Annotated in this window: 206 protein-coding genes (2 of these 206 only partly in view); 94 read left to right on the forward strand and 112 right to left on the reverse strand. The window is 37.0% G+C overall.

Annotated elements, in window-relative coordinates:
• The 9 genes from hflX to B8967_RS12975 form a co-directional block, all read left to right on the forward strand.
• Positions 1 to 401 carry the 3' end of a GTPase HflX gene (gene hflX / locus B8967_RS12935; protein WP_047484572.1) on the forward strand. Its footprint begins 823 nt before the window's first position, so only the last 401 of its 1,224 coding nucleotides appear in the window; its start codon lies off the left edge, out of view; the stop codon is at positions 399 to 401.
• A 71-nt stretch (positions 402 to 472) separates the two neighbouring features.
• Positions 473 to 1,030 carry a DUF4919 domain-containing protein gene (locus B8967_RS12940; protein ID WP_228406171.1) on the forward strand — a complete coding sequence of 186 codons (558 nt, stop codon included), beginning with the start codon at positions 473 to 475 and terminating at the stop codon, positions 1,028 to 1,030.
• 24 nt (positions 1,031 to 1,054) lie between these two features.
• Entirely contained in the window at positions 1,055 to 2,341 is a 1,287-nt protein-coding gene (locus tag B8967_RS12945; RefSeq protein WP_084086385.1) for a cation:proton antiporter, read from the forward strand.
• Positions 2,342 to 2,366: 25 nt separating this feature from the next.
• Positions 2,367 to 3,086, forward strand: a complete 720-nt coding sequence (locus B8967_RS12950; RefSeq protein ID WP_084086386.1) for a DNA alkylation repair protein — start codon at positions 2,367 to 2,369, stop codon at positions 3,084 to 3,086.
• A 134-nt stretch (positions 3,087 to 3,220) separates the two neighbouring features.
• Positions 3,221 to 3,889 carry a hypothetical protein gene (locus B8967_RS12955; RefSeq protein WP_084086387.1) on the forward strand — a complete coding sequence of 223 codons (669 nt, stop codon included), beginning with the start codon at positions 3,221 to 3,223 and terminating at the stop codon, positions 3,887 to 3,889.
• Positions 3,890 to 3,906: 17 nt separating this feature from the next.
• A complete protein-coding gene (locus B8967_RS12960) occupies positions 3,907 to 5,925 on the forward strand; it encodes a hypothetical protein (RefSeq protein ID WP_084086388.1) in 2,019 nt (672 codons plus the stop codon).
• Positions 5,926 to 7,161: a hypothetical protein gene (locus B8967_RS12965; RefSeq protein ID WP_084086389.1), complete on the forward strand. Its 1,236-nt coding sequence runs from the start codon at positions 5,926 to 5,928 to the stop codon at positions 7,159 to 7,161. It begins immediately after the preceding gene.
• 31 nt (positions 7,162 to 7,192) lie between these two features.
• A complete protein-coding gene (locus tag B8967_RS12970) occupies positions 7,193 to 7,531 on the forward strand; it encodes a DUF6122 family protein (RefSeq protein WP_084086390.1) in 339 nt (112 codons plus the stop codon).
• Between the two features lie 66 nt (positions 7,532 to 7,597).
• Positions 7,598 to 8,668, forward strand: coding sequence for a calcium:cation antiporter (locus B8967_RS12975; RefSeq protein ID WP_047484586.1), 1,071 nt, complete (start codon positions 7,598 to 7,600; stop codon positions 8,666 to 8,668).
• Positions 8,669 to 8,732: 64 nt separating this feature from the next.
• On the opposite strand, the gene B8967_RS12980 is transcribed toward B8967_RS12975, so the two are convergent.
• Positions 8,733 to 9,113, reverse strand: a complete 381-nt coding sequence (locus B8967_RS12980; protein WP_084086391.1) for a group III truncated hemoglobin — start codon at positions 9,111 to 9,113, stop codon at positions 8,733 to 8,735.
• A 157-nt stretch (positions 9,114 to 9,270) separates the two neighbouring features.
• Here B8967_RS12980 and B8967_RS12985 point away from each other — a divergent pair, with 157 nt between their 5' ends.
• The 3 genes from B8967_RS12985 to B8967_RS22510 all read left to right on the forward strand — a co-directional run bounded on the left by B8967_RS12985 (position 9,271) and on the right by B8967_RS22510 (position 11,159).
• A complete protein-coding gene (locus B8967_RS12985) occupies positions 9,271 to 10,242 on the forward strand; it encodes an ion channel (RefSeq protein WP_047484590.1) in 972 nt (323 codons plus the stop codon).
• Positions 10,243 to 10,731, forward strand: coding sequence for a YkgJ family cysteine cluster protein (locus B8967_RS12990; RefSeq protein ID WP_084086392.1), 489 nt, complete (start codon positions 10,243 to 10,245; stop codon positions 10,729 to 10,731).
• Between the two features lie 113 nt (positions 10,732 to 10,844).
• Entirely contained in the window at positions 10,845 to 11,159 is a 315-nt protein-coding gene (locus tag B8967_RS22510) for a hypothetical protein (protein ID WP_047484594.1), read from the forward strand.
• 49 nt (positions 11,160 to 11,208) lie between these two features.
• Here B8967_RS22510 and B8967_RS13000 read toward each other — a convergent pair whose 3' ends face one another.
• The 4 genes from B8967_RS13000 to B8967_RS13015 form a co-directional block, all read right to left on the reverse strand.
• Positions 11,209 to 11,577, reverse strand: a complete 369-nt coding sequence (locus B8967_RS13000; RefSeq protein WP_047484596.1) for an iron chaperone — start codon at positions 11,575 to 11,577, stop codon at positions 11,209 to 11,211.
• Positions 11,578 to 11,706: 129 nt separating this feature from the next.
• Positions 11,707 to 13,065 carry an NADP-specific glutamate dehydrogenase gene (gdhA, locus tag B8967_RS13005; RefSeq protein WP_047484598.1) on the reverse strand — a complete coding sequence of 453 codons (1,359 nt, stop codon included), beginning with the start codon at positions 13,063 to 13,065 and terminating at the stop codon, positions 11,707 to 11,709.
• 190 nt (positions 13,066 to 13,255) lie between these two features.
• The gene (dprA, locus tag B8967_RS13010; RefSeq protein ID WP_084086393.1) at positions 13,256 to 14,365 is read right to left on the reverse strand and encodes a DNA-processing protein DprA; all 1,110 of its coding nucleotides are present in this window, start codon (positions 14,363 to 14,365) and stop codon (positions 13,256 to 13,258) included.
• A gap of 35 nt (positions 14,366 to 14,400) precedes the next feature.
• Positions 14,401 to 15,168, reverse strand: a complete 768-nt coding sequence (locus B8967_RS13015) for a rhomboid family intramembrane serine protease (protein ID WP_047484602.1) — start codon at positions 15,166 to 15,168, stop codon at positions 14,401 to 14,403.
• Between the two features lie 248 nt (positions 15,169 to 15,416).
• Here B8967_RS13015 and B8967_RS13020 point away from each other — a divergent pair, with 248 nt between their 5' ends.
• The gene (locus tag B8967_RS13020) at positions 15,417 to 16,343 is read left to right on the forward strand and encodes a DUF3078 domain-containing protein (RefSeq protein ID WP_084086394.1); all 927 of its coding nucleotides are present in this window, start codon (positions 15,417 to 15,419) and stop codon (positions 16,341 to 16,343) included.
• 240 nt (positions 16,344 to 16,583) lie between these two features.
• Positions 16,584 to 17,507 carry a DUF3078 domain-containing protein gene (locus tag B8967_RS13025; protein ID WP_047484606.1) on the forward strand — a complete coding sequence of 308 codons (924 nt, stop codon included), beginning with the start codon at positions 16,584 to 16,586 and terminating at the stop codon, positions 17,505 to 17,507.
• Between the two features lie 71 nt (positions 17,508 to 17,578).
• On the opposite strand, the gene sufD is transcribed toward B8967_RS13025, so the two are convergent.
• The 6 genes from sufD to B8967_RS13055 form a co-directional block, all read right to left on the reverse strand.
• A complete protein-coding gene (gene sufD / locus B8967_RS13030; protein ID WP_047484608.1) occupies positions 17,579 to 18,886 on the reverse strand; it encodes a Fe-S cluster assembly protein SufD in 1,308 nt (435 codons plus the stop codon).
• A gap of 34 nt (positions 18,887 to 18,920) precedes the next feature.
• Complete coding sequence (locus B8967_RS13035) at positions 18,921 to 19,313, reverse strand: four helix bundle protein (RefSeq protein WP_084086395.1); 393 nt, start codon at positions 19,311 to 19,313, stop codon at positions 18,921 to 18,923.
• A gap of 30 nt (positions 19,314 to 19,343) precedes the next feature.
• On the reverse strand, positions 19,344 to 20,087 hold the full coding sequence (gene sufC, locus B8967_RS13040) for a Fe-S cluster assembly ATPase SufC (protein ID WP_047484612.1): 744 nt from the start codon (positions 20,085 to 20,087) through the stop codon (positions 19,344 to 19,346).
• A gap of 30 nt (positions 20,088 to 20,117) precedes the next feature.
• Positions 20,118 to 20,528: a hydroxyisourate hydrolase gene (gene uraH, locus B8967_RS13045; protein ID WP_084086621.1), complete on the reverse strand. Its 411-nt coding sequence runs from the start codon at positions 20,526 to 20,528 to the stop codon at positions 20,118 to 20,120.
• A 21-nt stretch (positions 20,529 to 20,549) separates the two neighbouring features.
• Positions 20,550 to 21,998 (reverse strand): Fe-S cluster assembly protein SufB, encoded by a 1,449-nt coding sequence (gene sufB / locus B8967_RS13050; RefSeq protein ID WP_047484614.1) that lies wholly within the window; start codon positions 21,996 to 21,998, stop codon positions 20,550 to 20,552.
• Between the two features lie 68 nt (positions 21,999 to 22,066).
• Positions 22,067 to 22,396, reverse strand: a complete 330-nt coding sequence (locus tag B8967_RS13055; RefSeq protein ID WP_047484616.1) for a HesB/IscA family protein — start codon at positions 22,394 to 22,396, stop codon at positions 22,067 to 22,069.
• 204 nt (positions 22,397 to 22,600) lie between these two features.
• Between B8967_RS13055 and B8967_RS13060 the strand changes: the two genes are divergently transcribed.
• Together B8967_RS13060 and B8967_RS13065 are read left to right on the forward strand one after the other, a co-directional pair.
• Entirely contained in the window at positions 22,601 to 23,530 is a 930-nt protein-coding gene (locus tag B8967_RS13060) for a GLPGLI family protein (protein WP_084086396.1), read from the forward strand.
• A 10-nt stretch (positions 23,531 to 23,540) separates the two neighbouring features.
• Complete coding sequence (locus B8967_RS13065) at positions 23,541 to 24,398, forward strand: GLPGLI family protein (protein WP_084086397.1); 858 nt, start codon at positions 23,541 to 23,543, stop codon at positions 24,396 to 24,398.
• 56 nt (positions 24,399 to 24,454) lie between these two features.
• Here the strand turns inward: B8967_RS13065 and B8967_RS13070 are convergent, their stop codons facing one another.
• The 13 genes from B8967_RS13070 to B8967_RS13130 all read right to left on the reverse strand — a co-directional run bounded on the left by B8967_RS13070 (position 24,455) and on the right by B8967_RS13130 (position 40,478).
• Entirely contained in the window at positions 24,455 to 25,318 is an 864-nt protein-coding gene (locus B8967_RS13070; protein WP_047484620.1) for a KPN_02809 family neutral zinc metallopeptidase, read from the reverse strand.
• A gap of 78 nt (positions 25,319 to 25,396) precedes the next feature.
• Positions 25,397 to 27,475, reverse strand: coding sequence for an LTA synthase family protein (locus B8967_RS13075; RefSeq protein WP_084086398.1), 2,079 nt, complete (start codon positions 27,473 to 27,475; stop codon positions 25,397 to 25,399).
• A 215-nt stretch (positions 27,476 to 27,690) separates the two neighbouring features.
• Entirely contained in the window at positions 27,691 to 28,209 is a 519-nt protein-coding gene (ribH, locus tag B8967_RS13080; RefSeq protein ID WP_034734563.1) for a 6,7-dimethyl-8-ribityllumazine synthase, read from the reverse strand.
• Between the two features lie 3 nt (positions 28,210 to 28,212).
• A complete protein-coding gene (locus B8967_RS13085) occupies positions 28,213 to 28,920 on the reverse strand; it encodes a YfgM family protein (protein WP_047484625.1) in 708 nt (235 codons plus the stop codon).
• A 203-nt stretch (positions 28,921 to 29,123) separates the two neighbouring features.
• The gene (locus tag B8967_RS13090) at positions 29,124 to 29,660 is read right to left on the reverse strand and encodes an adenine phosphoribosyltransferase (protein WP_047484628.1); all 537 of its coding nucleotides are present in this window, start codon (positions 29,658 to 29,660) and stop codon (positions 29,124 to 29,126) included.
• Positions 29,661 to 30,860, reverse strand: coding sequence for a hypothetical protein (locus tag B8967_RS13095; protein ID WP_084086399.1), 1,200 nt, complete (start codon positions 30,858 to 30,860; stop codon positions 29,661 to 29,663).
• Between the two features lie 50 nt (positions 30,861 to 30,910).
• Positions 30,911 to 31,927, reverse strand: coding sequence for a hypothetical protein (locus B8967_RS13100; RefSeq protein ID WP_084086622.1), 1,017 nt, complete (start codon positions 31,925 to 31,927; stop codon positions 30,911 to 30,913).
• Between the two features lie 141 nt (positions 31,928 to 32,068).
• A complete protein-coding gene (locus tag B8967_RS13105; RefSeq protein WP_047484633.1) occupies positions 32,069 to 33,400 on the reverse strand; it encodes a hypothetical protein in 1,332 nt (443 codons plus the stop codon).
• Positions 33,401 to 33,408: 8 nt separating this feature from the next.
• Positions 33,409 to 34,104, reverse strand: coding sequence for a c-type cytochrome (locus tag B8967_RS13110; RefSeq protein WP_047484635.1), 696 nt, complete (start codon positions 34,102 to 34,104; stop codon positions 33,409 to 33,411).
• The gene (locus B8967_RS13115) at positions 34,097 to 34,618 is read right to left on the reverse strand and encodes a DUF3341 domain-containing protein (RefSeq protein ID WP_047484637.1); all 522 of its coding nucleotides are present in this window, start codon (positions 34,616 to 34,618) and stop codon (positions 34,097 to 34,099) included. The genes B8967_RS13110 and B8967_RS13115 overlap by 8 nt, the downstream gene beginning before the upstream one ends.
• Positions 34,605 to 36,002 (reverse strand): NrfD/PsrC family molybdoenzyme membrane anchor subunit, encoded by a 1,398-nt coding sequence (nrfD, locus tag B8967_RS13120; protein WP_047484639.1) that lies wholly within the window; start codon positions 36,000 to 36,002, stop codon positions 34,605 to 34,607. The genes B8967_RS13115 and nrfD overlap by 14 nt, the downstream gene beginning before the upstream one ends.
• Before the next feature lie 25 nt (positions 36,003 to 36,027).
• Positions 36,028 to 39,096, reverse strand: a complete 3,069-nt coding sequence (locus tag B8967_RS13125; RefSeq protein WP_084086400.1) for a TAT-variant-translocated molybdopterin oxidoreductase — start codon at positions 39,094 to 39,096, stop codon at positions 36,028 to 36,030.
• 23 nt (positions 39,097 to 39,119) lie between these two features.
• Entirely contained in the window at positions 39,120 to 40,478 is a 1,359-nt protein-coding gene (locus B8967_RS13130; RefSeq protein ID WP_047484643.1) for a c-type cytochrome, read from the reverse strand.
• Positions 40,479 to 40,660: 182 nt separating this feature from the next.
• On the opposite strand from B8967_RS13130, the gene B8967_RS13135 reads away from it, so the two are divergent.
• Positions 40,661 to 41,218, forward strand: coding sequence for an SPOR domain-containing protein (locus tag B8967_RS13135; RefSeq protein ID WP_084086401.1), 558 nt, complete (start codon positions 40,661 to 40,663; stop codon positions 41,216 to 41,218).
• A gap of 53 nt (positions 41,219 to 41,271) precedes the next feature.
• Here B8967_RS13135 and B8967_RS13140 read toward each other — a convergent pair whose 3' ends face one another.
• The 6 genes from B8967_RS13140 to B8967_RS13165 all read right to left on the reverse strand — a co-directional run bounded on the left by B8967_RS13140 (position 41,272) and on the right by B8967_RS13165 (position 49,426).
• Positions 41,272 to 42,543 (reverse strand): DUF6080 domain-containing protein, encoded by a 1,272-nt coding sequence (locus B8967_RS13140; protein ID WP_228406173.1) that lies wholly within the window; start codon positions 42,541 to 42,543, stop codon positions 41,272 to 41,274.
• An 86-nt stretch (positions 42,544 to 42,629) separates the two neighbouring features.
• Positions 42,630 to 43,484, reverse strand: coding sequence for a T9SS type A sorting domain-containing protein (locus tag B8967_RS13145; protein WP_047484647.1), 855 nt, complete (start codon positions 43,482 to 43,484; stop codon positions 42,630 to 42,632).
• An 85-nt stretch (positions 43,485 to 43,569) separates the two neighbouring features.
• Entirely contained in the window at positions 43,570 to 45,111 is a 1,542-nt protein-coding gene (locus B8967_RS13150) for a protein adenylyltransferase SelO (protein WP_084086402.1), read from the reverse strand.
• Between the two features lie 75 nt (positions 45,112 to 45,186).
• Positions 45,187 to 47,565: a transglycosylase domain-containing protein gene (locus B8967_RS13155; RefSeq protein WP_047484651.1), complete on the reverse strand. Its 2,379-nt coding sequence runs from the start codon at positions 47,563 to 47,565 to the stop codon at positions 45,187 to 45,189.
• Positions 47,566 to 47,571: 6 nt separating this feature from the next.
• Positions 47,572 to 48,036, reverse strand: a complete 465-nt coding sequence (locus B8967_RS13160) for a gliding motility lipoprotein GldH (protein ID WP_084086403.1) — start codon at positions 48,034 to 48,036, stop codon at positions 47,572 to 47,574.
• Positions 48,029 to 49,426 carry a PSP1 domain-containing protein gene (locus tag B8967_RS13165; protein ID WP_047484655.1) on the reverse strand — a complete coding sequence of 466 codons (1,398 nt, stop codon included), beginning with the start codon at positions 49,424 to 49,426 and terminating at the stop codon, positions 48,029 to 48,031. The genes B8967_RS13160 and B8967_RS13165 overlap by 8 nt, the downstream gene beginning before the upstream one ends.
• A gap of 278 nt (positions 49,427 to 49,704) precedes the next feature.
• Between B8967_RS13165 and B8967_RS13170 the strand changes: the two genes are divergently transcribed.
• The 5 genes from B8967_RS13170 (at position 49,705) to B8967_RS13190 (ending at position 55,718) form a co-directional block, all read left to right on the forward strand.
• Positions 49,705 to 50,946, forward strand: coding sequence for an OmpP1/FadL family transporter (locus B8967_RS13170; RefSeq protein WP_084086404.1), 1,242 nt, complete (start codon positions 49,705 to 49,707; stop codon positions 50,944 to 50,946).
• A 10-nt stretch (positions 50,947 to 50,956) separates the two neighbouring features.
• Positions 50,957 to 52,519 (forward strand): SGNH/GDSL hydrolase family protein, encoded by a 1,563-nt coding sequence (locus B8967_RS13175; RefSeq protein WP_084086405.1) that lies wholly within the window; start codon positions 50,957 to 50,959, stop codon positions 52,517 to 52,519.
• Positions 52,520 to 52,604: 85 nt separating this feature from the next.
• Entirely contained in the window at positions 52,605 to 53,543 is a 939-nt protein-coding gene (locus B8967_RS13180) for a ribose-phosphate pyrophosphokinase (RefSeq protein ID WP_047484660.1), read from the forward strand.
• A 56-nt stretch (positions 53,544 to 53,599) separates the two neighbouring features.
• Positions 53,600 to 54,253 (forward strand): 50S ribosomal protein L25/general stress protein Ctc, encoded by a 654-nt coding sequence (locus tag B8967_RS13185; protein WP_047484662.1) that lies wholly within the window; start codon positions 53,600 to 53,602, stop codon positions 54,251 to 54,253.
• A gap of 244 nt (positions 54,254 to 54,497) precedes the next feature.
• On the forward strand, positions 54,498 to 55,718 hold the full coding sequence (locus B8967_RS13190; RefSeq protein ID WP_084086406.1) for a cysteine desulfurase: 1,221 nt from the start codon (positions 54,498 to 54,500) through the stop codon (positions 55,716 to 55,718).
• 82 nt (positions 55,719 to 55,800) lie between these two features.
• On the opposite strand, the gene hemE is transcribed toward B8967_RS13190, so the two are convergent.
• The 5 genes from hemE to hemA all read right to left on the reverse strand — a co-directional run bounded on the left by hemE (position 55,801) and on the right by hemA (position 60,199).
• Complete coding sequence (gene hemE / locus B8967_RS13195) at positions 55,801 to 56,832, reverse strand: uroporphyrinogen decarboxylase (RefSeq protein WP_047484666.1); 1,032 nt, start codon at positions 56,830 to 56,832, stop codon at positions 55,801 to 55,803.
• Positions 56,829 to 57,275, reverse strand: a complete 447-nt coding sequence (locus B8967_RS13200) for a hypothetical protein (RefSeq protein ID WP_084086407.1) — start codon at positions 57,273 to 57,275, stop codon at positions 56,829 to 56,831. Before B8967_RS13200 ends, hemE begins: the two co-directional genes overlap by 4 nt.
• On the reverse strand, positions 57,272 to 57,958 hold the full coding sequence (locus tag B8967_RS13205) for a uroporphyrinogen-III synthase (protein WP_084086408.1): 687 nt from the start codon (positions 57,956 to 57,958) through the stop codon (positions 57,272 to 57,274). The genes B8967_RS13200 and B8967_RS13205 overlap by 4 nt, the downstream gene beginning before the upstream one ends.
• Positions 57,959 to 58,029: 71 nt before the next feature.
• Positions 58,030 to 58,938, reverse strand: a complete 909-nt coding sequence (gene hemC, locus B8967_RS13210; RefSeq protein ID WP_084086409.1) for a hydroxymethylbilane synthase — start codon at positions 58,936 to 58,938, stop codon at positions 58,030 to 58,032.
• Positions 58,925 to 60,199: a glutamyl-tRNA reductase gene (gene hemA / locus B8967_RS13215; RefSeq protein ID WP_047484674.1), complete on the reverse strand. Its 1,275-nt coding sequence runs from the start codon at positions 60,197 to 60,199 to the stop codon at positions 58,925 to 58,927. The genes hemC and hemA overlap by 14 nt, the downstream gene beginning before the upstream one ends.
• Positions 60,200 to 60,518: 319 nt before the next feature.
• On the opposite strand from hemA, the gene B8967_RS13220 reads away from it, so the two are divergent.
• The 6 genes from B8967_RS13220 (at position 60,519) to B8967_RS13245 (ending at position 66,857) form a co-directional block, all read left to right on the forward strand.
• Positions 60,519 to 61,544: a rod shape-determining protein gene (locus tag B8967_RS13220; RefSeq protein ID WP_045491741.1), complete on the forward strand. Its 1,026-nt coding sequence runs from the start codon at positions 60,519 to 60,521 to the stop codon at positions 61,542 to 61,544.
• Positions 61,545 to 61,572: 28 nt separating this feature from the next.
• The gene (gene mreC / locus B8967_RS13225; RefSeq protein WP_047484676.1) at positions 61,573 to 62,427 is read left to right on the forward strand and encodes a rod shape-determining protein MreC; all 855 of its coding nucleotides are present in this window, start codon (positions 61,573 to 61,575) and stop codon (positions 62,425 to 62,427) included.
• Positions 62,420 to 62,926, forward strand: a complete 507-nt coding sequence (locus B8967_RS13230) for a hypothetical protein (RefSeq protein WP_047484678.1) — start codon at positions 62,420 to 62,422, stop codon at positions 62,924 to 62,926. The genes mreC and B8967_RS13230 overlap by 8 nt, the downstream gene beginning before the upstream one ends.
• Positions 62,923 to 64,956, forward strand: a complete 2,034-nt coding sequence (locus B8967_RS13235) for a peptidoglycan D,D-transpeptidase FtsI family protein (protein WP_084086410.1) — start codon at positions 62,923 to 62,925, stop codon at positions 64,954 to 64,956. Before B8967_RS13230 ends, B8967_RS13235 begins: the two co-directional genes overlap by 4 nt.
• Positions 64,953 to 66,182: a rod shape-determining protein RodA gene (gene rodA, locus B8967_RS13240; RefSeq protein WP_047484682.1), complete on the forward strand. Its 1,230-nt coding sequence runs from the start codon at positions 64,953 to 64,955 to the stop codon at positions 66,180 to 66,182. Before B8967_RS13235 ends, rodA begins: the two co-directional genes overlap by 4 nt.
• A 93-nt stretch (positions 66,183 to 66,275) precedes the next feature.
• Positions 66,276 to 66,857, forward strand: coding sequence for a pentapeptide repeat-containing protein (locus B8967_RS13245; protein WP_084086411.1), 582 nt, complete (start codon positions 66,276 to 66,278; stop codon positions 66,855 to 66,857).
• A gap of 211 nt (positions 66,858 to 67,068) precedes the next feature.
• Here the strand turns inward: B8967_RS13245 and B8967_RS13250 are convergent, their stop codons facing one another.
• Together B8967_RS13250 and B8967_RS13255 are read right to left on the reverse strand one after the other, a co-directional pair.
• Positions 67,069 to 67,779 carry a C40 family peptidase gene (locus B8967_RS13250; protein WP_084086412.1) on the reverse strand — a complete coding sequence of 237 codons (711 nt, stop codon included), beginning with the start codon at positions 67,777 to 67,779 and terminating at the stop codon, positions 67,069 to 67,071.
• Positions 67,780 to 68,116: 337 nt separating this feature from the next.
• On the reverse strand, positions 68,117 to 70,312 hold the full coding sequence (locus B8967_RS13255; protein WP_084086413.1) for a glutamine synthetase III family protein: 2,196 nt from the start codon (positions 70,310 to 70,312) through the stop codon (positions 68,117 to 68,119).
• A gap of 310 nt (positions 70,313 to 70,622) precedes the next feature.
• Between B8967_RS13255 and B8967_RS13260 the strand changes: the two genes are divergently transcribed.
• The 5 genes from B8967_RS13260 (at position 70,623) to B8967_RS13280 (ending at position 76,401) form a co-directional block, all read left to right on the forward strand.
• Positions 70,623 to 72,314 (forward strand): DUF6909 family protein, encoded by a 1,692-nt coding sequence (locus tag B8967_RS13260; RefSeq protein WP_084086414.1) that lies wholly within the window; start codon positions 70,623 to 70,625, stop codon positions 72,312 to 72,314.
• A 178-nt stretch (positions 72,315 to 72,492) separates the two neighbouring features.
• Entirely contained in the window at positions 72,493 to 72,963 is a 471-nt protein-coding gene (locus B8967_RS13265) for a DinB family protein (protein WP_084086415.1), read from the forward strand.
• Between the two features lie 141 nt (positions 72,964 to 73,104).
• Positions 73,105 to 74,943 carry a M1 family metallopeptidase gene (locus B8967_RS13270; RefSeq protein WP_084086416.1) on the forward strand — a complete coding sequence of 613 codons (1,839 nt, stop codon included), beginning with the start codon at positions 73,105 to 73,107 and terminating at the stop codon, positions 74,941 to 74,943.
• Positions 74,944 to 75,049: 106 nt separating this feature from the next.
• The gene (locus tag B8967_RS13275; RefSeq protein WP_047484697.1) at positions 75,050 to 75,808 is read left to right on the forward strand and encodes a type III pantothenate kinase; all 759 of its coding nucleotides are present in this window, start codon (positions 75,050 to 75,052) and stop codon (positions 75,806 to 75,808) included.
• A 59-nt stretch (positions 75,809 to 75,867) separates the two neighbouring features.
• Entirely contained in the window at positions 75,868 to 76,401 is a 534-nt protein-coding gene (locus B8967_RS13280) for a GNAT family N-acetyltransferase (protein WP_084086417.1), read from the forward strand.
• Between the two features lie 74 nt (positions 76,402 to 76,475).
• On the opposite strand, the gene B8967_RS13285 is transcribed toward B8967_RS13280, so the two are convergent.
• The 9 genes from B8967_RS13285 to B8967_RS13325 all read right to left on the reverse strand — a co-directional run bounded on the left by B8967_RS13285 (position 76,476) and on the right by B8967_RS13325 (position 83,318).
• The gene (locus B8967_RS13285) at positions 76,476 to 76,907 is read right to left on the reverse strand and encodes a nucleoside deaminase (RefSeq protein ID WP_047484702.1); all 432 of its coding nucleotides are present in this window, start codon (positions 76,905 to 76,907) and stop codon (positions 76,476 to 76,478) included.
• Between the two features lie 3 nt (positions 76,908 to 76,910).
• The gene (locus B8967_RS13290) at positions 76,911 to 77,534 is read right to left on the reverse strand and encodes a hypothetical protein (RefSeq protein ID WP_228406175.1); all 624 of its coding nucleotides are present in this window, start codon (positions 77,532 to 77,534) and stop codon (positions 76,911 to 76,913) included.
• 55 nt (positions 77,535 to 77,589) lie between these two features.
• A complete protein-coding gene (locus B8967_RS13295; RefSeq protein ID WP_047484704.1) occupies positions 77,590 to 78,510 on the reverse strand; it encodes a helix-turn-helix transcriptional regulator in 921 nt (306 codons plus the stop codon).
• Positions 78,511 to 78,956: 446 nt separating this feature from the next.
• Entirely contained in the window at positions 78,957 to 79,127 is a 171-nt protein-coding gene (locus B8967_RS22515; protein WP_156125996.1) for a hypothetical protein, read from the reverse strand.
• Positions 79,128 to 79,328: 201 nt separating this feature from the next.
• The gene (locus tag B8967_RS13305) at positions 79,329 to 79,883 is read right to left on the reverse strand and encodes a hypothetical protein (protein ID WP_047485076.1); all 555 of its coding nucleotides are present in this window, start codon (positions 79,881 to 79,883) and stop codon (positions 79,329 to 79,331) included.
• Between the two features lie 4 nt (positions 79,884 to 79,887).
• On the reverse strand, positions 79,888 to 80,571 hold the full coding sequence (locus B8967_RS13310) for a hypothetical protein (protein WP_084086419.1): 684 nt from the start codon (positions 80,569 to 80,571) through the stop codon (positions 79,888 to 79,890).
• 69 nt (positions 80,572 to 80,640) lie between these two features.
• Positions 80,641 to 81,231 carry a DUF2589 domain-containing protein gene (locus B8967_RS13315; protein WP_084086420.1) on the reverse strand — a complete coding sequence of 197 codons (591 nt, stop codon included), beginning with the start codon at positions 81,229 to 81,231 and terminating at the stop codon, positions 80,641 to 80,643.
• A 358-nt stretch (positions 81,232 to 81,589) separates the two neighbouring features.
• Positions 81,590 to 82,627, reverse strand: coding sequence for a patatin-like phospholipase family protein (locus B8967_RS13320; protein WP_084086421.1), 1,038 nt, complete (start codon positions 82,625 to 82,627; stop codon positions 81,590 to 81,592).
• Between the two features lie 190 nt (positions 82,628 to 82,817).
• Entirely contained in the window at positions 82,818 to 83,318 is a 501-nt protein-coding gene (locus B8967_RS13325) for a M15 family metallopeptidase (RefSeq protein ID WP_084086422.1), read from the reverse strand.
• 606 nt (positions 83,319 to 83,924) lie between these two features.
• Here B8967_RS13325 and B8967_RS13330 point away from each other — a divergent pair.
• Positions 83,925 to 84,227, forward strand: coding sequence for a hypothetical protein (locus B8967_RS13330; RefSeq protein ID WP_084086423.1), 303 nt, complete (start codon positions 83,925 to 83,927; stop codon positions 84,225 to 84,227).
• Between the two features lie 42 nt (positions 84,228 to 84,269).
• Positions 84,270 to 84,500 carry a hypothetical protein gene (locus B8967_RS13335; protein ID WP_084086424.1) on the forward strand — a complete coding sequence of 77 codons (231 nt, stop codon included), beginning with the start codon at positions 84,270 to 84,272 and terminating at the stop codon, positions 84,498 to 84,500.
• On the opposite strand, the gene B8967_RS13340 is transcribed toward B8967_RS13335, so the two are convergent.
• Positions 84,501 to 84,923, reverse strand: a complete 423-nt coding sequence (locus B8967_RS13340) for a hypothetical protein (RefSeq protein WP_084086425.1) — start codon at positions 84,921 to 84,923, stop codon at positions 84,501 to 84,503. It abuts the gene before it with no gap.
• Between the two features lie 286 nt (positions 84,924 to 85,209).
• Between B8967_RS13340 and B8967_RS13345 the strand changes: the two genes are divergently transcribed.
• The 18 genes from B8967_RS13345 (at position 85,210) to B8967_RS13425 (ending at position 101,511) form a co-directional block, all read left to right on the forward strand.
• Positions 85,210 to 86,388: a DUF2586 family protein gene (locus B8967_RS13345; protein WP_084086426.1), complete on the forward strand. Its 1,179-nt coding sequence runs from the start codon at positions 85,210 to 85,212 to the stop codon at positions 86,386 to 86,388.
• Positions 86,389 to 86,390: 2 nt separating this feature from the next.
• Complete coding sequence (locus B8967_RS13350) at positions 86,391 to 86,825, forward strand: hypothetical protein (protein ID WP_084086427.1); 435 nt, start codon at positions 86,391 to 86,393, stop codon at positions 86,823 to 86,825.
• A gap of 2 nt (positions 86,826 to 86,827) precedes the next feature.
• Positions 86,828 to 87,151: a hypothetical protein gene (locus B8967_RS13355; RefSeq protein WP_084086428.1), complete on the forward strand. Its 324-nt coding sequence runs from the start codon at positions 86,828 to 86,830 to the stop codon at positions 87,149 to 87,151.
• 71 nt (positions 87,152 to 87,222) lie between these two features.
• Complete coding sequence (locus B8967_RS22710) at positions 87,223 to 87,345, forward strand: hypothetical protein (protein WP_262484307.1); 123 nt, start codon at positions 87,223 to 87,225, stop codon at positions 87,343 to 87,345.
• 23 nt (positions 87,346 to 87,368) lie between these two features.
• The gene (locus B8967_RS13360; protein ID WP_084086429.1) at positions 87,369 to 89,573 is read left to right on the forward strand and encodes a phage tail protein; all 2,205 of its coding nucleotides are present in this window, start codon (positions 87,369 to 87,371) and stop codon (positions 89,571 to 89,573) included.
• Position 89,574: 1 nt separating this feature from the next.
• Positions 89,575 to 90,222: a DUF6046 domain-containing protein gene (locus B8967_RS13365; protein WP_084086430.1), complete on the forward strand. Its 648-nt coding sequence runs from the start codon at positions 89,575 to 89,577 to the stop codon at positions 90,220 to 90,222.
• A complete protein-coding gene (locus B8967_RS13370; protein ID WP_084086431.1) occupies positions 90,203 to 91,180 on the forward strand; it encodes a hypothetical protein in 978 nt (325 codons plus the stop codon). Before B8967_RS13365 ends, B8967_RS13370 begins: the two co-directional genes overlap by 20 nt.
• On the forward strand, positions 91,177 to 91,653 hold the full coding sequence (locus B8967_RS13375; RefSeq protein ID WP_084086432.1) for a hypothetical protein: 477 nt from the start codon (positions 91,177 to 91,179) through the stop codon (positions 91,651 to 91,653). Before B8967_RS13370 ends, B8967_RS13375 begins: the two co-directional genes overlap by 4 nt.
• 3 nt (positions 91,654 to 91,656) lie before the next feature.
• Complete coding sequence (locus B8967_RS13380; protein ID WP_084086433.1) at positions 91,657 to 91,860, forward strand: hypothetical protein; 204 nt, start codon at positions 91,657 to 91,659, stop codon at positions 91,858 to 91,860.
• 1 nt (position 91,861) lies between these two features.
• Positions 91,862 to 92,143, forward strand: a complete 282-nt coding sequence (locus B8967_RS13385; RefSeq protein WP_084086434.1) for a hypothetical protein — start codon at positions 91,862 to 91,864, stop codon at positions 92,141 to 92,143.
• Positions 92,127 to 92,432: a hypothetical protein gene (locus B8967_RS13390; RefSeq protein ID WP_084086435.1), complete on the forward strand. Its 306-nt coding sequence runs from the start codon at positions 92,127 to 92,129 to the stop codon at positions 92,430 to 92,432. Before B8967_RS13385 ends, B8967_RS13390 begins: the two co-directional genes overlap by 17 nt.
• Positions 92,432 to 93,358 carry a nucleotidyltransferase gene (locus B8967_RS13395; protein WP_228406178.1) on the forward strand — a complete coding sequence of 309 codons (927 nt, stop codon included), beginning with the start codon at positions 92,432 to 92,434 and terminating at the stop codon, positions 93,356 to 93,358. The genes B8967_RS13390 and B8967_RS13395 overlap by 1 nt, the downstream gene beginning before the upstream one ends.
• The gene (locus B8967_RS13400; RefSeq protein WP_084086436.1) at positions 93,348 to 93,812 is read left to right on the forward strand and encodes a hypothetical protein; all 465 of its coding nucleotides are present in this window, start codon (positions 93,348 to 93,350) and stop codon (positions 93,810 to 93,812) included. Before B8967_RS13395 ends, B8967_RS13400 begins: the two co-directional genes overlap by 11 nt.
• The gene (locus tag B8967_RS13405; protein WP_084086437.1) at positions 93,805 to 94,644 is read left to right on the forward strand and encodes a phage baseplate protein; all 840 of its coding nucleotides are present in this window, start codon (positions 93,805 to 93,807) and stop codon (positions 94,642 to 94,644) included. Before B8967_RS13400 ends, B8967_RS13405 begins: the two co-directional genes overlap by 8 nt.
• A 4-nt stretch (positions 94,645 to 94,648) precedes the next feature.
• The gene (locus tag B8967_RS13410; RefSeq protein WP_084086438.1) at positions 94,649 to 96,361 is read left to right on the forward strand and encodes a hypothetical protein; all 1,713 of its coding nucleotides are present in this window, start codon (positions 94,649 to 94,651) and stop codon (positions 96,359 to 96,361) included.
• 133 nt (positions 96,362 to 96,494) lie between these two features.
• Positions 96,495 to 98,210, forward strand: coding sequence for an autotransporter outer membrane beta-barrel domain-containing protein (locus B8967_RS13415; RefSeq protein WP_084086439.1), 1,716 nt, complete (start codon positions 96,495 to 96,497; stop codon positions 98,208 to 98,210).
• Between the two features lie 261 nt (positions 98,211 to 98,471).
• On the forward strand, positions 98,472 to 100,055 hold the full coding sequence (locus B8967_RS13420) for a Na+/H+ antiporter (protein WP_084086623.1): 1,584 nt from the start codon (positions 98,472 to 98,474) through the stop codon (positions 100,053 to 100,055).
• A 160-nt stretch (positions 100,056 to 100,215) separates the two neighbouring features.
• Complete coding sequence (locus B8967_RS13425; protein WP_228406180.1) at positions 100,216 to 101,511, forward strand: Y-family DNA polymerase; 1,296 nt, start codon at positions 100,216 to 100,218, stop codon at positions 101,509 to 101,511.
• A gap of 65 nt (positions 101,512 to 101,576) precedes the next feature.
• Here the strand turns inward: B8967_RS13425 and B8967_RS13430 are convergent, their stop codons facing one another.
• From B8967_RS13430 to B8967_RS13445, 4 genes are all read right to left on the reverse strand, one after another.
• Complete coding sequence (locus B8967_RS13430) at positions 101,577 to 102,188, reverse strand: YdeI/OmpD-associated family protein (RefSeq protein ID WP_047484718.1); 612 nt, start codon at positions 102,186 to 102,188, stop codon at positions 101,577 to 101,579.
• A gap of 6 nt (positions 102,189 to 102,194) precedes the next feature.
• Positions 102,195 to 103,328, reverse strand: a complete 1,134-nt coding sequence (locus B8967_RS13435) for a serine hydrolase domain-containing protein (RefSeq protein WP_084086441.1) — start codon at positions 103,326 to 103,328, stop codon at positions 102,195 to 102,197.
• 128 nt (positions 103,329 to 103,456) lie between these two features.
• Entirely contained in the window at positions 103,457 to 104,293 is an 837-nt protein-coding gene (locus B8967_RS13440) for a hypothetical protein (RefSeq protein ID WP_084086442.1), read from the reverse strand.
• Positions 104,294 to 104,403: 110 nt separating this feature from the next.
• Positions 104,404 to 105,945 (reverse strand): glycine--tRNA ligase, encoded by a 1,542-nt coding sequence (locus B8967_RS13445; RefSeq protein WP_047484722.1) that lies wholly within the window; start codon positions 105,943 to 105,945, stop codon positions 104,404 to 104,406.
• A gap of 205 nt (positions 105,946 to 106,150) precedes the next feature.
• On the opposite strand from B8967_RS13445, the gene B8967_RS13450 reads away from it, so the two are divergent.
• Entirely contained in the window at positions 106,151 to 106,846 is a 696-nt protein-coding gene (locus B8967_RS13450; RefSeq protein WP_047484724.1) for a pseudouridine synthase, read from the forward strand.
• A gap of 289 nt (positions 106,847 to 107,135) precedes the next feature.
• On the forward strand, positions 107,136 to 108,173 hold the full coding sequence (locus tag B8967_RS13455; RefSeq protein ID WP_084086443.1) for a quinone-dependent dihydroorotate dehydrogenase: 1,038 nt from the start codon (positions 107,136 to 107,138) through the stop codon (positions 108,171 to 108,173).
• Positions 108,174 to 108,220: 47 nt separating this feature from the next.
• Here B8967_RS13455 and B8967_RS13460 read toward each other — a convergent pair whose 3' ends face one another.
• The gene (locus B8967_RS13460; protein WP_143330521.1) at positions 108,221 to 109,045 is read right to left on the reverse strand and encodes a hypothetical protein; all 825 of its coding nucleotides are present in this window, start codon (positions 109,043 to 109,045) and stop codon (positions 108,221 to 108,223) included.
• Between the two features lie 91 nt (positions 109,046 to 109,136).
• Entirely contained in the window at positions 109,137 to 110,381 is a 1,245-nt protein-coding gene (locus B8967_RS13465; RefSeq protein WP_047484729.1) for a DUF445 domain-containing protein, read from the reverse strand.
• A gap of 251 nt (positions 110,382 to 110,632) precedes the next feature.
• Here B8967_RS13465 and msrB point away from each other — a divergent pair, with 251 nt between their 5' ends.
• The 4 genes from msrB (at position 110,633) to B8967_RS13485 (ending at position 112,912) form a co-directional block, all read left to right on the forward strand.
• Complete coding sequence (gene msrB / locus B8967_RS13470; protein WP_410493787.1) at positions 110,633 to 111,079, forward strand: peptide-methionine (R)-S-oxide reductase MsrB; 447 nt, start codon at positions 110,633 to 110,635, stop codon at positions 111,077 to 111,079.
• Positions 111,080 to 111,100: 21 nt separating this feature from the next.
• Entirely contained in the window at positions 111,101 to 111,487 is a 387-nt protein-coding gene (locus B8967_RS13475; RefSeq protein ID WP_084086446.1) for a DUF7079 family protein, read from the forward strand.
• A gap of 98 nt (positions 111,488 to 111,585) precedes the next feature.
• Positions 111,586 to 112,341, forward strand: a complete 756-nt coding sequence (locus tag B8967_RS13480; protein WP_084086447.1) for a murein L,D-transpeptidase catalytic domain family protein — start codon at positions 111,586 to 111,588, stop codon at positions 112,339 to 112,341.
• A gap of 148 nt (positions 112,342 to 112,489) precedes the next feature.
• A complete protein-coding gene (locus B8967_RS13485) occupies positions 112,490 to 112,912 on the forward strand; it encodes a cupin domain-containing protein (RefSeq protein WP_084086448.1) in 423 nt (140 codons plus the stop codon).
• Between the two features lie 100 nt (positions 112,913 to 113,012).
• Here the strand turns inward: B8967_RS13485 and fabF are convergent, their stop codons facing one another.
• The 5 genes from fabF to B8967_RS13510 form a co-directional block, all read right to left on the reverse strand.
• The gene (fabF, locus tag B8967_RS13490) at positions 113,013 to 114,254 is read right to left on the reverse strand and encodes a beta-ketoacyl-ACP synthase II (RefSeq protein ID WP_084086449.1); all 1,242 of its coding nucleotides are present in this window, start codon (positions 114,252 to 114,254) and stop codon (positions 113,013 to 113,015) included.
• A 202-nt stretch (positions 114,255 to 114,456) separates the two neighbouring features.
• Positions 114,457 to 115,725, reverse strand: coding sequence for an acetyl-CoA C-acetyltransferase (locus tag B8967_RS13495; protein WP_084086450.1), 1,269 nt, complete (start codon positions 115,723 to 115,725; stop codon positions 114,457 to 114,459).
• A 10-nt stretch (positions 115,726 to 115,735) separates the two neighbouring features.
• Positions 115,736 to 116,341 carry a TetR/AcrR family transcriptional regulator gene (locus B8967_RS13500; RefSeq protein WP_084086451.1) on the reverse strand — a complete coding sequence of 202 codons (606 nt, stop codon included), beginning with the start codon at positions 116,339 to 116,341 and terminating at the stop codon, positions 115,736 to 115,738.
• 113 nt (positions 116,342 to 116,454) lie between these two features.
• Entirely contained in the window at positions 116,455 to 116,874 is a 420-nt protein-coding gene (locus B8967_RS13505; RefSeq protein WP_084086452.1) for an OsmC family protein, read from the reverse strand.
• An 88-nt stretch (positions 116,875 to 116,962) separates the two neighbouring features.
• Positions 116,963 to 117,829 (reverse strand): helix-turn-helix domain-containing protein, encoded by an 867-nt coding sequence (locus tag B8967_RS13510; RefSeq protein ID WP_084086453.1) that lies wholly within the window; start codon positions 117,827 to 117,829, stop codon positions 116,963 to 116,965.
• Between the two features lie 310 nt (positions 117,830 to 118,139).
• Between B8967_RS13510 and B8967_RS13515 the strand changes: the two genes are divergently transcribed.
• The 12 genes from B8967_RS13515 to B8967_RS13570 all read left to right on the forward strand — a co-directional run bounded on the left by B8967_RS13515 (position 118,140) and on the right by B8967_RS13570 (position 137,816).
• Positions 118,140 to 119,132, forward strand: a complete 993-nt coding sequence (locus B8967_RS13515) for an EndoS/ChiA family endoglycosidase (RefSeq protein ID WP_084086454.1) — start codon at positions 118,140 to 118,142, stop codon at positions 119,130 to 119,132.
• 251 nt (positions 119,133 to 119,383) lie between these two features.
• Complete coding sequence (locus B8967_RS13520; protein WP_084086455.1) at positions 119,384 to 120,262, forward strand: AraC family transcriptional regulator; 879 nt, start codon at positions 119,384 to 119,386, stop codon at positions 120,260 to 120,262.
• 373 nt (positions 120,263 to 120,635) lie between these two features.
• The gene (locus B8967_RS13525; protein WP_084086456.1) at positions 120,636 to 123,557 is read left to right on the forward strand and encodes a SusC/RagA family TonB-linked outer membrane protein; all 2,922 of its coding nucleotides are present in this window, start codon (positions 120,636 to 120,638) and stop codon (positions 123,555 to 123,557) included.
• Between the two features lie 9 nt (positions 123,558 to 123,566).
• Positions 123,567 to 125,216, forward strand: coding sequence for a SusD/RagB family nutrient-binding outer membrane lipoprotein (locus tag B8967_RS13530; RefSeq protein ID WP_084086457.1), 1,650 nt, complete (start codon positions 123,567 to 123,569; stop codon positions 125,214 to 125,216).
• A gap of 166 nt (positions 125,217 to 125,382) precedes the next feature.
• A complete protein-coding gene (locus tag B8967_RS13535; protein ID WP_084086458.1) occupies positions 125,383 to 126,675 on the forward strand; it encodes an MFS transporter in 1,293 nt (430 codons plus the stop codon).
• Between the two features lie 42 nt (positions 126,676 to 126,717).
• Positions 126,718 to 127,689: a glycoside hydrolase family 130 protein gene (locus B8967_RS13540; protein ID WP_047484755.1), complete on the forward strand. Its 972-nt coding sequence runs from the start codon at positions 126,718 to 126,720 to the stop codon at positions 127,687 to 127,689.
• Positions 127,690 to 127,804: 115 nt separating this feature from the next.
• Positions 127,805 to 130,036 carry a GH92 family glycosyl hydrolase gene (locus B8967_RS13545; RefSeq protein ID WP_084086459.1) on the forward strand — a complete coding sequence of 744 codons (2,232 nt, stop codon included), beginning with the start codon at positions 127,805 to 127,807 and terminating at the stop codon, positions 130,034 to 130,036.
• A 32-nt stretch (positions 130,037 to 130,068) separates the two neighbouring features.
• Positions 130,069 to 131,496, forward strand: a complete 1,428-nt coding sequence (locus B8967_RS13550; protein WP_047484760.1) for a glycoside hydrolase family 125 protein — start codon at positions 130,069 to 130,071, stop codon at positions 131,494 to 131,496.
• A 109-nt stretch (positions 131,497 to 131,605) separates the two neighbouring features.
• On the forward strand, positions 131,606 to 134,011 hold the full coding sequence (locus B8967_RS13555) for an endo-beta-N-acetylglucosaminidase H (protein ID WP_179140064.1): 2,406 nt from the start codon (positions 131,606 to 131,608) through the stop codon (positions 134,009 to 134,011).
• Between the two features lie 124 nt (positions 134,012 to 134,135).
• The gene (locus tag B8967_RS13560) at positions 134,136 to 134,996 is read left to right on the forward strand and encodes an ROK family protein (protein ID WP_084086461.1); all 861 of its coding nucleotides are present in this window, start codon (positions 134,136 to 134,138) and stop codon (positions 134,994 to 134,996) included.
• 16 nt (positions 134,997 to 135,012) lie between these two features.
• Positions 135,013 to 137,295: a GH92 family glycosyl hydrolase gene (locus B8967_RS13565; RefSeq protein WP_084086462.1), complete on the forward strand. Its 2,283-nt coding sequence runs from the start codon at positions 135,013 to 135,015 to the stop codon at positions 137,293 to 137,295.
• A 23-nt stretch (positions 137,296 to 137,318) separates the two neighbouring features.
• A complete protein-coding gene (locus B8967_RS13570; RefSeq protein WP_047484764.1) occupies positions 137,319 to 137,816 on the forward strand; it encodes a cupin domain-containing protein in 498 nt (165 codons plus the stop codon).
• A 94-nt stretch (positions 137,817 to 137,910) separates the two neighbouring features.
• Here B8967_RS13570 and B8967_RS13575 read toward each other — a convergent pair whose 3' ends face one another.
• From B8967_RS13575 to B8967_RS13620, 10 genes are all read right to left on the reverse strand, one after another.
• The gene (locus B8967_RS13575; protein WP_228406182.1) at positions 137,911 to 139,272 is read right to left on the reverse strand and encodes a sugar porter family MFS transporter; all 1,362 of its coding nucleotides are present in this window, start codon (positions 139,270 to 139,272) and stop codon (positions 137,911 to 137,913) included.
• A gap of 5 nt (positions 139,273 to 139,277) precedes the next feature.
• A complete protein-coding gene (locus B8967_RS13580) occupies positions 139,278 to 141,032 on the reverse strand; it encodes a class I mannose-6-phosphate isomerase (RefSeq protein ID WP_084086464.1) in 1,755 nt (584 codons plus the stop codon).
• A 13-nt stretch (positions 141,033 to 141,045) separates the two neighbouring features.
• A complete protein-coding gene (locus B8967_RS13585) occupies positions 141,046 to 141,984 on the reverse strand; it encodes an ROK family protein (protein WP_084086465.1) in 939 nt (312 codons plus the stop codon).
• Between the two features lie 63 nt (positions 141,985 to 142,047).
• Positions 142,048 to 145,377 carry a glycoside hydrolase family 38 N-terminal domain-containing protein gene (locus tag B8967_RS13590; RefSeq protein ID WP_228406184.1) on the reverse strand — a complete coding sequence of 1,110 codons (3,330 nt, stop codon included), beginning with the start codon at positions 145,375 to 145,377 and terminating at the stop codon, positions 142,048 to 142,050.
• Positions 145,378 to 145,441: 64 nt separating this feature from the next.
• Entirely contained in the window at positions 145,442 to 146,203 is a 762-nt protein-coding gene (locus tag B8967_RS13595) for a GntR family transcriptional regulator (protein WP_084086467.1), read from the reverse strand.
• Positions 146,204 to 146,443: 240 nt separating this feature from the next.
• The gene (locus tag B8967_RS13600; RefSeq protein WP_084086468.1) at positions 146,444 to 149,131 is read right to left on the reverse strand and encodes a TonB-dependent receptor domain-containing protein; all 2,688 of its coding nucleotides are present in this window, start codon (positions 149,129 to 149,131) and stop codon (positions 146,444 to 146,446) included.
• A gap of 68 nt (positions 149,132 to 149,199) precedes the next feature.
• A complete protein-coding gene (locus B8967_RS13605) occupies positions 149,200 to 149,556 on the reverse strand; it encodes a hypothetical protein (protein ID WP_047484779.1) in 357 nt (118 codons plus the stop codon).
• Between the two features lie 19 nt (positions 149,557 to 149,575).
• Positions 149,576 to 150,205: a hypothetical protein gene (locus tag B8967_RS13610; protein WP_084086469.1), complete on the reverse strand. Its 630-nt coding sequence runs from the start codon at positions 150,203 to 150,205 to the stop codon at positions 149,576 to 149,578.
• A gap of 72 nt (positions 150,206 to 150,277) precedes the next feature.
• Positions 150,278 to 150,964 carry a response regulator transcription factor gene (locus B8967_RS13615; RefSeq protein ID WP_002982671.1) on the reverse strand — a complete coding sequence of 229 codons (687 nt, stop codon included), beginning with the start codon at positions 150,962 to 150,964 and terminating at the stop codon, positions 150,278 to 150,280.
• Between the two features lie 89 nt (positions 150,965 to 151,053).
• The gene (locus B8967_RS13620; RefSeq protein ID WP_047484781.1) at positions 151,054 to 152,589 is read right to left on the reverse strand and encodes a sensor histidine kinase; all 1,536 of its coding nucleotides are present in this window, start codon (positions 152,587 to 152,589) and stop codon (positions 151,054 to 151,056) included.
• A gap of 200 nt (positions 152,590 to 152,789) precedes the next feature.
• Here B8967_RS13620 and B8967_RS13625 point away from each other — a divergent pair, with 200 nt between their 5' ends.
• Positions 152,790 to 153,275, forward strand: coding sequence for an SRPBCC family protein (locus B8967_RS13625; RefSeq protein ID WP_084086470.1), 486 nt, complete (start codon positions 152,790 to 152,792; stop codon positions 153,273 to 153,275).
• Between the two features lie 115 nt (positions 153,276 to 153,390).
• On the opposite strand, the gene B8967_RS13630 is transcribed toward B8967_RS13625, so the two are convergent.
• The 6 genes from B8967_RS13630 to B8967_RS13655 form a co-directional block, all read right to left on the reverse strand.
• A complete protein-coding gene (locus tag B8967_RS13630; protein ID WP_047484784.1) occupies positions 153,391 to 153,729 on the reverse strand; it encodes a hypothetical protein in 339 nt (112 codons plus the stop codon).
• A 40-nt stretch (positions 153,730 to 153,769) separates the two neighbouring features.
• Positions 153,770 to 154,075: a four helix bundle protein gene (locus B8967_RS13635; protein ID WP_317043869.1), complete on the reverse strand. Its 306-nt coding sequence runs from the start codon at positions 154,073 to 154,075 to the stop codon at positions 153,770 to 153,772.
• A gap of 64 nt (positions 154,076 to 154,139) precedes the next feature.
• Entirely contained in the window at positions 154,140 to 156,185 is a 2,046-nt protein-coding gene (locus B8967_RS13640; RefSeq protein ID WP_084086471.1) for a S9 family peptidase, read from the reverse strand.
• Positions 156,186 to 156,343: 158 nt separating this feature from the next.
• Positions 156,344 to 157,483 carry a T9SS type A sorting domain-containing protein gene (locus tag B8967_RS13645; protein WP_084086472.1) on the reverse strand — a complete coding sequence of 380 codons (1,140 nt, stop codon included), beginning with the start codon at positions 157,481 to 157,483 and terminating at the stop codon, positions 156,344 to 156,346.
• Between the two features lie 170 nt (positions 157,484 to 157,653).
• Positions 157,654 to 158,394, reverse strand: coding sequence for a uroporphyrinogen-III synthase (locus B8967_RS13650; protein ID WP_047485086.1), 741 nt, complete (start codon positions 158,392 to 158,394; stop codon positions 157,654 to 157,656).
• 12 nt (positions 158,395 to 158,406) lie between these two features.
• Positions 158,407 to 159,075, reverse strand: coding sequence for a DUF4271 domain-containing protein (locus tag B8967_RS13655; RefSeq protein WP_052188459.1), 669 nt, complete (start codon positions 159,073 to 159,075; stop codon positions 158,407 to 158,409).
• A 225-nt stretch (positions 159,076 to 159,300) separates the two neighbouring features.
• Here B8967_RS13655 and B8967_RS13660 point away from each other — a divergent pair, with 225 nt between their 5' ends.
• The 4 genes from B8967_RS13660 to B8967_RS13675 all read left to right on the forward strand — a co-directional run bounded on the left by B8967_RS13660 (position 159,301) and on the right by B8967_RS13675 (position 162,787).
• Entirely contained in the window at positions 159,301 to 160,017 is a 717-nt protein-coding gene (locus tag B8967_RS13660) for a polyprenol monophosphomannose synthase (protein ID WP_047484788.1), read from the forward strand.
• Positions 160,014 to 160,469, forward strand: a complete 456-nt coding sequence (locus B8967_RS13665) for a DUF4296 domain-containing protein (RefSeq protein ID WP_228406188.1) — start codon at positions 160,014 to 160,016, stop codon at positions 160,467 to 160,469. Before B8967_RS13660 ends, B8967_RS13665 begins: the two co-directional genes overlap by 4 nt.
• Positions 160,470 to 160,537: 68 nt before the next feature.
• Positions 160,538 to 161,668 (forward strand): tRNA guanosine(34) transglycosylase Tgt, encoded by a 1,131-nt coding sequence (gene tgt / locus B8967_RS13670; RefSeq protein WP_047484790.1) that lies wholly within the window; start codon positions 160,538 to 160,540, stop codon positions 161,666 to 161,668.
• Between the two features lie 6 nt (positions 161,669 to 161,674).
• Positions 161,675 to 162,787: an LptF/LptG family permease gene (locus B8967_RS13675; protein WP_047484792.1), complete on the forward strand. Its 1,113-nt coding sequence runs from the start codon at positions 161,675 to 161,677 to the stop codon at positions 162,785 to 162,787.
• Here B8967_RS13675 and B8967_RS13680 read toward each other — a convergent pair.
• Positions 162,781 to 163,494: a biotin--[acetyl-CoA-carboxylase] ligase gene (locus tag B8967_RS13680; protein ID WP_084086473.1), complete on the reverse strand. Its 714-nt coding sequence runs from the start codon at positions 163,492 to 163,494 to the stop codon at positions 162,781 to 162,783. The two genes, B8967_RS13675 and B8967_RS13680, sit on opposite strands and share 7 nt — an antisense overlap.
• A gap of 87 nt (positions 163,495 to 163,581) precedes the next feature.
• Between B8967_RS13680 and rsfS the strand changes: the two genes are divergently transcribed.
• The 5 genes from rsfS to B8967_RS13705 all read left to right on the forward strand — a co-directional run bounded on the left by rsfS (position 163,582) and on the right by B8967_RS13705 (position 168,260).
• Positions 163,582 to 163,950 (forward strand): ribosome silencing factor, encoded by a 369-nt coding sequence (gene rsfS, locus B8967_RS13685; protein WP_047484796.1) that lies wholly within the window; start codon positions 163,582 to 163,584, stop codon positions 163,948 to 163,950.
• Between the two features lie 17 nt (positions 163,951 to 163,967).
• Positions 163,968 to 165,989 carry an ATP-dependent zinc metalloprotease FtsH gene (gene ftsH, locus B8967_RS13690; RefSeq protein ID WP_047484798.1) on the forward strand — a complete coding sequence of 674 codons (2,022 nt, stop codon included), beginning with the start codon at positions 163,968 to 163,970 and terminating at the stop codon, positions 165,987 to 165,989.
• 134 nt (positions 165,990 to 166,123) lie between these two features.
• Complete coding sequence (locus B8967_RS13695) at positions 166,124 to 166,705, forward strand: LUD domain-containing protein (RefSeq protein WP_047484801.1); 582 nt, start codon at positions 166,124 to 166,126, stop codon at positions 166,703 to 166,705.
• Positions 166,706 to 166,729: 24 nt separating this feature from the next.
• Positions 166,730 to 167,602: a phosphatidate cytidylyltransferase gene (locus B8967_RS13700; protein WP_047484803.1), complete on the forward strand. Its 873-nt coding sequence runs from the start codon at positions 166,730 to 166,732 to the stop codon at positions 167,600 to 167,602.
• A gap of 4 nt (positions 167,603 to 167,606) precedes the next feature.
• Positions 167,607 to 168,260: a phosphatidylserine decarboxylase family protein gene (locus tag B8967_RS13705; protein ID WP_047484805.1), complete on the forward strand. Its 654-nt coding sequence runs from the start codon at positions 167,607 to 167,609 to the stop codon at positions 168,258 to 168,260.
• Positions 168,261 to 168,402: 142 nt separating this feature from the next.
• On the opposite strand, the gene B8967_RS13710 is transcribed toward B8967_RS13705, so the two are convergent.
• The 4 genes from B8967_RS13710 to B8967_RS13725 form a co-directional block, all read right to left on the reverse strand.
• The gene (locus B8967_RS13710; RefSeq protein WP_084086474.1) at positions 168,403 to 168,750 is read right to left on the reverse strand and encodes a hypothetical protein; all 348 of its coding nucleotides are present in this window, start codon (positions 168,748 to 168,750) and stop codon (positions 168,403 to 168,405) included.
• 19 nt (positions 168,751 to 168,769) lie between these two features.
• Positions 168,770 to 170,608 carry an ABC transporter ATP-binding protein gene (locus B8967_RS13715; protein ID WP_084086475.1) on the reverse strand — a complete coding sequence of 613 codons (1,839 nt, stop codon included), beginning with the start codon at positions 170,606 to 170,608 and terminating at the stop codon, positions 168,770 to 168,772.
• Positions 170,609 to 170,841: 233 nt separating this feature from the next.
• The gene (locus tag B8967_RS13720) at positions 170,842 to 171,765 is read right to left on the reverse strand and encodes a M28 family peptidase (RefSeq protein WP_084086476.1); all 924 of its coding nucleotides are present in this window, start codon (positions 171,763 to 171,765) and stop codon (positions 170,842 to 170,844) included.
• Positions 171,766 to 171,897: 132 nt separating this feature from the next.
• Entirely contained in the window at positions 171,898 to 172,287 is a 390-nt protein-coding gene (locus B8967_RS13725; RefSeq protein WP_047484814.1) for a DUF4293 family protein, read from the reverse strand.
• Positions 172,288 to 172,431: 144 nt separating this feature from the next.
• Between B8967_RS13725 and rho the strand changes: the two genes are divergently transcribed.
• Positions 172,432 to 174,258: a transcription termination factor Rho gene (rho, locus tag B8967_RS13730; protein ID WP_047484816.1), complete on the forward strand. Its 1,827-nt coding sequence runs from the start codon at positions 172,432 to 172,434 to the stop codon at positions 174,256 to 174,258.
• 217 nt (positions 174,259 to 174,475) lie between these two features.
• On the forward strand, positions 174,476 to 175,072 hold the full coding sequence (locus B8967_RS13735; RefSeq protein ID WP_047484818.1) for a superoxide dismutase: 597 nt from the start codon (positions 174,476 to 174,478) through the stop codon (positions 175,070 to 175,072).
• Positions 175,073 to 175,130: 58 nt separating this feature from the next.
• On the opposite strand, the gene B8967_RS13740 is transcribed toward B8967_RS13735, so the two are convergent.
• From B8967_RS13740 to B8967_RS13755, 4 genes are all read right to left on the reverse strand, one after another.
• Positions 175,131 to 176,972 (reverse strand): T9SS type A sorting domain-containing protein, encoded by a 1,842-nt coding sequence (locus tag B8967_RS13740; RefSeq protein ID WP_084086477.1) that lies wholly within the window; start codon positions 176,970 to 176,972, stop codon positions 175,131 to 175,133.
• 18 nt (positions 176,973 to 176,990) lie between these two features.
• Positions 176,991 to 177,728 (reverse strand): hypothetical protein, encoded by a 738-nt coding sequence (locus B8967_RS13745; RefSeq protein WP_084086478.1) that lies wholly within the window; start codon positions 177,726 to 177,728, stop codon positions 176,991 to 176,993.
• A 194-nt stretch (positions 177,729 to 177,922) separates the two neighbouring features.
• The gene (locus B8967_RS13750; RefSeq protein WP_047484824.1) at positions 177,923 to 178,342 is read right to left on the reverse strand and encodes a DUF6146 family protein; all 420 of its coding nucleotides are present in this window, start codon (positions 178,340 to 178,342) and stop codon (positions 177,923 to 177,925) included.
• 51 nt (positions 178,343 to 178,393) lie between these two features.
• Positions 178,394 to 179,593, reverse strand: coding sequence for an endonuclease/exonuclease/phosphatase family protein (locus B8967_RS13755; RefSeq protein WP_047484826.1), 1,200 nt, complete (start codon positions 179,591 to 179,593; stop codon positions 178,394 to 178,396).
• 404 nt (positions 179,594 to 179,997) lie between these two features.
• On the opposite strand from B8967_RS13755, the gene B8967_RS13760 reads away from it, so the two are divergent.
• On the forward strand, positions 179,998 to 182,742 hold the full coding sequence (locus B8967_RS13760; RefSeq protein ID WP_047484828.1) for a TonB-dependent receptor: 2,745 nt from the start codon (positions 179,998 to 180,000) through the stop codon (positions 182,740 to 182,742).
• A 10-nt stretch (positions 182,743 to 182,752) separates the two neighbouring features.
• Positions 182,753 to 184,912, forward strand: a complete 2,160-nt coding sequence (locus tag B8967_RS13765) for a DUF5689 domain-containing protein (protein ID WP_084086479.1) — start codon at positions 182,753 to 182,755, stop codon at positions 184,910 to 184,912.
• 69 nt (positions 184,913 to 184,981) lie between these two features.
• Here the strand turns inward: B8967_RS13765 and B8967_RS13770 are convergent, their stop codons facing one another.
• The 6 genes from B8967_RS13770 to B8967_RS13795 form a co-directional block, all read right to left on the reverse strand.
• Positions 184,982 to 185,551, reverse strand: a complete 570-nt coding sequence (locus tag B8967_RS13770) for an AidA/PixA family protein (RefSeq protein WP_047484831.1) — start codon at positions 185,549 to 185,551, stop codon at positions 184,982 to 184,984.
• 260 nt (positions 185,552 to 185,811) lie between these two features.
• Positions 185,812 to 186,282: a DUF6702 family protein gene (locus B8967_RS13775; protein ID WP_228377469.1), complete on the reverse strand. Its 471-nt coding sequence runs from the start codon at positions 186,280 to 186,282 to the stop codon at positions 185,812 to 185,814.
• A gap of 58 nt (positions 186,283 to 186,340) precedes the next feature.
• Positions 186,341 to 187,093 (reverse strand): LOG family protein, encoded by a 753-nt coding sequence (locus B8967_RS13780; protein ID WP_052188461.1) that lies wholly within the window; start codon positions 187,091 to 187,093, stop codon positions 186,341 to 186,343.
• Positions 187,094 to 187,103: 10 nt separating this feature from the next.
• On the reverse strand, positions 187,104 to 187,817 hold the full coding sequence (locus B8967_RS13785) for a nucleotidyltransferase family protein (RefSeq protein WP_047484835.1): 714 nt from the start codon (positions 187,815 to 187,817) through the stop codon (positions 187,104 to 187,106).
• Between the two features lie 78 nt (positions 187,818 to 187,895).
• Entirely contained in the window at positions 187,896 to 188,312 is a 417-nt protein-coding gene (locus B8967_RS13790; protein WP_084086480.1) for a RapZ C-terminal domain-containing protein, read from the reverse strand.
• An 86-nt stretch (positions 188,313 to 188,398) separates the two neighbouring features.
• Positions 188,399 to 189,424, reverse strand: a complete 1,026-nt coding sequence (locus B8967_RS13795; protein ID WP_084086481.1) for an aminoglycoside phosphotransferase family protein — start codon at positions 189,422 to 189,424, stop codon at positions 188,399 to 188,401.
• 121 nt (positions 189,425 to 189,545) lie between these two features.
• Here B8967_RS13795 and xrtF point away from each other — a divergent pair, with 121 nt between their 5' ends.
• Positions 189,546 to 190,076, forward strand: coding sequence for an exosortase family protein XrtF (gene xrtF / locus B8967_RS13800; protein ID WP_084086482.1), 531 nt, complete (start codon positions 189,546 to 189,548; stop codon positions 190,074 to 190,076).
• The gene (locus B8967_RS13805; RefSeq protein WP_047484843.1) at positions 190,063 to 190,497 is read left to right on the forward strand and encodes an exosortase F system-associated membrane protein; all 435 of its coding nucleotides are present in this window, start codon (positions 190,063 to 190,065) and stop codon (positions 190,495 to 190,497) included. The genes xrtF and B8967_RS13805 overlap by 14 nt, the downstream gene beginning before the upstream one ends.
• Before the next feature lie 20 nt (positions 190,498 to 190,517).
• Here the strand turns inward: B8967_RS13805 and B8967_RS13810 are convergent, their stop codons facing one another.
• The 19 genes from B8967_RS13810 to B8967_RS13900 all read right to left on the reverse strand — a co-directional run bounded on the left by B8967_RS13810 (position 190,518) and on the right by B8967_RS13900 (position 218,433).
• The gene (locus tag B8967_RS13810; protein ID WP_084086483.1) at positions 190,518 to 191,516 is read right to left on the reverse strand and encodes a cation diffusion facilitator family transporter; all 999 of its coding nucleotides are present in this window, start codon (positions 191,514 to 191,516) and stop codon (positions 190,518 to 190,520) included.
• A gap of 56 nt (positions 191,517 to 191,572) precedes the next feature.
• Positions 191,573 to 192,565, reverse strand: coding sequence for an aspartate-semialdehyde dehydrogenase (locus B8967_RS13815; RefSeq protein ID WP_084086484.1), 993 nt, complete (start codon positions 192,563 to 192,565; stop codon positions 191,573 to 191,575).
• Between the two features lie 74 nt (positions 192,566 to 192,639).
• A complete protein-coding gene (locus B8967_RS13820) occupies positions 192,640 to 193,080 on the reverse strand; it encodes a hypothetical protein (protein WP_047484849.1) in 441 nt (146 codons plus the stop codon).
• Positions 193,081 to 193,165: 85 nt separating this feature from the next.
• Positions 193,166 to 195,769 (reverse strand): TonB-dependent receptor, encoded by a 2,604-nt coding sequence (locus tag B8967_RS13825; protein ID WP_084086485.1) that lies wholly within the window; start codon positions 195,767 to 195,769, stop codon positions 193,166 to 193,168.
• A gap of 208 nt (positions 195,770 to 195,977) precedes the next feature.
• Positions 195,978 to 196,838: a carboxylating nicotinate-nucleotide diphosphorylase gene (nadC, locus tag B8967_RS13830; RefSeq protein ID WP_047484853.1), complete on the reverse strand. Its 861-nt coding sequence runs from the start codon at positions 196,836 to 196,838 to the stop codon at positions 195,978 to 195,980.
• Positions 196,839 to 196,851: 13 nt separating this feature from the next.
• Positions 196,852 to 198,423, reverse strand: a complete 1,572-nt coding sequence (nadB, locus tag B8967_RS13835; protein WP_047484854.1) for an L-aspartate oxidase — start codon at positions 198,421 to 198,423, stop codon at positions 196,852 to 196,854.
• A 30-nt stretch (positions 198,424 to 198,453) separates the two neighbouring features.
• The gene (locus tag B8967_RS13840) at positions 198,454 to 199,080 is read right to left on the reverse strand and encodes an NAD(P)H-dependent oxidoreductase (protein WP_047484856.1); all 627 of its coding nucleotides are present in this window, start codon (positions 199,078 to 199,080) and stop codon (positions 198,454 to 198,456) included.
• Positions 199,081 to 199,199: 119 nt separating this feature from the next.
• Complete coding sequence (locus tag B8967_RS13845) at positions 199,200 to 201,461, reverse strand: T9SS type B sorting domain-containing protein (RefSeq protein ID WP_084086486.1); 2,262 nt, start codon at positions 201,459 to 201,461, stop codon at positions 199,200 to 199,202.
• Positions 201,462 to 201,592: 131 nt separating this feature from the next.
• The gene (locus B8967_RS13850) at positions 201,593 to 203,848 is read right to left on the reverse strand and encodes a T9SS type B sorting domain-containing protein (protein WP_084086487.1); all 2,256 of its coding nucleotides are present in this window, start codon (positions 203,846 to 203,848) and stop codon (positions 201,593 to 201,595) included.
• 165 nt (positions 203,849 to 204,013) lie between these two features.
• Positions 204,014 to 204,490, reverse strand: coding sequence for a ribonuclease HI (gene rnhA, locus B8967_RS13855; protein WP_084086488.1), 477 nt, complete (start codon positions 204,488 to 204,490; stop codon positions 204,014 to 204,016).
• A gap of 46 nt (positions 204,491 to 204,536) precedes the next feature.
• Positions 204,537 to 206,126: a replicative DNA helicase gene (gene dnaB, locus B8967_RS13860; RefSeq protein ID WP_084086489.1), complete on the reverse strand. Its 1,590-nt coding sequence runs from the start codon at positions 206,124 to 206,126 to the stop codon at positions 204,537 to 204,539.
• A gap of 154 nt (positions 206,127 to 206,280) precedes the next feature.
• Positions 206,281 to 208,431, reverse strand: a complete 2,151-nt coding sequence (locus B8967_RS13865; protein WP_084086490.1) for a T9SS type B sorting domain-containing protein — start codon at positions 208,429 to 208,431, stop codon at positions 206,281 to 206,283.
• Between the two features lie 331 nt (positions 208,432 to 208,762).
• On the reverse strand, positions 208,763 to 210,853 hold the full coding sequence (locus tag B8967_RS13870) for a T9SS type B sorting domain-containing protein (protein WP_047484863.1): 2,091 nt from the start codon (positions 210,851 to 210,853) through the stop codon (positions 208,763 to 208,765).
• 632 nt (positions 210,854 to 211,485) lie between these two features.
• Entirely contained in the window at positions 211,486 to 213,633 is a 2,148-nt protein-coding gene (locus B8967_RS13875; RefSeq protein WP_084086491.1) for a T9SS type B sorting domain-containing protein, read from the reverse strand.
• 523 nt (positions 213,634 to 214,156) lie between these two features.
• Positions 214,157 to 215,392 carry an MFS transporter gene (locus B8967_RS13880; protein WP_084086492.1) on the reverse strand — a complete coding sequence of 412 codons (1,236 nt, stop codon included), beginning with the start codon at positions 215,390 to 215,392 and terminating at the stop codon, positions 214,157 to 214,159.
• A gap of 92 nt (positions 215,393 to 215,484) precedes the next feature.
• Positions 215,485 to 215,847: a hypothetical protein gene (locus B8967_RS13885; protein ID WP_084086493.1), complete on the reverse strand. Its 363-nt coding sequence runs from the start codon at positions 215,845 to 215,847 to the stop codon at positions 215,485 to 215,487.
• Positions 215,848 to 215,916: 69 nt separating this feature from the next.
• The gene (locus B8967_RS13890) at positions 215,917 to 217,416 is read right to left on the reverse strand and encodes a GH3 auxin-responsive promoter family protein (protein WP_084086494.1); all 1,500 of its coding nucleotides are present in this window, start codon (positions 217,414 to 217,416) and stop codon (positions 215,917 to 215,919) included.
• A gap of 136 nt (positions 217,417 to 217,552) precedes the next feature.
• Positions 217,553 to 217,855: a hypothetical protein gene (locus tag B8967_RS13895; protein WP_047484873.1), complete on the reverse strand. Its 303-nt coding sequence runs from the start codon at positions 217,853 to 217,855 to the stop codon at positions 217,553 to 217,555.
• A 182-nt stretch (positions 217,856 to 218,037) separates the two neighbouring features.
• Positions 218,038 to 218,433 (reverse strand): hypothetical protein, encoded by a 396-nt coding sequence (locus B8967_RS13900; RefSeq protein ID WP_047484875.1) that lies wholly within the window; start codon positions 218,431 to 218,433, stop codon positions 218,038 to 218,040.
• A 254-nt stretch (positions 218,434 to 218,687) separates the two neighbouring features.
• Between B8967_RS13900 and mfd the strand changes: the two genes are divergently transcribed.
• From mfd to pth, 7 genes are all read left to right on the forward strand, one after another.
• Complete coding sequence (gene mfd, locus B8967_RS13905) at positions 218,688 to 222,056, forward strand: transcription-repair coupling factor (protein ID WP_047484877.1); 3,369 nt, start codon at positions 218,688 to 218,690, stop codon at positions 222,054 to 222,056.
• 370 nt (positions 222,057 to 222,426) lie between these two features.
• Positions 222,427 to 223,242, forward strand: coding sequence for a hypothetical protein (locus tag B8967_RS13910; protein WP_084086495.1), 816 nt, complete (start codon positions 222,427 to 222,429; stop codon positions 223,240 to 223,242).
• 6 nt (positions 223,243 to 223,248) lie between these two features.
• Entirely contained in the window at positions 223,249 to 224,067 is an 819-nt protein-coding gene (locus tag B8967_RS13915) for a hypothetical protein (protein ID WP_084086496.1), read from the forward strand.
• Between the two features lie 8 nt (positions 224,068 to 224,075).
• A complete protein-coding gene (locus B8967_RS13920; RefSeq protein ID WP_084086497.1) occupies positions 224,076 to 224,822 on the forward strand; it encodes a hypothetical protein in 747 nt (248 codons plus the stop codon).
• Positions 224,823 to 224,975: 153 nt separating this feature from the next.
• Positions 224,976 to 225,833 (forward strand): hypothetical protein, encoded by an 858-nt coding sequence (locus B8967_RS13925; RefSeq protein WP_047484886.1) that lies wholly within the window; start codon positions 224,976 to 224,978, stop codon positions 225,831 to 225,833.
• Between the two features lie 97 nt (positions 225,834 to 225,930).
• The gene (locus B8967_RS13930; protein ID WP_084086498.1) at positions 225,931 to 226,863 is read left to right on the forward strand and encodes a hypothetical protein; all 933 of its coding nucleotides are present in this window, start codon (positions 225,931 to 225,933) and stop codon (positions 226,861 to 226,863) included.
• 84 nt (positions 226,864 to 226,947) lie between these two features.
• The gene (gene pth, locus B8967_RS13935) at positions 226,948 to 227,511 is read left to right on the forward strand and encodes an aminoacyl-tRNA hydrolase (protein ID WP_047484889.1); all 564 of its coding nucleotides are present in this window, start codon (positions 226,948 to 226,950) and stop codon (positions 227,509 to 227,511) included.
• Between the two features lie 113 nt (positions 227,512 to 227,624).
• On the opposite strand, the gene B8967_RS13940 is transcribed toward pth, so the two are convergent.
• The 4 genes from B8967_RS13940 to B8967_RS13955 all read right to left on the reverse strand — a co-directional run.
• Positions 227,625 to 228,260, reverse strand: coding sequence for a carbonic anhydrase family protein (locus tag B8967_RS13940; RefSeq protein WP_047484891.1), 636 nt, complete (start codon positions 228,258 to 228,260; stop codon positions 227,625 to 227,627).
• 55 nt (positions 228,261 to 228,315) lie between these two features.
• Complete coding sequence (locus B8967_RS13945; protein WP_084086499.1) at positions 228,316 to 229,908, reverse strand: SulP family inorganic anion transporter; 1,593 nt, start codon at positions 229,906 to 229,908, stop codon at positions 228,316 to 228,318.
• A gap of 147 nt (positions 229,909 to 230,055) precedes the next feature.
• Positions 230,056 to 230,355: a hypothetical protein gene (locus B8967_RS13950; protein WP_047484894.1), complete on the reverse strand. Its 300-nt coding sequence runs from the start codon at positions 230,353 to 230,355 to the stop codon at positions 230,056 to 230,058.
• A 21-nt stretch (positions 230,356 to 230,376) separates the two neighbouring features.
• Positions 230,377 to 230,686 carry the 3' portion of a carbonic anhydrase gene (locus B8967_RS13955; protein ID WP_084086500.1) on the reverse strand. 359 nt of this gene lie beyond the right edge of the window, so the window shows 310 of its 669 coding nt (coding positions 360-669); its start codon lies off the right edge, out of view — the gene reads right to left on this strand; the stop codon is at positions 230,377 to 230,379.

Here is a 230,686-nt window from a genome sequence, read left to right on the forward strand (position 1 = left end):
TACGTGAAGCGGATCTTTTGATTCATGTTGTAGATATTTCTCACGAAAGTTTCGAAGACCATATAGAATCTGTGAATCATATCCTAATGGAAATCAACGCTCATCAAAAACCAATGATCATGGTTTTCAATAAAATTGATGATTTCAGCTACGAGAAAAAAGATGAAGATGATCTGACTCCGGGTACAAAGAGAAATATTTCTCTTGAAGAATGGGAAAAAACATGGATGGCAAAATCCAAATACCCTACTGTTTTTATCTCTGCACTGACGAAAGAAAACTTCCCGGAAATGAAGAAGATGATTTACGATGAGGTTATGAAAATTCATATTTCCAGATTCCCATACAATGATTTCCTTTTCGAGTATTTCGATAACGACGACGAAGAAAACAAGAATTGATGAAATATCCCTTTTTTCTTCTATTCATATTTTTTTCGGTTTTTGGCTTCAGTCAGAAATCAAAAATTGATATGAAAGCTATTGAGAAAAGTCTAAACAAGAGTGATTCCCCGTACAATTATGAAAAACTTATTTTTAAGTACAAGGGACTTCCAAGATCTTTAGACAGTATAGAATCTCAGTATCTTTACTATGGAAGGAATTTTAGAACGGATAAAATTATCACCTCGGATGACCGCTTTAAGGGCCTGGCAGAAGCTTTTAAACAAAATAATTTTGAAGACTGTATAAAGCAGGGAAAAGCCTTGTATGGTACAGATCCTACCAATCTCGATATTCTGCTGATTCTTCTCAGAGCTTATGATTCTATCAAAGATGGAAACAATTTTATGCACCACTTGAATCAGTTCCGTTCATTAGCGGATGGAATAAAAAGCTCCGGAGATGGTAAATCTGAAAAAACGGCTTATCTGGTTAATTCCGTGGGAGACGAATATATTTTGCTGAATATTTTGAAAATTGGGCAGGATTATACCAGAGGTTCAAAACCTTCCAAAGACGGAATGTTTGACATCTGGGAAAAAGAAGGGGTTAAAACCTATATCAAAGTACTTTATTTAGATTCATAAATTAATTAATTTAAAAAACACTTAGTGGAGTTATATTATTCATTCTCAGCATTAATCGTATTAGCATCAATATTCGCCTATCTTAACTATAGGTTCCTTAAACTTCCAAGTACCATCGGAATAATGGTTATTGCCATTGTGGTTTCTATTTTCCTGGTGTTGTTCGGAGAATCGGTTCTTCCAAGAACCTTCGGACATCTTCACAACCTGATGAACAGTATTGATTTTACAGAGGTTCTGATGGGAGCAATGCTTAATTTTCTTCTGTTTGCAGGAGGAATTCATATTAACATCAATGATCTTAAGGAGCAGTTTAGGCCGGTATTGATATTTTCTACGGCGGGTGTTGTCATTTCCACTTTTGTTGTAGGTTTTGGAATGTTTTACTTACTGCCTTATGTAGGAATTAAACTTCCTTTTATTTTCTGTCTGGTATTTGGAGCATTAATTTCTCCTACGGATCCTGTAGCAGTTCTGAGTGTTCTGAAACAGGCTAAGGTTTCCAAATCACTCGAAACAAAAGTAGCCGGTGAATCTCTTTTCAATGACGGTATGGCGGTTGTAGTCTTTACAGTGGTTTTACAGCTGGCAGTCGGAAAAGAAGTAGATTTAAGTGTTGAAAATATCGGATTGCTTTTGCTTCATGAAGCGGGAGGAGGTATTTTACTTGGGGTTTTACTGGGATGGGTTACTTCCAGGCTGATGCGTGAAGTAGATGATTATATTATTTCCGTACTGGTAACGCTTTCTGTGGTAATGGGTGGTTATCTTATTGCAAGACAAATGCATATTTCCGGTCCGTTGACGATGGTTGCGGCAGGATTATTTATGGGGAATTTTAACAGGAGTTTCAAAATGAAATCTGTTACGCAGGATTATTTAATTAAATTCTGGGAACTGATTGATGAGATCCTGAATGCTGTATTATTCCTGTTTATCGGGTTCGAACTTTTGATGATTAAAGATCTGAAACACTTTATGATTCCAGGAGTATTAGCCATTGTTGTGGTTTTGTTTGCCCGGTTTATTTCCATCTGGGGACCTACGAAATTCACCTCTTTGAGGCGAAGCTTTAGTCCGCAGACCGTAAAAGTGCTGGTTTGGGGAGGAATCCGTGGTGGGGTGTCTATCGCACTGGCGATGTCTATTCCTAAAAGCGAATACAGTGAGATCATTCTAAGTATCACATATTGCGTGGTAGTATTCTCTATTATTGTTCAGGGGCTTACTATTGCCAAAGTTGCCAATCCTAATAAGATCGCAAAGGAAGAAGAAGAACAGGAGGCGGTGGTGCAGGAAGACAAAGCTTAATATGTCACACTAACAGCAGTTCAATATGAGTAGTATTGTCAAAGAAATACAGGAGGCATTAGCCGTTTTATCAATTCCTGAGAAAGCTGAATTTTTTCCAAGATTCTTCAAAACCGGAAAGGGAGAATATGGAGAAGGAGATTTGTTTTTAGGAGTGACGGTTCCGGATCAAAGGTCTGTAGCTAAAGAATACTATTCAAAAATCAACTTAAAGGAATTAAGCGAGCTGTTGGCCTCGGAATATCACGAACACAGGCTCACGGCTCTCTTTATGCTGATTTCAAAGTTTGAAAAAACAAAAGATCAGGCAATGAAAGATGAAATAGTGGTTTTCTATCTTCATCATCTTCCCTATGTTAACAATTGGGATCTGGTGGACTCAAGCTGCTATAAAATTCTGGGCAGATATGCCTTCGAAAATCAGAAAGAATACCTTCTGAGAGACCTTTCAGAATCTGAAGAAATGTGGCATAAGAGAATTGCTGTAGTGGGAACTATGCATTACGTAAAAAAAGGATCATTTGATCTTACCAAAGAATTGGTGACCAGAAACCTGAAACATACCCATGATCTGATGCATAAAGCAAACGGATGGCTGTTAAGAGAAATGGGGAATAAAAATGAAAGAGAATTAATCAGTTATCTGAATCTGTATTATAAAGAAATGCCGAGAACTTGCCTTCGGTATGCTATTGAAAAGCTGGACGAGGATCTTCGCCAGAATTATTTGAAAGGACAAATCTGAAAAAAACGGAAACAATAATAGCATCATTGTATGTCTTAAAAAACTACCTGAAAACAGCTATTTATGTCCAAAAAATCAAAGACTGTAAGGATTTAAGGCCGAAATTGAGTAGTTTTGTTGTCTTAAACCCAAACATGAAAAATATTCTTAAGCTATATATTCTGTTTTTGCCTTTACTATTGCTGACAAGTTGTTTTGATATTTTAGACAAGATTAATCTAAAAGCTGACGGAACAGGGGAGTATACTATTATTCTTAATGCGAGCAAAAGCAAGACACGACTCGCTTCAATTTCTAAAATGGAAACGATTAATGGAAAAAAAGTTCCCAAGAAGTCAGAAATTGAAAATAAAATCAATGAAGCCGCTAAAATTTTCAAAGGAACACCGGGAATCACTAATGTGAAGACTTCGGTGGACTTTGATAATTATATCATCAAGCTGAGCTGTAATTTCAAGAAAATTGAAAACATCAATGCCGGGCTAGAGAAGCTGAAAGCTCAGAATATACTGGGTAAAATGATCCCTACACAGATCTACAGTCAGAATCTTGAGAAAAAGGTATTGACGAGAAACAAAGTGAATACATTCAAAACGGATTACGACAAGATGAGTAAAGCCGACAGAGAAGTCTTTAATGGTGCTAAATATACTTCCGTAATGCAGTTTGAAAGTGCTGTGAAATCTCAGACCAATACCGCTTATCAGCTTTCTCCAAATAAAAAGGCCATAAAAATGGACGCTGATATCTTAGATGTAATTCTTCAGAAAAAACAATTACAAAATACAATTCTTTTCCAATAAATTTCTAACATTCAACCATGAAATCTATAGTTTTAAAAACACAGAAAATTATTTTCTTAGTCTTTGGTTTTACCATGGCTTTAGCCCAAAATAGTATGAAAGTTCCGAATGATGTCGTATTTTATATGGAAGTCAATGGGAAACAACTTAATAACAAAATCAATTGGAATAAACTTAATCCTTTGCTGCATGAGCTAAGCAAAAAGAGCAAGGAAAAACCTTCATGGACGGATTATTCTAAAACCGGAATTAAATATGATGCTGTTCAGTATCACTATGCCAGTTTTAATGATTCTATCAAGACCTATCATACTCATTTTATCATCGATAATAAAGAAAAGTTTCAGGAATTCATTAATTCCGTGAAGAAAAAAGGACAGGAAACGTCCCAAAAAAATAATTACTCTTACGTTGATATAGATGATGATATTTTTGTTGCATGGAATGGAAGCCGTGCAGTTCTTAGCATGATCAGCTACACTAAACCCTATAAAGACCTTTGGAAAGATGAAGCGGCAACGGTTGCGGACAGTGTTGCCATCGCAGTTGATAGTGCTGTTGTTGACACAGTCTATGCTGAAGAATTGGAAAAGCCGTTTGATTATAAAGACGAAATAAAAATTCTCAAAGAAGATATTAAATACCTGAGAGAAAGCATCAAAGATAATAACACGGAGATTGCAAGAATTCAGAAGGATATCAAATACCTGCAAAAACACCATCAGTATCCTAAAGAAAAAGAGAATGTTTTGAGTCCGGAACCAGAAGTAGAGGAAAATTATGGTCCGGAGTATGATGACTCTGAGTCTGATAAAGCTTACCAGAAAGAACAGGATTCTATCCGCAGAGAGAATTTCAAGATTGTAAAAAAATATGCTGAATCTCATTTTGACAGATATTTCAGTTCCAACCTGGAAGTGGAAGCTTCTAAAGAAATGTTGACTTTCAAAGATGTGAATTCTGATGTTTTCGTCTATACGGACTACGGAAAAATCGTTAATGACGGAATCTACGGTAAAGCGATGAAACGCTACGATTTTGGACAGGTTTTCCAGAATATGTACAACTCAAACTCTGCTTATAACTTATACTTTGACAAGGATAAAGTAAAGCTGGTGAATAATTACCAACATAAAAATGCTGAGATGCAAAAAAATATCTCGTCAATTTATAAAGGAAAAAAGAACAGAAAGCTGCTGGACCTTATCAATGAAAAGAGTATCGGGTACTATGCCGTTAATGTAAACGGAGGGAAAGTTTTTGATGCCATATACAGTCTTATTCAGGATTCGGGAGATGCGAAATATAAAAATGAAGTAGAGCTGATCATGGAAACGATGAAAATTGTTTTGGATGAAGAAGCCATTACTAAAATAGCCCCAGGAAACGGAATTTTTGTTTTGAATGAGCTGAAATCGAAAAAAGTAGACTATACTGATTATGAATATGATGAGGACTATAACGAAAAGGAGGTTAAGAAAACCAAAGATGTAGCAGTTCCTAATTTCACGTTTGCATTTGCTACAGAGAATGAAGGCTACTGGAACCGTATTTTCAATGTATTGACAACGAATAAAAAGCTGGCTAAAAACTTCTCGAAAGTAGGAAACTTTTACGCTTTTAAAGACGATAAAAAAGAAGGATATCTTGATCAGTTGTTCTTTATCGTAAAAGATGGTGTGGTCTATCTTACGAGTTCTCAGGATAATATCACTACTAACAGTCAGTCTGAAGTTTCCAGAAAATGGGCAAAAGATTCATCCAGATATCCTTTGTCGGGAAGGTTGGATCTTCAGAAACTTCTAATCGGTTTAGATAAAGAGTTTAAAAGTCCTTCAGAAAGAAAAACAGTGGATCTGTTTAGAAAAAATGTAGGAGAACTGTATTATAAAACCGAAGTGAAAGGTGAGAGTATACAAACAGAAATGGACTATAATATTAAAAATTCTTCTGAAAACAGTCTGATGTATTTCTTTGATCTGTTTAATGAGATTTTTAAAATAAAAGATTCAGAGAAAAAAACACCGGTATTGTAGATGAATAAAAAGAAAGTTATTGCCCCGTTAATTCTGTTGCTGGCTGTTACCGTTTATTTTGTACTTTTCTATAAGGACAAGAAGCTCAGGTTCATTCCTGAAAACGCTGATGCAGTGGTTTTAATAGACGTAAAGAATCTGACGAGGCAATATATTTTCAGCCTGATTACGCACCCTTCCCAATGGGGTAGTAAAACAAAAGGGAAAACTTCAGCTTCCCTAAAAGATTCGGGAATTAAAATCCCTGATTTTTTACAGATTTTCCACCTTAAAGGCGGGCGGGCTTCAGAATGGTATAGTATCATAGAACTTAAAGATCCGCAGAAATTTACTGCATTTTTAAAGCAGCAAAAGTTTATCAGTAAAGGAAAGAATATTTTCCAAAAGGATCATATTTTTCTAAGTATAGAAGGCGAAAACTGTATTGTAGGAACCTCCGGTTCAGGTCTTGGACTCATAGACAAACAGGTTTTTCAGGCTTCCTTCAAAAGCATTTTAAATGCAGATCAGTTTATTCAAAATACAGCAGGGAGTATTTCTTTTCTTACAGGGCAGAAAATCCAAAGTTTTTCCATTGAGCTGAAAGATGATGAAATTGAAATAAAAAACAACTCCAATCCGGAAATAGTCAATGCGGTTGTCTCAAAATTACAGCAGGGAAATCATTTTTTAGAAGCAGAATTAAATGCTGACAACATAAAAAACTATACTCATTTTTTTGGTGTAAATAAAGGAGATTCACTACAGATCAACCATGTTAAGGTAACTGCAGATCTGGAGCAGGTAAATGATACCATTATCACGTATGGTTATGATGATAACTTTAACGAGATTGAAACAAAAGCATATCAGAAGATTATACAGCCGAACTATATTATTGATTTTCAAAGCCGGGTTCCTGAAAAAACCTGGGTGTATTTTCAAACTAAAAAATGGATCAATGCCCAGAATCAATTCACAGCTATTCCTTTTCAGCCCAATAATGCCAGTAGAGATACTGCCGGAATTGTTGTAAGGTCTACCAGAAAACCAATACAGCAGTCTCCAAAACTTGAAAAAAACTATGTCTTCATCAGAAACAGTGAAATGCTGTTCTCTTCTTTAAGTACGCTAAGTAAAACTGAAAAAAGAATCATTTCCGATATAGATTATGTCTTTTATGGTAATGAAGCTCAAAATTATTGGGTCAAAGTAAAGGCGAAGAATGGAAAATTACCCTTAATTTTGCGATGGTAAAATCTTTCATCCTAAAAATGACCCTATATTAATGGCTCCATCAGAAGTTCTCTTACTAAAACAGATCACACATTATTTTTTACATCTGGTTTTCCCGGTGTTTATTGCGCTGATTTTTTTTCGTAAAAACTGGAAAAAGGCATATCTTATTATGCTGGCTACGATGCTTGTAGATCTGGATCACCTTTTTGCCAATCCCATATTTGATCCATCAAGAAACAGTATAGGTTTTCATATTTTACATTCCTATTATGCAATTGCAGTATATGTTTTGATGCTGTTTTTTAAAGGGAATGTCAGAATTGCGGCCGTTGGGCTTTTGTTTCATATGCTGACGGATTTTCAGGACTTTACCCTATGGGCTCATTAAAATATCATTAATATTTCCTTTTAACCTTCCGAATTTTATAGATTTTTCGTATTTTGTAATCACTTTATGAGATTCAAAGAACTTTTACATTATACTTATATTTTTCCTGTCCTTACGGTCGGTTACTATTTTTCCGGACTCATGGGAGGTGGTGTTATATATGACATCATTGCGGGGATTTTTCTTATTGGAAGCGTTTTATCGGCAGTACATCATGCCGAGGTTGTCGCTCATAAAGTAGGAGAGCCTTTTGGAAGTATCATTCTGGCTTTATGTATCACCATTATTGAAGTGGCACTCATCATCTCACTGATGGTAGCCGGCGGAGATCAGGCGATCACGCTGGCCAGAGATACCGTTTTTGCAGCAGTAATGCTTATCCTGAATGGAATTTTAGGTATATGTATTCTGGTAGGCGGCGTAAAATACCATGAACAGTTCTTTGCAAGAACTTCTGCCACCACTTACCTGGTGAGTATCGTTTCCATTCTGGTGCTTACCCTTGTGCTTCCTAATTTTACTTCCAGTGTCAATGGTCCTTTTTATAATGAAGCACAGCTTATTTTTATTTCCATTGCCTGTCTCGCTATTTACGGAGTATTCCTGATGGTACAGACAGTACGCCATAGAAGCTATTTCATCGTTCCTGATGAGCATCCTGAAGAACATTATATTCCCACATTAACGAAGACATTCATAAGCTTTGCCTTTTTGGTGATTTGTCTTATCATTGTCGTTTTAATGGCAAAAGGGCTTTCTAATACTATTGAAGAGATGGTACAGAGTCTGGGAGCTCCAAAGTCTTTGGTAGGGGTAATTATTGCTGCTGTAGTGCTTCTTCCTGAAGGAGTTGCCGCCATACGTGCTGCGAGAGCCAATCAGATACAGTCAAGTTTAAATCTGGCGTTAGGTTCGGCGCTGGCAAGTATAGGGTTGACGATTCCGGCGGTATCAGCGGTATGCATCATGTATGACATCCCATTGGTACTGGGATTGGACAAAAAAGATATTATCCTGCTTTCTTTATCCGTATTTATTGTCATGCTTTCGTTGAGCAGAGGAAAAACAAATATCCTGTACGGAACCGTTCTTTTAGTCAATCTGGCAGCCTATATCTTTACGGTAATTGTTCCTTAAGAAAAGGGGAATTCTTTATGGGTAAAGCTCTTCGCTGAAATTTTATTCCAAGCCGGGAACTGTACTAGAGTTTTCTGGCTAATTCCATTTTAAATGCCATTAATTTGGCAATGTTTTCAGATTTGTAGATGGCCATGTCGGCATTTTCACCCACAAAGTTTTCTTCAATAGTGGTTCGCCAGAGTTTCAGCCATTGATCAAAGTGTTTTTGTTCCATAGCCTGCAGCTCATTGATGGGGAAATGTACACCCATGGGATTTCCTTTATACGTCATCTGTCCAAAAAGAATAGATTCCCAAAAAGAATACATTTTCGGAAGATGCTGATCCCAATTTACTCTGGCAATATCATTAAAAAAGAATCCAATAGTTTCATCTTTAACAACTTTGGTGTAAAATGAATTGACAAGGTGCTCAATATCTTCTCTTGACTCCAGCTTTTTCATATTTCAAATGTACTGCAAAATCAATTTAAAAATCAAATCATAAGATTGATAAATTTCATGAAAACAATATTTTATCTTTGTACCGAAGTAAAGACGAACAGAAGATTTGCTGATTCAAAAATTCCTGAAGTTCTTTAACTGAGAAAAAATACAGAAAATGACAAGAGGATTCAGAAAAAAAATCCGTCAGAAAAATACGGAAAACAGTGGCTTCGGAAGTAATGCATCAGGAAGATTTATCAATAAAGATGGGCTCCCGAATGTTCAGAGAACGGGGGTGAACGTTTTCAATAGGTTAAGTTGGTATCATACGATGCTGAACCTGTCATCCTTCCGCTTTATTTCCTATCTGGTTGTAGCCTATATCCTGATTAATCTGGTATTTGCAATGATCTATTATATCATTGGAGTAGAACACCTCACAGGAATAGATAAGAGTGATCCTCTTAACGAATTTATTGACGTGTTCTTCTTCAGTTCGCAGACATTTACAACAGTAGGGTATGGGAGAATTGCCCCTGTGGGTTTTATGGCCAGTTTAGTGGCTACTTTCGAGGCTTTTTTAGGATTGCTTACCTTTGCTATTGCTACCGGACTTTTTTACGGGAGATTCTCAAGACCCAGGGCTTATTTAAGATTTTCTGATATTGCTGTCATTGCCCCTTTTCAGGATGCCGCAGCATTGATGTTCAGACTTGCGCCATATAAAAACAATGCCCTTACGGATGCTGATGTTATAGTGTCCGCTGCAATTGAAGTGATTGAGAATGGTGTTCCCAAAAGCAATTTTTATAGATTAGAGACCCATTTAAGCAAAATCAATACCCTGGCATTAAACTGGACGGTAGTTCATAAAATAGATGAAAATTCACCGTTTTATGGATTTTCAGAAGAAGATTTTAATGCTACAGATATCGAGCTTATTGTTCAGGTTCGTGCGTTTGATGAAGTTTTCTCCAATACAGTCGTTCAGAGGTCTTCCTATGTGACGGGAGAAATTATTTACGGAGCCAGATTTGTTCCCATGTATTATCCGAATAAAGATAATCAGACAACAATTTTAGATCTGGATAAAATTAATGAATATCAAAAGGAAGAACTTACCGCTTCGGTAAGAAATAAAGAATAAATGGACTTAGATTTTTATAAAAAACAGGCTTTACAAAAGCAGAAAGAACATAAAAAGTTTTTGGATGGATTAAAGAAGAAACCTCCCAAAAATCTGGATTATGTGGTTCAGGAAACCCATGAAGAAGTTTTTGAAGAGATAGACTGTTTGCAATGTGCCAATTGCTGTAAAACAACCGGACCTTTATATACTGAAAAGGATATTGAACGTATAGCAAAACACCTGCGAATGAAGCAGGCGGATTTTGAAGCGAAATTTCTGAGGGTGGATGAAGATAACGACAAAGTACTGCAGAATCTTCCATGTTTTTTTCTGAATAATGACAATACCTGCTCTATCTATGAAGTAAGGCCGAAAGCCTGCAGAGAATACCCTCATACCGATCGTAAAAAGATTTACCAGATCAATCATCTGATGCTGAAAAATGCAGTGATCTGCCCGGCTGCTTTTGAATTTGTAGAAAAAATGATGAAAAACATTACGAAATAGGATATTTTACTAAAACCTCTTAAATAATTATAAAGTACGTTAAATAAGATCTTTATGGATAATTTTATAAATGATGTGTCGTTTAGTTTAAACAATCATTTAAATATTACATTATGAAAAAGTTATTTTTAACGGCAGCGTTTACATTAGTCGGAGTAATCGCAGTATCGGCTCAAACACAAACACAGAAGCCAGCCGAAACTACTACTAGTAACCAAACGACAACTCAAACACAACAACAGAGTCCACAGACTACCACAGACTGGAGCACCTCATCAACAACCAGCGGACAAAAACAAACAACTACAGCGGATGCTTCTACGGCAACTCCTGCAGCGGATGCTACAGTAAGTACGGGAAGCACTGCGGAAGCGACTAAGCCTGCAGAAGCAACTAAAGAAGAGAAGAAAAGTAAAAAGAAAAAGTAAAAGTAAAACATTTTAGTAAACACCAGAAAGAATCCTGAAATCTAGTATTTCAGGATTTTTTTTGATCAATTTCTATGATTCTGAATGCTACTATCCTTCGGATTAAATCAAGAGGTAAATCCTTTGTAATGGGAAACTGTACCGCTCCTTTCGAAAACTTGTAATTTCCTTCTTTAAAATCCTTCTCAAAGGTTTTTATTCCTTCAGCACCAGGGTAAAAGCCAATATGATTCTTATATGCTGCAAAATAGACCAATGGCTTTCCTTTATATTTGAAAGCCGGCATTTGGTAGCCTATATACTCTTCCAGGTCAGGAGACTGAGCAAGGATGTTTTTTCTCAGTTCCTCTAATTTCTCCTGAGTTTCTTCCGGAAACAACAGGAAATATTCGTTGGTATTTTTGAAGGTGTTTGTCATAAAATAAAAATAAAAAAAGTGCTGCATATAGCAGCACTTTCTCCTTTCACTTTTTACTTTTTTCCCATTATCCCGGGAACAGGCTGTATCAAAAAAGGTCGGGATTTTTTCCCAACCTTATATTTTATGTTATACAACTCCCTGAGCCAACATTGCTTCTGCTACTTTTACGAAGCCGGCAATATTTGCACCTTTTACGTAGTTTACATAACCGTCTTCGTCTTTTCCGTAGTCTCTACAAGCTTTGTGGATACCGATCATGATCTCCTTTAATCTTGCGTCTACTTCTTCAGAAGTCCAGTTTAAACGGATAGAGTTCTGAGTCATCTCTAGTCCTGAGGTAGCAACACCTCCAGCGTTGGAAGCCTTACCAGGAGAGAATAATACTTTATTATCAAGGAAATAGTTGATGGCATCCAGTGTAGAAGGCATGTTAGCTGCTTCAGTTACACACAGACATCCGCTTTCAACCAATTTCTTAGCGTCTTCTAAATCTAATTCATTCTGAGTTGCAGAAGGGAAGGCAACATCACACTTGATGTCCCAAGGACGTTTCCCAGCGTGGAATTCAGCAGAAGGATATTTTTTAGCATAATCTTCAGCTCTGTTGTTTCCTGAAGATCTTAATTCTAATAAATAATCAATTTTCTCTCCGCTAATACCGTCTTTATCATAGATGTATCCGTCCGGTCCTGAGATAGTTACCACTTTAGCACCTAGTTCAGTTGCTTTTTTGATAACTCCCCAAGCTACGTTTCCGAAACCTGATACCGTTACTGTTTTACCTTTGAAATCTTGTCCGATCGTCTTAAGCATCTGCTCAGCGAAGTATACTACACCATATCCGGTAGCTTCAGGACGGATCAATGAACCTCCGTAAGCAAGACCTTTTCCGGTAAGAACTCCTGTAAATTCGTTTCTAACTTTCTTATATTGTCCGAATAGGTATCCGATTTCTCTTGCTCCTACACCGATATCTCCAGCAGGTACATCCGTTTCAGGACCAATGTGCTTACATAACTCTGTCATGAAAGCCTGGCAGAAACGCATTACTTCCATATCAGATTTACCTTGTGGATCAAAATCTGAACCTCCTTTACCACCACCCATTGGAAGGGTTGTCAATGAGTTTTTGAATACCTGCTCGAAAGCTAAGAATTTAAGAACAGATAAGTTAACTGTAGGATGGAAACGAATTCCCCCTTTGTATGGTCCAATAGCAGAGTTCATCTGAATTCTGAAACCTCTGTTAACCTGGATCTCTCCTTTGTCATCAACCCATGGAACTCTGAAAATAATGATTCTTTCAGCTTCAGCCATTCTTTCAAGCAGCTTCATTCCGGTATATTCTTTTTTGGTAGCAATGAACGGAATTACTGTTACGGCAACTTCTTTTACAGCCTGTAAAAATTCCGGTTCGTTAGGATTTTTTGCTTCAATTTTTGCAATAAACTCTTGGATTTTCTGGTCAATATTATATTGTTCCATATATTAAGGTTGAATATTATTGTCAACAAATTTAATTTTTTTTTCAAGATTCACAACACTCTATTTTAACATTGTTGAAAATTAAATAATAATGTTTCAGAATATTATTAAATTAATAATTTGCTATTAAATTTTATTAAAAATGAAATGTTATGTATGAAATAATGCAATATTAAGAAATCGTTAATTCTTAAATTGCGATAAATTGCCTCCCGGAAAATGATTTTACTTTCCCTAAAAGCTCCAATTCTAAAATGATTGGTAAAATTTTGTGTGAGGAAATTTCAATTTCCAGCGAAAGATCGTCTAAAGATATCTGTGGATTCTCTTTTATGTATTGATATATTGTCTGTTGAATATCAGTTAATTGTATGACAGATTCACTGTATGGGAAAAGCTCTTCGATTTTCTCCGGAGGATCATTCAATCCCAGCAGATTGATAAGGTCTTTCAGGGTTGAAATAGCAGTTGCTTTATGATGGAAAATCAATTGATTACAACCTTGGCTGTAAGCGTCAGTAATTTTTCCCGGAAGCGCAAAAACATCCCTGTTGTAGTCATTGGCAAAAGTTGCCGTACTCACAGATCCTCCTCCGAATCCCGTTTCTACAACAATGGTGGAAGGGGAAATTCCTGCCACAATTCTGTTCCTTTGAATGAAATTTTCCCGGTCCGGTTTTCTGGTTGAGCTGAATTCGGTAAGCAATACTCCTCCCTCCTGAAGAATTTTTTCTGACAGTTTTCTGTTGTTGGCCGGATATAAAAACTGAAAACCATGAGCAAGTACCGCTACGGTGGGTTTTCGGTAGTGAATAGATTGTTCATGCACCTCTTTATCTACTCCCAATGCAAGACCACTTACGGATAAAAATGGAGCAGAACGGGTAGCTTCAAAGAAATCATGAATAAATTGCCGGCCATAAGTGGTCATATTCCGGGTTCCTACTATGCTTACCTTACGAAGTGAATCATCAAGCTTCCCCTTTTGATAGACTATGGCAGGAGCATCCTGACATTCATGAAGGTGTTGGGGAATTTCTTTAAGATGTCTGAGCTTGATCTGGATATTATTTTTTTCGCAAAATTTTAATTCTTTTTCTGCAAAATCCAGATGTTCTTTATTTCCTATGTCAGAAACGGTTTTTGATCCCATTCCTTCCAGTTTTTTATATTCTTTTTTGCTCCTTTTCCATGCTTCTTCTGCACTTCCAAAAGCCCGGACAAGTTTATAAAAATTAATGTCACCAATCTGGCTGCATTCGCGGAGAGCGACGGCATATAAATATTCTTCGGAAATCATGTGTGTTTTTTTTCAAATGTAGTAAAAATAAGCTTTTACTTCTTTCTTAATTCCTCCAAATGATTCCAGATATCATCTCTCTTTTTATAAGGTAATTCCAGAAAATCTTCAGGATGGTTTTCTTTATATTCCTGCCACAATTTGTCATCCTTTTCACTATAATAATTAGGAAATTCCCAGATATATTTTTTCTTTTTTTCGCCTACATTTTTAAAAGCAAAAGCAATAATACTTCCTACGACTGCACCGGAAAGGTGAGCCTGCCAGGAGATTTTACTCGGCTCCTGCATCGTATAGAACAGCTCCTCAGGAAGCATTCCCCAAATTAAACTTCCATAATACAATACGACAAGCAATGATATGGTAAGCAGCTTTGTATTCCATTTAAATACTCCGCTGAAGAAAAGGAAAAAAGCAAGAACGTATACCACCCCACTGGCTCCTATGGTACAGGTGTACATATAATCACCGGTAAGAATGTCGATAGGGGGAAGCAGCCAGACCAAAAGCCCTGTTGCCAGCCAGCCGATAATAAAGACCTTATTGGCTACTAAAGGATAAAACTGGTACAGCAGAAACATCAGGGCAGCAATAGGAATGGAGTTTCCTATGATATGATCTATATTTCCATGTAAAAGGGGAGATGTAATCACCCCCAACAATCCTTCGGGTACTAAAGGGATAATAGCCCCAAAGCAACTTCCAAAAAAGCCGCGCATCTGTAAAAAGTATCCGAACCACATTGCTGAAAGCATCAGCAAGGGGTATATAATCGCTCTTTTGGAAAGTACATTTTTAAACATGTAGATTTTATGTCAAATCAAAAGCCAACGATAAATTTCGGAAAATTTGTCGATGAATCATATTCTACTTACCTGATTTTAAGACAAAAGGTATCAATTTTATTTTATGAAACGAGTATTTTGGCATTGAATTTATTTATACACTACATTATTGAGGCTAAAATCTGATGAAAAATGAATTTTTTGAAGATCAATTAACCTTTAAAAAAAATTATATTTAATATTTTTGCATTGAAAATTTTTAGAAAATGAAGCGGTTTTTATTAATTCTTTCCTTTTTCATAGGGATTTATGTAAGTGCACAAGAAGAATTGAAAAAAGATTCTGTAGTGGTAGACACAGTAAAATACTGGTCAGTGTTAGGAAAAAATACAGTAATGCTTAATCAGGCTGCCTTTTCCAACTGGGTAGGTGGTGGAGCGAATAATGTAGGTTGGCTTGCGGGCATCAATTACAATATGACCTATGAAAAAGAAAATGACCTTTGGGAGAATATCGTTATCATGGGATATGGACAAAATGATACCAAAGGTTTAGGAATAAGAAAAACTCAGGACGTTTTAAATGTCTCTACCAACTACGGGAGAAAATTTTCCAAGAGTTGGTATTTCTCTTTGGGAGCAGGCATACAGTCACAGTTTGCTCCGGGATATGAAGATGGCAATAATCCTGAGGCAAAGAAAATTTCAAATTTCATGGCCCCGGGATATGTAAACGTCGGTATGGGTATTACCTACAGGCCCAACGATGATTTGACGGTAACTTTACGTCCTACCAACGCCAGATGGACGTTTGTACTAGATAAAAGTCTTCAGCTGGCAGGAAATTACGGTCTGAAAAATGATGGTGATTCTTCACTATTGCAGTTCGGTTTTTTGGGAACGGCAATATATAAAGTGAAAATTATGGAAGATATTCATTTAACGAATACGGCTTCTGTCTTTTCCAATTATCTTGACCGTCCTGATAGGTTGGTGCTTGCGTACGGAGCTCTTTTAAACCTGAAAGTTAATAAGTATATTTCCTCCAATATAAGTTTAGATTTGCTGTATGATCATAACCAAATAGAGAAAACCCAGCTAAAACAAACCCTGGGAATTGGCTTTGCCTATACGCTGGATAATGGGGTGAAGCGCTCTGACCGTAAAGACAGCCAGTGGTGGATTAAGAAATAGGTAATAAAAATATAGAGCAGTAAAAAGTACTCCAAACCGGAGTGCTTTTTTTGTGGATGATGGTGAGGTCAACTTAAGTAGTTTTAAGTTTAGACTCTGTTTTTTCTGAGAGTTAAGTTTTTAAATATCTTATTTTTAACTAGTTACACGTGATATTTAAACCTTGTTAAATTCAAATTAAAGTGAATATTACCGGGGCGTAAATTATTATTTATACATTTGTAAGGAAAATAATTAATTATGAAAAAACTTTTATTGATGGCTTCCATTTCTTTTGGGGCTATTGTGGCAGCACAGGAAACTAAAACTGCAGCTCCTGCAGCTGATACTGTTAAAGCCTGGTCTATTCAGGGGCAAAACACATTAATGCTTAATCAGGCTGCCTTTTCCAATTGGGTAGGAGGTGGAGCCAACAACGTGGGATGGCTTGCCGGTGTCAATTACAACCTGACTTACGAGAAAGGTAAAGATCTTTGGGAAAACATTATTATCCTTGGATATGGCCAAAATAATACCCAGGGTACGGGGGTAAGAAAAACCCAGGATGTTATCAATCTTTCTACTAACTATGGTAGAGAATTTGCCAAAAACTGGTACTATTCTATGGGAGCTAGTCTTCAGACTCAATTTGCTCCGGGATATGAGGATGGGAACAATCCTGATGCCAAGAAAATATCAAACTTTTTTGCACCGGGGTATTTAAATTTAGGAGCAGGTGTTACCTACCGTCCTAACGATAATTTTACGATGACCCTTCGCCCTGCCAACGCAAGATGGACTTTTGTTCTGGATAAAGATCTTCAAAAAGCAGGAACTTATGGCCTTAAAAACGATGGAGATTCTTCGCTTTTTCAATTCGGTTTCCTGGGAACAGCTATTTACAAGCTGAAAATCATGGAGAATATCAGCCTGATCAATACGGGGTCTGTTTTTTCAAACTATTTAGATCATCCGGACAGATTGGTTCTTGGATATAGTGGAGTCCTTAATATGAAGATCAATAAATATATTTCTACCAATGTAACACTTGATTTATTATATGACCACAACCAGATCAAGAAAACCCAGCTAAAACAAACGTTAGGGGTAGGGTTGGCCTATAATATCGATAACGGAAAGAAACGTTCAGAGAACAAGGATAACCAGGGTTGGCTTAAGAAATAATCTTAATCACTATACATAATAAGAAAGCACTTCAATTTGAAGTGCTTTCTTATGTATCAATTATATAAGTCTTAAAATTCTAAATCAACTTCTAATTTCTCCGCCAATAGCTTTGAAATTTTTTCTTTTAAAGGCTCAATGTCGATATTCTGCATCGCATCATTCGCAAATGCATATAAAAGAAGTGCCTGTGCTTCTTTTTTAGAGATACCTCTTGCTCTCAGATAAAACAGGGCGTCTTCATTAAGCTGACCTACTGTACATCCGTGAGAACATTTTACGTCATCTGCAAAGATCTCCAACTGAGGTTTTGTATCAATACTTGCCCCTTCACTTAATAAAACATTGTTGTTTTGCTGATAGGCATTCGTTTTCTGGGCAATTTTGTCAACAAAAACTTTCCCGTTGAAAACTCCGTGGGCATTGCCATCAAAGATACCCTTGTAGTTCTGATAACTTTCACAGTTTGGAAAATTGTGGTGAACTGCGGTATGGTGGTCTACCAGCTGGTCTTTTCCGATGATGGTAATTCCGTTCATGAATGAATTGATATTTGATCCATTATGAATGAAATCCAGGTTATTTCTTACCAATTTACCTCCAAAAGAGAATGTATTTACAGTGGTTAAGCTGTCTTTCTCCTGTTTTGCAAAGGTATTATCAATAAGATATGAGGTATTGTTATCGTTCTGAAGTTTATGCCAATCTGCTTTTGCATTTGGATAAGTAAAGATCTCCGTTACGGAATTGGTCAATACATAAGTACTGTCAAAATTATGGTGACTTTCAATCACTTCCACTTTTGCTCCCTCTTCTACAATCAATAGGTTTCTTGTATTGTAGAATGTGTTTTCTTCCTGATTCTGAGAAATATAGAAAATATGAATAGGTTTTTCAATCACCACATTTTTAGGAACTTTTAAAAAGAATCCATATTTGCAGTAAGCAAGATTTAAATTGGTGAAAGCCAAATCCTTAGCTGCAATACTGTTAAAGTACTGATCGAAAACTTCTTTATGCTGCTCGTCATTCAATGCATAATTGAATGAAAGAAACTCTGCATTTTCAATAGAAACCTTAGAAAGTTCCTTATGAAGCTGCCCGTTTACAAAAACGATCCAGTCAAAATTTTCTTCTCCTAAGTGTAGTTGGTCAAACTGCTCTTTGGTGATGTTATGGTTCTCTTTTGGAAAGAAATTGTAGTCTTTCTCAGTGATCTCCCTTAGGTTGGTATATTTAAACTCTTCGTCTTTTTTGGTAGGAAAACCTGTTTCTGCAAACTTTCCTAAAGCCTGAACTCTCGTTTCATCCAAAAAACGGTGACGAAGTGTACTGAGAAATTCGTTATGATTATTTAAAATTTGTTCGTTTAAACTCATTGTTTATTTGAAATTTGAGATTTGAGATTTGAAATTACGGACGGTTAAATTTATTGCTATTATGTTCGATAGTTTTTAAATATCTTATAAAGCCGGAAATCATCTTTGATAAATCCGTATAATCCTTTTTCAAATCATTAAATTCATTTTCGGTAATAAAATTTCTATCAAATGCTCTGATTAATTGAGATCTTACTTCACCACATGAACCTTTTGACATAGATAGAAAATTGATAAATTCTTTATTTCCCTCCCTTTCAAAACCTTCTGCAATGTTATCCATTACAGAAGCCGATGAACGGTCTATTTGATTTTTAATGTTTAGACTGCAATTTGAATTTTGTACGAGTGAGATGAAAACTTTCTGGCATAATTCTCTGGATCTTTTCCATATTTCTAAATCCTCAAAATTATTTATAGTTGCCATAATTTCAAATCTCAAATCGCAAACTTCAAATTAGTTAAGCAGCCAGTCGTAACCCTTTTCTTCAAGTTCTAACGCTAAAGATTTATCACCTGTTTTGATGATTTTTCCATTGGCTAAAACGTGAACAAAGTCAGGTTGAATATAGTTAAGCAATCTTTGATAGTGTGTAATCAAAAGAACTGCATTTCCTTCATTTTTAAAGTGATTCACCCCATCTGCTACAATTCTTAATGCATCAATGTCTAATCCTGAATCTGTTTCATCAAGAATGGCCAGTTTAGGATTAAGCATCATCATCTGGAAGATCTCATTTCTTTTCTTTTCACCTCCGGAGAATCCCTCGTTTAATGATCTTGAAAGGAAATCTTTTTTGATCCCTAATTTTTCGGACTTTTCACGAATGAGAGCAAGCATTTCTTTTGCCGGCATTTCTCCCAGTCCGTTTGCTTTTCTGGTTTCGTTTAAAGCAGCCTTGATAAAGTTCGTTACAGAAACTCCCGGAATTTCCACTGGATACTGGAAAGAAAGGAAGATTCCTTTGTGCGCTCTGTCTTCAGGAGCATCTTCACTGATATCTTCACCCTGGAAAAGGATTTCTCCACCAGTTACTTCATAATCCTCTTTTCCTGCGATTACAGAAGAAAGTGTGGATTTACCAGCTCCGTTTGGCCCCATGATAGCGTGAACTTCGCCCGGCTTTATTTCAAGATTAATACCTTTTAATATTTCTGCGCCATCTTCAATTTTGGCGTGAAGGTCTTTTATTTGTAACATTCTTGCTAACTTTTTCTTTTTATAATTGTATTAGCTTCCTCTGTATGTGGAATATCCAAATGGTGATAAAGTAATAGGAACATGATAATGTTCATTATTTTTTATCTGGAATATTACCTCAATAGACGGATAGAAGCTTTCTATTTTTTTGTTTTTATAATAATCTTCTACAAAGAATACGAGTTTGTATTTTCCGTAATTATTGCTCTTTTGGTATGGTAAAAAATCTGAAACCCTGCCATTATTATCAGTTTGCTTTTTACCTATAGAAACCCATTGCTGGGTTGTTTCATTATATTTCTCCAGTTCAATTTTTACATTTCCTGCAGGTTGTCCCTGCGAAATGTCAAGAATATGACTTGAAAGTTGAAATCCCGTCTTTTCCTGAGCAGAAAAGGCCAAGAAAATGAATCCAAAAAATAACAATAAAAACTTTTTCATAGAGACCATTTTCTCAGTGGACTATCCAACTGAACCTTCTAATGAAATTTCTAATAATTTCTGTGCTTCGATAGCAAATTCCATTGGAAGTTTATTTAAAACTTCTTTGCTGAAACCATTCACGATCAGGGCAATTGCTCTTTCCGTATCAATACCTCTTTGGTTACAGTAGAAAATCTGATCTTCTCCGATTTTCGAAGTCGTTGCTTCGTGCTCCAGTTGTGCCGTAGGATCTTTGATTTCAATATAAGGGAAGGTATGTGCCCCACATTCATTACCCATCAATAAAGAGTCACATTGAGAGAAGTTTCTTGCCCCTTTAGCAGTAGGCATTACCTTTACCAATCCTCTGTATGAGTTTTGAGATTTTCCTGCAGAAATACCTTTTGAAATGATCGTTGACTTGGTGTTTTTTCCAATGTGGATCATTTTTGTACCTGTATCTGCATATTGGTGATTGTTTGTCACAGCGATAGAGTAGAACTCTCCGATTGATCCGTCACCTTTCAGAATACAAGATGGATATTTCCATGTTACTGCAGAACCTGTTTCCACCTGTGTCCAAGAGATTTTTGCATTTCTTTCGCAAAGTCCTCTTTTTGTCACAAAGTTGAAAACACCTCCTTTTCCTTCTTCATTACCCGGATACCAGTTCTGAACAGTTGAGTATTTGATCTCTGCATCATCCATTGCAATAAGCTCTACAACCGCAGCGTGAAGCTGGTTTTCATCTCTTGACGGAGCAGTACATCCCTCAAGATAAGAAACATAACTTCCTTCATCAGCAATGACAAGAGTTCTTTCAAACTGGCCTGTTCCTGCCTGGTTGATACGGAAATATGTGGAAAGTTCCATTGGGCATCTTACTCCCTTAGGAATATAGCAGAAACTTCCGTCAGAAAATACTGCGGAATTCAATGCTGCATAAAAGTTATCTCCTCTTGGAACTACTTTTCCAAGATATTTTCTTACTAAATCAGGATGGTTTTTAATGGCCTCAGAAATAGAACAGAAAATAATTCCTTTTTCAGCCAATGTATCCTGGAAAGTGGTTTTCACAGAAACTGAGTCTATTACAATATCTACAGCTACTCCTGAAAGTCTTTTCTGCTCTTCGATATTAATCCCTAGCTTTGCGAAAGTTTTCAATAATTCCGGGTCCACTTCGTCAAGGCTTTCCAATTCAGGTTTTGCCTTTGGAGCAGCATAGTAACGGATTGCTTGAAAATCCGGCTTTTCATATTTGATGTTTGCCCACTCAGGCTCCACCATCTTTAGCCAGATTTTGAAAGATTCCAAACGCCATTCAGTCATCCATTCAGGCTCTTCTTTTTTTGCAGAGATAGCACGGACGATATCCTCATTCAAACCAATTGGGAAGTCTTCATAATCAATCTTCGTTTCCCAACCGAATTCATATTTTTTATTTTCTAGATCGACTCTTAAATCGTCTTCAGTATATTTACTCATTATTTTTTTTTATTTCAGATTTTAGATTTCAGGTTGATTTCTGATTTCTAGTATCTAATGTCTTTTCTCTAAAGACTAAATGATTCTCCACATCCACATGTTCTGGATGCATTCGGGTTGTTAAATACAAACCCTTTTCCGTTCAATCCTCCTGAGTACTCAAGAGTTGTTCCTGCTAAGTATAAGATAGATTTTTTATCAATAACAATTTTAATGTCATTATCTTCAAAAATCTGATCTGTGTCTGTTTTTTGGTTGTCAAACTTTAAAACATACTCTAAACCAGAGCATCCGCCGCTTTTAACACCAACTCTTATATAATCTTCAGCAGGGTTAAAACCATCTTCTGTCATCAGCTGAATGGCTTTTTCCTTTGCGTAATCTGATACTTTTATCATTGTATTTATTTAGAATGATTTAATTAGGCAAAAATACGAACTAATTTCCGCAATCTCAAATCGAAGATATCTATTTTAATGATTCTGATCTTAATACGACATTTTAATTTCTGGGATTAGTGTTAAAGATGTATAAATTTTCTCTCAAAGACCTGAATACTTTTAACCTTGAATTCTATTTTTCATCTATAAATAAAATGAACAATGAAACAAAAAGTATTAATTTTTTTTGTATTGTTTTTAATGGTAGCGTCTTATGGACAGACTACAAGGTATATCTATGAAACTTCAGTGAACCCGGATTCAATTAATCTGGTAAGCATGAAAATTGAAAAAACTTTTTTAGATATTAAAGGAAACCGTTCTTTATTTGTCAGTGAAAATAAATTGAAAAAAGATTCTCTTTTAAATTCTTTTAGATCGGAAATAAAAGAAAATAATAGAAAAGGAGATAAATATTTTCCAAAACAGGAAGGGAAGAGACATATTGAACCTACTTTTTTTGAATATTTTGTTTCAAAGAATATTCCGGAGCAAAAAGTATATTATTATGAGAAAGCTGCCGGTAAACAAATTTATTATCAGGAAGACAGACCTTTGAAATGGGAAATAACCCAAACTGTAGAAAAACAGAATGGATATCCTGCTCAAAAAGCTGTTGTCAATTTTGGAGGCAGGAGTTGGACTGCCTGGTTTACGAAAGATATTGCTATTTCTGATGGTCCGTACAAATTCTCGGGATTACCGGGGTTGATTGTGAAACTGGAAGATGATAAAGGAGATTTTAAGTTCGATCTTGTTAAGAAAATCCAGATTAAGGATGCTTTTGAGGAGCCTATAAATGCTGATGCAAAACAAAGTACAAGAATTAATTTCCACGGAGATAAAGCAGCTTTGGAACTAGAGTCTAATAAAAACAGAAAATCTATGGCAGGAAATAATGGAGGAGAGAATATGGGTTTTAATGGAGAAGGAAGACACGGAGGCGGAATGAGAGGCGGTGGTCACCCGGGCGGAGGAATGCGGGGAGGTATGGGTGGAAATCATCAGGATTCTCCTGTACAGCAAAATCAAGGAGCAGAACATTTTTCTTTTGGAAGTGGCTCAATCCAAAATCCTATTGAATTAAAATAAAAAAATATAAATGAAAAAATTAGGTATTATTGCTTTGGCATTCTTTATACAGCATGTCTCTGCACAAACCAACAGATTTGTGTATCAGGTAACTATGAAACCTGATGCAGAAAATAAAGCGGATATTAAAACTGAAAATGCCTATTTGGATATTTCTCCTGAAAAATCAGTCTTTTACTCTGAAAACAGAATCAAAAGGGACTCTATTATGCAAAAAGCATTTCAGGGAGGTGGCGGAAGAGGAAGTGTGAGTAGGGATCAGATGGAAAATTTGAGAACGAATATCAGCTATTCTGTAGAAAAAGATAAAACGAATCAGAAGACTTATTTGAAAGATAGAATAGGAAGGGATAGCTATTCTTATGAAGAAGACAGACCTCTGAACTGGAAAATTTCCTCAGAAACTACAAAAATTGGGGAGTATAAAGTTCAAAAAGCAGAAACTGATTTTGCTGGAAGAAAATGGACTGCCTGGTTTACTACGGATCTTCCATATCAGGATGGACCCTATAAGTTCGGCGGGCTTCCGGGACTGATTGTAAAAGTAGAAGATGACAAAGGAGATTATTCTTTCGATTTGATGAAAAACTTTAAAATTGCTGAATTTCCTGTCCTGAACCAGTTTGGAACTCCAATAAAAGTGAAAAGAACTGATTTTATAAAGCAGCAGCAGAAGTTCAAATCTGATCCTGCGGCCTTTATGAGTCAAAGCGGAGGACAAGGTGGATTCGCCACTACGATGAGAGTTGGAGGAGGAAGAGGCCCGGGCGGAGGTGGAAACCAAAATCCTGCTGATATGAAAAAAAGAATGGAAGAGAGGGTAAAAGAAGAAGCTAAGAAAAACAGTAATCCCATTGAATTACAATAAATAAAAATCCCTGAAGAAATTTTCTTCAGGGATTTTTTTATTTTTATTCTGTCAGTTTATTTCAAAAGCTGGTTGAAAGTGTCTCCTTGTCTGATATCACCACTATTATACCCCTTCATGAACCATTCTTTACGTTGTGCTGATGATCCGTGGGTAAAACTTTCCTGATTAACATACCCCTGAGCTCTTTTTTGGATATTATCATCTCCCACAGCCTGTGCTGCATCTATAGCAGACTGTATATCTCCAGGTTCCAGAATATGTTTGGAGTCATCCGTTTTCTTGGCCCAGACTCCGGCATAAAAATCGGCTTGTAACTCTGTGGCCACAGAGACTCTGTTCATCTCTGCTTCTGAATATCTTCCGCTTCTTCTGAGGGCATCTACTTTTTGTGTTGTACCCAAAAGAGTTTGTACATGATGTCCTACTTCATGAGCAAGAACATAAGCCACTGTAAATTCGGTAACCTTTGCTCCAAATCTCTGTTGAAGTTCATTGAAGAAACTCATGTCCATATATACTTTCTGATCAGCCGGGCAATAGAAAGGTCCCATTGCAGATTCTGCCACACCACATGCAGACCTTGTCGTATTTTCAAAAAGGACTACTTCTGGTGCAGAATAGGTCATCCCATTTTCTTTAAAGATCTGATCCCAGGTTAAAATATTCCATTTGGCCATCATATCGACCATTTCACCGATCTGCTTTTCATTGGCCGTAAGTTCTCTTTTTTCACCGGAATTTCCTGAAGACTGTACGCTGCCGGAATTCAATATACCGGAAGGATCTCCTCCTAAAAAGAACACAATTGCTGCTATAATTAAAGTTCCGAGTCCGCCGCCTACGATCATACCACCTCCTCCGCCTCCGGAACCACGGCGGTCATCAACGTTTCCGCCTCTGTCGTCTGTCCATTTCATACTAATAATTTTATGGGTAAATTTAATTAATTTAAGTTAAAACTATATCAATCAATATTTTAAAAATATCTCAAGTTTTTATCTGTTCAGCTGTTTTGTTTTTAGCCAATAGGAGGTAGACTGATAGGCTGAAATCGTTTCATCTATCAGTTTCTGATTGGTATTCTTCAATAGTTTTTCGTTATAATACAGCTTAAATTCCGGTGCAAGATCACTTTTTTCCAGTTCTAAAGAATATTGTTTTGCCTTTTTCACCGGAGAAATGACCGTTAGATGTCCGTCTTTTATAAAGCCCAGATCCTGATAGGTGGCAACATACGCTTTAGGCTGGAATTCTTTTTTGAAAACATCCTGACCCAGAAACTTAGACTGATAACTGAAATTCAGAAGTCCTAAAACAGTAGGCATTATATCGATCTGAGACATCAGTGAATTAAACTTTTGAGGCTCGATAAATCCTTCCGAGAAGACCATTGCAGGAATTCTGTATTTATCCATTGGAAGTTCTGTTTTCCCTGCACTGGAAGCACAATGGTCAGCAATGATAACAAAGACTGTATTTTTGTACCAATCCTGCTTTTTAGCCATGTCAAAGAACAGTTTAAGGGAATAATCTGTATATTTTACACCACCTTCACGGGATTTTGAGGTTCCCGGAATATCAATTCTTCCATCAGGGTAAGTGAAGGGTCTGTGATTGGAAACGGTCATCCAATGATTAAAAAACGGTTTTCCTGATTTTGCTTCGGCATTCATCACCTGGATTGCTTTTTTAGCCATATCTTCATCAGCAACACCCCAAACATTGGCAAAACTGATTTCTTCAGGTTTAAAATTATTTCGGTCTACAATACCATACCCGTTTCCTCCGAAGAAGTCCTGCATATTATCAAAATAGCTGTATCCTCCATAGAGAAACTTAACATCATAGCCCTTAGACTTGAAAACATTTCCTGTTGTAAATTTGTTTTTGTTATCATCTCTTTTAATAATACTTTCTCCTGCTGTAGGAGGAATACAAAGAGTTAAAGCTTCCAGACCGCGTACGGTTCTGTTTCCTGTAGCATAGAGATTCGTGAACATCAATGACTTCTCTGCCAGACTGTCTAAGAACGGGGTGATTTTTTGAGTATTTCCATAATGCTCCATAAAATCTGCAGAAAGACTTTCTATGGAAATCAGGACTACATTTTTCTTTAGCTCGGGCTGTTCAGCCACAATATTCCTTGCCAGTACAGGCGGCGAATACTGGCTTAAGAAATTCTTTTCTGCCTGCTGTTGATTGATCTGTGAATAAAACTGGAAATAATCGAGCTCATTATGGGTAAAGGCCCAATAGAACTTAGGAATTCCATTCGCTTCAATTTCATCCGCAAAAACATTGTCAGACTTTATCTGCATTAATGATGGGATCACTAATAAGCTAATTCCACAAAGAACAGCATAGGAGCCCAGCAAAATCATTTTTTCTTTGAAATTGGGAAGTTCCAGAAGCTCATTTTTTGTTTTTTTATAAATGAACCAGGTAATAGATAAGGTTACTATAAGTATTGCTGAAAATAATGGAACTACAGGGTAGCTTTCCATAATATTCCCAATCACTTCATTGGTGTAAATCAGATAATCTACTGCTATGAAGTTATAACGTACTCCGAATTCATTATAGAAGAAGTATTCACTTACTCCATTAAAGATGATGGAAAGTACATATAATAAAAGGGTAATAAAGTATAATGTGTTACGAATCTTAATCCTTTGAGTGGGAAGGAAGAGCATGAGCCCAAAGAAAAAAGTCTTTATTCCTACAAACGCTAGCGCAACTTCTGTTACAGAACCTCCGTACTGCTTGAAAATATTGTTCGGAATGAGCCATATATAAAGGAAAAACAAGACTAATATCCCAAAAATAATATAGCCGTAGGGCTTTTTATATTTTGAATTGGAGAGAAATAAAAAGTAGAGTGCCAGTAATGCACTGGCCAGTATGAAGACAAAGAAATCATTCAAAAGACCAACTAACAAGACTTTTATTATTTCAAAAAACCCAAAACTAGCTGTGGTAATAGGGTGAAAAAAGAAGACTGTCCTTATTATTAACGAAATAATAAGATAGAAAACTCCTAAATATAGGAACGGTTTTATTTTTTTTAAAAACATAGAGATACTGTCTATAGTAGTTTACACAAAGATAGTTTTTGTGTCTAACTTTTAACAAAAAAAAATAAAAATATAGCGTTTATGAGTAAGATTTATGAATTGAAAAAATAAATTTTCAGTCTATTTATTTTTCAACTGTTCTATATGTTTTTGCATCGATTCAATAAAAAAGGACTATTAAAAATAGTCCTGTGTATCGTGAAGGGGGAATCAAATTAGGAATGTCCGAATCCGATATTTCCTTTTTTATCTGATAATTTCTTTTTGAAATCAATCATTCTTAAAGCGGTTACTGCTGCTTCAACGCCTTTGTTTCCTAAGTCACCACCACTTCTGGCAATAGACTGTTCTTTGGTGTCGTCAGTCAATACGCAGAATATTGTAGGAGTATCCGTCATGATGTTACAGTCTTTGATTCCCTGTGCTACTGCAGAGCACACATAGTCGAAGTGAGGGGTTTCCCCACGGATCACACATCCGATGGATATCACTGCATCATATTTTCTTTCTTTGCAAAGCTGCATGCTTGCATAGTTCAATTCAAAAGCTCCGGGAACAGGAAAAAGTTTGATATTTTCAGGTTTTACCCCTTCTTTTTCAAGTATTTCTAAAGCTGCATCACGAAGATTGTACGTTACAAAGTCATTCCACTCAGAAAAAACAATGCCGATAGAAAAATCTTCGGCATTAGTTATATGAAGTGGCTTGTAATCGGAAAGATTAACTGTTGCCATTTTTTAATAATATTTAGTCATTTCAATATAAGAATCAGACATTCCGTTGTCATAGTCCTGATATTTCTCGTCAATTGCTGAGAAGTATTTTTTAGCTTCCGGATTTTTCTTTAATCCTAAAGCTACGATCCCTGCTTTTCTTGTGAAGAAATAAGTAGTGTAAGGATCATTAGACGCTGTTGCTGCCTTATCCAATAAAGCTAAAGCCTCATCGTTTTTGTTAAGACCTGATTTAGCATCCGCCATAGCTCCGTATTTCATTGCCATTAACGTTTTGTTATCAGATGAAAACTTATCTAAAAGGTCGTAAGATTCCTGGAATTTTCCTTCTTTAAATTTCAATAATCCGGCATTGTAAGCAGAAAGTTGTCCTACACTAGTCCCGGAATAATCATTGTATGTACCTACAAAACCAGGATTTGCAGCAGATTTTCCACCTAAAGCTTCTTTATCTTTACCTTCTACAAGGTTTTTTTGAGCAGCAAGGAAACTTTTTACAGCTTCAACATTCTTAGGAGCAACTACAAATTGCTTGTATCCGAAGAATCCTAAAACTCCTAAGATTAAAACTCCAAATACAATCCCTAAAGGTTTTGAATATTTTTCAAGAAATCTCTCAGTGTTTAAAGCCTCTCTGTCAAGGTCTTTAAAGAACTCAACCGTTTCTTTACCTTCTTGCTCATTCTGAGCATTCTTTCCCAATTTTGCCATAAGTTTTTAAAAATTGAACTGCAAATTTAATTGTTTCTGAATGATTTACAAAATACTTTATCAGTATTATTATGCAAATGTTATGAAATAGTATCTGTTTATCATAAAAATGCTTCGACTCCGCTCTGCAAGACTTTTTTAAACCAACCTTTTGTTGATGTTGTCCTGCAGAGCGGAGTCGGATAATTTATGCTATAAAGTCCTTAGTATTCTAAGATATGATAGATTTCGGCACCGAACTTTTCAAGTTTTTCATTTCCTCCCAGGCCTTTTAAACCAATAAGGAAACTGAACTGAGAAGCGATTGCTCCTTGTTTTTCCACCAATTTGGCTGCTGCTTCGGTAGTCCCTCCGGTAGCCAAAAGGTCGTCATGTATCAGTATTCTCTGTCCTTTCTTGATTTGCCCTTCACGGGTTTCTATTTCAGCAGTACCATATTCCAGGTCATATTTCTCTGAAATAATTGGGGGCGGAAGTTTTCCTTTTTTTCTGATGAGAATAAAAGGTACTTCCAATGCTACTGCAATGGCGATTCCAAAAAGGTAACCTCGGCTTTCTATTCCGCATACAGCGTCTATTTTTCCTTTGCTGAAGGTAACCAAATCGGCTATTACATCTTCATATAGTTTTGGGTCTAAAAAAATGGGTGAAATATCCTTAAACTGTATTCCTGGTATTGGAAAGTCAGGGAAATTTTCAATTGTTTCTTCTAGTCTTTTGATCAGTTCTGCTGAAGCCATTTATGGGTTTATTTTATAGCTGGAAATTTTCCAGTCTCCGTTTACATTTTTAAGTCCGAAAGTTACTTTTAATGAAGTCGTTTTACCGTTTTTATCGGTTACATCATACGTTGCATTGACACTGGCTCCGTTAGGATTGGTAGCGCTTGTCGTGATGTTCTTTACGCTTACATTTTTTACAGATCCAAAACCTGAAGTAGGGTTTGAGAAAGACTCATAGCTTCCCCAGCTTGGGTTATTGGAGGCATCATATGCTGCTTTTAAGTTTTGAGAGCTTACACTATTCAAAAACTTGCTTACTGTATTTTTAGGGTCTGCGGTAGGTTGCTTTGGAGCTGCCGGTGCTGTTGGAGTTGCAGTACCTGGTTCTGTAGTGGTGGGTGTAGTTGAAGGATTATTTGGATCTACCACAGCGCTTGGCTGCTGAGTTACTGCTGTAGTATCCGTTTTAGGAACAGCAGGCACTTTCAGGGCAGCAGCATTTACATCAAGCCCTATTTTTGACATCTTGAATGTTTTTGCCGTTGTTTTTACTGAAACAGTGATGTCTATTTTATTATCAACTACTTTTGCCGCCGGAATAGAGGAGAATTTAAGGTTAAATCCTTTAAAGTTATTATCCTGCATCAGGTTTTTGGCTGTAGAAAGTCTCACTCCGTTGCTGAAAACCTCCAGTGTTACCTCTAGCCCTGCTCCTGTAAATGATACCGGATTTCCTGCAGCATCTACAAGTCTTGGAACGATCTGGATAGAGGTAGGAGCTCCTGCTCCGTCATCACCCATGGGCCTTGTAACAAGGCTTAGTGCTCCTGCTTTTACATCATTAGGATCACTTTCTTTAGCTTTATCATCTCCGAAGATATTCATTTCTCCCAATGAAGGCGGGCTGGTACTTGCCCATTCGATTCCGTTTTTCTGTGCAATTTCGTCTGCCAGTGTCAGGATTTCAGGCACTTTTTTTCCGTCAATCAGTTTTCCAAGTGCTTTTAGCTCGTTCACATCCCCATCTGCTTCTACACCGAATGTCTTAAGGATATAAAGAGCTTCATTAAACTTAATCTGTTTAATGGTTGATAAGCTGGAGGTCATATCATTGATACTTGACTGCAGCGTTTTAGTATTCGTAGCATCTACATGATCTTTCTTACATGCTGTAAAAAGCAACAGACTGAAAACAAGTAGAAAAGAAAACTTTTTCATTTTTATTTGGTTTGTTGCAAATTTAATAAAACCTTTATTAATAGTGGATTTTATTTTTTATTTTGTTTTTCCTTCAAATCGTCCTTAAAAAATGAACTAAAGATAGTCTGCATATTAGGGAATGACGGATCCTGCCAATACTGGGTTTTATAGTTGCTATAGTCTTTATTAAACTTTACTTGATCCATATCATTACTATCACTGAAGTTCATTTCTGAAGGATAAAAGTTTTGGTAGGAAATAACCTGATTGTAGTTTTCCTCACTTTTATGTTTTAATTTAATAAAAAGGATTTCATTAAATTCCAGTAGATCTTTGAGTGTTTTTTGAGAATTCTTTTCAAAAGCGATATTCTGAATTCCTCTCAGATCAAAAAAACGGAATCCGAATAGGGCAAATTCTTTTTGCTGCAGGTATTCACCGGTAACCTCAATTTCATCTTTGCTGCTGCCTTTAAGTTCCTTGATTTTTATGTTTTTCTTTTTATATTCATCAAGGGTTCCCACTTTTTTCATATTGGGAATTCCTAATGAGCTTCCATAATCCCAAAAAGCGGTCTGGTTCTTTTCTTTCTTAGGATCTATAAGTCTGTACACTCGATATTGTTCCACATGACTGCTTTTTAGCTTTTTCGTTTTATTATCGAAAGTATAGGTTACAATTCCATCGGCATAGGCATTCAGTTTATTGTTGACCGTAACATAAGAATTAAAATTCCCTTTGATAAGGATATATTTTGCAGGTTTATTATTTTTAATGACTACCGTTTCTATTTCTTTTACCTGATCATTGATCTTAATAACAGGCTGGTCAAAATCTGAATAGGAGAGTGTGGCCACCAGAAAATTATTATAGACCAGCTGGAATTTTTCCTGAGCCGGGGATAAGGATTGTTTATCAATTTTCCCATCAATATCAGAGTAGGCGAGTATACTACCGTCTCTGCCGAAAACCGAAACCTTTGGAAGAGGAATGTTGCTTTTTTCGGAAACGAAAGTAATGGTCTGGGCATGGGTAAAAATGGAGACCATACAGAATAGCAGGTAAACCAGATACACTTTTTTCATAATACTGTTATTGGGGTTAGTCATCAGGCTTATGAATATGCAGGAAATGAATCTTAAAAGGGCAGCAATTGGGCTGACGGCATAAAAAAAGACTGATCGTTTAACAATCAGTCTTTTATAATTTTATTTTGTTACAAGTCCTTAGAAAGGATACTCATAAATTTCAGATTCGTGTAAGTAAGGGTTTCCTGTAGGGATCAGCTTCAATTTAGATAAAGCAGAAAGTACAGTAAACATAAACAATCCAACTACGAATAGGAGAGCTCCCAAGATTAATAAGAATACTTCAGGAGTGTTCCAGTATGGTCCTACCGTTCCAGGCATTACCATGTTGAAGTAATCTAGGATGTGTCCTAAAATAACTACTACAGCCATTACCGTTACTACTTTGTAGTTTCTCTTGATGCTGCTGCTCACTAATACCAATAGTGGTAATAAGAAGTTTACAATAAGCATTGGCAAGAATGTAGTTCCATAGTGTTGGAATCTTCCAAAGAAGTAGTTAACCTCTTCCGGAACGTTGGCATACCAGTAAAGCATGAACTGAGCGAACCATGTATATGTCCAAAGCATACTTGTAGCGAAAAGGAATACTCCTAAATCGTGTAAGTGGTTGTCATTGAACTGTGGTAAGAAACCATTTTTCTTAAGATAAACACTTAATAGAATGATTACAGCAATACCACTTGAAAGGCAGCTAACCATTGAATACCAGATATACATTGTAGAATACCAGTGAGGGTCAATAGACATCAACCAGTCCCAAGCCCAAGCAGCAGAAGCAAATCCGAAGAATGCAATATATCCTACTGCCCATCTGTAAAGCATTTGATACTCAACTTTAGATTTAGTTTCATCTACTTTTTTAGACTGAGCTTTCAGTTTCCATGCAAAGAATGAAGCACCTACTACATAAATGATCGTTCTGATAGCATAGAAAGGTATATTTAAGAATCTTTTCTTTTCGAATAAAATTACGTCAAAGTGTGCCGATTCAGGATTCGTTAATTCCGGATCCATCCAGTGGAATAGGTGGCCATTGTGAGTGATATTCAATATCATCATAATAACCAGAATTGCACCTCCGTAAGGAATATAAGAAGCAATAGCTTCCATTACTCTTGTAATAATAATTGGCCAACCAGCGTGGGCAGCATGCTGAATACAGTAGAAAAACAATACAGCACAACTTACTCCAAAGAAAAAGACAGCTACAAAGTGCAGCGATGCTAATGGCTGGTTGTGAACCTGAAGCTCAGCATGCTCTAAATGAGCTGCGTGATCCTGTGGTCCAACCATTTCACTTGAGTGGGTAGGAGCATTATGACCTGAAGCATGAACAGCTTCCATCATTTGTTCTATTTTCTCAGTAGAAAGTCCTTTATTCATAAAGAAACCAATACCAAACAGAACTAAACCTACAACAAGAAGTATTATAGAAGTTGATTTTAATTTTGGTGAAAAACTATACATTTCTTTTCTTATTTTTTAGTTTCGGTAGTCGTTTCAGTTGCTGGCGCCGCTGCTGTAGCTGCTGCCGGTGCTGCTGCTCCTTTTTTGAAAGCACTCATCACATACATTGCCACTCTCCATCTGTCTCCTGCGTTCAATTGTCCCGCATAAGATCCCATTGCATTTCTACCGTTTGTTAATACATAATGAACAGATCCTACAGTAATTTCTCTATCAGCATAGTTCGGTACACCAGAGAAAGCACCTGTTTGTACGATTGGACCTTGTCCATCACCTCCTGTTCCGTGACATGCAGCACAAGTACGGTCAAACAACATTTTTCCTCTTTCAATATCTTTATCAGCGTTTGCCGGATTAAGAGGAGAAGTTGTCATCTTCTTGGAAGCGTCATATCCTGCATTGTATTGATCTACATTTTTAGGAAGTAAACCTTCTTCAAAGATTCCGTCTTTATTTTGAGCCACTGAACCTTCTACGGGAGCAAGACCAGTTGCAAAGCTGTTTTTTACAAACGCAGGGATTTCATTCTCATGATCTGAGTATGCATCCTGAGCTTTCATCAATGGGTCATAAGCTACCGGGAAATACATGTCCGGGAAATATACCAATGGCGCATTGTCTTTTGGTCCGCAAGAGTTAAGTAAAACTGTAGTTAAACCTAAAACTGCTGTAATTTTTAATACATTCTTTTTCATTTTAAGCATCTTTAACAGTTATTTCTTCAACTCCAGTTTCAATAAGTAACTGTTTTACAGATTCTACATCTTCAGTTACAAATTCCATCATGAATTTATCATCAGTAGTTCTTGGATCCGGGTTCTGAGCAGGAGCTCCGGGATACATTTTGTTTCTAACTAAGAAAGTTAAAGACATCATGTGAGCTGCACAGAATACCATTAATTCGAACATTGGAACTACGAATGCCGGCATATTGTGTGCCCAGTCAAAAGCTGGTTTACCACCAATATTCTGAGGCCAGTCATGGTTCATTACATACCAGGTAACCGTAGCACCGATAGTAACACCATAAAGAGCATATAGAAAGGCCGCATCAGAAATTCTTGTTTTCTTTAATCCTAAAGCTTTGTCTAGTCCGTGAACCGGAAACGGAGTATATACTTCGTTTATTTTGATTCCTTTATCGTTGAATGCTTTAACGCCGTTCATTAAATCGTCGTCGTCAGCATAAAGTCCGTATACAATTTTAGTGGTGCTCATCTCCTTCTTTTGCTTTATAAGTTTCACCTGAAATTTTCAGAATCGATTTTAATTCAGCCTGTGCAATTACAGGGAATGTTCTTGCGTATAATAAGAATAATACAGAGAAGAATCCGATTGTTCCTAAGTATACACCCACATCAATGATCGTTGGTTTAAACATAGTCCAAGATCCTGGTAAGTAATCTCTTGAAAGGTTGATAACGATGATATCGAAACGCTCAAACCACATACCGATGTTAATGATCAATGCAACAATGAATGTCCAGATAATATTGGTTCTTGCTTTCTTGAACCAGAAAGATGCAGGAACAACAAGGTTACAGATAATCAATGACCAGAAAGCCCACCAGTAAGGTCCTACTGCAGCACCTGGTGAAAGGTACGTAAAGTCTTCAAATCTTGATCCAGAATACCATCCGATGAAATATTCAGTAGCATAGGCTACCGTTACCATACCCCCTGTTAAAACGATTACGATGTTCATAATTTCGATATGATACATGGTAATATAATCTTCAAGGTGACAAACTTTTCTAGCGATCAACAATAGGGTCTGTACCATTGCGAATCCTGAGAAGATCGCACCAGCTACGAAGTAAGGAGGGTAAATTGTAGAGTGCCATCCTTTAATAACTGAAGTTGCGAAGTCAAAAGATACCGTTGTGTGTACCGAGAATACAAGTGGAGTTGCTAAACCTGCAAGAACCAAAGAAAGTTCTTCGAATCTCTGCCAGTGTTTTGCTTTACCACCCCAACCGAAAGCTAAGAAAGTATAAATCTTCTTAGTCCAAGGAGTTTTTGCTCTATCTCTGATCATTGCAAAGTCAGGGATTAATCCCATAAACCAGAATACAGTTGATACTGAGAAATAAGTTGAGATCGCAAATACGTCCCATAATAGAGGAGAGTTAAAGTTCCCCCAAAGAGAACCGAACTGGTTTGGTAAAGGGAATACCCAGTATCCAACCCAAACTCTACCCATGTGAATTACAGGGAAGATTGCTGCCTGTACAACCGCAAAGATCGTCATCGCCTCTGCAGATCTGTTTACAGACATTCTCCATCTCTGTCTAAATAATAATAATACTGCTGAGATTAGGGTCCCGGCGTGACCGATACCTACCCACCATACGAAGTTGGTAATATCCCAACCCCAGTTAATAGTTCTGTTAAGCCCCCATGCTCCAATACCTGTCCCGATAGTATAAGCGATACAGCCGAATCCATAGATGAATAGAACTAGCGCAGCATATAATGAAATCCACCATAATTTACCTGCTCTTTCTTCGATAGGTCGTGCAATATCTTCTGTGATATCGTGATAAGTTTTGTGACCAATAATCAGAGGTTCCCTTATCGGAGCTTCGTAATGTCCTGACATTTTTTACCTATTTATTATTTAAACTTTATTTTTCTACTCTGTTTCTTACTTTAGTATGATAGAACACGTTTGGTTTGGTTCCGATCTCCTCTAGTAAATAATATCTTCTGTTGCTAGAATATAAATCTCTAACTTCAGATTCTTTGTCATTCATGTCTCCGAACGTCATTGCTCCAGTAGAACAAGCAGCAGCACAAGCACAAGAGTTTTTAAACTCAGCATCTGTTACTTTTCTGTTGTCTCTCTTAGCTGCTAAAATAGTAGCCTGAGTTTCCTGAATACATAGTGAACATTTCTCCATTACCCCTCTAGTTCTTACAACTACGTCTGGGTTAAGTACCATTCTTCCTAAATCGTTGTTCATGTTGAAGTCGAACTTGTCATTTAGGTTATACGTAAACCAGTTAAAACGTCTTACTTTGTACGGACAGTTGTTTGCACAATATCTGGTACCGATACATCTGTTGTAAGCCATATGGTTTTGACCTTGCTTACCGTGTGAAGTAGCCGCTACCGGACATACAGTTTCACATGGAGCGTGGTTACAGTGCTGACACATTACAGGCTGGAAGATTACATCCGGATTGTCTGCAGGGTGATTTAGTGCACCTCCTTCTTTATTGAAAGCAGTACCGTATAATTCTGGTACAGCCATTCCTTCTTTTAATCCTTCATATACCTCTACTTTCTGTCTTGAAGAATAGTAACGGTCAATTCTTAACCAATACATATCTCTGGACATTCTTACCTCTTCTTTACCTACTACAGGAACGTTGTTTTCAGCCTGACATGCAATAACGCAAGCTCCACAACCTGTACAAGAGTTTAAGTCGATAGATAAGTTGAAGTGAGGACCATCTGTATCATCAAAAGCATCCCAAAGGTCAATTTTTCTTGCTGGAAGTGCTCCACTGATTGTGTGGTATTCCAAAGGCTTGTTCCATCCTTTGTGCTCGTCATCAAAAGGTACGTTGATGAATTCAGCTAAAGGAACTTCCTTAGCAATTTCGTAACGTCCCATTAAGGTGTTTTGAAGCTGGATACCTGCAAATTCGTGATCTTCTCCTGTCTTTTCAATCTTAACTCCTGAAAGAGCCAGGTTAGAACCATCAAATAATGGATAAGCATTTACCCCTGTATCTGCAGTAGCTCCTGAGTTCTTTTTACCATAACCAAGCGCTAGACCTACAGATCCTTCTGCCTGACCAGGTTGAATGAATACAGGAACATCTTTTATTGTTACTCCGTTTACAGTAAGGTTTACGATAGAACCATCCAACTGCATTCTTGCATTAAGATCGTTATCAATCGCAAATTTCTCTGCATCTTTAGGAGAAATTGTCAAGTAGTTATCCCAAGACATTCTGGTAAGAGGATCCGGTAATTCCTGCAACCAAGGGTTGTTTGCCTGAGTACCATCTCCCATTGAAGTCTTAGTATATAATACCAATTCTAATTCAGAAGCTTTAAAGTTTCCTAATTCAGCAACCGCCTGTGCAGCGTTTCCACCTGCATAAGATAATGTTGTTGCGTTGTTAGAAGTAACGATACCGTTATATAAAGCCTTATTGAAAGAAGTAGCACCTAAGATAGAAGCTGAGCTAGCTTTTAAATAATCGTAGTAGTTATTAGCAGCATTGTTTTTTCCATTCTTCCAAACCAATAAAGATTCTTCAATCTGTCTTGATTTATAGATTTTCTGGATCGTAGGCTGCATTAATGAATATACGCCTGTCTGAGGTTCAATATCACCCCAAGATTCTAGCCAGTTAGCTACAGGAATTACAGCTTTTGCTGCTTTGTACATTTCATTTTTCTTATCAGCAACAGCTACTACACAAGCAACTTTTGATAAAGATTTTTTGAAATCTTCTCCTTTTGGATGAGAGTAGATAGGGTCTACATTGTTTGCGATCAATACGCCAACCTGACCAGCATTTACCCATCCTAAGAATTCCTGATATCTTGCTTTATCAAATTCTTTCAGGAAGTTCGCTTTACCAGTGAAAGCTACTGAACCTAATTTTTGGTTGATTAAGTGTGCTAAAACCTGTGCTCCTTTAGAACTGTCAGCTAAAACAACAGCTTTGCTGCCTTTTGCTTTAAGTTCGTTAGCAATTTCAGTAGCCGTCTTATCAGAAGTACCACCACCTACGATTGCATTGTAAACTTCAACTAAAGTTTTGTTTACAGCACTTGGCTTTAATCTGTATCTTGAGTCAGCATTAGCACCTGTCAATGACATATTGGATTCCACCTGAATGTGTCTCAACATGTTTGGACCTGGTTTTCTTGCTGCTGCGTAAGAAGTTTCTAAGCTTGAAGCATTATAGTCTCCTAAGAAATCAGCCTGGAAAGAAACTACCAATTCAGAACCTTTAAGGTCATATACTGGTAATGCTCTCTGTCCGAATACTTCCTGAGCTGCATCCAGAGACGCAGAGTAAGGGAAAGCATCATAGGTTACTAATTCTGCTGTAGGATATTTTGCTTTGAATTCAGCAAATAGCTTTTTGAAAGTTGGTGAAGCAAAAGAGTGTGACAAAAGCACAATCTTTTTACCTGCAGCTTTCGCATCTTCCAATCCTTTAAGAACAAAGCTGTCTACTTTATCGAAAGTTTCGTCCTTACCATCCAGTTTAGGCTGCTTTACTTTATCATTATCATAAAGAGAAAGTACACTTGCCTGAGCTCTTGCGTTAGTTTTACCTAAATCACCAGCTGCTGGGTTTGGATCAATTTTGATAGGTCTACCTTCACGAGTCTTTACTAAAACACTGGCAAAGTCGAAACCATCAAAATAAGTGGAAGCGTAATAATTGGGTACTCCCGGAATAATATCATGTGGCTTTACCACATAAGGAATTGTTTTGATTACCGGAGCTTCGCAGGCAGCTAATGTAACTGCTGCTGTAGAGAATCCTAAAAGCTTTAGGAAATCTCTTCTTGAAGTACTTGATCCGTTGTTCTCAGCATCTCCAAGGAAATCTTCTACCGGAATTTCTTCCTGAAACTCTTTCTGAGCCAGCTTATTATTTAAAGCTGGATCTTTAAGTTCATGAATACTTCTGAATTGTATTTTGTTTGAAGCCATTTATACTTCTAATTTTTTAGTTATTAATAATGACATTTACCACACTCAAGACCTCCAATAGCATCTACAGTGATTTTACCTCCATCCTTAGGATATTGTTTTTTCAACTTGTCATGTAGATTCTTGAAGTACTCTTTATTATAACCGTTGTTCATATCAACTTCAGTAGTTCTGTGGCACTCAATACACCATCCCATAGTAAAGTCGTTAGCCATTTGAACAACATTCATTGTATCAATTTTTCCGTGACAAGCTTTACATACAACATCAATTTTGTTGTCTGGATTCTTTTTGTTGAAAGAATTGATGATTGCTTGCTCACCAGCTACTACGTGTTGAGAGTGGTTGAAGTACACGAAGTCTGGCATGTTGTGGATTCTTGTCCATTCAACCGGCTGTGTTTTTCCTGTGTACTGTTGTTTTGCAGGATCCCAACCTGTTGCAGCATAGATCTTCTGGATTTCTCCGTCATAGAATGCCTTGTCTTTTCCTGGCTCCATGTAGTGATCTGCGTTGTATTCAGAAATTGTTCTGTGACAGTTCATACAAACGTTCATAGAAGGAATTTCAGATACTTTCCCGTATTTAGCACTAGAGTGACATAACTGACAGTCAATTTTCTGTTCTCCAGCGTGAATTTTGTGAGAGAAGTAGATAGGTTGTTCTGGTTTGTACCCTTTGTACACCCCGATCCACATTAACCAGTTCCATACTCCGTAAGCTGCAAGAATAGCCAGAATAGTTAAAGCTATCTTACCTACGTAGTGGAACTTCTCATACATTTCCTTGAACGAACGAACTCTTGTTTCATTAAGACCCGCTAATTCTTCAGACTGACCCAGTGTTACCAGTTGTCTTAGTTTTACCAAGATCCAAACTAATAAACCTGCAATCGCTAAAAGAGAAATGATGACAATGTTTGTAGTAGTTTTGTCTGCAGGTGCTGCCGCGGCTGCGCCAGTTGCAGGAGTTGCTTCCGGTTTTTTCTCTTCCGGAGCCGGAGGATTAGTAGTGAAAGCTAAAATGTCATCAATATCCTTCTCTGTAAGATTAGGAAACTGTAACATCTCAGTCTTATTATACTTTTCAAAAATCTCATTGGCGTATTTATCCCCAGAAGCTCTAAGAGCTTTGTTGTCTTTGATCCACTTGTGAAGCCAATCTTTGTCTACACCGCCCTCTGTCTTTACACGTTCTACAACCCCTTTTAATGGTGGTCCAATAACCTGTTTGTCCAGCGCGTGGCATGCAGTACAATTCGCTTTGAAAAGTTTCTCTCCGTTTTTAGGATCGCCGTCTTGCCCGTAAAATGAAGCACTGGTTGATAGCAATAAGCCTATTGCGATCAACGTTTTTTTATAATGCTTTCTCCAACTAATCATTTAAATTATCTTATGTTAGTAAAATTATTGAACATATCAATCCCGCAAAAATAATATTTTTAACACTAATTTAACGGCATATAAAAAGGGGAAAATGTCATTTAAGGTTAATTTGTATTGATTCTAAATAACCTGTTTGGTATAGTTTTTTAATTTGTATAAATTTGCGGAAACAAGTTTAAATGAGAAATCTGATCAAAATATTTTCAATATTATCATTATTAGGATTTTATAATATTGAAGCACAGCAAGTTGTTAAAAAGGATACGCTTTCGGGAACGGAGCTTGTCATGACAATGGATTCAAAAATTAATGCTGCCTTGGAAGGAATTGAAGGTAAATGTTCCAAAGTTGCGAACAATGTTCCAACTAAAGATTCTAATAATACCGATAATGGCATTTCTACTGGAGGCATGACGAAGCCACCTAAAATTTATGTTCCAAATAGAGAGCTTACCAATGCTGAGATTTGTAAAAAAAATCCTAGAATTTTAGGATTTAAAATTCAGATTACAACAGTGAAAAGCAATGAGGAAGCTAATGAGGTGAAGGCTTATTTCAGAAAAAGATTTCCCAATCTTAAGGTGGAAACGGATGCTTCTTTAAGACCAAATTATAAAATTTTAGCTGGAAGTTACTTTACAAAACAAAGTGCTGCAGGTGATCTTTCAAAAATCAGAGAATATTTCAAATCTGCAGTTGCTGTACAGTACAGAATTTTCTGTGCGGAAGCAAAATAAAGGAGATTTGATTTCAAATACTAAAAAGGCTGAGAAACTATTCTCAGCCTTTTTTATTGGTAATAAGTTTCCAGGAACCAGAAAAACTCGGACATTCTATACCAGTTGTTGGTCAGCAGGTAAACAAACAGCAGAGCAACGGTCAATGTTAAAAATGCTGATATTCTGGGTGATGATCTGTAAGCATAGAAAAGCCATCCTATGAGCAGTGGGTAGACAAAAACAAAGTGTCCTCCATAGATGTAAGAGGTGTGAAGACCGAATCTCATAACACAGTGGATGATCATATCAACAAAAAATGAGATCATAATAATCTGGACCCATTTGTTTTTAAAATTCTTACAATAACTCCAACTTATCAGTGCCAGTAATATTCCTACGAAAATATATGAAAACACTGATGAATACGACTCCATATAAAGTGCTTTAAAGGAAAAGCCTTTCATATTGTGTTTGTCAGAGATGATAAAACTTGGGAATAAAATATTACCGCCAAAAAAGAAAGAAAGGATCATATCCCAGGTGGGTATGGATTCTACATTAGAGAATTTTTCATACTGTTGGTTGGTTTTTGAAAAGATATTCTGATACTTAAAATCAATTCGGTTCAGATAGAGTAGTGCATAGCAAATAATGGCGATAGCTCCCCTTAGTACTGCATTACCTACTTTCCTCCAATCCCTGAAAAGACCTTTTTCAAAAAATACCGGAATAAAAACCTTGACAAGATTGGTTATAGTAAGGCCTCCAATGCTAATGACTGCCAGTGATAACGCTGCTGTAGGTGTTTTTTCCTGTTTTCTTAGTTTGATGGCCGCATAGTGGTTGTATAGGCTAAGTAAGAATAGAGTGTAAGTGAAGTTTTCAGGAGTGAACGACAGGATGATATTCGTTGAAAAAACACCAAAAAACAGGATGATGAGTACATTAAGCGGTAAAGGAAGTCTGATAATATTTTTTAAGTATTTAAAAACCTGAACAATATTCAATGTGATGATGATGTTGCTGAACCATGCCAGTGTAAGCCTGAAATTAGCATCCATTTTACCTCCTGAAATAAAAAGTGAAAATTCTCTGATCCAATTGAAAAAATAATAGGACAGGGGGTGTCTCTCGAAGCTTCCTCCGGTCATAAGGATGGATTTGTTATCAAAACTAAAGTACGCATCCCATGGAATTCTGCTGTCAAATATTATTCTGTAGTTGAGTGCTATGTAAGATCCGAGGATTCCATAGCAGGTGATAAAAAATATAAAAACAGCCACTTCTGTATAAGTGGAAGGAAATACCAGCTTTAAAAAATGAATAAGTTTTGTTTTGATCAAAGACACGGGTCAGATTTTTTGCAAAAGTAAAAATAAAAAGCTCACCATATCAGGTGAGCTTCTAAGATTATATAAATTTAAATCGCTTAGTTTTTTACTACTTTTCTTGTAGAAGAACTTCCGTCCGTAAATACCACCTTTACTAAGTATGTCCCTTTTGGGAATGAAGATATATTTGGATTTTCGGAATTTGTCTGTAGTAATGATTTTCCTGTCATATCAAAAACGGAAGTAGCTTTTATTTTTTTATCAGTTTTGATATTGATTTCTCCTTTAGTAGGATTAGGATAGATGTCTAAAGATGCTTTTTTTGAAACGGCTTCATGAGTGGCTAATGTACCGCTGGTAAGAACCTGAACGTCATCTAAAGAAACTGCATCAGCATCTGTTGCTGTGTACTGAAACCTGATTTGAACATTTGCCTGTCCGGCATAAGCAGATAAATCTTTTTGAACTTGTACAGTGTTGTATAAATCTGTAGCTTCGTTTCCATCTCCATCATCAGTGAAACCTGCTTCTGTATCTTCATCCCAAAGAGTTGTCCATGTGGTTCCACCATTTGTTGATATCTGTGCAATGAGGTTTCCGTTGTCTAAATCGATCATATAAGACCATCCTACTACCACTTTAAATTTTAATGCAGGATTTGTTGTTCCTACCAGGCTGAAAGATGGGCTTATCAGGTTGGCAACATTGTTTGATGCTGAATAGTCTATTGCAGCAGAAGTCGTTCCATTAATGGAATAGGTTGTTACTGCTGCTGCTCCACTTGATGGAAAAGTACTAGCTACATTAGATGGTCCCCATGGTCTTGAGGCTAAAGTTGCTGATCTTGTCCATCCTGTAGGGGGGAAGGTTCCTTCAAAACTTTCAGACAGTACTGTCTGCGCGCTGCTATAAAAGCTTGCTAATAATGCAAAAGATAATAGAGTTCTTTTCATGAGAATATTTTTTTTCTAAAATTAGTAAAAATATTTTAATGACATAATGATTATTCAATATATGAAGAAAAATATTAACTTTTTGCTAAGAACTACAGGAAAGTGTAGAACATCCGGTAATGTCATCGTAGTTGTTTGGCCGTTTGGCTGAAAACTCCGGATACCTCTCCTCATAAGGGTTTTCTAGTGCATCTGTTAGTTTTTCAAGCATGCTTGTTTCCCCAATACTGATCTCTTCAATACATTCATAGAGAAGATAGTTTCTTAATGTGAATTTAGGGTTTGTTTTTTTCATTATAGCTAAAGACTGTTCCCTTGAAACAGTGTTTAGGCTTAGCCGGGAGTTGTATGTACTAAGAAAATCCTCGAGTTTTTTCAGTTTTTCATCATTCACAAGACTGTAGGAAACACGGTTAAAGAAGTCTTTTACATCAGTAGTTGAAGTTGATTTTTCTAGATAATTGAAAAATAAAGTGTAATCCAGCTGTAATTCCTGCATCAAACCCTGCCAGTTGGTAAAAAAATCTTCATCATCTTTAAGCAACTCATCAAAACCGAATTTTGCACAAAGCATTGTATCGTGGCTTTCCCAGAAATGGGTACCAAAATGATTTAAGGTATCTTCTAAAAATTTCTCATCTTTAATTAAAGGATGAAGAGCATTGGCAAGCTGCCAGAGATTCCATTGGGCAATCTGACCTTGTTTTCCGAAAGCATATCTTCTTCCCGGAAGATCCGTTGTATTGGGCGTAAAATTCAAATCGTATTCATCCATCATTGAATAAGGTCCGTAATCTATGGTTAGTCCTAAGATAGACATATTGTCTGTATTCATTACTCCGTGCACAAAGCCTACTCTGAACCATTCAACAGCTAAATTGGCAGTTCTTGTACAGACGTTTTCAAAAAAATCTTTATATCTCTGTATGCCTGACGAAGTCACTTCAGGAAAATAATTCTCAATGGTAAAATCTACCAGTTCCTGTAAGGTTTTATATTCCCCTTGGGCAGACATGAGCTCAAAATGTCCAAAACGGAGAAAGCTTTCGGCGGTTCTTATGACCACAGCTCCTTTTTCCAGTTGAGGATTTCCGTTATACATCATATCACGAACCACGTCTTCTCCTGTAAAAGCAAGACTTAAGGCTCTTGTAGTAGGAACTCCCAGGTGATACATTGCTTCACTCATCAGATATTCCCGTACAGAAGATCTTAATACGGCTCTTCCGTCTGCATGTCGCGAGTAAGGGGTTGCACCAGCTCCTTTCCATTGCAGTTCTGTTTTTTTGCCTAAGTCATTTTCAATTTCTCCGGCCAGAATCGCTCTTCCGTCTCCAAGCTGTCCTGCCCAGTTTCCAAACTGATGGCCGGCATAAGCTGTGGCATAGGTTTGAATGTTTTCGGGAAGTCTGTTTCCAACCAGAAAATCCAGATCTTTTTCTTCAAAAACTCCTATTCCTATTTCTTCCGAAAGCGTTTTGTTGAAGGCTATTAATTTCGGATGATCAAATCCTGCTGGGCTAATGGTAGCAAATAAAACCTTGGGAGTATTTCTCTGTATAAGGTTACCGGAAAAATCCCCTGGAAATTTCTTGATGAAAGGCTGTCTGATACGTTCGATATTCATACCTCAAAGGTATTAATTATAAAAGAAAAGACCTTTCAATAATTTGAAAGGTCTTGTGTATTTCTAAAAGAGAATTTATTTATTAAAATCTACCTCATCGTTAGAGTGAAGATTCTCATTGATGTTTTCCTCTTTCTTTTCTGTAGTTTTCTTAGGAGTAGGGTCTGCTGCTCTAGGGTTTTTAATTTCGTCGATTGTTTGAAGACTTCCATCATCTCCATAGCCTCCGCTTAAGCCCTTAAGGTTTGAGCAACCGTCTTTCCAGTCTGAAGGTTTAATGAACTTATCATCCGGTGATACTCCCAGGGTTTTATCTGCCCATACCTTTTTCATATAGATAGCCCAAATTGGTAATGCCATTCTAGCTCCCTGTCCTTCACCGGTTCCAAAGAAGTGAGTTGCTCTGTCTTCCCATCCAACCCATGCTCCGGTTGCTAGCTTAGGAGTAATCCCCATAAACCATCCATCAGAGTTGTTCTGTGTGGTACCTGTTTTGGCTGCAATCTCTACACCTTTTGAAATCCCTCTTCTTCCAAGTTCTCCTGAAGCTGTTCCGTACTGTGCAACACCTTTCATTAATTCAATCATGGTGTAGGCGTATAATGGGTTCATGACTTCTTTCGGCTCAACATTTACTTCTTTGATTACTCTTCCGTTGGCATCTTCAATTCTCCAGATCATTTCCGGTTTGTTGTGATTTCCATAATTGGCAAAAGTACTGTAAGCACCTAGCATTTCATAGATGGTAATATCTGATGAACCAAGGGCAATTGTATTGTTTCTTGGGATGTCTTCCGTTACTCCAAGATCTCTAGCAGTCTGGATTACTGCGTCTACGCCCGTCATTTCAATCAGTCTTGCTGCAATCGGGTTTTGAGAGTGTGCTAAACCGTCTTTTAAAGTAAGCATTCCTCCCCTTCCCGGAACATGCCATCCATTGTGGTCATAAGTTCCGTTGGAAACTGTTGAACAAGGGGTCATTCCAAGTTTCATGATTGCTGTAGCGTATACGAAAGGCTTGAAGGTAGATCCTACCTGTCTCTTACCTTGTTTGATATGATCATATTGGAAGTGCTGCCAATCGATACCTCCTACCCAGGCTTTGATTTCTCCGGTTCCCGGAACCATAGACATTAGTCCAGCCTGTGCAATCTGCTTGTGGTATCTGATAGAATCCCAAGGTGACATTTCCACTTCTTCCTCTCCACTCCATGTAAATCGGGATGTTTTGATAGGTTTTTTAAACTCCATCATAATAGAATCCTCAGGCATACCATCAGCTTTTAACAGCTTATATCGGCCGGTTCTTTTCATGGCCTGAAGCATTACCTGGCTGATCTGTTTATCTGTAAGATAGTAGAATGGTCTGTTTTTTCTTCCTCTTTGTTCAGCGTCAAATCTCTTTTGAAGATCTGTTAAGTGTTCTTTGATTGATTCTTCGGCATACTTCTGCATTTTAGAATCAAGAGTAACATATATTTTTAAACCGTCTTTATAAAGGTTTAGCTTTTTGCCGGTTTCTTTTTCATATCCTGCCAGGTATTTGTCAATTTCCTTTCTCAGGTAAAACTTATAATACGCGGAATATCCGTCAGTGATGCTTTTAATAGGGTGGAAGTCTACTTCCACAGGAGTATTGATTGCTTTTTCATACGTAGCAGCATCAATATATCCGGTTTTCTGCATTTGATCCAATACAACATTCCTTCTTTCCTTTGCCTTTTCAGGGTATCGGTAAGGATTGTTTTTTCTTGGGTTTTCAAGCATGGCTACAAAAGTTGCCGCTTCAGGCAGGGTAAGCTCCGAGGTTTTTTTATTAAAATAAACCCTGGAAGCCATTTCAACACCGTTTGCATTGAAAAGGAAATCGAATTTGTTGAAATAAAGGGTGATGATTTCTTCCTTTGTATATCTCTTTTCAAGACTTACTGCTACTACCCATTCTTTAAGCTTTTGGAAAGCTCTTTCTACTTTGTTTTGAGAAGCCGTTCCCGTGAAAAGAAGCTTTGCCAGCTGCTGGGTAATGGTAGAACCTCCTCCACGTCCCCCTCCGTATGCAACGGCTCTGGCAATAGAGTATAGGTCAATTCCTGAATGTTCTTTAAAACGTTCATCTTCTTTAGCTTGTAATGCATAAATAAGATAGGGAGGAAGATCTTTGTAAACAATAGGCTGTGTTTTTTCTTTTTCAAACTTACCCAGAGTAACGCCATCTGAAGAGATGATTTCAGAAGCGACAAAGATATCCGGATTTTCAAGTTCTTTTACATCCGGCATTTCTCCAAGGAAACCTTGAGAAACAGCGAAGAAAAGGCCTGAAATTCCTAATACTACTGCAATGAGCCCAATCCAAATAAATGAAACCCATTTTTTCCAAGAGGTATTTTTCTTTTGCTTGGGAGGCAGAGGGAAAGTTTTCCCTTTATTTCCTGTATTTTTTCTGTTTTCTTCCATTTATGATTACGGTTTAGCCGTTTCTAATTTTACCCCAATATCTTCAATTCCCGGAAGGTTGTCATTCCTCATAGCCTGAGTCAGCCCGATTTCATATTTTCCTTTTCCTGGAAATTTATAATTCAATTTATACTGAAACAACGTTTCCTTTGTATCACCAAAGCCTGTACCAAGCCATTCTCCATTGGGTTTTGCCAAAACATAATTCAAGGTGTCGGTTTCCTTTTTTTTGTTCTGGAGATTGGTGAAATTGACAATGAACCTTATATTGCTGTAAGGATAATCGTTATTATTCCTTACAACAAATATAATATTTTTAGGATTCTGCGGATCTGAAATTTCAAGATTAAATTTTTGCTCACTTTTCTTATTCCATTTGTTATCAACGGAATTCATCATGACATCTTCTCCTGAAGAAGAAGTACAGCTAAAGAAAAGGATAAGGGAAAATAATCCTAAAATGTTACGCATCTTTATCTTTTTTTGGAGGATATTTCTTTTTAAATTTCTTCTTATTAGGGTTGGTTTGTGGCTTATTCTCAGAGTCAGCACTATTTTCTGTCTTTTCCACAGGACGTTTTTGTTGTGGATTAGGCTTTTGTTGTTTAGGCTGCTGATTTCCAGATTGAGCATTTGGATTTTCAGGCTTTTCAGATCTTTCCGGTCTGTCCTGTCTTTCCGGTCTGTTTCTCTTCTGTCCTTGCCCTTGCCCTTGTCCCTGCTGAGGGTTGTTTGGCTTATTCTGGTTATTTCTGTTTCTGTTTCCTCTGTTTTTCTTTTCGAAACGGTCTACATTGTTTTCCTGAATAAGGTCAATGCTTTGAAGAGGAGAGTCAGGTTGTTTTAAATCTTCCAGAGGAAGCGTTCTTTCGCCTCTTTTGTTCTTTGAAATTAATTTTTTTACAAGATCAATATCAAAATCATACCAGGCAATAGAACTGTCTACATAGGCAAACCACATTTTCTTTTTGAAGACATCTATTTTAATACAGAATGCTCTTCCTTTTTCTGTTTCCAAAACGGTTGAAGAAGATGGGAAATTGCTTAATGCATCCAGATAACTGTCCAGTTCGTAGTTCAGGCAGCATTTAAGCTTTCCGCATTGTCCAGCCAGCTTTTGAGGGTTGATACTCAGCTGCTGATATCTTGCTACATTGGTGTTTACAGATCTGAAGTCGGTTAGCCAGGTTGAACAGCAAAGCTCACGTCCACAAGAACCTATACCTCCTACTTTTGCCGCTTCCTGTCTGAAACCGATCTGTTTCATGTCGATCTTTGTTCTGAAAGAGCCGGCGTATTCTTTTATCAACTGTCTGAAATCCACTCGGGTATCAGCGGTATAATAAAATGTAATTTTTGAAGAATCACCTTGATATTCCACGTCTGTGACTTTCATTTCAAGTCCTAATCTGTGGGCAATTTTTCTTGCTTCAAGTTTTACTGCATCTTCTTTTTTTCTTGCTTCCTGCCATACCTCAAGATCTTTTTGGTTGGCTTGTCTGTATATTTTTAGTGCTGATTCTTCAGATGATTTTTTCTTTTTCATCTGAATTTTCACTAATTCTCCGGTAAGGCTTACAACACCTACATCGTGTCCCGGGCTTGATTCTACTGTAACTACGCTACCAATATGTAAAGGGATATTATTTACATTTTTATAAAAAGATTTCCTGTCATTTTTAAACCTAACTTCTACAAAATCACACCTGTTAGGTGCTGGATTGTTGATGTTAGAAAGCCAGTCAAAAACACTTAATTTATAACTATTCCCGCAGGTATTTACATTTTCACAACCACTCGCAGTCTTCTTGGGACCGCAAGAATGTGCAGAATCGCCGGATGTTTTGCATCCACAACTCATATTACTATTATTTATAATCTTGCAAATTTATGTATTTTTATCTTTATGCAATTCTAAAATATTTAAATATTCAATAACCTTGTTGTTTAATGTTAAACAAAATAAATGAATGTGTTTTTATATGCTCTTAAGTGTTTAAAAACAATGATTTTATAGTTTATTTTATTCAAAGTGTTATTTTAAACATAATTTTCTTTAGGTATATTGTTTAAAATATTGGGAAATATTAACAGACGTATTCAAAATAACTTTATATTTGGGTTATATAATAATAGTCTATGAAAAAAATATTAGTATCAACTGCTTTATTGGCGGGGGTTTTATCTTACGCAGGGGGCTTCAGAGTTTCTTTGCAGGGGGTGAAACAGTTGGCAATGGCGCATACTAGTGCTCATGCCGAAGACGCGAGTGTGACATTCTTTAACCCGGCGGGTATGTCATTTATCCCTTCCAAACTGAGTGTAGTGGCTGGAGGGTTTGGTGCAAGTAATAAAGTTACTTTTCAAAACTTAAATACTTTACAAAGCACAGAAACAGATAATCCTCTGGGAACACCTATCTACGCAGCGATTACTTATAGACCCATAGAAAAGCTTTCCGTAGGTTTCAGTTTTTCCACACCTTTTGGAAGTACTGTTCAATGGCCGGAAAATTGGGAAGGAAAAGAATTGGTACAGAAAATGGAACTGAAGAGTTTTTATTTTCAGCCTATGGTTTCTGTGAAGCTGGCTCCTTGGTTGTCTTTTGGTGCTAGTTATATTTATGCAAGAGGAAAGGTAGACTGGGATAAAGCTGTAACACAATTTAATGGACAGGTTAACATCAATGATGAAAAAGCCAGTGGACATGGATATGGATTCGGTTTCTATTTCAGACCTGACCCTAAGTTGGATGTAAGTATTGCATACCGTTCAGCAATAGACATGAAGGCTAAAAACGGAACAGCTACATTCAAGTTCCCTACACAGTCTCCTTACTCGCTGTTAAAATTAAATGCAGCAGGACAAGACGGATTTTCAGCAACTCTTCCATTGGTTGAAGAATATACCATTGGTTTAACTTATAAGGTTACTCCGAAATGGCAGGTTTCTGCAGACTTTAACTATCATGGATGGGAAAGATATAGTAAACTGGTATTGGATTTTGACAATGCACCTCTTGCAACAAACAATCCATCAGATCCGACAGTTCTTGTAAATCCTAAGAATTTCAGAAACTCCAAGACATTCAGATTAGGTACTCAATATGCATTCACGAATATGATTTACGGACGTTTGGGGGCTTATTATGATGAATCTCCTTATTCCAATGAAAACTTTATTCCTGAAACGCCTTCATTTAATACTTATGTAGTGACTGGTGGGGTTGGATTCAAATTGAAAGAATTTGGGATTGATATTGCTGGAGGATATGCAATGCCTCAGGCTAGGGATGTAAATAACTCTGCTCTTGGGCTTTACGGACAGGCGAAAGCTAAAGCGTTCTACTTCGGTCTAGGCTTATCTTATAATCCTTTTTAATTAAATGACTATGAAAAAAATTATAATATCAACAATTGCTGTCTCTGCACTTCTTTTCACTGTAACGAGCTGTAATACAGATTTCGATGCAGATGTGAAAGATATTCCTGTAACGAAAGGAGACGCAGATTTTTCAAAATATATTTCTTTAGGAAACTCTCTTACTTCCGGATATCGTGACGGTGCCTTATACAGTAGTGGGCAGAATGAGTCCTATCCGAGTATGATTGCCGGACAGATGAGACTTGCGGGTGGAGGAGATTTCAAACAGCCTCTAATGCCTAATGATGTAGGAGGATTTAACAACCTTCCTGGTTTTCCTGGGAAATTAAACCTTCAGATTGTTAATGGATCCCCGGCTCCGGTACCAAGTGCTCCGGCGGCGGCATTGGATCTTTTGCCTGCTGGCAGTTCTTATAATAATATGGGGGTGCCGGGCGCGAAGTCATTCCATCTGGTTGCACCTGGATATGGTAGCCAGGCGGGTCTTCCACTTGGAACTGCTAACCCTTATTTTGTAAGATTTGCTTCTTCTGCCACAACAAGTGTTTTGGCTGATGCTATGGCTCAGAAAGCGACATTCTTCTCTCTTTGGATAGGAAATAATGATGTGTTATCCTATGCTACCAATGGAGGAACAAACTCTCAGACTGCAGGTGGAGTTACAACATATACTACTGCTACAGTTCAGACAGGAAATACTAACCCGGCTACATACAGATCAAATGATATTTCTGATCCGGCAGTAGTGGCGGGTTCTATTAAAGGAGTTTTGGACGGTCTTAAAAGTGTAGGGACCACTAAAGGGGTTATTGCAAACATCCCTTATGTTACTACTGTGCCTTTCTTTACAACAGTTCCTTACAATCCTTTGACACCAGCTGCTTTAGGGGCTAACCTGGCAACTCTTAATGCGAGTTTATATGGTCCTTTAAAGCAAGCGCTTACGGCTTTTGGTGCGGGAGATAGAATTAATCTTCTTTCTACTACTGCTTCCAATCCTGTTTTAATTAAAGATGTAGCTCTTGCGGATTTATCAGCTCAGCTTACAGCAGCTTTAACTCCTTCTTTAGGACCGGTGATGGCTGGTGCTTTCGGACAAATCTTTGGACAGGCAAGACAAGCTACTCCAAATGATTATATCCTGCTTACTACAAGTTCTGTGATTAATACTACCGCACCTGGTGTGCCTGCTCCGGTAAATGTGTATGGAATTTCTTATCCTTTACAAAACCAACATGTATTGACAAAAACAGAGGCTGGTTATGTAAAAACGGCAACAGATGCTTATAATGCTTCGATTAAATCACTGGCTGACTCTTATGGATTGGCTTTTGTAGATGCAAATGCTAAAATGACTGAATTGAACGGTCAATCGGGAATTTCATTTGACGGAGTGAAATATACAGCGAAGTTTGTGACAGGAGGGGCTTTCTCTCTTGATGGTGTTCACCTTACAGGACGAGGATATGGTGTCATTGCCAATGAGTTTATTAAATCTATAAATGCAAAATACAGATCTACATTACCACAGGTAGATCCAAACAAATATTCTGGTGTTAAATTCCCATAATAATTGATAAAATAAAAACTTAGAGACCACAGGAGTAATTCTTGTGGTTTTTTTTTAAATTTGCAAAATCTTTTAAAAAGTAAAAATGGCCGATCAGTTAAGTTATCTATTTTGTACAAGAACCAGCAGGGACTTGGCAGAGAAAATTGCCCAGCATTATGGGAAAGAATTAGGGAAAATCAACTTTCAGGAGTTTAGCGACGGGGAATTTGAGCCTGTTTTAGACGAATCTGTAAGAGGAGGAAGAGTTTTCTTAATAGGATCTACGTTTCCACCTGCAGACAATCTTTTGGAACTTCTCCTGATGATTGATGCAGCAAAAAGAGCTTCTGCAAAGAGCATTACTGTTGTAATTCCTTATTTCGGACTTGCGAGACAGGACAGAAAAGACAAACCAAGAGCGCCGATCGGTGCTAAGTTAGTTGCTAACCTTCTTACTGCAGCAGGAGCAACAAGAGTGATGACAATGGATCTTCACGCAGATCAGATTCAGGGATTCTTCGAGATTCCGGTGGATCACCTTTATGCTTCTACTATTTTCGTAGATTATATCAGATCTTTAAATCTTGATAATCTTACCATTGCTTCTCCGGATATGGGAGGTGCAAAAAGAGCTAAAAACTACGCGGGTCACCTGGGGGCAGAAGTAGTAATTGCTTATAAGGAAAGAAAGAAAGCAAACGTTATTGAAGAAATGTTCCTTATCGGAGATGTGACAGGTAAAAACGTAATCCTTATTGATGATATGATTGATACTGCAGGAACACTTTGTAAAGCTGCAGACATCTTGATTGAAAAAGGAGCAAAAACAGTAAGAGCGATGGCCACTCACGGAGTGCTTTCAGGTAAGGCTTACGAGAATATTGAGAATTCTAAAATAATGGAAGTTATTGTAACTGACTCAATTCCTGTTAAAAATAATTTGTCAACTAAAATAAAAGTGCTATCTTGCGCCCCGTTATTTGCAGACGTTATGACGATGGTTCATGAGCATAGATCAATTAGCAGCAAATTTGTTATTTAATTGATTTTTAGCAAATTACAAATTAAAACTAAAATAATTTTTTAAATTTTTTATAAATGAAATCTATTACAATTCAAGGTACAAAAAGAGAAAGCGTGGGCAAAAAGTCTACAAAAGCTTTACGTGATGCTGAATTAGTTCCTTGTGTTGTTTATGGAGGTGGTGCACCTTTGAACTTCTCTGCTGAAGAGAGAGCTTTCAAAGGATTAGTATACACTCCTGAAGCACACACGGTATCTATTGAAGTTGATGGTCAAACAATTCCAGCAGTTCTTCAAGATATTCAGTTTCACCCAATTACAGACAAAATTCTTCACGCAGACTTCTATCAATTAGCTGACGATAAGCCAGTTGTTATGGAGGTTCCTGTAAGAATTACTGGACGTTCAAAAGGTGTTGTTGCTGGTGGTGTTTTACGTCAGTCTTTCAGAAAATTGAAAGTAAAAGCTATTCCTGCTAACTTGCCAGACGAAGTAGTTGTAGATGTTACTCCATTAAGAATTGGTAACAAACTTTACATCGGAGGTATCAAAGCTGAAGGATATACTTTCATGCACCCGGACAATGCAGTTGTAGTAGCTGTTAAGATGTCTAGAAATGCAATGAAAGGAGGTGCAGCAGCAGAAGATGATGAAGATGAAGAAGAAGCTGCAGAAGTGGCTACTCAATCTCCTGATGTTCCAACAACAGAAGAGAAATCTGCAGAATAAGAATTGCTTATTTAAACAATATAAGAACCTGTCAATGTATTTGGCAGGTTTTTTATTTGGGGTAAGGATTCAGGAAAGACAATAGGTCAATGAATCTGGCTGCTAGTTCCGGTTTCAATCTTATCCATCGAATATTTCTATTAACTGACAAGAATCAGGCTTCAATCCAATGTATCCTTTCGGAAAAAAAGCCGTAAATTTGAAGTGTTCTAAATAAGGACGTTTTAATTTAAAATGTAAATAAATGTTTGACATTCAGGAAATAAGAGACCAGTTTTCTATATTGGGCAGGGAAGTGAACGGTAAACCATTGGTTTATTTGGATAATGCAGCTACATCTCAAAAACCAAATTCGGTGTTGGAAGTCTGTCATGCATATTATACAGAACTTAATGCTAATGTTCACAGAGGAATTCACACATTAAGTCAGCTAGCTACAGAAGAAATGGAGCTTTCAAGAAGAAAGATTCAAAAATTCATTAATGCTGAACATGATTTTGAAGTTATTTTCACAAAAGGAACTACAGAAGGGTTAAACCTCATCGCTTATATTTTAACTCAAAAATTAAAAAAAGATGATGAGATTATTATTTCCTATCTGGAGCACCATTCCAATATCGTTCCTTGGCAAATGCTTTGTGAAAGAACCGGAGCAAAACTTCGTGTTATTCCGATCGATGAAAACGGGATTCTTCAGATGGATCAATTTGATCAATTCCTAAGTGAAAAAACTAAAGTGGTTTCTGTAAACCAGGTTTCCAATGCGTTGGGAATTGTCAATCCTATTGAAGAAATCATATCAAAAACGAGAAAAAATACGGACGCCTATGTTGTTATTGACGGGGCTCAGTCTGCTCCTCACTTCAATATAGATGTTCAGAAAATGGATTGCGATTTCTTTGTGTTTTCCGGCCACAAAATGTATGCTCCGATGGGAACAGGTGTTTTATACGGAAAACGTGAAATATTGGAAGCGTTGCCGCCATTTCATGGAGGAGGAGAGATGATTGCTACTTGTTCTTTTGAAGGAACTACCTATGCAGGTCTTCCGTTTAAATATGAGGCAGGAACGCCAAATGTAGGAGGAAATATTGCTTTAGGAGCTGCGGTGGATTTTATGAACAAAGTAGGACATGAAAACATTCAGAATCATGAAAATGCATTGTTGGAATATGCTCAGAGACAGCTTCTAGAAATTGGAGGCATTAAAATTTATGGTGAAAAAGCTAAGAGAACAGGTGTTGTTTCTTTTAACCTGGAAGGAGTAGGGATTTCTTCCGATGTGGGAATGATCCTGGATAAAATGGGAATTGCTGTAAGAACAGGACACCACTGTACACAGCCTATTATGAACTTCTTTAATATTGCAGGAACGGTAAGAGCCAGTTTCGCTGTGTATAATACTTTTGGAGAAATTGATATTTTGGTAGAAGGAGTAAAGAAAGCACAACGAATGTTGAGTTAAATGAATCAATACGATATACATAAAAAGCCCTGTCAGTCAATGATAGGGCTTTTATTATTTCTATACGGATATTAATCCGGATTTAAAGCGTAGGTTTCCAGTCTACTACCGCTCTGATGAATGCTTCTGCATTTTCTACAGGAACGTTAGGTAAAATTCCGTGTCCCAGATTAGCAATATACCTGTCTTTTCCAAAACGGTTGATCATCTCGGTTACCATTTTTTTGATGGTTTCAGGAGTTGAGTGAAGCCTTGCAGGATCAAAGTTTCCCTGTAGTGTCATCGTATGATTGGTAAGTGTTCTTGCAAATTCCGGCTTAATAGTCCAGTCAACACCAAGAGCAGAAGCTTTAGACATGGTCATGTCTTCCAGTGCAAACCAACATCCCTTTCCAAATACAACCACATGGGTAAGTGGACTTAATGCCTCAACGATCTGATTGATGTATTGCCATGAGAATTCCTGATAATCAGTAGGAGAAAGCATTCCTCCCCATGAATCAAATATCTGTACCGCAGAAACTCCTTTTTCTACTTTTCTTTTCAGATAAGCAATAGTAGTATCTGTAATTTTCTGAAGTAATAGATGAGCTGCTTCAGGCTGCTGGAAGCAGAATGATTTTGCAATATCAAATGCCTTACTGCCTTTTCCTTCTACACAATAACAAAGAATGGTCCATGGAGAACCCGCAAAACCAATCAATGGAATTGCATTGTCTAATTTCTGAAGGGTAAGTTCAATAGCATCAAAAACATAACCTAATGTATCATTCACATCCGGAGTCTCAATATTCTGAACCTGTTCCATTGTTCTGATCGGAGTATCCAACCATGGTCCAACAGATTCTTTCATCTTGAAATCAATTCCCATTGCCTGAGGAACTACCAGAATATCCGAAAACAGGATCGCGGCATCCAAAGGAAATCGACGGATAGGCTGTAATGTAATTTCAGCAGCAAGTTCAGGGGTCTGACATCTTGTAAAGAAATCATATTGGTCTCTCAGAGCAATGAATTCCGGCAGATATCTTCCAGCCTGCCTCATCATCCAGACAGGAGGTCTTTCAACGGTTTCTCCGCGAAGTGCTTTTAAATATAGGTCGTTTTTAATCATAGTTTATTTGAAATGATATTGCCATCATATTGCTTGCTGACAATAAGTATTTTAGTAGGTAATATTGTATAAGAGTTTTCTGTACCCTCTTCTTTTATAGCGTAAGAAAGAATAATATCGTCCTTCTCTCTAACCAGATTTTTAATTAAAAAGTCAGTCGGTTTATTGGTTTCAACTCCGATTAGTGCAATGACATAATTCTTAGAAAAATCAATGCTGGTTGGCTTACCATCCTTTCCCATAGTTGTTGCCATTCCGAAAATGTCATCAAATTCCTGTTGAGAGGTGATTTTTTTGGAGGTGACAGCATTCGTTTTGTAAGTGTTTTTTACAAAATAATTTTTTGCTTCAGTGTAGGGAACTTTAGCGGTTTGATTTGCTTTTTGCTGTGTACAGGAAAAAGTAATAAATAACGCGGTCAATAAAATTACTAAATTTTTCATATTTGTTTGTTTTTATAAAATTTCACTATCATATCCAAAACTGATACCAGATCATTACTTTCAGAGGTGAAGATCTTTCCCTGGGTATAGTTTCTCAGTTCTCCGGAAGTGGTTTCTCCAATCGAAAAAAGATTCATATTCTCCAGAGAATTTTGCTTTGCAAAACTACGAACTCCGCTCGGACTAAAAAATACTGCAGCATGATATTTTTCAGTTATTAAAGGATTGATTTCCTCTGTGTTATATACGGTGACCTTTTTATACTTAATGTTTTGAAGCGGTAGATCCTTATCCAAAACATTAATAGCAAGATTGCCACAGAAGTGAAGGAATTGTTCGTGCTGGCATTTTCCGATAATAAATCCGGAAAGGACTTCTGCATTTCTCAGTACTTTAAAAGTTCCAAAGCCATGTTTTCTAAGTTCTTTCTTTGTTTTTTCACCCACACAGTAGATCTTATTGTAATTTTTCGCAGTAAAATCTTCATTTGGTTTAAAGCCGTTTTCGAAAAATGAAGACACTCCATTGACGCTGGTGAAGATCAATGAATAATTTTTCAGATCAAAAGGTGAGACTTTTAGAGGCTGTGTCTTAATGACCTCAATACAATCAACCGAGATATCCTCTCCTAATTTCTTGGATATAATCGCTTGGTCTATATTTTTGGTAAATAAGATTTTCATGTCTTTACGTTTGAAACTGAAAAAGGAGGGGAGGTAAAATATAAATCTACAATTTATACTTTGAAATAATCTTAGATCTGGCTTTTGATTTCTGCCATCAATTCTTTTCCACCGTTTTCAAGAACTACTTTCGCATACTTTTCTCCGAAATTGTCTGTAGTGTTGTATTCGAAATTTTCATCAACAGCAATACAGTTTTTACCATCCAGAGAACAAAGTGCAGCTTTGAAACGGATCTGATCACCGATGATTTCTGCAAAAGCACCAATTGGTGCAGTACAGCCTCCTTCCAAAGTGCTTAAGAAATTTCTTTCAATTTCTACACAGATTTGAGTGGGTGCATGATTGATCTGTTTTAATATTTCGTTGATCTCAGGTTTGTCAGAATGTCCGGCTACAGCAATAACACCTTGTGATGGTGCCGGAATCATTAATGGAAGCATTTCATAATCAATTTCCATTTTCATTCTTTTGATCCCTGCCAGAGATAGTAGGGTAGCATCAAAATTTCCATCTTCAAGTTTTTGAAGACGCGTCTGGATGTTTCCACGGATGTCCGAAAACTCAGTCTCAGGATAATGCTTTAGCCAGAATGCTCTTCTTCTTAAGCTGCTTGTAGCCAGTTTAAGCTCATGGAATTCTTTGTTTCTGGAAGATTCCTTTCTGATCAGGATGTCCTGAGGATAATCCCTTTCCAGATAGCTAATCATCTCAATATTTTGAGGTAACTGGGTAGGAACATCTTTTAAAGAATGTACGGCAATATCAATTTCGTCATTCAGTAAGGCAATATCGAGATCTCTTGTGAAAACTCCTGTAATTCCTAAAGAATATAGTGGTTGATTAAGATTCTTATCGCCTGAAGAGACGATAGGAACAATTTCTGTTAAATAATTGAGGTTCTGAAGGTGCCTCGCAACCTCTCTAGCCTGCCAAAGTGCAAGTGCGGAATTTCTGGTTCCAATTCTAATGCTTTTCATTGAATTCGTTGTTTGGTTGTTCAACTAATATTTCGTGCATTAATTTACTAATTTCTTCGGCTTTTAAAGGGTTATCGATGATATATTTTGCAAAACGGTTGGTAATTTTCTGGATCATTTTATCAGAAAGTTCCATGTCCGTGATGTTTATGTATTTATTCTTTTTATAAAAATTATGCATCTCATTGCGTTCCATATTCTTTAAAACGGCTTTGAAATGATGAATATTGGGAGCCAGCTTTCTCTTTTTCTCCCATTCAATGAAGTCTTTCATCAGCTCCTTGATAATCTTTTCTGCTTTTGGAATCTCTTTTTCCCGTTGCTGAATAGTTTCCTGGATTTGTTTTGAAAGCTCATCAACGTCTATTAATGTTACATTTTTATTTTCAGTCACATTTTTTTCAACGTTATGCGGAATAGAAAGATCGATTACCAATGTTTCCTTTCCGTTCGGAAAATGAGACTGGTTGATAATAGGGTGCTTTGCTCCGGTCGCCACAATGAGAATATCCGTTTCCTTTAATTCCTTGTCCACATCAGAATAATCAACATGGGGAATATTATATTTCTCAGAAATCTTTTCAGCTTTTTCCTGAGTTCGGTTGGCTATTTTTATTTTAGGCTGGTAAACGTGTTTTACTAAATTCTCAACAGTATTCTGCCCAATTTCACCCACCCCTAAAAGAAGAATGTTTTTTTCATTGATCCTCTTTTGGTTGTTTAAAATATAGTGAACGGCAGCATAAGATACAGAAGCCGCTCCGTTGGAGATTCCTGTTTCATTTTTTATTCTTTTCGAAATCTGAATAGCAGCATTGATCGCTCTTTCCAGATAAGGATTGGAATTCTGTCTTTCTTTTTTAAAACGGGTATACGCTTTTTTGATCTGACCGATAATTTCAAAATCTCCGATAATCTGACTCTCAAGTCCGGCGGCAACTCTGAAAAGGTGTATTAAAGCCTCTTCTTTTGTAAGAATATTGGCAAACTGAAGGAAATCCGTAAGATGTACTCCAATTGTTTTGCAGTATTCTTCAGCCACTAAAAGATAATTGGATGAAGTGGTATAAATCTCAGTCCTGTTACATGTAGAAACCACAAAAGCATCACCAAGATCTTCCTGATGGACCCGGGAAACGAAGTTTTTGATGTTCTCATCAAAGAATGCAAACTTTCCTCTCGTTTCTACATCGGCCTTTTCGTAGCTTATGGAAAGCACGGCAAAATTCGATGTTTGATGGATGTTGGAATACTGTAACATAAGCAGTCGCAAATTTACGCTTTTTTTAATTAACCAGCCTCTGATAGTGTATATGATAATTATCGTAAAAAACTATAGAGACCATCCGGAATTTATTGTAATGGGTAAATTTAGCGATTTTCAAACCGGCTTTTTACCCATTTTTAACCCATAATTTCCCCTGTTAATTTTAGTTTAACTCAAAGTCTGTAAACATCTAAAGTAAAAGTTAATAAAGAATTATAAATTTTAATAAAATTTTAACCAAATTATGTTGGTGTGAAATTTCTTTAGTAGTGTTAAATTTATATCTTTGTAAACTTAAAATCAGAAGAAATATATGAGTTTATTTGATATGTTTACGCAAGAAATTGCGATAGACCTGGGAACAGCTAATACCCTTATCATCCATAATAATAAGATTGTTATAGATCAGCCGTCAATTGTAGCAATTGAACGTTCTACGGGTAAACCCATTGCTGTTGGTGAACAGGCTAAACATATGCAGGGTAAAACTCATGAGGATATCAAAACAATTCGTCCTTTGAAGGATGGGGTTATTGCTGATTTCCACGCTTCTGAGCATATGATCAAGGAGTTTATCAAAAAAATTCCTGGAATAAAGGGTAAATTCATACAGCCTGCATTAAGAATTGTAATCTGTATTCCTTCTGGTATTACTGAAGTTGAAAAGAGAGCGGTAAGAGATTCTGCTCAAAAAGTAAACGCAAAAGAAGTAAGGTTGATCTATGAGCCAATGGCAGCAGCAATTGGGGTGGGGATCGACGTACAAAAACCTGAGGGTAACATGATCATTGATATAGGTGGAGGTACTACAGAAATTGCAGTAGTAGCTTTAGGAGGTATCGTATGTGATAAATCTGTGAAGATTGCAGGTGACGTATTTACCAATGATATTGCATATTACTTAAGAACTCACCATAACCTTTACATTGGGGAAAGAACTGCTGAGAGAATTAAAATTGAAGTAGGATCTGCAGTAGAGGATCTTGATGTAGACATTGAAGATATCCCGGTACAGGGTAGAGACCTTATTACAGGAAAACCTAAAGAAATTATGGTTGGATATAAGGAAATTGCACGTGCATTAGACAAGTCTATTATCAGAATTGAAGATGCTGTAATGGAAACCCTTTCTCTTACTCCACCGGAATTGGCTGCTGATATTTACAAAACAGGTATTTATCTTGCTGGAGGAGGAGCGTTACTAAGAGGTCTTGCGGATAGAATTCACAAAAAAACAGGTCTTCCTGTATTTGTTGCTGAAGATCCGTTAAGAGCTGTTGTTCGCGGAACTGGTATTGCCCTTAAGAATATGGATAAGTTCAATTTCTTAATTAAATAATTTTAACTTTTTACGACTATATATCTGAATGGGATTTTTGCTGAGATTATTTTCGAAGAACACTCTTTTCGTCTTCTTTATATTCCTGCAAATTATTGCTCTGGTTTTGATATTCTCTAGAAATGCCATGCAGAGATCCTGGATAGCGGGCCAGACGGCTGCGCTGAATTCGTGGGTTTCCGGATATATTGATGAAGGAGTTACTTATCTGAAACTTAAACAGATCAACGAAGATCTTGTGATTCAGAATAAAGCCCTTATGACTGAACTTTACGGAAAAGAAGGAGGTAAAAATCCTGTTTTCAAAAAAGTTCATGATACCATAGGAGGGGGTCAAATCTATACTTTTGTTGATGGTGAGATTGTTTTCAACAGCATCAACCGAAGAAATAATTACTTTACAATCAACCGCGGCCGCAGAGATGGTGTTTTCCCACAAATGGGGGTAATGGCACCAAGAGGTATTGCGGGAATCGTTATCAATTCTACTGATAGCTATGCATTGGTTCAGTCTGTACTAAGTGTAAACAGGATCAGAATCAATGCGGCACTTAAAAATTCCGGATATTTTGGAACATTAACATGGAATGGGGATAATTCACGAGTGATGCATCTTGCCGATATTCCAAAATACGTTGCTTTAAAAGTAGGTGATACCGTAGTAACAGACGGAAAATCTGCCATCTTCCCTAAAGGGGTTATGATCGGTACTATTGCCGGTTATTCGGTAGATAATAAAACAGGCTTCTGGGATATCTCAGTTGAGCTGAGTGAAAAAATGGGAGCGTTAAATAAAGTGTTTGTAGTAAAGAATCTTAAAAAGGCCGAAGTGCAGAAGATTCAGGATACTATGCAGGCTGTAATAAAAAAAGAAAATGATTAGCAGAACTTTATTTACAGACATATTGATCATGATCTTCCTGGTTGCATTACAGATATTTGTATTGAACAGGATTACGTTGTTCGGAAAATATACTCCGGTACTGTATCCCGTATTTGTCATGTTCTATCCTTTTTTCAGAAATAAATTTCAGTTCCTGGCACTAAGCTTTTTAATTGGGTTGGCTATAGATGGATTCCACTATTCCTGGGGAATCAATGCATTTGCTACCACCCTGATAGCTTATTATAGAACATTGATATTCAGGACTTCCACGGATACTTCCACAGACTTTTTCTCTTTTCAGTCCTTACAATGGGCGCAGTTTTTGCTGTTTTTATTTTCAAGTATTTTCCTGCATCAGCTTTTCGTACAGTATATAGAGTTCTTTAAGTTTAGCAGGTTTTTTGAAATATTGTTTAATGTGTTGGTGACTAGTGTAATTTCATTTATATTTATAGTTATTTACGCATTAATATTTAAAATCAAACAAAAAGTTTGAACACACGTTATTTAAAAATCTTTTCCATCCTTGTTGTTATCGCTCTTATTTTTATAGCGAGGCTGGCTTATTTGCAGTTGTTTACAGACCGCTACGCACTGAATGCGGCCAATACATCCATTAAAATTGAATACGTTATTCCGCAGCGTGGGGTGATTTTTGACAGAAATGGGAAAATCATGGTAGGAAATCAGCCTGCTTATGAGATTTCTTTTACCCAGGGATTAATGAAACCTGATTTTGATACATTAGGCTTCTGCAGCTTGATGAAGATCAGCAAAAAAGATTTCATCAACAAAGTCAATATCATTAAAAAAGAAAAATATTATTCCAAGCTGACTCCAATGACGTTCATAAAGGACCTCAGCAGAGAAGATATTGCAAGAGTGCAGGAGATTATTTTTAAGTATCCCGCATTTACTATTGTACAGCGACCTCAGCGTCAGTATGAAGTTTCTACATCCGGAAATCTTTTGGGATATACCAGTGAGGTAAATGAAAGAGACATTAAAAAAGATTCTATTTATTATTTACCGGGAGACTTTATCGGAAAAACAGGGGTTGAAAAATCTTACGAAAAAGAACTCAGAGGAGTAAAAGGGATGAAATATATCCAAAAAGACATCAGACTCCGAAATATTGGTTCTTATAAAAACGGATCTCTGGATAAAGATGTTATTACCGGGAAAGACATTACCTTAACTATTGATTATGATCTTCAGAGAACTGCTGAAGAAATGCTCGTTAACAAACATGGAGCCATTGTAGCTATTGACCCTAATAATGGGGAAGTATTGGTGGCTGCAACAGGACCGGATATCGATCCTAATCTTTTCACCGGACCTAATAAATCAAAAAATTTATACGCTTTATCAAAAGATACACTTTACGAAAATAAACCTACATTCGATCGTTCCTTACAGGCAGGCTATCCTCCGGGATCTACTTTCAAATTATTAACTGCTTTGGCTGCAATGCAGATGGGAGTAATGGATGAAAAGACCGTTTTCCCTTGTGGCGGCGGGTTTTTCTATAAAGGTAAAAGAATTAAGGGGCATGGTGGGGCCGATCCGTTGATCCCTTCTATTCAGGTTTCCAGTAACTGTTTTTTCACCTATGCATTTATTGCCATCATCAAAAAATATCCGGGAAACCCTTCCAAAGGTGTTGACGAATGGAAGAAAATCATGAGCAGCTTTGGAGTAGGAGAGTTTTTAAATAATGATTTTGCCGTGGGGGCAAAAGGGAGAATTCCTTCCGGAGATTTTTATGAGAAGCGATTTAAAGCCATCATGAAAGCGAGCGGTTCTAAGAGAACTGATTTTATAAACTGGGATGAGATGTCTACTGGAGCCATTTATAACGGAATGGGGCAGGGAGATGTATTGGTAACCCCTATTCAGTTGGCCAATTATGTAGCTGCTATTGCTAACAAAGGATGGTATTATACTCCGCATATTGTAAAAGCAATTGATGGGAAAGCCAATCCTGATAAAAGATTCAAGGTTAAACATAAAACCCTTGTTGATCCTAAGCATTTTGAACCTGTTTTAAAAGGTATGGAAGCGGTGGTTCTAAGAGGAACGGCAAGAAGCTTAAAATCAAATGATTTTACCCAGCTAGCCAAAACAGGTACCGCACAGGTGCCACAGGGAAAAGATAACTCAATCTTTGTACTTATTGCTCCTGCTGATAAACCTAAAATTGTAGTGGTAGCCGTAATGGAACATGCTGGGTTCGGGGCAACCTGGGCAGGGCCGGCGTGTACTGTAATTGCTGAGAAATATATTACCGGTGATCTGAAGAGAGATAATCTCTATAAAAAAATGATCGGGGCAAGCTTTATGCCTGAGTATAAAAGGCAATGGGTAGCAGACCTTAAACGTAAAGGCTGGTATGTAGATCCTAAGCCAGACTCTATTAAGCGCAAAAGAATGCAGGACAGCCTGGAGCTTGTAAAGCAACAGAAAGCGAAACTACAAAAAAAGATAGACGAAGAAACTAAAAAAACCAAATCTGCGAAGCCATGAAGTGGACAGAAGGAATAGATAAACTTGGACTTGGACTGTATTTCCTGCTATGCATTTTTGCCATTGCCAATATTTACAGTGTAGACCAAAAATTGGGCGAAAAACAGTTGGTTTTTTTCTGTATTTCTGTATTTGTGGGGCTTATGATATTCTTTAGCAGAAGCAAATTCTTTGAGAATATGGCCGGTATTATTTATATTGGTGGGGTTCTCCTGCTGATAGGGCTTTTTCCTTTTGGTAAAGAAATTCTAGGGCAGAAGAACTGGTATAAATTCGGAAGTTTTACCATGCAGCCTGTAGAGTTTGCTAAGATAGGAACGGCATTGATGCTTGCCAACTATGTTTCCGGACCCGATTTTAATCTGAAAAACAGAAAATCTCTATGGACTACTCTGGCTATCATAGGGATTCCTGCGGCCGTAGTACTCGCTATTCCGGATGTAGGATCTATGCTGGTGTTCATTGCGTTTTTCATTGCTTTATACCGGGAAGGTTTAAGCGGACTTTTATTTGGGATAGGATTTATGTTTGCGGGGGTGTTCTTAGTTTCATTAGCTATCCCGCCGGTGTATGTGGCGGCTACCATTGTGTTGATTGCCGGGGTATTGATTGCGATGAATTATCATAGGATGTCCTGGGATGTGATCTCCATTTCCGGAATATCAGGATCTATCCTTTTGTTGTGTGGATTAGCTTTCGGGTCTCCTTACATCTTAGAGAAACTTCCAAAGCACCAGAGAGAAAGAATTGAGGTTCTTTATAAAGGGGAAAAAGCTTTTAGAGATACTTCAGGGTATAACTTATTATACTCCAAGACAGCTATCGGATCCGGAGGACTTTTAGGAAAAGGATACCGCGAAGGATCTGTTACGCAAGGTAAGTTTGTACCTGAACAGGAAACCGATTATATTTTCTGTACCGTAGGTGAAGAATGGGGTTTTGTAGGAAGTGCAGTGCTGATTTTGTGTTATATGGTTTATATAGGGCGGATCTATTATCTTGCAGAACAGCAGAAGTCCACTTTTAACCGCGTGTTTGGGTATTGCTTTGCTTCCATCCTTTTGATGCACTTTTCAATCAATTTAGGAATGGTTATGGGGCTTTTCCCAACGGTAGGGATTCCTCTTCCGTACTTTAGTTATGGAGGAAGTTCTTTGCTTGCTTTCTCAATGATGACTTTTATTTTCTTTAAACTTAATTATTCAGATAAGAACAGTTTGGTGTAAACGGAAGATTAAAAATGTTCTGTTTCCTTTTCTTTTTAATATCCATGAAAAAAACGTGGATGGAAAGTTCATTCCCAAAAATTATTAGAGCGTATGAAAGAGGTTTATATTTTAGATCAGAATTTTGAGAATACAGACTTTACACAGTTTCCTTTAGATAAAGGGGAATATGAGAACTGTATATTCAGGAACTGCAATTTTGAATATGCAGGGCTGTCGGAATTTAATTTTACTGACTGTGAATTTATAGGATGCAACCTGAGTATGGCAAAACTTATTAAAACGGCTTTCCGTGAAGTTATTTTTAAAGAATGTAAGATGTTTGGTCTCCAGTTTAATGACTGTAATGAATTTGGGCTATCTTTTACCTTTGACGGCTGCTCCCTGAACAATTCCGTATTTTATCAGACATCGGTTAAGAAAACCGTTTTTAAAAATTCGAAACTGATTGAAGTAGATTTTGCAGAATGTGATCTGTCTAATGCTGTTTTCAGTCATTGCGATTTGGCTGGTGCTGTTTTCGATAATACTAACCTTGAAAAAGCGAATTTCAGAACATCGGTTAACTATTCTATAGATCCCGCCTTAAACAAGCTTAAAAAGGCCAAATTTTCACTGTCTGAAGTCTATGGGCTGTTGTATAAGCTGGATATAGAAATTGATAAAAACAGCTAGGCTTTAGAAGTAATAGATTTGAGGTTGGAGGCTATAATAAACATTCGATCTTTTTTAATCATAATAAAATTCAATAGAGGTGGGCTTTAGCCTGCCTTTTCTTATTCATATGTCTTCCGTTCGCTTTACCAAAACTTAATAGGGAAATAGAATAAATAAAAAAGCCATCAGATTCTGATGGCTTCATTATTTAAATCAATTATTTATAAAATTAAAAATTTGCTGGTGTAGCTGGAGTAACCGCGGCTAAATTATTATAAGCTTCTCCTTCTTCGTTGATCACTCTTTTTGCGAATCTAAATTTAGGACCCCAATAAGAATCATTCAGTGAAGAAATCATTACTCCTTTTGATGTTGCTGCATGGATAAATTTAATTTCACCCTCTTCAGAAACACTTTCTACAATACCTACGTGAGAGATTCTTCTTCCATGAGAAAAGAAAATAAGATCTCCTTTCTGTAAGTTTCCTTTTTCAATTCTTTCTCCTTCCTGAGCCTGAGAAGCTGCTACTCTAGGTAAACTAAGACCTGCTGCTGCTCCGAAAACGGAAAGTACGAAAGCTGAACAATCAATACCGTTTCTTGTTGTTCCTCCATATCTGTAAGGAGTTCCCAAGTATGTTTCTGCCTCTTCAAGGATACCGTCAATTGTTTTGTTGTACTTCACAACTTTGGCAATCTCAGAATTCTTAATAGCTTTTTTAGCGTTAGCTAAAGTAGCAGCCTTTTCAGAAAGAAAAGAATCGATAAGTTTTTGCTTATCCTGCTCCATTTTTTTGCTATCTATAGAGGCTAGTTTGGCATCTGTTTTGTATTCTTTAGTGTAAGTAGCTGGTTTTGAAACTACATAATTAGTAGCACACGATTGCATTGATACAGTAGTAACTAAAGCAACTAAATAAAACAAAACTCTTTTCTTCATATATATTTGATTATCCGTGTTAAAAAGGAATATTTATTTTCAAAAGCATTACAAAAGTAGAGATTCCGAATAAAAGACCCCTGATATGATAATTGTCAGGATCTTATTTTAACACTATTTAACATATTGTTTACATATGTTAAAGAAAAATAAACCGCAACTGCCTATTTTTGGTAAGTGTGCGGTTTTTTTTATTATGATTCTTTAACAAATCATATCGATTTTCTTCTATAGATCGGGTTTTGTAATTTAAAACTCTAATTTTCCTGTTGTTAATAAAACCAAAAAATTCCCCGGAAAACCGAGGAATTTAAACTAATATGGAACTTTACAGATGTTATTTTGTAAACAACATTTCTCTGTATTTTGTCATTGGCCAAAGCTCATCGTCTACCATCATTTCAAGATCATCAGAAGCTTCTCTGATAACATCAAATAAAGGAATTACTTTAGTACAGTAAGATTCTGCCTGCTTTTGGCTATTTGATACAGCTTTTGCTGTTTCTCTTGCTTTAATAAGATCTTCAACACCAAGTTTAATCTTGGAAACGTTTTCAGAGATATCCGTGATTAAGCTCATTTGCTCTTTCGCTAATGTTTTGAATTCTTTATCTCCAAAGATGTCTTTCAGTCCTTTTACGTTTTCAATTAATCTGTTCTGATATTTTAAAGCAGAAGGGATGATGTGATTTCTTGCGATATCACTTAATACTCTTGCTTCAATATCAATGACCGTAGAATATTTTTCTAATTTGATTTCGTTTCTTGCCTCAACCTCTCTGTGAGTAAATACTCCGATTTCTTCGTAAAGGGCAACGAATTTTTTATCCATCTCCTGTTTAAGAGCTTCAGGAGTAGTCTTTAAGTTGTTTAAGCCTCTCTTTTTAGCTTCTTTCGCCCAGTCATCAGAATATCCGTCACCTTCAAACATAATGCTCTTACACTGCTTGATGTATTCTCTCAATACATTGAAGATCGCTTCGTCTTTTTTAAGACCTGTTTCAATAAGGGCATCCACTTCTTTTTTGAAATCGATTAATTGTTTTGCAGCGATGGTATTCATTACCGTCATAGACTCTGCACAGTTAGCAGAAGATCCTACTGCTCTGATCTCAAATTTATTTCCTGTAAATGCAAACGGAGAAGTTCTGTTTCTGTCCGTATTATCTAATAGGATTTCAGGAATTTTTCCAACTACATTTAATTTAAGGTCTGTTTTTTCGTCCGGAGAAAGCTTTCCTTCCGTTACTTTTTCAAGTTCTTCCAGTACTCTGAACAACTGACTTCCGATGAATACGGAAATAATTGCTGGGGGAGCTTCGTTGGCACCTAGTCTGTGGTCGTTACTTGCAGAAGCAATACTTGCTCTTAAAAGGTCAGCGTATTCATAAACTGCTTTGATAGTATTAACGAAGAATGTTAGGAACTGTAAGTTTTTCTTAGGATTTTTTCCCGGGCTTAGAAGGTTTTCTCCTGTATCAGTGGCTAAAGACCAGTTGTTGTGCTTACCGCTTCCGTTTACTCCGGCAAATGGTTTTTCGTGGAATAAAATATGGAAATGGTGCTTGTGAGCAATTCTCGCCATGATGTCCATCAATAAAGAGTTGTGGTCTACGGCAACGTTTACTTCTTCAAACATTGGAGCCAGCTCAAATTGGTTAGGAGCTACCTCGTTGTGTCTTGTCGTTACAGGAATACCCAATTTCATACATTCAATTTCCAACTCTTTCATGAAATTCATTACTCTTGTTGGGATAGAACCGAAATAGTGGTCATCCAATTGTTGTCCTTTGGCCGGAGAATGTCCCAGTAATGTTTTACCTGTCAATACAAGGTCCGGACGTGACTGATATAAAGCTGAATCTACAAGGAAGTACTCCTGTTCCCAACCCAGGGTAGGAGTTACCTTTGTAACATTCTTGTCAAAATACTGCATTACATTGGTTGCTGCTTCATCCACAGCATTCAAAGCTCTCAAAAGAGGAGCTTTATAATCTAAGGTTTCTCCTGTATAAGAAATGAAGATGGATGGAATACATAAAGTAGTTCCCATGATGAAAGCAGGAGAGGTAGGATCCCAGGCTGTGTAGCCTCTTGCTTCAAAAGTATTTCTGATGCCTCCGTTAGGGAATGAAGATGCATCTGGCTCCTGTTGGATCAATAAGTTTCCGCTGAATCTTTCGATTGCTCTCCCTCCTTCGATAGGTGTGAAGAAAGAGTCGTGTTTTTCAGCAGTGGTTCCTGTTAGAGGTTGAAACCAGTGTGTGTAATGGGTTACCCCTTTGCTCATAGCCCAGTCTTTCATTGCTACAGCTACCTGGTCAGCAATATGTCTCTGGATTTTAGTTCCTTTTTTTACAGCATCCATAATAGAATTGAATGCTTCTTTTGTTAAATATTCTCTCATTGTCTCTTCCGAGAAAACATTGGTACAGAATAATTCTGACAGTTTTGCAGGAACCTCAACAGAATTATCTTTTCTGAAGTCCTTAAATGGTAGGGTTTCTAGTGCTTTGAATCTTAAGGTTGACATATTGGGTGATTTTTACAGGGCAAATTTACAAAAAAAATGAAATGAAATCATTTTAACCCTAAAAAAATTAGGGGTGTTTTGAAAAATTATATAATTTAAACAATAGTTTAACGTTTTTGTAAGGGGTTAAAAGATATTCAATGTTTAAAATTTAATGTGTAAAACTCTTTTTTGAGGCTCAGATACTCTAAAAACACATGATTTGAGGAATGTCTTATAAGATACGAGATTATATGGATTAAAAGACTTGTTAAAAGATAGTTAAAATAAAATGGACAAAGATTTTGTATATTTGTGTGAAATTTATTTTATGACAAATTCTAGAGCAAGAGAGACAACAGAGGCTATCGAAAGATTATATATTTCTATGAGACACTTATTTTATAGAGGATTTTTCAAGCCAGGAGGAGTTTCAGGAGAGAGCATTAGAAGCTTGTTGAAAACAATCAATCCAGAGATTTATGGTACCATGAATATTCCAAATAAATTGGAGCTTGATGGTTTGATGTATGTTTTAGACAGGCTTCCTGAAGGGATTGAGGAATGTGCTTTTATTCATCTTACATCTGATGAAGGGTTTGATAAAGGAAGTTTCGAACCTATTGTTCCTAAGAAAAGAAGAAGAAACTGTTATAGAATAGACGAACACCAGATGAATATTGAGGTTCTTTTGGGCCGTTCCGAAATTTATGACATTCTTACCCACCTTACCTTCTTATTTATAGAAGCTGATAAAATCCGTAATCTGGCTTTCATCCAGGATGAAAACTGGAAGCCGACACGTGCCTTTAAAATTATTGAAGAGGTAGTGAAAGGAGAAAAGAAATTCAGCAGAAGAGAGAAAGAGGTGGCTCTTATTCATCTATCCTCTTTAATAGGAAGAACATTTGATGAGACATTGAGAGCTTATAATACTTTTGGAGATGATCATAATCCTGACCGTTTATTCAAAATCATTTACAACTTAGGGAAAGTAAGTCTTGAAGATGCAAAGCAGACCAGAGAAAGAGAAATTCATTTCAGTGCTATATTAAAGGAAAGAGTAGGACATCACTACTTTGGAGAGAAATGGGCTAATAAAGTGAAGGAGGTTTTATTTGAAAATAACCTTCATATGCGTCCGTTGCATATTATTTCTGCCAATATGCATTCGGTGAAAAATATGCTGTACGGTAATGAAGCTCTTAAGAAGAAGCATCATCATGATGTGGACTATAAAATGTATGAAGAGATTTCAAACAAAAAAGAACTTCGTGATAAAGTATCAAAGTATGCTTTAGATGAGGGGATGATTCATATTGCTGATAAAAGTGGAAGTAATATCGATGTTCAGATCATTGACCTTAGCAAAACAAATTTAAAGAATACTCCTTTTGGAGATATCAAGTTTGGAGGTGATGATGTAGTCATGGTATTTGACTATGCTTTCGGAGAGCAGGCTTTTGAGGTGATGGACGAGCTGCTGAGACCTTTCGAACATAAAGGAGAAGTCTATATGATGCATGTAAGGTCAGTTTCCATTATGGGGAAAGCCGGAATTCTTACAGGAGAAAAAGGGGATATTATGATTCCTACCTCTCATATCTTTGAAGGAACGGCAGATAATTATCCTTTTGAAAATGCACTAAAGCTGGACGACTTCCATGATGAAGAGCTAAAAGCATTTGAAGGCCCTATGATTACTGTTTTAGGAACTTCACTTCAAAACAGAGATATCCTTTCTTATTTTATGAATACTTCATGGAAGGCCATTGGTCTTGAAATGGAAGGGGCACACTATCAGAAGGCTATCCAGGTAGCTTCGAAGATCAGACATCATATTGCACCGGATCTGTTTGTATGTTACGCGTATTATGCTTCAGATAATCCTTTGGAAACAGGAAGTACATTATCATCAGGAGGATTGGGGCTTACAGGAGTAAAACCTACTTATCTGATTACATTAAGAATCCTTGAAAAGATTTTAAAAAGTGGAAAAAAAGAAGTTGCAGTTAAGAAATAGCTTTTGATTTCCTATTATAATACAAGCCTCAGATGTCAACACATCTGAGGCTTTTTATTTTCTGCAACACAAATGATTGTATTCTTTATATGGGTAGAATCTCCTGGAAAATCGATAAGCGCTTAAAAAACAATTCTTTAATTACTTATCTTTAAAGGAATATAAAAATAACCGATCAATGAGCTCTGCAGTACAATTATCAAAAAGATTCCGGGAGGTTTTGCTTGACGGCCTCTGGATTGCCAATACCAATTTTAAAGATCAGCTTTCCGGGGTAAGCTGGGAACAGGCTGTTACCAAGGTGAGCTCCCTGAATACCATCGCAATGCTTACTTTTCATATACATTATTATATAGCAGGAATTATTAACGTGTTTGAAGGGGGAGCCCTTGAAATAAAAGACCAGTACAGTTTTGATCTTCCTGTCATTGAATCTCAGGCTCAATGGGAAGAATTGCTAAGTCAGTTATGGGCTGATGCAGAAAAGTTTGCCGGGTTGGTTGAGCGGATTCCTGATGATCAGCTTGATGAGGTTTTTGCAGATGAAAAATATGGAACCTACAGAAGAAATATAGATGGAATGATTGAGCATAGCTATTATCATTTGGGCCAGATCACTTTAATCAAAAAATTGTTGACGAGCCAGTAAACTTATGTTTGTTAAAAGATTTTTAACAAAGTGAATTAAATTCAATCTAAACCCATACTAAACATAATAAAACCTCGGTATAACTCCTATTTGAGGTTCTTATTTAAATTACATACCTTTAGAAAAAAAATAAAATTTTAAATGAGAAAATCGGCTGCAATCATTTTTGCGTTTATCATTTCACAATTTCATGCTCAGCAAGGAGCTTATTATCAGCAGGCTGCAAAGTACAAGATGGATATTGATGTTAATGCTGAAAAATTTACTTATCAGGGAAAACAGACTTTAGAATACACCAACAATTCTCCGGACGAGTTGAATGTAGTTTATTTTCATCTCTACTGGAATGCTTTTAAGCCTAATTCCATGATGGATCAAAGAATAACTTCCCAGGGAAAAAATGGTGACTCAAGGTTGCAGAAAGATGGGATCTCAAGATTGGCATCTATTCCGAAAGATCAGGAGGGATCTCAAAATATCCACTGGATCAGACAGAATGGAAAGGACTTGAAATTTGAAATCCAGGAAACTATTATGAAAGTGTACCTGGCAGAGCCTATCAAGCCTAATTCCTCTACAACTTTTACCATGGATTGGGATGCTGTGATTCCACAGCAGATCAGAAGAAGTGGAAGAAACAACAGAGAAGGTGTAGATATGACAATGACTCAATGGTATCCGAAAATTGCTGAGTATGATTATGATGGCTGGGCAACTTTTGATTATATGGGAAGAGAATTTCATGCACCGTTCTCAGATTTTGATGTTAGTATTAAAATCAACAAAGATTATGTAATAGGAGCAGGAGGAATTCTTGAAAACCCAACTGATGTAAAAGGATATGATACCAACGCAAAAATTAAAGCGGAAAAAGATAAAAAAGTAACCTGGAAATGGACGGCTAAAAATATTCTTGACTTTGCATGGAGTGCAGACAGAGATTATGTAGTCAATGGTTTTGATGTTCCGAATGGTCCGAAAGTATATCTGGTTTACCAGAAAAATGAGAAAACAAAAGTTTGGGGAGAAGCACAATCTTATGTGATGAAGTATTTCGAGATCATGAATGCCCATTTCGGAAAATATGTATATCCTACTTATGCTTTTATCCAGGGTGGTGACGGTGGAATGGAATACGGAATGTGTACCATGATTCTTGGAGAAGCTAAAGACATTAAAGGGCTGATGGGATTAATGGCTCATGAAGGATCTCACTCATGGTATCAGCAAATGCTGGCCACCAATGAATCTGTACGTCCCTGGATGGATGAAGGTTTTACAAGCTATGCAGAAGGGTACACCATGCACCAGTTATTTCCGGAAGACCTTCCGAACCCTTTCGTAAAAACATTAGATGCTTACAGAAATTTTGTTAAAAAAGGTATTGAAGAACCGGCTGTATGGTTGGGAGATCACCATGATAACGGAACTTCCTATACTTATTCTTCTTATGTGAAGGGGGAATTGTATCTGGTACAATTGGGATACATTATGGGTGAGCAGAATCTTGCCGAAACACTAAGGCAGTATTATGCCCAGTGGAGTATGAAACATCCTTCAGACAGGGATTTCCTTCATATTGCCCAAAAAGTTTCCGGGATGGACCTGAAGTGGTTTCACCATTACTGGATCAACACAACAAAAACTATTGATTATGGGATTAAGGATGTGAAATATGATGAAAAATCCACCACAATTACCCTGGTAAATAACGGACAGGTTCCTATGCCTGTTGATTTCAGCGTAATGACGATGGAGAAAAAAATTGTAACCTATCAGATTCCTTTAAACATGACTCATGCATGGAAAGAAAATGATATCTATGGTAATTTCAAAACAATGCCTTACTGGCCTTGGACTCAGAAAGAATATACCTTTACCATTCCTTATCCGAAGTCTCAGCTATCAGTACTTGGTATCGACTTCAGTCAGAGAATTGCTGATGTTAATATGGCGGATAATTTTGTAGAAGTAAAATAAGAAAAGATAAACATATAGAATAATAAGGAGTATTTGAGAATACTCCTTTTATTTTTTTATAAATTTGGGAGCAGAATTTAAAATCTTAGCCTGTTAAAAAAAATCAATGAATTCAATTGTAATAAACGTAGGGAACAGCAATATCAGATTCGGCCTTTTTAATGGAGATAACTGTGATATTTCATGGGTCATCAATACTAAACCTTACAGAACCGCAGACGAGCTATATGTACAAATGCTGATGCTCTATCAGACCTATAAAATTGAACCAACAGAAATAAATAAGGTAATCATTGGATCTGTAGTTCCCCAGCTTACCAAAGTGATGAGCTCAGGAATAAAGAAAATCCATGGGATTACCCCTGTGATTGTGGACCGAAACACCCCATCAGCAGTTCAGGCCAAATCTAAGCAGATGGGAACGGATATTTATGCCAACCTGGTTGCAGCCCATAACCTGTACCCAAACAGGAAAAAAATTGTCATTGACTTTGGAACCGCACTTACTGCCAGCTGTGTTGCAGAAACAGGAGAAACTTTAGGCGTGATTATCGCTCCGGGAATTGTGACTTCTTTGAATTCGCTGATCAACCAGACAGCGCAGCTTCCTGATATTGAGCTGAAAAAACCGAAATCAGTGCTGGGGTTGGATACGGTAACCTGTATGCAGAGTGGAATGGTATATGGTTTTCTGGGAATGGTAGAAGGATTTGTGACCCGTATTAATGATGAGGTAAATGACGACTGTTTTGTAGTGGCAACGGGAGGAGTGTCTCATGTTTATAAGCCTCTGACAGATAAAATCCATGTAATGGACAGGCTTCATACTTTAAAAGGACTTTATTTTCTTGGCAAAGATTTATAAGCCTGAAGTTGAGTTAAATTGAATAATTTACCTCATCTTTACCCTAAATTCTTAATATAATGAACGAATTTCCAATAATAGAAACCGAAAGACTTATTCTCTCCCAATTGGAAGAGAAGGATATTCCTTTCATTACAGAGTATCTGCAGCATAGAATCTATTCAGATCTCACATCTAATATTCCTTATCCGTATACCGAAAATGATGCTCAACTTTGGATTACCATGTCAAAAGAAGCCTTTGAGGATCATACAGGATATACTTTTGGAATTCGTAATAAAGAAGGGCATATTATCGGAGCTATAGGTCTTCATGACCGTGATGATGATAAGGCTGAATTAGGATATTGGATTGCAATGCCTTACTGGAACAAAGGCTATGTGACAGAGGCTGCCAAAGCTATTGTACATTTTGGTTTTAAAAAATTAAATTTCAATAAAATTTTTGCCACTCATCTTCTTCACAATCCTGCTTCCGGAAAAATTATGGAAAAGATTGGAATGGAAAAAGAGGCTGTTTTGAAACAGGAGACTAAGAAAGACGGAGCGTATTTTGATCTCGTGATGTATTCAATTTTTAATGATATAAAATAAGAGGCTAAAGGGTATAGTAATGTGCTGATTTTTAGCTTACAAATATAAAGAAGGAACAATTACTCATTGTTCCTTTATCTTTTACTTTTAAAAAATTCTTTAACGATCATGGAACACTCATTTTCCATTATTCCTGTTACGATTTCCGTTTTTGGATGCAGGGAAAGATGCTTGTTGATAAAACCTCTCTGCTCGTCTCTTGCGCCTATCACTACTTTTGAAATCTGTGACCACGAAAGCGCTCCGGAACACATCACACAGGGTTCTAATGTGACATAAAGTGTACAGTTTTTAAGATATTTACCGCCAAGGAAATTAGCGGCAGAAGTTATGGCCTGCATTTCTGCATGAGCAGTAACATCGTTTAAGGTTTCGGTGAGATTGTGGGCTCTCGCAATAACACGGTTATTGGAAACAACCACACATCCGATAGGCACTTCATCCTTTTCAAGGGCAGCTTCTGCTTCCTGCAGAGCCATTTTCATATAATATTCGTCAGTAAACATTGATTATTCCATCGTTAATGTTAAAGGAAGTCTGAACTGGAATCTTGCAGGATCGCCTTTAGCGACAGCCGGGTGAAATCTTTCAGAAAGTGAGTATAAAGCAATTTCAGCCTGTCTGTTAAACGTGAAATTATCACCCTGAGCATGAACATTACTGATACTTCCGTCATTTTCAACAATAAAAGTTACACTTGTCTTGACTATTTTTACTTCGGTATGCACACCATCTGTATAGATAAGACTGGCCACCTCCTTCCTTAACGTATTGAGCCCTCCGGGATAGTTAGGAGCTGTTTCCAAATCACGGAACCTGTCACTGATATTGATGGAAGTCGCTTTCGGTATTTTTATAGCTTCCAGGTCTTCCTGGTTTCTTACCCGTAATAAGGCTCCTACCAATGCTGTATTTTCAATACTGTCCATTTTTTTCATAAAAAAGAGAAAATCTCCTTTTATCGCAGCCTTTTTAAAGGTGTTGGATTCTGCATCAAATTTTTTCCTGAACTCTTTATTCAGCATGGTTCTATGCTGGTCGTAATAGTTTCTCACGGCCCTGAATTCTTCCTTCTGCTGGGAAAGAAAAAACGAAGAAATAAAGCAGCTGATGGCAATAAATAAAGCTCTCAATACAGGTATATTTATGTAAATATAATTAAAAAATATGAGATAAAACCATTCCCGGTTAGCTTTCCAGGTAACGGTTCAGAGACTCCTGAAGATGGTTTCGTATGTCGTCAACTAAACATTTAGGTTCTAAAACGGTTACCTCTTTTCCATACGATAGAATTTCCTGCATAAAGTCATAAGTGGGATGAAGGAAAAACTCAAAATAGATCTCTTCCGGAGTTTCTTTGGTTTCTTTCTGTGACTGGTGAAGCGGAAAACTTCTGATATATTCCCCTTGATGACGGCTGCATTTCAATACGATATTTTGTGGTTTTTGTTCTGCAAGATTCATCACTCCAAATGCATTTTTAAAGTGCTCTCTGAAATTATAATTATACTTCTCACGGAATTTATTTTTCCCCACATCCAGATAATTGATTCTGTCTAATCCGAATGATTTTAGGACCTTATCTTTTGTGTCTATAGCAATAAGGTACCATCTGTCTTTAGATTCCTTCAAAGCAAGTGGATGTACTTTTCGGGAGGTCATCAGTTTGTTTTTATAATTGTAATGTTCAAAACTAACCACCCTTTTATTACGGATTGCAAAAAACAGATCATAAAAATGCTCCACACCGGTTGGTTTTCTGCTTTCAAAAAAAATGAAATCTGAAAAATCAGGATGAAGATTCAGGGCATTGCTTACCTGAAAAGATTCCAGTAATTTTTGGTTGTACTCATCCACTTCCATGATAGGGCGGCTTTCAATATAATACCGGTTGTCTCCCTTTTTCTTATTGTGAATAGAAAGGTTGAAAAGATCTGAAATCTCACGGATATCTCTTTGCAGTGTTCGGATAGAATAGCTCTTGATTCCGGCATCCTGAAATTCAAAAGAGTTTAAAAGGTATTCTTCCAGCTGAGTATAGGTGGCCGGGGAGCTTTCTAATCTTTTAATGATTAAGGCATATCTCGTCAAATAAAAATCTTTCTTCATGGTAAAATTTTGTACCACAAATATATGGGCTTAATGCGACAAAACGTGTCGTGTTATATTTTTTTGTGAAATTTTTCGAAAGAAAAAGCGGCCTTAGAACGATAAATATTCTGCTATAGAAGGTTAGCGTTTACTGAGCATCGCTATTATTTTTTAATAGCGTGAGGAAGGTTGACAATTTTTGTCTAGGATCAGATAAAAGAGAAACCAGCTACTTCCTGTTATGGATCAGGTAAGCAGCTGGTTTCATAAAATGTCAGGCTAGTGATATGAAAAAATTGCTTTAGGTAAAGCTATTCTTTAAATGATTGGGTGTATTTATAACACTGTTCTGGCTGCCCACTCTTTTGTGATGGTGAATTCAAAGGTGTTTTGAAAATGGCGAGATTGCAATGGATGCATAAGTATGGTGGACAGCTTCAGAACGTATAGTGTTTATGGTATATTTATAGTGTATCTTCTTCAAGTACATCGTTTTCAAAATCTTGTCTGAAGAAGTTTTCAATGTCATTGAGATAGTTTTCATAATCCATCTCTGCATTTTCGATGTCACTCCATTCTATAGTATAGAGATCTTCATCGAAGATAATATCTGTGTGGTGATTGGGTGTCTCCATGTTTTGTGTTTTAAGGTGTTGGTTAATTTTTGAACATATTTCGGGCTGTTCAGCATAGATCAATGTTGAATTCAAAGGCTTTTTAAAGTTTTTTATTAATTGTTTTTGTGCTCTTGTTTATATTTCAAAAATAATCGAGGGAGGCGTCAAAACTTGACGTATAAAAAAAATAACTCAAAAAAATTTTGAGCTATTTTAGTTTTAAGAAAAATCTTTGATATCTATTTCATCAGCAATAAGCATAATAATGTCCATTTCAGAAAGCATAGACTTGAGCTTTACTCCACCTAATTTTAAATCATCATCCGAAATAATATGCCACCAGACTTTCTGAACGAAATCCTCAAATGCTATTTCTGATGTATAAAGGCGGGTTGTTTTTTGTGCTGCTAACGCTAATATTTGTTTGGTGATATCTCTGCACTCATTCATTTTGGTTTCATGAGGCAGTAATACATTCAGGACACAGCTTTGTGCATCGTGAAGAAGGTTTGCTGTAATTCTGAGCTGGTTTTTTTTAGCATTAAAACTTCTCTCATCGCTGATTTTACCTGCCAGAATCTTACTTCTGAATCCTGCTATTTCTGAAACTTCACTGATGCTGTTTGTAGAAAGAATATTTTCTACAGACTTCAGCCATGAAAGCATTCTCTCAACAAAAAAAGGATCTTTTTTCTCCAGAGAAGAAACAATGCCTGGAAACTCCAGCAGCTGATCCTTTAACTGGGAAACTAAAATAAACTGTGACTTTTTCATTCTATTATTCAGGGATAAGTGTTTCTATAATATTTCCATTGATATCCTCATATCTTGACCATTCCATACCTGCTTCACTCACACTCATTTTAGCAAAAATCAGACATTTGGCATCCAGCTGCATCAACTTACTGGCCTCCACAATAATCTCACGGTCATCTGTTTTTTCAATAACTCTTCTGGCCTCCAAAACAATTCTGTCGAAAAGGCGGTCTGATAAAAACTGAGGATCTGTATTATTCCATGTAAAATTGGAAAGTGACCGGCAGTATTCCACGGTATATTTAGAAATAGGTTCAAAATACTGTATCTGAGTATCGGTGAGAGTAGGTTTGTTTTCGGCCTTGATTTTCTTTATATAATCATTATAACTAAGCTCCTGATTGGCTAAAAAATTCTTTAAATTCTGATCATTTTTTATATCAGAAGGATTATAATCCGCCTGAGCTACTTTGGTAATTTCGTCATAAGAAAAGTCTCTGAAAGGCAGGATAGGAGAACTTCCGGCTGCAGCAAAAGGAATGGTAAGATCCACTGTTCCCACTTTCATTCTTGGAATGGAAAAATGTTTCAATAAATCATCTTTAGCATATTCTTTTGCTATTTGTACAGTCTGTAAATCGGTCATTTTTCTGGCTGCTGCAATCTCAGAGACAATACCTCCTAAATATTCATTCAATTTTGGCATGATAATTTTTTTTTAATTGATAAAGATTTTTTAAAAGGATGGCTGCCGGAACAGCCATCCTGAAAATTATTAAGAAGGATTAGTTACCGGTGTTGCGGAAGCAACAATAGCATCTTCTAACATATCCATAATTTTTGAAAGTCCTGCAGGTAATTCATCGTTTACAGCTTTTACATGTACTCCCAACGTATATGTTTTTTCCGTGGTTGAAGTACTTGAGTTGGTTTTCTTATAAGAAGCTGAAGCGTTGAATTTAACTTTCCAGAATTTAGCGCTGATAGAAGCGCTTCCCTGGAATTCACTAGCAATACTCTGAGTTTCTACTGAATTAAGTTTTGCATTGAAATCAATAGTCATTTCATCAATTCTTAAAGCCGGAATCGTCAGCATAGAAAGCAATGGAACACTTAATTTTACTTCTGATTTTACTACGCTATCACTATTTTCAGCGGTGCTGGGAACTGATTTTGTATAGGTAAAATCTACATACTTAAGTTTTTTGGCTCCTCCTTCTGCAACACCCTCTTCAAAGCCAACCTCTTTAATAAAGTTGACCTGTGACATCGATGCATCATGCTGTGCTTTGATAGCCGCCTGCATAGGCCCTCCGATGTAAACGCTGAAATCTAAACTGTTTAATTCTTGTACTAAATTTGCCATAATTCTAAAATTGTTAAGGTTATTAATTGGTTAATAATATATAGTAGTGCTAGCAGACTAATATTCAATATTGAGCAATAATTATCCTGTTCAGTATTTGATCTACTGAAGGTTATTATTAAAAATAATGGGGATATGTTAAGTTTGGAATAAGCTTATTTAGCTTTGGTTTCCTTGGTTATTTTGTTTATTCAAAGATAGTTGACTCAAGCGTCAAAACTTGTCGTGTTATAATTTATTTTCACTTTTATTTCGTTTTTTGTGTATATTATAAACTGACCGGGTCAACTGTTTCATTCGATGAGAATTCATGATATAAGCTTTTAAGCTTATTTGGGTTCATTATAAGCCTTTAAGCTTATATTTTGTTTCTGATGAGTTTTTGTACAATCTGATTTAAAACTTCCCGGTTGTCATCAATATAACTCAGACCGGCCTGGATCAGGTTTTCAATATTGGAGCGCCTTACATTATCCATAGCCGGTGAAGCGTTTTTCAGAGATGGGTTCAGACGGTAATAATTTTTCTGATTTCTTAAACCTAATGTTTGAAACATTTGAGAAAGCTGATAATCTACCGTTTCTGCATTGGCAGACATCAGAATATCAATGATTGGATTTACCCATCCTATTTTTCCTGCTTTTTCTAATCTTTTAAACGGATAAGGACGGGATTCCACTCCGGTGCCTATAGAAATGATGATCATATCATTAACACCGGGATGATTGGCTTTCTGATGGTTTTTTAAAACTTCGGCAAAAGGAATTTTCCTGGCTTCTGCATAAGCACAAAGAGCAGGGTTATTCGCAAACATTCCCCCATCAATCAGGCTGAAGATCTGTCCGTACATAGATTTGATCTGTACAGGACTGAAATAAGTAGGGGCTGCTGCAGTAGCTCTGCAAATATCTTTTACATAAAAATTATCAGTACTGAGATTGGCTTCCCAGGAATTGAAAAGCTTGGCTCTTCTGTTTTCTATATCATAACTTGTAATTAAACACGGTTTTATTAATTCTTTTAATTCTAAATTTCCAAAAAAGTCATTCAGATTTTTTTCAAGGGCTTCTTGGGAAATTCTTTCATTCAGTAATCCAAATGGATTAACCAGTTTTTCCCAAAAAGATACCTGAAAGATGTCTCCACCCTTTTCAGCATATAATTCTAACCCTTTCTGGATAGAATATTTTGCCTTTCGGGTTTCGTCGGGGCATAAGATAATAGAAGCAATCAGACCTCCTGTACTGCTGCCTGCTACCAGATCAAAATAATCTCCGAGCCTTGCTGTAGGCTTATCATAGTACTGGAGCTGTTCTTCTATGTAACGTAGAATAATACAGGTAATAATTCCCCTTATTCCACCCCCGTCCAAAGAAAGAATGGTTGTCTTTTTCATGTGATGTTTTAATTGTTTGTTAAAGGGACACATGCAATCTTAAATCTCTAGAACCTTTTATTTTACTGGGAAAAATTAGTATTCTATATCGAGATTTCATTGCTTTTTTAGTGGTTTTCTTGTCAGGTAAAGGTAGGCGGGGAAAGCGACAGAACGTGTCGTATTATAATTAATTTCAGATAAAAAAGAATTAAAATAGGATATAATTCTGTTGATCTCTGGGCATTTTTAAAAGGGTTCTCCAATTGACTTTAATAAGATCTTCTCCCTGGGAGATATTCTTTTTTTCAAAGTGGGGAAGGTCTTTGAATGTTTTCCAGTTTCCACCCCAATCCCAGCCATGTCTGGCAAAGATTTTTACACACTCATACCAATCGGCAACCCGGTCATTATCCCAGTCTTTTGCGGTATCCCAGCTTGCCATTTTTCCGTCAATAATCAGACAGATATCTACAGCAAGACCATAATTATGAATGCTTTGTCCGGCTTTGGCATTGGTTACTTTTTTTCCTGAAGTAAGTCTTCCAATGGCATAAAGTCTTTCCTGTTCTTCAAAAGATCTCAGACCCTGGGTGATCCTTATTTTTGCTCTTCCGGTAAGTGCTTTGTCACATTCTTTTATGATCTGCTTTACTTCATCCCTGACCAGTGGGTGAAGTAACTGGATTCTTTCTGATGTTACTTTGTCCATATTTTTTTACTATTATAGAGCAAAGGTATAGGGCGGTAGCGACAAAACTTGACGTGTGTAGAATAAAAAATGTTTTATTCATCCTTTCTTGAATTGATTACTTAAAATAAAAAGGCTATTCAAATAAGCAATCCTTTGTTGTTTATATATGGAGATTAAATAGGTACGACCGTAAGACGAGCTGATTAACGATTGCTTCTGCAATTCTAGTTTAAAACTTGTAAAAGTATCGCGCGCGCGTCAGAAAGCAAAGGAGAAAAGTAATCTTGCAAATTATCGATTGGAGATTATTGAGAATTTATGTTATATAAAATCCTTGGTTGTCAATTTATTATAGAAAAATCGATTGTTTTTTTTAAAATAACATTAAAAAAAAATTAAACACGTCAGGTTTTGACGTTGCCCATATCCATCTTTGCCTCAAGAAAAACACAAGATCTTATAACAGTAACGATGAAAACTAACAACGATATAATACTGTAAAAATCTCTATTAAATAAGGCCTTCAAGAATACTGATCTCTGTCTTCAGCCTTATAAAAAATAGAATGATAATATGATCTTACGAAATACCTTACACAAAATATTAATTTGAAATTAAAACAAAATGGTAATTATTAAGTATGAAAATTTAACCCTTGCTTTAGACAGTATTTACAATATTTTAAGCTGGTATGACAGGGTATCGCTGCATACCTACATGCAAGGAAAAACTTTAGTAACAGAAAATGCTGCGAAACTTTTAAAATTTGTAAAAAGATACGAATGGTCTTCTCCAAAGATGAGATACAATCAAAATAATATATTAGAATATTATGATTCTAAAGTCGAAAATTGGTTGCCTGCTTCACGGTATATTGAGAATCATCCCGGATTAACAACTCAAATTCAGGAATATCTGAGTAATTAATTTTCACCAAGTAAAAGATCCAGTTATTAAAAGAAAAAATGTATGAAAAACACAAAACAGTCCTTAGGGGCAAAAAGAAATAAATTACTTCGATATCAACAAGTAATGGATGAATTTAACAAGCACGATTGCAGGTATATGCCTATTACCGTTATCTGGAGGGAGTTTATATATCCAAAATTTCATATCAGCAGAGATACTTTATATCGTATACTAAATACTCCAATAGAAGAGGAGCTTGAAAAAACAAATACTCCTCATTCTTTTTCTTAATTAAACATTAGTCATTTCAAAAGTATAGATTACTTTATATACAATCATTCCATTCGTGCGTTTTAAACGTTTATAATTTTCCCTTTTCAGAACGGAACAATTTTCAGCCGGGGAATAACCGTGTAATAAAGTATGTACTTTTTCCATCAAACTATGTTCTACCCAGTTTTCAGTGGTCACATCCAACCGTGGATTTGCGATGCTAAGTTTTAGTCTAAACTTACCAGTCTGCCTATTTTTTGGTGTTTTCGTTTGGTCTCTTCCCAAATCATTGTAGAATGCTCTGGATATGTTAAATAAACAACATGGCCAAGCCATGGCTATCTCTGGATTCAGATTTAATTGTCCCCAATCTTCTCCGATATAATTGAATTCCGTGATGCCGGAAAGGCGGGCCTGAATACTTTCTAAAATTGTCTTCATATGTACATGTAATTGTTTTGAATGATGCAAAGTTCTGCTAATTTGATTCAGGATAAAATATTGAATATGAGAATCGTACAGCTAAGTAAGAACGTCTTACAGATGTGTCTGCAAATCTGACAACTCTTTCCATATGAAGATTTAACATCGCAACTTTGCCTCAGAAAACAAGAGATAATTATCAAAATTTAAATTTTTAAAAATGCTCAAATTTCAACATGCAACTGTAAATAAGTTGCAAAATTCTGTAAAAAATAATTTTAAAAAACTTGTAAAAACAAAGTAAATGAACGGAGTAAAATTTGTAAGAGAAAATGGAGGTCTAAACAGATTGTTATCTGGTGAAGATCACATTTCAGGATTAGTAGTTATTGGCGAAGCGGCTCTTGAAAGCCAGTTGGTCCTATCAGTTGAGGAGCTAGCCGAAAAAGGGATCACGGTGGCAGCAATGCCGGTTACCTTTTATCAGATTAATGAATTTTTCAGGATTAATCCTGGTGCAAAGTTGTACGTAAAAGGAGTAAAAACATCTGATGCAACTTACTCAGAAGTAAAACAACTACAAAATTTCGCTGAAGGTAAACTGAGAAGAGTTGCAGTCTGTGACTTTAAAAGAGCGGCTTCAGAACTTTCTGCAGCTGTGGGAAGTCTTAACCAGGTCGCAAAAGATTTAAGAGCATTGAACATTCCTTTAAGTACATTCTTATCTGTAAAAGTTGCAGCTCAGGATATGGCAGCATTACCCTCTTTACATACACTGGATGCTGAAAATGTAAGTGTGGTATTGGGTCAGGATATGGGAGGATTAGGACGTTTCTTATCAGGAGCAAACCCTTCTTTAAGTGCAATTGGAGCGGTATTGGGTGCGAGCTCAAAGGCAAAAGTCCATGAATCTATCGCTTGGGTAGAAAAACAAAATTTAGTTTCTGGAGCATACTCAAAATTATTGGCTGATAATAATGAGCTGGCAAGAGAGATGGATGTTTTAGGATTCTGTGACGGGTCTTTATTGAGTTCTTATACCCCTCAACAGATTCAGGAAATGAATGAGAATGGATATATTTTCGGTATTAAATATGCAGGTCAGGCTGGATCTTACTTCAATGACAGCTTTACGGCAACCAAAAAGGATAGTGATTTTGCTTATATCGAAAACAACACAACTGTTGATAAGGCTATCAGAGAAATCAACAGAGTCTTAACCCCAAAAATTTCTTCACCTGTATACATCGATCCGGATACTGGATTCTTAGAAAATTCATCTGTATCTGCTTTAGAAGCATTATGTGATGACGTTCTGGACCAAATGGTAAGAGAGGGAGAGATCAGCGGATATAAAGTGTACATCAACCCTGCACAACAGATCTTGAGAGATTCAAAACTTGAGGTTGTATTAAAAATTGTTCCTGTAGGAACGTTAAGAGAAATTACTGTAAAAATAGGTTTAACATTAACAACTAACTAAAAATGGCATTAGAATTAGAACCATTAATCAATGGAAGAGAATATGGCTGGAGTGATATCGTGGTAAATATCGGCGGAGTGCCGGTAACAGGTATCAGAGCTGTAAAATATGAAGAGGAACAGGAAAAGGAAAACATTTATGGTGCAGGTAGAAACCCTGTAAGCAGAGGTTACGGAAGGGTAAAAGCTACCGCATCTATCACATTACTTTCGGGGACACTTTTTGCCCTGAAATCTAAAGCTCCCAAAGGACAGCTTCACAGAATCGCACCATTTACTGTTGTGGTAAGCTATCAGCCGGAATCAGGACCTGTGGTAACACATTTATTAAAAAATGCAGAGTTCAAGAAAACAGCTTTTGACTGGAAAGAAGGTGACATGAGTAAAGAAATTGAATTAGAACTTTTAATCTCTCACATCGTAGATAAATCTTTATAAAAATGAGTACAGAAAAATTAATATGTGGGCTTACAGAAGCTCAGATTGCCGAATTAAAAGCCCAACACGGGCTTTTAATTGAGGGAACAGTGAAACAAGGTGATAACGAATACAAGGCTATTTTCAAAGAGCCTGATTTCAAAACACTGGAAGCAACCGGTGCTATCGCTAAAAATAACGAAATCAAAGGAACGAAAGCCCTTTTCGACAATTGTATTGTTGCTGCAGATGACGCGATCAAACAGAGGGATTTCCTTCAGTTGAAAGCCGTGGAGTGCGTAGCCAATCATATGAATTCTTTTAGTGTTTCAGTAAAAAACTTATAAGCTCGCTAAATGGCGAGCAAAGTGAAAACGAACGCTGGAAAGGGGATGCTCTTATACGATCCAATTTTCATATGGATCCCGAGGAGCTGAAGCTTTCTCAATGGGCTAAACTTTACGCACAAGCTATGTGGCTGGAAAAATGGAAATTAGAAAATCAGGCTGAGATTTTAAGCAGCCTGTTTGGTAAAGAATAATAAAAAGAATTTATGATAAAAAAATGGATACAATATTTAATTTAGAGTTATTACGGAGCGTCTATGTTTTTAAAGACTTAAATAGTTCTATTAAAGATGTTAACACTTCTCTTGAAAAAACTACAAGCAGCATTCGGTCTTTATCTGATTCTTTTTCTTCTTTTACCAAGTCTTCTGTTGAAAAAGTAAAGGAACTGTCATCAGAGTTTAAAGAACTTACGAAAAGCATAGCCGCACCTCAGGTTGTCACAATATCTTTTGATAGTTCAGGAGCTATGAATGAGTTTTCAAAAATCAGTTCAATGGCTCAGAATTTTTCTGAACTGTCATATAAAGAAACCCTTACTCAATCTACAAAAATTGGCAGACCTAATTCTGCTGAAGGAAAAGGAGAAGATAAAGAAGAATCTGTTTTTGGAAAAATTATAGAGGTTGTTACTAAACTGGGAGAAGTTTCAGAAGCAATAGGAAACGTTTGGGATCTTATAGAAAGGTTCACCGGAAAAGGAAGAGATTCTGCATCCGGCTCTGGAGGAGGAGGAGAGCTTGTACCAGCTCTTGGAGAAGGTATTGGCGGTTTAATACAGAGAGCTTTACCCAAATTAAGAACTGTATTTACGGCGATAAGAACAGGTTTGTCTGGTGTAATGGCTTCCATTGGAGAAGTGGGGGCCGCATTACTAGCAATTCCAGGCGTTGGAGAAGTCCTTCTTGTTGTTGCTGCGGTTGTAGCCTTGGTTATTGCAATTAAACAGCTTTGGGAACATTCAAAACGTTTCAGAGAAATGATTGGATACATAGAGGGAGCAGGCAAAGCAGTATTCCATAATCTTGGGATTTATGCTACAAGGCTTTGGGAATTGGCAATAAAACCTCTTATAGATAAAACAGTTTCAGGATTCAGTGCACTTTTTTCATTCATTGGAGCTGTTGCTAAAGCAGCATGGTCGGGGATTGTTTTAGCCGTTAAAACAGCTGTTTCAACAATCTCAACTACGGCTCAGGGGGCTTGGTCTGGATTTGTCCTGGCTTTCAATATTGCTGTTTCAACATTAAAAGCAATATGGAACGGATTTGTTACAGGCTTCAAAATCGCTGTTTCAGCAATAACAACTTCAGCGAAAGCAGCTTGGTCTGGATTTGTTCAGGCTTTCAATATTGTTGTTTCATCATTGAAATCAATATGGAATGGATTTGTTACGGGCTTCAAAATTGCTATTTCAGCTATTGTAACTTCAGCAAAAGCGGCTTGGTCTGGAATTGTTCAGTCTTTTAATCTCGTTATTTCAGGATTTAGAACTGCCTTTTCATCTGTTATCAATCTGGCTAGAGGCTTGTGGGCAGGTATTACTGCAGTCTTTAGAAATATAGGGATAGCATTCAAAGCAGTCGGTACTGCAATTGTTTCGAGTTTTAGAGTTGTGTTTTCTGTTATCAGAGGGCTTATTGATGCTGTCTGGTCAGGGATTGTCTTGGTCTTTAACAGTGTTTGGAAATTCATTGTATCTCTCTTTAAAAGTGTTGTTATGGTATTCAAAGCAATATGGAGTACAATTATTTCAGTATTTAAAGGGATCTGGAATGTTATTGTAGGCGTTTGGTCGGGAATGACTGAGATTTTCTCAAAATTCAAAGCATGGATCTATGATGCAATCTTAAACCCGATTATTGAAACATTTAGCGGTGTTTGGGCTTGGATTACAGACCTTATAGATAAAATTATTAACCGTCTTAGCAGTTTATTTGAACCTGTGAAAAGATTGTTGAAACAAATATTTTCATCGGAAGGTACGGTTAATATCAATGAAGCAGGAGAGAAAGGCGCTAAAGGAAGAGGTGACGAATTTGAGGCTGACAAGCTGAGAGATAAAATTAAGAAAGATGGAAAAGAAAGTGGTGGTAAGTCTAAATCAGGTGATGCTTTTGGAGGAGATATTTTTAACAGTAAATATGAAAGACAGCTTGATTTCAAAAACTTTGGAGCTTCTGCTTTAAGTAACGTTCAGTCCAGAAATTCTGCCTTTGGAGGAAAAGGAAGTATGAGCGGAGGCTCCGGAATGGGTGGACAAAAATCTGTAGGAAACCTTAACATCACAAAACTAATTGAGAACATGAATATCTATAACCAAAACAATACAATGAGTAAAGATGCTATCATTCAAATGGTAAGAGAAGCTTTATTAACGGCGGTTGCAGATTTTACATTGGCTCAGAAAGATACTTATTAATATGGAAAAGTCAACATCATTTCAGTTTCCACCATTGGAACAAACAGCTAAAAGCGCAGGTGTAAACCTGGCTTACAAATTTGGAATGCAGACCTCAAAACCTCTTATCCCCAAAGATAAAATGGAGCCTTATTTTAATGAGATTTCCGATAATATGGGAGTTCCTAGATTATCCACTCTTATTATTAAAAGTAAATCCGGAGAGCCATTTGAGTTTGTAGACTGTATCATTACAGTAAATCAGGAAAAAAATATTGTATCAACAGCTTTACAAGGCAGAGATGGTACCATTAAAGAATATATAAGTAAAGGAGATTTCAATATAAGCATTATTCTGGGGATTGTAAATTATGCAGACATATACATTCCTAATGCGATTCCCGGGTTGGCTATAGAGACAACCTATGCATCAGCAGAATATCCATTAGAGAGGATAAGAAAATTTCATGAGGTTTTAGCATCAGATGAAACGCTTGGTGTTTCTTCAGACTTTTTATCAATTTTTAAAATAAATTCTGCTGTTGTCAAATCTTATTCTTTAGAACAGGAAACCTTTGGTAACAGGCAGAGTATCAAGATAGAAATGCTGTCTGATTACCCTTACGAAATACAACTAAAAGAGCAGCAGGATGTTAAAGTTAACCAGTAAGATTACAATAGAAGGTGAGAAAACATGGGAGTTTTATTCCATTAATAATTGCTCTATCGTTCAGGATATTACCAGTCTTACAGATACCTGTGAACTTACTTTACCTAAAAAGATAGTTTGGCAGGGGCTGGTAAATGACAACTTCAAAACACCCCTCAAAAGAGGAGACAAAGTGACGGTTGAGTTAGGATATGACGGAAAACTGAAAACCAGATTTACCGGATTTATCAAAACAGTAGATGCCAAAACACCTGTTGTCATAAAGTGTGAAGACAGTATGTTTCTTCTAAAACAGAAAAAAGTCATTCCGAAAGCTTTTAAAACCGCTTTGCTGAAGGATGTTATGACACATATCCTGGTAGATACCGGAATCGATTTTAAATTGGTTGATGATACCTTGAAAGTAGGTAATTACAGAACCTCAAAACCCACTGTCGCCGATGAATTACAGGAGTTGAAGGAGAAATATATGCTTAATTCTTATTTCAGAACCATTAATGGGAAAAATGTCTTGTATGTAGGATTGATCTATCCTTTAGATAATCGGGAAAAATACAAATTCGTTTACGGAAAAAATATTATTTCCGAAGACTTTGAATATCGGGACAGAGCGGAAATAAAAGCAAAAGTAGAAGCGATCAGTTTTGATAGTAAGCATCGAAAAATAAACGTTGAGCTGGGAGACGAGGATGGAGACGTTATTAAGGTAAGAATTGACGGATTAACCGAACCGGAACTCAAAAAATATGCCCAAGAATCATTAGACAGATATAAACAGGGAGGTTTAAAAGGATCTTTTGAAACCTTCGGTCAGCCTGAAGTCAATACATGTGATATAGTTGAAATATTTCCCGGTGAAGAAAAAAACGGAGTTTATTTAATTAAAAAAAATGAGATCTCATTCGGTATCAATGGCTACCGCCAGAAAATTGAATTGGGACAACCATTATCACCATGAAAGATATAATTCAGGCTTTGGCCGCTACAGGAGATGAGGTATACGCAAAGATTTGCGAAGTACTGGTAATAGATGAAGAAAACAAAACTGCTGATCTGAGACCTTTGGACGGATCTGCAGATATCCTGGACGCCTACCTGGTTACTGATGACGCAAACGGATCAATGTATCTTGAGCCCGCTAAGGGCTCTTTAGTTTGCGTTGTCTTTATCAGTAAGCAGATCGCATGTGTTGTGAACCCTTCTGAGCTTAAACAGTTTAGAGTTAAAATTAAAGGGGTAGAATTTCAAATGGATCAGGAAGGGTTTTTACTGAAAAAAGAATCCGAAACATTAAAAGCATTAATGGCAGATCTTATCAAAGAGATCCGAAGGATGAAATTCACCACCAACACAGGAAGTACCATACAGCTTGTCAATGACCCTCAGTTTTCACTCATAGAAGACAGATTTAAAAACTTTTTAAAAGATTAAAGAATGGCTATTTCAGAAGACAGACTTAAAAAAAGAATAAAAGACGCAATGATTAAGTGCCAGAAGGAGACAGATAATCCGGATGGTTCTCTTGATAAAATAGCTGAAGCTATTGCAAATGCTGTTATTGAGGAACTAAAAGCTGCGGTTGTCACAGGCACATGTCCTCCCAACGGAGGACCATTAACTCTAGGAAAAATAACATAAGATGAAAGATTTTATTTTAGAAGATTATGATCTGAACATATCAGGAGGAGATTTTGAGATTGGCGACAGCGATTCTCAAACCGTAGAGTTTGTATTGATGAGCAAACAAGGCGACTGGAAACAATATCCCGAAACAGGATGCGATATCGCAAAAGCTCAGCACGGAAGCATCAATGTACTGCTGGAACGTAACATCAGAGTACAAATGCAGGCTGACGGGTTCAATATTGAGAAATTGAAAATAACAGAAACAGGAATAGAAATTAATGGAAAATACAGCTGATTTTAAAGTATACGATCAACAGATCTGGGAAGATATTTCTATCTATCTGTATGGAAAAGCAGATTATGCAATGGACTTGGCAATATTGAACGGAAGTTCTGTGACTGATGATATTATGCCAGGGAAAACTATAAAAATATTTACAGATAAAGAGCTTAATCGGTTGGTTCTGTATAGTTTGCAGAGTAATAATTCTATTCCGGCCACAGCAGTGGACGCATCACAGATGATAGTTGAGCCCGAAGGTATTGGATATTGGATAATCAAGAAAAATTTTATAGTAAAATAATGGCACGTAAAATAGAAGAAATACAACAAAGCATCCTTTTCTCCAAAAATACAGAAAAGGAATTGGATGTCCTTACAACAAATAGTAAAACGGGTATCTGGCAACTTTGGATTTATATTGTATCCGTTGCTATCTGGACTCTCGAAACACTTTTTGATCAACATAAAGCTGAGGTTAGTGATGCACTGGCCCAATTAAAACCACACTCTCCAAGATGGTATCGCAATAAAGCATTAGCATTTCAGGATGGTTTTGCTCTTATCGAAGACAGTGATGTTTTCAGACCGGATTTTTATGATATAGTGACAAATAAATGGATTCCGGCAACGGAAGAGCAGATAAGAAATTCTAAAATCATAAAATATTCCGCAGTAACGGAAGCTGAGATTGAAAGTAGATTAATTATCAAAATTGCAACAGAGAAAGATAAAGAACTAAGTCCGATTTCAAATGATAAGAAAAATAATTTTGAAAAATATATCAATGAAATCAAAGATGCAGGAGTGAGAGTTACTGTAGTAAATTATGAACCGGATATCTTAAAACTTCAATTGAAAATATATCGAAATCCTCTTGTATTAGACGGAAACGGAACACTTATACTAACCGGAGGAGGCAATAATCCTGTAAAAGATGCTATCAGACAGTACATGAAAGATCTTCCTTTTAACGGAGAATTGATTTTAGCTCATTTTGTAGATAAACTACAGAAAATAGAAGGGGTCGAAATCCCTCATATTGTGGGTGCTTCTACCAGATGGATAGAGGCAACATCAGGAGTATATGGAGATTTCACAGGAGTGGATGTTAAAAAAATACCTAGTTCAGGATACTTCAAAGTACTGTTTGCAGATGAATTGAATCCTGATGATCCTTATTATGAGGAAAAACTTAAAAACTCAAGTACAATAGAATATGTGGTATAATGTAGATTTTGGAAAATTACCGGTACGCTTTTTACCAACGTTTTTGCGTAAACCTAAAATGGTAGCCTGGATAAAATCATTATGTTATCCAATTGGAGAGCTATATACTTCATGGAGCTCTAATCGTAATGATAATTTATATAAACTCGGACATAATGGGCAGGTTTGTTATTTACGGGGCGCTCTTAATTTTAAGTTTGATACTGATAAGAAACGGATCAGAATTTTGGAAGGGAGTCAATACAAGTACCAATATATTTATTTAGATAACATTCAGCCCCGGTTCCTGGGGACAATGTTCCTGTATCAAGACTCAGATTACGGAGATACAGGGGTAGATTTTATTGTAGAAGTTCCGAAAGGACTAACCTACGATGACTATACCATGAGAACAATGATAAATTTTTATAAACTGGCGTCTAAGCGCTATAAAATTCAGGAATACAATGAATAAATTTGATTTTAATCAGATAGGAGGGTTTCCTCTTTCAACAAATATATTAGATGGAATGCAAACAGCTTACTCTTTGTTTAATGCTTTGGGTGAGATCGCAGGTAATTTTGCCATTATTTCAGGATGTAACGTTAATGGAAGCACAGTTTCAGACGGTGTAGTTTACATTAATGGTGAAGTATTGGCTTTTAAAGGAGGGCTTTTAGGAAGTAATGTTATTATTTTAGAAGATCCGGAAAATAGAGATTTTGAAAATGGAGAAAGAAAAACGGTTTTACGCAAACGATTTGCAACTTTCGGATCAAGTGTAACAAACTATCCATGGGGAGATTTCAAAAGAGTTTTTCCAACGGTACAGATCCAAAGTTTTAAAGATAATTTTGAAGCCAGACTTGCAGCTTTGGAAAACAAACCATCAGCAATTCCTGCCGGAATGATTGCTATTTGGAATAAACCTGCAACGGTTCCAATTCCTGAAGGGTGGAAAGAATGTGTAGATCTTAAAGGACGTGTGCCTGTAGGTTGGGATTCTGAAGATAATGATTTTGCAGCGGTAGGAAAAACGGCTGGTGAAAGTAGTGTGAAATTAGCACAGGAACAGCTTCCTAATGTTCGCTTAAAAACCTTTAGAAATATAGAGGTTGAGGGTTATGGGCCTGAAAAAGGAATTTATGCTGCTGTAAAGGTGTCAAGTGGAGGTAAAGAAAACTATTATATTACAGGGACATGGCAAGAACCCAATTTTTATGAAACATCTCCTTTAGGAAGTGGGGCTTCTCACAACAACCTTCAGCCTTACCGAGTTATTCGTTTCATTGAATTTATAGGATAAAACTATGAGTACTGATAAAACGACATTAAAAAGCTGGTTTGTCACAGCAGCAAAACCAAGCCAGGAGCAGTTCTGGGCCTGGATGGACAGCTACTATCACAAAAATGAACTTCTTCCCATGAACGCTGTTTATGGATTGGAAAATGCTTTAGCCAATAAAGCAGAAGCTTCATCCCTAGAATATTTCGCCATTAAAGATGGAAGCAATATTGAAAATCTCGAACAATGGAAAGATAAGCTAAATATCAATCAATTAGATTCCAAAAAAGCCAATAAAGATGCTTCAGGATTATCTCAAGATAATATAATATCTTGGAAAAGCGCTCTTAATGTAGGGAAATTACCGGAAAATATAGCCACCAATGATGGAGAAGATGAAAACGGGGATCCAATCTCCGGAACATCCTACACCAAAGAACAGAGTGACGAAAAATATTACAAAAAAGTAGATTCTGAATATTTTAATCCTAATTATGTTCTGCTTGCTGATGGAACTCCAAAAGCAGCAGGAGATCTTGGGAAAAATATTGCCAATTCATCTCTTACATCTGTTCCAGGAGCTGGGATGACTTTAGGCTCTGCTTATACGTGGAATACAGCAGCTCAGGATTTCAGTATTACAGGACTTTCCGATAAAGTGAATGACTCTTCTTTCAAGAATATGCTGGTTCAAAACAACTCCGGACAGGTAGGATATGCCAATCTTAGTCAATTGTTTATGAAACTTCCTGAATATATGACTGTAACGCAAAGAAATGATTGGATTTCCAAAATGAACGTTGATATTGCCAATACCTATTTACAGCTGATTACCGTAATTGACGGAAACTTCATTAACGGAACTCAGGATCATGTTGTTACCATTTATGGATTGAATATTAACAAACTTCAGGGGCTTGATCAGGTTACTATGGAATTAATAGGGCCGGACGGAAACCCTGTTCCTGATAATATGTTTGATGTAACATCTTATTCTGTAAACAGTAATAGTGAATTGGCTGTAAGTTTCCACTTTGAACCTTCTTATACATTCATGACCGGAGAATATACTTTAAAAGTTATTCGAAAACTGATTATTCTTGGCGAAGTGGGCATTATTGCCTATAACAGTTATAGTGATCAGGTGATGCCTGAATCTGAATTTACTTTAACAAATAATGGCCTGGAAAGTGCAAGGTATTCGGCCGGTACTTTTTCTGTTACATCGACATTTGCAGGAAGTGCAGTGTTGGTAAGTAATAATCCGCTACCTGTTAATTCAGATTATGATATTATTTTCACAATTTCGAATGCCTTTATAGGCCAGAATTTTGGAGCAAGTACCCAAAATAGAACCTTGGATTTCCAAAGTGGATTATCTATTAATAAAACGGCTTTACATGTAGGAGCTGCATCAGGTGTTTTTGGTGCAGGATTAGGATCTTTGGAATCAGCTGCTTACCGAATTATTTCCGGAGCGACACAAATTTTAGGGTATCAGGTGCATTCAGATTTTGGTATGCTAAAGTCTATCTCGGTAAAAGTAGTTTTGCAAAAAAGAGGTAATCGATACAAAGTAATTATTTACAAACTGGAAGATAGCTCTTTATTATACGCCGGTACTTTTAATAATACTACAGGAGATCCCATTTACTTTTATACAAACTTTGTAAAAGGAGGATATAACTCAGGTTTAACGGCGAATATGACCGGATTAATACGTAGAACTTATATCTAAAATTTTCACAAAAAATATCTAATCAATTCATCTGATTTAATTTTTATCATCCGTTGCTTAAAGTAGAGTAGCGGATGATAGATCTTACATTTTAATTAAATATAAATAAATCAGAGTATAGCATAAATAAAACATGAGTACAGATAAAACAATATTAAAAAGCTGGTTTGTCACAGGTGAAAAACCTACACAGGAGCAATTCTGGGAGTGGATGGACAGCTACTATCACAAAAACGAACTGCTTTCCATGAATGCTGTTTATGGTTTAGAAAATGCTTTAGCCAATAAAGCAGAAGCTTCATCTTTACAATATTTTGCTATTAAGGATGGGAGCAATATTACAAACATAGAAAATTGGAAAGATAAGCTAAATATCAATCAATTAGATTCACAAAAAGCCAATAAAGATGCGTCAGGACTATCTCAAGACAACATAAATGCGTGGAAAAGCACCCTTAATGTGGGTGAATTACCAGAAAATATGGCCACTAATGATGGAGAAGACGAAAATGGAGATCCAATTTCCGGAACATCTTACACCAAAGAACAGAGTGACGAAAAATATTACAAAAAAGTAGATCCTCTATATTTTAATTCCAATTATGTTTTGCTTGCTGATGGCACACCAAAAGCAGCAGGAGATTTGGGGAAAAATGTGGCCAACTCTTCTTTGACTTCCATTGCTGGAGCCGGGCTTACCTTAGGAGCAGACTGGACAATGAATACTGCCGGATTACCTTATTCAATAACGGGGTTAAGCGATGTTTCAAACAATACAGCTTTTAATACTTTATTGGCTCAAAATGCAGCCGGACGTGTCGGGAAAACAAATGGGAAACAGCCTTTCTTAAACTTACCCGGGATTCTTACGGATACAGAAAAAGCAGCCTGGAAAACAGAAATGAATGGAGGATGGACTACCAATACAATGAGTATTGCGAATGTCTTTCCAAATGTAATTAAATCAGTTGATTACGGTGTTTTTATTACGGTCAATGGAGCTAATCTCAATATAAACAGTGCTTCTGCAGTCATCAGCATTATTAATAATACGTCAGAAATTGAAACAATTATTCCAAATTCGCAGATTACCTATGGTGATCCCAATTTAATTTCTATTTGGTTTAAGCCTAATACTTTTCCCGATGGTGAATATAGAATTAAAATATTCAATGGAGTGGCTACGGTTCAGACCAGTGGGCTCAACAATATTATCATTACTAATAATGCTAATTCAGTTGATATAAATGCACTTGTTTGGAATAAAATATCTTATAACCCAACCGAAGCAGATAATATTATCCGTATCAATGGAAGTACAATAGACTTTGTAACCAATACAAATAATAAACCTCTGGGAAATGATTTCTCAGTAGTGGGTTCCGCAAAATCAAATCAGATATTTTCAGGGACGGACAATTTTTCACTTAAAGGCTATATCATTTTAACAGGGAATGTGCTTTTTTATGGTGGAGGTTTAATAGGATTAGTGAATGCTAACAATAACAATAGCCTGACTATTGATACCCTGTCTTCTTTGAAAGTTACTATTGAAGGAAATAACTGGGCTGATGTCAGGAAGTCCATAAATGAGCAATCATCGGTTCGTATTTATGAGATTCCAAATCCTAACCAAGTACGTGTAGACTTTGTTATTTCAAAAAGAAACAACATGGTGAGTATGAGTATAAATCATAGTACGGCTTTTAATAACACAACTCAAATATATCAAACCGTGCAAAAAATAATTCCCGAGAATACACCTTTATCAATTGCTTTTAAGGGACTTAATTCTAGTAACTCAGGGGTGACGATAAAAGCAGTATTAGAAGAAGCTTATAAATTCTAATGTAAGTCTATTAGAATATAGAGCTGTCACAAAAAAACAATCTGTAAAAGTCTCAGTAATACTGGGACTTTTTTAGTGTTTTACATTTTCTTTCTGATGAGCAGGGATGATGTTGGGGTATTATTGTACAGTTTCTATTTAAGTTTTGATAAGATTGAAAAAATGGTTACGAAAATGCAGATTGATTGTATATTTGTAATAGATGTAGTCTTCAGACAGGTCATGAAGATAACGGATGAAAAATTAAAAAACACAATATCAATGCACACCGTATTACCCTTTTTGTTGGCAATGATAGCCGCTATTGTATTATTAAATATGTGGGCTGTTAAATTAAAAATCGCTTATCCTATTTTGCTGGTTGTATTTGGACTTCTTGTCAGTTTTATACCCGGTTTGCCTGCAGTAAAGATCAATCCCGATCTTATCTTTTTTATATTCTTACCGCCGCTTTTATTTGAAGCTGCCTGGTCCATTTCCTTTAAAGAAATGAAGAGATGGTGGCGTATCATTGGAAGCTTTGCTTTCCTTGTGGTGTTTTTTACGGCATTTTCAGTGGCCATTGCTGCCAATTATTTTATTCCGGGATTTACCATTGCCCTGGGATTTTTATTGGGAGGTATAGTGTCTCCACCAGATGCTGTAAGTACAGGTGCCATTATGAAATTTGTGAAAATTCCCAATACGACTGCAGCTGTTTTGGAAGGAGAAAGTTTACTCAATGATGCTTCTTCGCTTATTATTTTTCGTTTTGCCTTAATCGCTGTAGGAACCGGACAGTTTGTATGGCAGGACGCTTCTTTGGATTTCTTATGGATGATGATCGGAGGATCAGGAATTGGATTATTATTGGCCTGGGTTTTTGTACAAGCCCATAAACACCTCCCTACAGAGGCTTCTTCAGATATTGCACTGACTTTAATTGAACCTTATTTAATGTATTGGGTGGCAGAACAGTTTCACAGCTCCGGAGTATTGGCTGTGGTATGTGGTGGATTATATATGTCGGGAAAACGATTGATATTTTTAAACAGCACCAGCCGTATTAGAGGATATAGTGTCTGGGAAAGTTTTGTATTTATTCTGAATGGGATTGTATTTCTAATTATCGGATTGGAGCTTCCTGAAATCGTAGGAGGGCTGCGCTCTGAAGGAATAGCTTTAAAAACGGCAATTAATTATGGAATATTAGTGACCGTTATTCTTATTGTAGCCAGAATAATAAGCTCCTATGCTGCAATGATTGCCACCATTATTTTTCGTCCTTCTGTAGCTCCCAGGGCATCTTCTATGGGACGCCGCCTGATGATGCCTATTTTACTTGGATGGACGGGAATGAGGGGAGTGGTATCTCTGGCAGCTGCACTGGCTATTCCTATAACTCTTGAAAATGGGACTCCTTTTCCAAACAGGAACCTTATATTATTCATCACCTTTGTCGTAATACTGCTTACCCTTTTGGTACAAGGGCTTACATTGCCTTACTTTATAAAATATGGAAAAGTATTTGATGACTTTATAGACGAAGAAAAAGAAGAACTGGCCCGGAAGGAAATCAAACAAAAATTAAGACAACATGTTTATCATTTTCTTAAGAATAAACATGAAAGTGAACTTCATAGTGATGCAGGAATAGAACGGTTGTTAAGACATTGGGAGGAAAAAAATAAAGCTAATGATGCAGACTGGATGAATGAAAAATCCAAAGCTGTTTTTATCGAAATGCTTGAAAGCCAGAGGCAGTTTCTCACAGAACTTAATAAGGATATTTCGATTGATGAAGAGATCATTCGGCATCAGCTTTTCCAGCTTGATTTGGAAGAAGAGCGCCTGAAAATGATTTAAGACATATTGATCAACAGATACCGGTTTTTGAAGACGAAGTTAAAGCGCTGATGCGACAGAACGTGTCGTATTATAAAAATTTAATGACGTATAATACAGTGTGTTAAAAGTGGTGTTAATTTTTAACTGAAACTGATTTTATACTTTAAAAGTTCTAATTTTGTGTACATATTCATCCTTCATTATGTATGCTCTGGTAGATTGCAATAACTTTTTTGTTTCCTGTGAACGGACTTTAGACCCTTCTCTTGAAAACAAACCCGTTGTGGTGCTTTCCAACAACGATGGATGTGTGGTGTCCCGAAGTAAGGAAGCAAAAGATTTGGGAATTCCTATGGCAGCTCCTGCTTTTAAATATAAAGAGCTCTTTCAGAAGCATGATGTGAAAAGTTTTTCTGCCAAATTTGAACTGTACAATTACAAAAGCCAGCAGGTGATCAATATTGCTAAATCGTATGTTATTGAGTACGAAGTATACAGTATTGATGAGCTTTTCCTTGATCTTACAGGCTTTAAGTATATTGACATCCACGAATACTGTGATAAAATCAGGAAGGAAATTGAAGAAAAGGAAAACATTCCTGTAAGTATAGGAATTGCCCCTACCAAAACGTTGTGTAAAGTGGCCAATAGAATTGTGAAAGACTTTCCTGATCAATTTGATGGGGTGTATATCCTGGATACCCCTGAAAAAATTGAGAAAGCTTTGAAATGGCTCAATATAGGAGATGTATGGGGAATAGGAAGAAAACTGGCTGTAAAAATGAACGACAGTGGAGTTTATAAAGCCTGGGATCTTCTTCAGAAGCCTGAAATGTGGATTCGAAAGATCATGGGAATTCATGGGATAAGAATGCTTAATGAGCTGAAAGGAATCCGCCAGCTGGAACTGGATTCACCATCCCCTAAAAAATCTATAGCCGTAACCCGAAGCTTTATGGAGATGCTGACTCAGAAAGAGGAGGTACGGGAAAGGGTAGAAACTTTTGGGATGTATTGCTCTGAAAGACTGCGAAAACAGAGTACATGCTGTACAATGATCACGGTTTTTGTGCAGACCAACCGCTTTCGAAAAGATCTTCCCGAATATAAAAATGCCGTCACCAGAGTCCTTTCCAATCCTACCAATTCCTCTATAATTATTGGAAGGGTGGTGAATGAGCTTTTTGAATCGATTTATAAAGATGGTTTTCATTATAAAAGAGCCGGCGTTATAGTCAATGATTTTGTTCCCGAAGATCAAAGGCAGATCGGTCTTTTTGAAGAAGATACCCAAAACCAGCACCTTCCGGTAATGAAGGCCATGGATGCTATGAACCGCAAGTTCGGGAAAGATAAAGTCCGCCTTGGAAGTATGAGCGGTGAAAATACCTTTGGCAGGGCACAGCTGTCTCCTGAATATGAAGCTTTCTTAAAGAATAATACATTGCCTGAAGCTAATTTTAGGTTTCATTAGTGTTTCTTCTTGCCCGATAGTTTGAAGTCGGGGAAAACTTTCTGCTTTTTTCTTGCCAGGCATCTCTACTTTCTCTCATATTTCCAATTCCTCCCTTTGCCCTCTGCAATCCATTCCAAAGCCTGTTCCATCCTTTTATTCCGGGTAGCTTCAGTTTTAGCTTCAGTGATCCACGTGATATATTCTTTTCTGAACGAGGGTGAAGCTTTCTCAAAGACGTCCCATGCTTTTCCATTAGCAAGCAAAGCATCCTGAAAATATTCCGGAACTTCCATTTCTGTTTTGGAAGGAGCCGCTTTTTTCATGGTAACTCCCATATCCGTAAGTTCCATAGCTTCTTGAATGGCTTTCTTAAGTTGAGGTTTTGATGGAAGATCTTCTACCTTAGTGATTTTCCCCAGACTGAACATAGAATTCTTTTCTATATCCTGCGTCATTTCCTGCATGGTTTTCATCTCTTTTTCCAACCAGAATCCAAAGGTGCAGTGTTGCTTGAATGAAGCCATCGCACAAAGATTTTTTCCTTTGTACAAAAAATGGGGAAAACTCCACTTTATGGCTTCTTCCGCATCCGGACAGCATTCATGAACAGTCTCACGGATATAATGTAAAATCGGTTTGGCAAAATCCTGGGATTTTTCGATATAAGCATCTATTTTAGGGCTGTATTTCTCCATTGTTTTTTATTGAAATAATTGAACGGTTTCATTCACCAGGAACTTTACCTGATCCGGTCTTCCTCTGTCATTTTTAGGACTGTTGGAGTAGCTTCCCGTTCGTACAATGACTATATTATGCTCAGGGACCATAATAATATACTGACCCTGTAGCCCAAGGAAATAATAATGTTTAATCGGATTATCATGATTGATCCAAAGTCCCTGGCCATAGATTCCTGCAGATTTCTCTGTTGGGGTTCTCATGTCTTCAATAAAGCCGGAATTAAGAACCTGCTGATCTCCAACTTTGCCGTCATTCAGAAACAGCTGTCCCAGTTTTGCGAAGTCCCTCGCATTGGAATGAATACAGCAATATGTTTTCTCCATTCCGTAGTTGTCTGTGCTCCATTTGGCATTTTGTTCCATGCCCAGCGGAATCCAGAACTTCTCAGAAAGATAACTTGCCAGCGGTTTTCCTAGCGCTTTTCTTATTGCGAAACCCAGGAGCTGTGTAGATCCACTTTGGTATTCAAATCTTGTTCCCGGTTCTTCTTTAAAATTTCTTGTGAATACGGCTTTTACAAGATTTTTCCCGTAATAGGCTTTGGCGTTGGGGAGGAAGGGATTATTATAATTCTCATCCCAGTCAAGTCCGGCTTCCATCTGAGCCAGATTTTTAAGTGTGACTGTATTTCCGAATACCTTTTCTTTGAGTTCAGGATAAAATTCTGAAATTTTTTCATCAATACTTCCTATAATTCCTTCTTCCAGAGCCTTTCCCAAAAGCATTACCGTAACGGCTTTTGCCATAGAGAAAGAATTGGTCTGTGAAAGCTGATTATAACCGGCCCAATACTGTTCGTGAAGAATTTTACCATTTCGGATCACTACAAAAGCAGCTGTTTTAGACTCTTTTAGGTTATCAACTAAATGTTTAGGTAATTCTTTTTTGTTGTAGTCAAAATCTTCTTCCCAGAGCTCGGGTGCTTCAGTAGCAATAGGATTGCTGGGGAAAAGATTTCCGTCATCAATATAGGCGCTTGATTTTCCTTTAAAATAGGTTTTGGAAATACCACTAAACAAATAATCATATCCCAGGAAATAAGCTGCCACAGCACCCGCTGCAGCTCCACCTATCATATACTTTAATATTCTCATATTCACGTGAATCGGTCTCTAACAAATTTAGAATAATTTAGGTAAAAAACTGAAAAAGAATCAGTAAATCATTGAAATAAAAAAGCCCTGAAGTTATTCAAGGCTAAGTATGTTAATAAAGTAAATAATTACTTGTTATACTCATAAAGATAGGTGCGAACTACTGTTCCGGTAACAGAACTTGTCTCCTTCATTACTGACTTGGTAGGATAATCAGCATTGTTTAGAGTATGAACTCCAGTGGTTTGATTGGTATCATTTACAATTCCTGAATAGGCTCCGTTTAAGTAGATGAGGTTATTGTAACCTACTTCACCATCTCCACCACCATCTCCAAGGGAAAACATATCTATTTTTATAAGGCCTTTTACATTTTTCATAGGATTGTTATTGCCATCATAAGCAAATGTGACATTACGGGAAATTCCATTGTATGAATAGCTCATAGAAGCCAGATTCCCGGCATTATTGATGTACACATCTTTCTGGGTATATTTTATATCTGAGAATGTTGCAGTTGCTGGGTTATAGGTAGCGGAGTGATAATCGTTATACTTCACATGGTTATCGCTCAGATATTGGTAGTTTTCAGTATATACCAAAGTTCCCGCCTGTTCTTTATTAGTCACTTTTTCAGAAGCGAGTCTTCCGTTAGAATAGGTGAATTCTCTCATGATTTTCATAACTCCATTCCTGAATAGTTCAGTCTTTACAATATTGTCCCCGTCATATGTGTATAATGTCTTTTCGTTATCTGTAACGTCAAGGGCCTCAGTTATTTTGGTCCCGTCGTACTTATATTCTACAACATAAGACTGTCCGTCTGGAGCAACCTCTGTTAATTTTTTTACAAGATAAGGGGTGTTATTATTGCTGCCATTATTATTGTCTTCCGGATTATCGTCGGATGAGCTACAGCTTACGATCACTGCCATAGCCAGTGATGAAATAATTAATTTCTTCATAGTTATTATTTTTTTAGTTTTTAAAGTCCGTCAAAAATAATAATTTCCGTAATATATTCATCTATTGTGTGTAAAAAATAAAAAAGCCCTGATTTTTCAGGGCTCTTAAATTATATTTTAGAAAGTAAATTTCTGAAGTTGGTCTTTTCATCAATGATCCTTCTCAGTTCAGAAACAGGAACTCTTTCCTGCTTCATCGTGTCTCTGTCTCTTATTGTTACGGTGTGATCCGTTAGAGAGTCATGATCAATGGTGATACAGTAAGGCGTACCAATGGCATCCTGTCTTCTGTATCGTTTTCCGATTGCATCTTTCTCTTCGTAGAATAAGTTGAAATCATATTTCAGGTCGTTGAAGATATTTTCTGCATACTCTGCCAGACCATCTTTCTTCATCAATGGAAGAATAGCTGCTTTTACAGGAGCTAAAGCGGGTGGAAGAGATAAAACCGTTCTTTCAGATCCATCTTCCAATACTTCATCCTTAAGGCAGTGTGAGAAAATAGAAAGGAATAATCTGTCTAAACCTACCGAAGTTTCTACTACATAAGGAACATAGTTTTCATTTCTTTCAGGATCGAAGAACTGAAGCTTTCTACCTGAATGTTTCTCATGAGCTTTTAAATCGAAATCCGTTCTTGAGTGAATACCCTCTAATTCTTTAAATCCAAATGGGAAGTTGAACTCAATGTCAGCGGCAGCATTGGCATAGTGAGCCAGTTTTTCATGGTCATGGAATCTGTAATTGTCATTCCCTAATCCTAACGCTAAGTGCCAGTTCAGACGTTTTTGTTTCCATTGTTCGTAGAAATCTAATTCAGTTCCGGGAGCAACGAAGAACTGCATCTCCATCTGTTCAAACTCACGCATTCTGAAGATAAACTGTCTTGCAACAATCTCATTTCTGAAAGCTTTACCAATCTGTGCAATACCGAAAGGAAGTTTATGACGTGAAGTTTTCTGAACATTCAGGAAGTTCACAAAAATACCCTGAGCCGTTTCCGGTCTCAGATAAAGATCCATAGCACTGTCTGCGGAAGCACCTAGCTTAGTTCCAAACATTAAGTTGAACTGTCTTACTTCCGTCCAGTTTTTAGAACCCGTATCCGGATCAGCAATTTCAAGCTCTTCAATCAAAGATTTTACATCAGCAAGGTCTTCGTTTTCCAAAGATTTTGCCAGCCTTGAAAGAATAGCCTCTCTTTTTGCTCTGTATTCCAGGATTTTTGGATTGGTTGCTTCAAACTGAGCCTTATCGAAAGAATCACCGAATCTTTTCGCTGCCTTTTCGATCTCTTTATTTTCTTTATCTTCAATTTTAGCGCAGTAGTCTTCTACCAAAACATCTGCTCTGAAACGCTTCTTAGAATCTTTATTATCAATCAATGGATCATTGAAAGCGTCTACGTGGCCCGATGCCTTCCATGTAGTAGGGTGCATAAGGATTGCCGAATCAATACCCACAATATTTTCGTTAAGCTGTACCATAGCTTTCCACCAATATTGTTTGATATTATTTTTAAGTTCAGCCCCGTTCTGTCCATAATCATAAACAGCGGATAAACCATCATAGATCTCACTCGATGGGAAAATAAAACCATATTCTTTAGCGTGAGAAATCACTTTCTTGAAAACATCTTCTTGCTTTGCCATAATTTTTTTAACGTCTGATGTGCAAAAATATGAATTTGAATTCCAATTCCATGAAATTCAACAAAAAAAGCAGTAAATAAAAGTTCAAAAATTTACATTTTAATTTCCAGGAGCCGGGAACCTGCTTTCCACTATATCTTTTGCTTTGCAAAAGGATGCCGCTTCAATCAGGGCTAGATCGGTTGAAAATTTCTATTTTTGCCTCATGTTAGAAATTCTTTATCGCGACGAACATATTATTGCCATCAACAAACCCAGCGGATTGCTGGTTCATAAATCCTTCTATGCGGGAGAAGCTGATACTTACGCTATTCAGGAGTTGAAGAAACAGATTGGACAAAAAGTGTTTCCTGTACATCGGTTAGACCGAAAAACTTCGGGTGTTCTGCTGTTTACTTTAGATAAAGATACCCTTAGAATCATGAGCGAGCAGTTTGCCTCACGCGAAGTGGAGAAGAAATACCTGGCAATTCTTCGTGGCTGGACAAAAGAAGAAGAAACCATTGATTATGATTTAATTAATGAAAATGAAGTCAAGCAAAATGCAGTGACCTATTACCGTCGTTTGCAGACTTCGGAAATAGATTTACCCTTTTTAAAACATCAGACTTCGAGATATTCTTTGGTAGAAGCCATTCCTGAAACGGGAAGATTTCACCAGTTAAGAAAACATTTTAAGCATATTCTGCACCCTATTTTAGGCTGCCGTAAACATGGCTGCAATAAACAAAATAAGTTGTGGCTTCAAACATTTGAGATCAGTAAAATGACGCTTCATGCCCATCAATTGATTTTTAATCATCCTACTTCTAATGAAAGAATTACGGTAAATGCTACTATAGATGATGAGTTTGGAAGAGTAGGGAAGATTCTGAACTTTGATTTGAGTGCATATTCTTAATGTAAACCAAATATTTTAAACATTTTATAAAGAAATCTCCAAGATAGAGCCTTGCCAAGGTTTTAAACCTTGGCAAGGCTCCGTTACGACATCACCACAAAGTTTAATCTATTGAAATAAAAGATTGCAATGAAAAGCGGGAAATAGCTTCCACTAAAAAATTCTTATACCATTATATCTTGCAGATGTTCTTGCTTTATAGATACTGTTTATCAGACATTTTGATAAAAGGTCATAGGTTAATCCACGATTAATTTTAAAATGAGTAATTTTGTAAAACTTTTTTTCAATGTACAAATCGCTCATTCGTCCGATTCTTTTCAAATTTGATCCTGAAGAAGTACATCACTTTACTTTTTCAATGCTCAAGAATTTTGGATTTCTCACCAAATTATTTCTCCCAAAACCTATCGAAGACAAACGTCTGGAAAGAGAAGTTTTCGGATTAAAATTTAAAAATCCTGTAGGACTGGCTGCCGGTTTTGATAAAAATGCTGTTTTATTCAATGAATTGGGAGACTTAGGTTTCGGGTTTGTAGAAATAGGAACCGTGACACCAAGAGCTCAGGCAGGAAATCCTAAGAAAAGATTATTCCGTCTTATTGAAGATGGCGGAATCATCAACAGAATGGGCTTCAACAATGATGGGCTTCAGGCAGCAATCGAAAAATTAAAATCCAACAAAGGAAAAATAATCATCGGTGGAAACATCGGAAAAAATACCGATACAAAAGCTGAGAACTATACACAGGATTATCTGGATTGTTTTGAAGGTCTTCATCCTCATGTGGATTATTTTGTACTGAATGTAAGCTGCCCGAATGTGGGAAGTCATGCTAAACTTGAAGATGTAGAATACCTTCGTGAGCTGATTACAGAAGTAAAGAAAATCAATCAGTCAAAATCTGTACAAAAACCTATATTACTGAAAATTGCTCCGGATCTTAATAATACTCAGCTGGATGAAATTGTTGAGCTGATTGCAGAAACAAAAATAGATGGAGTAATCGTTTCCAATACCTCTGTCAACAGAGAAGGTCTTAAAACTTCTCCTGAAGTTTTGGAACAAATAGGAAATGGTGGTTTAAGCGGAAAACCAATTCGTGAGAGAAGTACAAAAATGATCAGATACCTCTCAGAAAAAAGCAACAGGTCTTTCCCGATCATTGGAGTAGGAGGTATACATTCTGCAAAAGATGCCATCGAAAAGCTGGATGCCGGAGCGAGCTTGATACAGCTATATACCGGATTTATCTATGAAGGTCCACAACTGATCAATGATATCAATCAGGAACTGCTGAAAAGAGCAAGCCGATTGCCAAGATAAATACAAAAGAGAGCTTTTAAGCTCTCTTTTTTTGTTTTATATTTCCATTACTTTGATTTGGAAACCGAAGCATTTTTTACATCCACGGTCAGAATATAAGGAGCAGAAGCATATGATTTTTTTACATTATACTGGAGTATATTGGGATCTTTGGTCTTTATCTTTTGGGTTTCAGATATTCCTTCCAGGCAACTTTCAGTCAGGAATTCTTCATAGTTTTTATAATTCCAGTTCTTGGTAAAATACAAAACCCGGTATCCTTTTTCACCATCACTGGCTCCGCACATTCCGCAAAAATTAAAATTGGACAGGTTTTCAAAATAAAGCAGTACCCTGTTTCCCGTACTGTAAACGGATGTTGATACCAGTGTATTTCCCCCCAGCCGGTTCATAAAATCAAATGTATTGAGTTTCTTATTATCCGGAAGAAGCAAATAATTATTGTACCGGTAGATCGTTGGATTGCTGGTGTATAATATAGCGGGTTGGGATTGCTTTCCCATATAGAACGTTCCGGATACCTCCTGTTTCGTATTGTTTCTTTCAAAGACTAATGCTTCTTTGGGTTTTAAAGTACGGGCAATGCTGTCTGTTTTTTCTACTTTACGCGGAGAAGTGATCACTTTCCTTAATTCCTTCGCATTCAGTGTATGTTTATTTCCAAAATTATAGAGATAAAGAACTCCCAGATCATAAATTCCTGTGAGTGGAATTTTCTTTTGATATTTATCGTAATAGTACCATCCGTCTATAAAATGCTGATACTGATGACAGTCCACAACCCCGGTATAATTAAGCTGCATCGTAACAGGAACTCCCGAAATTGCTCCTTTAAAAACCTGGGAAGAATCTGTTACAGCTTTTAATTCCACTTTTTGACTCATACAAAAGATAAAAAGGGGTAGGAGTACTGCTAGGCCTATTTTTTTCATGGTTGGAAGATGGTGGTTTTAATTTTTTTTTTTAAATAAAAAAGTTGGCTACGGTATAGATAATCAACCCTACCAGGCCGCCCACTAAAGTTCCGTTTACCCTGATAAACTGCAAATCTTTTCCTACTTCAAGTTCCATTTTTTCACTCAGCTCTTTTCCCTGCCAGTTTCCTACGGTTGTACTGATGAGGTTTCCGAACTGGTGTGTGTTTTTAAGAATATATTTATAGGCGGTTACACGGACCCAATGATCGATTTTATTCTGAAGGTTTTCATCAGTCTTTAGATTTTGTGAAAATTCATCCAGGTTTTTATAGAGATAATTTTTCAGTGCAGACTGCTCTTCCTGAAGCTCTTTCATGAGTGTTTTCTTGATAGAAACCCAGATGTCATTAGAATACTCATCCAGTTTGTCATTTTTCAGAAGTCCGTTTTTGATCGTTTTAAACTCATCTTCCCATTTCGGGTCTTCTTTAAGATCAACGGAAAATTCATAGATTTTTTGTGTGATTAATGCCCTGACTTCATGTTGGGAATTTTCTTCAATTTCTCTGAAAAAATCGGAAAGCCCGTCTGCAATCTTGTCTGCAATCTTATTATCCACAAAAGAAGGAACAAACGAATAGCTTCCCTGCTTTACCCGCTCTTTGATCATTTCATCATTTTCGATAATGTAGTCTTTGATCTGTTTAGAAAGATTGGTAATGATTCTCTGATGGTCATTCTTTTCCAGAATATAATGAATTCCGTTTCCTACGACTTTATTCAGTTTGATATCATCAGTCATGTCGGATACCTTCTTGCTGATGAATTGACTTACCGTAGAATCATCAAGCTTATTAAGAATATCCAGTACAATATCTGAAATATTTCTGATCAGGATATTCTGGTTTTTTTCTTTACCCAGCCATTCACCCACAAAGTTTGAAACCTTAATTTTTTGAATATAAGGACGTATATTCTGAGGTGAAAGAAAATTACTGACCACAAAACTTCCCAGATTATCACCGAGCCTCTGTTTACTGTTTTCGATCAGATTGGTATGGGGAATCGGTAGCCCGAGTGGATGGCGAAATAAAGCGGTTACAGCAAACCAATCTGCCAATGCTCCCACCATTGCCGCTTCAGAAAAAGCCCGGACATAGCCAATCCAATGAGAATGATTAGATTTCTGTAAAATGGTGGTGATAATGAAAATAACGGCCATCAGAACAAATAATCCCGTGGCAAATGCCTTGTATTTTCTTAGCTGTTTTCTTTTTGCTTCGTCATTCATATTCTCAAATTTACTAAATTTGGGTGTTAAACCATTTACTATTTAAACCATAAAAGACATAAAATTTTTATTGTAAAGACTTTGGAACACTTGAGTAAGTTCCTATTGAATGAAGTGTTTTACATTCCCCGTCATTTTTGTGGTTAAGATATAAGAAATTAAAATTTGTGATGAAATTTTTAGTTTCAATCATCATATTAATTTTTCTGCTGGGATGTAAGCAGAAACATCAACCTATTAAAATTACTTCTATGGAAAATAAAGAAGCAAAAAACAATCCATATTATTCAAGAACTGATACCACCAAGCTGAACATTTCCAATGAGGAATGGCAAAAAATTCTGGCTCCGGATCTGTACGCAATATCCAGAGAAGCGGCAACAGAAAGAGCTTTTACCGGAAAATATAATGAATTTGACGAAACCGGAGATTATTATTGCGCTGTCTGTGGAAACCACTTGTTTCGTTCTACATCAAAATTTGCAAGCAGCTGCGGATGGCCAAGTTTTTTTGAAGCAGATAAAGAAGGGGTATACTACAAAAGAGATCAGACCTATGGAATGGAAAGGGTAGAAGTGCTTTGCAAACGCTGTGACTCCCATCTGGGACATGTTTTTGATGACGGCCCAAAACCTACAGGACTGAGATATTGCATGAATTCTATCAGTCTGGAATTCGTTTCGGATTCACAAGAATAAAATCATTTTTATCCACTTGCTATGGGAGAAGAGAGTCTGGAAAACAGGAAACAAGTTTGGATCGCTCTGTCAGAGCTATATCTTGATACTGAGCTTCAGGAGTCTGATTTCATATATATAGCAAAAATTCTCCTTGAAAGCCCTTTTACTTTTGAGGAAGTAAAAAGAATTGACCAATTTGAAGTTTTTCCGGTCCTCTTTTCAAATCTGCTAAGTCCGGCAGGAGAATGGGCAGGATTTAATGAATTGCTATTGGTTAAAAATATTATGAAATGGATTGAAACAAGAAATAAGCTAGATATTTTCGCTGTCAAATGCATTTACCTTTTCTATGATAAGATAAATAGGAGTTATTGGAAAAGAATAGAAGAGATTTATAATCAGGCAGATGGAGGAAGCCTCCGTTAAAGTTTCTTAAATTGCGTTAAACTTTTTAGACTTATAAGTGTCTGACAGCTATGTTTTTATAATTTTGCCCCACTAATTTGGAATTAATATATTATTGAATGAAAGGATTTTATAGCGTAATAGGCCTTGTGTACATGGTGACGACTTCATTCTATCTTTCTCCAAGAGTGGCGATAAAGAATGAAAAGATTAATACAACAAAAACTGAAAAAGTAGCGGAAACGAAATCTGTAAAGAATGCTGAAACGGCATCTTCATCAGAAGTATTATACAAATCAATTGCATTTGACCCGGAACATGAATTAAACTATGAAGTGTTCTCAAAAGCATTGACGGGATTTGAAAATTTAAAAAAAGCAGGATTACTTACCGAAGAATCACATTTATTAACGATTTGCGATTTTTCTATGTCTTCCAATATGAAAAGACTTTGGGTAATTGATCTTAATGACAAGAAAGTTCTGTTCAACTCGCTGGTTGCCCATGGAAAAAATACAGGTGAAGAATTTGCGACGAATTTTTCTAACAAGGAAAGTTCGTTGCAGAGCAGCCTGGGATTTTATATCACGGATGCCACCTATCAAGGGGACAACGGATACTCTCTGAAATTGTTAGGAATGGATAAAGGCTTTAATGATGCAGCGTACAGAAGAGCAATTGTACTGCATGGAGCCAATTATGTAAGTGATGACTTTGCTGCAATGCATAAAAGAATTGGAAGAAGCTGGGGATGCCCTGCCGTTCCTAAAGAACTTACACAGCCTATCATCAACAGTATCAAAGGAAGAAACCTTCTGTTCATCTACTATCCTGATCAGAATTACCTTTCCTCCTCAGAATGGTTAAAAGCATAAGAGAAAAGCAGTCAATTTTGGCTGCTTTTTTTATATAGTCCTTGAAATCTTCCGGATATGAAGCTTCCTGTTTTTATAGTAAAAAATGGTTGTTTTTATTTTTAAATAATTAAATTTATCAAAGCCAACTATTTAAGTATTGACTAATATGAATGCAGAGCATGAAAACAACCTCGATATAAACCCGGCTTCGGAAATTTTCACAGAATTTATTCCGGCTGTAAGGCTTTTGAATAACTCAGATACCACATGTACATTCGAAAAAGGAAAAATACCTAGTCTGAAACATATACCCACTACAGGATTTTGGTTCAGTACCAAAACTGAAGAATGGGAGAAAAATGCACATGTTGCACCCCGAAGACAGTATGTCATTACAATCAAAGGAAATATAAAATTTAAAGTAAGTGATGGTTCAACATTTATAATTGAACCAGGGATTGTTCTTTTAGCAGAAGATGTTATGGGTGAAGGACATAGTTGGGAGATGGTAGAGAGTAAAGAATGGGAAAGGCTCTATATTCCAATGACAGAAAATACTGAAGATTTTTTTATTCCGGATCCAAAGTAATGATCTCTTATGTAGTAATCTACCCAATCAACGGGAACAAAATAAAAAATCCCTGCATGATAATGATATGCAGGGATTAAAAATTATTTCAAGCTAAAAATTAGCTGAATTTCTTAAATACAACAGTGGCATTATGACCTCCAAATCCGAAGGCATTACTTAGCGCAAAGTTGATTTCTTTTTCTTTTGCTTCTCCAAAAACAATATTGATATCCCTAGGAATGTTTTCATCAATACCATGAAGGTTGATGGTTGGAGGGATAATGCTGTTTTGAATAGCCTTAATGGAAAGGATCGCTTCAACAGCTCCCGCAGCTCCCAGCAAATGCCCGGTCATTGATTTGGTAGCACTGATATCAAGGTTTTTACTTCCTTTAAAGGCGTTATTGATTGCTTTCAATTCAATTAAATCTCCTAATGGAGTGGACGTTGCGTGTGGATTGATATAGTTGATGTCTTCCATATTGACACCGGCTTCTTTTACGGCCAGTTGCATTGCTTTAATCGCTCCGGCTCCTTCAGGATGAGGGGCTGTCATATGATAAGCATCCGCCGTCATCGCGGCGCCTGCCAGCTCTGCATAGATTTTGGCTCCTCTGGCTTTTGCATGCTCATATTCCTCAAGCACCAACGCTCCTGCACCTTCACCCATTACAAAACCATCTCTTTCCGCATCATAGGGGCGGCTAGCTGTGGCAAAGTCGTCATTTCTGGTAGACATCGCTTTCATAGTAGAGAATCCGCCAATAGAAGCAGGGGAAATAGCTGCTTCAGAACCTCCACTGATGATCACTTTTGCTTTTCCGAGACGGATATAGTTAAATGCATCCATTAATGCCGTATTTCCTGTAGCACAAGCAGAAATAGTAGTGTAATTAATCCCCTGAAGTCCATATTTCATGGAAATCATTCCTGATGCCATATTGGCAATGAATTTAGGGACGAAAAAAGGATTGAAACGCGGTGTACCATCACCTTGTGCAAAATCCATCACCTCTTTTTCAAAAGTCCACATTCCCCCTTGTCCAGTACCCCAGATTACTCCGGTATCAAAAGGATCCATTTTTTCAAATTCCAAACCGGAATCCTGAATGGCCTCTGAGGAGGCATACATAGCATATTGCGTAAAAAGGTCGCTTCTTTTTATTTCATTATGGGTCAGATACACTTTCGGATCAAAATTCTTTACCTCACAGGCAAAATGTACCTTAAACTTTTCGGTATCGAAATGAGTGATTAATCCAGCTCCGCTAACCCCATTAATACTGTTTTGCCAAAATTCTTCGACATTATTTCCTAAAGGCGTCACGGCGCCTAATCCTGTAATGACAACTCTTTTCATATCTAGTTACTAATTTTAAATAGGCAAAATTTCCATATAGTAAAACCGATTTACCGACAGTCTGTTTTGCCTTTTTATTGTATCAATTTTGTTTTAACCTGCAATATTATCAATTTTCTTTCGCTATACACGAATATTTAGATATATTATTTATGGCATAGCAAGTAATTTTGCCTGTAGAAAACTCTTTTATAGTTATAATTTATTTTTCTAAGATCATGGTGATACCCTGTCCACGGGCAGCGCAGATAGAAATAAACCCTTTTCCACTGCCTTTTTCATTAAGCAGTTTAGCTAATGTGGCAATAATTCTTCCGCCGGTTGCTGCAAACGGATGCGCAGCTGCAAGGCTTCCTCCTTTAACATTCAGTTTACTTCGGTCAATTTTTCCCAAAGATTTTTCTAGCCCAAATTTTTTTGCCAGGTCATCGTCTTCCCAAATTTTTATAGTGGCTAATACCTGGGCTGCAAAAGCTTCATGAATTTCATAGTAATCAAAATCCTCAAAATGCAGTCCTGCTTTTTTTAACATTCTTTCTGCTGCAAAAACAGGGGCTAAAAGCAGATTTTGTTTGTTTTCAACATATTCTATCCCTGCCAACTCTGAAAAAGTAATATAGGCTAAGACAGGAAGGTTATTGGCTTTTGCCCATTCTTCACTGGCTAGCAATACTGCTGAGGCCCCATCCGTAAAAGGAGTGGAGTTTCCGGCGGTCAAGGTACCATTTTGCCTGTCAAAAGCTGGTTTCAGCTGTGATAATTTTTCTAAGCTGGTATCACGACGCATATTATTGTCCTTATCTAATCCGAAAGCAGGCGTGATCATATCATCAAAAAAACCTTCATCATAGGCCTTTGCCATATTCAGGTGACTTTTTAAAGCTAACTGATCCTGTTCTTCTCTTGAAATATGATAATATTTTGCAGTAATTTCTGTATGTTCCCCCATAACAAGTCCTGTTTTAGGCTCCTGCCCTTTGTAAGGAACAGGCATCCAGTCTTTCAGTTTTGGGCTTAGCAGCTGTTTCAGTTTTCCGAATGCTGTTTTTTCTTTATTGGCTTTAAGAAGGGCTTTTCTTAATCTGGGTGCAGATTCAAAAGGAATATTGCTCATGGCTTCTACGCCGCAGGCAATGCCGCTTTCTATCTGCCCCAAAGCAATTTTATTTCCTATATAAATTGCCGCTTCAATACCGGTATCACAAGCCTGCTGAAGATCACAGGCGGGAGTGGTGGGATCAAGAGACGTATTCATTACGGTTTCTCGGATGAGGTTGCTCTCTGAGATATGCTTGATCACGGCACCACCTGCAACTTCTCCAAGAAGTTTACCCTTCAAATGGTACCGGTCTATGAGGCCGTTAAGGGCAACAAGTAAAAGATCCTGATTTCCCTGGTCTGTATAAGCGGTGTTCATTCTGGCAAATGGGATTCTGTTGTATCCTACAATAGCCACTCTTTTTGTTTCCATATTGTGAAATTTATGATGGAAGAATAATTAGTTCATGATCAATCATGTGGGTAATTGTATCCAAAGCATTATTCAAATAGCTTTGGGTACCCATGGTTTTTGAAAGCAGAATTCCACCTTCAATAAGCATAATAAATAGAGAGGCATATTTCTCAGCATCTACCTTTTCATTAATTTCTCCGTTTTTTTGACCTTGTATAATGACTGTTGATATTTTTGTCATCCATATTTCAAAAGAATTTCTGACATGGGGCTTAAGAGCCGGAAAAGAGTCATCTGCTTCTGTGGCTGCATTCATCAGAGGACATCCTCCATTGGAAAAGACCACCGGCCAGTTTTTTCTGTAAAATGTGACAAAAGCATGAAGTTTTTCAGCTGATGTAGGATATTCATCCCCAAAAGAATGCTGGATTGTTCTACTTAATAGCCCGGCATTGTATTTATAAACTTCAATAGCCACTTCATCTTTATTTTCAAAATTTCCATAAATACTGCCTTTGGTAAGGCCTGTGGCTTCTGTAATGTCTGATAACGATGTAGAAGTATAGCCCTTTGTATTAAATAAAGTAGCTGTTTTCTCGATGATATGCTGTTTCGTTTTTTCTGCCTTCGACATATGGGTACAATTCTGAATACAAATATACAAAAATATACCATTCGGTATATTTTGTTTGAAAATTAAATCTGAGTAGTGATATACTCAGATTTAAGATATTATAAAGTGAGATTTTACTGCTCTAAAGTAGCACTTAAAGTAATCTCAAAATTAAAAGCTGCACTTACAGGACATCCTTCCTCAGCAATCTTGGCGTATTTCTGGAATTCTTCTTCTGAAATTCCCGGAACTTTAGCCGTTAACGTCAACTCAGATTTTGTAATCTTTCCGATATTAGGGTCAAGGGTGATCACAGAAGTTGTTTTAAGCTGTTCAGGAGTAAAGCCTGCCTGAGAAAGTTCTGCATCCAATTTCATAGTGAAGCATCCAGCATGTGCTGCTGCCAGCAATTCTTCAGGGTTGGTTCCTACACCATCGGCAAAACGGCTGTTAAAAGAATATTGAGTCTGGTTTAAAGTGGTACTTTGAGTTGTTAAGTGACCTTTACCTTCTTTGATAGTGCCGTTCCAAACGGCAGTTGCGTTACGTCTCATAATGTTTGATTTTTATTTTTTAATATTGATTGATTTTGATGTTACAAAGATATGTCGATGGGTTGCCGTATTCAATAGATAAAAAGACTTAAATATTGTACTTTTTTCCCGAGCTGTAATTTTTCTTGAAATTAGTGGGTGTGCTTCCTGTTTTATGGGTAAAAAGTCTGTTGAAATAGGCCGGATCTTCATAGCCCAGGTCATAGGCAATTTCTTTAACGGGTTTATCTGTATAGAAAAGGAGTCTTTTTGCCTCTAATAAAATCCTGTTGATAATAAACTGGTTGGGAGAATCCAAATTGAGGTTTTTAAACTTATGACTAAGTGTTTTGGGCGCCACATGTAAGAGTTCGGCATAGTCTGCTACATGATGCTTTTCTCTGAAGTGAATTTCCAGGTGCCTGCTGAAGTCCCTGAAAATGTCAAGTTCACTGCCCGGAATTTTTATAATGTCATTATCCAGATTCTGCTTTTTCCACTTTCTGGTAGCCCGGATAATAATCTGTTTTACATAGGTTCTGATCATTTCTTCGGCCGAAGAGTCTTTCCATTCAAGTTCGTTCCTGATATTTTGAAACAGGTTTTTAATGATCACAGTTTCTTCGTGGTCAAGTTCTACGAAAGGTATTTCAAAGACATTATGAAAAAGAAGACCGTCGCACGCTACTTCTTTATCATGAATCTGGATACAGTAAAAATCGCGGTTATAATAAAGCAATACGGATTCTTCTTTTCCTTTTTCTATAACCAGGTGCTGATTGGTAAGAAAAAATAAAGCCGGTTTCTGTGTTCTGTAATGATTGAAATCTATGGTAAGCTCATAACCAGCAGGAATAAAAAAGACTTTAATATCTGATCTGAACTGATTCCCGTTTACCTTTTTCAGATTCTCTTCTGAGAATATTTCCAGTCCGAGTCTTTTATAGTGATCTTCAAAAATAAGCTGTTGAGACATACTTTAACTTTAATTTTAAAGATACGAAAAAGCATGATTTCATCTACATTAAATTATCAAAACAAGGAATATATAATGAGGTTTCTTTTGATAATGTCAGTCAGTTATCTGATGGAATGGTATGATGATGTGAAAAATAATATCGTTTTATGATAAAATAGTATTATATCTGTCAAGGCACAAAATTTAGATTTGTAAATATGAATTAAATATTAACGAAAATTAAATTGTTTGATAATAATTAGGTATAGCATTGATAAAGTGGTTAATATTTGTTTCATGTATTGATAATCACGCAAAAATATAAGATATGAAAAACAAAACTAAAAATTCTTTTTTAATGTTATTGATCTTAATTTTAATGTCTTTGAACTGTATTTCTTGTACAGGAGATGAAGGTACAGTTGATCCACAACAGCCGGATCCACTAGAAGCCATAAGTCATAAAAAATTTAAAGTAGTTGGATACTTCAACGGGTTAACAAGAGGAGGAGTAACTCCTGATTATTATAATCTAAGGGATATTCCTGAAGGTGTGGATATTGTCAATTTATTTCATCGCTTTTCAGGACTTTGTAATTTAAAGAGAGGAGATAGAACTCCGGGCGCAACCGGTGAAGATGCTAAAACACTGACTGAAATTGTTAATGACATCCAATATCTGAAGTCTAAAGGGACAATAGTAGTCCAAACCCAGTTTTTAAATGAAATTTTTGAAAACTATAAAGATGAAAGGAAAACAATAAAATTTCAAAACACCCCGGAAGATTATGATGCATATGCTAAAAAGGTGTCGGATTCTTTGAACAAGTGGGGATTTGACGGAATAGATCTGGACTTAGAACCTGGATATTCTACGACCGGAATCGATAGCAATGATTGGGATCTTTATGTACAGGCGTTTGCCAAATACTTTGGTCCTAAATCCAAATCCGGCAAATTATTAATCATTGATACAAATGTTGGGTTGTCAGAATTAAAGCTGTCACAAGAAACACTTACGAAAATCAGCTCCATATATATACAGGATTATTGGGGCAGTGAGGCTTATACCGACGGTAAAATTGATGGTTATGTACAGGCTGGTTTTCCAAAGGAACGGATCATGCTAATCTCAGCAGATTTTGAGGCGGCATATTCTTCTACGGATAGCAGCCAGGGACCATTGCGTCTGAAACAATATTATACTTCCCCGAAATATCAGTCCAAAGTAGGAGGTTACGGAGCATATGGATTTAATTTTGACAAGAAATTAGATTACAAATATTATCAGGAAATGATAGTAAAACTTAAAACTTATTAATGGAAATAAATTCTCCTGTGGTTAATGTCTTAACCTTCGACTGAAAGATATTCCAGAGAATAAAGAAACTAAGTATGAAAGCCGTTTCTACAAATTTGTGAAACGGCTTTATTTCTATAAATAAGGGTTAGCATACAAGTGTAATGATTTCCATTATAAAAATAACCGTAATTTAGTCATTCAAATTATGAGTGATAATTATGTATTTGAATACCATAAATTACTAGCTTTTAATTTTTCAAAACTGCCGCATGAGTGAATTAGAAAATATTTTAAGAGAAATAACTCCACTATCTCCTGAAGACAGTTTTCTTGTATTTGACAGGATCAAAGCCTCTTTTGATTTTCCATACCATTACCATCCGGAAATTGAAATCAATTTTATTTATAAAGGGAAAGGATACCGCAGAATGGTAGGCGATCATACAGGAGAAATCGGTAATATAGAATTGGTACTGGTAGGGCCAAACCTTCCACATTGTTGGGCTAATCACAAATGTAAAAACAGAAAAACGCATGAGATTACCATCCAGTTCAATCAGGATTTCTTTAGCCAGTCCTTGATGCAGAAAAATATTCTGAAACCCATCAATAATCTGGTAAAGGATTCAATACGAGGAATACTGTTTTCTACAGAAACGGCAGAAAAACTAAAAGATTCGTTTCTTAACCTCTCAAAAATGAACAGTTTCGAATCTTTTATTGAGATGATGAAGATTCTTAATGAGCTGGCTATTGCACAAGATAAAACGTTTTTGTCGTCTTATAGTATAGAGCTTGAAAGTTTTGCAGATAATGATAAAATGAAAATCGTTCATGATTTCGTTCATAAGAATTTTGAAAATAAAATAACACTGGATGATGTCGCTTCGCTTATCAATATGAGTAATGTTACTTTTAACAGATTTATTAAAAAGAGAATAGGGAAAACCTTTGTTAATTACCTTAATGAAATAAGAATCAGCTATGCTGCCCGTTGGTTGATGGAAAAAAATCTGACGGTTTTTGAAATTGCTTTTGAAGCGGGGTTTAATAATATTGCCAACTTTAATAAAGTCTTTAAATCCATTAAAAAAACAACTCCCACAGAATTCCGTGAGCAGTTTAAAGGAGTGAAAAAAATTGAATAATAGGGTAGCTTACTAGCATTTTAGCCTGAGAATCTGGATTTAATATCTGGATTTTTTTTGTTAAAAAGTGAAATAAAGCTACTTTAATTAGTAGAATATAAACGCATGTATATTGCTGTAAAATAGCCTATTGTGTTCTTTTTTTGAAAGTGTATGAAAGAATAATATCGTTTTATGACAAAATAGTATTATATCGGACTGCTAACAAAATTTAGATTTGCTAATATGAATTAAATCTTAACAAAACTTTAAATTATTTAATACATAAAGAGCATATTATTGTTTAAAAAATAAAAGAATTTGTATTAAACACTAAGGAACTATTTAAAGTGATGTAATTGATTTTCAAATAAATCTAACTAATCTAAACCTTATGAGAAAAGCAGTTATACCGGTTCTATTCGTTTTTTCCTTTTTGGCAAATGCACAAGAGAAAAAAACAGCCGACACCACTAAGGCAACCGATATTCAGGAGGTTGTTGTCACTTCTTTGGGGATAAAAAGACAGGCCAGGTCTCTGACTTACTCCAGCCAGCAGATTGGTGGCGATGAGCTTACGGAAGTAAAAACTCCCAATCTTTTAAATTCTATCAATGGAAAAGTTTCCAACGTGCAAATCAACAAAACGAATGGTGGTGTAGGAGGTTCTGTAAGAATAGTAATGCGTGGGGATAAATCTACAAGAAACAGCCAGCCTCTTTTTGTAATAGATGGTATTCCGATTATCAATAATACAGGAGGGCCGGATGCCATGGTATTCTCGCAAATGCCGGATACAGGAGATATTTTCAGTATGATTAATCCTGAAGATATTCAAAGTATCAACTTCCTGAAAGGAGCGTCTGCTTCAGCATTATATGGGTCACAAGGAAGCAACGGTGTCGTATTGATTACGACAAAAAAAGGCTCAAAAGGAAGAAGTAAACTGTCTTTTTCGTCAAGTCTTACTTTTGATAAAGCATATGATCTGCCGAAGCTTCAATACAGCTATCTTCAGACCACCCCACATAATCCCACAACCCATACACCGGGCTCTGAGGGAAGCTGGGGAGAAAAAGGTGCTTCAAAAGACTATCTGAACGATTTTCTGAACACAGGAACAACATTGACAAATAGCCTTACTTTCAGTGCCGGTAATGAAAAGTCTCAAAACTTTTTCTCTATAGGAAATACAACGAACGATGGGATTATTCCAACTTCTAATTTTAAGCAGTATAATGTCAATTTCAGGAACTCCAGTAAATTTTTAGATGATAAACTGACTTTAGAAGCCAATGTTATGGCTTCTCTACAGGATTCTAAAAACAGGGCGTCCCCGGGAAGATGGTTTTCTCCTTTAACCAGTATTTATTGGTTGCCACGAGGAGTAGATTTTGATTATTATGCCAATAATTATTCATACCTGGATAAATCAAGAAACCTGCCTGCCCAGAACTGGTGGAATATAGATTCTAATGGTGTTTTTTCTACAGAAGACCAAAATCCAATGTGGGTGCTCAACAGAAACCCTGTAACTACAACGAACAAAAACTTCTACGGATCAGCATCCTTGAATTATGCCATTAACAGTTGGTTAAATATTCAGGCCCGTGGAAATTACAGTTATTATTTCTCAGATACTGAAAGACAGATTTCAGCCTATTCTCTTTCAACTGTTTTGCCGGGAACCTATGAGGGACGAAAAAACGGAAGACTTATTAAAAATTCAATAGAGCGTACCACCAAATATGGAGATGTACTATTGCTGGGATCTCCGCATATCACAGATGATATCAGCCTGGACTTTACGGTAGGAGCAAGTATCTCGGATTTAAGATCTTTAACATCCAAAATAGATAATAGCTTGTTAAAGCTACCCAATCTGTTTACAGCTAATAATCTATACTGGCCAAAAGAACGGGATGAAAGTGTAGCTTCATACACCATATATAATGGAAACCGACAGGATCAGTCTGTATTTGCCAGTACTACAATAGGATATAAAAAATTGGTTTATCTGGATTTAACATATAGAAATGACTGGTCTTCAACATTAGCTGATCTTTATGGAAAAACCAATACTTCTTTTGATTATCAGTCTGTAGGGGCAAATGCTATTCTTTCAGATATTTTTACGCTGCCTAAGGCGATTAATTTCTGGAAAGTGAGAACTTCCTATGCAAGAGTGGGTAATGCATTGGATCCCATTTTGATCAATCACATCAGTGGTTTTGATGCAGGAACCCCTATTGGTTTCAGTGGTTCACCTATTACCGGTGAAGAATTTAAAGATCTTTGGCTGAAACCTGAATTAAATAAAACTTTTGAAGCGGGAACTGAATTGAGATTTTTGAATAATAGATTGACCTTTGATTTCACATATTACAAATCAAATACAACCAATCAAATGTTGAAAGATGTAAGTGCAATAGGTTTTGGTGATCCATATAATAATGGTAAAGTAACGATAAATGCCGGAAACATTCAGAATACAGGTTTTGAATCTGCTATTTCTTATGATATTTTCAAAGGACAGAAATTTGGATGGACAGCAACATTCAATGCTTCTTCCAACAAAAACAAGATAATAGAGTTATTACCTGTAAAGTATTTCCAGGATTCCAATATCAGTCTTGAATTAATAGGAAGTGGTTATAACAGACTTAAAGTAGGAGGCTCTTTCGGAGATATCTATGGGTTTGCTTTTTTAAGAGATGATCAGGGACGTATTATTGTAGATAAGAACGGAGTTCCCAGAAGAACAGAAAATAAAGATAATTATTTAGGGAATCCAAACCCTAAATTTATGCTTGGCTTCAATAACTCCTTTAATATTGGTAACTTAAATGTAAGCTTCCTGATAGATGGGAAGTTTGGAGGTAAAGTTCTAAGTATTACCCAGGCAATGAATGATCAGCTAGGAGTAAGTAAAACATCTGCAGATGCCCGTGATGCCGGTGGAGTTGTTATAGAAAATGCAGTGAAAGAGGACGGAACACCTTACACTGACAAAACAGATGCTCAGGCTTACTATTCAAGTATAGGAGGTAGAGATCCTCTAACAGAGGCCTATATGTATAAAGCTACTGCCATACGATTAAGACAGGCTTCTGTTTCCTATACTTTTAAAGTGAATTCAAAATACCTTTCGGATGCAACACTAAGTGTGATTGGGACCAATCTTTTCTTCCTTTATAAGAAAGCTCCGTTTGATCCTGAACAAGTTTCAGGGGTTAATCCCGGAGGTGTTGGGGTAGATATATTTGGAATTCCAATAACACGATCAGTAGGATTCTCAGTGAAATTAAATTTTTAATTCTGTAGTATGAAAAAATATTTTAAATATAAAGCGTTTTATTTGTTAATGGCTACAGGCCTGTTTACTGTAAGCTGTACAAGTGATTTTGATAAAATTAATAGTGAGTATACTCCAGGTTTAGGAGATGAGCAGCTGAATGCTGATTTTGGACAATTGGTATCTTCAATGAAACTTATGCAAAGAGGTTTGGTACATTATAATCTTGGAGTATATCAGTTGCAACAAAACCTGAATGCCGATATGTTTAGTGGGTATTTCAGTACCTCTAATCCTTTCAATGGAAATAATTTCAATTCAACATATTTTATGATGGATAACTGGAATGAAAGGATAATGATTACCCAGCTTGAAGATATTCTTAACAAGAAAGATATTTTTAAGGCTGTTATGGAGAAAACCTATCCGGGATATAACTTTGATAAATCATTGGCGATCATGGATATTATTAAGGTGGTTTCCAGTCTTAAAGTTTCTGATGCCCATGGACCTGTGATCTATAGTAAATTCAATAAACCGAATAGTGATGGATCTACTGATTTTGATTCTCAGGCCGATGCTTATCATTTTTTTATTGCGGATTTAACGAATGCCATTACAGTTCTCCAAAACGCCAATATAGCTGTTGAAGATAAATCGGTAATTAAATCGGCTGATGTATTTTTTGGAGGTGATACAGTAAAATGGATGAAATTTGCGAACTCTCTTAAATTCAGAATTGCCATGAGAATGCGATATGCGGCACCGGTAGATTCTAAAAAGTTTGCAGAAGAGGCGCTTGCATCTCCGGTAGGTCTTATTGAAAATAATACAGACAATGCGCTCATTAATTACGGAACGCCTTCTCCGATAGGAGGAGTGATTTATGACTGGGGAGATTGCCGATCAGGAGCTCCGCTTTTAGCTTACTTAAATGGATTTAAAGATCCGAGAATCAGTGCTTATGCCTTTAAAGCAACCGATCCGGCGGCGGCAGGACAATATATAGGGATTCGTCAGGGTATTGATCTGAAAGGAGATAAAACGTTCTATGTAAATTATTCAGTTCCCTTAGCTGATGCGGCAGGAGGTGCTTATTTTGCACCGGGAAATCAAAACGGAAAAGGGAAGATATTTACAGCTGCAGAAACCTGGTTTTTAAAAGCTGAAGCAGCTTTATTTGGATATACAGGAGCCGGTGATGCCAAAAGTAATTATGAAATGGGGGTAAGAACATCTATGGATGAATGGGGGAAAAGTGCTGATTACAATGCCTATATCAATGACGCCACTTCTGTGGAGCAAGCCTATACTGATCCCAAAAATACGGTCAATAATATTCCTGCAGGAAATTCAATGTTAAGTACTGTTACCATCAAATGGAATGAGACGGATAATCCGGAAAGAAAATTGGAAAGATTGATGACTCAAAAGTGGCTTGCTTTGTATCCTGACGGCTCTGAAGCCTGGGCTGAACAAAGAAGAACTGGATATCCTATTTTGTTTAAAAACGTATTGAATTCCAGTCAGGGAAATATTGATACAGATAAAATGGTCAGAAGAATACCAATTGCAACAAAATACCGTAATAATAATCCGGTTGGATATCAAAAAGCTGCGAGTACGCTGGGTGGTCCTGATATTGGAAGTACAAAATTATGGTGGGATAAAAAATTATAATTAATCAGAATCATTTATATACAGAGGCATCTCAAAAATCAGGTTGTACCCTGAGTGTTCATTTCGTAAGGAGAGGAGAATCTCCGATAATTTATTCTTCTATAGTTTCGTTTTAAGTCGGAATGAAATTTTGAGATGCTCTCTTTTTTTAGAACCTTATCTTAATATGGGAAAAAACAACTCTGAAACCCGTTCAATACAACCCATCCTTTGGATATCTACATTATATTTTGCAATGGGAGTACCCTTTGTAACCATTAATGCAGTTTCCGGGATTATGTATAAAGATATGGGAGTTTCAGATGCCCAAATTACATTTTGGACAGCTCTGGTTATGTTCTCCTGGACGTTAAAGCCTCTTTGGAGTCCTTTTCTGGAGATCTATAAAACCAAAAAATTCTTTGTTGTTGTTACCCAGTTTGCGATAGGAATTTTGTTTGCTTTGGTGGCATTAAGTCTTCCTTTGCAGGATTTTTTCAAATACAGTATTGCTCTTTTTGCGGTTATTGCCTTTTGTGGAGCGACTCATGATGTGGTGGCAGATGGAACTTATATCAGTTTCCTTACCAATAAAGAGCAGGCAAAATATATAGGCTGGCAGGGAGCTTTTTATAATCTGGCCAAAATTATCAGTAGTGGGGCATTAGTTTATTTTGCCGGGGTTTTAGAAAAAACAAAAGGGGTAACCCGTGCATGGATGATCATTATGGTGATTTATGCTCTATTGTTTTTTGTATTAGCTATATACCACTACCTGATTCTGCCAAAAGAAAACAAAGAAGTATCAGAGAAAGATAAAAAAACAGCAGGAAATGTCCGTCAGGAATTGCTGGAAGTCATTACCTCATTTTTTACAAAGAAGAATATCTTATGGTCTGTACTGTTCATCATTTTGTATCGTTTTGCTGAAGGATTTGCTATAAAAATTGCTCCGTTATTTTTTAAAGCGCCAAGGTCCTCAGGAGGATTAGGACTTTCAACATCAGATATTGGACTTATTTATGGAACGTATGGTTCTGCAGCATTTATTTTAGGATCTGTACTGGCCGGTTATTTTATTTCAGCCCGCGGATTGAAGAGATCATTGATATGGCTATGCTCTGCATTCAATATTCCATTTGTAGTCTATGCTTTATTAGCGTACTACCAGCCTGCTGATCTCTTACCGGTAGGAATTGCAGTAGTGGTGGAGTATTTTGGTTATGGTTTTGGGTTTGTCGGACTTATGCTGTACATGATGCAGCAGATTGCCCCGGGAAAACATAAAACAGCCCATTATGCATTTGCAACAGGTATTATGAATCTCGGAGTGATGATTCCGGGAATGTTCAGTGGAATGATCAGCGACTGGGTAGGATATAAAATGTTTTTTATCTGGGTACTGATCGCTACTATTCCGGCATTTCTTGTAACCCTATGGGTTCCATTTCCATATTCGGAAAATCAAAAAGAACAATAAATCAATTATTAAACAAATTTAAATAAAAAGTAAAAATACTTTATGACAGCTCAATCAGTAATGATCCCATGGCAGGATCGCCCGGAAGGTAGCAATGATATCATGTGGAGGTTTTCCGAAAACCCGATCATTAACAGATATGCAATACCAACGTCAAACAGTATATTCAACAGTGCTGTGATTCCTTTTGAGGATGGATTTGCAGGGGTATTCCGCTGTGACAACAAAGCGGTGCAGATGAATATTTTTGCAGGTTTCAGTAAAGATGGAATCAATTGGGAAATCAATCATGACCCTATTGAAATGAAGGCAGGAAACACAGAAATGATTGAATCTGATTACAAATATGATCCCCGCGTTACTTTTATTGAAGACCGTTACTGGATTACATGGTGTAACGGATATAACGGACCTACCATTGGAATTGGATATACTTTTGATTTTAAGGAATTTTTCCAGTGTGAAAATGCTTTTCTGCCATTCAATAGAAATGGAGTGCTTTTCCCTGAAAAGATCAATGGAAAATATGCGATGCTGAGCCGTCCAAGTGATAACGGACATACGCCTTTTGGTGATATTTATATCAGCTACAGTCCTGATATGAAATACTGGGGAGAGCACCGTTGTGTAATGAAAGTAACTCCTTTTGAAGACAGTGCCTGGCAGTGTACAAAAATAGGAGGAGGTCCGGTTCCTATAAAAACAGAGGAAGGATGGTTGCTTTTCTATCATGGGGTAATCAATACCTGCAGAGGATTCAGATATTCAATGGGAGCAGCATTGCTTGACCTTGAAGATCCTACAAAAGTATTGTACAGAACAAAACCTTATCTGCTGGCTCCGGCAGAAGTGTATGAACTGACAGGAGATGTGCCGAATGTGGTTTTCCCATGTGCTGCATTGACTGAAGGAGATAAAGTAACCGTATATTATGGTGCTGCCGACACAGTGGTAGCTATCGCGTTTGGATATATTTCTGAAATTATTGATTTTATGAAAAAAAATTCAATCTAAATGAGGTTTTTTAATATGTTGATCGGCTTAGTTCCCTTTATTATTGGGATATTTGTAATGGTTTTCATATTTTTAAACCAACTTTTAAAATAAAAAATTACTGATACCTCTTATCATGAAAAAAGAATTGCTTATCTGTTTTTTTACACTCCTGGTTTCTACGGTGAATGCCCAACAACAAAAGGGTGATGTCTTATCCTGGGTAGATCCTTTTATAGGGACAGGAGGCCACGGCCATACGTTTCCGGGAGCTACCACACCGTTTGGAATGATTCAGCTAAGTCCGGATCAGAATACTAAAAGTGGAGACTGGGACTGGTGTTCCGGGTATCATTACAGCAGTAAGACGATCATGGGATTCAGCCACAATCACCTTAGTGGAACAGGATGGGCAGATCTTGGAGATATTCTGGTTATGCCTACCGTAGGTCAGGTAAAAATGGTTCCGGGATCAGAAGATAACCCCGAGACTGGCTATCGTTCAAAATTCAGCCATGAAAAAGAAACGGCGGCGCCGGGATATTATTCAGTAATGCTCGACAGCTATGGAATCAAAGCCGAGCTTACGGCTTCTCAAAGAGTAGGATTTCATAAGTATACATTCCCCAAGAGTGATGAATCCAATATCATTATTGATCCAACCAATAAAATTTTTGGAAATATTTACCATACCCTGGTAAGTGTAGAGGGTAATAACAAAATAAAAGGATACTGCTACAGCAATGGTTGGGGAGGTAAGCGATTTGCTTATTTCGTGATGGAGTTTTCAAAACCTTTCAAATCTTACGGAGTGTATGCCGAAGGGAAAATCAAAAACAACGAAAAGATTGCCCTTGCTAAGGATGCGAAAGCTTTTGTAAGATTCTCTACAGAAGATAATGAAAGTATCGAAGTGAAAGTCTCTTTATCTCCGGTAAGTACAGAAAATGCACAGGAGAATTTTGATGCTGAGGCTACGAATGTGGATTTTGCAAAAGCTAAAGAAACGGCACAAAAGACATGGAGAGATCTTATCGGAAGATTTCAGGTGACAGGAGGTACAGACAGTCAGAGAAAGATTTTCTATACAGGGGTTTATCATACATTTATAGCTCCTAACCTTTATATGGATGCCAATGGAGACTATGTGGCTGCTCAGGAAAATATGAATACCAAATGGTTTACCAACTACAGTACCTATTCTTATTGGGATGGCTTCAGAGCAACCCATCCTCTGCTGACCATTATGGATCAGAAACATACCAAAGAATTTGCCAACTCCCTGATCAGCAGGTATACGGACCGTAAAGACCATATGCCTATCTGGGAATTATGTGGATATGATAATTTCTGTATGTTGGGTTATCACAGTGTATCGGTCATTTGGGATGCTATTTCAAAAGGTGTACCGGGTATTGATGCTGAAAAAGCCTTTGCTGCAATGAAAGATGCTTCTTTAACAGATAAAATGAGCAGCAGTGATGGTGGAGGAGGGCTAAACGATTATATTAAACTGGGGTATTCTCCTTCGGAAAACGGAGCTTCTGTTTCTGCCACCCTTGAATATGCTTATGATGACTGGTGTATCCAGCAGCTTGCAGAAAAACTGGGTAAAAAAGAAGATGCAGAAGTCTATAAGAAACGTTCTATGAACTTCCTGAATACTTTCAATAAAGAAAATAGCCACTTCTGGCCAAGACAGAAAGACGGAAAATTTTTAGCAGATTTTGCACTGAACGATTGGAAAAAGCTTCAGCCACACTGGGTTTCCGGGAATATCTGGGCATATGATTTTTTTGCTCCTCACCAGATTGACGAAATGATGAACCTGTACGGAGGGAAAAAAGGGTTTGAAGAAAAACTGGATAAAACATTTACAGAAGCTCTTAATATGCAGGGAGAACAGCATGTTGATATTTCAGGATTCATCGGCTCTTTAGGGTTTGGAGACGAACCGGGGCATCATGTTCCATATCTGTATAATTATGCAGGAAGTCCTTATAAGACTCAGAAAATGATCAAATATATCCGTGATAATATGTATGCGGCTAAACCTGATGGAATTGTGAATAATGAAGACTGCGGACAGATGTCGGCATGGTATATTTTCTCTTCATTAGGATTTTATCCGGTGACACCAGGGAAACCTGTCTATGCAATTGGTGCACCTCAGTTTCCTAAAGCTTCATTGCTGCTGGAAAATGGAAAAACATTTACCGTAGTAGCAGACAAGATATCCGATAAAAACATTTATGTTCAGAAAATGTTCCTGAACGGGAAAGAGTACAAGAGCTGGGAATTGAACCACAGTGATATTATGAATGGTGGAGAGCTGAGATTTGTAATGGGAAGTAAGCCTGTAAAATAAGACTAATAAAAATAAACGAAATAAAAGTATCAATGGAAAGGAGAAATTTTATTAAAACAAGTGCACTGGCAGGAGCCGGATTGCTGTTTACACAGAATGTTTTTGCAAAGAATCTGGTTATGGACGATTTTCCTGTTGTTCGTGTTCCCAAAGATAAAAGACATTTTACCAGTGAATCCGTAGAAAGTGCTATTGCGGCTTTTAAAAAGAAAGTAAAGAATAAAGAATTAAGCTGGCTTTTTGAAAACTGTTTTCCGAATACATTAGATACTACTGTTTTTTACAGTGAAAATAATGGAACTCCTGATACTTATGTAATTACGGGTGATATTGATGCGATGTGGCTTCGTGACAGCTCTGCGCAGGTTTTTCCTTATTTACAGTTTTCAAAAAAAGATGAAAAACTTCACAAGCTTATTTCAGGGGTTATTTATAAACAGACGAAATTCATTCTGAAAGATCCTTATGCCAATGCATTTTATAATGATGACAAAAAAATAAGTAAATGGAAAGAATACGATCATACAGATATGAAACCTGGTACCCATGAAAGAAAGTGGGAAATAGATTCTTTGTGTTATCCTATTCGTTTGGCTTATCATTTTTGGAAAACAACAGGAGATACCAAACCTTTTGATGCTAATTGGCTACAGGGCATTAAGCTTACCTTACAGACATTTACTGAGCAGCAGAGGAAAAAAGACCTGGGACCTTACAAGTTTGAGCGTACAACGGCTTGGGCTACAGATGGTGTTCCTATGGGAGGATATGGGTATCCTACAAAACCGGTTGGACTGATCAGTTCCATGTTCCGCCCAAGTGATGATGCTACGATTTATGGATTTTTAATTCCTTCTAATTTATTTGCTGTGGTAAGCCTACGTCAGGCAGCAGAAATGGTTTCTCAGATCAAAAATGAAAAAGGTCTGGCTCAGCAACTTACCAGCCTTGCTGATGAGGTGGATGCCGCCATTAAAAAGTACGGAATTTACAATCATCCGGAATATGGAAAAATATATGCTTTTGAAGTTAATGGCTTTGGAAGCTATAACCTGATGGATGATGCCAATTGTCCGAGCTTATTGGGTCTGCCTTATTTAGATGCCGTAAAAGCAGATGATCCTGTGTATGTGAACACAAGGAAATTTGTTTGGTCAGAAAATAACCCATTCTTTTTCAAAGGTAAACTGGCGGAAGGAATTGGAGGGCCACACATTGGGCTTGATATGATCTGGCCGATGAGTATCATTATGAAAGCACTCACCACTAAAGATACAGGTGAGATTAAATGGTGCATAGACACCTTACAGAAAACGCACGGTGGGACAGGCTTTATGCATGAGTCCTTCCATAAAGACAACGACAAAAAATTCACCAGAGAATGGTTCGCATGGTCGAATACTTTATTTGGAGAATTATTATGGAAAACCTTTAACGAAAACCCGGAGCTGCTGACATAGCCCCCTTATTTTATATAACCCTTCTTTCTTAGGTATGTTTCTTTAAAAAACATACCCGGGGAGTGGTATATAGAATCCCGACACCAAAAACATCAAAATAATGTATACAATGAAAAAAAAATCCTTTTTTATGGGCCTGATGGCAATGATGCTTCATTCAGGCTCTCTTCTCGATGCACAACAGCTTAATAATCCTGTTGGGATATGCTATGTGGAAGTGAATAACAACAATATGCTGAATGCAGGATCCTATACCCTGCAGAACAGTGGAAAACAGCTTTTTGACGTCGCTATTATTTTTGCGGCCAATATTAATTATGATGTGTCCAAAAGCAGAGCGTATATTTCAAACAATAATAATGTTACCAAAGTATTGAATGATGTCGATACATATGTGAAACCTTTACAGCAAAAAGGAATTAAGGTTTTACTTGATATTCTGGGAAATCATCAGGGAGCTGGGATCTCCAACTTTCCGAATAGGGAAGCTGCGAAAGATTTTGCCCTGCAGATCGCAAATACTGTTTATACTTATGGGCTGGATGGGGTAGACCTGGATGATGAATATGCTGATTACGGAAATAACGGAACCGGACAGCCAAATAGCAGCTCTTTTGTAATGCTTCTTCAGGAACTTAAAGCAGCAATGCCTGATAAACTGATTACCTTCTATTATCTGGGCCCTGCAACTTCAAGGCAGAGCTATAATGGAGATCAGGCCGGAAATTATATTGACTACAGCTGGAATGCCTATTACGGGACATACAGCGCTCCGAGTGTGCCTCCTCTTACCAAAGCTAAGCTTTCTGCTGCGGCAACATGGATCAATAACACCTCTACTTCTACACTTTCCACTTTGGCTACCAATTCAAAAAATGACGGCTATGGCGTATTTATGTGGTATGATCTGCCGGGTACAAACATGGCCAGCTATTTAAGTACAGGATCCAATATACTCTATAACCAAAATACAGTATTGTCGGGCCAGCTTTATTCTTGGACTCAGGGGGCAGCGTGTGATCCGCCGTTAGGATTAGAAGCAAACACTCTTACAGGAACTTCTGCAAAATTAAACTGGACCTCCAGCGGCTCCCAAACTTACAATATAGATTATAAGCCTGCCAGTTCAACAACCTGGACGAATGTAACAAGTAATTATACAGGAAGCAATATTGTCGTAAATAATTTAACATCCAATACAGAATATGACTGGAGAATACAGTCTAACTGTTCTTCAACGTCAAAAAGTACCTACATTTTTGCCCCAAGATTTAACTCAGGAAACGGATGTGCCACTCCATCAAATTTAATAGCGTCCAATGCCCTTGGAACAACTACCAAATTATCCTGGGATACTGTAGGAACAGCTGCCTCCTATACTTTACAATATAAAACTACAGCAGCCTCAACATGGACTACAGTTCCTAATATTACCACCAATACCTATACCCTTCAGAACCTGACTGCCAATACCAACTATGTATGGAAAATACAGTCTGTATGCGGAGGAACAACTACCAGTACCTATTCAGCAGATACTCCATTCAATAGTGGACTTGTTCCTGTTACCAGCCCTGGCCCAAGATCTCTTTCTTTTAACGGAAGCAGTCAATATCTTAATGCCGGACAATTTAACCTCAATGGAAATGCTGTCACTTTTGAAGGCTGGGTAAAAGTAAATACATTCAAAACTGCTTTCCCTTATATTTCGTCAGTAATAGGAATTGAAGTGGGAGATAATAATTCAGCCATACTAAGATTGGGAGATGCTACTCTTGCCAATAATAAACTGCAGTTTATCTTAAGTTTTGGTTCATCTCAGATAAAATTGAACGGAAATACAGCTCTTAATGCCAATGCCTGGTATCATGTGGCAGCAACTTATGATGGTGCAACGATGAAACTCTACGTCAATGGTAATCTTGATGCAAGTACTGCGGCTACCGGTAATTTTACAGCAAATGGTATCCTTTATATGGGTAGAAATTATGATAACTCCCGTGCACTTAATGGATCGCTGGATGAATTCAGAGTATGGAAGAAAGCTCTGACGGCTCAGGAAATCCTGGATAACAAATGTAATATTGCGGGCAACTCAACGAGCCTGGAGGCCAATTGGAAAATGGATGACGGAAGTGGAAGCGGAGCAGTAGATGCTACTCCAAACGGTCATTCCGCTACTTTAATCAGTATGTCGGATGCCAACTGGAAAACAGAAGTCCCTTGTCCTTCTTCTTTATCTGTAAAAACGGCAAAAGGAATTGAAAATAAACAGGAAAATACAGCGTATCCGAATCCTGTTAAAAGAGGAGAGGATATTAAGTTTAGAATTGATGACAGATCTGCAAGCGAAATATCTTTGTATGGAGCTTCAGGAACATTGTCTAAAAAACAGAATATTAACCCAAATAATAATGTAGTTAATACGCAGGATTTACCCGCGGGTACTTATCTTTACAAAATTACATCAGCTGATAATAAGGTAGTGTCATCTGGTAAAATAATTGTAAAATAAACGTTAGATAAATAAAATAAAAGATCATTATCTAAAACAATATAATAAAATCTGAAACAGGCAGACAAGTGTAATATTCTTGTTTGTCTGTTTTTCAGTGAAGAAAGTAAAATATTATAACAGAATGCAAAATATACTAGGAATAGATGTTGGAGGATCCCATATTACACTGGCTCAGGTGAATCCTGAAAAACGTGAGATCATTTCTTCAACATATGTACGGGAACATGTAGACTCTTTTGAATCTAAAGAAATTATTTTTTCTGCATGGGTTTCAGCGATCGATAAGGCAGCCCATGATTTGGATAAAGAGGATCTTTTATTGGGAATTGCAATGCCGGGGCCTTTCGATTATGAAAATGGAATATCTCTGATGCAGCAAGGAAAATTTATAGACATCTATCAGGTTAATATCAAAGAAGAGCTGGCTAGAAGAATGTCGATTTCTCAGGATCAGATATATTTTGTAAATGATGCGGCCGCCTTTATGGAAGGTGAGGTTTTTGGAGGTTGTGTGCAGGGTTTCAACAAGGTTTTTGGAGTAACGCTGGGAACAGGATTGGGAACTACTTTTTATAATGGGGAATTTGCCACTGACGAAGATCTTTGGGATTCACCCTTTAAAAACTCTATTTGTGAAGACTATCTGGCAACACGCTGGTTTGTTAATTATTATGCTGAATTAACAGGGGAACAGATTTCAGGAACCAAAGAACTGCTGGATAAACCCCTTGAAATACAAACCAAAATATTTGATGAATATGCAGATTCTTTTTCCGAATTTGTAGTACAATACGTGAACCATTATGAACCTGAAGTTTTGGTAATTGGAGGGAATATTGCAAAAGCATATCCTTACTTTGAGAAGCGGTTTATTCAGAATTTAATAAAGAATAATATTAACTTGCCCGTTAGAATTTCTGCTATTTTTGAAGATGCAGCCATCTTAGGTGCGGCCAGTTATGCTTTGAAAATGCTTAAATAAATAATAAAACGATACAATGAAGTCTTTATTTTCTACTTTTTTTCTTTTATTACAGGTCTGTGCATTCGGGCAGAACGGATCTCTTGTAGATTATGTGGATCCGTTAATGGGAACTCAGTCTAAGCCTTCTTTATCCAATGGAAATACCTATCCGGCAGTCGGACTTCCCTGGGGAATGAATATCTGGACTCCTCAGACAGGTAAAATGGGTGACGGATGGGCATACACTTATGATGCCGATAAAATAAAAGGATTTAAACAAACCCATCAGCCTTCTCCATGGATGAATGATTATGGCGCTTTTTCCATCATGCCGGGTGTTGGTCAGCTAAAATTTAAAGAAGATGACAGGGCAAGCTGGTTCAGTCATAAAGCTGAGGTTTCAACCCCTTATTTTTATAGTGTATACTTAGCTGATATTAATGTAACAACTGAATTTACACCTACAGAAAGAGCTTCTTTCTTTAAGTTTGATTTTCCTAAAACAGACAGTGCTTACGTAGTAATTGATGCTTTGAATAAAGGCTCTTACATTAAAATTCTTCCTAAAGAAAGAAAAATCCTAGGGTATACGACCAGATATTCAACAGGAAAATATGAGAATTTTAAAAACTATTTTGTGATTCAGTTTGATAAAGATTTCGAGCTGACAAAAGCCTGGAAGAATGATAAACTGGTTAATGATCAGCTAGAAATTACCAGCGATCATGCCGGTGCAGTTGTTGGATTTAAACTCAAAAACAAGGAAGCGGTTTATGCAAAAGTAGCCTCTTCATTCATAAGCTTTGAACAGGCTGAACTGAATCTGAAAAGAGAAATTGGCAGCAAAAATTTTGAGCAGGTAAAAACCGAGGCTAAAAATATCTGGAATAAAACATTAGGAAAAATAGAGGTGAAAGGAGGAACAGACCAACAAATGAGAACCTTTTATTCTTCTTTATACAGGACATTGTTTTTTCCACAAAAATTATATGAAATTGATGCCCAGAATAAAATAAAGCACTGGAGTCCTTACAATGGTAAAGTGCTGGATGGGAGAATGTTTGCGGGAACCGGTTTCTGGGATACGTTCCGTGCTTTGTATCCTTTCCTGAACCTGGTATATCCGGGGATCAATGTTGAAATGCAGGAAGGATTGGCCAATGCCTACAAAGAGGGAGGCTTCTTGCCGGAGTGGAGCAGTCCGGGATATTCAGATATTATGATTGGAAACAATTCTGCATCTGTAGTAGCAGATGCTTATATAAAAGGACTTCGTGGTTATGATGCAGAAACCCTTTGGCAGGCTGTAAAACACGGCGCAAATAATGAAGGTCCTATAGAAGCCGTAGGCCGTGCAGGTGTGGAGTATTACAATAAACTGGGCTATGTTCCTTATGATGTAAAGATTAACGAAAATGCAGCCAGAACCCTGGAATATGCATATGATGATTTTTCTATCTACCAATTGGGTAAAGCATTAGGAAAACCGGCTTCGGAAATTGATATCTATAAAAAAAGAGCCTACAATTATAAAAATGTATTCGATCAGGAAACAGGTTTGATGCGGGGTAAAAATAAGGATGGTAACTTCCAGAAACCGTTCAATCCCTTCAAATGGGGTGATGCTTTTACAGAAGGAAACAGCTGGCATTATACCTGGTCTGTTTTTCAGGATATTGATGGCCTTGCTACATTGATGGGCGGCAAAAAGAAATTTGAAGCTAAACTGGATGAGGTTTTCTCTCTGCCACCGGTTTTTGATGACAGTTATTATGGAAGCGTGATCCACGAAATTAGAGAAATGCAGATCATGAATATGGGGCAGTATGCTCATGGAAACCAGCCTATTCAGCATATGATTTATTTATACAATTATGCCGGCTCTCCCTATAAAACACAATATTGGGTAAGACAGGTCATGAATAAACTATATATGGCAACACCCGACGGGTATTGTGGTGACGAAGATAACGGGCAGACTTCTGCGTGGTATATTTTCTCAGCATTAGGATTTTATCCGGTAACACCGGCAACAGACCAATATGTTTTAGGAGCTCCATTGTTCAAAGAAGCTACTGTTCATCTTGAAAATGGCAAGAAAATTGAAATAAAAGCTCCGGAAAATAATTCCGAAAACCTATATGTAAAATCATTGAATGTAAACCAGCAGCCTTATTCCAAAAACTGGCTAAGCCATAAAGAACTGATGAAAGGTGCTGTTCTGGATTTTAAAATGGATAGCCGACCTAATAAAGAAAGAGGTTCACAGGAAAAAGATTTTCCATATTCAATGTCAAAAGAAGAATCAACTAAATAATTTTAAACTACAAATACAACTGTATGAGTACAGAAAAGAAAGAAATATTCGCTAGAGTAGAAAAAATGCTGGCAACGCAAGGATTTAATCTTGCTGCAAAAGATGATACAAGACCATGGGGTGGTTTTTTTGTGATTGATGAAACTCAGGCACAGGATTTTGCCAACCAATATTTTGATGGAATTGATGTAGACAGTTTAAGAATAGGAGGAAAATTGAGTCCTAAAATTCTTATAGTAGCTCCTGAAGCAAGACTAAGCTGGCAGTATCACCACAGAAGAGCTGAGATCTGGCAGGTAGTAGAAGGAACCGTGGGTATTAAGAGAAGCAATACCGATGAAGAAGGAGAATTGAAAACCTACCATCCGGCAGATCAGGTAAAACTTCAGCAGGGAGAGAGACACCGTTTGATCGGTTTAGACGGCTGGGGAGTTGTTGCTGAAATCTGGCAGCACACCGATGCCTCTCATCCTTCTGATGAAGATGATATTGTAAGAGTACAGGATGACTTCGGAAGATAGTTCAGGATAAGTACAAATAAATATCCCATTTTAGTTGATCATTTGATGACTAAAATGGGATTTGTTATTTCATTCCGCAGGAAATGCTAGACATTCAATTCTTATTTTCCTGCCAGGTATTTTCTATTTCTTCCAGTGTCTTTCCCTTAGTCTCCGGAATCCTTTTCCAGATAAAAAGAAAAGCAATGACCGCAACGAGCATATAAAGCCAGAAGGTATATGCATTTCCTATACTTCCTATCAGTACAGGAAAAGTCTGAGAGACCAAAAATACAGCTGCCCACAGAAAGAAAGTAGCAACAGACATCGCTGTAGCCCGGGCTTTGGTAGGGAAAATTTCAGCAATCACAACAAATGTAAGGGGCCCCAGGGACATGGCAAAAGAGGCAATATACCCTAATATGGCAATGAGAACTAGATAACCCTGCTGCTGTGAGTAAAATGCCAGACCTACGATAAACAGACAGATACTCATACCACTGATACCAAGCAGTAATAATTTTTTCCGCCCCCATTGGTCTACATATCTTATGGCCACGAAAGTGAAAATGACATTAATAATACCCACCAAAATGGTCTGTATAAAGGCGGAATCAGATCCTACGCCCGTTGCTTTAAAGATTTCCGGAGCATAATACATAATCGCATTGATCCCCGTGATCTGTGAAAATACAGCGAGCAGAATACCAATTCCCAACGCCCGTTTTACCTTTGGCTCTCTGACGTCGGAAAAGGAAAAAGGGGTTTCGTCTTTGAGTGATTCGTTAATAGATTCAAGCTCCTGCTGAGCAATAGCTTTTCCATTGATCTGACTAAGGATTTCCAAAGCTTCTGTATTTCGTCTCTGTCCGGCCAGCCAACGCGGACTTTCCGGTACAGTGAGCAATAGCAATACAAAAATTACTGATGGGATAATTCCTGAGCCAAACATCCAGCGCCAGCCGGTAGAAATATTCCAGCTTTCATTATGTATCCCTGCAATATAGGCATTCACAAAATAGATGATGAGAATTCCGGAGACAATTCCCAATTGGAAAATAGAGATCAGACGTCCCCGGATGCCAGCAGGCGCCATTTCTGAAATATACATCGGAGAGAGCATAGAGGCAATGCCTATTCCCATACCACCAATAATCCGGAATAATACAAAGACCCAAAGATTGGGAGCTATAGCTGTACCTACTGAAGAAATGGTAAACAAGAAACCGGAAAGCATTAGGACTTTCTTACGCCCAACATAATCACTAAGCTTCCCGGAATACATTGCTCCGACAATACAGCCAAGCAAAGCACAGGAAGCCACCCAGCCGGTCATCACATCAGAAAGCTGGTAATAGATTTTCATAAATCCGATAGCTCCGGAAATCACCGCCGTATCATACCCGAATAATAAACCGCCCACGGAGGCTACCAGGGTAGCTTTATAAATAATATTTGAATTTGGAGTTGGTGGCATATCGTTTAGTTTAAAACTTTTTCTGCAATCATATCCCTTCGGATACTTGCCTTTATAGTCACACATTCTTTACCTGCACTTTCACCATAAGGCATAATGGTATAAGCTCCTATATCAGCCGGTACAATAAAGGTTTCGGCATAATGAATGACATAAGGCTCAAAACGGTGATCCGGACTCTCTACAATAACTTCATGGCCTTCTACCAGATTCAGTACATTCACTACACCTTCCGTATGATGAATCACTTTTTTTGTAAACCAATGTCTTCGGGTTTCTATAAACGACAAGGCATCTAGTCCGGTGCGTTCTTCTCTCCATCCATCTCCTTCAGCCACGGACTCGGTAAGATTAAGAATGTTTTCTTTGACCCATGAAGTCGTACGATCCCATTGGATTACATTGTTACCGTGCTTCAGAGATATAGGCCTGGGTTTTCCATCCAGTCCCATTCTTCCCCAATCCCACAGCTTGAAGGTAAAAATATAGGGAGTAGCACTAATCTCCAGTACTACAGAATCTGCTCCTGAACAATGTACGGTGCCTGCCGGGATTGACACATGATCATGTTTGCGGACCGGCCATTTTTGTACATATTCTTCGGTATCAAAAGGGATGTTGCCATGCTGTGCCGCTGTTAAATCTTCCATCATCCTTTCCGGATTTATATTTTCTTTCAGGCCAAGATAGACAAAAGCATCATCTTTGGCATCCAGCATATAATAACTTTCATCCTGAGTATAAGACATCCCGAATTTTTCTTTAATATATTCTTTCAGTGGATGTACCTGTAAGCTCAGATTACCTCCTTCCATGGTGTCCAGAAAATCAAAACGGATAGGAAATTCATCTCCAAATCCTTCATATACCTGTTTTCCCAATAAGGCTTCCGGCTGAAAAAATACCAGGTTAATGGCAGGTATTTCTACGACCTGATCTCCAAAGCCTAATAATAAACTGTTTTCTTCTGGAACACAGTCGAAACCCCAGGCATAGTTGGGACGGCTTCTGTCTAAATCACACACCTCTTTTAACCATTGGCCTCCCCATGGTCCCGGATCAAAAAAAGGAACGACTCTAAAGGGACGCTTTACGGTTTTCTGCAGCGCTTCCAATAAAGCTTGTACCCCGATCATTTTGGGGTGGTGAGGTAAAGTGGTATCAAGCACAAACTGACAGGACTTCAGGATGCGTTTTTTATAGCGGTCGCACACACGCCAATCTACAAAATAAGCATGCTTGTATTGATAGGCAACAGAATCAGTATAATTGGTTCTGCCTAGATTACAGGCTGTATTGTTGCGGTAGCGCATCTGTATTTCCCATCGGGGCATATCTGCATAAACGGAAAGGTCAGACTTAGGATAAACTAAACTAGCTCCCGGTCCTATAATGACTGTCCAGCCATTACTATGATCTATACTTTTCTGAAGTATAGCCACCTTTGACGGATCAAAATAATCTTCCAGTTCCAAGGGCGCTATATACCCGAATACAGGATCATCTGTCACATACTTTTCCACCATTTCGGTAATTTCATCCTCAGATTTCATAGCCTCTGTAGTATTGAAGATACGTTCAGGGTTTAACCATTCCTGTACTGAAGTGATGATTTCTTCCAGCAATACTCCCGGATAACATTCAATAGCTATTATTTTTGAAGTATCTTTTTGAAGCGCTTTCGCTATATTTTCCCAGCCGGATGTACAGGTGTGCCCCTGTATTTCAATGATGGGATATTTATTAAAATTTGATTTCATTCTTATATTTTTATTAATTACCTACAAGATGTGCTATTCCCAATAAAGCGGCTGTATCAGGAAATTCACCTTCCTCAATGCTTACTTTCCCCCAGGGTGTCCAGGCATGAGTTTCTATATGTTTTCTGATGTAAGGAACAATCTGAGAACTACTGGCCATAATTCCTCCGGTAAGAACTAAAATTTCCGGGTCATAAGCATGAATGAGATTAATGGCACATGCCGACCATACCTGTATACTTTGTTCACGAATATGTAACGCCGCTGCATCACCTTCCTGTGCCAGGTTGAAAATTAATTCATAATCGATGACAGGGGCCTGAGCTAGGGGACTTTCTGCAAAATTTTTATCTGAACGGGCTATATTGATAAGCTTCCAGGTTGAAGCTTCGGTTTCTACACAACCTTTATTACCGCAGTTGCAATGGATTCCTTTGTAATTGATCACAGAATGTCCACCCAGTATTCCTGCCGTAAAATGCTTACCTCTCAATAACTGCCTGTCCATGATAGCTGCACTTCCTATTCCCGTTCCCAATGTCATGATGACAGCACTGTCAAATTTTTTTGCTTTTCCATATTTCCATTCTCCCCATAGAGCAGAACGGGCATCATTTTCTATGGTAAAGGGTAGGTTGAAAGTCTGTAAACACCATTCTTCTAAATGAATACCGGGAGCATCCCCAAATTTCTTATCAATTGAAAGAATCTTTTTCTGAATACTGTCTATAATACCGGGAGAAGCCATCCCAAGTCCTGTAATCTCTGCTAGGGAAATTCCTTCCCGGTCAAGCAAATCTTCTACAGCTTTTTGGATAAATGGGAGTCTCTTTCTGAGCCCGCTACCGGAATCAGCATCAATAGAATCAGAGGAAAGAACAGTATTACCCTGTACAATACCTATTTTAATCTTTGTGCCTCCCATATCGATGGCAATTACTGGCTTTGACATTGTTTTACTTTTAGTATTATTAAATGGGTATAAAGATCATATTCAAACTTATAAGGGTTAGTTTTAAGGTATTACCTTTATTTCTACTACGTCCATACCTGATAAACTAAGTTTTTCGTTTGGAGATATTGTTTTGCCTGTTGTAAGGTCAATAAGTTTCGATGGCTGAAGTTGTTTCCATAAAAATGCAGTGGTCTGCTCCTTCTCATCAGGATTATACAGCCTGATCAGGAAACTCTGATCTTCCTGTGGAGTAATGCTTGTTACTACCACTTTATCATTATTCATAAGAAAAAGGCTTCCTGTAAGGGGTGATTTTTCTTTCATGGGAATAGCGATGAGAGGTTGAGTAAAAGCAGCTGCATATTTTTCATTTTCTACAGCATTAAAAGCAGAATGCGGACGGAGAGCGTAGCGGTAATGTACCGGACCTTCCTGATCTGCCTTATAATTGGTGTGCCAGTAGTTATTCATGGCGTAGCTGAACCAGTTGGTTGTATAAGGAGTTCCCTGATCCTTCCATTTTTTGTGGCTGTTGTCAATAACCATTCTTTCGTCAATCATTTCTGCCGCTTCAATCAATGGTGTTTCCAGCATCATCCACTGCATACCCTTTTGTCCGAAAGAAGCATCAACCCAACGTCGGCTGTACCAGTAATCCATATTGGATCCCGGAAGCTGGTCCGTAAGATATTTCATGGTACCGTATCCTGCATCTACAGTAATGTTTTTAAAATCAGTATTGAAAGGGAATCCAAAATGTACAGACTCTTTTGAACGGACAGACTTTTTATCGAGAATGTTTTCCAGGGAAATTTCATCACTGTCTGCCCATAGAGTGATTATTCTTTCCAGTTTTTTTGCTCCCGGAGCTTCTGATACCAATGAAACTCTAGCCATTGCCGGTCCCTTTTCCAATACTTTTACCTGTATGTCAGAATTGGATACAGCTTCTTTCGGATCGGATCCCGGAACATACCAGTAGCTGTTCAATCCTTGATTGTTAAAACTTCCTGCATAATTAGTTGTACTGTTATCTGTAAAATGGGTGATACTTCCCGTTTTAGAATCCCATGTTACGGTAACCTTTCCATTCGATATACTGTTAGTGGTTATAGTGAAAGGGTCAGCAGCAGGGACTTTAGTTTTAATAATGGTATAGACTGCAGAACCAAGTGGTGGAATATTTTCCACGATAAATGCCATAGTTCCATCCTGCAGCTTTTGTAAAGGGATCTTGTTCCCGGAAGCATCCTGAACGGCGTTTCCAAGGTTGGTTTCCGGAACGGAGACTGTGCCGCTACGTACCCACGAAGAGGTATTAAAAACAACAATCGTCTTAGACGCCGGATCAGTAATGGGTTGTAGCAGCTCCTTTTCCAGCTTGTCTGCAAGAGAACTTCCATCAAGGGAGAATTGTTTCTTTACCTGCCATTGGTCTTTTACAAAAGGAAGATCCGGTGCGGTAATACTGTTGAATGCTCCCCAGGTGTGTTCATGAAACAAAATAACATTTCTCCATGCCTCATAAAAATGCTGACCGTTATATTGACGAGGATTCAACATAGCGTAGAGGGTGGTGAGCTGTTGCAGCTTTAAGCTACTGTTTCTGTTAATCCCTTCTTCTTTGGCGGTAGACATTGCTCCGTCCTCCCAATGAGGGCTGATATCTCCTTTTACTACAGGAATCTGGTCTCCGTATTTTTTCTCAAAAATTTCAAACATTTTTTCATTGGTGCTGAGCACTATTTTTGGAGATTCATATTTTTTATTCCATTCGTCCACAAATTTTGAGATAGAAGGATCTATAGGTCCATTATCAGCAACAATATTATATCGCCATTGTACCATATCATAAGGATAATTGGCATGGGTAAGATCTTCCAGATATTCTGCAATTTTTTTCTGACCATTTTCAAATACAGCTCCGGGATGAACTCCATGCCACGAAGAATATCCTCTTCCTGCGGTCCAGAATAATATTTTTTGTTTTCCGGATGGAGATTGCCACCATACAGGTTGATCACCCCATTTTTTGACAAAGTTTCCTACACGGTCTCCAAGATAAGGATTTGTTTTTCCCAGATAATTAGGCCCACTTGAGAAATATTTTACACCGGATGAAGCCAGGGCCGGAACTAAAGACCATGCAAATCCGGGAACATCAGACATCATGGCACTGTTGATCGTAAAGCCAAATTCCTTTTCCAGTTTCTGCGCGTATTCAGTGTAATGAAATAATTCCTCCGGCTGGCTAAGTCCTGTCAGAATATTACCATACACGGCAGAAAGACCAATGCCTCCCTCTTTGACAGCTTTTGCAAAAGCCTTTTTATCTTCGGGAGTTGCTTTTCGCATAAAGTTTTCCACATCCCAAAGGGCTTCTACATTCCATTTAAAACGGGCTTCCTCAGGTAGATTTTTGGTTTCCTCAATCATTTTGAGCGCATCATAGATATTCTGGGTATGAATCTTTTCTACTTCTGCCTGGAGATGTGAATATCCGACATCGGTATGAGAATGATGAACGAAGTATAAGGTACGGGGAACTACAGCTCCTGCCTGAATGGTTTTACGGAGAAGCTCTTTTTTTCCTGAGGTAACCACCAGTTCTATATTACCTCCTTTTGAGGAAAGAGAAACAGGAATGTCAAAGGTTTTAATACCATCCGGCATCGTAAAAGAGAAAGTGTCTTTGTTATCTATTTTAGCGGTTATTTTTTGTTCCGGACCAAAGTGAAGGGTCGTAAGGGTGAGAAGACGTTTGCCGTCTTTTAAAAGAAATGGGGTAGACTGGGCATCTATTTTTTCCTGAAATGTAAATTTATAAGTCATCAGCCAATCCCGGCTATTCTGTGCCTGTCCCACTATTTTTAAACGGAGAGGTTTTCCTGGGGTAACCTTACTCACAGGAACCCGCAGATAAGCGATACCATAGGAATCTTTCAGTCCGTCCATTTTGGTTTGATGAAATACAAAGGCTGTACTGTCTGCCGCTTTAGCAATCCAGTCCGGACGCTGATTGGCGGGGTAGGTCGTAAGGGTTAGTGCTTTTTGATCATTGATGTATAAATCAAAATTACGGGGGCCTCCACTGGTTCCAGACGAATGGGAAACCAACCAGTTAAAATATACATATGAGCCGGTATTTTTTTGTGGTACAGGAGCTGTTTCCCATTCGATGGTCTTAGCTCCATCTGTGGTACGTGTAAGTAAAGCACGGGTAGCATGATCCGGAAAAGCCGAGAAATAGTCGATATTCTCACCACTTATTTCACGGGAATATCCGTTGGTTGCCTGTATATTCCCAAAATAAGGAACATTCTTCTGAGCATAGATACCATTGCCTGTCATCAAAAAGGAGATCAGCAAAATAAAATACTTGTTATACATGGGCTTCATTTTTAATAATTATATGTTAGAATGTTTGAACATATTAAAAGATAAAAAAACACGATCAATTATCCGGAGACTTGTTAATATCTATGGTATAGGTGAATTTATCCGAACGGTAATAACCGACATTGTATTCTACGGGTTTTCCGTTGATATCATAGACAAAACGCTCGCGCTTCAGCACCGGAAAACTGGCTGATACTTTTAACTTCTTTCCTATGACACTCCCTGCCTGGCAGGCACTGATGTTTTCCCGGGAACGGTGTACTGTTACCCCATATTTTTCCTGTAGCATCCCATATAAGGGAATGTTGAAATCATCATTTTTATCAACACCGATTCTTGGATGAAAATAGCTCTCAAAATAAACAATCGGATCTCCTGAATGTTCACCCTTTAATTTAGAAAGTTTAAATATTTTTTTATCCGAAGGACAGTTAAAAAAATTGCAGATTTCTTCAGTAGGCTGTTCTGCACCCGTCTTTAAGGATTGATTGACTACAAGAATTCCTTTTTCCTGCATTTCTCTGGTAAAGCTGTACCAGTGATCCAATCCGGTGACAAGACTCTTCTTTTCGGCAACACGGGTTCCAATGCCTTTTTTACGGATGATCAGTCCTTCATGCTCCAGTTTGTTCGTAGCCTGACGAATGGTATTTCGGGAAACACCCCAAAGGTTAGCCAGGTCAACTTCTTTAGGTAATAGAGCTCCTTTTTTATAGTCTTCCATTTTAATAAGTTTACGAAAAAGTTCCTCTACCTGTACATGGAGTGGGAGTTTGCTGTTGTGATCAATCGTAAAATCTTTAGAAGGTATGTTCATACATATAATAAAGTGTAAATATAATAATTTTTTGATTTCAAGATCATTTTTTTATTAAATCTGTTGATTATAGATACTTGAAGTGAAGAAATAACAATAAATATCCTGGTATTTATGGACCATACGAAAAAAAAAAATTCCACAGATCTCACGAATTTCACAGCGCATAAGCCTGTGTGATCTGAGAAATCTGTGGAAATGTTTTAGCGTTGAAAGGTTTTTTTCAACCCGTATCAATGACTAGAAAGTAACATCAAGCCCAACATAGAAATTAGCTTTCATAATAGGAGCGTACACCATTCCGCCATCAAAATAACTTCCAAAAGGATTTTTAAAATCAACAATTGCATTTTTCTGATAGTATGAAGTAAGGTTCTCTCCCCCTACATAAGCTCTGATCTTTTTATTGAAATTTCTTGAGATCTGTGCATTAAGTATGGCATACGATTCTGAATACACCGGTAACTGAAATTCTGCAGGGTTGCTTGATGTATCCGGAAGTCTTTGTTTTCCTACCCAGTTTAAAGTAGTGTCAAAGCTCCAGAATCCGCCTTTATCATTTTTATTGGTGGCATAGGCTAAATTCACAAATCCTCTGTGTTTGGCCATAAAAGGAATTTCTCTTCTTCCAGCGATATAATCTGCCTGTACATCATAATACTTGTACGCTAATCTTACATCAAAGTTTTTGAAAGGAGTAAAATCCCACTGCGTTTGAAAAGAGTTGGCAAAAGACTTGCCCTCAAGGTTGTAAAATGTAAGCTGCTGAGGTGATTTATCCAAATCTACCAATACCTGGTCCTGGAAATCCGTTCTGAAGAAATCTGCAATAATAGTTGATTTTCTTCCGAAAATTTTAAATTCCTGTTGTAGGCTTACTCCGTAATTCCATGCTATTTCAGGCTTTAAACCATAGATGTTCCCACCGTTTGACAGAATATTAATTGCTCTGTTGGACGCAAAATACTGTTGGTTTTCCGCAAAAACATTAGCCGTTCTGAATCCTCTTCCTGCAGAAAGTCTTAAGATCGTCTGGGGAGTGAAATCATATTTAAAATTAAGTCGGGGGGTAAACTGAGTTCCTGCTAAGTTGTGAAAATCAGCTCTTGCTCCTGCTACTAAAGTATATTTTAAACCTGTTAAAGTATATTCTGCAAAAATTCCCGGAACAATTTCGTTTCGCTTAAGGTTGTCTGTCAGGTAATTTTCTTCATAGCCATCATATAAAAAGCTTGCTCCGGCTTTATACTTGTGGTTGGTATTTCCAATAATGCTTTCAAAAATTAAGTTGGAATAATAAGTGTGTTGTTGTCCGTTATAATTTCTCAGCCCGAAAAAGCTATCCTGTTGGTGATACACATACTGGTTCATCCATCCGATACTCTGGTAAGGTTTTCCTTTAAAAACATATCCTGTTTTGTTCCAAACCTGAAACCTTGAAATATCAATACCTACTCCATAAGCATACTGTTTATCCTGAGCCAGTTTTTTATCAAAATCTACTTGTCCGGCAGTTCTCTCATCCCGGATGAAATTGATTCCAAAGTGAGATCCGAATCCGGATTTTTCCAGATCATTATAATTAAGAAGGTAAGCAGCATTGATTTGTGTTCCTTTCGGTCTGTCCAGGAAACCGTCACCATTCATATCCGTATTTCCAAAGGTTCCGTTTCCATGAAGTAAAAATGTCTGTGACCATTTCTCATTGATGGGAGAAACACTTGTAATATTGGCTTCAGCTCTTCCGTTGAAGTCAGAAAAAAGATTCAGAGAGGTTTCGGGGGTTTTTGCATTTTTCAGAAGCTCAGTATTGATCTGGCCGGTAATACTTTCGTACCCGTTAGTTACGGTACTTCCTCCCTTGGTTAGCTGAATACTTTCAATCCATCTTCCGGGAATAAAATTCAGCCCATAAGCTGAGGCTAATCCTCTGATTTCAGGAAGCTGCTCTTTCGTTAAGCTGGTATATTTCTGGTCCAGACCCAACATTTTTAACTGCTTGGTACCTGTAACGGCATTACTGAAAGATACATCTACTGTAGCATTGGTTTCAAAGCTTTCAGACAGATTACAGCAGGCAGCTTTTAAAAGTTCTTTTTTATCAATATTAAAAACAAGTCCGGCTTCTTTTTTACTTAAAGATGTCGCCGCTTTATACCCTGTTACCACTACACCGTCAATATTCTTTTCATGCTGGCTGTGATCTTCGGTATTGGCTTGCGGCTGATGCTCTTTGTGATCCTCATGCTTTGTTCCTTCTTCATAATGAACATTGGGATTGGCTTCTCCAAACGGAATATCTCTGTCATACAGGCAACATCCCGGAAGGTTCTTATAAACGGCGTCGGAGGTTTTATACTTTTCATTATCATGACCTGCATCAGCAATTGCTTTTAAAATCTTATCTGATGAGATTTTTGAAGAGTCGAAATCCAGGATTACAGTTTGTTTTTCTGCATTCCATTCCGCCGAACCGGCTCCCGCATCTTTAGCTGCTTTTTCAATTCTTGCTTTACATGAGGCACAGTTTCCTTTTACATAAAACTCGTTTTCTTTTTTATGGGCATGATGATCCTGAGATTCTGTAGCAGCCGGCTGAAGGGTTCTATCATAATGACAGCATCCCGGAAGACCTTCATAGGTATCATTGGAAGCTTTGTATTTTTCATTATCATGACCTGCATCAGCCACTTTCTTTAAAATTTCATCAGCGGAAACATGCTCTGTTTCTAATGTTAAAGTTTGCAGATCGATTGAGTATACTGCGGTTTTTGCCCCTGCCTTTTTAGCAGCTCCTTCAATTCTGGTTTTGCACATTTCACAGTTCCCTTTTACTTTGAACTGATTTTTTGAAAGACCCTGGGCAGCAATAAATTGTGTAAACAGGAATAAGGTACCAAGTAGTAACCTGGAAATATATAATTTCATTTTATTTAAAAGTTTAGATTAATTAAAAAACCGTCCATTACATCATGTAATGAACAGACTCTGTTTAATTAACCTATTTTAGGCGGCTGCCAGATCTCTTTTAAACGGTCTGAAAGATAAGGATCTGAGTATTGAAACTGAGGGTTCTTATTCGATTTGTAATAAGACAGTTCCAGACGTAAATTTTTTGAAAATGGAGTTTCTATAAAAGTAAAGCAGGCAACACATGATGAACAACAGTCATCATTACAAGATTTTGTAGTATCGTCTTTGCTGTCTTTTTTAGAAGAATGATGTTTACAGCAATCCTTTTTAGATTCTGCCTTACAGCAAGTATCTTGCATAGATTGGGCATAGAAGCTGTCTTTAGGAACCAAAAAAATTCCTAAACAAAATACTATTAAAAATAGGTGAAGCAGCTTCATTCCTGCAAAAATACAAAATTTATGGCAAAGGATCACCAACTTTCACAGCACAGTTATGCCAGGGTTCACCATGAGCAGGATTGGCTTTTGGTTTTTCTCCCATAGCCAGATTCTGCGATGCAGGAGCTGGAGCGGGGGTAGGAGTAGTCTGTACATTAGCCGTTGGCTGAGGAGCGGGTGCCGGCTTACTGTTTAAGGGCTGTCCCACAGGAATATCACATCGGTGTCCCGGTTCCCCATGAGGAGGATTCATTCCCGGAGCTGTTTTTACCTGTTTGCCATTATTATCAATAGTAATTTTTCCCGGAGAAACAGCATTAGGGTCAATTTGAATGGCATTATTTCCGTTGACGGTTATATTTTGAGAAACCGGAGTAGGGCTACTGTTTAAAGGTTGTCCCACAGGAATATCGCAACGGTGTCCCGGCTGCCCGTGTGCTGGGTTCATTCCCGGAGCTGCTGCAATAGGAGAAGGAGTAGGGTTAGATTGAATGCCTGCCTGATTCATCAGGGAAGCTTTTGGGGTATTCAATGCTACTTCAGGCTGAGAACCTGCTTCTTTTATATACGTTGCTCTTTCATCCTTTTTACAGGAAACAATAAGTAATGATACGGCGATCAAACCTACAAATGTATTCTTCATATCCATGGGTATGAAACAAAATTAGCAAAACATTTTGAATTGTTTTGCTAATTTTATATTTATAGTTTGATTTTAGAATTAATTTTTCACTAAAAGTCTAAAACCTTCTCCGTGAACATTGATAATTTCCAATCCTTCATCATCTTTTAACAACTTACGAAGTTTCGCAATATATACGTCCATACTTCTAGCTGTAAAGTAATTTTCTTTCTTCCAGATTTTTCTTAAAGCAAGATCTCTTGGCATGAAATCATTTCTATGAATACAAAGAAGTTTTAACAGCTCATTCTCTTTTGGAGAAAGCTTGTATTCTTTATCACCTACTTTTAGCTGTCTCAGCATAGAATCAAAGAAAATATTGCTGATTTTGAACTGCTCCTGTTCTTCATTTTCAAGAGTAGAGCTTCTCTGAAGAATAGCTTTGATCTTGTATAAAAGAAGTTCAGTATCAAAAGGTTTGGTGATATAATCATCAGCTCCTAATTGGTATCCTTTCAAAATATCCTCTCTCATATTTCTTGCTGTAAGGAAAATGATGGGAGTGTTTTTATCAATCTTTTTCACATCTTCAGCTAATGAAAACCCGTCTTTTTTAGGCATCATTACGTCAAATATGCAGATGTCGAATTCGTTTTCTGTAAACTCTTTAAGTCCTTGCTCTCCGTCAGTGGCAAGAGTAACTTCAAAATTATTGATTGTTAAATAATCTTTAAGCACCGCTCCAAAACTCTGATCGTCCTCTACTAATAATATTCTGTTGCTCATAATTTCAATAATTAAAAATTAATACTAAGAATGACCTTTCTCACTCTATCTTCTATATTTTGTTATTTGATTTTTTACTTTATTTAATGTTAGCTCATAGGCAGCTTTATGGTGAATGTGCTTCCGTTTCCTTTATTGGAGTCTACAATCACCTGTCCTTTGTGGAGCTCTACAATTTTCTTAACATACGAGAGACCTAATCCCTGTCCCTTTACGTTGTGTATATTTCCTGTTTCTTCCCTAAAGAATTTTTCGAAAATTTTTGTTTTGTTTTGGGTGTCCATCCCCATTCCTTTATCTGAAACTTCAATAACATACCAATTTCCTTCATTTTTCGTTTCTACATGAATTTCCGGAGCTTCAGGAGAGTATTTGTTGGCATTGTCTAATAGATTAACCAGCATATTCGAGATGTGGAATTCATCTATTTTAAAAGTATAATGAGTCGCCGTAAACTTCTGGGTAAGCGATCCGTTTCTCTGTCCTACAATGAGATTGAAAGATTCTGTAGTCCTTTTGATGAGTTCTCTTACGTTGGTTTCCTTCAGGAAGAGTTTTACTTCATTTCTTTCAAGCTTAGACATATTAAGGACATTTTCTACCTGTTTTTTCATCCTCAGGTTCTCCTGTTTGATGAGTTCCGAGTAATATTTTACCTTATCGGGATTCGTGGCAATTTTATCATTGGCCAAAGAGTCTGTCGCTACAGAAATTGTTGCTAAAGGTGTTTTAAACTCATGAGACATATTATTGATGAAATCTGTCTTTACTTCAGCCAGCTTTTTCTGCCTCATCATATAGTTGATGGAAATAATATAGATCCCAAGGATCGTCAGTAACGAAAGAAAAGTTCCCAGCAGCATAGGCCAGTTGTTCATCGCCAGGGAATATTCTTTTTTAGGAAAAACCAGGGCTAAGCTGTATAGCGTATTTTTTTTGTCTGTAAAAAGTGGATAGTTATACGTATTGCTGTCTTTTTTCTCTTTATATGTTTTATTGGCAATACTGGTGAGCTTATTGTTTTTGTCAATAACTCCGTACCCAAATTTTGCCGTAATACCTCTTATTTTCAATTCTTTTGAAATAACGGAATCCAGAATGACAGGATCCACTCTCTTCGCGATCGGTAAATTGCTTCCGTATACTTTTACAAACTCTTTAATGGCATAATCTCCATTTTCAATATCTGTATTAAGATCAGCAGTAAGGAGCTCCCGGTTGGTGGTATCTCTTTTGATCTTATAGGCTGCTTCGTCAGTATATAAGGTAGTCAGTTTTACAGTGTCTCCTTTTTTAGAAATCGGAAGCTGGGTATTTGAAATAATATTTTTAGAGTAGATGATCTGTCTCTGAGTACCAGAATCCTCTACCTGTTGAATAGTTGTCAAAGAAGGCTGGCTACTATTGGCAAGAATTGTTTTTCTGTTTTCTTTATTCAGATATTTATCAGCTTCAATTTCTTCAATATTTTTGGATACGTTTTCCAGAGCTGAATAAACTTTGTTTGAAAAGTCCTGTTCAAGAGTGCCGTAATAACGTTTCAGCCAATAAAATTGGAGCGTAACGAAGACAATCAGTGAGATCGTCATAAACACCGAAATTATTGGGATGAATTTATTATTCATTATTTTATTTTATATGTTTTGGAAAAATGAATGTTAAAATTAATTGTTTTAAGACAAGGTAAACAAAAAACGAGCCAAAAAATTGTATTTTTTTTCTTAAAAGGGTGTTTTTTAACAATTATTTATGAATTATATAATCCTTGTCATATGAAAAGTACGGTAAATAAATAAAGAAGTAACTTTATTAAAAATAATTACTTATGGAATCTAATATCATTTTCAACAAAGATTTTGATGCATATGCAGTGTATGTAATGAAAATTTATAATGCAGATGTTTCAACGGTATGGAACTATTTTACTCAATCCGAATTATTGGATCAGTGGTGGGCTCCCAAGCCCTGGAAATGTGAAACGAAAAAGCAGGATTTTAAAGAAGATGGAATTTGGCTCTATGCTATGGTAGGTCCTGAAGGGGAGAGGCATTATGCTCAGGTAAAATACGGAGACATTATGGAACATAGAAGTTTTGACGGAGTTGATGCATTCTGTGATGAAAATGGCAAGATTAATGAAAATTTCGGACAGTCAAAATGGCTTATTGGTTTTACGGGGGTAGAAGAGGGGACAAAAGTGACTGTTAATATTCATTTTATGTCAGCGGAAGCATTAGAGCAGCAATTGGAAATGGGTTTTGAAGAAGGATTTAAAATGGGGCTTAGTCAGCTTGAGGAGATTTTAAAATAAATAGTAAGACTAACTGAGCCGTTAAGAATATACTTAGACCTAGCGAAAAATCAGAATGTTTTGGCTAATACCTGAAAAAAAATAAAAGCTTGGAAAAATATCCAAGCTTTTATTTTTATAGCAATTCTTCATCCTGAAAATACTGAATAATCGCTTTTTTCATAAGCAGAGACTGCTCATTAGGTCTTAGTTCAGGCAGGCCTTCCACTTTGTCAAAATGTGGCCATCCATCTTCATAATGCGTAAATTTATAATAGCCAAAAGGTTCTAATAATCTGCATACGGCAATATGAAGGATATTCAGTTTATCGTCTTTGGTATATTTTTGTTGACCGCTTCCCAATTCCTGAAGTCCTATCAAAAACAATATCGTTTCAATCGGCGGATTTTTTTCAGTCTGGAAATTGTCTTCAAAAAATTGTTCTATTTTTTTCCAATATTCGGATTCGTTCATAATTTTATAAATAATAAATTATAAGTGTTAAATGATAAAGTTAACTTTTTAGCATTTTTCTATATGAAGAAGTCACTTTTAGTATTTCTTCAGTTTTGTTTTTTATATCTGTTAATAGCTCTTTTTGAACATATTCCAATTCTTCCAACATCTCAAGCCAAAACAATGTTTCATCAGTTTCTTCAATAACAATAGATATCTTAGAAAATCTTTCTGCTTTTGACCTTGCTCTGCACATAGCCCGATAGTTGGTGGCCATAGAGGTTGAGGATCGGAACATTTGTTTTCTTATTACTCCAAAAGCTTCGTTATAAGAGTGTTTTGATAATTCCTTAATGATAGTGATGGCTAACTATTTTGTTTTGAAGGCAAAAATTTTGTTATAATCCAGACTATCCATCATTTATCATTTATAAATTATCATTGATTTTTAAAAGGAATGCATATTCCAATGCGTCTTCCTTCAGTGATTCAAATCTTCCACTCGCTCCTCCATGTCCTGAGCTCATATCAGTTTTGAAAACTAAAATATTATCATCTGTTTTTAATTCTCTCAGCTTTGCTGTCCATTTTGCAGGCTCCCAATATTGCACCTGAGAATCATGAAATCCTGTAGTAATAAGCATGTGCGGATAATCTTTTGCTTCCACATTGTCGTAAGGAGAATATTCTTTCATATAATGATAGTATTCTTTGTCATTCGGATTACCCCATTCGTCATACTCTCCGGTTGTTAAAGGAATCGTATCATCAAGCATAGTGGTTACTACATCCACAAAAGGAACCTGTGCTACAATTCCATGGAATAACTGAGGTTCGTAATTAACAACAGCTCCCACTAAAAGACCTCCGGCACTTCCACCCATAGCGTACATATGTCTGGATGAAGTGTAATTTTCTTTGATCAGATATTTTCCGGCATCAATAAAGTCAAAAAATGTATTTTTCTTAAAAAGCATTTTTCCGTCTTCGTACCATTCTCTTCCCAGGTATTCACCACCACGGATATGGGCAATAGCATAAATAAATCCTCTATCCAGAATTGACAATCTTACATTGGAGAAGCTGGCATCTACAGTATGTCCGTAACTTCCATATCCATACAGAAGAAGTGGCGTGTCTGCCGATTTTTTGGTGTCCTTATGGTATACCAAAGAAATTGGAATTTTTGTTTCTCCATCCCTTGAATCAGCCCATATTCTTTCGGAAATATAATTTTCAGGAAAGAAATTTCCTCCCAAAACCTCTTGTTGTTTAAGAAGTTTGGTTGTTTTTTCTTTCATATTATATTCATAGGTAGAACTTGGCTGCGTCAGTGAAGTATAGCCATAGCGTAAAATCTCTGTGTCAAATTCGAGATTTACCCCAATATAAGTAGTATAAGTAGGATCTGAGAAAGGTAAATAATATGATTCCTGTGTTTTTTCATCAATGATTTTGATTTGCAGCAATCCACTTTCTCTCTCTTCAAGAACCAGATAGTCTTTAAAAATTTCGAAACCTTCCAATAAAACTTCAGCGCGGTGCGGAATCACGTCAGTCCAGTTTTCCATGCCACACTTGCTGATCTTTGTTTTTACAATTTTGAAATTGATGGCATCATCAGCATTGGTAATGATGTAGAATTCATCTTCATAATGCTCTACAGAATATTCAAGATCATCTATTCTTGGCTGAATGATCGTCCATTCTGCAAATACATTATCAGAAGGAATGAAACGATGTTCATCAGAAATAGTGCTTGAGCTTGCGATGAAAATATACTGTAATGATTTTGTTTTGAAAACATTGACGTCAAAAGTGTCATCTTCTTCATGGAAAATCAAAATATCTTCCGATGAATCAGTTCCCAGCTCATGTCTGTATACCTGAAATGCACGAAGGCTCTGATCTTTTCTGATATAAAAAACATGCTTGTTGTCATTGGCCCAAACAGCCTTTCCTGTGGTATTAGGAATACAGTCCGGAAGTATTTCTCCGGTTTCTAAGTTTTTAAATTGCAGAGTGTAAATTCTCCTCCCTACATTATCCGCAGAAAAAGAAGCCAGCATATTGCCTGGGCTTACCGCTACACTTCCCACTTCAAAGAAGTCTTGGCCTTCGGCTAGCGTGTTGACGTCCAGTACAATTTCTTCCTGATTGTCCAGGCTCTTATGTTTTCTGCAGAAAATAGGATATTCTTTACCCTCTTCATAGCGTACAATATACCAGTATTCATTAAAGAAATATGGAAGAGACTCGTCATCTTTTTTATAACGGGCCTTCATTTCTTCAAAAAGCGCCTCCTGAAGTTCTTCAGTGTCTTTCATGATGAATTCTTCGTAAGCATTTTCCTCTTCAATATACTGGATCACTTCAGGGTTTTCCCTTTCATTGAGCCAAAAGTAATTGTCGGTTCTTTTATCGCCGTGAGTTTCTAATATTTTTTCTATTTTTTTTGCTTTTGGAGCTTTCATCCGAATATTTTGATTTTTTACTGAAGAAAATATGCCCTGATCCCTTTCATTTTGAAAGGAGCTTTATACGGACATTTTATTCAATGTTAATTTTTATTCAAATATAAGAAAGGCTATCAGATTTTTGCTAGCCTTTACCGTTAATATCGTTGAAGTGATTATTTTTTTATGGTTTTTATGGTTTTTGAAGTCCCATCCTCCATATTTAAAGTGATTAAATACATTCCTTGTTTTAGGTCACCTAAATACACCGAAGATGATGGCTTTTTAATTACCTTGGTTAATCTTCCTGAAATATCTGCTATATGAATAGATTTTATGTTAGATACATCAGAAATGTTGAGCAGGTCAGTAAATGGATTTGGGAATATTTTTATTTTTTCATTTTGATCAGAAACTTCATGGGTTGCTAATAATGTGTCATCATAGGCGGAAATCTGGAATTCACCATTGTCTGTATAGTCACTATATTTCCAAACACTGATATATAAAGTAGCTCCAGGAGTTTGCCCGGTTAACGAAAGAAGTGAAAAATAGCCGTCACCGTCATCCTCGTTACAGCCAATTTCTGTTAAAGAACCACAGCTTCCACTGTAAGCTGTAAGTACAGTGTCATCAAAATCGGAACCGGAGACTTCCTTTGTTTCTATCTTAAGATTTCCGCTTTGCGGTACGACAACTTTAAACCAAACGTTTTCTACAGCATCTGCATTACATGAAGGCAAAGATCCGTCAGTAGTTGCTTCTGTGTTATCGGAAGTAATTGCCCCGGAAGGGAAATCTGTTCCAACAGTTAGAGAGACTGCTCCTGTGCAGCCGTCATTGGCTGGTGGAATAAGCTCATAAGCCGAAATTTGAAAGTCACCACTATCTATAGTGTCGTTGTATTTCCAAACACTGATGTATAAAGTAGCTCCGGGAGTTTGCCCGGTTAATGAAAGAAGTGAAAAATAGTCATCGCCACCATCATCGTTACAGCCAATTTCTGTTAAAGAGCCACAACTTCCACTATAAGCTGTAATTACAGTGTCATCAAAAGTGGAACCGGAAGCTTCCTTTGTTTCTATCTTAAGATTTCCGCTTTGCGGTACGACAACTTTAAACCAAACGTTTTCTACAGCATCTGAATTACATGAAGGCAAAGAGCCGTCAGTAGTTGCTCCGGTGTTATTGGAAGTAATTGCTCCCGATACGAAATCTGTTCCCATAGTTAGGGAGATTGCTCCTGTACAATCGTCATTTTGTGCATTTACAAATACAATTGCGAATAAAAATAAAGAGAATAAAACTTTTTTCATATTAAATTTTTTATAAATATAAATATAAAAAATCTCAATTTGGTGAAAAAATAATAATGTATTAAATGTTTGATTTTCAGTAGTGTGTTTTTTTTATTTTATTTGCTTTTAAATAAAAAAACCATCTTTTCGAGCTCGAAAAGATGGTTTTTTTTAATTTTTATTAAAGGCTATTTATGCAGAGCCTTAACATATTTTTCCAGAGCCATTGTCATGGATGGGGTTTCTTTTGTAGGTGCCATTAAATCTACCTTTAAGCCAGCTTCTTCCGCTGCTGCCAAAGTAGTGTTTCCAAAAACACCGATTTTTGTTTCCTCTTGTTTGAAATCAGGGAAATTTTGCTGTAAAGACTTAATTCCTTGTGGACTGAAGAAGATCAGCATATCATAATCCTTAATGGTGATATCTGTCAGGTCACTGCATACAGTACGGTACATGATAGCTCTTGTCCATTCTACATTAGAAGAATCTAGAGTTTTTACAATATCCGGACTTAAAACATCTGAAGATGGTAGCAGATACTTTTCAGTAGGGAATTTTTTGAAAAGAGGAAGTAGGTCTGAGAAATTTTTCTCTCCAAAGCTGATTTTTCTCTTTCTATACACAATGTGCTTTTGAAGATAGTTGGCAATGGCTTCGGACTGACAGATGTATCTCATCGTATCCGGAACAGCAAAGCGCAGATCCTCTGCAAGTCTGAAGTAATGATCAATTGCATTTTTACTGGTGAAAATAATCCCAGTATATTGCGTTAGATCGATCTTCTGAGTTCTGAGCTCTTTATTGTCAACTCCTTCGACGTGGATGAAAGGGCGGAAATCAATCTTTATTTTTTCCTTCTTCGCTATATCCAAATATGGAGACGATTCACTAGGCGCTGGTTGAGAAACCAATATAGACTTTATTCTCATCATTGACATTTATTAAAAAAATAACAACTTCCAAAGCAGTAATAATGGTGCGATTTGGAGGGTGCAAATATACAAAAATTTATAATACCATTTCTCAGGAAGAATCTTGTTCTTGTGAAATAAATAGAAAAAGACTTTGAAAATGAACACAAAAGAAAAGAATGAGAAATAGTAAAGAAATATTTTATTTCTGTCAATAGGGAAGTAATAATGGGTTACACAAAGAATTATTAATAAAAATGACAGAATGAAATAAAATTTAGTGGAGGTGAAATAAAAAATTGTCCATTTTTTTCCATCTCCTATACTTTGATAAAATAAAAAGCCCAATGCTGATTTTATCAGATAAAAAAATAAGACGGCCAGTAATGTATATCCAAATTTATTGAGCTGATATCCTAAAAGCTGTAAATCCGCAATATATTTAGGAACAACCGGAATGTACTGGGAAATCAAAACGGACAGTGTAAGGGTTGTTACACATGATGTAATGATCCAGCTTGGCAGGTTATTGCTTGCATCAAAATATTTTTGAAGCAGAAAATCTTTAAGGCTTGCATCACGTTCTATGATGTTCATCATGAATACATATAAAAATATGCAACCTACAAGAATGAAAATTACCCAATCATTATTCTCGGGTATCCTTACTTGATTTATAAAGTTTTGTGATGATAGCAAAATTTATTTTTTTTTAATTTTTATGTAACCCTAAATAACACAATTTGGCACAGATTTTCGTTATCGCATCATCTGCAGCTAAAATAAATCCCTCCATCGTATTATATATCATGCAGATTTAGTGAATGTCAAATTCAGTTAAACCTGTGGGAAGTATTTTTTGCAAAATTATAGATTATTTTGTATAAAATAAAAAGGTTAAATAAACTATCTTTGCAAACTGAAATGAAAAAACTAGTCATTATCCCCACTTATAACGAAAAGGAAAATATTGAAAATATTATTTCCGCGGTTTTTGCATTGGAAGATGACTTTCATGTTTTAGTGGTGGATGACTCTTCTCCGGATGGTACGGCTGAAGTGGTAAAAGAGCTTCAGAAAAGATTCTCACATCATTTGCATTTGTCTGTAAGGCATATAAAGGATGGTTTGGGGAAGGCATATATCCATGGATTTAAATGGGCTATCGAAAACAAATATGATTACATTTTTGAAATGGATGCCGATTTTTCTCACAATCCCAATGACCTGCCTAAACTTTATGAAGCCTGTCTTCAGGCAGATATGGCTATCGGATCCCGGTATTCCAAAGGGGTAAATGTGGTCAATTGGCCAATGGGGAGAGTATTGCTTTCTTATTTTGCCTCGAAATATGTGAGATTTATCCTGGGACTTTCAATTCATGATACTACAGCCGGTTTCGTTTGCTTTTCCCGAAAAGTACTGGAAGAGATAGGTTTAGAGAATGTGAAACTGAAAGGATATGGGTTTCAGATAGAAATGAAATTCAGGGCTTATAAAAAAGGCTTTAAAATTGTAGAAGTTCCTATTATATTTACCAATAGAATTTTAGGAGAGAGCAAAATGAATGGCGGTATCATTCATGAGGCTGTTTTTGGTGTTTTAAATTTAAAGTGGAAATCAATTATCAACAGATTATGAAACAGAGCATGACCAATTTTTCTCACCCAGAGGAACATTTGTATGCGAAGTTCCATCAGACCATTAAAAATTATAAAAATAAGCTGATGAAAAAGCTGATCTTTATTTTCGTTTTGTTATGCATGTTTTCGTGCAGCGATTATATCGATAAACCTAAAAATCTGGTCGATAAGGACTTGATGGCTGAAGTTTTGGCGGATCTTACGATTAATGATCAAGCCACTTTTATGTATCAGGACAGTAATTTAGAAGCTGGTACAAGATTCATTCTTAAATCTCATAAGGTGAAACCCAATGATTTTGTTGAAAGTTTTAAATATTATGTGATCAAGGATGAAATGCAGGATATTGCCAATAAAGCCCAGGAGATTTTATTGAAAAAAGATCCGAAAGCCGATAAATACATAAAAGATAAGCAGAAAAATAGTGGAATTCCACCCATCATGAAATAGTGATTGTATAGGAATACCCCACTTGATAAAATTATGAATTACTGAATCGATCAGTTAAAAGTATACTAATGAAATTTTTTAATATAGAAAAAACCTCTGAAGGAAAAGCCAGAGCAGGAGAAATTACCACAGATCATGGGAAAATACAGACTCCCATTTTTATGCCTGTGGGAACAGTAGCGAGTGTAAAGACAGTTCATCAGAGAGAATTAAAAGAAGACATTAAAGCCCAGATTATTTTGGGAAATACCTACCACCTGTATCTTCGTCCGGGAATGGAAACGATGCAGGCTGCAGGAGGGTTGCATAAATTCATGAACTGGGATCTTCCTATCCTTACAGATTCAGGAGGTTTTCAGGTGTTTTCCCTGGCGAGTAACCGAAAAATGACTGAAGAAGGAGCGAGATTTAAATCTCATATTGATGGAAGTTATCATATGTTCTCACCGGAAAGATCAATGGAGATTCAAAGACAGATCGGAGCGGATATTTTCATGGCTTTTGATGAATGTACTCCTTATCCTTGTGAATATAATCAGGCCAAATCATCAATGGAGCTTACCCATCGCTGGTTAAAAAGATGTATAGAATGGACTAATGATAACCCTGAATTATACGGGCACAAGCAAAGGCTTTTCCCTATTGTGCAGGGATCTACCTATTCGGATTTAAGAAAGATTTCAGCTGAAGTTATTTCGGAAGCCGGAGCAGAAGGTAACGCTATCGGAGGTCTTTCTGTAGGAGAGCCCGAAGAGGAAATGTACAGAATTACAGATGAAGTTACGGATATTCTTCCTAAAGAAAAACCAAGATACCTGATGGGAGTAGGTACTCCCTGGAATATCCTGGAATCTATTGGATTAGGAATTGATATGATGGATTGTGTAATGCCTACAAGAAATGCTAGAAATGCAATGCTTTTCACATGGCAGGGAGTGATGAACCTTAAAAACGAAAAATGGAAACAGGACTTTTCTCCTTTAGACGAGTTTGGAACAAGTTTCGTAGACAGAGAGTATTCAAAAGCATACCTTCGTCACCTGTTCGTGTCCAAAGAATATTTAGCAAAACAAATTGCTTCTATTCATAACCTGGCATTTTATCTTGATTTGGTTAAAGTAGCAAGAGAGCACATCCTTGCGGGAGATTTTTATGAATGGAAAAACTCTGTAGTTCCGGTTCTCAGACAAAGACTGTAGAAGACTATGCTTAAAATAATAGACAGATATATCATTAAAAAATATCTTGGAACTTTTAGTTTCATGCTGATACTGCTGTCTATAGTAGTACTTGTTATCGATGTTCAGCAAAAGATTCCAAGGATAGAAAATGCAAAAGCTATTGACGCTAAGCTGGATCTGGTGTACTTCCTGATTCATTTTTATCCTTTCTGGATTATTAATCTTGTGGTGACATTCCTCTCCATTCTGGTATTTATTACGGTGATTTATTTCACATCCAGGATGGCCAATAATACGGAGATTGTGGCTATTATAAGCAGTGGGGCCAGTTTTCACCGCTTTGCAAAACCTTACCTGTATACTTCAATTCTGATTGCTTTGATGTCTCTTGTGGTCAACCATTTGGTGCTTCCATGGGCTAATATCAAGAAAAACGAATTGGAGGCTTATACCTACAATGCTGCCAATAAAGAAAAGATTTTAGGAACAGCCCCGGCATCTTCACAGCTCAGTAAGACTGAGTATATTTTTGTTGCTTCATGGAATAAAAGAGAAAAGAGAGGTTCCAGTTTTATATATCAGAAGTTTGACAAAAACAGAAGAATGGTTTATGAGCTGAAAGCCAGTGAAGTATATTGGGATCTTGCTAAGAAACAGTTTGTTCTGAATAATTATCTTGAAAAGACTATTAATAAAGACAATACGGAAAAACTGGGTAGTGGGGTAGAGCTAAGGAAAAACTATGGGCATTCCCCGGAAGAACTTTTTCCTAATGAGCTTTTGGGACAGAATAAAACGACTCCAGAGCTTTTAAAATTCATTGATAGAGAAAAAGCAAGAGGAAACAGTAACCTGAACTCTTATCTGAACGAGCTTTATCAAAGGACTTCTATGCCTGTGTCTATCATTATTCTGACCTTTTTAGCCCTTTCGCTATCCTCACAAAAGAAAAGAGGAGGGCTTGGAGTCAACCTTGCAATAGGGATTTCATTAGCATTCCTTTTTGTATTTTCATTTGAAGCTTTAAAGGTAGTTTCGGAGAATAAAAGTCTGCCGCCAGCTTTGGCGATGTGGCTTCCGAACCTGGTATTCCTTCCGCTTACTCTTTATTTGTATATCAAAAGAGCGAATCAGTAAAGGAGTTTTACTTCTTTATGGTAAAAAGAGCGTAAGCCGTTTTCCAGTTCTATCCAAAGTTCACCTTTTTCGTCTGCATTCCTGATAATGCCATTTTGGCGGTCTTTTTCAATTTCAAAAACTGAGATCTCATCTTTCCGGAACAGATGTTTATTGAATGTATCCAGGATTTCCTGATCTGAAGGAATATTTTTCAGTCTTTCAGATACATATTCATGAAGGTTTGCCGCCGCGTCTTCAAGGTCAAATAGCTGTCCTGTTTGCGTGAGAAGTGATCCTGCATTGGATATTTCATCAAATTTCTCCTGAAGAATATTAATTCCGGTTCCGATAATGAAATAATTATTTTGATTAATTTTTTTCTTTTCAATCAAAATTCCAACGATTTTTTTACCTTTAAGGATAATATCATTCGGCCACTTTATTTTGACGTCATGATCAGCCAATTTGGCAAGGAAATCCCTGATAATAATTGCGGTATAATAATTGAATATAAAGTCAGAGCACAAGATGTTCTGAGACTTCACTGCCAGCGTATAAGCCAGATTTTTTCCGGCAGTTTGAGTCCATACATTTCCATACTGACCGCGGCCTTTCGTCTGGTTAAAAGTATGAAGTCCTATAAAATCTGAATTTTCGTAAAGTAAAAACTTTGATATTTCGTCATTAGTAGAAGAACATTCTTTCAGGTAGAATAGTTGGCTCATTTAAGAAAACTTTAAGACATTAAAGGGGTAAAAGTAAGGTTAAAGTAAAGAAAAAACAATAAATTTGCAGATTATAGTATTTTTTTAATGAATAAAACAGCAGAAAAACAAGCATTATTAGATAAAATCGTTGAAGCTATCCAGGATGTAAAAGGAGAAGATATCATGATCTTCGATCTTTCAAACATTGAAAACTCCGTAGCAGAGACGTTCGTAATATGTAGTGGAAACTCAAATACACAGGTATCTGCATTAGCAGGAAGTGTAGAGAAGAAAGTAAGAAACGAACTTCAAGACAGACCTTGGCACGTAGAAGGTACGGAAAATGCAATGTGGGTACTTGTAGATTATGTTTCAGTGGTAGTTCATATATTTCAAAAAGATGTACGTGAGTACTATGATATAGAAGAACTTTGGGGTGACGCAGTCATTACCAAAATAGAAAATGAATTTTAAAATTTTAAAAAGTATAAATGAATAATAAAGGATTCAACTGGTTCTTTCCTATTGCAATCATAGCTCTTTTGCTATTTTTTGGCTCCAATTTTTTAGGAGGAGATAGTGCAAAATCTATTGATGAAGATGGTTTCTTTAGAGAAATGCAGGCGGGGAAAGTCCAGAATGTAATTATATACAAAGACACAGAGAAAGCGGACGTTTTTCTTACAAAAGCAGCAAAGGCAGCAACGGTAACTAAATCTGCCAATGAAAGTAATCCACTTTCGGCGTTGGAAATGGCTCCTAAAGCAGATTTTTCTGTAAAATATGGAGATCTCCAGCTTTTCCTTCAGAAATTTGACCAGGTTAAGGCAACAAATCCAGCTATTAAGACTACAAAAGACTACGGAGCAGGTAAGAACCCGTTCATGGATATCTTATTGTCTGCATTGATCTGGATTGCGATCTTAGGATTATTCTACTTCCTTCTTTTCAGAAAGATGGGGGGGGGCGGAGGCCCTGGAGGACAAATTTTCTCGATTGGAAAGTCTAAAGCTAAGCTGTTTGATGAAAAAGAAAGAATTCAGGTAACATTTAAAGATGTTGCAGGATTGGAAGGAGCTAAAGAAGAAGTTCAGGAGGTTGTAGACTTCTTGAAGAACTCTGAAAAATATACCAAGCTGGGAGGTAAAATCCCTAAAGGTGTTCTTTTGGTAGGCCCTCCGGGAACCGGTAAAACATTATTGGCAAAAGCTGTTGCCGGTGAAGCTAAAGTTCCGTTCTTTTCACTTTCAGGTTCTGATTTCGTAGAAATGTTTGTAGGAGTAGGTGCTTCAAGAGTAAGAGATCTTTTTGCTCAGGCAAAAGCAAAATCTCCGGCGATTATCTTTATTGACGAGATTGATGCCATCGGACGTGCCAGAGGAAAGAATAATTTCTCAGGAGGTAACGATGAAAGAGAAAATACCCTGAACCAGCTTCTTACCGAAATGGATGGTTTCGGAACAGATGTGAACGTGATTGTCATGGCAGCAACCAACAGAGCGGATATCCTTGATAAAGCTTTGATGAGAGCAGGACGTTTCGACCGTTCGATCTATGTAGACCTTCCTGAATTGCATGAAAGAAAAGATATCTTTGATGTTCATTTGAAAAAAATCAAGCTGGATGACAATGTAGACAGAGACTTCCTGGCCAAACAAACACCTGGATTCAGCGGGGCAGATATTGCTAATGTTTGTAATGAAGCCGCACTTATTGCAGCAAGATACAACCATACCTCTGTTACCAAACAGGATTTCCTTGATGCTGTAGACAGAATCATCGGAGGTCTTGAAAAGAAAAATATGGCGATTAAGCCTTCTGAAAAGAAAAGAGTGGCTTATCACGAAGCGGGTCATGCTACCATCTCATGGTTGGTAGAACATGCATCTCCACTGTTAAAAGTGACGATTGTTCCAAGAGGACGTTCTTTAGGAGCGGCATGGTATCTTCCGGAAGAAAGACAGCTTACCACTACTGAGCAGATGCTGGATGAAATGTGTGCAACATTGGGAGGTAGAGCAGCAGAACAGGTAATCTTTAACAATATTTCTACCGGAGCACTTTCAGATTTGGAAACCGTGACGAAAAGAGCTCAGGCTATGGTTACAGTCTATGGATTAAGCCCGAATATTGGTAATATTTCTTACTATGACAGCTCAGGCCAGTCTGAATATTCTTTTGGAAAACCTTATTCTGAAGATACGGCTACGAAAATTGATGCTGAGATTAAAATGATCATTGAAAATCAGTATGACAGAGCCGTAAGAATTCTTACAGAAAATAAAGATAAGCTGGATGCTTTAGCCAATAAGCTTTTAGAAAAAGAAGTTATTTTCCGTGAAGATCTGGAAGACATATTTGGAAAAAGAGCATGGGATCCTGAATTGACAGAGAAACCTGTGACCAATACCATTCCTGAAAAAGATCAGCCCGGAATATTGGATATCCCTCAAATAAAAGAGAAGGAGGAAGAGAGTGAAATACAGGCTCCTGAAAGTCCAACCCAACTTTAAAAATCTTAAAAATAAGATAAATACAACCTGACAATTTTAAAATTGTCAGGTTTTTTCATATTTAAGGAGATATTTTGGAATCTATTGTAATTAATTTTCTATTTTTGTATAAAGTTGACTAAAAATAGATTAAGTTGAATTTATTCAAGAGAATTGTAAGCAAACTTACCAACCAGCCTGAAGAAGAGGACAAACAGAGTCTGGAGAAGCTAGGGGACTCGCTGAAAAATGCGGATCTCGACTATAAGTTTGCGCAATTATTTACGCATTCGGGGGGATTTTTTAATTATTGTGCAGATGAAGCGGAGGCTCTACAAACTTTAAATCAAATTATCAAGATAGAAGGTATTGATAACCTGTTCTGTTGGGATAAAGAACTTCAGAACTTTTTAAACGTTGTGAGGTCTTCTTATACATCAGAACTGCAGCCATCCAATAACGCTGCATTTATCACATGCGAATATCTGATTGCCTATGATGGAAGAATCATGCTCTCCCATAATAATATCCTTCATTACCATTCTTCAAGGTTGCCTGATAAGATTATTATCATTGCCAATGTTTCACAGATTGTGAACAACCTTAATGATGCTATGGGAAAAATAAAAAGGAATGGAAATATTAAGAACCTTACTTCCATTAGTGGAGGTCAATCAAAATTAGACGGTTCTTCTTCCTCCAGTCCTAAACTGTTTCTATTACTGCTTGAAGACTAAGCACGCAATTCTAAATTTTAAATTTTGGACAAAAACCTTATTCAAAGAACGATCTCAGGTATTGCTTATGTAGCTATAATCATTCTTTGTACGACTCCCATTGGAGCACAATTAATCAATACTATTTCTCCGGGACTTATTAAGCAGCAATACCTTTATCATGGGCTGATCAGCCTTTTATTGGTCGTTGGGTCATGGGAATGTATTAAAATCATGAAGTTTGGAAAAGGCTATGAAAAATGGGTGGTGTTCCCTCTGGTCATTTTTATATTTTATATTTTTTCCAAACGGTATTTCAATCATGATTTCTTTTTTGATTTCAGATTGAGTGAAATATTAGCCCTCGCCTTAATTGGGATTGCTGTAGTCACTCTATTTAAATATCCTAATGAATTATACTACGATAGCGGAAAATTGATTTTTACGGTCATTTATGTGGCTTTACCGTTTAGTTTTGCATTAGGACTGCCTAAGTTCTCCAGTTATGACGATACCTTCTCTCTGGAGGTGCTTTTTTTGTTTGTCCTGATCTGGAGTAGCGATACCTTTGCTTATCTGGTAGGGAAATTCTTTGGAAAACATAAGATGGCACCTAAAATTTCTCCTAAGAAAACTTGGGAAGGCTATGCAGGGGGAGTAGTTTTAACATTAGTTTTGTCCTACTTCATAGAGCATTATCAGCCGGAACTTAGAGGAAACTGGATGATAGTAGGGTTTTTGGTAGCTGCTTTCGCTCCTTTGGGAGATTTGGTAGAAAGCCAATTGAAAAGAAATTTCGGGGTAAAAGACAGTGGAAACATCATTCCCGGACATGGAGGCGTATTAGATAGGCTGGATAGTTTCATAATCTGTGTTCCTGTCGTATATTTGTACTTTATTTTAGAAAAATTTATTTAGTCTCATGAAATTACATAGAGAATCAAAAGGAACGATTACCGTAGCGACCATACTTTTTATTGTATTGGGCGTTTTAGCGATTTACTTTCTTAAAATGTGGTCGTTGCTGATCATTATGCCTTTATTGGTTATTTACTGTCTTGTATTCTGGTTTTTCAGAGTTCCGGACCGCAGTATTCTTGACCATAAAGAAAATGTAATAGCTCCGGTGGACGGAAAAGTAGTAATGATTAAAGAAGTGGAAGAAGGCGAATTCCTGAATGGAAAAGCAATCCAGGTTTCTATTTTCATGTCTCCTCTTAACGTTCACATCTGTAGATATCCTGTAACAGGGAAAGTAATCTACAAAAAATATCACCCCGGAAAATATCTGGTGGCATGGCATGAAAAGTCTTCAACAGAAAATGAAAGAACAACAGTGGCCGTAGAAACACTGACCCATCATAAAGTAGTGTTCAGACAGATTGCAGGATATGTTGCAAGAAGGATTGTTTTCTACTGTAATGAAGGAGATCAGGCAAAAGCGGGACATGAGTTCGGATTTATTAAATTCGGTTCAAGAATGGATGTTTTCCTGCCGTTGGATACTGAGATTACTTGTAAGATCGGTGATATAACAAAAGGAGGATTGGATGTCATTGCCAAATTAAAACATTAAGATTTACAATAAATCATATAAATGAAGACCGTTCAGAAGAGAACGGTCTTTTTTATTTTTAAACGCGGATTTACCATTGTCATAAAAAAGGGGATAACTGTCTTACTTTTTATATCAAGTGTTTTGTAGTCTTTCTTATCTGTTATCTGATATATTGTTTAATCTCATTAAGCAGGTTCAGTATAAATTCAAGAGGCAGATCCTCTTCCACATCAATTAAAAGGATTTTAAACTTCTTTCTGCCATCCTGAGTAAGTTCGGGATAATCCAGCTTATCTCCATGATAAAAACTGATGTAGTGTTTTTTATATTTCTTGCTGTAGTAGAAATAGCATAGCATCTTCTTTTTGTATTTGATAAAAGGAAGTCCAAAGCTGAAGGTCTCGGTAATGTTTTCCGTATCTGATGCTAAGATTTTTTCACGCAAAAATAAAAGAGTACTTCTCTCAGGCTCTTCGATTCTGTAGAAATACTCTTGTATAGGGTTCATTTTAAATTACTTAAAATAGTTAGTCGAAATTTTGAAGCTCCACAAGCTTATTGTACATTCCTTTTCTGGCAATAAGATCATGGTGGGTTCCCTGTTCTACAATATCACCTTTTTCCATGACTACAATCCAGTCTGCTTTTTGGATCGTTGAAAGGCGGTGGGCAATAATAAGGGAAGTTCTGTTTTCCATCATTTTTTCCAATGCGTCCTGTACAAATCTTTCAGATTCCGTATCCAGTGCAGAAGTGGCTTCATCCAGGATCATAATCGGTGGGTTTTTCAGAACTGCTCTTGCAATAGAGACCCTTTGTTTCTGTCCTCCGGATAGTTTATTTCCATCATCTCCGATATTGGTATCATAGCCTTCGGCAAGGTTGGTGATAAATGAATCTGCGTTAGCTATTTTAGCTGCAGCAATCACTTCCTCTCTTGTGGCATCCGGTTTACCCATCAGGATGTTATTGTAAACGGAATCATTGAATAATACAGACTCCTGAGTTACCATTCCTAAAAGCTGGCGGTATTCTTTTAATTTTAAATGTTTGATATCTATTCCGTCAATAAGAATCTGGCCTTCTGAAACATCATAGAATCTGGCCAAAAGATTGGCAATAGTTGTTTTTCCACTTCCACTCTGTCCTACTAAAGCTACTGTTTTTCCTTTTGGAATCGTCAGATTAAAGTTTTTAAGGATAAGATTGGCTTTATCATAATAGAATCCGATATCTTTAAATTCAATATTATTTTGAAGTGTCGTGATAGAAACAGGTTCTGTCACTTCTTCAATTTTCACATCTGCATCCAGGATTTCCAATACTCTTTTCAGGGAAGCTTCTCCTTTCTGAACGTTAGAGATCGCTGTAGACAAACTTTTTGCCGGTGGTAAAATCTGGAAGAACATTCCCAGGAAAACAAGGAAATCTGCTGGAGATATGCTTTGCTCAACAATAATTTGCTTTCCACCATACCATGCGATAATCAAAAAGGTAATAGATCCTAAAAATTCGCTCATCGGGGAAGCCAGTTCTTTCTTTCTTCCTAAGCTTATTGAGCTGGATATCCATTTGTTCATCGACTTCATAAATCGGTTGTCCATGATCTTCTCTGCATTGAAAATCTTAATCACTTTTGAGGATTTCAATGTTTCGTCTACAATGGAAAATATGGTCCCCATTTCATGCTGTGCTTCGTGAGAATCTTTTTTAAGGCTTTTTCCTACCAAAGCGATCATCGTTCCCATGACAGGAAGTACCAGAAGGGAGAAAAGGGTCATTTCTGCACTTAAGAAGAATAAGGTGACCAATGTACTGATCAGCATGAAAGGTGCATTAATCAATTCGATTAAACTTCCTAAAATATTCCCTTCAACCTCACCTACATCATTAGACATACGGGACATTAAATCTCCTTTGCGGCTTTCTGTAAAGAATGAAACCGGTAAAGAAAGTATTTTTCGGTACATGGCACCACGCAGATCTTTAGTAACGCCTACACGGTAGTTTATTAACAGAAAAGATCCAAAATATCTGAAGGCATTTCTTAACAGGAACATGAAAGCTGTAATAATACACAGCCAGGCAAGAACGGTCAGTGAGCCATATTGTGCCACTAAACTTTGCACATAGTAATTGGAATATTCTTTTAAATAATTGAAAAAATCAAGCAGTTCTCCTGAATAAACAGGTGCTGTTTCATATTTCTCAGGCTTAATCGTTCCAAACAACATTCCCAAAACAGGTAAGATAGTTCCCAGGGAAGCAATCTGAAATACGGAGTACAGGATATTGAAAAATAAACTTCCGTAAATATATTTTTGATGCGGTCTCGCGAATTTTAAGATTTTTTTATATTCGTTCATTCAATGAAAAAATTGGATAGCAAAATTACGTAAAATTAAAAGATAAGACGTTCTTAATCCTATTTTACTTTATCTTATATGTTTCAAAAAGTGGATTTTTGTTACACCGCTGAACCTTTCTCTTTTATTTTTGAATAAAATGCGGGGCTCATAGGACGGTAGGACTGAAAAGAAATAAGAGGTTTGATAAAAAAATAAACCGCCATTCCGGCGGTTTTTACGGTTATTTAGGATTAATTAAATGTAACCTTGTCATTGTATTTTGGAGCAAAATTCTTAGGATTTAGTTGATCTAATGTTTTTCCAAAGTTATTGATGATTTGAGTCATATTATTAAAATCAACAATAGTAACATCGTCATTTTCATGGTGGTAGTGTGATGCTTTAGTCATATCAACTGTTGAAAATGAGTGGGCAATGATTTTCTTTTTTACAAAGCTCACATTATCTGACCGGTAAAAAAGTTGTTGTTCTGCATAAGGATCTGGTTTTATAGTCAGTCCATTTGCTGCATTTTTATTGAAAAGCTCATCCAGGTCTGAAAAACCGTCACCGGTCATATATAATGCATTTTTCCCCCATTGAGATTCAGTGGCCACCATTTCAAAATTGAAAAGAGCTGTCATTTTATTATAGATCTTATCCAGATTTTTATCTTCAGAAATTGCTTTTGAGCCGAGCATTCCTTTTTCTTCTCCGTTAAAGGCCATGAAAACCATTGAAAACTGAGGTTTTTTATTTTTAAAATAATCGGCAATGCCTACCAAAGTTGTAATGCCGCTGGCATCATCATCTGCGCCGTTATAAATATTGTCACCACTCTTATTGCTGGTTCCTATATGATCAAAATGTCCGGAAAACCCTAAATACTGATCTGATATTCCTTTTTTAACACCACATACGTTATATGCTTTTTGGCCTTTGTACTCAAAAGGAATCAGGTAAGAGTTTCCTGTACAGTATTCCAGCTTGTTTTCTTTGAAAAGTGCAGCAATATAATGAGCGGCATTTTCATTTTCGGGAGTTCCTATTTCACGTCCTTTCATTTCGTCTGACGCAAGAGTGGAAAGGATGGTTTTCACTCTTTCCTGTGGAACTTCCTGTGCAAAAATACTTATAGAGAACATTGATAGAGCGAGGTAGGTTAGCTTTTTCATTATTTTTTTAATTAAGATTTATATGATCTGTCGTGCATTTAACTGAAATGTTGCATGAAATTACATAAATAAAGATAATTAAAAAACAGCTCCTAAAAAGAAGCTGTTCTCACTCAAAAAATCGTTGTAAGGTTATCGAAGTCTGTCTACAGATTTCACGAGCCTCTCATCTTTACGGATATATACGTTTGCAATAAACAAACAGATAACCGCGATTAATGGGAAAATCGGCTCAATACCCTTCTCAGGAAATTGAATTCCTCCGGATAAGCTTAGCAGCCAGTACGCCAATACACCAATCAACAAAACGTTTATAATGATGCTGATGGTATTCAGCAAAATTTGTCTTTTTCTGTTTTTAAAACTAAAAATACTTAATGCTCCGGCCAAAACCAGTAGGATACACCCGATATTGAGTACCGGAATATTGTTCAAAATAACAACATCCTGTCCTGTAATGAAAAGAAAAACAGCAGATAAAACTGCCAGTAACGTCCATATGGTTTGTATTCTCTGTAGCATTGAATATTAAATTCTTGGCAAAAATAACATAAATTTTGCACAATTCAAAAATAAGTGTAGATTTGCATTATACAATGTACTTGAAAACCAAAGTCACCGGACTTACTTTTCTTACTCACAATTAATTACATTTTTACATTAAGTATGTTTAACATAGAAACGTTAAGGTCAAAATCCGTAACGGAACTGACGAAAATCTTAAAAGATTTAGGCGTTAAAGTTGCAAGAAATAGCAATGAGAATGATAAAATCTTTGCAGTTCTAGACTTTCAGGCTTCTAACCCTAAAGTTGCAAAAGATTATTTCAACGCCACAGAAACCAGTCCAAATACGGAAGAGGCCACAGCAGATAAACCTGTAAAAGCCCCGGCAAGAAAAGCTGCTCCTAAGAAAACAGTAGCGAAGCCAAAAGTGAATGCCAAAACTCCGGTTGAACCGAAAGTGGAACAAAAGGTAGAAGAAACGGTTCCCGCTTCTGAAGAAATAAAAACAGAAGAACCGAAAGCAGAAGCTGTGGTAGCAACAGCAACAGAAGAAATGACTGCTGCATCACAAGCTAAAAAGAAAAGAAAAAGGGTTTCTGGAAATACAGGTGATACTGAAGTATCTCAGGAAAGAACAGAAGCTCCTAAAAATACAGAATCTCAAGAGCCTGCTCAGGCAGAAGAGAAGCCTAAGAATCCTCAACAACAGGCTAACAGATCCCCAAAAGGACACAACCATCCGCAGAACAGCGGAAATCAACATAGAAATCAGCATCAGCAACAGAACCAACAACACCAACACCAGAATCAGAATCAAAACAGGCATTCTGAAAAGGCAGAGGAACAGACTGACCATAAGAAAGAATTTCATTTCGATGGTATGGTAAGTATTGAAGGTGTTTTAGAGATATTGCCGGATAACTATGGATTCCTTCGTTCTTCAGACTTTAGCTATATTTCTTCACCTGATGATGTGTATGTTTCTACTGCACAAATCAGAAATTTCGGTTTAAAGACCGGAGATACCGTGAAAGGAATTGTAAGACTTCCAAAAGAAGGGGAAAAATATTTTTCTTTGCTAAAACCTACGGAAGTTAACGGACGTGATCTTGCTTTTATCAAAGACCGTGTGGCTTTTGAATATCTTACTCCACTTTTCCCACAAGAGAAATTTAATCTTGCTGGAAGCGAGTCTACCATTTCAACAAGAATAGTAGACCTGTTTGCACCGATCGGAAAAGGACAGAGAGCAATGATTGTTGCACAGCCTAAAACAGGTAAGACAATGTTGCTTAAAGATATCGCCAATTCTATTGCTGCCAATCACCCGGAAGTATATATGATGGTTCTTTTAATTGATGAACGTCCGGAGGAGGTTACTGATATGGAAAGAAGCGTAAATGCAGAGGTTATTGCCTCTACATTTGATGAAGCGGCTGAGAAACATGTAAAGGTAGCCAACCTTGTTCTTGCCAAAGCTCAGAGAATGGTAGAATGCGGACATGATGTCGTGATCTTACTGGACTCTATCACAAGATTGGCGAGAGCGTATAATACCGTGACTCCAGCTTCAGGTAAAGTTCTTTCCGGAGGAGTTGATGCCAATGCGCTTCACAAACCAAAAAGATTCTTCGGAGCAGCGAGAAAAATTGAAGGAGGTGGTTCATTAACGATTATTGCTACAGCTCTTATTGATACAGGTTCCAAAATGGACGAGGTCATCTTTGAAGAATTCAAAGGTACCGGAAACATGGAACTTCAGCTAGACAGAAAAATTGCTAACAGAAGAATTTATCCTGCTATTGATTTAATTTCTTCAAGTACACGTAGGGATGATCTTCTTCTTGACGAGGTTACCTCTCAGAGAATGTGGATCTTTAGAAAATATCTTTCTGAAATGAACCCTATAGAAGCAATGGAATTTGTAAATAAGAACATCAAAGGAACTCTTAATAATGAAGAATTCCTGATGTCTATGAATAAATAAATTTAATTATTGTTAAATAGAAAAAGCATGGATCCTGTTTTGGGATCTGTGCTTTTTCATTTTCAGACCTTCCATAATTCCGTGGGGGAATTTATTTTAAACTTTAATTCATTCTAAATCAATATATCAATGTTAAAGATTTATTAAAGTAATCCCCAATCCTTGATAATCCCTTAAATATTGGCTAATTTTGGATATAACATTAAAAATAAAGATTATGTCATTTGAATTACCACAACTAGGATATGCATATGATGCATTAGAGCCAACTATTGATGCAAAAACTATGGAGATCCATTATACAAAGCATCACCAGGCATATATTGACAACTTAAATAAAGCAATTGAAGGAACTGATCTGGCAGGGAAAACTATTGAAGAAATCTGTCAGACAGGAACTGATAAGCCAGCAGTAAGAAATAATGGTGGAGGACACTTCAACCACTCTTTATTCTGGACTATTTTAACTCCTGGAGGAAGCAAAGAGCCAGTAGGAAACGTAAAAGCTGCTATCGAAAACTATGGTGGTTTAGAAAAATTCAAAACTGATTTTTCTGATGCTGCTAAAACAAGATTCGGTTCAGGATGGGCTTGGTTAGTGAAAAATGCTGACGGTTCAGTATCTGTTTCTTCTACTCCAAATCAGGATAACCCGTTAATGCCTGTTGCAGACGTTAAAGGAACTCCGGTTTTAGGATTAGATGTTTGGGAGCATGCTTATTATTTAAACTACCAAAACAGAAGACCTGATTATGTTTCTGCATTCTTTGATGTAGTAAACTGGGATAAAGTAGAGGAATTATTCAACAAATAATTTTCAGCTATTATAAACAAAAAAGGTTCAGAAATTTCTGAACCTTTTTTGTTGCATATTATTTTAAAATAACGGTTTTACTCACCTGTCTCTTTTCAAGATTTATTTTTAAGAAATAATTACCTTTTAGGAGATTCTGAACATTTGCATCAGAAGTAGTTCCTTTCAGTACCATCTTTCCGGAGAGGTCATACATTTCCCATGAAAGAAGTTTCTCGCTGCCTGTACTTATTTTAAAATACCCTGAGGCAGGATTAGGATGAATTTTAATCTCTGCAGGTAATATCTGAGTTTCAGAAGCCTTAGCCATTGAATTTACCGGAGGGATTTTGGTGAAGGTATTGTTGTCTTCACATGGTCCAATATAAGCATGGAATATGCCCACATCTTGTCCGGTAGCGTAGAAGCCCGGTAATAACTGAATCTGATAACCCGCTCTGTAGGTGACCTCAAGGTTAGGATATATCTGTGAGCTTGCATAGATTCCTCCACTTGCCTGAAAAGTCTGAGAGGTAACCACCTTTTCGTTGATATACATTTCTTCAAAACATGGGCTATTGCAGTTTTTAAAAGAAACATCAGGACCTGGAGGGTTGGTATGGTTAGCCGAAACCTCCGGCTGGTTAATTCCTCCCGTATTATAAATCATTCTTACTCTAAAGTTGAATTCTGTATTAGAGGTCATCCCTGAAGGATAAAAGGAATAACTACTTACGTAGAAACTGAAATTATTAGTACTCGGAAAGTTGGGAGACGTTAACGTCGTAACAAGATTTCCTGTGCTCGCTTCGAGGATGTCAAGCTTGATACCGGCTCCAGGCATTTGAAACGTTGCATTAGGAGGAAGCTGGTAGTTACCCGTGATATACATAGGATCTTCAGGACATCCTGTTTGGCTTCGGGGATGAAGGTTGATTGTTCCAACACTAGGGATATTGCAGTTAGGAGGTAACCCACAGAAATCATCAAAATAGCCATATCCATAATGGCCGCTATTTCCGCAGTTTGACATAATGATTTCCAGTGTTACAAACTGTCCCATATATTGTGAAGTATCAATATTTTCACATCTCCATCCGGAGTATAAAATGTTGTTGGAAGGATTATAGTTAAAAATAGGATTGGAGACTCCATCAACGGTTCTTTGGTAGACTATATTACCGCTGCTGTTTTTCAGCCTTACCTGATAATAGGGATATCTTGTATCCTTGGTATGGCCACCATCTGCAGGATTTTGGAAAAATAAAGCATAGGCATAGCTGATACTCCTCTCATTGACAATAAACTGTCGTCTTAGCAATGACGCTCTTCTGGACAATACGCTGGTAGGCTGGTTGAGCCTAATGGCATATTTTCCGGAATATACTCTTGGAATACTTGGAATGTTAGGATCAGCAGAACCGGCATCTACTAAGGTAACATTGGAGTTGGGAGCAGGATTGACCACGGTGGTCGGTGTAAGTGTGTACTGTGCCCAGGTAGACTGATCATATACATCACTGGCAAATCCATAGCCTGCTGTAGAACCTCCGTTATCTTCAAAACCTCCATTCGTACACTGCTGAAGAACCTGTGCGAAATACAGACTTACTTTTTCTGGATTTTTTTTGAAATATTCATTTCTTAGCTTTTGACGCTTTGCGGTATTAAGTGCAGTGGCATAATCCGAAGCAGAAAGTGGCTGGCCGGTTTCTTTATTGGTAGTATCTACAGAGTTGATGACCGTTGTAAAATCAAATGTATTGATATTCTGAGTGATAAAGTTTTCAATTTCAATTTCAACAAGAGCTACTTTATCAAGCCTTTTCTTCTCATCTTTCAGATAAGTTTCTTCATAACTTTGTGCGGTAATTTGAATTACGGCAAAGCACAAGGTTAATAGTATTAGAATTTTTTTCATAAATAATAACTGTATAGGTTATTTTTTGGCTTGCTCTAAAGCCTCGATTCTCTTTTGCTGCTCTTTAATCAGCTTATTCTGTTCAATGGTATAAAGGGTAAGCTCTTCAATTTTCTGCAGCAGTAAATTTGACATTTCTCCTACATTGAGTCCTTTTTCCTGTATTTCTTTTGCTGATGGAATATGGGGAAGGTGATTATTTTCCTTGGTGAATTTTTCTACATCTTCAAGTGTGGGTATTGTATATTCCGGTTTTAAGCTGGAAGATCCCGTGTAATATTTCTGGAATACATAATCTGCAGGTACGTTAAGATCTACTTTTACTTCTTCGGCGTGGATCTTTCCCTTTACGGTTAACTTGGCATCCGGGTTTAAGGAGCCCATTCCAATATTTCCATTGTCATGAAGGAATAATGGGGCATCACAAATTCCTGTTGAACAAGGGGCAATAGCATCATACCTCATGAAAGCCAATCCTTTTGCCCATTGATTTCCTTTCCATATAGCCCATTCTTTTACATTTCCCTGCTGAGTGTAAGAGTCATCAATAAACCTTAGACCAGTTGGGATATAACCACCGTTTCCTCTTATGACGGGAATATTTCCATTAGCATTAATGTCTAAAGACCCTTGTGGAGATGCAGTGTTAATTCCTACATTCGTATTCGTTGAAACAGATGGTGTTCCCGGGATATAAAGCTGAGCGCTTAGCAGACATACAGATAGCACAGACAGTGCTGAGAGCATTTTCTTCATGAGTTAAATTCGTTTTTTATAGGTTATTAGTTACTGAAAATTAAAATTCAGTGATATGCAAATGTAGTTAAAACTTAGGATGAATTTGTGAATAATTTTTGAATTTTATCATAGTGTTTACATAAAGAATATGTAATAAATGAGAATTCAGAAAAAAGGTTCAGAAAAACCTCTGAACCTTTTTTTAATGTGTATTATCTAGCTCCGTCGCTTCCGGACAGCCCATTCATTTTGAGGCCGTACTTCCACTTTACGTATGCAAAAACCTGATAGAGCTTATATTCAAATTTTATCCCGTAGTTTTCCCGTGGGTCATAATCTATTCCTGATTCTATAACATTCCTGTACTTGCCGGTGTTATAATAGCTATTCCATTCATTGACTAAGAATGCATTTTTGTTTTTCAGATAAGATTCTGAATACTGATTCATTGGTTTGGCAATCGCGTTCAAAAAATAATCAAACTGGGTATCTATTACAACGATATCCCATTCTCCGTCTTCATTTTTAGAAGGCTTCATTTCGGTTTGTTCTTTATTATTTTTAGGATTATTCTGAGAATAACAACTGTATGGAAGAATGGCCATAAGCAGTAGTAAAACAAAATTTTTCATGATGCAATATTTATACTAAAAAAGCACTCCAATAAGAGTGCCTTTCTGTATTTATTTTTTAATATATTCTTTCTGAACTACAGAAACCGCTGGGAAGTGGTCACTGTATCCACCTGTGAACCGGTCTCCATCCCAAGAACGTAACGGATACCCTTTCCATTGTCCTTCTTTGTTTACAAGATAAGCAGGCGCATAGATCTCTGCTTTATAGATGGTATAGGTAGGCGTTATTTTTTCCGGTGAATAAAGATTTCTTGAAACAATAATCTGATCAAACAAGTTTGGAGCATCTCTGTACGCCAGTGAAGCAACACCTGCCTTATATAATTTGTACATCAGGTTATAATAAGGAGTCTTATCTGATAACTCACTCGGATCGCCTACTGCAGCTAAGTGTTTTTTCAAACTCGGGCTTACAGGGTCATCATTATAGTCACCCATGGAGAATAACTTAATTCCCGGATTTTCAGCAGTTACTTTATCCATTTCGTTTTTCAGTACAGTAGCAGCTGTATTTCTTTTGGCAAGAGAAATTGCTTCCCCACCTTTTCTGGATGGCCAGTGGTTCATAAAGATACCTACTTTTTCTCCATCCAATAATCCAATAGCTATAACAATATCTCTGGTATATTCTCTTTTCCCGTTTTCATCGTAAATTTTAATCTCTTTTTTATAAGAATCCAACAGAGAAAATCTTCCTTTTTGATAAATAATAGCTACATCAATTCCTCTGAAATCATAAGAATTAAAATGAACAATCCCATAATTGCTTCGTGCCAAAGCAGGTTGTTTGATTAAGTCTTCAATAACCTGTCTGTTTTCAACCTCTATTAATCCGCAGATTGCGGGGTTGTCATTAGTGTACTGTCTCCCTAGTTCCGAAATCACTTTTGCCTCATTGGCTAGTTTTTGATTATAATACTTTGTTCCCCATCTTTTAGGGCTGTTGGCTGTAAAGTCCTCAGATAAAAACTGTTTTCTGATCACTTTTTTTCCAATTAACAAATCATCGCTCCATTCTCCTTTATAGTCTTCTGTCGTTTCAAGAAATTTTAAAGAATCTACAGGTACACTTCTGTGAAATTTAGGATTGGAAAGAGGTAAAGTTCCATCAATATAATCTGCAGAAGGAATGGTGTCCCAAAGGTTTTCTACATTGAGGAAGGCAATAGCTGCTCTTTTAACCTGCTTCTGTTGTGAGAAAGCAGAACTGAAGCAAAACAGGGCGGCAATGATTAAATATTTTTTCATATTCTTATTATATTCAAAAAATTGAGGGGGTAAAATTACTAATTTTATATAAGAATAAAGACTAAAATAATTTGAGTTTAGTTTAATAAAAAGTTAAGAATAAGGTTGAAAGCTAAAACAGGAGCTGTGGGAAGCGCTCATTTTTTTATAGATTTAATTTTGCCAGCATGCGTATTCATTATATAATCTATAGTAAATGGCCTTCATTTTTAACGTAAATTTAAATAGAAAGAATAGTATTATTGTATTTTTCGCAATTGATGAAAATTAGCACATATTTTTATGATAATAGTGGGGTGTTAAGGAAAATTAATAGAATAAAGAGCTAAAAATGTTTGAGTTAATGAAAATAGTTCTAAATTTGTTGCCCCTTAAATAAAGAAGGAGTTAAAAATAAGTTTATTATGATTAAAAAACTATCCCTAATCTCTTTATTTACTTTAATGCCTGCATCTTTTTACTTTGCGCAAACCACTGTGTATGCGTATGTTAAGGATCAGGATGGTAAGCCTTTAGAGAAAGCAGAAGTAGATCTAGCACAATCCAGCGACGACGTGACCGCGGATAAAATTGGGTACTTCCAGTTTGTGGATTTAAAACCTGGACACTATCTTATTACGGTGGCAAAACCGAACTTTGAGTCAAAAATCTTAGAGTTTGATGTGGCTGCAAATGAGAAGAGAAAAGACTTAGGTGTTATTACACTTAATTACACTTTGGGATCAGACGCAGGAGTTATAGTCATTGACGACTCTGCCAGTGATTCTGAGGACGGAGGCTCATCTATGCAGCCTACTGTAGGACTTTTAAGCTCAGGAAGAGATGCTTTTCAGAATGTTTCTGCTTTTGAACTCGGTGCTTACTGGTTCAGACCAAGAGGGGTAGACAACAGATTTGAAGATGTTCTTTTTAACGGAGTATCCATGTCTAAGAACGATGACGGAAGAATAGACTTCAACAATTGGGGAGGAATGAATGATGTGACCAGATATCCTTATGAGAATGTAGACAATATTACACCTTCAGAATATACTTTTGGAAACTTAGGTGGGGTAGTATACTATAATACCAGAGCTTCCAGCTATAGAAAACAAACTTCATTAGCCTATTCATTTACGAACAGAAGCTACCTGCACAGAGCTATGGCTACCTATTCGTCGGGGCTTACTAAAAACGGATGGGCTGTAACTGTCTCTGCAAGCAGAAGATGGGGAGACAGAGCCATCATTGATGGAGTTTACCAGGATGCCTATGCTTATTTTGCTTCTATTGAGAAAAAATTTACAGATAGACACTCTATTAACCTAACTGCTTTCGGATCTCCGACCTACAGGGCTTCCAATGCTCCGAATACTCAGGAGGTGTATGACCTGATGGGTAAAAATTATAACTCATACTGGGGATGGCAGGATGGAGAGAAAAGAAACTCCAGAATCAGGAATGTTTTTGAACCTATGTTCATCTTAACAGATTACCTGAAAGTGGGAAAAAATTCAAACTGGACAAACACTGTATCTTATCAGTTTGGTAGCGATGCGAGAAGCAGACTAGACTGGTTCCATGCTCCGGATCCAAACCCTACTTATTACAGAAAATTACCAAGCTACGGACTTCTTTCTGCTGATGAATTCAGACAGCAGTCACAAATAGACTGGAACTCTCTTTATAATGCCAACCGCCTTAACCTTGTGGATGGTGATGGAAAAGCGAGAGGGGCTGTGTATACTATTGTAGAAGACGTTAATAAAGATAAAACGTTCAACTTTTCATCTCACTTTGATACAAGGCTGAAAGATAATTGGAAATTGAACGTAAACTTCAACTATCAGAATTTAAAATCTGATAACTTCAGAAGAGTTAAAGACTTATTGGGAGCTAATTTTGCCAATAATCTCAATGCATTTAACGGAGATGCAAAGTATGATGCTGATAATGGAAATACAGAAGTAAGAGAAGGAGACAGAACCCAGTATTCTTACGAATTAACTAGAAATCATTATTCATTGAACATCTCTTCTGAAATAGATTTTAACAAATGGAATGTTGTTGCTTCCGTTTTCTCATCTTATTCCGAAGCGTACAGAGAAGGAAATTTCAGAAGTGGAATTGCCAGATTCAGAGATAATTCTAAAGGTAAGAGTTCTGTATATGATGCTTTAGATGCTGGGGTTAAAGGTAAAATTACCTATAAAATCAATGGTAAAAACTTTATTGTTTATAATGGAGCTTTCTTTAGCTTAGCACCTACGCTTAATGAAATCTATATCAACCCAAGAATGGTGGATTACCAAACGCCGGGAGTGGGTAACCAGATGATCAATTCTAATGATCTGAGTTATGTGATGAGAGGACAGATTTTAAAACTGAGACTATCGGGGTACTTAACGACGATTCAAAACGCTACTGAAATTTCAAGATATTATGCTGACGTAAATGACGGTACCCTGGGGAATTCTTTCAGTACTTTGGTTAATGAAGCAATGAGCGGAGTTAATAAAAGATACATGGGACTTGAATTAGGTTTTGACGTTAAAATCACGCCTACATTAAATGCAGTAGGGGTAGCCAGTGTAGGGGAATACAAATACACGAACAATCCTGAAGTATCTACTTTTGATGACTTAAACGGATTTAGAGGAACAGACGTTTGGGGTAAAGCTAATGTTAAAGGATATAAAGTAGCCGGAACACCACAAAAAGCATTCTCTTTCGGATTAAAATACAATTCTCCGAAATACTGGTGGGTAGGAGCATCTGCGAACTATCTGATGGATCAGTATCTTGATTTCTCAGCGTTGAACAAGACTCCTTATATGTATACGGATCCACAGACCAATGATCCTTTTGCCGGAGTAACTCCTGAACTGATTGAGCTTATTACCAAGCAGAAGAAATTCGATAACCAGTTTATGCTGAACGCCAATGCCGGTAAATCTTTCCAGTTTGGAAAATACAGAATGGGAATCAGTGTTTCTGTAAACAATATCCTGAACAACAGAAATTATGTAACCGGAGGATTTGAACAAGGACGAAATGTGAACTTTAGTGATGCACTTGCCGATGCCCAAAGAGAAACTCCTTATTTTGGACCAAAACTTTGGTATGACAGAGGAATCACTTTCTTTACTAACGTTTATTTAAGATTCTAAAACGACTACAATGAAAAAATATAACTCAATTTTAAAATATATTTTTATCACAGCAGCTTCCTTGTTTATAACGACAGGATGTGTGCACGATGATAAATACGATCAGCCCAATCTTGACGGCTACGACTGTGCCGATAAAAACGGGATTGTAATGCCTTTTGCTGACGTAAAAGCGAAATTTCAGAATAATGTAACCTATGCCTTTCCGGAAGACACCACTCCCAATAATGAGGCTGACGACTTATATTTGGTGGGATATGTTTCTTCTACGGATGAAACAGGAAATATTTATAAAACGATCTACGTTCAGGATGCACTGGAAAATCCTACACAAGGGTTTACCGTGAGTGTAGATGCAGTAAGTACTTATACCAAATATCCTCAGGGATCAAAAGTATATATCAAACTTAACGGACTTGCTGTAGGGGCTTATGGAAGCCTTGTACAGCTTGGTGTGAAAACAGGGGCCGAAACGTCTGCTTCGTCTGTATCAAGAATTCCTGAAAAACTTGTTGGAAAACATATCTTCAGATCTTGTGCTCCGAAAGGAAAGATTGTACCGAAAATAATGAAACTGGCTGACATGGTTCCTGCCAATGATCAATATTTCGGATGTCTGATCCAGGTAAATGATGTAGAATTTGATGCGAGAGCTTTATGTACTACCTATGCACCTAATGGAGTAACGGTGGATAAAACAATAGGTGAAGGATGGGCAGCTGGAAAATATGCAAAAACTGCGGTGGTAAGAAACAGTGGATTTGCAGCATTTGCAGGTCAGCTTCTTCCTTCCGGTAATGGTAAATTTGTTGGAATTTACAGTAAATTCCAATCTGGAAATACAACTACGTATCAGTTATATGTAAACAAGTCGGAAGATCTTGATATGAAGAAATTCCCACGTTTAGACGGGCTTACAGAAGGACCATGTGACTTTAATCCAGGTTCACTTACGGCTAAAACCGTTGCCGATGTGAAACAATTGGCTGCAGGAACTACAAACTGGGTACAGATCACTTCAGATTCTTATCTTAAAGCTCAGGTGGTAGCTAATGATGAAACAGGAAACCTTTATAAGTATGTATATGTTGAAGATGCTACAGGAGGGATCAGAATAAACATGAATAAAACAAACCTGTATCTTGACAGCAGATTCAGATTAGGTAAAGATGTGAATATCAAACTTAAAAATCTGTATGTAAGAAGTGTAAACGGAGAAGTTCAGTTAGGGTCTTTATTCAGTAACAATACACAGTTCGGACAGATAGAGGAAGTAGATATGTACAAATATTTCTTCGATAGCAATACCGCTTCAAGACCGGTAGTGCCTTCCGAGAAAACAATATCTCAGCTAACAACAGGTGATGTTGGAAGATGGATTAAAATTAAAGATCTTCAGTTTGTTGATGGAGATCTGGGAAGAACACTAACCGATGGTAATGCTGTAACAAGCAGAACTCTTCAGGATTGCTCAGGAAATACAGTGATTTTAAGAACGAGCGGTCAGGCTAGTTTTGGAGGTATTAAACCTGGTGGATATGAAGTAAAAGGAGGAAAAGGAGATGCCTATGCTATTTTAAGTATCTATAATGGAACCTATCAGCTATGGATTACTAAGCTGGCAAATATAGACTTTGATGCACCAAGATGTGACGGTAGTGTATATACCCCTATTCCGGTTGTATACAGCGATGATTTTGCAGCAGGTGGATTCAGCTCAGACTGGACCGTGAAAAATGTGACGGGTCCTCAGGTTTGGCAGACATCTAACCAAGGAAACGGGCAGAATTATTACGCCATGATGAATGGTAATGCAGGAGGTGCCGGAAATAACATTGTGAATGAAGACTGGTTGATTTCCAAAGCAGTTAGCCTGGTTGGAAAAACTAAAGCTGCAGTGAGCTTTTCAACAGACGTAAGATATGCAGGAAATGCTTTACAGGTATATGCTACAGATAATTATACCGGTGATCCTGCAACCACAACATGGACATTATTACCGGCTACTTTAGATACCAATGCGAATGCATTCGGTGACTGGGTTGGGTCTGGTAATGTAAACTTAAGCGCTTTCTTAGGGAAAAATGTAAGAATCGCATTTAAATATACTTCTACTACTGCTGCCGCAGCAACGTGGGAAGTAGATGATTTCAAGATAAAAGCACAATAATCATTGCTTATGATATGAAAAGCCGGCTCGTAAGAGCCGGCTTTTTTATGCCATATAAAATAATAGGTACTACTTAACCGTAATGGTTGGGTCCCAACGACAGTAACTGTAAAGATTTTGTTTGTCACTGTTCTTAGGATCTAAGGTATATAACGCAAAATAAATATAATAGCTTCCCTGTCCGGTGCCACCTATCCTTGCATCCAAACTTTGAAAAAGAACGTTGGCAGGTAAAGCAGGAAGGCCATCGGCTTTTGTATGATCAGGTATTGCCGCTTGTTTTCTGTCTACCCCCTCATATTGGATAGGGTTACCATTGAATACATCCACTCCGGCATAGTTTTGAACTTTGTAGATAATAATAGCATCATCTGAGTTCTGATATATCGAACAGCCTCTGAAACATACAGTATCTCCGGCTCTTGCTGTGAAGTTTAAGTCTCCTGTTGCCTGTCCTCCGGCAACGTTTGTAGTGGGAACGATCATATATTTTCCTGCATGATCAATAGGTACCGCTTTAGTAATGTCATCTGTACAAGGGGTAAGGTTATTTGATTTCATGTATTCTTTTACGTAATCCGTGTCAATGACAACCATAATGTCTATTTCCTGACTTGATGCTAATTGTGATGTGTCCATGTGATTTGTTTTTTAATGATTTGTTTTCCTTACTCGTATGGCTTTTCAGATTCCGCCCCGTTTTTTATGTGATATCGGCTTCAACATTGTAATTACATGACAAATGTAGGACGTTAAAAAGACCTGTGTTAGCGTATAAGTGCGGAATTTACGGTCAGTATTTTTACGTATTAATCCCTTTATGGTGATTTTTAATGCAAAAAAATATCCTAAAAGCTTAACTTCTAGGATACCTTTATACTGGTTAAATTTAATTCTTTTTAAAAAGAAACCTCGTTCACTTCTTTTCCTCTCTGGAAGTTCATCGTTTTCTGGCTGCCTTTATAGGCAATGTTCACCAGATTGATTTGCTTTGGAAAGGCGCTTAGAAGGATCGTATTTTTAATTTTTAAGGTATTGATATCTGAAACTCCTCCGGTTTCAAAATATACCCATACAGTTTCTCCACTTACCTGACTTCCGGTGAAAGTTATTGTTTTGGGAGCACCATTGACAAATACATCAAAATTGTTATTCACATATTTTTTAACTTCAGCTTCAAATCCTGCTGTATTAGGATTTATTTTAATAGCATCAGAGATATGGCTTGTATTCATTTTTGTGGTAAACTTCAATGTCTTGCTTCCATCAATATAATCAACCTTGGTCATTGAAGAGAAAAAGTCTACATACATAAAACTCATTAACACAAAAAATGTTAAAATTCCTGATATATATAAAAGTTTTTTCATCTTAATTAATAGATTTACAATCATACTTGCTAGTTATAAGTCACAAATAATATGCCAATTAAAAATTAACATTTACAGAATATTTATCATAAAATGCTTTAATATGCGCTACGGCCTCATCTGCAGTGTCTACCACTCTGTAAAGATCCAGATCATCTTCGGCAATCATGCCTTCTTTTAGCAGGGTTGCTTTGAACCAATCCAGCAATCCGCTCCAGAATTCACTTCCTACCAGAACAATCGGAAATTTTCCAATTTTATTGGTCTGAATCAGGGTCATTGCTTCTGTAAGCTCATCCAAAGTACCAAAACCACCTGGCATCACCACGAAGCCTTGGGAATATTTTACAAACATTACTTTTCTCACGAAAAAGTAATCGAAGTTCATAGAATACGATTTATTGATGTAAGGATTGAAATGTTGTTCAAAAGGAAGATCGATATTAAGCCCGATAGATTTTCCCTTAGCATTGAAAGCACCTTTATTTCCTGCTTCCATGATTCCGGGACCTCCTCCGGTAATAATTCCGAACCCTAATTTGGTGATCTTTTCGGCAATTTCTACAGCCATTTCATAGTATGGACTTTCCGGTTTCAATCGGGCAGAACCAAATATGGAAACACATGGGCCTATCTTAGCCAGCTTTTCATAGCCATCTACAAATTCAGCCATGACTTTGAAAACCATCCAGCTGTCCTTAGCGATTGTTTCGTCCCATGTTTTTTGTCTGAAACTGTTAAGTAATTTTGTTTCGTTTATGTCAAGCTCTGGATTTACTAAACTTTCATCCCTGGTTCCGTCAATTTCCATTTGCAAAAAATTATTTAAAATGTTTTTCGGCTTCTATTACAGATTCCGGTCTTCCGACATCTACGAGAATACTGTCATGTACAAAACCGTGAATATGTTCGGTCAGCATCAGATCCAGATATTCTTCCATAACAGAAAATTTGCCTGTTCTTTTTATTTTTTCAAAGATAAGAGGGTTGATGCAGTGGACACCACTGAAGGCAAGGGCTTTAAATCCTTTATTGAATTCTGCCAGCCTCTGCTCTCCTGTTTGCACATTCAGCCAGCCACGTAAAACCATCTCATCATTGAAAAGGAGTTTTCTCGAACTTTCACGGTCCGAAACTGCTAAAGTAGCAAAATCTTTTATCTTTTTATGATATTCTACCAATGTATTGATGTTTATATTGGTTAATATATCAGCATTCATGATTAAAAAATCTTCACCATGATCAAGAAACTTTCTAGCAAAAATTAAGCCGCCTCCGGTTTCCAATAGCTCATTGGTTTCATCAGATATTTCTATCTTACAACCGAAGTTATTATTTTTATGTAAAAAATCAACAATTTGGTCTCCAAAATGATGAATGTTGATCACAAAATCCTGTATTCCAAAACTTTTTAAATATTTGATATTTCTTTCCAAAAGAGGGATACCATTCACTTTTGCCAAAGCTTTCGGATGATGGTCTGTAAACGGTTTAAGCCTTGTGCCTTTTCCTGCTGCAAAAATAAGAGCCTTCATAATAGTATAGGTAATGAGTGATATGTAATGGGTAATAGAAAATAGGGAATAAGTAATAAAGGTATTACTTATTGCTCACTACTGATTACCATTGTTCAGCTGAGGTTGCTCATCATGGTGAAGGGTTACTTCTGTTCCTTCAGGGTATTTTTCCTTGATGAATTCTGCAATTTTAATGGCGGAGTATACAGATCGGTGCTGTCCTCCGGTACATCCGAAATTGATCTGAAGGTTTTCAAATCCTCTTGCCAGATAATCCTCGATATTGATAGAGATGATGGACTTTACCAATTCTAAAAACTTAGGCATTTCTGTCTTTGTTTCCAGGTATTCCTGAACTCCAATATCGTTTCCGGTCTGTATTTTATATTCTTCAATTCTTCCGGGATTTAAAATTCCTCTACAGTCGAAGGCGAAACCTCCTCCGTTTCCGGAGTGATCTTTTGGAATTCCTCCTTTTTTGTACGAAAAGCTGTGTATGTCTATGTGTAACATTTTTCTTCTTTTTTATATTTTTTTACCACTAAGGTATTTTAAGTTTTTAAGGTAAGATTTTGATCAATCCAAAAAATAAAGTATTCTTAATGATTCAAGTTTAGTATTTCCTCAATTTTTATTTTTGATTTTTCAAGAGACAACTGTTGAATGATCTTCTTCAGTTCCGGATAATTTTTCATCTCTTCCCATGAATCAGCAAACTGAGCGATATTTTTGATCCCTTTTTCCAGGCTTGCCAAAAAATGCTGCTTCCTTTGGATTAATCCCCGGAATCCGTAAGCTCCCAAAACCTGTAAAAAACGCATCATCTGAATAGGTTTCACAGAATTTTGCAGCTGAATTCTTGCTTCCGGATCTTCAAATTGCTGAATATAATATGCTAGCATTTCATTTTTGAAGTCTTCAGGGAAATCGGCTTTAGCTTGATAAATAAAGGAGATGACATCATACATCAATGGACCTTTCATGGCAGATTGATAATCAATAAATGAAACTTCATTTTTCTCATTCACCATAATATTTCTGGCCTGAAAATCACGGATCATGATTCCTCTGGGTTCCAGATTCTCAATAAGGAAAGCAATTTGCTTGAATTCTTTCAGTAGGGTAGATTTGTTGTACTCCAGCTCCAACACATCTGCCACGAAATTCTTAAAATAATATAAATCATGAATGACCGGAAGTTCATCATAATTTTCATATTCAAAAGTTTTTGTAAAATCAATTTTTCCCTGGGTTTGAATCTGGAGTCTGAATAACCGCTCCAAAGTCTGTTTTACAAGTGATTTTATTCGCGGTGAAAGCTGCTCTTTAGTAATCACCTCCGAAAGGGTTTGCTCCCCCAAAAACTCCTGTACATACATTTTTCTGTCATCCGAAACAGCTAAAATATGCGGGGTATTAAGGTGTAGTTCAGAGAAAACACCGGAATAGTAAAGGAAACTTTCATTTTCGGGAATGTTTTCATTGTAGGTGATGATGTACTTTTCAAGGTCGGTTATGGCCAGAAAATTTACCCTGGCAGAGCCGCTTTGAGCTAATGTGACGAATTCGGAAGATTTTTTACCACAATGGTTTTCAAAAAATCGTTTTGCGTTTTCAGAAGTCATAATATGAAAACAAATATACTAATTTAACATGAGTTGGAAACATGAGATTAAAATAGCTTCCCATCTTAACTTTTTTCATTAGGGCTCAGGTTATTACGGCCTAATTTTTATCTTTGTATTTATGTTAAAAGATTTCAAACCGGTTTTAGGTATTTTACTGCGATTCATCATCGTTTATCTGGTGTTGCTTTTTGCCTATCAGTTTTATCTTAACAGTGAGAAAGATCACGGATTGGATTCTTTTTCACGAATGATAGGAAATCAGGTCACATATCTTCAAAATAAAGGAGGTTACGAGACCGCTCTTTATGATGATGTGAAAAATGAACAGGTTTGGTTTTATGTAAAAGGGCAATATGTAACAAGAATGGTGGAGGGCTGTAATGCTATTTCTGTCATCATTTTATTTATGTCTTTTGTTTTTGCTTTTTATAAAGGAGCGAAAACTTTTGTTTTTGTGGGAGTAGGGTTGGTTTTACTCTATATCATGAATCTCCTGAGAATTGTTGGATTAAATATTGTCATGTCAGATTATCCTGAATACGGGAAGATGTTCCATGATTTTATTTTTCCCGCTATAATTTATGGAAGTGTTGTGGTGCTTTGGTTAATCTGGATTAAATTCTTTGCTTTACAAAATGAAAATTCTTAACTGGTTTCTGGTTATACTCGGTATTGGCGGTCTTATAGGAATAAGAGTGCTTGAGGATACTCTATTTTATGATCCCTTTCTTACGTATTTTCATGAAGCCAATAAAAATATTGAGTTCCCGGAATTTGAATGGGGAAGATTGATCATAGGATACCTGTTCAGGTTTATTTTAAATCTTCTTTTTTCATGCCTGATCGTTCAGGGATTATTTGAAAACAGGCAATGGACATTGCAGGGGGCTATTTTAATGAGTATTGTTTTTGTAATTACTTTTCCAGTTTATCTATACTGTATCCATGACAAGTTTGGGATAGGATATCTTTTCTCCTTTTATATGAGACGGTTTGTGATCCAACCTTTGATTATACTTTTAGTGGTTCCTATATTTTATTATAGAAAGCAAATGAATAAACAGGGGTAAGAAATCAGTCTTTTTATTTCCTATTCTGCAGTGTGTTTATCTACACTGGTTACATTCTCAGGTGTCCATTCTACACGTTTTATAAAATCCTTTTCGCGGACAGGGCAGTCTTTGATCTGGCAAACCGGGCATGAAATCGGTTTACAATCATCCATATGGAAATTGAACTCAATACTGCGTTTCATATTTTTTGCAAGAAGGATAATTACTTTTTCCATTTCACTATGGGCATCACGAAGATCATAGTACCACGGAAGGGTAATATGGGCATCAATATGAAGGGAGGCCCCAAATTGCTGGATTTTCATATTATGTACATCAATCCATTCTATGTGTCTGTTTTCTTCAAGGATTCTAATGACCTGATTTAATATTTCAGGATCCTGTTCATCCATAATACCACTTAAAGATTTTCTCACGATTTTATAGCCTACAAATATGATATAAAGTCCAAAAGATAGTGCGACCACAGAATCCAGCCAATAGATTTTAGTGAAATAAACAATCACTAAACTGGCAACAACGCCCAGGGTGGTAATGGTATCAGACTGAAGATGTTTCCCGGAAGAAATCAGTACCAGAGAATTTTCCCTTTTTCCCTTTTTTATCGAAATATATCCCAAAAGATAATTAATAATGGCAGTAGCGGCAATGATCCATATTCCCAAATCAATTTTGCTCAGTGTTTTGCCTACAATAAGACTATGAATGCCCTCATAGATAATCATAATCCCTGCAATGGCAATAAGGGCTCCCTCTATCCCGGAGGTGACAAATTCTACTTTCCCGTGGCCGTATGGATGATCCTCATCTTTAGGCTTTGCGGCAAGATGAAGGGAGTAAAGGCCCATAAATGCACTGATAACATTGACGACACTTTCCATGGCATCAGAAAATACGGCATCGGAATTGGTCAATTTCCAGGCAATAATTTTTCCAACAAAAAGGATCACTCCAAAGACAGCAATGATCTTTTGGAATCCTATTTTTTCTTGATGAGTGTTTTTCTGGGTATTCATATGGAGTTTGATAAAAAAAAGAATCTCAATTTGAGACTCTTTTTTATTTTGTTAGTTTATACTAAGTTGTTTGCTACAAGGTATTCTGCGATTTGCACGGCGTTGGTTGCCGCTCCTTTCCTTAGGTTGTCTGCTACAATCCAGAGGTTAAGCGTTTTCGGCTGTGAGAGATCCCGTCTTATCCTTCCGACGAAAACTTCGTCTTTTCCTTCCGAGTACAGAGGCATCGGATAGTGGTTGTTTTTCACATCATCCATTACGACTACTCCCGGAGTCTCAGATAAAATTATTCTTACTTCATCCAGCTCGAATTCGTTTTCAAATTCAATGTTTACACTTTCTGAGTGACCTCCCTGAACCGGAACTCTTACGGCTGTTGCTGTTAAATTGAATGTATCATCTCCTAAAATTTTCTTAGGCTCTTTCATCAATTTAATTTCCTCTTTAGTATAATCATCCTCCGCAAATACATCACAGTGTGGCAATGCATTTTTAAAGATCTGATAAGGATATACTTTAGCAACAGAATCATCACCGCTGATCTCGCCATTTAACTGGTCAACCGCAGCTTTTCCCGTTCCTGTTACAGATTGGTAAGTAGAAACAATTACTCTTTTTAAATCATATTTTTTGTTCAATGGCCCAAGAACCATAACCAACTGAATGGTAGAACAGTTTGGATTGGCAATAATCTTGTCCTCCTTTGTTAAAACATCAGCATTGATCTCAGGAACCACCAATTTTTTATCAGGATCCATTCTCCAGGCAGAAGAATTATCAATTACTGTTATTCCTGCTTCTGCAAATAAAGGAGCAAATTCAAGAGATGTAGAACCTCCGGCAGAGAAGATCGCAATATCCGGTTTGGCAGCTATAGCGTCCTTCATGCTTACAATCGTAAATTCCTTCTGTTTATACTTCACCTTCTTGCCTACAGATCTTTCGGATGCTACCGGTATTAATTCTGTTACAGGGAAGTTTCTCTCCTCCAAAACTTTAAGCATAACTTGTCCAACCATTCCTGTTGAACCTACTACAGCTACTTTCATTGATTTAATTAAAAATTTAAAGATTAAACTATTTATAAATTATAACGCATAATGTATAATTTCCGTATTGTATTTTATGCCCCAAAAACTCTTGTCCAAGGGAAGGCAAATGCAAATAAACCTGCGGCAATCAATCCCATAATTACGATTCCTAAAGAGATCGTATCGTTGGACTTTACCTTTTTATTGATAATGGTCATCAATACAGCGGCAATAAGCATAGAAAAAGGGTGCTCAACAAATGTTTGTCTGCTGTAAGCGTCCTTCATTAAGGTTCCTGCATCTAAGGCAGCTTTGAAACCTGGAGAAAATATGAATAACAAGCATATTCCTATTAAAAACTGAACGTGAAAGAAAATCATCGTAAATAAAGTGGTTTTCTTTAAAAACTTGTTCACTTTTCCACTGTACCCGAACATAGTAGCTAAAAGTGCAATGATAAATAATGCAACTAAAAGGAGTTCTAAGTATCCAAATCCTTTGTGTGCACTAAGAAAAATCTTGTAAAAATCCATAATCCTATTTTTTTGTACACAAAGATAACAAAAATCCCGGCTCAAAGCCGGGATTCATATTTATAAAATCTAATATTATGATTTATTAGAAATTGAATGATAATGTTGCTGCCCAAGTAGTTCCGAAACCGAAGTAAGCACGGTTACCAGTTGCAATACCATTGTACATCATACCTAATTGTTCGTAAGTCTGATTTTTAGAGTTAAGCGTTTTTCCGTCAGCTAAATATCTTGGCTTGTCATCAGAAAATACACTTGTTGCAGAATCAGAGATATAAACTTTGTCAAATAGATTATAAACGTTAGCTCCGATAGTAAAATACTGAGCCTGGTCTTTTAATCTAATTTTATAAGAGAATCCTACATCAAATAAATTGAAGTCAGGTAATTGTAATACACCTCTTTCCTGTGCAGAAACATTGGTAAATGTTCCAGCATCTACAGTAGAATATAATTTACCTACATATCTCCAAGTTCCGAAGATATTAAGATCTTTTACTGGTTTTACAGTTACTCCCAATGATGCAGTCATCTGAGGAATACTGTTGTTGCTTGTTCCACCAACTTTTACTTTATCAAGATATAATGTATTTCCGGAAGCTCCAGCTAAAGTAAGTGGATTGTTGTTATCATCAAATGATGCTACACTAGCATTTCCTTTGTAATAGTAATCTCCCCAAGAGAACATCCCTTGGAATTCCAAGAATGTAGTTGGTTTGTAAACTCCATCAAATTCAACTCCTTGGTGAACTTCAGTAATACCGTTGATTTCAGAATAACCTGTCGTTGTTGTATTGTCAGGCAATGTAAATGTTTGGCTAGTTTTTCTTAACCATCTGTCTTTCCATTGTGTTCTGTATACATTAACATTAGCGCTGAATTTTGCAGATCTGAATCCATAACCAATTTCAGCAGAAGAAATTTTTTCGTTAGTTAATGTAGGATTTACAAGCTGTTGGTTACTTGGATAAACTGTGTTAAGGAAAGGCTGTTTGCTATAATAACCGATGTTAGCAAAAACGTTATGCTGTTCATTAATGTTATAGTTAGCACCTGCTTTGATGTTATATCCAAAAAGGTTTTTGAATCCTGTTTTAGTATTAACAGTCTGACCTTTTAATGTACTTCCGTCTACCACATAATTATCAATTCTTTGATAAGCCTGGTTAGAAACGGAACCTTGTAAGAATGTAGATAATTTATCTTTAGTATATTCTACCTGTGCAAATCCGCTATACCAAAGAACTTCTCCGTCATTGCTATACCCTACCTGATCTTCAGCCGGAGCCATCTTACCTCCGAAAGGATTCCATGCAAGTTTTTTGTAGTCATATACATTGCTTACAATTCTAGGTGCTAGATTTTTGTTAGCATTATCTTTATATCCTGCTGCTCCGTAAAGGTCAGTAAGAACCTGATAGTGGTAACCATAATAATATCTGTCATCTGTACCTACTGAGAAGTTCCAGTTGTCATTGATTTTATGTTGGAAGTTTGCTAAGATACCGTACCAGTTGTGAGAGTTAATACTTGATCTACGAACAATTGTACTTCCTGCACCTGCTGTATTTAAATTAACGGCTGCGTTAGCTGCAAAAACAGCATCATAGTTAATGTGTCCTGAATTGTCAGTAAAGCTTGCGTCATTGATACCTTTAGATCCAAGTTTCCCAAGGTCACCAGTTCCACCACCTCTACCATTTGACATATATAAAACAGTACTTAACTTAGACTTTTCATTCATTGTCCAATCCCAGTTCAACATCATTACCGGTTTAGAGTAATAGTTGGATCTGTTGGCTAATGCTACTTTGTTACCTGAAGCATCTGTGTAGTATCCAAAGTCAGAGTTATATTTTCTGTAAGGACTTGTTCCATCATATTCAGGATTATAATTGATATAATTTTGAATTGTTGGAGCAAATGTTCTTTGATCGTGCCATTGAGGAGCAGAAGTGATCGTAAACTGTAAGTTATGTTTTGGATTGATTTCATATCCTAATGCCAAAAAGTAAGCATAGGATTCATAATCTGTATTTTGGATATAAGTACCTCCTGCTTGTCTGCTCATTAAGAATGATGCAGAAACTCCGTTTTCGGATTTTCCAGTGTTATAAGCAAAAGAAGTCTTTAAATAATCATTGTTACCAACTCCTAATCTTATTGCTCCCCCTTTCTTCATATCTGCAGAACGGGTAAGGAAGTTTACTGTACCCCCTACAGAAGCAATTGCTAATTTAGAAGAACCAAGACCTCTTTGAACCTGTAATGTACTTGTTACATCAGCTAAACCAGTCCAGTTAGAGAAATAAACAGAACCACCTTCCATGTCGTTAACCGGCATACCGTTTACCATTACTGCGATGTTTCTTGATTCGAAACCTCTAATGGTAAGACCTCCATCACCAAAACCACCTCCGGATTTAGTAGCATAAACAGATGGAGTCGTGTTCAAAATCTCAGGTAATTCCTGATTTCCTAATCTTTCTACCAGCTGCGCTGCTTTAATTGTAGAGGCAGCAACGGGTGTTTTTCTATCTTTAGCGATATCCGTAACACCTCTTAGGATTACCTCATCAATGTCTTTTGACTTCGCCTTCGCTGTGTCCTGAACTTGTTGAGCGTAATAAACACTAGCTGTAGATAAAGTAATAACCGCAGTTAGTATCGATTTGTTGATTAATTTCATAATCGTTAGTAATAGTTAGATTTAATTTTCTGCAAAATTCGCAAAATAAAATTTAACTATTATTAACTCAATGTTAATTTTTAATCAATCTTAATAATATTAAGTACTTGATTCTCAATATTATAAATAAAAATTGAATTTTTGTATGAAAAAAGTCATGTTATTGTATTTTTAACAAAGCAGGGTTGTTTTTGTTAAAAATACAACGCTATTTCACGGCTTTGAGACTCAGATCTATATTTTCAGCCGAGTGTGTAAGGGCTCCGGCAGAGATAAATGTAACTCCTGTGGAGGCAATTTCTTTTAACATATCGCGGGTAATTCCACCGGAAGCTTCCGATTCACATGACCCATTGATCATTTCCACGGCCTGCTTCATAGTCTCCACATTCATATTATCAAGCATGATCCTGTCTACTTTTGCTTTGATGGCTTCCTGAACTTCTTTAAGATTTCTGGTTTCCACCTCAATTTTTAATTTTTTCTTAGTCTTTTTAACATAATCCTTTGCCATCTTTACAGCACTGGTAATGCTTCCGTTGTAATCAATATGATTGTCTTTGAGCATAATCATGTCATAAAGCCCATATCTGTGATTGGTTCCGCCTCCAATAGCTACAGCCCATTTTTCACATATTCTGAAATTGGGAGTGGTCTTTCTTGTATCCAGAAGTTTAGTTTTCGTACCTACCAACCTGGAGTCCCAATCATGAGTAAGAGTGGCGATACCGCTCATTCTTTGCATGCAGTTAAGAATCAGTCTTTCGGTAGAAAGAATAGATCTGGCACTTCCGGTTACAATAAGGGCGATGTCTCCCACTTTTGCAGCGTCACCATCCTTAAGGAAGACTTCAACTTTTAAATTTTTATCAAATGTGTTGAAAATAAACTCTGCCAGTTCCACACCTGCTAAGATACAGTCTTGTTTTACCAGAAGTTTAGCACTTTGTTCCAAATCCTGAGGGATTGTGGACAGGGTGGAGTGATCGCCATCCTGGATATCTTCTTCCAGCGCATTTTTTATAAATGTCTTTAATGCTTTATCGGTAACGTAACTTGGTCTTTTCATTATGGTATGCTGTTTAAGCTAAATCTTTATTATAAAATGCACCTTTGTTTTCTTTCATTTCCATAGACTGGGTAATGATAAGATGGGCAACGGTCGTTAAGTTTCTTAATTCTGAGAGTTGGGGAGAGAGAATAGAGTAGTGATAGATCTCATCCACAGCAGCTGCAATTTCCTGATGTTTCTGTAGTGCCATATTCAGACGTCTGTTGCTTCTCACAATTCCTACCAGGTCACTCATCATTTCCTGGAGTTGTTTTCTAAGGTAGCTGATGATTACCATTTCATCCATGATTTTCATTCCTTCTTCATTCCATTCAGGAACAGCTTTCAGATCATCAAAGTTAAAATTATTTTCGTTCAGTAATTCCATTGTTTTCATCGCGGCATTATGCCCGAAAACAAGTCCTTCAAGTAAGGAGTTGGAGGCTAGTCTGTTGGCTCCGTGTAATCCGGAATTGGTACATTCCCCTACGGCAAAAAGATTTTTAATAGAAGATTGCCCGTCTCTGTCTACTTCAATTCCTCCCATCAGATAATGGCAAGCCGGAACAACCGGAATCAATTGAGTGAACGGATCTATTCCTTCATCTTTACACTTTTTATAAATATTCGGAAAATGCTCCAGAAATTTCTCCTGGTTCATCTCATGACAGTCAAGGCCTGCATATTCGTCCCCTGAAATTTTCATTTCGTTGTCAATAGCTCTGGCAACAATATCTCTTGAGGCAAGTTCTTCACGTTCATCATATTTTTGCATGAACTTTTCACCTCTTTTTGTTCTTAATTTTGCACCATCACCTCTTACGGCTTCGGAAATAAGGAATAACATTCCGTCAATCTTACTGTATAAAGCAGTAGGGTGGAATTGATAATACTGCATATTGGAAACCTTTCCTTTGGCACGGGCAACGAAAGCAATTCCGTCTCCTGTTGCAATCTTAGGATTGGTGGTGTTTTTATAAACATGTCCGGCACCTCCGGTGGCAACCAATGTTATTTTGGAAGTTATCTTTTTGATTGTTTTGGACTTTTCGTCCAGAATATAAGCACCATAGCAATGGATATCTCCTTCGTTCAGTTCTTTTCCGGGAACATGATGCTGGGTAATGATATCAATAACATAGTGATGGTCTAAGATTTCAATATTGGGACTGTTATTGGCTGTTTCCAATAGAGCTCTTTCAATTTCAAATCCGGTGATATCTTTATGATGGACAATTCTGTTTTCGGTGTGGCCTCCCTCTCTTCCCAAAGCAAATTTGCCGTTTTTCATATCGAATTGGGCACCCCATTCTACAATTTCATTGAATCTTGCAGGAGCTTCCTTGACTACCATTTCTACCACATCCCGTTTGTTTTCTCCATCGCCGGCCCTCATGGTATCATCAATATGCTTTTCAAAATTATCTTTTTGAAAATCTGTAACCACAGCAAGTCCGCCTTGAGCATATTTGGTATTGCTTTCGTCTTCGTCAGATTTTGTTACGATAATAATCTTGGCATCAGGGAGCTGTTCAGAAACTTTAATGGCATAGGAAAGTCCGGAAATGCCGGAACCGATTACTAATACATCCGCTTTTATCATATGCTTGCTTTAGGTACAATCGTTTAAATATTACATAAATTTAAACAATTTTTCGTTTGGTTTTCTTACTTTTTTCATGTGTTGGAAGTAATCTTCTTCAGAACGGTAACCTAAAGCGAGGGTAACGGTTACTTTTTCTGTTTCAGGATTTATACTAAGAATTTCTTCTATGATATCCTGTCGAAAACCTTCCATGGGACAAGAGTCAATATTTTCTATAGCGGCTGCATACATTAAGTTAGCCAGTACTATATAGGATTGTTTTTCTGCCCAGTTGAAAATTTCATCCTGTGTTTTCTGTACAATATGCTGATTGATACTGTTTTTGAATGGCTCAAGTTTCTCAAGAGAAGTTTCTCTTACCTCAGAAATATGATTGAAATATCCCCGGATATAGCTCTCATCAATTGTCTTTTTTGAAATGATTACAATAAGATGGGAGCAGGTGGAGATTTGTGATGGATTATAGAAAGCCGGAATCAGTTTCTGTTTCATAGCTTCACTTTCAACAACTAAAATTTTATAGGGTTGAAGTCCAAGTGAACTTGCAGAGAGTTTTCCTGACTCAAGAATATTATAAAGTGTTTCCTGAGGAATCACCTGATGATTAAATTTTTTAACAGAATATCTTCTGCTCAAAGCTTCCAAATAATTCATAAGGCAAATTTAAGAATTGAATATGAATAAAATGGGTTTATAATGAAATATATCCTCTTAAATAATACAAAAAATCACTCCCGATAAAGGAGTGATTTTTTTAGTATAGATCAATTTTTTTAATCTCTATTTTTAACCATGATCCAGCCGGAGAATTTTATCGGCGTGTTTTTCTGGTTATTTTCATTCCATGTTACAGAATACCAATAGTTTCCTGTAGGAACTTTTTTGCTTCCATGGATGGTTCCATTCCATTTGTATCCGTTAGATTGATCGGCCTGGAATATTTTGTACCCATATCGGTCAAATACTGATATTTCAAGATTTCGTTTACCTGATAATGCGGAATAGTCTACGAAATCATTGACGCCATCATCATTAGGGGTAATTACATTAATAAGATTAGGTACAGTAATAGCAATTTCAATAGGAGTACAGTTATAGCTGTCCTTTACATAAATTTTAGCCTCACCTCTGGTTATATTGGTAAATACGTTGGAATCCTGCCAGTTAATATTATCCATAGAATACTGATAGGGAGGAGTTCCTCCGTTAACGTATACTGTGACTGTTCTTCCTGATACATCAATACTGGTTACTACCGGGTTTTCGGAAGCGTATACTTTTACAGTTTGGGTGGCAATACAGTCTCCTGTTTTTAATTTTACCCAATATGTGCCTACTCCTACGTTACTGATAACCTGTGTAGTGGCTCCCGTGCTCCATTCATAGCTTTTGAAGCCCGGTCCTGCATCTAAAGTCGTTTTGTTTTCTATACATATAATCTTGTCTTCCAAAATAGGAGAAAAGGTGGGTGGTATGACGGTGATGTTCACTTTAGCGATTGCATAACATCCGTTCGAGTTCGAAACTTTGATATAAATAACACCGGTAGGGGCTACATAAGTAGATGCGTTGTTTATTTCATTGGTTTCATTGATAGCATCAGTTAATGAAGGGTAATATTTTTTTGTAGTTCCATTTTGGGTAGTCACTACGGCTCCGGTAAGGTTAAATGAAGCCATTGACGGATTGCTTTCTATAAAGCAGGATCTTATTTCAGAATCATTAACAACAACTACAGGGTGAATGTTCAACGTGATTTTGGAAGAACTTACACAGCCTTGTGGAGTAGTTACTTTTACATAGATGGTTGCAGCAGGAGAAGCATAGGCTGTAGGATTAGTTATTTGATTGGTTCCCGCGTTCATATCAAACAGGGTAGGGTAAAACTCTTTAAGGACACCGGGTATAGAAGTTACCGTTGCTGAAGTGAGGTCAAAGGTAGCGGTACCGGCGTTATTGTTATTACATGCTGTAAGACTGGCATTATCTGCAGCAAATGGTGTGGGATTGAGCTGTATGATTCCGTCTCCATTATCACAAAGAGTGGAGGTAGGGTCTTTCACGATTACTTTAATAGTTGTATTTCCTGAATACTGAAAGCTTGAAGGATTGGCAATAGGTGTTGGGCTTCCTAAAATATAATAAGTGAAAATATAATTTCCCGGGTTATTTACAAATTGAGAATTATAAGAAGTAAGGTCAACAACGCCATTTCCTGTGGCTGGGTTGGTGCAGACAAAAGGAGTTACGGTATTGCTTAATATAGGAACTTTATCTACGAATACTTTTGCATTTTTAATAGAGTGTCTGGCGCTGGCCCCTCCTGTTGCTGCAGAAAATCCAAAATACCCCTGTGACATTCCTGCTGCGGCACCGGAAGGTGCAAAAGACTGGTCAACAACAAGTACTCCGTCTATTTTTATTTTGATGATCCAATTGGTTGGGTTGGTAAGATCTGTTTCTCCATTCACTTCCACATGTTTATAAGTGTCACCTACAAAAGGTTGGGTAGCATTGAGGTCAGGTGAATGAAAGGTGCTTCCAGGTGTATTGTTAAATTCTATATTGTTGCCGGCAGTATTGTTAGTACCGTATAAAAGATGTACTTTGCTCATCTGCCCCTCGGTGGTATTGTTGAAAATATCAAATCCTACCATCAGTCCTGATGCATTGGCTGGAATTCCTAATCCTCCTCCTGATACAAAACCTGTGGGTGGATTAGCAAGATACCAGAATGTGAATCCGTCACCTCTTCCAAACTGTGTTGTTCCGTTTCCGTCAATTCTGAAGTCAAATTCTACTTTCCATTTGTCACAGTAGCTTAAGGTGATGGGGTCTGCCAAAGTTATAGCCCCAAATCTACTTGTCTGGTCTGTTGTAAGCCTTATGAAGTCTGTGCTTACAATAGCGTCTGAAACAAGATTCCAACCGGTTGTATTAACCGGATTTCCTATAAGCTGATAGGTTTGTGAAAATAATTTTGGAGGTAGCCCAAGTAGAAAGGCTAGTAAACAAATGAGTATATGTTTTTTCATAGTGGATGGATTGTGATATTGTTAGTTGTATTACAATGAAAAGAGCATGGTACAGTTTTTTTTTTGTTAAAAATAGATTGCTTTCAATATCAAAACCACCCCTCTAAGGAGGTGGTTTTGTTTTTTTAAATTTATTCTCTGTTCTTTACCAATACCCATCCTGAGTATTTGGTTTCAGTATTGTTTTTATTATTTTCATTCCAGGAAATAGTATACCAGTACGTTCCAGTAAGGATTTTTTTCCCTGAAGCAGTACCATCCCATTGGAAGTTTCTTATTTTGTTGGCTTCATAGAGTTTGTTTCCGTATCGGTCATAGACAATGAATACTAAGTTTCTTTTATAAGCCAGTGCAGAATAATCAATAACATCGTTGATATTATCTCCATTAGGTGTAATTGCGTTGATCAGATTCGGAACTGTGATCTGTACTTCGACAGGAGTACAATTGTAGAAATCTTTTACAAAAACTTTTACCTCACCTCTTGGAAGCCCTGTGAAAGTGTTTGAATCCTGCCATGTACTGCCATCCAGAGAATATTGATAAGGAGGTGTTCCTCCTGATACATTTACAGTAATGCTGTTATTATTGATGTCAATACTTGAAATAACCGGATTTGCAGAAGGAATTACTTTCACAATCTGCTTGGTTATACAGTTTCCGGTTTTCAGAAGTACCCAGTAAAGTCCTGCATTCACATCTTTTATAGATTGAGTTGTTGCCCCAGTACTCCATAGGTATCCATCAAAGCCTGGCCCGGCATCTAAGTCTGTTTTACTGTCTATGCAAATTATTTTGTCTTTTAGAACAGCAGATGTAACGGGTGGCAGGACGATGAGGTTAATTTTAGTGATAGCAAAGCAGCCGTTAGCATCTGTTACTTTTACATAAACAGTAGTGCTTGGTGAGATGTATTGAAGGATGTTTACAATCTCGTTGGTTCCGTTTAATGCGTTGTTTAAGGTGGTGTAATATTTTTTGCTTGCCGTTGTTAGCGGAGTAACATCAGCTGTGGTAAGGTCAAACTGGGCATTGGTGATATTGTTTTCAATAAAACAGGACCGGAGACTCGCTTCTTTGACTTCTGTTTCAGGATAGAAGGCAAGGGTTATTTTTGCTGTGCCTACGCACCCCTGTGGAGTCGTTACCTTTACAAATACAGTTCCGGGAGCTGATAAATAATTATCAGGATAAGCGATTTCATTGATGTCAGCGTTAAGGTCGTTTAATGTCTTATAGTATTTTTTTACAGAACCGGGAACACCTGTTACATTAGCTGTAGTCAGATTAAAAATTGCAGTGCCGGCTTTGTTGTTGTTACAGGCTGTAAGTGTTTTGTCTTCTGCTTTAAATGGAGCCAGTACCAATAAAATACGGGCATCAGGATTATCACATAATATTCCCGCATTATCTTTGATGACCACAGTAACGGTGGTGTTAGCGTTGAATTGATAATTAGTGGGAGTGGCAATAGGAGTAGAACTGCCAAGAGGATAATAGGTGAAAGTATAGTTGGCAGGATTGCTGACAAATTGAGAATTGAATGTTGTTAAATTTACATTTCCATATCCGGTAGTTGGATTGGGGCAAAAAGACTGAGTTGCAGAGTTCTGCAAAATAGAGACTTTATCCGTATAGATTTTTACATTTTTAATAGAATGTCTTGATCTCGCTCCACCTGTAGAAGCTGAAAAACCAAAGTAACCTACCGTCATTGCAGCGGCAGTGCCGGAAGGAGCAAAAGACTGATTGCAAATTAAAGTGCCATCAATGGTTATACTGACAATCCAGTTGGTAGGAGTAGCCGGATCTACCTGGGCACTTACTTCAACGTGTTTAAAGGTGGTGCCTTGAAAAGGTAGCGTGGTATTCATATCCGGTGAGTGAAAAGAACTTCCCGGAACATTAAAAAACTCTACGTTATTTGTATCAGTTGTATTGGTAACCTGTCCGTAAGCAACATGAACCTTGCTCATTGTAGCAGTAGTTGTATTGTTGTAGGTATCAAACCCTGCGATAAAACCCACTGCATTTTGAGAAACTCCAAGACCGGAGCCCAGTACACTTGCAACCGGAGGATTGGCCAGGTACCAGAAAGCGAGACCGTCTCCATTGGAAGTTTGGTTAGAATCCATTCTAAAGTCGAATTCTACTCTCCATTTGTCACAGTATTTCAGGTTAATAGGATCATTCAGCCTGATTGATCCGGATTGATTGTTGGTATCCGGAGTGAGTTGAATAAAATCACCGTTTACCTGTGTAGGAGAAACCATTGTCCATCCTGTAGTGTTAATTGGATTTCCGGTAAGCTGGTAAGTTTGGGCGAAAGATTTTCCCGATAAACAGAGTAGTAGAAGGGTAAGGAAAAAAAATAAATTTTTATTCATTTAAATGGGAATTTTAATTAATAGGTAAAGATATTAAATCCCAGATAAATAATATGTATTTAATGTTAATTTTGTTAAAATTTATATATTTTATTCAAAATATGATATAAATTTATGGGTAATAATGAATGTTTTCGGTGGGTGGTTGAATTTATGTTGATTGAATCAAAATAGGGAATTGCTGTCCAGGCCTTCAAAATAGGAGTCTATTTCCAGATGTTGGGAAGCGGCAGCCGCAACGGCCAGCTTATCGCAAAGCTCATTTTCAAAATGTCCTGCGTGCCCTTTTATCCAATGCATCTTGGGTTGATGCTTGTTATAAAGCTCAATGAATTTTTTCCAAAGATCAGGATTTTTCACATTTTTCCATCCTCTTTTTATCCATCCCGTGATCCAGTTTTGATTGATAGCATCTGCTACATACTTACTGTCTGTATAGACATGGATGTCATTTTCTGTAGACTTTAATTTTTCCAGGGCTGTGATTACAGCCAGAAGTTCCATTCTGTTGTTGGTCGTCTTTCGGAAACCCATGGAGAATGTTTTCTGATAATTTTTTTCGGGAACACGCATAAGAATGCCATATCCTCCTTTTCCGGGATTTCCACTGCAGGCTCCGTCCGTATAAATTTCGATTTTCAAATTGATCTTTTTAAATTGATTTGCTTTCTAAGGCTAAGCATGGGTATTAAAACGGAAAATCATCATCGTCATCGAAATCATTCATCGACGATCCTGAAAGTTTTGAACTATCCGGCAGATCAAATGCTGCACCAGGCTGGATAGTGGTTTTAATTTTGTCGAAGCCGCTTGGATCAGGGGAGCCAAAATTCGAAGGATAGCCTCCACCGGCACCATCAAATGCCGCTTCAATATCACCAAATTTTGCAAAATGCTTCAGGAAAGACAGTCTGACATCAGCTGTTGCCCCATTTCTGTGCTTGGCAATAATCAGCTCAGCCTGATTTTCTGTAGAAGTTTCCTGTCCTTCATCGTCATTATCCCAAACTGTAATTTTATAGTATTCAGGTCTGAAGATAAAAGATACAATATCTGCATCCTGCTCAATAGCTCCGGATTCCCTCAAGTCAGAAAGCTGAGGTCTTTTTCCCGGGCGGGCTTCCACACTTCTGGAAAGCTGAGACAGTGCAATAACAGGAACATTTAATTCCTTTGCAATCGCCTTTAATGAACGTGATATCATAGAGATTTCCTGTTCACGGTTTCCAACACCTTTTCCACTGCTTCCGGCTGTCATCAGCTGAAGGTAGTCGACCATGATCAGTCTTACTCCGTGCTGCATAACCAGTCTTCGGCACTTCGCACGGAAATCAAAGATTGAAAGTGATGGCGTTTCATCAATGTATAAAGGTGCATTTTCCAATTCGGAAACGTTGGAGAACAGTCTTTGCCATTCTTCATCATCAAGAGTTCCTTTTCTTAATTTTTCGGATGAAATTTTAGTCTCGGATGCAATCATTCTGGTGATAAGCTGTACCGAGGCCATCTCGAGAGAGAAAAGAGCCATTGGGATCTTGTGACCTACTGCAATATTTCTTGCCATTGAAAGAAGAAATGCTGTTTTACCCATCGCGGGACGGGCAGCAATAATGATAAGATCGGAATTCTGCCATCCCCCGGTTTCTTTATCAATATCTCTGAAACCGGAAGGAACTCCGGAAAGTCCTTCCTTATCTTTTAAGGATTTAATAGTATCAATAGCTTGTTTTACTAATGAATTTGCCGTGTCGAATCCTTTTTTAATTGTTCCGTTAGTGATTTCAAAAAACGATTGTTCGGCTTTGTCTAAAAGTTCAAAAACATCAGTAGATTCCTTGTATGAAGAATCAATCACATTGGCAGAAACATTGATCAGGCTTCTTAAAATATATTTTTCAAGAATGACACGAACATGGTATTCAATATGAGCGGATGAACTCACACCCATAGTCAGATCTATAATATAATGGTCTCCTCCTGCCTGGCTAAGCTTATCCACTTTTTTTAAATCCTGGATAATCGTCATTAAGTCTACAGGGTGGTTACCCTCATAGAGTTTTAAAATCGCGGAAAAGATCACCTGATGTCTCGGATCATAAAACACTTCAGGGGTAAGGAGGTCAATGGAATGATCCAACCCCTTTTTGTCAATCAAAAAAGTTCCAATAACGAGTCTTTCGAAATCCACTGCATTGGGTGGCATTTTTCCATCCGCAATAGACAGCTCTTTTGCAAAGTTTCCGTGTGTTAAGGATGATAATGTTTCTTTCTGCGCCATGGTGCAAAGATAGCTTATTTAGAAAATAATTAAAAAATAGTATTCAACAAATTATTATCAGTTGTCATGAAAATACTGTAAACAGGAGGTTCATTATGTTGATAAAAAAAATCACCCCGGTCTGGGGTGATTTTCATAAGGTTATAAATGAAATTTATTCTTTATTTTTCACCAATACCCATCCTGAATATTTGGTTTCAGTATTATTTTTATCGTTTTCGTTCCATGAGATAGTATACCAGTAGGTTCCGGTAGCTATTTTTTTGCCGAAGGCAGTTCCGTCCCATGTAAAGTTTCTGATTTTGTTAGCTTCATGAAGCTTGTTTCCGTATCGGTCATAGACGATGAATACAAGGTTTTTCTTGTAAGCTAAAGCTGAATAGTCAATAACATCATTGACGTTGTCTCCGTTAGGAGTAATGGCATTGATAAGGTTAGGAACCGTAACGGTCACCTGAACCGGAGTACAGTTGAAAGAATCTTTTACATACACCGTGTTTTCCCCTCTTGGTAACCCTGTGAATGAATTAGACTCCTGCCAGTTTACTCCGTCAATAGAAAACTGGTAAGGAGGAACTCCACCTGTAGCAGTAACCTTGATGGTGTTATTGCTTATTTCAAGATTCGAAATCACTGGCTGTAGGCTAGGGCGTACATGGACTTCCTGAGGAGTGATACATTTTCCTGTTTTCAATTTTACCCAGTATGTTCCTATTCCTACATTGTTGATAACTTGGGTTGTTTCTCCGGTACTCCATTCATAACCGTCAAATCCAGGTCCTGCATCCAGTGTTGTTGTTGCTTCAGCACAGATCACTTTGTCTTTTAGAACGGTAGATTTTACCGGTGGAAGAACCGTTAATGTGATTTTTGCAATGGCAAAACATTGCTGAGCATTGTTAACTCTTGCATAGACGATTGTACTTGTTGAAAGATAAGCATCAGGAATAGCAATTGGATTAGACTGACTTAAGGCGTCATTCATTGTTTTATAATACTTTAAAACATTTCCTGCAGGGAGTGGGTTTGGAACACCAATATCTGCATGGGTAAGGTCAAAAGTAGAAGAAGATACATTATCAGGGATATAACAATTTTCCATTTGAGCATCTTTCAATACTACTGTCGGATGAAACTGCAATCTGATGGTAGCGGTAGCTGTACACCCGAATACGGAAGTTACTTTTGCGTACACTGTTGTTTCCGGAGAAATATAGTTGGTAGGACTTGTAATTTCATTGGTTCCGGCATTCAAATCGTCAAGAGTAGGATAGTATTTAATCACTGCTCCTGCACCACCAAATACATTGGCTGTGGTAAGATCGTACTTTGCAGTACCTGCCCCATTGTTGTTACATGAGAGTAAGGTGACATTATTAGCCGTAATGCTTGCATTTACAAATTTGAATTTTCCATTGATAAAGCAACCGTTCATTGGATTGTCCGGATTGGATGGATCATGGTAAACAATTCTGTAATAATAGGTGGTCGTTGCATTTACAGTGGTTGTGGTAATCGGATTTTGACCTGTAAGAACATCATTGATTTTATCATGGTAAGTTACCTGGAAATTATTACTGTTTCCGTTAATAATTCCTGCACTCAGAGTAAGGAAATTAAATTGAGTAGGAAGTCCACATACCATAACCGTACTTGGTTCTGTAGGATCTGCAGCAGGAATTCCCGGAGTAACAAATGGGTTAGGTGTGAGAGTAGGATCATTAAATGCTGAGCTTAAGCTCGCTGTTCCTGTCCATTTCATTGAAAATCCATTGATTGATTTTCTGTGGTTGTTGATCACTAAATAATAGGTTTCTCCTGCTACTGCATTGATATAAGGACTCCATTTATCAGCATTCATACTGGATGTCTGTCCAGGAGGATTAACAGGGAATACAGCAGGTGGATTTAGAGTCAGGTCGAGTCCTGTATCTCCGCCGGTTCCTGAATAGTTACATCTTAAAGGCTGGAGGAAAATATTAGTGCCGGGCTCTTGTAAAGCAGCACATCCTCCATTGGTAGGCCCATAGACTGCAAAATCATAATCATCTGTCTGAACATTAGGTACGATTGTAAATGCAAGGGTGCCTGAAGTGGATACACTGAAAGTATACCAAACTGTAAAAGTTTCATTTACGGATAAACATCCTCCATGTTGATTGAGGACCTCCAGGATACTCCCAATTCCTGATGGGGTATAGGAAATATCAGAATCCCCACATATTGGGATTGCCGTGACGCAGTCCGATTGCGAGTAAAACGTCTGGGATATAAAGAAAATTAAAATAAGTAGTAATTTTTTCATTGTTGAAATGATTTTTTTAAAACAAAATTGAAGGGGCTAAAAAACAAAATGAGAGCAGTTCTGTTGGAAGGTGCTCTTTGTTTTTTACGTAAAAGATAAAAATAGTAAAAGTTTATTCATAAGCGGATATTTTGTGTAGCAAATATAAAAAATTATTAACGTTAAATTAAAGATTTTGAGATATATTTAAAGAAAGTGATGGTTTGTTGCGTAAAAAAATAATATTGTTGTTGATCCAATATTTATGGGAATAAAAAAACAAACTCAGAATAGAATCCCTATCCTGAGTTTGAAATATGTTTGTTGGGTTAATCACTAAGTAATCAGTGTATTATTCTCTGTTTTTTACCATAATCCATCCTGTGAATTTGAAAGGAGTATTCTTTTTATCATTTTCACTCCAGGTTACAGAATACCAGTATGTTCCTGTTGGAATTTTTTTACCGGCAATAGTTCCATCCCATTTGTATCCGTTAGATTTGTCTCCCTGATGGATTTTAGTTCCGTATCTATCGAAGATATTCAATATAAGATTCTGTTTATCCGCCATTGCAGAATAATCTACTACATCATTTACCCCATCTCCATTTGGAGTAATAACATTAATAAGATTAGGAACAACCACAGAAATTTCAATGGGATCACAGTCATAAGCATCTTTTACATATACTTTGTGATTTCCTCTTGAGATATTGGTGAATGTATTGGATTCCTGCCAGTTGATATTATCCATAGAATATTTGTAAGCAGGAGTTCCTCCTATAACATTGATGCTTACAGTACTGTTTGAAATATCAATACTCGCTACTACCGGCTGTTCCGATGGATATACTTTTACAGTTTGTAAAGCAATACAGTCTCCGGTTTTCAGTTTTACCCAGTAAGTACCTACTCCTACATTAGAAATGGACTGAGTAGTTGCTCCTGTGCTCCATTCATAGCTTTTAAATCCAGGTCCCGCATCTAACGTTGTTGTATCTTCCATACAGATGATCTTGTCTGCTAAAATATCAGATTTTACAGGAGGAAGTACTGTTAGAGTAACTTTGGCAATAGAATAGCAGCCTCGGTTGTCAGATACTCTTACATAGATTACACCATTGGGAGCAATATAGTCTGTAAAGTTTAATATTTCATTTGTCTGATCTATGGCATCAGTGAATGATGGGAAATATTTTTTTATAGCACCTGGCTGATTGGTTACTAATGCATTGTTAAGGTTGAATGACCCTGTAGAAGGATTTGTTTCAATAAAACATGTTCTAAGCTCGGCGTCATTTACAACAACGACAGCATAAAGATTAAGATTGATTTGTGCTACGTCCGAACATCCCTGAGGAGTAGTTACCGATACAAATACTACATTCGTTGAAGATAAATAAGCATAAGGGTTTGTAATTTCGTTGGTTCCTGCATTAAGGTCAGCCATGGTAGGATAATATTTTTTTATCGCTGTACCTGCCGGGTCATCAAAGACATTGGCTGTGGTAAGGTCAAAAGTTGCGGTACCTACACCATTATTGTTACACATGGTTAGTGTGGCATCGGTAGCAGTAATATTTCCCTGCTTGAATTTAAACTTACCAATTTGCCTACATGAATTTATCGGGTTATTCGGATCGGTAGGATCTTCATAGTGAATACTGTAGTAATAAACAGTTGTTGTATTTACAGTTTGAGGTGTTAAAATTGGGTTGTTTCCTGCAAGGGCGTCATTTTGACTGGTGTGGTAAGTCACAAAAAAGTTAGCATTACCATTAACAATACCAGCAGTTAAAGTACTAAAGTCAAAAACAGCCGGATCGGTACAGATAACTACTTCATTTGGATCAGTTGGGTTGGCATTAGGAACTCCAGGTGTGATGAATGGGAATGGCGTAAGTGCCGGATCGTTGAATGGAGAAGCCAAAGACGCAGTGCCTCCCCATGTTAAAGAGAATCCCGTGATGTTAAAGCTATAGTTGTTTACGAGTAGATAGTAAGTTTCTCCTGGTAAAACATCCATATATTTTGCCCAGCCATCAGCATTGGAACCTGGCTGCCCAAAGTAATCATAAGGATCAGTTGAGGTCATATTCAGACCTGTAGCTCCAGTTCCACCTGGTGTTGAACATCTGATTGTATTTCCTTTGTTGGCACATGTTATATTAGGTCCCCATACATACCAGTCATAATCAGAACTGGTAGCCGGTGTGATCGCAAAAGTTAAAGTTCCTGCAGTAGCTACGGTAAACTTATACCATACAGAATATCTTTCTTGATAAGTACCGCAGTTTGATTCAGGTAATTCCTGGATTCCCGGTCCATCAGGAATGTAGGATATGTCAGAGTTTCCGCAAACAGAAAGTGCTGTGATACAATCCTGTTGTGCTGAGACGGCCTGAGTAATAAATAATATTAGAATCAGTAGATATTTTTTCATTTTGATCAGTTTAAAATTTTCAATCCTTATCTATTGTTTAGGTTTAAATTAGCTTTTTTCCCCAACCGGTTGTATGTCGGAAGTGGTCAATTGTTCATCTGAGTGCTTGGAGGGAATTGAGTTTTGAGGTCTGTTTATTTCTATGTTGTCCTGCTTGAATTCAGTTGATATAACGCATTTTCTAAATGGAGGATTGAAATTAAAGACCGGTCAAAAGATATTGTTTTATCGGTTTGTAAATCAGTGTTTTGTGGGGTTTTATCTACAGCAGTATGGCCCCGTGCTCCAAAACTTGCTATTAAAAAGCATAAAATTAGTAAAGGTTTATTCATAAGGGGATATTTTATCAGCAAATATAGAAAATAAATAATGTTAAATTAAAGATTTTGAGATATATTTAAAGAAAACGGAATTTGGTATGTAATATTGTATTTGTTGTTTTTGAGATGAAACGAAACCTCGTATGAATATATTTTAGCTGGTAAAGATAAGATCCGCATTTATATTTTTATATCTGATTGGAGTAAGGATAAAAAAAGTATTCAATAGTACCGATCATCATAGGAATTTTAGGGAAAATCTGAAGAAATCACCCCGGACCGGGGTGACTTTGATAAGGTTGTCAATAAAAATTATTCTATATTTTTCACCAATACCCATCCTGAATATTTGGTTTCAGTATTATTTTTATCGTTTTCGTTCCATGAGATAGTATACCAGTAGGTTCCGGTAGCTATTTTTTTGCCGAAGGCAGTTCCGTCCCATGTAAAGTTTCTGATTTTGTTAGCTTCATGAAGCTTGTTTCCGTATCGGTCATAGACGATGAATACCAGATTTTTCTTGTACGCTAAAGCTGAATAATCAATAACATCATTGACGTTATCTCCGTTAGGAGTAATTGCATTGATAAGGTTAGGAACCGTAACAGTCACCTGAACCGGAGTACAGTTGAAAGAATCTTTTACATACACCGCGTTCTCGCCTCTTGGCAGGCCTGTGAGTAAATTGGACTCCTGCCAGTTTATTCCGTCAATAGAAAACTGGTAAGGAGGAACTCCACCTGTAGCAGTAACCTTGATGGTGTTATTGCTTATTTCAAGATTCGAAATCACTGGCTGTAGGCTAGGGCGTACATGGACTTCCTGAGGAGTGATACATTTTCCTGTTTTCAATTTTACCCAATATGTTCCTATTCCTACATTGTTAATGACTTGTGTTGTTTCTCCGGTACTCCATTCATAACCGTCAAATCCAGGTCCTGCATCCAGTGTTGTTGTTGCTTCAGCACAGATCACTTTGTCTTTCAGAACGGTAGATTTTACCGGTGGAAGAACCATTAATGTAATTTTTGCAATGGCAAAACATTGCTGAGCATTGTTAACCCTTGCATAGACGATTATACTTGTTGAAAGATAAGCATCAGGAATAGCAATTGGATTAGACTGACTTAAGGCATCATTCATTGTTTTGTAATACTTTAAAACATTTCCTGCAGGGAGTGGATTGGGAACACCAATATCTGCATGAGTAAGGTCAAAAGTAGAAGAAGATACATTATCAGGGATATAACAATTTTCCATTTGAGCATCTTTCAATACTACTGTCGGATGAAACTGCAGCCTGATGGTAGCAGTAGCAGTACACCCGAATACGGAAGTTACTTTTGCGTACACTGTTGTTTCCGGAGAAATATAGTTGGTAGGACTTGTAATTTCATTGGTTCCGGCATTCAAATCGTCAAGAGTAGGGTAGTATTTAATCACTGCTCCTGCACCACCAAATACATTGGCTGTGGTAAGATCATACTTTGCAGAACCTGCCCCATTGTTGTTACATGAAAGTAAGGTGACATTATTAGCCGTAATGCTTGCATTTACAAATTTGAATTTTCCATTGATAAAGCAACCGTTCATTGGATTGTCCGGATTGGATGGATCACGGTAAACAATTCTGTAATAATAGGTGGTCGTTGCATTTACAGTTGCTGTTGTCAGAGGATTGACACCCGTAAGAGCATCATTGGTATTATTGTGGTAGGTTACCTGAAAGTTGCTGCTATTCCCGTTGATAATTCCTGCACTCAGAGTAAGGAAATTAAATTGAGTAGGAAGTCCACATACCATAACCGTACTTGGTTCTGTAGGATCTGCAGCAGGAATTCCCGGAGTGACAAATGGGTTGGGGGATAAAGTAGGATTGTTAAATGCAGATTCTAAGCTTGCAGTACCCGTCCAGTTCAATGAGAAACCATTGGTAGACCTGCTGAAATTATCAATAACCAGATAGTATGTTTCTCCACTTAGCGCATTGATATAAGGGCTCCATTTGCCATTATTCATACTGGATGTTTGACCTGGAGGATTGACAGGGAATACAGCAGGTGGATTTAGAGTCAGGTCGAGTCCCGTATCTCCACTTGTACCTGAATAATTACATCTTAAGGGTTGTACAAAAATATGATCGGGAGTCTGCAGAGCAGCACATCCTCCATTGGTAGGCCCATAGACTGCAAAATCATAATCATCTGTCTGAACATTAGGTACGATTGTAAATGCAAGGGTGCCTGAAGTGGATACACTAAAGGTATACCATACTGTAAACCTTTCATTAGTGCTTAAACAGCCTCCGTTTTGGTTGAGGATTTCCAGAATATTTCCGGGGCCGGATGGGGTATAGGAAATATTAGAGTTCCCACATATTGGGATCGCTGTAATGCAATCCGATTGTGAGTACAATGCTTGTGATATACTGAAAATTAAAAAAAATAATATTTTTTTCATTTGTTGTCGTTTTGGTGGTGTTCATCAGTCTTGTATTGGGTAAAATACTTTTGGAATCATAAAACAGAATGTTTTCTGTTCTTTACCATGTCCCAGATTTCCTTGCTTTTATTTTTTTAATTATAAGGCGATTATATTTTATCTTAATTTTAAGATATCCCTACCTGTTCAATTTATAGATAATACATTTGAAGAAAATCTTTCAATATTTTCAGATTTTGAAGGGAAAGGATGTATTTCTGCAGAGGCTATATTGATTAATGGCCCAATTAAAACAACAGTCAATATTTTATAAATCATACATTCAATTATTATATTCTAACAAAGCTAAAATACTTATTTGTTATTTAATAATTAGTATTTTAGCTAAATGTTTATGTTGTTGATAAAATAAATGTATTTATTTGCGTATATTCATTAGTTTAAAGAAAATCTTACTAATAAAAACACAAAGTTATTTACAAGAGAATAAGAAATTAGATGAGTTTTGTCTCGGATTATTATTTTTTTGGAAGAAGATAAACTAGTATTGCATTTTTCTTAGTTTGGGATTAGTGCTTCCTACAAGAAGGGCAATCAAAACGGTCATGGTTCCTCCAAATACTACAGAGCGTACTACTCCTAAAGCTTTGGCCATTACCCCACTTTCAAATTGTCCCATTTCGTTACTGGACATAATGAATATTGAATTGACACTTAAAACACGCCCACGAATATGATCCGGGGTTTTTAGCTGGACAATGGTTCCCCTGATCACTACAGAAATTCCATCCAGCATTCCACTCATCACTAGAAACATAAATGATATCCAATAAAGTTTGGATAATCCGAACCCAATAATACAGAGCCCAAATCCTGTAACAGCTACCAGAAGAATTTTCCCCTGGTTTTTTCGTAAAGGAACAAGAGCCAAAATAGTAATGATACACATGGAACCTATATCCGAAGCTGCATTCAGTAATCCAAAACCTTCCGCTCCCGAATCCAGAATATCTGTAGCAAATACGGGAATCATAGCAACAGCACCGCCGAAAAGTACCGCAAACATATCAAGACATAAGGCCCCTAAAATTTCTTTAGTTTTAAAAATATAAGAAATTCCCTCACGCATACTTTCTACCACATTTACTGAGTCCTTTTTATTTTCAGAATATTGTTTGTTCAGTTGCCAGAAAAATAAGGAAGCAATGAAAATTAAAGATAAAATAACGACTAATGTCCACTTTACTCCTACATACCCGATAAGAACACCTCCTATAGCATGGCCACAGACAGAAGAGATCAGGAATGTTGCCTGATTCAAAGTAACGGCATTCGGAAGGTTTTCTTTTTTTACAATTCTAGGAATCATAGAAGGAACGATAGGGCCAATAAAAGCCCTTGCTATCCCTGTAAAGAATATGACACCATAAATGAAATAGGTGATCTGATGGCCTGTGAAGTGCATTTCTACATTAAGAAACGCAGGAATAAGAAGAAGACCTATCAGGAAAATATAAGCATAATTGCAAATCAGAAGAAGACGCTTTTTTTCATTCATGTCGATGACATGGCCGGCATACAAGGCACAGCTCACCGCAGGAATAACCTCTGACAACCCAATAAGGCCTATTGAAAATGGATCTTTAGTCAGCTGGTACACCCACCAACCTAATAAGGTGGCAAGCATTCTAAATGCTAAAACAATGAAAAATCGTCCTGTAAGGAGATTTCTGAATTCGATATTTTTTAAGGTTTGTAATGGAGTAAAGGAAATCATGGACAAAAATAGCCCTAAAAATTTATTTAAGGCTATTCATATGTTGATTTTTAAAAGATAAATTAAATATATCTTGAAAGATAAAATCTATTTTAGTCGGCTCTTGTTGCACTAAGTACTATGGCAGCAACTCCGGCTGCTCCTATGATCGTTGCTCCGGTAGCAATTCTTGCTTTTGATCTGTCCTTTACGGCAGCTACCTTAGCTTTAGGAATAATTACTTCTGTACTGTCTTTTTTGCCGGCTGTCCCTACCAGATTTTCACCCACAATATTTCTGAACAGGATTTTTTGTTTTGGAGAGCCATCTCTCATTTGAACAACGTACATTTTTCCTGCCTGAAGATTAGAGTAGTTGTTTTTGGAAATATCTTCGCTGTATTTTGTGGTAGCACAAGATGAAATGACAAATAAAGAGGTTAATAAAGACGATTTTAACAGTACAGATGCTTTCATTATTTTCTTTTAGTTTTTCAAATTTATAATTTTTTTCGAATATACGTTTTTGGAATTGAAAAAATATCTTTAAAGTTTGTAAATTTCTAATGAATCTGCAATATTTCTGTCATTTGCCAATCTTGGAGTTTTGTTTTGTCCTCCTAATTTTCCCTGAGATTTAGCATATTCATGGAATGCATTTTTTCTGAGCCTTGTAATAAATAGCTTTTGTAAGATATTCCCTGAAATCAGATCATCATAATAGCTGTTTCTATTTCTTAGCTGATGGTCAAGTTCATTTCTGAATAATTCCAGATCTTCAGGAGCTTTTTCAAATTCAATAAGCCACTCATGGTAGGGAAGACCCTCTTCAGGATTGACCTGTGGGGCAAGATGAAATTCTGTAATCTGTGCAGGGAACTTTTCTAATGTGGCTTTCATGGCTTCTTCCACTTCAAAAGCAATCACATGTTCACCAAAAGCAGAAGTAAAATGTTTGGTCCTTCCGCTTACCAGAACTCTGTAAGGGTTTTTATCAATAAATCTTACAACATCACCAATAGAATATGCCCATAGACCGGAATTGGTAGTTAGGATCAGGGCATAATCCTTATGAAGTTCAACTTCCTGTAATGTGAGCCTTCGTGCATGAGGTTTGCCATATTCTTCAAGAGGAATAAATTCATAGAAAATTCCATGATTGGTCAGCAGTAACAATCCTTCTTTGGTATAATCATCCTGGAAAGCAAAAAAGCCTTCGGAAGCCGGAAAGGTTTGGATAATATCTACTTTACCTCCCAGGAGGTCTTCCATTTTATCACGGTAAGGCTCATAATTGACTCCTCCGGTAACAATAAGCTGAAGGTTAGGAAATAGTTGTTTAATCTTTTTCCCATGCTTTTCGGTCAATTTTTCAAAATACATAATCAACCATGGCGGAATTCCTGAGATCAGAGTCATGTTTTCACGCTCGGTTTCTTTGATGATTTGATCTACTTTGGCTTCCCAGTCTTCCATAATATTGGTTTCCCAGCTGGGTAGGCGGTTCTTTTGAAGATAGCTTGGAATATGATGAGCTACAATACCGGATAATCTCCCTGTCTTTATGCCAAAGACTTCTTCCAGCTCGGGACTTCCCTGTAGAAAGATCATTTTTCCGTTAACGAAGTCCGCATTATTTTTTTGAGCAATATAATGGAAAAGCGCACTCTGGGCTCCAGCAATCTGGAATGGCATCCCTTCTTTAGAAATAGGAATGTATTTAGATCCGGAAGTTGTTCCGGAAGTTTTTGCAAAATATTCCGGAGTGTCTGTCCAGAGTATATTGGCTTGTCCCTTTTTTACTCTTTCAATATAAGGTTTTAGGTCTTCATAATCCGCAAGAGGGACTCTATCCTGAAAATCTTTTACAGAATGAATGTTTTCAAAGTCATGCTCCCGTCCAAAAAGTGTTTTTTGAGCAGTATGTGTAAGAGAAAGTAATAGATCTTCCTGATTTTTCTCCGCATTTTTTTTGAATTCCCCTGCTTTTTGAACATGTTTTTTTGCCCAAATAAGCGCTGCATTTTTCTTGAAGAAGTTTAACATGCTTCAAATTTATAAATTAAGTAGAGAATCTGGAACAATTTTTACAAAGCATGACATAAAAAAGCCGATAAAACTTGTTCATCGGCATTTCGAAATTTGATTATGAAAATAACAACTATATATGTTAATGTTGTGCTTATTTGTTTACTTTATATCTTTTGTCCGGAGTTCCGTCTTTTTTTAGATGCTTATTGTCTTTGTATCTTTTATCCGGAGTCCCGTCTTTTTTCATTTTGGCAGCAGGTTGAGCTGGTTTTACTTCAGCAGGTTTTGCTGTTTTTATTTCAGCGGGTTTTGCAGCTTTTACTTCAACAGGTTTAGTCGCTTTTACTGTTTTTACCGTTTGGTGAGCTGTGGTACTTGTAGCGGGAGCTGTCTGCTGGGCAGTAGCAAGTCCTAGTCCTAGGATCAGTGACATTGCTGAGAATAATTTTTTCATAGAAATACTGTTTGTTTTTGTTACTTAAAGGTATGCAAAAAGCGGGCTGAAAATTTTTAGTTTTTTAAACTTAACTAAAGTTTATTACAGCTTAAAAAAAAATTAAAACAGTTCTGACTCCATAATAAAACCTGTTTTCATTGAAAACAGGTTTTTGTAATATAATTTATAGTATGAAATGTTTATCGGGTACAATTAGCGGTCCAGGTCTTACCATCTTTAAGGTATAGAATCTTTAATTCATTGTTGTCAATTCTTATATATGATGTTCCTGTAGAGCCAATCATGACAAGGGTGTGATCTCCTTTCTGTTCAAACTCGATTCCGTTGAGGTCGGGAATGCCACTTGAAAAAGAGAAATTATACTTTGTGCCGCTGGCGATCTTGGTTACAAATACACTTCCATTATCAGTACTGATGTTGGTAGACCCTCCGTCGTTATAAGAGATCTTCCCTTTATAGGTTCCTGCGAAGAAGTCGTTGTTCGTAGGATCATCATCACTGCTACACGACGAAAACGATAATGCTGTAAAAACAAACAGCATAAAAACTCCTAAAATTTTAATTGCTTTTTTCATAATATTATTCTTTAGTGTTGGGTTATAAGGTAAAATTCCAAACATTATGCCACGGGAATTTTTTTGATTTTTTTTAACGGGTAATTAAATAAATTAGTAAAAATTAAGATTTATAAAGCCTAATAGCCTCATTTTAAATTAGAACATCTATTGGTTTTTATATTGAAGAAAAATTTATTCTTATCTTTGTATAGCTCAAAACGGTTTCGGAAAACTCCCGAAATCGCTTTTGTCGTTTTATATTACTACTATTTATGCAGTTAAAATCCGTCAATGAAAAGTTTCTTCCCGATCTTTTACAAAAGGAATTTGGGAAAGAAATCTTTATCCAGTTAGAAAATGACCAGCATATTGCCGTGAAAGGGAGTGCTGGATCTTCGGTGTCTGTTTTTGTTGCAGAACTTTTTTTGGTTCAAAAGAAAAGTATTCTTTATCTGGTAGATGATAAAGAAGATGCTTTGTATGCGAATGCAGAAATGGAAGATCTTTTGGGAAAAGAAAAGGTGCTGTATTTTCCGGCCACCCATCTTGAGCCTTATCAGGTGGAGAAAACGCAAAATGCCAATTTGGTATTGAGAACGGAAGTTTTAAATAAACTCAACTCAGGAAGGTCTTCAAAAGTAATTGTAGCTTACGCAGGAGCCTTATCTGAAAAGGTATTAAAGAAAGAAGATTTTAAAGCAATTTCACATCACATAAAAGTAGGAGATCAGCTGGATTTTGATTTTATTGATGAGCTGCTTAATCATTATCATTTTCAACAGACTGACTTTGTTTCGGAGCCTGGAGAGTTTTCTGTGAGAGGGGGAATTGTAGATGTGTTTTCTTATTCTTATGAAAAGCCCTACAGGATCACCTTCTTTGGAAATGAAGTAGAGAGTATTAAAACCTTTGATATAGAAACCCAGCTTTCTCTGGATAAAGTAAAAGAACTTCAGTTGGTTTCCAATATGAATTTTTCTGTAACAGGAAGTAGAGTGTCATTATTACAGCTCTTACCAAAGGACAGTTTTATTGTTTCCAGAAATGGGATGGTGGGGATGCAGAAGATTAAAACATTCTACGAGAAGGCATTAGAGAAATATGATACTTTAAATAAGGATATTGCCCATAGGGCTCCTCAGGAGCTTTTCATTTCAGATCAGGAGTTTCTTTTTGATTATAAAAAATTTAAAACTGTTGATTTTGGTGGCATAACCATAGAAGGGCTGAAGGATATTTCCGAAATTAAAATAGAACAGCTCCCGCAGCCGTCCTTCCATAAAAATTTTGAATTGTTGATTGAAGATCTTGAAGAAAAACAAAGCGAAGGTTTTGATACATGGATATCTTTTTCAACAGAAAAACAAAAGGAAAGACTGGAATCTATTTTTGAAGAACTGGAGCATGAACTTCCATTTAAAAGCTTTAAATCTGAACTTCATGAAGGATTTGTAGATAATGGACATAAGCTTCTGGTGTATACAGATCACCAGATTTTTGACCGTTACCAGAGATATAAGGCCAAAAATACATTTGCCAAGTCTGAACAGCTTACTCTGAAGGACCTGATGTCTTTAAAGATTGGTGATTATATCGCTCATATCGATCATGGAATCGGGAAGTTTATGGGGTTGGTAAAGGTGAACAATGACGGTAAGATTCAGGAATGTTTTAAGCTGACTTATAAAAACGGAGATCTTCTGTATGTCAGCATTCACTCACTCCATAAGATTTCAAAATTTAATGGTCCTGACGGAAAGGAAGTGGTTCTGAGTAAGCTGGGTTCTCCTGCCTGGAAATCTTTAAAACAGAAAACAAAGGCAAAAGTAAAACAGATTGCTTTTGACCTTATACAATTATACGCCCAAAGAAAAACGGCTAAAGGTTTTGCTTATACTCCGGATTCTTACCTGCAGAATGAGCTGGAAGCAAGTTTTATCTATGAAGACACTCCGGATCAGGAAAAAGCAACATTTGATGTGAAGAAAGATATGGAGGCTGATACGGTTATGGACAGGCTGGTATGTGGTGATGTAGGTTTTGGAAAAACTGAAGTGGCCATTCGTGCAGCATTCAAAGCGGCCACAGATGGAAAACAGGTCGCTATATTGGTGCCCACAACTATTTTGGCATTTCAGCATTATAGAAGTTTTAAAGAGAGACTGAAGGATTTTCCTGTAAATGTTGGCTATGTCAACCGTTTCAGAACTGCGAAACAGAAATCGGAGACTTTAGATGCTTTAAAAAATGGAAAAGTAGATATTATTATAGGAACTCATCAATTGGTAAGCGCTTCAGTGAAATTCAAAGACTTAGGATTACTGATCATTGATGAAGAACATAAGTTTGGTGTTTCGGTAAAAGATAAGCTGAAAACATTGAAAAGTAATGTTGATACCCTTACTTTGACCGCTACTCCTATTCCAAGAACATTGCAGTTTTCTTTAATGGCAGCCAGAGATTTGTCGGTCATTAAAACCCCTCCGCCGAACAGGCAGCCAGTTGATACTCAGTTGATCGGATTTAATGAAGAAACTCTTCGTGATGCTGTTTCCTATGAGCTTCAGAGAGACGGACAAGTCTATTTCATCAATAACAGGATTGAAAACCTTAAAGATATTGCAGGGCTTATCCAGCGATTGGTTCCCGATGCCAGAGTTATTACCGGACATGGACAGATGGAAGGTAAGCAGCTGGAAAAAAATGTCTTGGACTTTATGGAAGGGAAATACGATGTGCTGGTTTCTACAACAATTGTGGAAAGTGGAGTGGATGTTCCGAATGCCAATACTATTTTTATTAATGATGCGCAAAGATTCGGAATGGCAGATCTTCATCAGATGAGAGGAAGGGTGGGACGAAGTAACAGAAAAGCATTTTGTTATCTGATTACACCACCTTACGATATGATCACTTCTGATGCCCGAAAACGTCTGGAAGCTATTGAACAGTTTTCTGATCTGGGAAGTGGTTTTCAGATTGCTATGAAGGATCTTGAAATTCGTGGAGCCGGAGATTTATTGGGTGCGGAACAGAGCGGATTCATCAATGAGATGGGATTTGAGACCTATCAGAAATTAATGCAGGAAGCTCTTGAAGAACTTAAAGACGATGCAGACTTTGAAAACCTGTTTGAAAATGAAGAGGACAGACAGAAGCTGTTCAAGTCTGTAAAGGATGTCAATATCGACACAGATCTTGAACTTATGCTGCCAGATTCTTATATTTCCAATACGGAAGAAAGGCTGTTATTGTATCAGAAAATTGCGGAAATAACCAATGAACAGGATCTCCATAAATTTGAACTTGAATTAATAGACCGTTTTGGAGCTCTTCCAAAAGAAGCGGTAAACCTTTTGAAAAGTGTTGCGTTAAAATGGCTGGCAGCAGATATAGGCTTTGAAAAGATTGTGATGAAAAACGGTGTGTTTTTAGGATATTTCCCGGGTAATCCTCAGGATAAATTTTACCAGACAGACAGATTCAGACATATCATTAATTATTTAACCCGAAACCCCGCTGAAGCTCAGCTTAAAGAAAAATCAGGAAAAGAAGGTAATCAGCTCATGATGAGAAAGGAAAGAGTGAAAAATGTAGATGAGGTTAATCTGTTACTAAAAGCGATTATCGAACATCAGTAAGATCCGGTTTTCGAAATGATAAAGCTTCTCCGGGAGCTGAAAAAACATATAGAAACTTAAGTTTTTATATGTTTTTTTGTGATTGTTGTCAGCTTTCTGATTAAAAATATTCATTAATTAGAGAGTTAAAGCGGTTTTAGAGAATATAATATCACTTTTTAATGATAAAAATAAAGCTGCAAGCCTCGTTGTAGAAGGAGGTTGTGGAGCAGCGTGTTCCAGAATAAGCAGATAAAGTATGCTTGTGTAGTAATAATTCTACTTTTATGTGCGAATAATTCTATGGTGTAATGTGTTTATTTCTATGGTGTTAGGTATGTATGGTGGAGGTTTTTGTAGTTCTTAATTTGTACCTTTGCAGTCCTTAATTATGAAAAAAACTATTTATTTCGTTGCTGGATTTCTTTCATTCTATGCCAACGCACAGGTGGGAATCGGGACACCTAAACCAAAGTCAACTCTCGATGTGAATGGAAAAACTACTTTAAGAAGAGAACTTAGAGTAGGAGGAAGCTCCACTCAGGCAGGTGATGCCGGATTGAACGGGCAGATTTTAGTTTCTCAGGGAGAGGGTAAATCTCCTGTTTGGAAGTCGTTGAATGTTTCCTTTATGGAAGAGGGACAATACAAATTGATCAATTCGTATTTGTCGTCAGATCAGGTGGGTATCACCACCCTTACCAATGGTGTTGCAGGAGATAATATTTTTAAAAATAGTGTAGGAGACAATATCACTGATGGTACTAAAGGTAAATGGGTAAAGATTTCAGGTCTTGAAAATAATTTTACCATAAAAAATGGTAGAAACAGATTAACCTATCAGTTCCAGACAGGAGTTGAAATGAAATCGCCAACAGCTACTGTGATCAATGATGTGAGATTTACGTGTGGGGTATTCAGAAATGGAAAGCTTGTAGCTGTCCGTCCTGACAGAATAGAATCTAATAATAATTCTGAAAAAGGAGGTATCCAGGACTATATTTTCACCCTTAATTATACTGAGCAAAATGTACCTGTAGGTGCTCATAAAATTGAAATTGCATGCAGAAAAATTGATGCTTCCAGTACTTCATCACAATTTACGATAGGACGAAATGTACAGGATTCCAATGGAGTATCTAATGCATTTACACTGGAGTCTACGATGAAAATGGATGTGATTGAATTTGTAAGCTATAAAAACTAACAATTGATGAAAAAAATAATATTGACTTTACTTCTTCCGGCAGGATTATTACTGTCTGCTCAGGTGGGAATTAATACAGACTCTCCAAAAGCAAAACTTGATGTAAATGGAGACCTTAATTTAAGAGATAAAATTGCGGTGTATGACTCTTCTGATAATTCTTTATCTCAGGGAAATAATGACCAGTTACTTGTATCACAGGGTGAAGGATATCCTCCAATCTGGAAAACCCTTCGTATTCCTGAATATGAACCGAACAAATTTTATCTGATTTTTAATAATTCATTTTCCGATAAACTGGGAATCAGGTTTAGTTATAATGAACAGTCTAATATAACAACTTCCAGAGGCAGTGTTTTTAATAAAGGTACGCAATATGGTACTTTGAGTAACTTCAAGAAAATTGCAGGGCTTTCACAGGATATCAATGTCTACAGTACAGTCAGCAAAGCTTATTTTCAATTTGAAACGGTAGTACAGGCTAATTTTGATGCAAATGGGGCTACCGATACTTCCATAGACTACGCTTGTGGAATCTTTGTGGATGATAAATTAGTGAATCTGAGACAGAGAAATCTGAAAGCTATTGGTTCTCTACAGCCTTTCCTTACCCATACCCAGATCGGAATTGTTGAAAACCTTACAAAAGGAACTCATACAGTAAGTGTAGGATGTGCAAGACTGGCATCTTATGGGAGTGCATCAGGTAAAACGCTTACTATCGGAATCAATGCAGCATCTAATATCAACAGCTTTATTGCACAGTCTTCTCTGAAAGTAGATGTATATGAGGTTCCTGAGGTGTTTAACCCGATTATAAACTAAATCAAATCATGAAAAAAATATTTTTTATAAAATCTCTTTTACTGGCGGCTGTATGGATGAATGCACAAGTGGGCATCGATACACCAAATCCTACAAATAAACTTGATGTGAATGGAGATTTAAATGTCAGAAAAGAATTAAGAACAGGAGGTACGGATCTTTTAAAAGGTTCTGCAGGAACGAGTGGAGATATCTTTCATAACAACTCAACGATGGCAACCAATGACTGGAAAGCCATTAAAATTGCTGATGGGCAGGGAAGTATGTCTGTATTTTCTATCAATACCGTAGCAGATCAGACAGGGGTTTCTTTTAGCTCCAGCGGGTCAGCTGTTCCTTATAACGAAGGTGATCCTTTAGCCGGAGATTGGACCGTACTGCCAACGGCATTAGATAATTTCTCCGTAACCAATGGAAACAATAAAGTAACATTCTCATTTCAAACTACTGTTCAGAAAACAGCAAAAGGCTCGGCAAGTTTTGCGTGTGGGATTTTTGTAGATGACAGACTGAGAGCTGTAAGAACAGATGTATTGCTGGGAGGCGCAGGAGCTTATAAAATTTTTAATCTGAATGCCACTCTTTCTAATCTTACTCCCAAAAACAAATATGTGGTAAAAGTGGCCTGTATTAAACGTACGCTAAGTGGTACACCAATACCGGTACTGGGAATAGGAAGAGCCGTGGATACTGCAGTACTGAATAATGATATGGCACAGTCCGTTTTGACAACGTCGGTACTACAGCCTTATTAATTTTCATGAAAATATAATAATTAAGAATCTAAAAACGTTATGTTTTTAGATTTTTTTTGTTTTTAAGTCCATTTATTGTGAATTTGTTCGAATAGAGTGTATGCTGTTATCGAAAATTGAATTATATTTGGCGTTATTAAAACTAATTTTTCTATGATAAAAAATTACTTTCTTAAAATATTTACAGGAGTTGCCCTTTTAGGAGTATTAGCATCATGCAATACAACATCTGACCCTACAGAATCAATCCCAAATCCTGATGAAGGAGCTGTCCCTAAAAAGATCCTGGAAAAGATCAGTATGGATAATGTTTCTCAGGAAGAATATATTACAGCGGCCGGAGTTTTAAATCAAGCTGTTTTTAAAGATGATAATTCTAACGCCAATTATACAAGTACGTTAACCTACAATACCAATAAAAAAATCACTAAAATTAATTTTGCAAGCCAGACTCCAGGAAGTTTGTCTTATGAGTTTAATGTAACTCCGGATATTAATGGACAGATTTATAATGCTTCATGTGTGGCAACAGGTTCATTGGCCGGAACATCATACATCAGTGATTATGCTTTTACATATGATGTAGCAGGAAAACTTACCAAGATTCTTGAAAAAAGAAAAGCAGGGGGGATATCTGCCTACAATGTATTCGTAGAAAACGTTTTTGTATATGCCGGAGATAATATTTTTAAGGTGACGAGTTCTAAAGGAATCCTGAATATCAATGGTGTTCCCGACATGACTACAGCTGTTCAAACGGTCTATAGTTTTCAAAATTACGATTCTCAGAAAAGCCCTTTCTCTACACTTCCAAAAGTGTTTTTTATCATGAGAGGTCTGATGAATCCGATCAATTTCTACAGAATGTCTCCAAACAACCCTACGTCAACGTATATTCAGATGCCAGCGCCGGCTCCTGGAGTTAATACGATACAAAGTTATACCTATGATCAGGGATATCCGGTGATTGAGAAAAATCAAAAACTGACCTATAGTTATAAAAATTTGTAAAAGAATTCAATTATTAATCTTATTGGAATATAAATAATAATATAATTTTTATGCAAAAAAAAATTATATTTGTCAAAAAATAATCAATTACCAGGAAATGAAACAACTTTTCTATTTTATTTTATTAATAGCAGGATTTTCTTCAGTGTATTCCTGCAAAAATTTAGTGGATGAAGAAGGAAATCCACTAATAGATCTGAATAATACAGGAGGGTTAAATGGTCCCCGAGCATTATATAAAGAAATTACAGATAAAGATACATTAGCAGAATATCATTATGGTGGACTTCTTGTGAATACAGTAATCACAGATAGTGCATCCATCACTAATGTAATGTATAGTGGAGATAAGATCAGCCAGATTGTCTTTAACGGATTCCTGGATCTTGACGGAAACGGAAAACTGGATAAGGATAGTGTTTCTTTTACCAGACTGCTTACTTATGGAAATACCGGAAGATTGGAAATGATTTCTGAAAACCGTTCTATATTCAGAAGACCTCCACCTGTTCCACCGGCTACTACTCCGGGACCACAGACACTTCTCAGAAAAACAAAATCGCTTTATGGCGTGAAGTATAGTGCTGCGACTGCAAAACTGGATTCTATCATTATGAGAACAGGTCCGGATATAACAGGAACGCCATTTGCTTATGATAACTTCTCAAAAACAGCTTATACCTATTCTGGAGACAATGTTTCCAAAGTAATAAGACATTACGGTCCTATGGCCGGAGGAGTAATGGGAGCTGTTACTACAAAATATAGCTATGAATATTATGCTTATGATAATGAGATCAGTCCTTTCACATTATTACCATTGGCATACAAGATTTCAAGACTTTTAAATACAGATCTTAATGATAAAGAAAGTCTTATATTGTCTCCGAACAATCCTAAGAGATGGTCGTTTACAGATCTTACTCCACCTATCCCTAACCCGATTGTAAAGAGTACAAATTACGTTTATGATCCACAGACTTATATGACAAAAGGATATGGAGTAAACTATATTTACAAACCGCAATAACATTATTTTTAATAATATATAAACTCAACCTTCCAAAGGTTGAGTTTTTTATTTTTTATCTCTTAATTTTGCAAAAAATTTCTGATGAAATATTTAATAGTTGGGCTGGGAAATAAAGGCTCAGAGTACGAAAATACACGTCATAATATAGGATTTAAAGTAGCCGAAAAGATTGCTGAGACACTTGATGTTTCTTTCAACACGGCCAATTTTGGGTGGATGGCTGAAGGTAAACACAAAGGCCGAAAGGTTTTTGTACTGAAACCGGATACTTATATGAATCTTTCAGGAAACGCTGTAAGATACTGGATGCAGAAAGAAAATATCCCTCTAGAGAATGTCCTGATTATAACGGATGACCTTGCGCTTCCTTTCGGTACGTTGAGGATGAAAGGAAAAGGTTCTGATGCCGGACATAATGGACTTAAAAATATTAATGAAGTACTACAGACACAAAACTACACAAGACTCCGTTTTGGAATTTCTGCCGATTTTTCTGCCGGACGTCAGGTAGATTATGTATTGGGTACATGGAGTGGAGAAGAAGCAGAGAAACTTCCCGAAAGGATTGAAACGTTTTCTAAGGCAAGCCTTTCCTTTGTTTTTGCAGGATTGAATAATACCATGTCTGCATTCAACGGGAAATAAGGTTCTGTATTGAGGAGCATACATAAAATGAAAAGGCCATCGAAACTCGATGGCCTTTTATTATAGTTGCTAGTGAGGTAAGATCTGCCTACTTCTATAAGGATATTAATCTTCTATAACCAGGTTACAGATCCTGTTTCAACGTTATAGTTTGCACCCACGATTTTAATCTTACCCTCATTCTCAAGGTTTCGAAGGGTTGAACTTTGCTTACGGATATCTTCGATCGCGCTTCTTACATTTTGCTGATTAAGTCTCTCCAAAAGTGAGCTGTTTTTTGATGAACGCTCTTCGTTTTCCTCAATGATTTGATTAATGATAGGGTCAAAATGGTTGATAAGATGGTTGAGGTTATCCATTCCCAGACCTTCAATCTGTGCTGCATCAAGACCTCCTTTTAAGGCACCGCATTTAGTATGACCTAATACTACGATAAGTTTAGAGCCGGCTACATTACAGCCAAACTCCATGGACCCCAGAATATCCTGGTTAACAAAATTACCGGCAATTCTGATGCTGAAAACATCTCCTAATCCCTGATCAAAGATAAGCTCTGCAGAAGTACGGCTGTCTATGCAGCTTAAAACTACAGCAAAAGGCCATTGTCCTTCACGTGTAGCATTAACCTGCTCAAGCAGATCTCTGTTAGCTTTAAGATTGTTTACGAACCTTTGGTTTCCTTCCTTTAAAAAATCTAATGCTTTTTCAGGAGTAATCGTCGATTGGGTTTCGTATGTATGTGCTTTCATATAGTATGTAATTGTTTTTTGAATTTAAATTTAAAAAAGTTGATGAGTAATGAGACTACATTGCTCTTTTATGGGTAACCAGAATATGGGAATCTTCACTTCTTTCATAATCTCTGTATGAAGTTTTGAAGCCTAAAAGTTCTACCATGATATCCTGTTCCTTTGCACGGATATTGGCAAAGTCCTGAATCATTTCCAGTACATCAGTAGCAATGTACGAAGTACTTCTTGCATCAATGGTTACCGTAGAATTGGGTTTAATATTTTTAAGTGTTTTTTTGATAGCTGCCTTATTTAAAAATGAAACTTCCTCAGCTAATTTGATGTTGATCCCATCGGCATCATCCAGCTTTTCACGGCTTAGATAATAAGCTCTTTTCATATTTCCCTGAAGGATATAGAAGATAGAGATAGCAAGACCAATTCCTACTCCTTTTAATAGATCTGTTGCTACAACAGCTGCAACAGTGGCTACAAATGGAATAAACTGGAATTTTCCTAAATGCCAGAAATGTTTAAATGTAGCTGGTTTTGCCAGTTTATACCCTACTAAAATTAATACCGCAGCCAAAGTAGCTAATGGAATTAGATTAAGAATGACAGGTATAGAAAGTACACAGATCAGTAAGAAAAGTCCATGGATAATAGCTGATATTTTAGAAGTTGCCCCTGCATTTGCATTGGCAGAACTTCTTACCACAACAGACGTCATAGGAAGACCACCAATAAATGAACTGATCAGATTCCCTATTCCCTGTGCTTTAAGCTCAAGATTAGTATCCGTAATTCTTCGCTGTCTGTCTAATCTATCTGATGCTTCAATACAAAGTAAGGTTTCAATAGATGCAACAATAGCAATAGTAGCTCCTACGATCCATACTTTTGGATTGGTAAAACCATTAAAATCAGGAGTGACAATCAGGTTTTTAAAATCTTCCAAAGACTGAGGAACCGGTAAAGAAACCAAATGTTGAGTTTCAATAGCCAAAGAACTTCCTGCCATCTTAAATAGTTGATTTAGAATAATACTTGCAATTACTGCAACCAATGCTCCTGGAAGCATTTTCATCCTTTTCAGTACGTGAATTTTATCCCATGCGATAAGAATGGCAACAGAAACTAAAGTAACAATGATGGCTCCGGGTTGGATGGCTCCCAATAATTCAGTAAAATATCCGAAGTTTAAGCCATTGTCAAAAATAGATTCATGTCCTTCATAATCTTTATCGAATCCTAAGGCATGTGGAATCTGTTTCAAAATAATAATGATTCCTATGGCGGCAAGCATTCCTTCGATAACGTTATTCGGGAAATAGTTGGAAATACTTCCGGCCCTTACAAATCCCAGAATTAATTGAATCAGTCCTGCAATGATCCCCGCACAAAGGAAGAGTTCAAATGCACCAAGATCTGTTATGGCTGTTAACACTATAGCCGTTAAACCTGCAGCAGGTCCGGAGACTGAAATATTTGAATTACTAAGGAATCCTACCACCAGGCCACCTACAATACCGGAAATAATACCGGATAATGGGGGAGCACCTGAAGCTAACGCAATTCCTAAACATAGTGGGAGTGCCACTAAAAATACCACGAGTCCTGAAGGAATATTCTCCTTAATTCCTCCTATTAATGATGTCTTTTTCATGATGTGAAGCTGTGAGAAATAACCGGCTTATTTGTCTTTAAATAAGTCTGTTATAAAAGTTGAAAAATTTTTAATTTTTAAAGTACGTGTGTATTCAATATCAAAAAGTTGATAGAGAATAGGTATCAAAAAAATCTAACTATGGAGTTAAGCTTCCGGAGGAGGAGAAAATATACTAAGGAAAGGGGATAGATGAAAAGAATCATCTACCAGTACAAAAGACATTCCCTGAAAATCAGGTTCCGAAAACTTCAGATAATCGAATACATTTAAAGTTTTCGGAATAGCTTTTTCATAAACAATAAAAGAAGACGGGTGAGAATGCGGTTCTTCTTCGTTCACTATTATATTGGTTCTCAAAATATCCCAGCCTGCAACCGCAGCTATGCTTGGCAGCGCTGTAAAATTTAGAAAAAACGTTAATACAATAATACTCCAGAACTTCATTTCACATTCTTTTTAGAAAAACTACTTTGTTTTTCTGCTCATGACCCAGTCTGAACTCGTAAGGTTATAGATTTTCTGGATGTCTTTTAAGATTTTCTCAAAATCAATCTCCAAATCAATGATCTTACCCGTTCTAAGGTCAAATACCCAGCCGTGCACTACAGGATACTCTTCTAAGATATATCTTTCCTGTACACAAGCCATTTTGACAACGTTGATGCACTGCTCCTGAACATTAAGTTCAACAAGTCTGTCATAACGCTTGTCTTCATCTTCAATAGAATCAAGTTCAGCTTGATGCAATCTGTAAACATCACGAATGTTTCTCAGC

Origin of the sequence: Chryseobacterium sp. YR221 (assembly GCF_900176315.1) — a bacterium.
In the GTDB taxonomy this organism is placed as follows: Bacteria; Bacteroidota; Bacteroidia; order Flavobacteriales; family Weeksellaceae; genus Chryseobacterium; species Chryseobacterium rhizosphaerae.

Coding starts and splice junctions, on each gene's coding strand:
- B8967_RS12940 (WP_228406171.1), top strand. CDS start 473: ATGAAAGCTATTGAGAAAAGTCTAAACAAGAGTGATTCCCCGTACAAT.
- B8967_RS12950 (WP_084086386.1), top strand. CDS start 2,367: ATGAGTAGTATTGTCAAAGAAATACAGGAGGCATTAGCCGTTTTATCA.
- B8967_RS12955 (WP_084086387.1), top strand. CDS start 3,221: ATGAAAAATATTCTTAAGCTATATATTCTGTTTTTGCCTTTACTATTG.
- B8967_RS12960 (WP_084086388.1), top strand. CDS start 3,907: ATGAAATCTATAGTTTTAAAAACACAGAAAATTATTTTCTTAGTCTTT.
- B8967_RS12965 (WP_084086389.1), top strand. CDS start 5,926: ATGAATAAAAAGAAAGTTATTGCCCCGTTAATTCTGTTGCTGGCTGTT.
- B8967_RS12970 (WP_084086390.1), top strand. CDS start 7,193: ATGGCTCCATCAGAAGTTCTCTTACTAAAACAGATCACACATTATTTT.
- B8967_RS12975 (WP_047484586.1), top strand. CDS start 7,598: ATGAGATTCAAAGAACTTTTACATTATACTTATATTTTTCCTGTCCTT.
- B8967_RS12980 (WP_084086391.1), bottom strand. CDS start 9,113: ATGAAAAAGCTGGAGTCAAGAGAAGATATTGAGCACCTTGTCAATTCA.
- B8967_RS12985 (WP_047484590.1), top strand. CDS start 9,271: ATGACAAGAGGATTCAGAAAAAAAATCCGTCAGAAAAATACGGAAAAC.
- B8967_RS12990 (WP_084086392.1), top strand. CDS start 10,243: ATGGACTTAGATTTTTATAAAAAACAGGCTTTACAAAAGCAGAAAGAA.
- B8967_RS22510 (WP_047484594.1), top strand. CDS start 10,845: ATGAAAAAGTTATTTTTAACGGCAGCGTTTACATTAGTCGGAGTAATC.
- B8967_RS13000 (WP_047484596.1), bottom strand. CDS start 11,577: ATGACAAACACCTTCAAAAATACCAACGAATATTTCCTGTTGTTTCCG.
- gdhA (WP_047484598.1), bottom strand. CDS start 13,065: ATGGAACAATATAATATTGACCAGAAAATCCAAGAGTTTATTGCAAAA.
- dprA (WP_084086393.1), bottom strand. CDS start 14,365: ATGATTTCCGAAGAATATTTATATGCCGTCGCTCTCCGCGAATGCAGC.
- B8967_RS13015 (WP_047484602.1), bottom strand. CDS start 15,168: ATGTTTAAAAATGTACTTTCCAAAAGAGCGATTATATACCCCTTGCTG.
- B8967_RS13020 (WP_084086394.1), top strand. CDS start 15,417: ATGAAGCGGTTTTTATTAATTCTTTCCTTTTTCATAGGGATTTATGTA.
- B8967_RS13025 (WP_047484606.1), top strand. CDS start 16,584: ATGAAAAAACTTTTATTGATGGCTTCCATTTCTTTTGGGGCTATTGTG.
- sufD (WP_047484608.1), bottom strand. CDS start 18,886: ATGAGTTTAAACGAACAAATTTTAAATAATCATAACGAATTTCTCAGT.
- B8967_RS13035 (WP_084086395.1), bottom strand. CDS start 19,313: ATGGCAACTATAAATAATTTTGAGGATTTAGAAATATGGAAAAGATCC.
- sufC (WP_047484612.1), bottom strand. CDS start 20,087: ATGTTACAAATAAAAGACCTTCACGCCAAAATTGAAGATGGCGCAGAA.
- uraH (WP_084086621.1), bottom strand. CDS start 20,528: ATGAAAAAGTTTTTATTGTTATTTTTTGGATTCATTTTCTTGGCCTTT.
- sufB (WP_047484614.1), bottom strand. CDS start 21,998: ATGAGTAAATATACTGAAGACGATTTAAGAGTCGATCTAGAAAATAAA.
- B8967_RS13055 (WP_047484616.1), bottom strand. CDS start 22,396: ATGATAAAAGTATCAGATTACGCAAAGGAAAAAGCCATTCAGCTGATG.
- B8967_RS13060 (WP_084086396.1), top strand. CDS start 22,601: ATGAAACAAAAAGTATTAATTTTTTTTGTATTGTTTTTAATGGTAGCG.
- B8967_RS13065 (WP_084086397.1), top strand. CDS start 23,541: ATGAAAAAATTAGGTATTATTGCTTTGGCATTCTTTATACAGCATGTC.
- B8967_RS13070 (WP_047484620.1), bottom strand. CDS start 25,318: ATGAAATGGACAGACGACAGAGGCGGAAACGTTGATGACCGCCGTGGT.
- B8967_RS13075 (WP_084086398.1), bottom strand. CDS start 27,475: ATGTTTTTAAAAAAAATAAAACCGTTCCTATATTTAGGAGTTTTCTAT.
- ribH (WP_034734563.1), bottom strand. CDS start 28,209: ATGGCAACAGTTAATCTTTCCGATTACAAGCCACTTCATATAACTAAT.
- B8967_RS13085 (WP_047484625.1), bottom strand. CDS start 28,920: ATGGCAAAATTGGGAAAGAATGCTCAGAATGAGCAAGAAGGTAAAGAA.
- B8967_RS13090 (WP_047484628.1), bottom strand. CDS start 29,660: ATGGCTTCAGCAGAACTGATCAAAAGACTAGAAGAAACAATTGAAAAT.
- B8967_RS13095 (WP_084086399.1), bottom strand. CDS start 30,860: ATGAAAAAGTTTTCTTTTCTACTTGTTTTCAGTCTGTTGCTTTTTACA.
- B8967_RS13100 (WP_084086622.1), bottom strand. CDS start 31,927: ATGAAAAAAGTGTATCTGGTTTACCTGCTATTCTGTATGGTCTCCATT.
- B8967_RS13105 (WP_047484633.1), bottom strand. CDS start 33,400: ATGTATAGTTTTTCACCAAAATTAAAATCAACTTCTATAATACTTCTT.
- B8967_RS13110 (WP_047484635.1), bottom strand. CDS start 34,104: ATGCTTAAAATGAAAAAGAATGTATTAAAAATTACAGCAGTTTTAGGT.
- B8967_RS13115 (WP_047484637.1), bottom strand. CDS start 34,618: ATGAGCACCACTAAAATTGTATACGGACTTTATGCTGACGACGACGAT.
- nrfD (WP_047484639.1), bottom strand. CDS start 36,002: ATGTCAGGACATTACGAAGCTCCGATAAGGGAACCTCTGATTATTGGT.
- B8967_RS13125 (WP_084086400.1), bottom strand. CDS start 39,096: ATGGCTTCAAACAAAATACAATTCAGAAGTATTCATGAACTTAAAGAT.
- B8967_RS13130 (WP_047484643.1), bottom strand. CDS start 40,478: ATGATTAGTTGGAGAAAGCATTATAAAAAAACGTTGATCGCAATAGGC.
- B8967_RS13135 (WP_084086401.1), top strand. CDS start 40,661: ATGAGAAATCTGATCAAAATATTTTCAATATTATCATTATTAGGATTT.
- B8967_RS13145 (WP_047484647.1), bottom strand. CDS start 43,484: ATGAAAAGAACTCTATTATCTTTTGCATTATTAGCAAGCTTTTATAGC.
- B8967_RS13150 (WP_084086402.1), bottom strand. CDS start 45,111: ATGAATATCGAACGTATCAGACAGCCTTTCATCAAGAAATTTCCAGGG.
- B8967_RS13155 (WP_047484651.1), bottom strand. CDS start 47,565: ATGGAAGAAAACAGAAAAAATACAGGAAATAAAGGGAAAACTTTCCCT.
- B8967_RS13160 (WP_084086403.1), bottom strand. CDS start 48,036: ATGCGTAACATTTTAGGATTATTTTCCCTTATCCTTTTCTTTAGCTGT.
- B8967_RS13165 (WP_047484655.1), bottom strand. CDS start 49,426: ATGAGTTGTGGATGCAAAACATCCGGCGATTCTGCACATTCTTGCGGT.
- B8967_RS13170 (WP_084086404.1), top strand. CDS start 49,705: ATGAAAAAAATATTAGTATCAACTGCTTTATTGGCGGGGGTTTTATCT.
- B8967_RS13175 (WP_084086405.1), top strand. CDS start 50,957: ATGAAAAAAATTATAATATCAACAATTGCTGTCTCTGCACTTCTTTTC.
- B8967_RS13180 (WP_047484660.1), top strand. CDS start 52,605: ATGGCCGATCAGTTAAGTTATCTATTTTGTACAAGAACCAGCAGGGAC.
- B8967_RS13185 (WP_047484662.1), top strand. CDS start 53,600: ATGAAATCTATTACAATTCAAGGTACAAAAAGAGAAAGCGTGGGCAAA.
- B8967_RS13190 (WP_084086406.1), top strand. CDS start 54,498: ATGTTTGACATTCAGGAAATAAGAGACCAGTTTTCTATATTGGGCAGG.
- hemE (WP_047484666.1), bottom strand. CDS start 56,832: ATGATTAAAAACGACCTATATTTAAAAGCACTTCGCGGAGAAACCGTT.
- B8967_RS13200 (WP_084086407.1), bottom strand. CDS start 57,275: ATGAAAAATTTAGTAATTTTATTGACCGCGTTATTTATTACTTTTTCC.
- B8967_RS13205 (WP_084086408.1), bottom strand. CDS start 57,958: ATGAAAATCTTATTTACCAAAAATATAGACCAAGCGATTATATCCAAG.
- hemC (WP_084086409.1), bottom strand. CDS start 58,938: ATGAAAAGCATTAGAATTGGAACCAGAAATTCCGCACTTGCACTTTGG.
- hemA (WP_047484674.1), bottom strand. CDS start 60,199: ATGTTACAGTATTCCAACATCCATCAAACATCGAATTTTGCCGTGCTT.
- B8967_RS13220 (WP_045491741.1), top strand. CDS start 60,519: ATGAGTTTATTTGATATGTTTACGCAAGAAATTGCGATAGACCTGGGA.
- mreC (WP_047484676.1), top strand. CDS start 61,573: ATGGGATTTTTGCTGAGATTATTTTCGAAGAACACTCTTTTCGTCTTC.
- B8967_RS13230 (WP_047484678.1), top strand. CDS start 62,420: ATGATTAGCAGAACTTTATTTACAGACATATTGATCATGATCTTCCTG.
- rodA (WP_047484682.1), top strand. CDS start 64,953: ATGAAGTGGACAGAAGGAATAGATAAACTTGGACTTGGACTGTATTTC.
- B8967_RS13245 (WP_084086411.1), top strand. CDS start 66,276: ATGAAAGAGGTTTATATTTTAGATCAGAATTTTGAGAATACAGACTTT.
- B8967_RS13250 (WP_084086412.1), bottom strand. CDS start 67,779: ATGAAGAAAAGAGTTTTGTTTTATTTAGTTGCTTTAGTTACTACTGTA.
- B8967_RS13255 (WP_084086413.1), bottom strand. CDS start 70,312: ATGTCAACCTTAAGATTCAAAGCACTAGAAACCCTACCATTTAAGGAC.
- B8967_RS13260 (WP_084086414.1), top strand. CDS start 70,623: ATGACAAATTCTAGAGCAAGAGAGACAACAGAGGCTATCGAAAGATTA.
- B8967_RS13265 (WP_084086415.1), top strand. CDS start 72,493: ATGAGCTCTGCAGTACAATTATCAAAAAGATTCCGGGAGGTTTTGCTT.
- B8967_RS13270 (WP_084086416.1), top strand. CDS start 73,105: ATGAGAAAATCGGCTGCAATCATTTTTGCGTTTATCATTTCACAATTT.
- B8967_RS13275 (WP_047484697.1), top strand. CDS start 75,050: ATGAATTCAATTGTAATAAACGTAGGGAACAGCAATATCAGATTCGGC.
- B8967_RS13280 (WP_084086417.1), top strand. CDS start 75,868: ATGAACGAATTTCCAATAATAGAAACCGAAAGACTTATTCTCTCCCAA.
- B8967_RS13285 (WP_047484702.1), bottom strand. CDS start 76,907: ATGTTTACTGACGAATATTATATGAAAATGGCTCTGCAGGAAGCAGAA.
- B8967_RS13295 (WP_047484704.1), bottom strand. CDS start 78,510: ATGAAGAAAGATTTTTATTTGACGAGATATGCCTTAATCATTAAAAGA.
- B8967_RS22515 (WP_156125996.1), bottom strand. CDS start 79,127: ATGGAGACACCCAATCACCACACAGATATTATCTTCGATGAAGATCTC.
- B8967_RS13305 (WP_047485076.1), bottom strand. CDS start 79,883: ATGAAAAAGTCACAGTTTATTTTAGTTTCCCAGTTAAAGGATCAGCTG.
- B8967_RS13310 (WP_084086419.1), bottom strand. CDS start 80,571: ATGCCAAAATTGAATGAATATTTAGGAGGTATTGTCTCTGAGATTGCA.
- B8967_RS13315 (WP_084086420.1), bottom strand. CDS start 81,231: ATGGCAAATTTAGTACAAGAATTAAACAGTTTAGATTTCAGCGTTTAC.
- B8967_RS13320 (WP_084086421.1), bottom strand. CDS start 82,627: ATGAAAAAGACAACCATTCTTTCTTTGGACGGGGGTGGAATAAGGGGA.
- B8967_RS13325 (WP_084086422.1), bottom strand. CDS start 83,318: ATGGACAAAGTAACATCAGAAAGAATCCAGTTACTTCACCCACTGGTC.
- B8967_RS13330 (WP_084086423.1), top strand. CDS start 83,925: ATGGTAATTATTAAGTATGAAAATTTAACCCTTGCTTTAGACAGTATT.
- B8967_RS13335 (WP_084086424.1), top strand. CDS start 84,270: ATGAAAAACACAAAACAGTCCTTAGGGGCAAAAAGAAATAAATTACTT.
- B8967_RS13340 (WP_084086425.1), bottom strand. CDS start 84,923: ATGAAGACAATTTTAGAAAGTATTCAGGCCCGCCTTTCCGGCATCACG.
- B8967_RS13345 (WP_084086426.1), top strand. CDS start 85,210: ATGAACGGAGTAAAATTTGTAAGAGAAAATGGAGGTCTAAACAGATTG.
- B8967_RS13350 (WP_084086427.1), top strand. CDS start 86,391: ATGGCATTAGAATTAGAACCATTAATCAATGGAAGAGAATATGGCTGG.
- B8967_RS13355 (WP_084086428.1), top strand. CDS start 86,828: ATGAGTACAGAAAAATTAATATGTGGGCTTACAGAAGCTCAGATTGCC.
- B8967_RS22710 (WP_262484307.1), top strand. CDS start 87,223: ATGGATCCCGAGGAGCTGAAGCTTTCTCAATGGGCTAAACTTTACGCA.
- B8967_RS13360 (WP_084086429.1), top strand. CDS start 87,369: ATGGATACAATATTTAATTTAGAGTTATTACGGAGCGTCTATGTTTTT.
- B8967_RS13365 (WP_084086430.1), top strand. CDS start 89,575: ATGGAAAAGTCAACATCATTTCAGTTTCCACCATTGGAACAAACAGCT.
- B8967_RS13370 (WP_084086431.1), top strand. CDS start 90,203: ATGTTAAAGTTAACCAGTAAGATTACAATAGAAGGTGAGAAAACATGG.
- B8967_RS13375 (WP_084086432.1), top strand. CDS start 91,177: ATGAAAGATATAATTCAGGCTTTGGCCGCTACAGGAGATGAGGTATAC.
- B8967_RS13380 (WP_084086433.1), top strand. CDS start 91,657: ATGGCTATTTCAGAAGACAGACTTAAAAAAAGAATAAAAGACGCAATG.
- B8967_RS13385 (WP_084086434.1), top strand. CDS start 91,862: ATGAAAGATTTTATTTTAGAAGATTATGATCTGAACATATCAGGAGGA.
- B8967_RS13390 (WP_084086435.1), top strand. CDS start 92,127: ATGGAAAATACAGCTGATTTTAAAGTATACGATCAACAGATCTGGGAA.
- B8967_RS13395 (WP_228406178.1), top strand. CDS start 92,432: ATGGCACGTAAAATAGAAGAAATACAACAAAGCATCCTTTTCTCCAAA.
- B8967_RS13400 (WP_084086436.1), top strand. CDS start 93,348: ATGTGGTATAATGTAGATTTTGGAAAATTACCGGTACGCTTTTTACCA.
- B8967_RS13405 (WP_084086437.1), top strand. CDS start 93,805: ATGAATAAATTTGATTTTAATCAGATAGGAGGGTTTCCTCTTTCAACA.
- B8967_RS13410 (WP_084086438.1), top strand. CDS start 94,649: ATGAGTACTGATAAAACGACATTAAAAAGCTGGTTTGTCACAGCAGCA.
- B8967_RS13415 (WP_084086439.1), top strand. CDS start 96,495: ATGAGTACAGATAAAACAATATTAAAAAGCTGGTTTGTCACAGGTGAA.
- B8967_RS13420 (WP_084086623.1), top strand. CDS start 98,472: ATGCACACCGTATTACCCTTTTTGTTGGCAATGATAGCCGCTATTGTA.
- B8967_RS13430 (WP_047484718.1), bottom strand. CDS start 102,188: ATGGAGAAATACAGCCCTAAAATAGATGCTTATATCGAAAAATCCCAG.
- B8967_RS13435 (WP_084086441.1), bottom strand. CDS start 103,328: ATGAGAATATTAAAGTATATGATAGGTGGAGCTGCAGCGGGTGCTGTG.
- B8967_RS13440 (WP_084086442.1), bottom strand. CDS start 104,293: ATGAAGAAATTAATTATTTCATCACTGGCTATGGCAGTGATCGTAAGC.
- B8967_RS13445 (WP_047484722.1), bottom strand. CDS start 105,945: ATGGCAAAGCAAGAAGATGTTTTCAAGAAAGTGATTTCTCACGCTAAA.
- B8967_RS13450 (WP_047484724.1), top strand. CDS start 106,151: ATGTTAGAAATTCTTTATCGCGACGAACATATTATTGCCATCAACAAA.
- B8967_RS13455 (WP_084086443.1), top strand. CDS start 107,136: ATGTACAAATCGCTCATTCGTCCGATTCTTTTCAAATTTGATCCTGAA.
- B8967_RS13465 (WP_047484729.1), bottom strand. CDS start 110,381: ATGAATGACGAAGCAAAAAGAAAACAGCTAAGAAAATACAAGGCATTT.
- msrB (WP_410493787.1), top strand. CDS start 110,633: ATGGAAAATAAAGAAGCAAAAAACAATCCATATTATTCAAGAACTGAT.
- B8967_RS13475 (WP_084086446.1), top strand. CDS start 111,101: ATGGGAGAAGAGAGTCTGGAAAACAGGAAACAAGTTTGGATCGCTCTG.
- B8967_RS13480 (WP_084086447.1), top strand. CDS start 111,586: ATGAAAGGATTTTATAGCGTAATAGGCCTTGTGTACATGGTGACGACT.
- B8967_RS13485 (WP_084086448.1), top strand. CDS start 112,490: ATGAATGCAGAGCATGAAAACAACCTCGATATAAACCCGGCTTCGGAA.
- fabF (WP_084086449.1), bottom strand. CDS start 114,254: ATGAAAAGAGTTGTCATTACAGGATTAGGCGCCGTGACGCCTTTAGGA.
- B8967_RS13495 (WP_084086450.1), bottom strand. CDS start 115,725: ATGGAAACAAAAAGAGTGGCTATTGTAGGATACAACAGAATCCCATTT.
- B8967_RS13500 (WP_084086451.1), bottom strand. CDS start 116,341: ATGTCGAAGGCAGAAAAAACGAAACAGCATATCATCGAGAAAACAGCT.
- B8967_RS13505 (WP_084086452.1), bottom strand. CDS start 116,874: ATGAGACGTAACGCAACTGCCGTTTGGAACGGCACTATCAAAGAAGGT.
- B8967_RS13510 (WP_084086453.1), bottom strand. CDS start 117,829: ATGTCTCAACAGCTTATTTTTGAAGATCACTATAAAAGACTCGGACTG.
- B8967_RS13515 (WP_084086454.1), top strand. CDS start 118,140: ATGAAAAACAAAACTAAAAATTCTTTTTTAATGTTATTGATCTTAATT.
- B8967_RS13520 (WP_084086455.1), top strand. CDS start 119,384: ATGAGTGAATTAGAAAATATTTTAAGAGAAATAACTCCACTATCTCCT.
- B8967_RS13525 (WP_084086456.1), top strand. CDS start 120,636: ATGAGAAAAGCAGTTATACCGGTTCTATTCGTTTTTTCCTTTTTGGCA.
- B8967_RS13530 (WP_084086457.1), top strand. CDS start 123,567: ATGAAAAAATATTTTAAATATAAAGCGTTTTATTTGTTAATGGCTACA.
- B8967_RS13535 (WP_084086458.1), top strand. CDS start 125,383: ATGGGAAAAAACAACTCTGAAACCCGTTCAATACAACCCATCCTTTGG.
- B8967_RS13540 (WP_047484755.1), top strand. CDS start 126,718: ATGACAGCTCAATCAGTAATGATCCCATGGCAGGATCGCCCGGAAGGT.
- B8967_RS13545 (WP_084086459.1), top strand. CDS start 127,805: ATGAAAAAAGAATTGCTTATCTGTTTTTTTACACTCCTGGTTTCTACG.
- B8967_RS13550 (WP_047484760.1), top strand. CDS start 130,069: ATGGAAAGGAGAAATTTTATTAAAACAAGTGCACTGGCAGGAGCCGGA.
- B8967_RS13555 (WP_179140064.1), top strand. CDS start 131,606: ATGAAAAAAAAATCCTTTTTTATGGGCCTGATGGCAATGATGCTTCAT.
- B8967_RS13560 (WP_084086461.1), top strand. CDS start 134,136: ATGCAAAATATACTAGGAATAGATGTTGGAGGATCCCATATTACACTG.
- B8967_RS13565 (WP_084086462.1), top strand. CDS start 135,013: ATGAAGTCTTTATTTTCTACTTTTTTTCTTTTATTACAGGTCTGTGCA.
- B8967_RS13570 (WP_047484764.1), top strand. CDS start 137,319: ATGAGTACAGAAAAGAAAGAAATATTCGCTAGAGTAGAAAAAATGCTG.
- B8967_RS13575 (WP_228406182.1), bottom strand. CDS start 139,272: ATGCCACCAACTCCAAATTCAAATATTATTTATAAAGCTACCCTGGTA.
- B8967_RS13580 (WP_084086464.1), bottom strand. CDS start 141,032: ATGAAATCAAATTTTAATAAATATCCCATCATTGAAATACAGGGGCAC.
- B8967_RS13585 (WP_084086465.1), bottom strand. CDS start 141,984: ATGTCAAAGCCAGTAATTGCCATCGATATGGGAGGCACAAAGATTAAA.
- B8967_RS13590 (WP_228406184.1), bottom strand. CDS start 145,377: ATGTATAACAAGTATTTTATTTTGCTGATCTCCTTTTTGATGACAGGC.
- B8967_RS13595 (WP_084086467.1), bottom strand. CDS start 146,203: ATGAACATACCTTCTAAAGATTTTACGATTGATCACAACAGCAAACTC.
- B8967_RS13600 (WP_084086468.1), bottom strand. CDS start 149,131: ATGAAATTATATATTTCCAGGTTACTACTTGGTACCTTATTCCTGTTT.
- B8967_RS13605 (WP_047484779.1), bottom strand. CDS start 149,556: ATGAAGCTGCTTCACCTATTTTTAATAGTATTTTGTTTAGGAATTTTT.
- B8967_RS13610 (WP_084086469.1), bottom strand. CDS start 150,205: ATGGATATGAAGAATACATTTGTAGGTTTGATCGCCGTATCATTACTT.
- B8967_RS13615 (WP_002982671.1), bottom strand. CDS start 150,964: ATGAGCAACAGAATATTATTAGTAGAGGACGATCAGAGTTTTGGAGCG.
- B8967_RS13620 (WP_047484781.1), bottom strand. CDS start 152,589: ATGAATAATAAATTCATCCCAATAATTTCGGTGTTTATGACGATCTCA.
- B8967_RS13625 (WP_084086470.1), top strand. CDS start 152,790: ATGGAATCTAATATCATTTTCAACAAAGATTTTGATGCATATGCAGTG.
- B8967_RS13630 (WP_047484784.1), bottom strand. CDS start 153,729: ATGAACGAATCCGAATATTGGAAAAAAATAGAACAATTTTTTGAAGAC.
- B8967_RS13640 (WP_084086471.1), bottom strand. CDS start 156,185: ATGAAAGCTCCAAAAGCAAAAAAAATAGAAAAAATATTAGAAACTCAC.
- B8967_RS13645 (WP_084086472.1), bottom strand. CDS start 157,483: ATGAAAAAAGTTTTATTCTCTTTATTTTTATTCGCAATTGTATTTGTA.
- B8967_RS13650 (WP_047485086.1), bottom strand. CDS start 158,394: ATGAGAATAAAGTCTATATTGGTTTCTCAACCAGCGCCTAGTGAATCG.
- B8967_RS13660 (WP_047484788.1), top strand. CDS start 159,301: ATGAAAAAACTAGTCATTATCCCCACTTATAACGAAAAGGAAAATATT.
- B8967_RS13665 (WP_228406188.1), top strand. CDS start 160,014: ATGAAACAGAGCATGACCAATTTTTCTCACCCAGAGGAACATTTGTAT.
- tgt (WP_047484790.1), top strand. CDS start 160,538: ATGAAATTTTTTAATATAGAAAAAACCTCTGAAGGAAAAGCCAGAGCA.
- B8967_RS13675 (WP_047484792.1), top strand. CDS start 161,675: ATGCTTAAAATAATAGACAGATATATCATTAAAAAATATCTTGGAACT.
- B8967_RS13680 (WP_084086473.1), bottom strand. CDS start 163,494: ATGAGCCAACTATTCTACCTGAAAGAATGTTCTTCTACTAATGACGAA.
- rsfS (WP_047484796.1), top strand. CDS start 163,582: ATGAATAAAACAGCAGAAAAACAAGCATTATTAGATAAAATCGTTGAA.
- ftsH (WP_047484798.1), top strand. CDS start 163,968: ATGAATAATAAAGGATTCAACTGGTTCTTTCCTATTGCAATCATAGCT.
- B8967_RS13705 (WP_047484805.1), top strand. CDS start 167,607: ATGAAATTACATAGAGAATCAAAAGGAACGATTACCGTAGCGACCATA.
- B8967_RS13710 (WP_084086474.1), bottom strand. CDS start 168,750: ATGAACCCTATACAAGAGTATTTCTACAGAATCGAAGAGCCTGAGAGA.
- B8967_RS13715 (WP_084086475.1), bottom strand. CDS start 170,608: ATGAACGAATATAAAAAAATCTTAAAATTCGCGAGACCGCATCAAAAA.
- B8967_RS13720 (WP_084086476.1), bottom strand. CDS start 171,765: ATGAAAAAGCTAACCTACCTCGCTCTATCAATGTTCTCTATAAGTATT.
- B8967_RS13725 (WP_047484814.1), bottom strand. CDS start 172,287: ATGCTACAGAGAATACAAACCATATGGACGTTACTGGCAGTTTTATCT.
- rho (WP_047484816.1), top strand. CDS start 172,432: ATGTTTAACATAGAAACGTTAAGGTCAAAATCCGTAACGGAACTGACG.
- B8967_RS13735 (WP_047484818.1), top strand. CDS start 174,476: ATGTCATTTGAATTACCACAACTAGGATATGCATATGATGCATTAGAG.
- B8967_RS13740 (WP_084086477.1), bottom strand. CDS start 176,972: ATGAAAAAAATTCTAATACTATTAACCTTGTGCTTTGCCGTAATTCAA.
- B8967_RS13745 (WP_084086478.1), bottom strand. CDS start 177,728: ATGAAGAAAATGCTCTCAGCACTGTCTGTGCTATCTGTATGTCTGCTA.
- B8967_RS13750 (WP_047484824.1), bottom strand. CDS start 178,342: ATGAAAAATTTTGTTTTACTACTGCTTATGGCCATTCTTCCATACAGT.
- B8967_RS13755 (WP_047484826.1), bottom strand. CDS start 179,593: ATGAAAAAATATTTAATCATTGCCGCCCTGTTTTGCTTCAGTTCTGCT.
- B8967_RS13760 (WP_047484828.1), top strand. CDS start 179,998: ATGATTAAAAAACTATCCCTAATCTCTTTATTTACTTTAATGCCTGCA.
- B8967_RS13765 (WP_084086479.1), top strand. CDS start 182,753: ATGAAAAAATATAACTCAATTTTAAAATATATTTTTATCACAGCAGCT.
- B8967_RS13770 (WP_047484831.1), bottom strand. CDS start 185,551: ATGGACACATCACAATTAGCATCAAGTCAGGAAATAGACATTATGGTT.
- B8967_RS13775 (WP_228377469.1), bottom strand. CDS start 186,282: ATGAAAAAACTTTTATATATATCAGGAATTTTAACATTTTTTGTGTTA.
- B8967_RS13780 (WP_052188461.1), bottom strand. CDS start 187,093: ATGGAAATTGACGGAACCAGGGATGAAAGTTTAGTAAATCCAGAGCTT.
- B8967_RS13785 (WP_047484835.1), bottom strand. CDS start 187,817: ATGAAGGCTCTTATTTTTGCAGCAGGAAAAGGCACAAGGCTTAAACCG.
- B8967_RS13790 (WP_084086480.1), bottom strand. CDS start 188,312: ATGTTACACATAGACATACACAGCTTTTCGTACAAAAAAGGAGGAATT.
- B8967_RS13795 (WP_084086481.1), bottom strand. CDS start 189,424: ATGACTTCTGAAAACGCAAAACGATTTTTTGAAAACCATTGTGGTAAA.
- xrtF (WP_084086482.1), top strand. CDS start 189,546: ATGTTAAAAGATTTCAAACCGGTTTTAGGTATTTTACTGCGATTCATC.
- B8967_RS13805 (WP_047484843.1), top strand. CDS start 190,063: ATGAAAATTCTTAACTGGTTTCTGGTTATACTCGGTATTGGCGGTCTT.
- B8967_RS13810 (WP_084086483.1), bottom strand. CDS start 191,516: ATGAATACCCAGAAAAACACTCATCAAGAAAAAATAGGATTCCAAAAG.
- B8967_RS13815 (WP_084086484.1), bottom strand. CDS start 192,565: ATGAAAGTAGCTGTAGTAGGTTCAACAGGAATGGTTGGACAAGTTATG.
- B8967_RS13820 (WP_047484849.1), bottom strand. CDS start 193,080: ATGGATTTTTACAAGATTTTTCTTAGTGCACACAAAGGATTTGGATAC.
- B8967_RS13825 (WP_084086485.1), bottom strand. CDS start 195,769: ATGAAATTAATCAACAAATCGATACTAACTGCGGTTATTACTTTATCT.
- nadC (WP_047484853.1), bottom strand. CDS start 196,838: ATGAAAAGACCAAGTTACGTTACCGATAAAGCATTAAAGACATTTATA.
- nadB (WP_047484854.1), bottom strand. CDS start 198,423: ATGATAAAAGCGGATGTATTAGTAATCGGTTCCGGCATTTCCGGACTT.
- B8967_RS13840 (WP_047484856.1), bottom strand. CDS start 199,080: ATGAATTATTTGGAAGCTTTGAGCAGAAGATATTCTGTTAAAAAATTT.
- B8967_RS13845 (WP_084086486.1), bottom strand. CDS start 201,461: ATGAAAAAACATATACTCATTTGTTTACTAGCCTTTCTACTTGGGCTA.
- B8967_RS13850 (WP_084086487.1), bottom strand. CDS start 203,848: ATGAATAAAAATTTATTTTTTTTCCTTACCCTTCTACTACTCTGTTTA.
- dnaB (WP_084086489.1), bottom strand. CDS start 206,126: ATGGCGCAGAAAGAAACATTATCATCCTTAACACACGGAAACTTTGCA.
- B8967_RS13865 (WP_084086490.1), bottom strand. CDS start 208,431: ATGAAAAAATTACTACTTATTTTAATTTTCTTTATATCCCAGACGTTT.
- B8967_RS13870 (WP_047484863.1), bottom strand. CDS start 210,853: ATGAAAAAATATCTACTGATTCTAATATTATTTATTACTCAGGCCGTC.
- B8967_RS13875 (WP_084086491.1), bottom strand. CDS start 213,633: ATGAAAAAAATATTATTTTTTTTAATTTTCAGTATATCACAAGCATTG.
- B8967_RS13880 (WP_084086492.1), bottom strand. CDS start 215,392: ATGATTTCCTTTACTCCATTACAAACCTTAAAAAATATCGAATTCAGA.
- B8967_RS13885 (WP_084086493.1), bottom strand. CDS start 215,847: ATGAAAGCATCTGTACTGTTAAAATCGTCTTTATTAACCTCTTTATTT.
- B8967_RS13890 (WP_084086494.1), bottom strand. CDS start 217,416: ATGTTAAACTTCTTCAAGAAAAATGCAGCGCTTATTTGGGCAAAAAAA.
- B8967_RS13895 (WP_047484873.1), bottom strand. CDS start 217,855: ATGAAAAAATTATTCTCAGCAATGTCACTGATCCTAGGACTAGGACTT.
- B8967_RS13900 (WP_047484875.1), bottom strand. CDS start 218,433: ATGAAAAAAGCAATTAAAATTTTAGGAGTTTTTATGCTGTTTGTTTTT.
- mfd (WP_047484877.1), top strand. CDS start 218,688: ATGCAGTTAAAATCCGTCAATGAAAAGTTTCTTCCCGATCTTTTACAA.
- B8967_RS13910 (WP_084086495.1), top strand. CDS start 222,427: ATGAAAAAAACTATTTATTTCGTTGCTGGATTTCTTTCATTCTATGCC.
- B8967_RS13915 (WP_084086496.1), top strand. CDS start 223,249: ATGAAAAAAATAATATTGACTTTACTTCTTCCGGCAGGATTATTACTG.
- B8967_RS13920 (WP_084086497.1), top strand. CDS start 224,076: ATGAAAAAAATATTTTTTATAAAATCTCTTTTACTGGCGGCTGTATGG.
- B8967_RS13925 (WP_047484886.1), top strand. CDS start 224,976: ATGATAAAAAATTACTTTCTTAAAATATTTACAGGAGTTGCCCTTTTA.
- B8967_RS13930 (WP_084086498.1), top strand. CDS start 225,931: ATGAAACAACTTTTCTATTTTATTTTATTAATAGCAGGATTTTCTTCA.
- pth (WP_047484889.1), top strand. CDS start 226,948: ATGAAATATTTAATAGTTGGGCTGGGAAATAAAGGCTCAGAGTACGAA.
- B8967_RS13940 (WP_047484891.1), bottom strand. CDS start 228,260: ATGAAAGCACATACATACGAAACCCAATCGACGATTACTCCTGAAAAA.
- B8967_RS13945 (WP_084086499.1), bottom strand. CDS start 229,908: ATGAAAAAGACATCATTAATAGGAGGAATTAAGGAGAATATTCCTTCA.
- B8967_RS13950 (WP_047484894.1), bottom strand. CDS start 230,355: ATGAAGTTCTGGAGTATTATTGTATTAACGTTTTTTCTAAATTTTACA.